This is a genomic window from Streptomyces sp. NPDC050085, assembly GCF_044460595.1.
Taxonomy (GTDB): domain Bacteria; phylum Actinomycetota; class Actinomycetes; order Streptomycetales; family Streptomycetaceae; genus Streptomyces.
In genome coordinates, this window is the sequence record NZ_JBITJZ010000001.1 from 1,163,909 (window position 1) to 1,386,827 (window position 222,919).

General features: G+C 70.7%; 215 protein-coding genes, 2 pseudogenes and 1 riboswitch. Of the genes and pseudogenes, 89 read left to right on the forward strand and 128 right to left on the reverse strand.

Annotated elements, in window-relative coordinates:
* Positions 1–105 precede the first annotated feature (105 nt).
* The 4 genes from ACIBUY_RS04965 to ACIBUY_RS04980 all read right to left on the reverse strand — a co-directional run bounded on the left by ACIBUY_RS04965 (position 106) and on the right by ACIBUY_RS04980 (position 4,002).
* Positions 106–1,194 carry a ferredoxin reductase gene (locus tag ACIBUY_RS04965; RefSeq protein WP_399151827.1) on the reverse strand — a complete coding sequence of 363 codons (1,089 nt, stop codon included), beginning with the start codon at positions 1,192–1,194 and terminating at the stop codon, positions 106–108.
* A gap of 360 nt (positions 1,195–1,554) precedes the next feature.
* On the reverse strand, positions 1,555–2,544 hold the full coding sequence (locus ACIBUY_RS04970; protein WP_399151828.1) for a slipin family protein: 990 nt from the start codon (positions 2,542–2,544) through the stop codon (positions 1,555–1,557).
* 452 nt (positions 2,545–2,996) lie between these two features.
* Positions 2,997–3,200, reverse strand: coding sequence for a cold-shock protein (locus ACIBUY_RS04975; RefSeq protein WP_098750155.1), 204 nt, complete (start codon positions 3,198–3,200; stop codon positions 2,997–2,999).
* Positions 3,201–3,372: 172 nt separating this feature from the next.
* Positions 3,373–4,002 carry an SMI1/KNR4 family protein gene (locus ACIBUY_RS04980; RefSeq protein ID WP_399151829.1) on the reverse strand — a complete coding sequence of 210 codons (630 nt, stop codon included), beginning with the start codon at positions 4,000–4,002 and terminating at the stop codon, positions 3,373–3,375.
* A 190-nt stretch (positions 4,003–4,192) separates the two neighbouring features.
* Between ACIBUY_RS04980 and ACIBUY_RS04985 the strand changes: the two genes are divergently transcribed.
* From ACIBUY_RS04985 to fxsT, 3 genes are all read left to right on the forward strand, one after another.
* Positions 4,193–5,407 carry a metallophosphoesterase gene (locus ACIBUY_RS04985; protein ID WP_399151830.1) on the forward strand — a complete coding sequence of 405 codons (1,215 nt, stop codon included), beginning with the start codon at positions 4,193–4,195 and terminating at the stop codon, positions 5,405–5,407.
* Positions 5,408–5,489: 82 nt separating this feature from the next.
* Positions 5,490–5,969, forward strand: coding sequence for a hypothetical protein (locus tag ACIBUY_RS04990; protein WP_399151831.1), 480 nt, complete (start codon positions 5,490–5,492; stop codon positions 5,967–5,969).
* Complete coding sequence (fxsT, locus tag ACIBUY_RS04995) at positions 5,966–9,091, forward strand: FxSxx-COOH system tetratricopeptide repeat protein (RefSeq protein WP_399151832.1); 3,126 nt, start codon at positions 5,966–5,968, stop codon at positions 9,089–9,091. Before ACIBUY_RS04990 ends, fxsT begins: the two co-directional genes overlap by 4 nt.
* 11 nt (positions 9,092–9,102) lie before the next feature.
* Here fxsT and ACIBUY_RS05000 read toward each other — a convergent pair whose 3' ends face one another.
* The 13 genes from ACIBUY_RS05000 to ACIBUY_RS05060 form a co-directional block, all read right to left on the reverse strand.
* A complete protein-coding gene (locus ACIBUY_RS05000) occupies positions 9,103–10,398 on the reverse strand; it encodes a sulfite oxidase (RefSeq protein ID WP_399151833.1) in 1,296 nt (431 codons plus the stop codon).
* Positions 10,399–10,493: 95 nt separating this feature from the next.
* A complete protein-coding gene (locus tag ACIBUY_RS05005; RefSeq protein WP_365567768.1) occupies positions 10,494–11,072 on the reverse strand; it encodes a sugar kinase in 579 nt (192 codons plus the stop codon).
* 42 nt (positions 11,073–11,114) lie between these two features.
* The gene (locus tag ACIBUY_RS05010; RefSeq protein ID WP_365567765.1) at positions 11,115–12,260 is read right to left on the reverse strand and encodes an ROK family glucokinase; all 1,146 of its coding nucleotides are present in this window, start codon (positions 12,258–12,260) and stop codon (positions 11,115–11,117) included.
* A gap of 264 nt (positions 12,261–12,524) precedes the next feature.
* The gene (locus ACIBUY_RS05015) at positions 12,525–13,397 is read right to left on the reverse strand and encodes an ATP-binding cassette domain-containing protein (RefSeq protein WP_365568056.1); all 873 of its coding nucleotides are present in this window, start codon (positions 13,395–13,397) and stop codon (positions 12,525–12,527) included.
* Entirely contained in the window at positions 13,364–14,407 is a 1,044-nt protein-coding gene (locus tag ACIBUY_RS05020) for an ABC transporter permease (RefSeq protein WP_365567762.1), read from the reverse strand. Before ACIBUY_RS05020 ends, ACIBUY_RS05015 begins: the two co-directional genes overlap by 34 nt.
* The gene (locus tag ACIBUY_RS05025; protein WP_365567759.1) at positions 14,404–15,408 is read right to left on the reverse strand and encodes a sugar ABC transporter substrate-binding protein; all 1,005 of its coding nucleotides are present in this window, start codon (positions 15,406–15,408) and stop codon (positions 14,404–14,406) included. The genes ACIBUY_RS05020 and ACIBUY_RS05025 overlap by 4 nt, the downstream gene beginning before the upstream one ends.
* A gap of 140 nt (positions 15,409–15,548) precedes the next feature.
* Positions 15,549–16,556, reverse strand: a complete 1,008-nt coding sequence (locus tag ACIBUY_RS05030; RefSeq protein WP_399152159.1) for a sugar ABC transporter substrate-binding protein — start codon at positions 16,554–16,556, stop codon at positions 15,549–15,551.
* A gap of 131 nt (positions 16,557–16,687) precedes the next feature.
* On the reverse strand, positions 16,688–17,455 hold the full coding sequence (locus ACIBUY_RS05035) for a GntR family transcriptional regulator (protein ID WP_365567756.1): 768 nt from the start codon (positions 17,453–17,455) through the stop codon (positions 16,688–16,690).
* A 78-nt stretch (positions 17,456–17,533) separates the two neighbouring features.
* Positions 17,534–18,520 carry an ABC transporter ATP-binding protein gene (locus ACIBUY_RS05040; RefSeq protein WP_399151834.1) on the reverse strand — a complete coding sequence of 329 codons (987 nt, stop codon included), beginning with the start codon at positions 18,518–18,520 and terminating at the stop codon, positions 17,534–17,536.
* Positions 18,517–19,581, reverse strand: coding sequence for an ABC transporter ATP-binding protein (locus ACIBUY_RS05045; RefSeq protein ID WP_399151835.1), 1,065 nt, complete (start codon positions 19,579–19,581; stop codon positions 18,517–18,519). Before ACIBUY_RS05045 ends, ACIBUY_RS05040 begins: the two co-directional genes overlap by 4 nt.
* Positions 19,578–20,471 carry an ABC transporter permease gene (locus ACIBUY_RS05050; RefSeq protein WP_399151836.1) on the reverse strand — a complete coding sequence of 298 codons (894 nt, stop codon included), beginning with the start codon at positions 20,469–20,471 and terminating at the stop codon, positions 19,578–19,580. The genes ACIBUY_RS05045 and ACIBUY_RS05050 overlap by 4 nt, the downstream gene beginning before the upstream one ends.
* Complete coding sequence (locus tag ACIBUY_RS05055; protein ID WP_365567746.1) at positions 20,468–21,454, reverse strand: ABC transporter permease; 987 nt, start codon at positions 21,452–21,454, stop codon at positions 20,468–20,470. Before ACIBUY_RS05055 ends, ACIBUY_RS05050 begins: the two co-directional genes overlap by 4 nt.
* A gap of 12 nt (positions 21,455–21,466) precedes the next feature.
* A complete protein-coding gene (locus ACIBUY_RS05060) occupies positions 21,467–23,167 on the reverse strand; it encodes an ABC transporter substrate-binding protein (RefSeq protein ID WP_399151837.1) in 1,701 nt (566 codons plus the stop codon).
* Between the two features lie 234 nt (positions 23,168–23,401).
* Here ACIBUY_RS05060 and ACIBUY_RS05065 point away from each other — a divergent pair, with 234 nt between their 5' ends.
* From ACIBUY_RS05065 to ACIBUY_RS05075, 3 genes are all read left to right on the forward strand, one after another.
* The gene (locus tag ACIBUY_RS05065) at positions 23,402–24,424 is read left to right on the forward strand and encodes a LacI family DNA-binding transcriptional regulator (protein WP_399151838.1); all 1,023 of its coding nucleotides are present in this window, start codon (positions 23,402–23,404) and stop codon (positions 24,422–24,424) included.
* 175 nt (positions 24,425–24,599) lie between these two features.
* Positions 24,600–26,543, forward strand: a complete 1,944-nt coding sequence (locus tag ACIBUY_RS05070) for a cellulase family glycosylhydrolase (RefSeq protein WP_399151839.1) — start codon at positions 24,600–24,602, stop codon at positions 26,541–26,543.
* Between the two features lie 72 nt (positions 26,544–26,615).
* The gene (locus ACIBUY_RS05075; protein WP_365567735.1) at positions 26,616–27,623 is read left to right on the forward strand and encodes a Gfo/Idh/MocA family oxidoreductase; all 1,008 of its coding nucleotides are present in this window, start codon (positions 26,616–26,618) and stop codon (positions 27,621–27,623) included.
* Positions 27,624–27,698: 75 nt separating this feature from the next.
* Here ACIBUY_RS05075 and ACIBUY_RS05080 read toward each other — a convergent pair whose 3' ends face one another.
* From ACIBUY_RS05080 to ACIBUY_RS05095, 4 genes are all read right to left on the reverse strand, one after another.
* Positions 27,699–28,889, reverse strand: a complete 1,191-nt coding sequence (locus ACIBUY_RS05080; protein ID WP_365567732.1) for a cytochrome P450 — start codon at positions 28,887–28,889, stop codon at positions 27,699–27,701.
* A gap of 7 nt (positions 28,890–28,896) precedes the next feature.
* The gene (locus tag ACIBUY_RS05085; RefSeq protein WP_365567729.1) at positions 28,897–30,138 is read right to left on the reverse strand and encodes an ROK family protein; all 1,242 of its coding nucleotides are present in this window, start codon (positions 30,136–30,138) and stop codon (positions 28,897–28,899) included.
* Between the two features lie 86 nt (positions 30,139–30,224).
* Positions 30,225–30,893: a response regulator transcription factor gene (locus tag ACIBUY_RS05090; protein WP_365567726.1), complete on the reverse strand. Its 669-nt coding sequence runs from the start codon at positions 30,891–30,893 to the stop codon at positions 30,225–30,227.
* Between the two features lie 44 nt (positions 30,894–30,937).
* Positions 30,938–32,209 (reverse strand): histidine kinase, encoded by a 1,272-nt coding sequence (locus ACIBUY_RS05095; RefSeq protein ID WP_399151840.1) that lies wholly within the window; start codon positions 32,207–32,209, stop codon positions 30,938–30,940.
* A gap of 179 nt (positions 32,210–32,388) precedes the next feature.
* Here ACIBUY_RS05095 and ACIBUY_RS05100 point away from each other — a divergent pair, with 179 nt between their 5' ends.
* Entirely contained in the window at positions 32,389–32,607 is a 219-nt protein-coding gene (locus ACIBUY_RS05100) for a hypothetical protein (RefSeq protein WP_365567720.1), read from the forward strand.
* A gap of 254 nt (positions 32,608–32,861) precedes the next feature.
* On the opposite strand, the gene ACIBUY_RS05105 is transcribed toward ACIBUY_RS05100, so the two are convergent.
* The 3 genes from ACIBUY_RS05105 to ACIBUY_RS05115 all read right to left on the reverse strand — a co-directional run bounded on the left by ACIBUY_RS05105 (position 32,862) and on the right by ACIBUY_RS05115 (position 34,957).
* Complete coding sequence (locus ACIBUY_RS05105; protein ID WP_399151841.1) at positions 32,862–33,287, reverse strand: ribonuclease; 426 nt, start codon at positions 33,285–33,287, stop codon at positions 32,862–32,864.
* A gap of 63 nt (positions 33,288–33,350) precedes the next feature.
* The gene (locus tag ACIBUY_RS05110) at positions 33,351–34,256 is read right to left on the reverse strand and encodes a DMT family transporter (RefSeq protein ID WP_399151842.1); all 906 of its coding nucleotides are present in this window, start codon (positions 34,254–34,256) and stop codon (positions 33,351–33,353) included.
* A gap of 92 nt (positions 34,257–34,348) precedes the next feature.
* Complete coding sequence (locus ACIBUY_RS05115) at positions 34,349–34,957, reverse strand: dihydrofolate reductase family protein (protein ID WP_399151843.1); 609 nt, start codon at positions 34,955–34,957, stop codon at positions 34,349–34,351.
* Positions 34,958–35,116: 159 nt separating this feature from the next.
* On the opposite strand from ACIBUY_RS05115, the gene ACIBUY_RS05120 reads away from it, so the two are divergent.
* Complete coding sequence (locus tag ACIBUY_RS05120) at positions 35,117–35,848, forward strand: SDR family oxidoreductase (RefSeq protein ID WP_365580491.1); 732 nt, start codon at positions 35,117–35,119, stop codon at positions 35,846–35,848.
* 89 nt (positions 35,849–35,937) lie between these two features.
* Here ACIBUY_RS05120 and alc read toward each other — a convergent pair whose 3' ends face one another.
* Positions 35,938–37,062 (reverse strand): allantoicase, encoded by a 1,125-nt coding sequence (gene alc / locus ACIBUY_RS05125; RefSeq protein WP_399151844.1) that lies wholly within the window; start codon positions 37,060–37,062, stop codon positions 35,938–35,940.
* A gap of 5 nt (positions 37,063–37,067) precedes the next feature.
* Entirely contained in the window at positions 37,068–38,414 is a 1,347-nt protein-coding gene (gene allB / locus ACIBUY_RS05130) for an allantoinase AllB (RefSeq protein ID WP_365580486.1), read from the reverse strand.
* Positions 38,415–38,641: 227 nt separating this feature from the next.
* On the opposite strand from allB, the gene ACIBUY_RS05135 reads away from it, so the two are divergent.
* A complete protein-coding gene (locus ACIBUY_RS05135; protein ID WP_365580484.1) occupies positions 38,642–39,451 on the forward strand; it encodes an IclR family transcriptional regulator in 810 nt (269 codons plus the stop codon).
* Between the two features lie 115 nt (positions 39,452–39,566).
* On the opposite strand, the gene ACIBUY_RS05140 is transcribed toward ACIBUY_RS05135, so the two are convergent.
* Both ACIBUY_RS05140 and ACIBUY_RS05145 read right to left on the reverse strand, forming a co-directional pair.
* Complete coding sequence (locus tag ACIBUY_RS05140) at positions 39,567–40,250, reverse strand: ABC transporter ATP-binding protein (protein ID WP_399151845.1); 684 nt, start codon at positions 40,248–40,250, stop codon at positions 39,567–39,569.
* Complete coding sequence (locus tag ACIBUY_RS05145; protein ID WP_399151846.1) at positions 40,247–41,326, reverse strand: ABC transporter permease; 1,080 nt, start codon at positions 41,324–41,326, stop codon at positions 40,247–40,249. The genes ACIBUY_RS05140 and ACIBUY_RS05145 overlap by 4 nt, the downstream gene beginning before the upstream one ends.
* Positions 41,327–41,461: 135 nt before the next feature.
* Between ACIBUY_RS05145 and ACIBUY_RS05150 the strand changes: the two genes are divergently transcribed.
* The gene (locus tag ACIBUY_RS05150) at positions 41,462–42,646 is read left to right on the forward strand and encodes a sensor histidine kinase (protein ID WP_365580475.1); all 1,185 of its coding nucleotides are present in this window, start codon (positions 41,462–41,464) and stop codon (positions 42,644–42,646) included.
* Positions 42,643–43,269 carry a response regulator transcription factor gene (locus tag ACIBUY_RS05155; RefSeq protein WP_365580473.1) on the forward strand — a complete coding sequence of 209 codons (627 nt, stop codon included), beginning with the start codon at positions 42,643–42,645 and terminating at the stop codon, positions 43,267–43,269. Before ACIBUY_RS05150 ends, ACIBUY_RS05155 begins: the two co-directional genes overlap by 4 nt.
* A gap of 4 nt (positions 43,270–43,273) precedes the next feature.
* On the opposite strand, the gene ACIBUY_RS05160 is transcribed toward ACIBUY_RS05155, so the two are convergent.
* On the reverse strand, positions 43,274–43,771 hold the full coding sequence (locus ACIBUY_RS05160) for a universal stress protein (RefSeq protein ID WP_399151847.1): 498 nt from the start codon (positions 43,769–43,771) through the stop codon (positions 43,274–43,276).
* 100 nt (positions 43,772–43,871) lie between these two features.
* Between ACIBUY_RS05160 and ACIBUY_RS05165 the strand changes: the two genes are divergently transcribed.
* Positions 43,872–45,329, forward strand: a complete 1,458-nt coding sequence (locus tag ACIBUY_RS05165) for a PLP-dependent aminotransferase family protein (protein ID WP_365580468.1) — start codon at positions 43,872–43,874, stop codon at positions 45,327–45,329.
* A 19-nt stretch (positions 45,330–45,348) separates the two neighbouring features.
* On the opposite strand, the gene ACIBUY_RS05170 is transcribed toward ACIBUY_RS05165, so the two are convergent.
* Positions 45,349–45,645, reverse strand: coding sequence for a DUF5955 family protein (locus ACIBUY_RS05170; RefSeq protein WP_365580778.1), 297 nt, complete (start codon positions 45,643–45,645; stop codon positions 45,349–45,351).
* Positions 45,646–45,854: 209 nt separating this feature from the next.
* On the opposite strand from ACIBUY_RS05170, the gene ACIBUY_RS05175 reads away from it, so the two are divergent.
* Together ACIBUY_RS05175 and aceB are read left to right on the forward strand one after the other, a co-directional pair.
* Positions 45,855–46,478 carry an NTP transferase domain-containing protein gene (locus ACIBUY_RS05175; RefSeq protein ID WP_399151848.1) on the forward strand — a complete coding sequence of 208 codons (624 nt, stop codon included), beginning with the start codon at positions 45,855–45,857 and terminating at the stop codon, positions 46,476–46,478.
* A gap of 200 nt (positions 46,479–46,678) precedes the next feature.
* Entirely contained in the window at positions 46,679–48,301 is a 1,623-nt protein-coding gene (aceB, locus tag ACIBUY_RS05180) for a malate synthase A (RefSeq protein ID WP_365580784.1), read from the forward strand.
* A gap of 138 nt (positions 48,302–48,439) precedes the next feature.
* Here aceB and ACIBUY_RS05185 read toward each other — a convergent pair whose 3' ends face one another.
* Positions 48,440–49,345: a HipA family kinase gene (locus ACIBUY_RS05185; RefSeq protein WP_399151849.1), complete on the reverse strand. Its 906-nt coding sequence runs from the start codon at positions 49,343–49,345 to the stop codon at positions 48,440–48,442.
* Between the two features lie 178 nt (positions 49,346–49,523).
* On the opposite strand from ACIBUY_RS05185, the gene ACIBUY_RS05190 reads away from it, so the two are divergent.
* Both ACIBUY_RS05190 and ACIBUY_RS05195 read left to right on the forward strand, forming a co-directional pair.
* On the forward strand, positions 49,524–51,137 hold the full coding sequence (locus ACIBUY_RS05190; RefSeq protein ID WP_399151850.1) for a translation initiation factor 2: 1,614 nt from the start codon (positions 49,524–49,526) through the stop codon (positions 51,135–51,137).
* A gap of 65 nt (positions 51,138–51,202) precedes the next feature.
* Positions 51,203–52,423 (forward strand): FAD-dependent monooxygenase, encoded by a 1,221-nt coding sequence (locus tag ACIBUY_RS05195; protein WP_365580793.1) that lies wholly within the window; start codon positions 51,203–51,205, stop codon positions 52,421–52,423.
* A 3-nt stretch (positions 52,424–52,426) separates the two neighbouring features.
* Here the strand turns inward: ACIBUY_RS05195 and ACIBUY_RS05200 are convergent, their stop codons facing one another.
* A complete protein-coding gene (locus ACIBUY_RS05200) occupies positions 52,427–54,517 on the reverse strand; it encodes a hypothetical protein (RefSeq protein WP_399151851.1) in 2,091 nt (696 codons plus the stop codon).
* 86 nt (positions 54,518–54,603) lie between these two features.
* Here ACIBUY_RS05200 and ACIBUY_RS05205 point away from each other — a divergent pair, with 86 nt between their 5' ends.
* Together ACIBUY_RS05205 and ACIBUY_RS05210 are read left to right on the forward strand one after the other, a co-directional pair.
* Positions 54,604–55,881, forward strand: a complete 1,278-nt coding sequence (locus ACIBUY_RS05205) for a VWA domain-containing protein (protein WP_399151852.1) — start codon at positions 54,604–54,606, stop codon at positions 55,879–55,881.
* On the forward strand, positions 55,881–56,639 hold the full coding sequence (locus ACIBUY_RS05210) for a hypothetical protein (protein WP_399151853.1): 759 nt from the start codon (positions 55,881–55,883) through the stop codon (positions 56,637–56,639). Before ACIBUY_RS05205 ends, ACIBUY_RS05210 begins: the two co-directional genes overlap by 1 nt.
* A gap of 70 nt (positions 56,640–56,709) precedes the next feature.
* Here ACIBUY_RS05210 and ACIBUY_RS05215 read toward each other — a convergent pair whose 3' ends face one another.
* On the reverse strand, positions 56,710–57,312 hold the full coding sequence (locus ACIBUY_RS05215) for a helix-turn-helix domain-containing protein (RefSeq protein ID WP_365578995.1): 603 nt from the start codon (positions 57,310–57,312) through the stop codon (positions 56,710–56,712).
* Between the two features lie 80 nt (positions 57,313–57,392).
* Between ACIBUY_RS05215 and ACIBUY_RS05220 the strand changes: the two genes are divergently transcribed.
* Positions 57,393–58,601 (forward strand): pyridoxal phosphate-dependent aminotransferase, encoded by a 1,209-nt coding sequence (locus ACIBUY_RS05220; protein WP_399151854.1) that lies wholly within the window; start codon positions 57,393–57,395, stop codon positions 58,599–58,601.
* Positions 58,598–59,218: a peptidase gene (locus ACIBUY_RS05225; protein WP_399151855.1), complete on the forward strand. Its 621-nt coding sequence runs from the start codon at positions 58,598–58,600 to the stop codon at positions 59,216–59,218. The genes ACIBUY_RS05220 and ACIBUY_RS05225 overlap by 4 nt, the downstream gene beginning before the upstream one ends.
* Before the next feature lie 381 nt (positions 59,219–59,599).
* On the opposite strand, the gene ACIBUY_RS05230 is transcribed toward ACIBUY_RS05225, so the two are convergent.
* Positions 59,600–60,334, reverse strand: a complete 735-nt coding sequence (locus ACIBUY_RS05230) for a hypothetical protein (protein WP_365579001.1) — start codon at positions 60,332–60,334, stop codon at positions 59,600–59,602.
* Between the two features lie 71 nt (positions 60,335–60,405).
* Here ACIBUY_RS05230 and ACIBUY_RS05235 point away from each other — a divergent pair, with 71 nt between their 5' ends.
* Complete coding sequence (locus tag ACIBUY_RS05235) at positions 60,406–60,864, forward strand: hypothetical protein (RefSeq protein WP_365579003.1); 459 nt, start codon at positions 60,406–60,408, stop codon at positions 60,862–60,864.
* Positions 60,865–60,911: 47 nt separating this feature from the next.
* On the opposite strand, the gene ACIBUY_RS05240 is transcribed toward ACIBUY_RS05235, so the two are convergent.
* Entirely contained in the window at positions 60,912–62,147 is a 1,236-nt protein-coding gene (locus ACIBUY_RS05240) for a GNAT family N-acetyltransferase (RefSeq protein WP_399151856.1), read from the reverse strand.
* A 68-nt stretch (positions 62,148–62,215) separates the two neighbouring features.
* On the opposite strand from ACIBUY_RS05240, the gene ACIBUY_RS05245 reads away from it, so the two are divergent.
* On the forward strand, positions 62,216–64,990 hold the full coding sequence (locus ACIBUY_RS05245; protein ID WP_399151857.1) for a helix-turn-helix transcriptional regulator: 2,775 nt from the start codon (positions 62,216–62,218) through the stop codon (positions 64,988–64,990).
* 50 nt (positions 64,991–65,040) lie between these two features.
* Here ACIBUY_RS05245 and ACIBUY_RS05250 read toward each other — a convergent pair whose 3' ends face one another.
* Both ACIBUY_RS05250 and ACIBUY_RS05255 read right to left on the reverse strand, forming a co-directional pair.
* Positions 65,041–66,363, reverse strand: a complete 1,323-nt coding sequence (locus tag ACIBUY_RS05250) for an SWIM zinc finger family protein (protein WP_399151858.1) — start codon at positions 66,361–66,363, stop codon at positions 65,041–65,043.
* Complete coding sequence (locus ACIBUY_RS05255; protein WP_399152160.1) at positions 66,360–69,215, reverse strand: DEAD/DEAH box helicase; 2,856 nt, start codon at positions 69,213–69,215, stop codon at positions 66,360–66,362. The genes ACIBUY_RS05250 and ACIBUY_RS05255 overlap by 4 nt, the downstream gene beginning before the upstream one ends.
* A gap of 159 nt (positions 69,216–69,374) precedes the next feature.
* On the opposite strand from ACIBUY_RS05255, the gene ACIBUY_RS05260 reads away from it, so the two are divergent.
* From ACIBUY_RS05260 to ACIBUY_RS05270, 3 genes are all read left to right on the forward strand, one after another.
* A complete protein-coding gene (locus tag ACIBUY_RS05260; RefSeq protein ID WP_365579011.1) occupies positions 69,375–69,968 on the forward strand; it encodes a histidine phosphatase family protein in 594 nt (197 codons plus the stop codon).
* Positions 69,969–70,128: 160 nt separating this feature from the next.
* Positions 70,129–70,752 (forward strand): hypothetical protein, encoded by a 624-nt coding sequence (locus ACIBUY_RS05265; protein ID WP_399151859.1) that lies wholly within the window; start codon positions 70,129–70,131, stop codon positions 70,750–70,752.
* Positions 70,753–70,863: 111 nt separating this feature from the next.
* Entirely contained in the window at positions 70,864–71,286 is a 423-nt protein-coding gene (locus tag ACIBUY_RS05270) for an acyl-CoA thioesterase (RefSeq protein ID WP_365579015.1), read from the forward strand.
* Between the two features lie 29 nt (positions 71,287–71,315).
* Here the strand turns inward: ACIBUY_RS05270 and ACIBUY_RS05275 are convergent, their stop codons facing one another.
* A complete protein-coding gene (locus ACIBUY_RS05275; RefSeq protein ID WP_399151860.1) occupies positions 71,316–72,218 on the reverse strand; it encodes an NAD(P)H-binding protein in 903 nt (300 codons plus the stop codon).
* A gap of 44 nt (positions 72,219–72,262) precedes the next feature.
* On the opposite strand from ACIBUY_RS05275, the gene ACIBUY_RS05280 reads away from it, so the two are divergent.
* From ACIBUY_RS05280 to ACIBUY_RS05290, 3 genes are all read left to right on the forward strand, one after another.
* Positions 72,263–73,204: a helix-turn-helix transcriptional regulator gene (locus tag ACIBUY_RS05280; RefSeq protein WP_399151861.1), complete on the forward strand. Its 942-nt coding sequence runs from the start codon at positions 72,263–72,265 to the stop codon at positions 73,202–73,204.
* Between the two features lie 25 nt (positions 73,205–73,229).
* Entirely contained in the window at positions 73,230–73,715 is a 486-nt protein-coding gene (locus ACIBUY_RS05285) for a GNAT family N-acetyltransferase (protein WP_365579021.1), read from the forward strand.
* A gap of 126 nt (positions 73,716–73,841) precedes the next feature.
* A complete protein-coding gene (locus ACIBUY_RS05290) occupies positions 73,842–74,672 on the forward strand; it encodes a chitosanase (protein WP_399151862.1) in 831 nt (276 codons plus the stop codon).
* Positions 74,673–74,744: 72 nt separating this feature from the next.
* Here ACIBUY_RS05290 and ACIBUY_RS05295 read toward each other — a convergent pair whose 3' ends face one another.
* From ACIBUY_RS05295 to ACIBUY_RS05350, 12 genes are all read right to left on the reverse strand, one after another.
* Positions 74,745–76,043, reverse strand: coding sequence for a VWA-like domain-containing protein (locus ACIBUY_RS05295; protein ID WP_365579025.1), 1,299 nt, complete (start codon positions 76,041–76,043; stop codon positions 74,745–74,747).
* Positions 76,040–77,275, reverse strand: coding sequence for an AAA family ATPase (locus tag ACIBUY_RS05300; protein ID WP_399151863.1), 1,236 nt, complete (start codon positions 77,273–77,275; stop codon positions 76,040–76,042). The genes ACIBUY_RS05295 and ACIBUY_RS05300 overlap by 4 nt, the downstream gene beginning before the upstream one ends.
* 99 nt (positions 77,276–77,374) lie before the next feature.
* Entirely contained in the window at positions 77,375–78,745 is a 1,371-nt protein-coding gene (locus tag ACIBUY_RS05305) for a hypothetical protein (protein ID WP_399151864.1), read from the reverse strand.
* 111 nt (positions 78,746–78,856) lie between these two features.
* Entirely contained in the window at positions 78,857–79,498 is a 642-nt protein-coding gene (locus tag ACIBUY_RS05310; protein ID WP_399151865.1) for a CatB-related O-acetyltransferase, read from the reverse strand.
* Positions 79,499–79,581: 83 nt separating this feature from the next.
* A complete protein-coding gene (locus tag ACIBUY_RS05315) occupies positions 79,582–80,931 on the reverse strand; it encodes a nucleobase:cation symporter-2 family protein (protein ID WP_365579057.1) in 1,350 nt (449 codons plus the stop codon).
* Positions 80,932–81,316: 385 nt separating this feature from the next.
* Positions 81,317–82,714 (reverse strand): 8-oxoguanine deaminase, encoded by a 1,398-nt coding sequence (locus tag ACIBUY_RS05320; protein ID WP_399151866.1) that lies wholly within the window; start codon positions 82,712–82,714, stop codon positions 81,317–81,319.
* Between the two features lie 45 nt (positions 82,715–82,759).
* Positions 82,760–84,187: a nucleobase:cation symporter-2 family protein gene (locus ACIBUY_RS05325; RefSeq protein WP_399151867.1), complete on the reverse strand. Its 1,428-nt coding sequence runs from the start codon at positions 84,185–84,187 to the stop codon at positions 82,760–82,762.
* An 85-nt stretch (positions 84,188–84,272) separates the two neighbouring features.
* Positions 84,273–85,217, reverse strand: coding sequence for a factor-independent urate hydroxylase (pucL, locus tag ACIBUY_RS05330; RefSeq protein ID WP_399151868.1), 945 nt, complete (start codon positions 85,215–85,217; stop codon positions 84,273–84,275).
* 5 nt (positions 85,218–85,222) lie between these two features.
* A complete protein-coding gene (gene uraH / locus ACIBUY_RS05335; RefSeq protein ID WP_399151869.1) occupies positions 85,223–85,633 on the reverse strand; it encodes a hydroxyisourate hydrolase in 411 nt (136 codons plus the stop codon).
* A gap of 20 nt (positions 85,634–85,653) precedes the next feature.
* A complete protein-coding gene (gene uraD, locus ACIBUY_RS05340) occupies positions 85,654–86,169 on the reverse strand; it encodes a 2-oxo-4-hydroxy-4-carboxy-5-ureidoimidazoline decarboxylase (RefSeq protein ID WP_399151870.1) in 516 nt (171 codons plus the stop codon).
* A gap of 172 nt (positions 86,170–86,341) precedes the next feature.
* Positions 86,342–86,710: a helix-turn-helix domain-containing protein gene (locus ACIBUY_RS05345; RefSeq protein ID WP_365579043.1), complete on the reverse strand. Its 369-nt coding sequence runs from the start codon at positions 86,708–86,710 to the stop codon at positions 86,342–86,344.
* Positions 86,707–86,961 carry a hypothetical protein gene (locus ACIBUY_RS05350; protein WP_365579045.1) on the reverse strand — a complete coding sequence of 85 codons (255 nt, stop codon included), beginning with the start codon at positions 86,959–86,961 and terminating at the stop codon, positions 86,707–86,709. Before ACIBUY_RS05350 ends, ACIBUY_RS05345 begins: the two co-directional genes overlap by 4 nt.
* A 152-nt stretch (positions 86,962–87,113) precedes the next feature.
* Between ACIBUY_RS05350 and ACIBUY_RS05355 the strand changes: the two genes are divergently transcribed.
* The 4 genes from ACIBUY_RS05355 (at position 87,114) to ACIBUY_RS05370 (ending at position 91,774) form a co-directional block, all read left to right on the forward strand.
* Entirely contained in the window at positions 87,114–87,950 is an 837-nt protein-coding gene (locus ACIBUY_RS05355) for a TIM barrel protein (RefSeq protein WP_399151871.1), read from the forward strand.
* A 75-nt stretch (positions 87,951–88,025) separates the two neighbouring features.
* Positions 88,026–88,922, forward strand: a complete 897-nt coding sequence (locus ACIBUY_RS05360; RefSeq protein ID WP_365579049.1) for a 2-hydroxy-3-oxopropionate reductase — start codon at positions 88,026–88,028, stop codon at positions 88,920–88,922.
* Between the two features lie 221 nt (positions 88,923–89,143).
* A complete protein-coding gene (locus ACIBUY_RS05365) occupies positions 89,144–90,610 on the forward strand; it encodes a catalase (RefSeq protein ID WP_365579051.1) in 1,467 nt (488 codons plus the stop codon).
* A 612-nt stretch (positions 90,611–91,222) separates the two neighbouring features.
* On the forward strand, positions 91,223–91,774 hold the full coding sequence (locus ACIBUY_RS05370; RefSeq protein ID WP_365579053.1) for a hypothetical protein: 552 nt from the start codon (positions 91,223–91,225) through the stop codon (positions 91,772–91,774).
* A gap of 110 nt (positions 91,775–91,884) precedes the next feature.
* Here the strand turns inward: ACIBUY_RS05370 and gcl are convergent, their stop codons facing one another.
* Positions 91,885–93,672, reverse strand: coding sequence for a glyoxylate carboligase (gene gcl / locus ACIBUY_RS05375; RefSeq protein WP_365567172.1), 1,788 nt, complete (start codon positions 93,670–93,672; stop codon positions 91,885–91,887).
* 253 nt (positions 93,673–93,925) lie between these two features.
* On the opposite strand from gcl, the gene ACIBUY_RS05380 reads away from it, so the two are divergent.
* Both ACIBUY_RS05380 and ACIBUY_RS05385 read left to right on the forward strand, forming a co-directional pair.
* Entirely contained in the window at positions 93,926–94,678 is a 753-nt protein-coding gene (locus ACIBUY_RS05380; RefSeq protein WP_399151872.1) for a hypothetical protein, read from the forward strand.
* A gap of 15 nt (positions 94,679–94,693) precedes the next feature.
* The gene (locus tag ACIBUY_RS05385; RefSeq protein WP_399151873.1) at positions 94,694–95,200 is read left to right on the forward strand and encodes a GNAT family N-acetyltransferase; all 507 of its coding nucleotides are present in this window, start codon (positions 94,694–94,696) and stop codon (positions 95,198–95,200) included.
* Positions 95,201–95,220: 20 nt separating this feature from the next.
* On the opposite strand, the gene ACIBUY_RS05390 is transcribed toward ACIBUY_RS05385, so the two are convergent.
* The 4 genes from ACIBUY_RS05390 to ACIBUY_RS05405 form a co-directional block, all read right to left on the reverse strand.
* Positions 95,221–96,840, reverse strand: a complete 1,620-nt coding sequence (locus ACIBUY_RS05390) for an AMP-binding protein (RefSeq protein ID WP_365567175.1) — start codon at positions 96,838–96,840, stop codon at positions 95,221–95,223.
* Between the two features lie 111 nt (positions 96,841–96,951).
* Positions 96,952–98,493 carry an AMP-binding protein gene (locus ACIBUY_RS05395; protein ID WP_399151874.1) on the reverse strand — a complete coding sequence of 514 codons (1,542 nt, stop codon included), beginning with the start codon at positions 98,491–98,493 and terminating at the stop codon, positions 96,952–96,954.
* A 123-nt stretch (positions 98,494–98,616) separates the two neighbouring features.
* Positions 98,617–98,799: a 4-oxalocrotonate tautomerase DmpI gene (gene dmpI / locus ACIBUY_RS05400; protein ID WP_365567177.1), complete on the reverse strand. Its 183-nt coding sequence runs from the start codon at positions 98,797–98,799 to the stop codon at positions 98,617–98,619.
* A 139-nt stretch (positions 98,800–98,938) separates the two neighbouring features.
* On the reverse strand, positions 98,939–99,826 hold the full coding sequence (locus ACIBUY_RS05405; protein WP_365567178.1) for a LysR family transcriptional regulator: 888 nt from the start codon (positions 99,824–99,826) through the stop codon (positions 98,939–98,941).
* Positions 99,827–99,847: 21 nt separating this feature from the next.
* Between ACIBUY_RS05405 and ACIBUY_RS05410 the strand changes: the two are divergent.
* Positions 99,848–99,958, forward strand: a pseudogene (locus ACIBUY_RS05410) (LysE family translocator); the annotation flags it as partial.
* Between the two features lie 43 nt (positions 99,959–100,001).
* Here ACIBUY_RS05410 and ACIBUY_RS05415 read toward each other — a convergent pair.
* The 3 genes from ACIBUY_RS05415 to ACIBUY_RS05425 all read right to left on the reverse strand — a co-directional run bounded on the left by ACIBUY_RS05415 (position 100,002) and on the right by ACIBUY_RS05425 (position 101,701).
* A complete protein-coding gene (locus tag ACIBUY_RS05415; RefSeq protein ID WP_365567445.1) occupies positions 100,002–100,370 on the reverse strand; it encodes a hypothetical protein in 369 nt (122 codons plus the stop codon).
* A gap of 188 nt (positions 100,371–100,558) precedes the next feature.
* On the reverse strand, positions 100,559–101,236 hold the full coding sequence (locus tag ACIBUY_RS05420; protein WP_365567179.1) for a hypothetical protein: 678 nt from the start codon (positions 101,234–101,236) through the stop codon (positions 100,559–100,561).
* A 102-nt stretch (positions 101,237–101,338) separates the two neighbouring features.
* Entirely contained in the window at positions 101,339–101,701 is a 363-nt protein-coding gene (locus tag ACIBUY_RS05425; protein ID WP_365567180.1) for an STAS domain-containing protein, read from the reverse strand.
* A 357-nt stretch (positions 101,702–102,058) separates the two neighbouring features.
* Between ACIBUY_RS05425 and ACIBUY_RS05430 the strand changes: the two genes are divergently transcribed.
* Positions 102,059–102,703 carry a LysE family translocator gene (locus ACIBUY_RS05430; RefSeq protein ID WP_365567181.1) on the forward strand — a complete coding sequence of 215 codons (645 nt, stop codon included), beginning with the start codon at positions 102,059–102,061 and terminating at the stop codon, positions 102,701–102,703.
* A gap of 44 nt (positions 102,704–102,747) precedes the next feature.
* On the opposite strand, the gene ACIBUY_RS05435 is transcribed toward ACIBUY_RS05430, so the two are convergent.
* Positions 102,748–103,848, reverse strand: a complete 1,101-nt coding sequence (locus tag ACIBUY_RS05435) for a winged helix DNA-binding domain-containing protein (protein ID WP_399151875.1) — start codon at positions 103,846–103,848, stop codon at positions 102,748–102,750.
* A gap of 146 nt (positions 103,849–103,994) precedes the next feature.
* Here ACIBUY_RS05435 and ACIBUY_RS05440 point away from each other — a divergent pair, with 146 nt between their 5' ends.
* The 7 genes and pseudogenes from ACIBUY_RS05440 (at position 103,995) to meaB (ending at position 112,210) form a co-directional block, all read left to right on the forward strand.
* Positions 103,995–105,161: a magnesium and cobalt transport protein CorA gene (locus ACIBUY_RS05440; RefSeq protein WP_399151876.1), complete on the forward strand. Its 1,167-nt coding sequence runs from the start codon at positions 103,995–103,997 to the stop codon at positions 105,159–105,161.
* A 330-nt stretch (positions 105,162–105,491) separates the two neighbouring features.
* Positions 105,492–105,809: pseudogene (locus tag ACIBUY_RS05445) on the forward strand (PQQ-binding-like beta-propeller repeat protein); the annotation flags it as partial.
* A gap of 47 nt (positions 105,810–105,856) precedes the next feature.
* Complete coding sequence (locus ACIBUY_RS05450) at positions 105,857–106,342, forward strand: hypothetical protein (protein ID WP_399152170.1); 486 nt, start codon at positions 105,857–105,859, stop codon at positions 106,340–106,342.
* Between the two features lie 107 nt (positions 106,343–106,449).
* Positions 106,450–107,043, forward strand: a complete 594-nt coding sequence (locus ACIBUY_RS05455) for a histidine phosphatase family protein (RefSeq protein WP_399151877.1) — start codon at positions 106,450–106,452, stop codon at positions 107,041–107,043.
* A 163-nt stretch (positions 107,044–107,206) separates the two neighbouring features.
* Positions 107,207–109,021 (forward strand): methylmalonyl-CoA mutase subunit beta, encoded by a 1,815-nt coding sequence (locus ACIBUY_RS05460; RefSeq protein ID WP_365567200.1) that lies wholly within the window; start codon positions 107,207–107,209, stop codon positions 109,019–109,021.
* A complete protein-coding gene (gene scpA / locus ACIBUY_RS05465) occupies positions 109,018–111,222 on the forward strand; it encodes a methylmalonyl-CoA mutase (RefSeq protein ID WP_365567202.1) in 2,205 nt (734 codons plus the stop codon). Before ACIBUY_RS05460 ends, scpA begins: the two co-directional genes overlap by 4 nt.
* 4 nt (positions 111,223–111,226) lie before the next feature.
* Positions 111,227–112,210 (forward strand): methylmalonyl Co-A mutase-associated GTPase MeaB, encoded by a 984-nt coding sequence (gene meaB, locus ACIBUY_RS05470; protein WP_399151878.1) that lies wholly within the window; start codon positions 111,227–111,229, stop codon positions 112,208–112,210.
* Positions 112,211–112,217: 7 nt separating this feature from the next.
* On the opposite strand, the gene ACIBUY_RS05475 is transcribed toward meaB, so the two are convergent.
* Together ACIBUY_RS05475 and ACIBUY_RS05480 are read right to left on the reverse strand one after the other, a co-directional pair.
* Entirely contained in the window at positions 112,218–112,892 is a 675-nt protein-coding gene (locus ACIBUY_RS05475; RefSeq protein ID WP_399151879.1) for a (2Fe-2S)-binding protein, read from the reverse strand.
* A gap of 1 nt (position 112,893) precedes the next feature.
* Positions 112,894–113,271, reverse strand: a complete 378-nt coding sequence (locus ACIBUY_RS05480; protein WP_365567208.1) for a (2Fe-2S) ferredoxin domain-containing protein — start codon at positions 113,269–113,271, stop codon at positions 112,894–112,896.
* A gap of 61 nt (positions 113,272–113,332) precedes the next feature.
* A riboswitch (cobalamin riboswitch) is annotated at positions 113,333–113,406 on the reverse strand.
* A 178-nt stretch (positions 113,407–113,584) separates the two neighbouring features.
* Here ACIBUY_RS05480 and ACIBUY_RS05485 point away from each other — a divergent pair.
* Together ACIBUY_RS05485 and ACIBUY_RS05490 are read left to right on the forward strand one after the other, a co-directional pair.
* Positions 113,585–114,577 carry a hypothetical protein gene (locus tag ACIBUY_RS05485; protein ID WP_399151880.1) on the forward strand — a complete coding sequence of 331 codons (993 nt, stop codon included), beginning with the start codon at positions 113,585–113,587 and terminating at the stop codon, positions 114,575–114,577.
* A 127-nt stretch (positions 114,578–114,704) separates the two neighbouring features.
* Positions 114,705–115,793, forward strand: coding sequence for a hypothetical protein (locus tag ACIBUY_RS05490; protein ID WP_365567212.1), 1,089 nt, complete (start codon positions 114,705–114,707; stop codon positions 115,791–115,793).
* A gap of 10 nt (positions 115,794–115,803) precedes the next feature.
* Here the strand turns inward: ACIBUY_RS05490 and crcB (ACIBUY_RS05495) are convergent, their stop codons facing one another.
* The 4 genes from crcB (ACIBUY_RS05495) to ACIBUY_RS05510 all read right to left on the reverse strand — a co-directional run bounded on the left by crcB (ACIBUY_RS05495) (position 115,804) and on the right by ACIBUY_RS05510 (position 119,267).
* Positions 115,804–116,178 (reverse strand): fluoride efflux transporter CrcB, encoded by a 375-nt coding sequence (crcB, locus tag ACIBUY_RS05495; protein WP_399151881.1) that lies wholly within the window; start codon positions 116,176–116,178, stop codon positions 115,804–115,806.
* Positions 116,175–116,684 (reverse strand): fluoride efflux transporter CrcB, encoded by a 510-nt coding sequence (gene crcB / locus ACIBUY_RS05500; protein ID WP_365567216.1) that lies wholly within the window; start codon positions 116,682–116,684, stop codon positions 116,175–116,177. The genes crcB (ACIBUY_RS05495) and crcB (ACIBUY_RS05500) overlap by 4 nt, the downstream gene beginning before the upstream one ends.
* 16 nt (positions 116,685–116,700) lie before the next feature.
* Positions 116,701–117,597 carry a glycoside hydrolase family 16 protein gene (locus tag ACIBUY_RS05505; RefSeq protein WP_365567218.1) on the reverse strand — a complete coding sequence of 299 codons (897 nt, stop codon included), beginning with the start codon at positions 117,595–117,597 and terminating at the stop codon, positions 116,701–116,703.
* A 143-nt stretch (positions 117,598–117,740) separates the two neighbouring features.
* Positions 117,741–119,267, reverse strand: a complete 1,527-nt coding sequence (locus ACIBUY_RS05510; protein ID WP_399151882.1) for a hypothetical protein — start codon at positions 119,265–119,267, stop codon at positions 117,741–117,743.
* Positions 119,268–119,753: 486 nt separating this feature from the next.
* Here ACIBUY_RS05510 and ACIBUY_RS05515 point away from each other — a divergent pair, with 486 nt between their 5' ends.
* Both ACIBUY_RS05515 and ACIBUY_RS05520 read left to right on the forward strand, forming a co-directional pair.
* Positions 119,754–122,816, forward strand: a complete 3,063-nt coding sequence (locus ACIBUY_RS05515) for a glycoside hydrolase family 3 protein (protein WP_399151883.1) — start codon at positions 119,754–119,756, stop codon at positions 122,814–122,816.
* A gap of 97 nt (positions 122,817–122,913) precedes the next feature.
* Entirely contained in the window at positions 122,914–123,678 is a 765-nt protein-coding gene (locus tag ACIBUY_RS05520; protein WP_399152161.1) for a polysaccharide deacetylase family protein, read from the forward strand.
* An 18-nt stretch (positions 123,679–123,696) separates the two neighbouring features.
* On the opposite strand, the gene ACIBUY_RS05525 is transcribed toward ACIBUY_RS05520, so the two are convergent.
* Positions 123,697–124,908, reverse strand: a complete 1,212-nt coding sequence (locus ACIBUY_RS05525; RefSeq protein WP_365567226.1) for a cytochrome P450 — start codon at positions 124,906–124,908, stop codon at positions 123,697–123,699.
* A gap of 174 nt (positions 124,909–125,082) precedes the next feature.
* On the opposite strand from ACIBUY_RS05525, the gene ACIBUY_RS05530 reads away from it, so the two are divergent.
* From ACIBUY_RS05530 to ACIBUY_RS05560, 7 genes are all read left to right on the forward strand, one after another.
* Positions 125,083–125,514, forward strand: coding sequence for an SRPBCC family protein (locus ACIBUY_RS05530; RefSeq protein ID WP_399151884.1), 432 nt, complete (start codon positions 125,083–125,085; stop codon positions 125,512–125,514).
* A 776-nt stretch (positions 125,515–126,290) separates the two neighbouring features.
* Positions 126,291–127,646, forward strand: coding sequence for a pyridoxal phosphate-dependent decarboxylase family protein (locus tag ACIBUY_RS05535; protein ID WP_399151885.1), 1,356 nt, complete (start codon positions 126,291–126,293; stop codon positions 127,644–127,646).
* 110 nt (positions 127,647–127,756) lie between these two features.
* The gene (locus ACIBUY_RS05540; RefSeq protein ID WP_399151886.1) at positions 127,757–129,361 is read left to right on the forward strand and encodes a hypothetical protein; all 1,605 of its coding nucleotides are present in this window, start codon (positions 127,757–127,759) and stop codon (positions 129,359–129,361) included.
* Positions 129,358–129,801, forward strand: coding sequence for a hypothetical protein (locus tag ACIBUY_RS05545; RefSeq protein WP_399151887.1), 444 nt, complete (start codon positions 129,358–129,360; stop codon positions 129,799–129,801). Before ACIBUY_RS05540 ends, ACIBUY_RS05545 begins: the two co-directional genes overlap by 4 nt.
* A gap of 29 nt (positions 129,802–129,830) precedes the next feature.
* Positions 129,831–130,661, forward strand: a complete 831-nt coding sequence (locus ACIBUY_RS05550) for a hypothetical protein (protein WP_365567236.1) — start codon at positions 129,831–129,833, stop codon at positions 130,659–130,661.
* Positions 130,662–130,672: 11 nt separating this feature from the next.
* Entirely contained in the window at positions 130,673–131,113 is a 441-nt protein-coding gene (locus ACIBUY_RS05555; protein ID WP_365567238.1) for a hypothetical protein, read from the forward strand.
* Between the two features lie 11 nt (positions 131,114–131,124).
* Positions 131,125–131,682: a hypothetical protein gene (locus ACIBUY_RS05560; protein WP_365567240.1), complete on the forward strand. Its 558-nt coding sequence runs from the start codon at positions 131,125–131,127 to the stop codon at positions 131,680–131,682.
* Positions 131,683–131,694: 12 nt separating this feature from the next.
* Here ACIBUY_RS05560 and ACIBUY_RS05565 read toward each other — a convergent pair whose 3' ends face one another.
* From ACIBUY_RS05565 to ACIBUY_RS05590, 6 genes are all read right to left on the reverse strand, one after another.
* Positions 131,695–132,936: a glycoside hydrolase family 6 protein gene (locus tag ACIBUY_RS05565; protein WP_399151888.1), complete on the reverse strand. Its 1,242-nt coding sequence runs from the start codon at positions 132,934–132,936 to the stop codon at positions 131,695–131,697.
* Positions 132,937–133,063: 127 nt separating this feature from the next.
* On the reverse strand, positions 133,064–134,212 hold the full coding sequence (locus tag ACIBUY_RS05570; RefSeq protein WP_399151889.1) for an XdhC family protein: 1,149 nt from the start codon (positions 134,210–134,212) through the stop codon (positions 133,064–133,066).
* A 51-nt stretch (positions 134,213–134,263) separates the two neighbouring features.
* A complete protein-coding gene (locus tag ACIBUY_RS05575; RefSeq protein ID WP_399151890.1) occupies positions 134,264–135,718 on the reverse strand; it encodes an NCS2 family permease in 1,455 nt (484 codons plus the stop codon).
* Between the two features lie 156 nt (positions 135,719–135,874).
* Positions 135,875–138,268: a molybdopterin cofactor-binding domain-containing protein gene (locus ACIBUY_RS05580; RefSeq protein ID WP_365567248.1), complete on the reverse strand. Its 2,394-nt coding sequence runs from the start codon at positions 138,266–138,268 to the stop codon at positions 135,875–135,877.
* 4 nt (positions 138,269–138,272) lie between these two features.
* Entirely contained in the window at positions 138,273–138,881 is a 609-nt protein-coding gene (locus tag ACIBUY_RS05585) for a (2Fe-2S)-binding protein (RefSeq protein ID WP_365567250.1), read from the reverse strand.
* Positions 138,881–139,780, reverse strand: a complete 900-nt coding sequence (locus tag ACIBUY_RS05590) for a xanthine dehydrogenase family protein subunit M (RefSeq protein ID WP_365567252.1) — start codon at positions 139,778–139,780, stop codon at positions 138,881–138,883. The genes ACIBUY_RS05585 and ACIBUY_RS05590 overlap by 1 nt, the downstream gene beginning before the upstream one ends.
* A gap of 276 nt (positions 139,781–140,056) precedes the next feature.
* Here ACIBUY_RS05590 and ACIBUY_RS05595 point away from each other — a divergent pair, with 276 nt between their 5' ends.
* Together ACIBUY_RS05595 and ACIBUY_RS05600 are read left to right on the forward strand one after the other, a co-directional pair.
* Entirely contained in the window at positions 140,057–141,733 is a 1,677-nt protein-coding gene (locus ACIBUY_RS05595; protein WP_365567254.1) for a PucR family transcriptional regulator ligand-binding domain-containing protein, read from the forward strand.
* A gap of 115 nt (positions 141,734–141,848) precedes the next feature.
* Positions 141,849–142,625 (forward strand): hypothetical protein, encoded by a 777-nt coding sequence (locus ACIBUY_RS05600; RefSeq protein ID WP_365567256.1) that lies wholly within the window; start codon positions 141,849–141,851, stop codon positions 142,623–142,625.
* A gap of 40 nt (positions 142,626–142,665) precedes the next feature.
* On the opposite strand, the gene ACIBUY_RS05605 is transcribed toward ACIBUY_RS05600, so the two are convergent.
* Complete coding sequence (locus ACIBUY_RS05605; protein ID WP_399151891.1) at positions 142,666–143,421, reverse strand: GntR family transcriptional regulator; 756 nt, start codon at positions 143,419–143,421, stop codon at positions 142,666–142,668.
* 395 nt (positions 143,422–143,816) lie between these two features.
* Here ACIBUY_RS05605 and ACIBUY_RS05610 point away from each other — a divergent pair, with 395 nt between their 5' ends.
* The 6 genes from ACIBUY_RS05610 to ACIBUY_RS05635 all read left to right on the forward strand — a co-directional run bounded on the left by ACIBUY_RS05610 (position 143,817) and on the right by ACIBUY_RS05635 (position 149,029).
* Positions 143,817–144,716 (forward strand): tyrosine-type recombinase/integrase, encoded by a 900-nt coding sequence (locus ACIBUY_RS05610; protein WP_365567260.1) that lies wholly within the window; start codon positions 143,817–143,819, stop codon positions 144,714–144,716.
* 172 nt (positions 144,717–144,888) lie between these two features.
* Positions 144,889–146,292: a hypothetical protein gene (locus ACIBUY_RS05615; protein ID WP_365567262.1), complete on the forward strand. Its 1,404-nt coding sequence runs from the start codon at positions 144,889–144,891 to the stop codon at positions 146,290–146,292.
* On the forward strand, positions 146,289–146,648 hold the full coding sequence (locus ACIBUY_RS05620; protein ID WP_365567264.1) for a hypothetical protein: 360 nt from the start codon (positions 146,289–146,291) through the stop codon (positions 146,646–146,648). The genes ACIBUY_RS05615 and ACIBUY_RS05620 overlap by 4 nt, the downstream gene beginning before the upstream one ends.
* The gene (locus tag ACIBUY_RS05625) at positions 146,645–147,214 is read left to right on the forward strand and encodes a hypothetical protein (protein WP_365567266.1); all 570 of its coding nucleotides are present in this window, start codon (positions 146,645–146,647) and stop codon (positions 147,212–147,214) included. Before ACIBUY_RS05620 ends, ACIBUY_RS05625 begins: the two co-directional genes overlap by 4 nt.
* The gene (locus tag ACIBUY_RS05630) at positions 147,201–147,476 is read left to right on the forward strand and encodes a hypothetical protein (RefSeq protein ID WP_365567268.1); all 276 of its coding nucleotides are present in this window, start codon (positions 147,201–147,203) and stop codon (positions 147,474–147,476) included. Before ACIBUY_RS05625 ends, ACIBUY_RS05630 begins: the two co-directional genes overlap by 14 nt.
* Positions 147,473–149,029, forward strand: a complete 1,557-nt coding sequence (locus ACIBUY_RS05635; RefSeq protein WP_365567270.1) for a hypothetical protein — start codon at positions 147,473–147,475, stop codon at positions 149,027–149,029. Before ACIBUY_RS05630 ends, ACIBUY_RS05635 begins: the two co-directional genes overlap by 4 nt.
* A gap of 73 nt (positions 149,030–149,102) precedes the next feature.
* Here the strand turns inward: ACIBUY_RS05635 and ACIBUY_RS05640 are convergent, their stop codons facing one another.
* The 6 genes from ACIBUY_RS05640 to ACIBUY_RS05665 all read right to left on the reverse strand — a co-directional run bounded on the left by ACIBUY_RS05640 (position 149,103) and on the right by ACIBUY_RS05665 (position 152,084).
* On the reverse strand, positions 149,103–149,303 hold the full coding sequence (locus ACIBUY_RS05640; RefSeq protein ID WP_365567272.1) for a hypothetical protein: 201 nt from the start codon (positions 149,301–149,303) through the stop codon (positions 149,103–149,105).
* 12 nt (positions 149,304–149,315) lie between these two features.
* The gene (locus ACIBUY_RS05645) at positions 149,316–149,936 is read right to left on the reverse strand and encodes a hypothetical protein (protein WP_365567274.1); all 621 of its coding nucleotides are present in this window, start codon (positions 149,934–149,936) and stop codon (positions 149,316–149,318) included.
* A 195-nt stretch (positions 149,937–150,131) separates the two neighbouring features.
* The gene (locus ACIBUY_RS05650; RefSeq protein ID WP_365567276.1) at positions 150,132–150,671 is read right to left on the reverse strand and encodes a hypothetical protein; all 540 of its coding nucleotides are present in this window, start codon (positions 150,669–150,671) and stop codon (positions 150,132–150,134) included.
* A gap of 280 nt (positions 150,672–150,951) precedes the next feature.
* Positions 150,952–151,224 (reverse strand): hypothetical protein, encoded by a 273-nt coding sequence (locus ACIBUY_RS05655; RefSeq protein WP_365567278.1) that lies wholly within the window; start codon positions 151,222–151,224, stop codon positions 150,952–150,954.
* A gap of 42 nt (positions 151,225–151,266) precedes the next feature.
* A complete protein-coding gene (locus ACIBUY_RS05660; RefSeq protein ID WP_365567280.1) occupies positions 151,267–151,896 on the reverse strand; it encodes a hypothetical protein in 630 nt (209 codons plus the stop codon).
* On the reverse strand, positions 151,896–152,084 hold the full coding sequence (locus ACIBUY_RS05665; protein ID WP_365567282.1) for a hypothetical protein: 189 nt from the start codon (positions 152,082–152,084) through the stop codon (positions 151,896–151,898). The genes ACIBUY_RS05660 and ACIBUY_RS05665 overlap by 1 nt, the downstream gene beginning before the upstream one ends.
* A gap of 438 nt (positions 152,085–152,522) precedes the next feature.
* On the opposite strand from ACIBUY_RS05665, the gene ACIBUY_RS05670 reads away from it, so the two are divergent.
* Together ACIBUY_RS05670 and ACIBUY_RS05675 are read left to right on the forward strand one after the other, a co-directional pair.
* A complete protein-coding gene (locus ACIBUY_RS05670; RefSeq protein ID WP_365567283.1) occupies positions 152,523–152,834 on the forward strand; it encodes a hypothetical protein in 312 nt (103 codons plus the stop codon).
* Positions 152,835–152,926: 92 nt separating this feature from the next.
* The gene (locus tag ACIBUY_RS05675) at positions 152,927–153,961 is read left to right on the forward strand and encodes a DUF932 domain-containing protein (protein ID WP_365567285.1); all 1,035 of its coding nucleotides are present in this window, start codon (positions 152,927–152,929) and stop codon (positions 153,959–153,961) included.
* A 103-nt stretch (positions 153,962–154,064) separates the two neighbouring features.
* Here ACIBUY_RS05675 and ACIBUY_RS05680 read toward each other — a convergent pair whose 3' ends face one another.
* A complete protein-coding gene (locus tag ACIBUY_RS05680) occupies positions 154,065–154,238 on the reverse strand; it encodes a hypothetical protein (protein WP_365567287.1) in 174 nt (57 codons plus the stop codon).
* Between the two features lie 277 nt (positions 154,239–154,515).
* Here ACIBUY_RS05680 and ACIBUY_RS05685 point away from each other — a divergent pair, with 277 nt between their 5' ends.
* The 13 genes from ACIBUY_RS05685 to ACIBUY_RS05745 all read left to right on the forward strand — a co-directional run bounded on the left by ACIBUY_RS05685 (position 154,516) and on the right by ACIBUY_RS05745 (position 160,199).
* Positions 154,516–154,791, forward strand: coding sequence for a hypothetical protein (locus ACIBUY_RS05685; protein WP_365567289.1), 276 nt, complete (start codon positions 154,516–154,518; stop codon positions 154,789–154,791).
* A 107-nt stretch (positions 154,792–154,898) separates the two neighbouring features.
* A complete protein-coding gene (locus ACIBUY_RS05690; RefSeq protein ID WP_365567291.1) occupies positions 154,899–155,273 on the forward strand; it encodes a hypothetical protein in 375 nt (124 codons plus the stop codon).
* Positions 155,270–155,443 (forward strand): hypothetical protein, encoded by a 174-nt coding sequence (locus ACIBUY_RS05695; protein WP_365567293.1) that lies wholly within the window; start codon positions 155,270–155,272, stop codon positions 155,441–155,443. Before ACIBUY_RS05690 ends, ACIBUY_RS05695 begins: the two co-directional genes overlap by 4 nt.
* On the forward strand, positions 155,440–155,610 hold the full coding sequence (locus ACIBUY_RS05700; RefSeq protein WP_365567295.1) for a hypothetical protein: 171 nt from the start codon (positions 155,440–155,442) through the stop codon (positions 155,608–155,610). The genes ACIBUY_RS05695 and ACIBUY_RS05700 overlap by 4 nt, the downstream gene beginning before the upstream one ends.
* Positions 155,607–155,828, forward strand: a complete 222-nt coding sequence (locus ACIBUY_RS05705) for a hypothetical protein (RefSeq protein ID WP_365567297.1) — start codon at positions 155,607–155,609, stop codon at positions 155,826–155,828. The genes ACIBUY_RS05700 and ACIBUY_RS05705 overlap by 4 nt, the downstream gene beginning before the upstream one ends.
* Positions 155,829–155,925: 97 nt before the next feature.
* A complete protein-coding gene (locus tag ACIBUY_RS05710) occupies positions 155,926–156,168 on the forward strand; it encodes a hypothetical protein (protein ID WP_365567299.1) in 243 nt (80 codons plus the stop codon).
* An 89-nt stretch (positions 156,169–156,257) separates the two neighbouring features.
* Complete coding sequence (locus ACIBUY_RS05715; RefSeq protein WP_365567301.1) at positions 156,258–156,569, forward strand: hypothetical protein; 312 nt, start codon at positions 156,258–156,260, stop codon at positions 156,567–156,569.
* Positions 156,566–156,949, forward strand: coding sequence for a hypothetical protein (locus ACIBUY_RS05720; protein ID WP_365567303.1), 384 nt, complete (start codon positions 156,566–156,568; stop codon positions 156,947–156,949). Before ACIBUY_RS05715 ends, ACIBUY_RS05720 begins: the two co-directional genes overlap by 4 nt.
* 73 nt (positions 156,950–157,022) lie before the next feature.
* On the forward strand, positions 157,023–157,580 hold the full coding sequence (locus ACIBUY_RS05725; RefSeq protein ID WP_365567305.1) for a hypothetical protein: 558 nt from the start codon (positions 157,023–157,025) through the stop codon (positions 157,578–157,580).
* 142 nt (positions 157,581–157,722) lie between these two features.
* A complete protein-coding gene (locus ACIBUY_RS05730) occupies positions 157,723–158,316 on the forward strand; it encodes a Rad52/Rad22 family DNA repair protein (protein ID WP_365567307.1) in 594 nt (197 codons plus the stop codon).
* Positions 158,313–158,558 carry a hypothetical protein gene (locus ACIBUY_RS05735; protein ID WP_365567309.1) on the forward strand — a complete coding sequence of 82 codons (246 nt, stop codon included), beginning with the start codon at positions 158,313–158,315 and terminating at the stop codon, positions 158,556–158,558. The genes ACIBUY_RS05730 and ACIBUY_RS05735 overlap by 4 nt, the downstream gene beginning before the upstream one ends.
* Before the next feature lie 185 nt (positions 158,559–158,743).
* On the forward strand, positions 158,744–159,424 hold the full coding sequence (locus ACIBUY_RS05740) for a hypothetical protein (RefSeq protein ID WP_365567311.1): 681 nt from the start codon (positions 158,744–158,746) through the stop codon (positions 159,422–159,424).
* Positions 159,414–160,199: a hypothetical protein gene (locus ACIBUY_RS05745; protein ID WP_365567313.1), complete on the forward strand. Its 786-nt coding sequence runs from the start codon at positions 159,414–159,416 to the stop codon at positions 160,197–160,199. The genes ACIBUY_RS05740 and ACIBUY_RS05745 overlap by 11 nt, the downstream gene beginning before the upstream one ends.
* A 72-nt stretch (positions 160,200–160,271) precedes the next feature.
* Here the strand turns inward: ACIBUY_RS05745 and ACIBUY_RS05750 are convergent, their stop codons facing one another.
* Both ACIBUY_RS05750 and ACIBUY_RS05755 read right to left on the reverse strand, forming a co-directional pair.
* The gene (locus ACIBUY_RS05750; RefSeq protein WP_365567314.1) at positions 160,272–160,820 is read right to left on the reverse strand and encodes a GNAT family N-acetyltransferase; all 549 of its coding nucleotides are present in this window, start codon (positions 160,818–160,820) and stop codon (positions 160,272–160,274) included.
* Positions 160,813–162,072, reverse strand: coding sequence for an XRE family transcriptional regulator (locus ACIBUY_RS05755; protein ID WP_365567316.1), 1,260 nt, complete (start codon positions 162,070–162,072; stop codon positions 160,813–160,815). The genes ACIBUY_RS05750 and ACIBUY_RS05755 overlap by 8 nt, the downstream gene beginning before the upstream one ends.
* Before the next feature lie 152 nt (positions 162,073–162,224).
* Here ACIBUY_RS05755 and ACIBUY_RS05760 point away from each other — a divergent pair, with 152 nt between their 5' ends.
* The 5 genes from ACIBUY_RS05760 (at position 162,225) to ACIBUY_RS05780 (ending at position 165,791) form a co-directional block, all read left to right on the forward strand.
* Entirely contained in the window at positions 162,225–162,629 is a 405-nt protein-coding gene (locus tag ACIBUY_RS05760; RefSeq protein ID WP_365567318.1) for a hypothetical protein, read from the forward strand.
* A 159-nt stretch (positions 162,630–162,788) separates the two neighbouring features.
* Positions 162,789–163,394 carry a DUF5753 domain-containing protein gene (locus tag ACIBUY_RS05765; RefSeq protein ID WP_365567320.1) on the forward strand — a complete coding sequence of 202 codons (606 nt, stop codon included), beginning with the start codon at positions 162,789–162,791 and terminating at the stop codon, positions 163,392–163,394.
* A gap of 116 nt (positions 163,395–163,510) precedes the next feature.
* Positions 163,511–163,732 carry a hypothetical protein gene (locus ACIBUY_RS05770; RefSeq protein WP_365567322.1) on the forward strand — a complete coding sequence of 74 codons (222 nt, stop codon included), beginning with the start codon at positions 163,511–163,513 and terminating at the stop codon, positions 163,730–163,732.
* A complete protein-coding gene (gene tgmB / locus ACIBUY_RS05775; protein ID WP_365567324.1) occupies positions 163,729–164,703 on the forward strand; it encodes an ATP-grasp ribosomal peptide maturase in 975 nt (324 codons plus the stop codon). The genes ACIBUY_RS05770 and tgmB overlap by 4 nt, the downstream gene beginning before the upstream one ends.
* Complete coding sequence (locus tag ACIBUY_RS05780; RefSeq protein WP_365567326.1) at positions 164,700–165,791, forward strand: methyltransferase domain-containing protein; 1,092 nt, start codon at positions 164,700–164,702, stop codon at positions 165,789–165,791. The genes tgmB and ACIBUY_RS05780 overlap by 4 nt, the downstream gene beginning before the upstream one ends.
* 286 nt (positions 165,792–166,077) lie before the next feature.
* Here ACIBUY_RS05780 and ACIBUY_RS05785 read toward each other — a convergent pair whose 3' ends face one another.
* From ACIBUY_RS05785 to ACIBUY_RS05905, 25 genes are all read right to left on the reverse strand, one after another.
* Positions 166,078–168,015 (reverse strand): right-handed parallel beta-helix repeat-containing protein, encoded by a 1,938-nt coding sequence (locus ACIBUY_RS05785; RefSeq protein ID WP_365567328.1) that lies wholly within the window; start codon positions 168,013–168,015, stop codon positions 166,078–166,080.
* The gene (locus tag ACIBUY_RS05790) at positions 168,015–168,659 is read right to left on the reverse strand and encodes a hypothetical protein (protein WP_365567330.1); all 645 of its coding nucleotides are present in this window, start codon (positions 168,657–168,659) and stop codon (positions 168,015–168,017) included. Before ACIBUY_RS05790 ends, ACIBUY_RS05785 begins: the two co-directional genes overlap by 1 nt.
* Positions 168,660–168,663: 4 nt before the next feature.
* Entirely contained in the window at positions 168,664–169,347 is a 684-nt protein-coding gene (locus ACIBUY_RS05795; RefSeq protein ID WP_365567332.1) for a hypothetical protein, read from the reverse strand.
* Positions 169,340–169,945: a hypothetical protein gene (locus ACIBUY_RS05800; RefSeq protein WP_365567334.1), complete on the reverse strand. Its 606-nt coding sequence runs from the start codon at positions 169,943–169,945 to the stop codon at positions 169,340–169,342. The genes ACIBUY_RS05795 and ACIBUY_RS05800 overlap by 8 nt, the downstream gene beginning before the upstream one ends.
* A 13-nt stretch (positions 169,946–169,958) precedes the next feature.
* Positions 169,959–170,576, reverse strand: coding sequence for a hypothetical protein (locus tag ACIBUY_RS05805; RefSeq protein ID WP_365567336.1), 618 nt, complete (start codon positions 170,574–170,576; stop codon positions 169,959–169,961).
* A complete protein-coding gene (locus ACIBUY_RS05810; protein ID WP_365567337.1) occupies positions 170,576–171,142 on the reverse strand; it encodes a hypothetical protein in 567 nt (188 codons plus the stop codon). Before ACIBUY_RS05810 ends, ACIBUY_RS05805 begins: the two co-directional genes overlap by 1 nt.
* Complete coding sequence (locus ACIBUY_RS05815; RefSeq protein WP_365567339.1) at positions 171,139–171,864, reverse strand: hypothetical protein; 726 nt, start codon at positions 171,862–171,864, stop codon at positions 171,139–171,141. The genes ACIBUY_RS05810 and ACIBUY_RS05815 overlap by 4 nt, the downstream gene beginning before the upstream one ends.
* Complete coding sequence (locus ACIBUY_RS05820) at positions 171,864–172,724, reverse strand: hypothetical protein (protein WP_365567341.1); 861 nt, start codon at positions 172,722–172,724, stop codon at positions 171,864–171,866. Before ACIBUY_RS05820 ends, ACIBUY_RS05815 begins: the two co-directional genes overlap by 1 nt.
* Entirely contained in the window at positions 172,711–174,012 is a 1,302-nt protein-coding gene (locus ACIBUY_RS05825) for a hypothetical protein (RefSeq protein ID WP_365567343.1), read from the reverse strand. Before ACIBUY_RS05825 ends, ACIBUY_RS05820 begins: the two co-directional genes overlap by 14 nt.
* 1 nt (position 174,013) lies before the next feature.
* Positions 174,014–176,389, reverse strand: coding sequence for a hypothetical protein (locus ACIBUY_RS05830; RefSeq protein WP_365567345.1), 2,376 nt, complete (start codon positions 176,387–176,389; stop codon positions 174,014–174,016).
* 14 nt (positions 176,390–176,403) lie between these two features.
* Positions 176,404–180,066: a hypothetical protein gene (locus ACIBUY_RS05835; protein WP_365567347.1), complete on the reverse strand. Its 3,663-nt coding sequence runs from the start codon at positions 180,064–180,066 to the stop codon at positions 176,404–176,406.
* Positions 180,067–180,068: 2 nt separating this feature from the next.
* Complete coding sequence (locus tag ACIBUY_RS05840; protein ID WP_365567349.1) at positions 180,069–180,680, reverse strand: hypothetical protein; 612 nt, start codon at positions 180,678–180,680, stop codon at positions 180,069–180,071.
* Between the two features lie 3 nt (positions 180,681–180,683).
* Positions 180,684–181,139, reverse strand: a complete 456-nt coding sequence (locus ACIBUY_RS05845; RefSeq protein ID WP_365567351.1) for a hypothetical protein — start codon at positions 181,137–181,139, stop codon at positions 180,684–180,686.
* Positions 181,140–181,211: 72 nt separating this feature from the next.
* Positions 181,212–181,643: an HK97 gp10 family phage protein gene (locus ACIBUY_RS05850; protein WP_365567353.1), complete on the reverse strand. Its 432-nt coding sequence runs from the start codon at positions 181,641–181,643 to the stop codon at positions 181,212–181,214.
* Positions 181,643–181,810 (reverse strand): hypothetical protein, encoded by a 168-nt coding sequence (locus ACIBUY_RS05855; RefSeq protein WP_365567355.1) that lies wholly within the window; start codon positions 181,808–181,810, stop codon positions 181,643–181,645. The genes ACIBUY_RS05850 and ACIBUY_RS05855 overlap by 1 nt, the downstream gene beginning before the upstream one ends.
* Complete coding sequence (locus ACIBUY_RS05860) at positions 181,807–182,391, reverse strand: hypothetical protein (RefSeq protein WP_365567357.1); 585 nt, start codon at positions 182,389–182,391, stop codon at positions 181,807–181,809. Before ACIBUY_RS05860 ends, ACIBUY_RS05855 begins: the two co-directional genes overlap by 4 nt.
* Positions 182,382–182,858 (reverse strand): hypothetical protein, encoded by a 477-nt coding sequence (locus tag ACIBUY_RS05865; protein ID WP_399151892.1) that lies wholly within the window; start codon positions 182,856–182,858, stop codon positions 182,382–182,384. Before ACIBUY_RS05865 ends, ACIBUY_RS05860 begins: the two co-directional genes overlap by 10 nt.
* A 359-nt stretch (positions 182,859–183,217) precedes the next feature.
* A complete protein-coding gene (locus ACIBUY_RS05870; protein ID WP_365567361.1) occupies positions 183,218–184,303 on the reverse strand; it encodes a hypothetical protein in 1,086 nt (361 codons plus the stop codon).
* A gap of 172 nt (positions 184,304–184,475) precedes the next feature.
* Positions 184,476–185,417 carry a hypothetical protein gene (locus ACIBUY_RS05875; RefSeq protein ID WP_365567363.1) on the reverse strand — a complete coding sequence of 314 codons (942 nt, stop codon included), beginning with the start codon at positions 185,415–185,417 and terminating at the stop codon, positions 184,476–184,478.
* A 6-nt stretch (positions 185,418–185,423) separates the two neighbouring features.
* Complete coding sequence (locus ACIBUY_RS05880) at positions 185,424–186,428, reverse strand: hypothetical protein (protein WP_365567365.1); 1,005 nt, start codon at positions 186,426–186,428, stop codon at positions 185,424–185,426.
* 113 nt (positions 186,429–186,541) lie between these two features.
* Positions 186,542–188,395: a major capsid protein gene (locus ACIBUY_RS05885; protein WP_365567367.1), complete on the reverse strand. Its 1,854-nt coding sequence runs from the start codon at positions 188,393–188,395 to the stop codon at positions 186,542–186,544.
* A gap of 242 nt (positions 188,396–188,637) precedes the next feature.
* Complete coding sequence (locus ACIBUY_RS05890) at positions 188,638–188,916, reverse strand: hypothetical protein (RefSeq protein ID WP_365567369.1); 279 nt, start codon at positions 188,914–188,916, stop codon at positions 188,638–188,640.
* 17 nt (positions 188,917–188,933) lie between these two features.
* A complete protein-coding gene (locus ACIBUY_RS05895; protein ID WP_365567371.1) occupies positions 188,934–191,720 on the reverse strand; it encodes a phage minor head protein in 2,787 nt (928 codons plus the stop codon).
* Positions 191,717–193,582, reverse strand: a complete 1,866-nt coding sequence (locus tag ACIBUY_RS05900) for a hypothetical protein (protein WP_365567373.1) — start codon at positions 193,580–193,582, stop codon at positions 191,717–191,719. Before ACIBUY_RS05900 ends, ACIBUY_RS05895 begins: the two co-directional genes overlap by 4 nt.
* Before the next feature lie 6 nt (positions 193,583–193,588).
* On the reverse strand, positions 193,589–193,918 hold the full coding sequence (locus tag ACIBUY_RS05905) for a hypothetical protein (protein ID WP_399151893.1): 330 nt from the start codon (positions 193,916–193,918) through the stop codon (positions 193,589–193,591).
* 181 nt (positions 193,919–194,099) lie between these two features.
* Between ACIBUY_RS05905 and ACIBUY_RS05910 the strand changes: the two genes are divergently transcribed.
* Entirely contained in the window at positions 194,100–194,477 is a 378-nt protein-coding gene (locus ACIBUY_RS05910; protein WP_365567377.1) for a DUF6233 domain-containing protein, read from the forward strand.
* Positions 194,478–194,520: 43 nt separating this feature from the next.
* Here the strand turns inward: ACIBUY_RS05910 and ACIBUY_RS05915 are convergent, their stop codons facing one another.
* Positions 194,521–196,113, reverse strand: coding sequence for a terminase large subunit domain-containing protein (locus tag ACIBUY_RS05915; protein ID WP_365567379.1), 1,593 nt, complete (start codon positions 196,111–196,113; stop codon positions 194,521–194,523).
* Positions 196,113–196,691: a hypothetical protein gene (locus ACIBUY_RS05920; protein WP_365567381.1), complete on the reverse strand. Its 579-nt coding sequence runs from the start codon at positions 196,689–196,691 to the stop codon at positions 196,113–196,115. Before ACIBUY_RS05920 ends, ACIBUY_RS05915 begins: the two co-directional genes overlap by 1 nt.
* A 44-nt stretch (positions 196,692–196,735) precedes the next feature.
* Between ACIBUY_RS05920 and ACIBUY_RS05925 the strand changes: the two genes are divergently transcribed.
* On the forward strand, positions 196,736–197,149 hold the full coding sequence (locus tag ACIBUY_RS05925; RefSeq protein ID WP_365567383.1) for an ASCH domain-containing protein: 414 nt from the start codon (positions 196,736–196,738) through the stop codon (positions 197,147–197,149).
* Positions 197,150–197,545: 396 nt separating this feature from the next.
* Here ACIBUY_RS05925 and ACIBUY_RS05930 read toward each other — a convergent pair whose 3' ends face one another.
* The 4 genes from ACIBUY_RS05930 to ACIBUY_RS05945 all read right to left on the reverse strand — a co-directional run bounded on the left by ACIBUY_RS05930 (position 197,546) and on the right by ACIBUY_RS05945 (position 200,102).
* A complete protein-coding gene (locus ACIBUY_RS05930; protein ID WP_365567385.1) occupies positions 197,546–198,667 on the reverse strand; it encodes a GNAT family N-acetyltransferase in 1,122 nt (373 codons plus the stop codon).
* 3 nt (positions 198,668–198,670) lie between these two features.
* On the reverse strand, positions 198,671–199,252 hold the full coding sequence (locus ACIBUY_RS05935) for a ParB N-terminal domain-containing protein (protein ID WP_365567387.1): 582 nt from the start codon (positions 199,250–199,252) through the stop codon (positions 198,671–198,673).
* Positions 199,245–199,565 (reverse strand): hypothetical protein, encoded by a 321-nt coding sequence (locus tag ACIBUY_RS05940; RefSeq protein ID WP_365567389.1) that lies wholly within the window; start codon positions 199,563–199,565, stop codon positions 199,245–199,247. The genes ACIBUY_RS05935 and ACIBUY_RS05940 overlap by 8 nt, the downstream gene beginning before the upstream one ends.
* 300 nt (positions 199,566–199,865) lie before the next feature.
* Complete coding sequence (locus ACIBUY_RS05945; RefSeq protein ID WP_365567391.1) at positions 199,866–200,102, reverse strand: helix-turn-helix domain-containing protein; 237 nt, start codon at positions 200,100–200,102, stop codon at positions 199,866–199,868.
* Positions 200,103–200,410: 308 nt separating this feature from the next.
* Here ACIBUY_RS05945 and ACIBUY_RS05950 point away from each other — a divergent pair, with 308 nt between their 5' ends.
* On the forward strand, positions 200,411–200,737 hold the full coding sequence (locus ACIBUY_RS05950; RefSeq protein ID WP_365567393.1) for a hypothetical protein: 327 nt from the start codon (positions 200,411–200,413) through the stop codon (positions 200,735–200,737).
* 150 nt (positions 200,738–200,887) lie between these two features.
* Here ACIBUY_RS05950 and ACIBUY_RS05955 read toward each other — a convergent pair whose 3' ends face one another.
* From ACIBUY_RS05955 to ACIBUY_RS05995, 9 genes are all read right to left on the reverse strand, one after another.
* Positions 200,888–201,193, reverse strand: a complete 306-nt coding sequence (locus tag ACIBUY_RS05955; protein WP_365567395.1) for a hypothetical protein — start codon at positions 201,191–201,193, stop codon at positions 200,888–200,890.
* A 140-nt stretch (positions 201,194–201,333) separates the two neighbouring features.
* The gene (locus tag ACIBUY_RS05960) at positions 201,334–201,543 is read right to left on the reverse strand and encodes a hypothetical protein (protein ID WP_365567397.1); all 210 of its coding nucleotides are present in this window, start codon (positions 201,541–201,543) and stop codon (positions 201,334–201,336) included.
* A gap of 101 nt (positions 201,544–201,644) precedes the next feature.
* Complete coding sequence (locus tag ACIBUY_RS05965) at positions 201,645–202,661, reverse strand: hypothetical protein (RefSeq protein ID WP_365567399.1); 1,017 nt, start codon at positions 202,659–202,661, stop codon at positions 201,645–201,647.
* A gap of 88 nt (positions 202,662–202,749) precedes the next feature.
* Positions 202,750–203,061 (reverse strand): DUF6083 domain-containing protein, encoded by a 312-nt coding sequence (locus tag ACIBUY_RS05970; protein ID WP_365567401.1) that lies wholly within the window; start codon positions 203,059–203,061, stop codon positions 202,750–202,752.
* Positions 203,058–203,435 carry a hypothetical protein gene (locus ACIBUY_RS05975; protein ID WP_365567403.1) on the reverse strand — a complete coding sequence of 126 codons (378 nt, stop codon included), beginning with the start codon at positions 203,433–203,435 and terminating at the stop codon, positions 203,058–203,060. The genes ACIBUY_RS05970 and ACIBUY_RS05975 overlap by 4 nt, the downstream gene beginning before the upstream one ends.
* A complete protein-coding gene (locus tag ACIBUY_RS05980; protein WP_365567405.1) occupies positions 203,432–203,653 on the reverse strand; it encodes a hypothetical protein in 222 nt (73 codons plus the stop codon). The genes ACIBUY_RS05975 and ACIBUY_RS05980 overlap by 4 nt, the downstream gene beginning before the upstream one ends.
* Before the next feature lie 186 nt (positions 203,654–203,839).
* Positions 203,840–204,031: a hypothetical protein gene (locus ACIBUY_RS05985; protein WP_365567407.1), complete on the reverse strand. Its 192-nt coding sequence runs from the start codon at positions 204,029–204,031 to the stop codon at positions 203,840–203,842.
* Positions 204,032–204,048: 17 nt separating this feature from the next.
* Positions 204,049–204,321 carry a hypothetical protein gene (locus tag ACIBUY_RS05990; RefSeq protein WP_365567409.1) on the reverse strand — a complete coding sequence of 91 codons (273 nt, stop codon included), beginning with the start codon at positions 204,319–204,321 and terminating at the stop codon, positions 204,049–204,051.
* Positions 204,322–204,454: 133 nt separating this feature from the next.
* Positions 204,455–205,375, reverse strand: a complete 921-nt coding sequence (locus tag ACIBUY_RS05995) for a hypothetical protein (protein WP_365567411.1) — start codon at positions 205,373–205,375, stop codon at positions 204,455–204,457.
* A gap of 200 nt (positions 205,376–205,575) precedes the next feature.
* Between ACIBUY_RS05995 and ACIBUY_RS06000 the strand changes: the two genes are divergently transcribed.
* The 3 genes from ACIBUY_RS06000 (at position 205,576) to ACIBUY_RS06010 (ending at position 208,016) form a co-directional block, all read left to right on the forward strand.
* Positions 205,576–205,884: a helix-turn-helix transcriptional regulator gene (locus ACIBUY_RS06000; protein ID WP_365567413.1), complete on the forward strand. Its 309-nt coding sequence runs from the start codon at positions 205,576–205,578 to the stop codon at positions 205,882–205,884.
* Positions 205,885–205,927: 43 nt separating this feature from the next.
* A complete protein-coding gene (locus tag ACIBUY_RS06005) occupies positions 205,928–206,782 on the forward strand; it encodes a (2Fe-2S)-binding protein (RefSeq protein WP_399151894.1) in 855 nt (284 codons plus the stop codon).
* Between the two features lie 187 nt (positions 206,783–206,969).
* On the forward strand, positions 206,970–208,016 hold the full coding sequence (locus tag ACIBUY_RS06010) for a DUF2637 domain-containing protein (protein ID WP_365567417.1): 1,047 nt from the start codon (positions 206,970–206,972) through the stop codon (positions 208,014–208,016).
* 37 nt (positions 208,017–208,053) lie between these two features.
* Here the strand turns inward: ACIBUY_RS06010 and ACIBUY_RS06015 are convergent, their stop codons facing one another.
* A complete protein-coding gene (locus ACIBUY_RS06015; protein WP_365567419.1) occupies positions 208,054–208,530 on the reverse strand; it encodes an ATP-binding protein in 477 nt (158 codons plus the stop codon).
* A gap of 203 nt (positions 208,531–208,733) precedes the next feature.
* Between ACIBUY_RS06015 and ACIBUY_RS06020 the strand changes: the two genes are divergently transcribed.
* Positions 208,734–211,796 carry an alpha-mannosidase gene (locus ACIBUY_RS06020; protein WP_399151895.1) on the forward strand — a complete coding sequence of 1,021 codons (3,063 nt, stop codon included), beginning with the start codon at positions 208,734–208,736 and terminating at the stop codon, positions 211,794–211,796.
* A 9-nt stretch (positions 211,797–211,805) separates the two neighbouring features.
* Here ACIBUY_RS06020 and ACIBUY_RS06025 read toward each other — a convergent pair whose 3' ends face one another.
* From ACIBUY_RS06025 to ACIBUY_RS06045, 5 genes are all read right to left on the reverse strand, one after another.
* Positions 211,806–214,265 carry a glycoside hydrolase family 5 protein gene (locus tag ACIBUY_RS06025; RefSeq protein ID WP_399151896.1) on the reverse strand — a complete coding sequence of 820 codons (2,460 nt, stop codon included), beginning with the start codon at positions 214,263–214,265 and terminating at the stop codon, positions 211,806–211,808.
* A 142-nt stretch (positions 214,266–214,407) separates the two neighbouring features.
* Positions 214,408–215,190 carry a hypothetical protein gene (locus tag ACIBUY_RS06030; RefSeq protein ID WP_399151897.1) on the reverse strand — a complete coding sequence of 261 codons (783 nt, stop codon included), beginning with the start codon at positions 215,188–215,190 and terminating at the stop codon, positions 214,408–214,410.
* A gap of 134 nt (positions 215,191–215,324) precedes the next feature.
* Positions 215,325–217,070 carry a pyruvate dehydrogenase gene (locus ACIBUY_RS06035; RefSeq protein ID WP_365567427.1) on the reverse strand — a complete coding sequence of 582 codons (1,746 nt, stop codon included), beginning with the start codon at positions 217,068–217,070 and terminating at the stop codon, positions 215,325–215,327.
* Positions 217,071–217,363: 293 nt separating this feature from the next.
* Positions 217,364–218,815, reverse strand: a complete 1,452-nt coding sequence (locus ACIBUY_RS06040) for a protein phosphatase 2C domain-containing protein (protein ID WP_399151898.1) — start codon at positions 218,813–218,815, stop codon at positions 217,364–217,366.
* A 156-nt stretch (positions 218,816–218,971) separates the two neighbouring features.
* Positions 218,972–222,748: a S8 family peptidase gene (locus ACIBUY_RS06045; protein WP_399151899.1), complete on the reverse strand. Its 3,777-nt coding sequence runs from the start codon at positions 222,746–222,748 to the stop codon at positions 218,972–218,974.
* Positions 222,749–222,919: the final 171 nt, after the last annotated feature.

Here is a 222,919-nt window from a genome sequence, read left to right on the forward strand (position 1 = left end):
CGTGCCGAGCTCCTTGCTGGGATCCTTGCCGAGGTGCCTTCCGGGGGTCGTCCCGGTGGAATCGAGAGGGGTCGCTGTCACGGGGACTCCTAGGTGGCTGGGTGGCTATGCGTCGAGGACCAGCGGTCCGGCCGCCGCCGAGACGCAGGTCTGGATCATCCGGCCGGTCCGTTCGTGCACTTCACCGGTACGCAGGTCGCGCACGCGGCCGTGTGCCAGCGGGGTGAGGCAGCCGAAGCAGATACCGCGTCGGCATCCGTACGGCATCGCCACACCCGCCGACTCGCCCACGACGAGCAGCGGTGTCGTGGCGTCCGCCGTGGTCTCGGCGCCGGTGCGCGTGAACAGGACCCGGCAGCCGGGGCCGGCGTCGGGCTCCGCCGGCAGGACCGGTGTGAGCCGGAAGCGCTCCACGTGGAGACGCTCGCCGAGGCCCGCCCGGGACCACTGGCCCTGCACCGTGTCGAGCAGGCCGGCCGGGCCGCAGGCCCACGTCTCACGCTCCCGCCAGTCGGGGCAGAGCCGGTTCAGGTCCTCCGGGGTCAGCCTGCCGTGCTGCCGGGAGTGGTGTTCGTAGTGGTCGAGCCAGTCCAACTTCCGTCGCGCCGTGTGCAGTTCGGCGCGGAAAATGCTGTCCCGGGCACGGGGCGCACTGTGCACCAGCACGACGTGGGGGTGCGGGGCTCGACGACTCATGAGCGTGCGCAGCATGCCCATGGCGGGGGTGATGCCACTGCCCGCGGTGACCATCAGGATGCGGGGCGGGAGCCGGTCCGGCAGCACGAACTCCCCCTGCGCCGGGCCGAGTCGAAGGACCGTGCCCGGAAGGGTCCGACGGACCAGCTGCGGCGACACCGTGCCGCCGGGCACCGCCTTGACGGTGATCGTCAGGAGCCCGTCCTCCTGACCCGGCACCGAGGTGAGGGAGTACGTGCGCCACTGCCACACGCCGTCCACCTCGATGCCGACCGGCAGGTACTGCCCCGCGCGGTGCCCCGACCAGCCCCGGCCGGGCCGGAGGCTGAGCGTGGCGGCGTCCGCGGTCTCCGGGCGCACCGCTGTCACCCGCCCCACCGGGAAGCGGGCACCGAGGAGGGGGTTCACCAGTCCGAGATAGTCGTCCGGGGTGAGCGGGCTGGTCAGCCAGGAGGCGGCGGTCAGCAGTCCACGTACGAGAGCGGGTACGGCAGGCATCCACAGAGTCCTCTCGTCTCACAGCACGAGGAGTGCTGCGTACGTCGAGTCGTCCCGGGCCCGGCGGAAGCAACGAAACCACGCCTGCGCGAAGCGATGCGCGGCCAGGAGGCTCATCCCGCCACGCGCGATCTGCGACGTCCCTCGAACGGATCACCGCGCGGCGCGGTGGACTGCGAGGAGAGGTCAGGACAGGTCTGGTGGAAATGACCGGAAGACAGTGTCGGTTGCCCGTCGCCCGACCACCGCAGGGAGCGGCCGACGGGCGCTCCGGTCCCCGCAGGAGCCCTCACCGGCCACACGAAAGCCGCCCCCGCTCCCGGGCTTGCCCGGGAACAGGAGCGGCTCCGTCCGGAACAGTCAGCCGCCGAGGGCCCCCTCGGCGTCGCGCCGCGTCGGCCAGTTGTCCCGCCGCTCCCGGGCCACCTCCGCACGGCCTGCGGCCGGCTCTCCGGGCAGGGACACCGACCGTGCGAGCGCCGGTACGGGGGTGGCGGGCTCCGGGATCACGGCCCCTGCGGTGAGCGCGGCGTGCCGGTCGCTGCGGCGCTCCCGCCGTCCGTCGGACTCGGCGGCGCGGTCCCCGCCCTGGTTGCTCTGGTGCTCGAAGAAGCGGAGCATCTCCACGGGGAACGGCATCACGAGGGTGCTGTTCTTCTCGGCGGAGACGTCCACCACGGTCTGCAGCAGGCGCAGTTGGAGTGCTCCGGGAGTGTCGGCCATGGTCGCGGCGGCATCGGTCAGCCGCTGGGACGCCTGGAACTCTCCGTCGGCGGCGATGACCCGCGCGCGGCGTTCCCGCTCGGCCTCGGCCTGCTTCGACATCGAGCGCATCATCGACTCCGGAAGGGCGATGTCCTTGATCTCGACCCGCTCGATGCGCAGCCCCCAAGGCTCCTCGGTGGGGGCGTCCATCACCTTCTTGAGTTCCGCGTTGATGTGGTTGCGATCGGAGAGCAGGGTGTCCAGGTCGGCCCTGCCGATGACCGAGCGGAGGGACGTCTGGGCGATCTGGGAGACGGCGGCGCGGTAGTTGCGCACGTTCACCAGAGCCTTGACGGGGTCGATGACCTTGAAGTAGACGACCGCGTCGACGGTCAGCGTCACGTTGTCGGCCGTGATGGAGCCCTGCGGCGGGATGCCCAGGACCTCGGTCTGTACGGACACCTTCCGCATCCGGTCCCCGATCGGCCGGATGACACGCAGGCCAGGACCTCGGATGTCCGGCAGCAGGCGCCCGAAGCGGAACACCACGCCCTTCTCGTACTGCTGAACGTTGCGCAGACTCAGGGCCAGCAGGACCAGCCCGGCCACGGCGCACACCACCAGCAGGGTGATCAGAACACCCATGGTTCTCACGTTCCTTACGTCGATTGACGGTCCCGGGCCCGAACGGCCCGGGAAGCACACGGCACGGCGGGTCCCGGCCGGTCGTCGGAGAGGGTGCCGGGGTCTCGGGCCGAGCCGGAAGGAATCCGGAGGAAGGCGCAAGCGGGCGTACTTCGTGGACGTACCGGGCGTACTTCGTGGACGTACATCGTGGGCGAACTTCGTGAGAACGACGTACGGGAAACGGTCGCGGCCATGGAGCGAACCCTGCTCCGGACCGAACACGGTCGGCACGGCGTGATCAGATCGCCGAAAGCGACAGAGGCAGGGAAGCCGGTGCGCGAAATACCCTCGGTAACACCAGCGTACTCCGTCGACGGTCACAACCGTCCGGCCCGGCAACTGCAACTGCGCTGCCTGACGCACGATGCCCGCCTCGGAAGACCGAGGCGGGCATCGCGGAGTTGGCCGGATCAGGCGGGAGTGATGTTCTCCGCCTGCGGGCCCTTCTGGCCCTGAGTGATGTCGAAGTTCACCTTCTGGCCCTCCTGCAGCTCACGGAAGCCGGAGGCGTTGATGTTCGAGTAGTGGGCGAAGACGTCCGGGCCTCCGCCGTCCTGCTCGATGAAGCCGAAGCCCTTTTCCGCGTTGAACCACTTGACGGTACCGCTGGCCATGTGTCCTCCAAGGGGACTCGAAGTCGCCTCCCGCACTTCGCGGGAGGCGGAGGTGGTCGTCCTGGTCCTCAGAGACGCTGAACAGCAAGCTGCCCGTGAACTCGCGTCCACGGGCGGTACTTCGGAACCACGACTGCTGAGTTGGACGCTACACGGCCCCGTGCGGTCGAAGCTACGGGCAACGGGGAGTACTCCGTCCAAAAGCGTCGCCAATCCGCGAACGGAACGGACCTTGCTGCGGAAAACCCCTCGTACGGACCTGCGCCGTGACTCGTCGGCGCCGTCGGCCGCGGTCGTCTCCTCGACCGATCTGCCGGGTCTGCTGGATCAGGCTTCCTGCCATTCCAGGAAGCCCTGGTCGTCCACGCAGGGCTCCCACTCGCCCCAGATCGGGAACCCGGACGAAGAGGAGGTTTCCGCTCTCGTCGTGGCAGACGGGAATCCAGCGTGGATGCCACAGGGGGTGGTCGCCGGGCAGTGAGCGCGGGTACTGGCCCGGGTTCTGCGCGTGCTTGGTCGTCCCCTGTTGAATGCGGCGTTCGTCTGCCGTCCGCCACGCCACATATTCGCGGCGGATGATGTCGGTGCTGCTGAACCGGTGGAAGCCCGGGAGCACGAATTCGCCGGAGCCGTCATGGCGCAACAGCGCGTCTTTGATTTCGCCCGGAAGCGCGCCGCCGAGGTGCGCTTCCAGATCCCGAAGGGCGTGCTCGCTTGCGGCTCCGGGGAGTGAGGCGAAGGTGGCCGGCGCGTTGCCCCTCAGCCAGGCTTCGATGTCGGCCCAGGCGTCCGCGGGTGTCATGGCGACATGCTGGCGTGCTCCGGTAGCGCCCACCAGTAGGTTCGCGTGATCTCGTCAGGGAGTTGGTCCTGCCGCTCCCTGTCCTGGAGCACGGCCGATGCCGCGCTGAGGAAGGCGCGACGGAGTTCCGGATCCGGGCAACGGCGATAATGTGCGCGCTTCGACAGTCCGGATACTTGAGGTGGGAAGCGTGACCGACACCAGCGAGGCCCGATCCGCGGACGGTACGGCGCAGGCGGATGAGCAGAACCGTCTGCGCCGCCTGATGCGCTACCTGCCTGCGATCGCCCCCATCCTGCTGTGGACCGTGCCCTGTTGGGTGCTGCTGCACGCCGGGCAGCACTGGCCGCTGCCCGTGGCAGTGGGCGGCACCGTCCTGTTCGTGCTCGCTCTGATCGCCATGCCGGTCGCCATGGTGCGCGGCCACGGCCGGCGGCAGCAGGACCGCGCGGCGATCGTCGGGGACTCCCTCCTCGGGACCGGCTGGGTCCTGTTCACCTGGTCCGTCGTGCTCGGCATCCTGCTGCGCCTCGCCCTCACCCTGGCCGGGGTCGGAGACGGGCAGGGCCGCGCCCGGATCGTCACCTGGGCGGTGCTCGGCACGGCCGTCGCGCTGCTCGCCTGGGGGTACGTCGAGGCCCGCCGGGTGCCGCGGGTGCGCCGGCTCGACGTACAACTGCCGCGCCTGGGCGCCGGGTTGGACGGCACCCGCGTCGCCCTCATCACCGACACCCACTACGGGCCGCTCGACCGTGCCCGCTGGTCGGAACGGGTCTGCGAGGTCGTCAACTCCCTCGAGGCCGATCTGGTCTGCCACACCGGTGACATCGCGGACGGCACGGCCGACCGCCGCCGCGCCCAGGCCACCCCGCTCGGCACCGTGCGGGCCACCCACGCCCGGGTCTACGTCACCGGGAACCACGAGTACTACAGCGAGGCCCAGGGCTGGGTCGACCTGATGGACGAACTGGGCTGGGAGCCGCTGCGCAACCGCCATCTGCTGATCGAGCGCGGCGGGGACACCCTCGTGGTCGCCGGTGTGGACGACGTCACCGCCGAGTCCTCCGGCCTGGCCGGGCACCGTGCCCACCTCGAAGGAGCCCTGGACGGCGCGGACGCCAAGCTGCCCGTTCTACTCCTCGCGCACCAGCCCAAGTTCATCGACCGGGCCGCGGCGGGCGGCGTCGACCTGCAGCTCTCCGGCCACACCCACGGCGGTCAGATCTGGCCGTTCCACTACCTCGTCCGCCTCGACCAGCCCGCCGTCGCAGGCCTCAGCCGCCACGGCGAGCGCACCCTCCTCTACACCAGCCGCGGCACCGGCTTCTGGGGCCCGCCGTTCCGCGTCTTCGCCCCCAGCGAGATCACCCTGCTCGTGCTGCGCTCCCCGAAGCCGTCCAGCTGATTCAGCCGATCCAGCCGATCCAGCCGATCAATCCGATCTGCACGTCTCGTCGTTGTTGTTGTGCAGATGTACAGACTTGACCATGTTTCTGGCGCAACCATGGGCCATGACGGTCTGGCTGCGGATGTCGTGGTGGGGGCTTGCTCTGCTGGGAGCGGGGGCGGCCGTGGGGTTGTTGGTGTGGGTGACCGCCGCGCACCCTGATGGGTCGGGGCAGACCTGGGGCGTCGCCGGGTCCGTGGCCGGGGTCGCCGCACTCGGGGTCTCGCTGTGGCAGCTGCGCACGCCGGCGCCCGGGCCCGCGCCCGCGCCCGCCCCAGTCGTGCCGCCCGTGCCGCCCGTGCCGCCCGTGCCGCCCGCGCCGCCCGCGCCGGTGATCGCGGACGGATGCGCGATCGCGGCACGGGGGAACGTGACGAATAGCTCGACCCGGTACACCGGGCCGGTTCCGTCCGAACCCGCGGAGCCGCCGCACAGTGGTGAGTCGGGAGTCGTGAGCCGGGACGGCTCCATCGCGGCGGGCGGGGACGTCCATGATTCACACACCGAGCGCCTGCCATGATCGGGAACCCCGGGGAGGCGCCGGTCCGGCCGGCGGGACCCGCCGGGGTCGCAGCGAGCCGCGGCGGGATCGGCGCCGGTCGCGACGTGAACAACGCGGTGACGCAGTACGTCGAGCGGTTGATCATGCTCCCGCCGGAGGCGAACACGCCGATCCCCGACGACGCCGCGCAGGGCGGGGTGTCGAACATCGGCACCGGCCTCTTCGTCGGCCGCGTCGATGAACTCGGCTCGCTGGACGAGGCGTTCGCCCGCCCCGGCGAAGTCGTCGTCCATGCCGTGCACGGCCTCGGCGGGGTCGGCAAGTCGGCGCTCGCCGCTCGGTGGGCGGCCGGACGGCACGAGAAGGTGCGGTGGTGGATCACCGCCGACAGCGCTGCCGCCGTCGACACGGGGTTGGCCGCGCTGGCGGGGGCCCTGCAGCCCGGACTGATCGGCCTGCCCGCGGAGTTGCAGTCCGAACGGGCGGTGGCCTGGCTCGCGTGTCACGACGGATGGCTGCTCGTCCTGGACAACGTCGAGGACCTCCGGCACATCCGCCCCCTCATCGGCCGCGTCCCGGGCGGCCGGGTCCTGGTGACCACCCGCCGCGCGACCGGCTGGCACCACGACGCCACCGCCATCCACCTGGGCGTGTTCGAACCGGCCGACGCCGTCGACCTGTTCACCCGCATCCTCACGCATCCCGGCACCCACGACACCGACGGCGCCGACGCCGTGTGCGAGGAACTCGGGCACCTGGCCCTGGCGGTGGAACAGGCCGCCTCGTACTGCGCCGAGACCGGCACGGTCCCCCGCGCCTACCTGGACATGCTGAAGCAGTGGCCCGCCACGATGTTCGCCTCCGGCACGCTGGGCGGCGACTCGGAACGCACCATCGCCCGGATCTGGCACCTCACCCTGAACCGTCTGGACGCCACCCCGCTCGCCGCGGACGTCCTGCGGATCCTGGCCTGGTACGCCCCGGACAGCATTCCCCGGAGCCTGCTCCACGGTCTCGCCGAACCTCCCCGGCTCGCCACCGCGATCGGCCATCTCACCGCGTACAGCATGCTCACCGACAACCACGACGGCACGGTGACCGTCCACCGTCTCGTCCAGGCCCTCGCCCGCACCCCCGATCCCGAGGACCCCCACCGCACGCCCGCCCTCATCGAACCGGCCCGCCGCGACGCCACCGCTCGGCTGCGCGCCGCCCTGCCCGACTCCTGGGAAGATCCCGCGTCCTGGCCGGTGTGGCGCACGCTGGTGCCCCACATCGCGGCCCTCGCCGCGCAGGCATCTCCCGAAACGGACACCGCCGACACCCTCGCGGTCCTCAGTCAGGTCGGCCTTTTCGTCGATGACCAGGGCTCCACACAGAGCGCGATCGCCTACCACGCACGCGCCCTGACCGCAGCCCTGCGCGTGCTCGGCGCCGATCATCCCGACACGCTGAGCTCGCGCCAGAACCTCGCCGAGGCCTACAAGTCAGCAGGGGATCTGGACCGCGCCGTCCCGCTGTTCGAGCAGAACCTGACGGACCGGACCCGGGTACTGGGTCAGGACCACCCCGAGACCCTCGACACTCGCCACAGCCTCGCCAACTGCCGGGGCGAGGCGGGGGACCTGGCAGGAGCCGTGGACGAGCTCCAGCGGCTGCTCATCGACGCGAGGCGGGTGCTGGGCGATGACCGACCCGACGTCCTTGCAGCCCGGGGAAACCTCGCCGCCTGGCGAGGGAGGGCGGGTGACCTGGCAGGAGCCGTGGACGGTTTCGCGCAGTTGCTGGCGGACCGGATACGGGTGCTGGGGCAGGACGACCGCAGCACGTTCATCACCCGGGCCAACCTCGCCAACTGGCAAGGGGAAGCAGGGGATCCGGCCGGGGCCGCGCACAGCCTCGGGCAACTGCTACCGGACCAGATACGGGTGCTCGGCCACGACCACCCCGACACCCTCATTACCCGGGCCAACCTCGCCAACTGGCAAGGAAAGGCCGGGGATCCAGCCGGGGCCGCGCACAGCCTCGGGCAACTGCTACCGGACCAGATACGGGTGCTCGGCCACGACCACCCCGACACCCTCATTACCCGGGCCAGCCTCGCCAACTGGCAGGGGGAAGCAGGGGATCCGGCCGGGGCCGCGCACAGCCTCGGGCAACTGCTACCGGACCAGATACGGGTGCTCGGCCACAACCACCCCGACACCCTCACCACCCGGGCCAACCTCGCCAACTGGCAAGGGGAAGCGGGAGATCCGGCCGGGGCCGCGCACGGGTTCGGGCAACTGCTCCTGGACCATGTGCGGGTGCTCGGCCACGACCATCCCCACACCCTCACCACCCGCTACAACCTCGCCTACTGGCTGATCACCCGCGGCCGGGAGCTGATCGAGGCCGGAATCCGCTCCTCCACAGAGGAAGGAAGTATCGAAGTGCCAGGTACCGAAAGCCCGGACGCATCCTCATGGTTCACCCAGGCCCTGCTCTGCTTCGAGGAGGCGCTCGAACTCACCGACCCCGTGGAGAATCCCGGGCTCTACGGGATCATCCAGCACGACATCGCTGAAACGCACCGCGCCGCGGGCGATCTGAGGACAGCCGCCACACACTACCGGCTGTCCCTCGAACACCAGCAGGCCGGCGACGACCCCGGCAACCTCGTCACGACCATGATCGCCCTCGGGGACTGTCTGATCGGCTGTGGCGAGCTGACGCAGGCGCGCGCCGCCATGGACGAGACCCAGGACTTTCTGGGCCAGGCGGCGCACGCCATGGAACCCGCACGGCGTGCCGTTCGCCTTCACGGCCTGGGCCAGTCCTACGAGCTGCTCGGGAGCCGTGGTCAGGAGACCGCCTACGACAAGGCCCTCAGCAATTACCAGGAGGCACTCGGGCTGATCCCCGTCGAGAACGACCCGGTCTCCTACGGCACCGTGCTGCAGAACATCGGTGATGTGCACAGGGCCCAGGACCGCTTGACCGAGGCGCATACGTCCTACACGGAGGCCGCCGACCACATGCGCCGCGGCGATTCACCCCAGCGGAATCTGGTGTCCGTACTGCTGGACCTAGGACGCGTCCGCCGTCGGATCGGCTCACTCCATCCGGAGACCTCGCCGGACGGCGACGGCGCCCGCTGAGGGTCCGGTGCTCAGACGACGGTGACCGCGTGGCGCACCACCGCGTCGAAGAGGTAGCCCTGGGTGTTGGGGACCGTCGCCGGTGGCTGCGTGCGGCCCGTCGTGTCCGTGGCGCGGGCCAGGAGCGTGGCCGGGCCCTTGGCCGTCGGGTGCCAGCGCGTGGACCAGCGGACCCAGTCGGCGCGGCGCGGGGTGTCGTGGAGGTGGGCGCGGTGCCAGGTGGCGCCCGCGTCCGTGCTGATGTCGACGCGCGCGATGGTGCCCGCGCCGGACCAGGACCGGCCGGTCAGACGGTGGCCCTGGTGTGCCGCAAGGCTTGCGTTCCACGGCAGTTCGAAGGCGGACTTCAGGGTCTGGCGGCTGAGCGGTGCGCTGCCCCCGGCCGGGTAGGCGTCGCCGAACAGGCGGTAGAAGTCGGTGTTCCAGGGCGAGAAGAGGGGCGTGCGCGACACCTCGATGTCGCCCACCCACTTGATCGACGCGATGCCGACCCAGGACGGGACGACGACGCGGACCGGGGCGCCGTGGTCGGGCGGGAGGGGCTCGCCGTTCATCTCGTACGCGAGGATCACGTCGTCGAGTGCCTTGGCGACGGGCAGGGGGCGGCGGACGCGGCCCAGGTTCGTGCCGTCGGCGGTCACGTAATCGGGGTCGAGGCCGCGCGGCAGGATGTCGACCGCGTCGCGCCGGATGCCCGCGAGGCGCAGGACGTCGGCGAGCCGGGCGCCGCGCCACCTGGCCGAGCCGATCGCGCCCAGGGTCCATGCGGTGCCGGTGGCGGACTGGCCCTGCTGGCTGGTGAAGAAGCTGCGGCCGTTACCCGCGCACTCGACGAAGGCGGAGCGGGTGACGGCGGGCAGGCGCTTGAGGTCGGACAGGGTGAACGCCCGTTCCGCTCCGGCCAGTCCACTGCCCCAGATCTTCAACTCCCAGGTTGTGGGGTCGAGTTGGGGCGTCACCGTGTGGTTGCGTACGAAGAAGTGGGAGACCGGCGTGTGGTGGCCGGTGTCCGCGAGGGCCGCGAAGTTGGTCTCCGCGTTCGTGCCGCGCACCGTGAACCACTCCTCGGGGAGCGGCTTCGCGATGCCGGGCGCGGCCGGGGTCGCGGCGCGCGCCGTGGCCGGGAGCGCCGCGGGCAGCCCCGCCGCCAGGCCCGCGGCGGCGAGCAGCCTCAGCAGGTCACGGCGGGCCACGCCGTCGGCGCGGGCCCGGCCGGTCAGCCACTGCCGTAGTCGGCGCCGGTCGTACTCGGCCTCGTCGACTGCCGTGTCTACTGCCGTGTCGGGTGCGTCAGTTGGGGTCGTCACGCGGCGAGTGTAGGAAGGTCGTCGCGTCGCGGCCCAGGGCAACTCCCGTACCGCAATGCGCTGTTCACACGAGGGCGTACGGATCGACGGACGGATCAGGGGTGTGTGGTGGCCACGACGAACACCATGGGGTGGTCGGCGTTGGAGCGGTTCACCATGACGCTCTGCGTGGGCTTGGGGTCCTTCTGGGTGTTCGTGAGGCCGTACCAGGGGCCGGGGCCCGTGAACTCCCAGCCGGCGACGTCCTGGTCGCGGTCGCTGATCGCGACGTCGTCCTGCTTCAGCGCGGACGTGCTGGTGCCGATGTCCTTCAGGAACTTGTCCAGACCGTTGTTGTTCGTGAGGAACTGGGCGTACAGGCGGCTGACCTTGTAGTTGTTCGTCTCGTAGTACGCGACGTCGCGGGAGCCGTCGGGGATCGGGATCTCGTACAGGCGGCGCTGCACCTTGGACGGCCAGCCGATGGTGAGGCCCGTCGCCGAGTACTTGGCCTCCTTGTCCTTGCCGCTGTTGCGGCTCTGGTTCGCGGAGATCACCAGGTATCCGGCGGGGATGCCGATGAGCAGCACGATGGTCAGGAGGGTGAGCGCGCGGCGGCGGATCACGCGGCCGCGGTCCTCGGCCGGGCGTGGCTTCTCGTCGGGGGACGAGGGCTGGCGTGGCACGGTCGTCATGGCTGGCATTCCTGTCGCTGTTCCCTGTTCCCGCCGGGCCGGCTAGCCCTGGTCCTCGGCGCCGTCGCGCGTGCGGGTGTACCGCTCGTAGCGCTCGTACCGCTCCACGCGGCGGCGCTTGGCCCGGCGGAAGCGGCGGGCGACGAGGCGGGCCAGGTCCGCGGCGCCGACCATGCCGGCCTCGGGGCCGAGCTGGGCGCGGGCGATACGGGCCTCGGGGCGGTAGCCGCGGCCGGTGAGGTGGCGCTTGAAGGCGTCGCGGGCGGGGCCGATGAGCAGGTCGTCGGCGGCCGAGACGCCCCCGCCGATGACGAAGCAGGACGGGTCGAGGGCGGCGGCAAGGTTGGCGATGCCGACGCCGAGCCACTGGCCGATGTCCTGGAGCAGCTCGACGCACATGGCGTCGCCCTCGCGGGCCAGCTCGGTGATGAGGGGTCCCGTGATGTCGGGGACGTTGCCCTTGACCCGCTCGATGATGTTGTACGCGACCGGGGAGTCGGCGGCGGCGAGCTCGCGGGCCTCGCGGACCAGGGCGTTGCCTGAGCTGTACTGCTCCCAGCAGCCGCGGTTGCCGCACGGGCAGCGGTGCCCGCCGGGGACGACCTGCATGTGGCCGAACTCGCCCGCGACGCCGAACTTGCCGCGTTTGACCTGGCCGTCCTCGAGGATCGCGCCACCGATGCCCGTACCGAGCGTGATCATCACCAGGTGGTCCTCGCCGCGGCCCGCGCCGAAGCGCCATTCGGCCCAGGCGGCGGTGTTCGCGTCGTTGTCGACGAGGACGGGGACGGAGAGGCGGCCCGCGAGGCGGTCCCTGAGGGGTTCGTTGCGCCAGGACAGGTGCGGGGCGAACAGGACGCGGTTGCGGTCCGCGTCGACCCAGCCGGCCGCGCCGATGCCGACCGCGTGCACGTCGTGCCGGTCGGACAGGTCGAGCACCAGCTCGGTGATGGTGTCCTCGACGACCTTGGGGCTCTTGGACTTGTCCGGGGTCTCCGTGCGGAGCGTCTCCAGGATGGTGCCGTCCGCGTCCACGACTCCGGCCATGACCTTGGTGCCGCCGATGTCGATGCCGACGGTGGGGACGCGGGGGGCGGTCAGGTGCGAGCGGCGTTCCCGGGTGCCGACCGTCCGCAGGACGGTGGCCCGTGCGCTGCCACGGTGTGCGAGGTCGCGGTAGGTGCTCATTGCGGCGATTCTGCCTCACGGCCCGGCTCCGCCGCATGCCGGGTTTGCGGGTGCGGGGCCGCGCCTCTTGGCCGTAGGGGCTTCTCCTGCGTGGGCGGCCGCAGGCTGTTCGTGGCTTCTCGCGCCCCGCGGCGGAGCCGCCAAGGACACGGCCCCGCGCCCCTGGGGATGGCTGCGCGCAGCGCATGCCTTCAGGGGCGCGGGGAACTGCGCGAGAAGCCCCACGGGAGGCGCGGCCGCCCACGCACCGGCGGAGCTACGGCGCTATTTCTCGGCCCCGTCGGGCCCATGGCCGCCAAGATGCGTGGGCACCGGCGCCCGTTCCAGTTCGTGACGGAGGTCGTCGAGTTCGCTGCCGCCCGCCATTTGGCGGGTCAGCTCGTCGAGGGTGATCTCCTCGCGGGTGTGGCTGCCGAACATCGCGCCGCGCTTGAGGAGGACGAAACGGTCGCCGACCAGGTACGCGTGGTGCGGGTTGTGGGTGATCAGGACCACCCCGAGACCTGCGTCACGGGCCGCCGCGACGTACTTGAGGACGACGCCGGACTGCTTGACGCCGAGCGCCGCGGTCGGCTCGTCGAGGACGAGGACCTTGGCGCCGAAGTACACGGCGCGGGCGATCGCGACGCACTGGCGCTCGCCGCCGGAGAGCGTGCCGATGGGCTGGTCCACGTCGCGCAGGTCGATGCCCATGCGGAGCAGCTCGGCGCGGGTGGTGCGGCGCATCAGATCGACGTCGAGGCGCTTGAAGGGGCCCTTGCCCTTCGTGGGCTCGGAGCCGAGGAAGAAGTTGCGCCAGACCGGCATCAGGGGGACGACGGCGAGGTCCTGGTAGACCGTGGCGATGCCGCGGTCCAGGGCCTCGCGGGGGTTCGCGAGCTTCGTCTCTTCGCCCTCGATGGAGAAGGAGCCGGAGTCGTGCCGGTGCAGGCCCGCGATGATCTTGATCAGCGTCGACTTGCCGGCGCCGTTGTCGCCGAGGACGCAGGAGATCTCGCCCGCGTTCACGACGAGCGAGACGTCCTCGAGTGCGCGGATGTTGCCGTAGTACTTGCTGACGCCGGCCAGCTCGACCAGCGGAATACGGTCCTCAGGGGTGGTCGTCACTTGATCGCCTCCGCGCGCTTGCGGACCCAGGCGTTGAGCAGGGTCGCGAGGAGCAGCATCGCTCCGAGGAAGAACTTGAACCAGTCCGAGTTCCACTCGGCGAACACGATGCCCTTGCTGGTCATGCCGAAGATCAGGGCGCCGATGGCCGCGCCGACCGCCGAGCCGTAGCCGCCGGTGATCAGACAGCCGCCGATGACGGCCGCGACGATGTAGATCAGCTCGTTGCCGACGCCCTCGCCGGACTGCACGACGTCGTACGAGAAGAGGAGGTGCTGGCCGGAGATCCAGGCGCCGAACGCGACGCCCATGTAGAGGCCGATCTTCGTCTTGTTGACCGGGACGCCGACCGCGCGGGCCGCGTCCAGGTCGCCGCCGACCGCGAAGATCCAGTTGCCGATGCGGGTGCGCAGCAGGATCCAGGTGGCGACCAGGATCAGGGCGAGCCACCACAGGATCGTGATCTTGAAGTCGACGCCGCCGATGGTGATGGTCGAGGCGAAGACGTCCTTGGCTGAGGAGAAGCCCTCCATGTCCGAGATGGACTTGGTGGAGACCGTGCCGCTGATCAGCTTGGTGAAGCCCAGGTTCATGCCCGTCAGCATCAGGAACGTGCCGAGCGTGACGATGAAGCTGGGGAGTTTCGTGCGGGTCAGCATGACGCCGTTGAAGACGCCGATGGCGAGCGTGACCAGCAGGGACACGCCTACGCCGACCCAGGTGTTCGCCGTCATCTGGTAGCTGAACATCGACGAGATCAGCGCCGAGGACGTGACCAGGACGCCCGCGGACAGGTCGAACTCGCCGCCGATCATCAGCAGCGCGACCGGGACGGCCATGATGCCGAGGGTCGAGGCCGCGTACAGGACGGTCGCGAGGCTCGCCGCGCGCAGGAAGCTGTCGGCGAAGATCGCGAAGAAGACGAAGACGGCGACGGCGCCGACGACCGAGCCGAGCTCGGGGCGGCCCATCAGCTTCTTCCAGGGCGAGGTCTTCAGCAGCCGCTCGTCGAGCTGTGGCTCGGGAGCTGTCGTCGTCATCGTGTCCCCCGCTTCGCGTATTCCTCGAGCTCGGCGGCCTGGTCCTTGGTGATGATCTGCGGACCGGTCAGGACCGGCTTGCCGCCGCCGAGCACGTTGGCGTTGTACCGGTAGAGCCACAGCAGGTCCACGGCCTCGTACCCCTGGAGGTAGGGCTGCTGGTCGACGGCGAAGCCGAGCGAGTCGTCCTGGAGGCCCTGGGCGACCTTCTCGTTCAGGTCGAAGGTGTCGATCTCGGCCTTGGAGCCCGCGTCCTGCTTGGCCTTGACGGCGGTGGCGGCGAACGGGGCGCCGAGCGTGACCACGGCGTCGATGGACTTGTCGGCCTGCAGCTTGGCCTCGATGGAGGACTGCACGTCCGGCATGTTGGTGCCCTCGACGTACAGGTTCGTCATCGTGCCGTCGAAGGTGTCCTTGGCTCCGGCGCAGCGCTGCTCGTGGCCGACGTTGCCCTGCTCGTGCAGGATGCACAGGGCCTTCTTCTTGCCGCGCTTGTTGAGCTCCTCGCCGACGGCCTGTCCGGCGATCGTCTCGTCCTGGCCGATGTGCGTGAGCGCGCCGAACTGCTTGGACTCCTCGGAGCCCGAGTTCACGGTGATGACGGGGATGCCGGCCTTCTCGGCGCGGGCCACGGCCGCCTTCATCGCGTCCGGCTTGGCCAGCGTGACGATGATGCCGTCGACCTTCTTGTCGACGGCGGCGTCGACGAGCTGCGCCTGCTGGTTGGCCTCGTCGCTGTGCGAGTAGAGGAAGTTGATGTTGTCCTTGACGGCGGCCTGCTTGGCGCCGTTCTGGACGATGTCCCAGAAGGTGTCGCCGTCGCCCGAGTGGGTGATCATGGCGAAGGTCCAGCGCGGCGTGTTCACCGCGGCCTTGCCCTGGGCCTGCTGGGCCTTCCTCGCGTCCTCCGCCCGCTTGCCGCCGGTGCTGCTGCACCCGGCCAGCGTGAGGCCGAGTGCCCCCGCTACGGCGATGCTCACCCAGGTCCGAAACCGTGCCACGAGGCCGTGCCCTTCTTGGTCTGCTGCGTCGTACACCGGGACCGACGACGAGCCGGTCCCGGTGGACCGTTTGCCGGTCCTTGGGGACCACTTTGCGGTCCCAAACGCACAAGTATGGGTCACGGGGATCATCCAACGGTTCACCGGGTACCGCGCGCGGTGTACTTCTCCAGCTGCGGTACGTCCTTCTCGGTGACCAGGGCGGGTCCGGTGAACACGGGCTTTCCGCCGCCGAGCACGTTGCCGTTCGTCTTGTACAGCCACAGTTCGTCCACCGCCAGATAGCCCTGCAGATACGGCTGCTGGTCGACGGCGAAGGAGACCTCCTTGGCCTTGAGCCGCTTCACGACCTCGGCGTTCAGGTCGAAGGTGGCGATCTCGGCCTTGCTGCCCGCGTCCTCCTTGGCCTTCACCGCGAGGGCGGCGATGGGGGCGCCGAGGGCGACGATCGCGTCGATGGACCGGTCGGCCTGCAACTTGGCCTCGATGGTGGACTGGGAGGCGGGGGCGTTGGTGCCCTCCACGTTCACTTCTTCGAGGCTGCCCTTGAAGGTCTTCTTCACGCCGGCGCAGCGCTGCTCCAGGGAGACGTTGGCCTGCTCGTGGATGACGCAGACGGCCTTCTTCCTGCCCTCCTCGGTCAGCTTGGTGCCGACGGCCTCGCCGGCCACGGACTCCTCCTGACCGATGTGGCTGAGTGCGCCGAACTTCTGCGAGAACTCGGAGCCCGAATTGATCGACACGACCGGGATGCCCGCCGCCTTCGCCTTGCCGAGCACCGCCCGCATCGCCTCCGGCTTGGCGAGCGTGACGATGATCCCGTCGACCTTCTTGTCGATCGCGGCCTGGACGAGCTGGGCCTGTCCGCCCGCCTCCTTGTCGTTGGAGTAGAGGAGGTCGACGTTGTCCTTGGCGGCGGCCTGCTTGCCGCCGCTGCGCACGATGTCCCAGAAGGTGTCGCCCTCGCCCGCGTGCGTGACCATCGCGATCTTGAGGCGGGGGGTGTCGACGCCCTGGCCGCCCTTCGTGCCGTCCGGCTTGTCCGCACCGTCTTCGGAGGACTTGCCGCCCGAGCCGCTGCATCCGGCGGCGAGGGCGATCACCGCGACGAGGGCCGCGGCCGTGCGGGCTGTTCGGGTCGTGAGCATCGTGGGCATGGCGAGCGCCACCTCTCCTCCGGCCGCCCGGTGCGGCTGGAGGAGTTTGTAGCGGGGTCCCGCGGCAGCGTCAATGACTTTGTCAGAACATTCGGACTACGTACGCGTACGGTGCCCAACCGCTAAGCACGGACGAGGAGTTGGAACTCGAAGGAGTAGCGCGAGGCCCGGTACGTGTGCGAGCCGAACTCGACCGCGCGGCCCTTGTCGTCGAAGGTCGTGCGCTGCATCGTCAAAAGCGGCGCCCCCTCGGGCTCGCCGAGCCGCTCGCCCTCGGCGGCGGTGGCGGCCCGGGCACCGACGGACTGGCGGGCGCTGTGCAGGGTGATCCCGGCGGCGCGCATCAGGCGGTACAGGCCGGTGGCCTCCAGGCGAGTGTCGTCCAGGGCGAGCAGGCCGGTGGGCAGGTGGTTGCAGAGGTACGCGACCGGCTCGCCGTGGGCCAGGCGCAGGCGCTCGACGCGGTGCACCTGTTCGCCCTCGCCGAGCGCGAGCGCGGCGGCGATCTCGGCGGGGGCGGGGACGAGGGTGTTGGTCAGGACGCGGGTCTCGGGACGCTGGCCGGCCGCCTCCAAGTCGTCGTAGAGACTGGACAGTTCGAGGGGGCGCTTGACCTGGCTGTGCACGACCTGGGTGCCGACGCCGCGGCGCCGGACGAGCAGCCCCTTGTCCACGAGGGACTGGATGGCCTGGCGGACGGTGGGCCGGGACAGGCCGAGGCGGCCCGCCAGCTGGATCTCGTTGCCGAGCAGACTGCCGGGCGTCAGGGCGCCGTGCTCGATCGCCGCTTCCAGCTGCTGGGAGAGCTGGAAGTAGAGCGGGACCGGGCTGCTGCGGTCGACGCTGAGTTCGAGCGGGACGGTGGGGTCGTCGGCTGCGGGTTTGGCCACGGGGCGAGAGTAGCGGCGGGGGATGTTGACGGGAAGTCCTGAAGTTCGATTGTCCGGACAAATCAAGAAGGCAGGCGCTCACGGGCCCGTGCCCTCCGCGTGCAGCCAGCACCTCGCCTCGTGGCCGCTCGCCGCGATCGGTACGACGGGCGGGCGGCGCGCGCAGCGGTCCATGGCGAACGGGCAGCGGGCCCGGAACCGGCACCCCTCCCCGCTCTCCTCCTCCCGTACCTCTGCGGTGCGCGTACCCCGCGCTGCGAGCCGCGCCGCCCGCTCCTCCCTGGCCCGCTCGCGGGAGCCCGCCGCGCCCGGGGCGGCGGAGGCGAGGAGCTGGGTGTAGGGGTGGCGGGGGCGCAGGATCACCTCGTCACTGGGGCCGCGCTCGACGATCTGGCCGCGGTACATGACCATGACGTCGGCCGCGAAGTGCCGTGCGGTGGCGAGGTCGTGGGTGACGTAGAGCAGGGCGAGCCTGCGCTGTTCCTTCAGCCGGTCCATCAGGGCGAGGATCTCCAGGCGGATGGAGACGTCGAGCATGGACACCGGTTCGTCGGCGAGCAGGACGGCTGGCTCAGGGGCCAACGCCCTGGCTATGGCGACGCGTTGGCGCTGACCGCCGGAGAGCTCGTGCGGCCGCTTGCGGGCCACGTCGGCGGTCGGGCCGAGGTTCACGGAGGCGAGCAGTTCCGCCGTGCGGGCTTCGACGTCGGCGCGGGTGGCGCGGCCGCTCACCAGGAGGGGCCTGCGCAGGTGGTGCCCCACGGTGTGCGCCGGGTTGAGGGAGGCGAAGGGGTCCTGGAACACCATCTGGACGGCGCGGCGGTACGCACGGTCGCGCACGCCGCGGGCTCCACCGAGCCGGATCTCTCCCGCGCTCGGCACCACCAGGCGCGACAAGGCACGGACCACGGTCGACTTGCCGCTGCCGCTCTCGCCGACCAGGGCGAGGGTGTGACCCGCTTCCAGCGCGAACGTGACCTGGTCCACGGCGCGCAGGGACGCGGTGCCCCGGCGGGTGAAATCGACGGTGAGACCGTCGACTTCCAGTACGGGCGTCTCCGTCATGGCCGGCTTCTCTCGTCGGGGGAGATGGTGTAGGCCCCGGGGTTCCGCCCCGGGCTGCGATCTTCGATCCCCGGCGGGGCTTGAACGAGATGGCACGCCACCCGCGACCACCCCGCCCCGCACCGTTCCAACCGGGGCCGCTCCGCCCCGCACCGGCCGAAGACGGACTCGCAGCGGTCGGCGAACGCGCACCCCGCCGCCTCGATCCGGAGGTCCGGCGGCGCCCCCGGTATCCCTCGCAGGTCCCGCCGCTCCCCCGTGAGCGCGGGGAACGACCTCAGCAGCCCCCGCGTATACGGATGGACGGCCCCGCCTGCCGCGACCACGGCCGTGTCGGCGTACTCGACGATCCGTCCCGCGTACATCACGGCAAGCCGGTCGCTGATCTCCAGGAGGAGGTTCAGGTCGTGCGTGATGAAGACGACGGCGAAGCCGAGGCGCTGCCTCAGCGCCTCGACCTCGTCGAGGATTTCGCGCTGGACCACGACGTCGAGCGCGGTTGTCGGCTCGTCCATGACGACGACGTCCGGGTCGAGCGCGAGAGCCATCGCGATCGAGACGCGCTGACGCATCCCGCCGGACAGTTCGTGCGGATGGGAGCGCAGGCGGGAGCCGTCGATGCCGACGAGTTCGAGCAACTCCCCAGCCCTGGCGCGGCGTTGCGCCCCGTCCATGGCGGGCCGGTGCGCGCGGAAGATGTCATCGAACTGGCGGCCCACGGTCGTCACCGGGTTCAGGGCGTTCATCGCGCTCTGGAACACCATGGCGAGGCGGGTCCAGCGCACCGCCCGCAGCGCCTCGCCGTCGAGGGCGTACAGATCCTCGCCGGCGAGCGTGACGGTGCCGCCCGCGAGCCGTCCCGGTGGCTGCAGCAGACGCGCGAGTGCGTACGCGAGAGTGGACTTGCCGCAGCCCGACTCCCCCGCGATGCCGAGGACTTCACCGCGGCGCAGCTCGAGGCTGACGTCGCGCACCGCGTGGGTGGGGCGCCCGTCGCCGGAGTCGTAGACGACGTCGACGTGGTCGGCCGCGAGGACCACCTCCGTGTCCGTGGGCGTCATCGGTGCCTCCGCACACGCAGCCGGGGGTCGAGGATCTCGTCGAGTCCGAAGCTGATCAGGGAGAGGGCCGCGCCGAGCACGGCGATGGCGAGGCCCGGCGGGACGAACCACCACCAGGAGCCGCCGGCCAGCGCCTCGGCGTTCTGCGCGAAGTAGAGCATCGTGCCCCAGGTGAGGTTGTTCGGGTCGTCGAGGCCGAGGAAGGCGAGGGCTGCCTGGGTGAGGACCGCGAAGATGACGGCGAAGATGAACTGTGAGACCACGATGGCCAGTTCGTTCGGGAGGATCTCCACGAGGACGATCCGGCGGCGGCTCTCCCCGTACAGGCGCGCGGCGAGGACGTAGTCGCGGGTGCGCAGGGACAGCGTCTGTGCGCGCAGCACACGCGCCGAGGCCGCCCAGGTCGTCAGGGCGATGACGAGGATCGTCGCGCCGGTGCCGCCGCCGACGTACGCGGCGACGACGATGACCAGCGGCAGGCCGGGGATGACGAGGAAGATGTTGCTGAGGAGCGAGAGCGCCTCGTCGGTGAGGCCGCCGACGAAGCCGCCGCCGATGCCGATGACCACGGACACCGCGGTGGCGACGAGCGCGGACGCGGCGCCGATCAGCAGGGTGCCGCGGGCGGCGACGACGAACTGGGCGAACACGTCCTGGCCGGTCTGCGTCGTGCCCAACCAGTGGGCGACGGACGGGCCTTGGCCCAGATCCTGGCTGACGGTCTGCGGGTCGCCGAGGAACAGCGGGCCGATCAGCGCCGTCAGGACGAAGAGCGCGACGACGGCGAGGCCCACGCGAAGGCGGCCCGAGCGCAGGGCCGCGCGCAGCCTGCCGGAGCGTGCGGCCGCGGCGCCCGGCGGCGCGGCGAGGGCGGTGGTGGGTGCGGTCATGACGTCACCTGCCGGGTGCGCGGGTCGATGAACGAATAGACCAGGTCCACCAGGAAGTTGGCCGCGAGGACCGCGAAGGTGATCATGAGGAAGATGGCCTGCATCAGGGGGTAGTCGTTGTTGGTGACGGCCTGGAGCAGCGTGTAGCCCATGCCGGGGTAGGAGAAGACGATCTCCATGACGAGCGAGCCGCTGACGATGAAACCCAGGGTGATCGCGAAGCCCGCGACGGACGGCAGGACCGCGTTGCGGGCCGCGTACCGGATCATCACCGTGCGCGGGCGAAGTCCCTTGGCCTCGGCGGCGATCACGTAGTCCTCGGCGAGCGTCGAGACCATCATGTTGCGCATGCCGAGCATCCAGCCGCCGACCGAGGCGATGACGATGGTGGCGGCGGGCAGCACCCCGTGCTGGACCGCGGAGCCGATGAAGTGCGCGTTGAACCCGATGTCGTACGTCTCGTCGTAGCCGCCGCTCGTCGGGGCCATGGGCCACACCTGGGTGAACGCGTAGAGCAGGATGAGCGCCGCCCAGAAGTACGGGATCGCGGCGAGGAACGTCGCGGACGGGACGAGGGCGTCGAGGCGGCCGCCGCGGCGCCAGCCCGCGAGCGTGCCGAGCGTGATGCCGAGGACGACGCTGAACAGGGTGGCGAGTCCGACGAGGACGATGGTCCAGGGCACGGCGTGCACGACGACGTCGCTGACCTTCGTCGGGTAGTACGTGGTGGACAGGCCGAAGTCGAGGCGGAAGAGGGAGGAGAGGTAGTCGCCGTACTGCTGGACGATGTTGCCGTGGCCGAGGCCCAGCATCGCGGCCATGGCCTCCTCCTGGCCTTCGGTGACCGGTCCGGTGGCCGCCATGCGGGAGATCATCAGCTGCACCGGGTCGCCCGGGATGAGGCGCGGCAGGGCGAAGTTGAGGGTGACGGCGATCCAGGCGGCGATCGCGTAGAAGCCGAGCTTGCGGAGCAGGTAACGCACCGTGCGCGCCCCCTACTTGGCCTTCGCCGGTTTGATGCGGGCGGCGACCCAGCCGCCGTCGGGGTCGAGCCAGATCGCCGGGCCCGCGTACAGGTCGTCGTGGGTGGGGTAGCCGGTGACGTGGTTGCCGTTGAACTCGATCTCGTTCTGCTGCTCGAAGAGCGGGATCAGGGGCATCTCGCGGATGAACTCCCGCTGGATCGTGGCGTAGTGGGGTTTCTGCCGCGCGAGGTCGGTGGTGGCGGCGATCGCGGCGAGGGCCCGGTCGACGGTCGGGTTCTTGTAGCGGCCGAAGTTGCCGACGTTGGTGGTCTCGCCGATGGGCGGGGCGATGGCGCTGTTGAGGAGCTGGTCGTAGTAGGCGCGCGGGTCGGGCGTGTAGCCGTAGTTGCTCAGCAGGAGTTCGAAGCGGCCGGTGGCCTGGGCGCTGGTGAACTGGGCGACGGAGACGGCCTTGATCTCCAGGCCGATGCCGACCTTCTTCAGCTGCTGCTTGGCCATCTGCGCGACGCTGACGTAGTCGGTGTAGCCGGAGACCAGGGTGAGGGACAGGCTCAGCTTCTTGCCGTCCTTGGCCCAGTCGCTCCCGCTCTTCGCGTAGCCGGCCGCCCGCAAGTACTTGGCGACGGCGGCCTCGCCCGTCTCGAACTTGGCGTCCTTCAGGGAGGGTTCGAGTACGTTCTGGAAGTTGGGGAGGAGCAGGGCCATGGGGTTGGTCGCGGGTGCGTAGCCCCCGTACACGGACTTGCTCATGAAGTCGCGGTCGAGGGCGGCGCTGATCGCCTTGCGGACGTTGACGTCCGCGGTGACCCCCTTGGCGGCGCACGGCACCAGGAACGCCACCGACATCGGTACGTTGACCAGGTCGAACTCGGGGTCCTTGGCCAGGTAGTTCTTCTTGATGTCGGGGATGAAGCCGCCCGCCCAGTCGATCTTCCCCTTGGCGACGGAGGCCAGGAAGGCGTTGTTGCCGCTGAAGGAGACGTAGCGGATCGTCTTGAAGTGCGGCAGGCCGGGGACGTAGTAGTCGTCGCGGGCGGTCAGTTCCATCGTGGTGCCCTTGACGAACTTGACCTTCCAGGGGCCGGTGGCCACCGGGTTCGCGTTGATGTCCGTCTTCTTCTTCGCGTCCGGGATCACCGACCAGATGTGCTTGGGCAGCATCTTGGACTTGCCGAGGAGGAAGTACTCCTTCGTGTACGCGGACTCGGTGAAGGTCAGCACCAGCGTGTGGTCGTCGGGCGTCGTGATGGTGTCGAGCGGATACGCGTACTGGTTCAACTCCTTGTTGTCCTTGGCTATTTGGAAGGTGTACGCGGCGTCGGCGGCGGTGAACGGCTTGCCGTCGCTCCACTTCACACCCTTGCGCAGGGTGACCGTGAGCTTCTTGCCGCCGTCGGCCCACCGGTAGTCGGTGCCGAGCCAGTCGTGCACCTCGCCCGCCTTGGCCGCGTTGAAGTGGAACAGCGGCTCGTAGAGCAGGCCGTGGGTCGGATGCAGGGGCTGTGGGGCGAACGGGTTGAAGTTGCGCACCAGTTGACCCTGCGTGGCGTTGACGACGAGGGTGCCGCCGGGCGCGCCCGAGCCGCTGTCGGCACCGCCACAGGCGGCGGCGAGCGGTCCGGCGAGGACGAGTCCTGCGGCGGAGGCGAGAACGGTGCGGCGGCTGGGGTGCGCGGGCTCGGGCGGCCCAAGCGGCGTGATCGATGACATCGCGGGTCCCTTGCTCTGGCTGTGAGACTGCTCCGACAGGTCTGGCCAAGGGCGCCGAAAGCGGTGGTCCGCACACCGTCGGCGCCGTGAAAGTAAACGCGTGCGAAAGTGACTGTCAATGCGCTTGCATGACTCTCACCGGTATTCAACTGAACCGGATTAGCAAGGGACTTCATCGAATACTGTCGAACGGGCAGGCCACCTCGCACGTGCCCCGAACGGAAGGGAATCCGAGTGAAACGACCCACCATGGCGGACATCGCGCGCCGCGCGGGCGTCACCAAGGCCGCCGTGTCGTTCGCGCTCAACGACCGGCCGGGCGTCTCGGCGCCCACCCGGCGACGCATCCTGGCGATAGCCGAGGAGCTGGGCTGGCAGCCCAACAGCGCGGCGCGGGCGCTGTCCGACGGCAGGGCGGGCGCGTTCGGCCTGGTGATCGACCGGCCCGCGCGCACGCTCGGCCTCGAGCCGTTCTTCATGCAGCTGGTCTCGGGCATTCAGGACGAACTCATCACGGACGCCACGCCGTTGGTGTTCACGATGGCCGAGGACCAGGCGGCGGAGATCGCGCTCTACCGGTCCTGGTGGGCGCGGCGGCGGGTGGACGGCGTATTCCTGGTGGACCTCAGGACGGACGACGCGCGCGTCGCCGTTCTGGAGGAGCTCGGCATGCCGGGTGTGGTGATCGGGGCGCCCGTCGGCACGGGGCGGCTGCCCGCGGTGTGGAGCGACGACGGGGTGGCGGTGCGCACCGTGGTGGACCATCTGGCCGGGCTCGGGCACCGGCGGATCGCGCGGGTCAGCGGCCCTTCGGCGCTGCGGCACACCATGATCAGGACCGAGGCGTTCAGCGCGCATGTACGGGAGTTGGGCCTTCAGGGGCGGATCGTCGAGGCCGACTACAGCGGGGAGCGGGGCGCCGCCGCGACGCGCGAACTGCTGGCCGCGGGGGCGGGCGAGCGGCCCACGGCGATCCTGTACGACAACGACGTGATGGCGGTGTCGGGCCTGACCGCCGCACAGGCGCTCGGGGTGCGGGTGCCGGCGGATCTGTCGGTGGTCGCGTGGGACGACTCGGCACTGTGCGAGCTGGTGAATCCCCCGCTGACGGCGTTGAGCCGGGACATCGCGGCGTACGGGGCGCATGCGGCGCGGCGGCTGCGCGAGGCGGCAGGCGGGCGCGAGGTCGGCGACCTGCAGGATCCGGCGCCGCGCCTCACGGTGCGCGGCAGCGTGGGCCCCGCCTCCACTTCATAAACCGGTTTACCGATCAGCGGATGCGGCGCGACCGATCAACAGCCGTGTCCGCACGCGGTATTGACGCTAAACCGGTACAGCGGTTCACTCTACGGCAGTACGCGGCAGGCCTGTCCGCACCGGGCCGCGCTTTTCGTCATCGCTCATGTCACCCATTTTCAGGGAGAGTTCGCCGATGCCGCGTCCCGCTGCCCGGATGTCCCGTGACGGCCGCCCGATCACCTGGCTCGGAGCCAATTTCTGGTCCCGCTCCGGGGGTCCGCTGATGTGGCGCTCGTACGATGCCGGGCTCGTCGCCGACGAGCTGCGCGTGCTGCGCGACCACGGCCTGAACATGACCCGCTCGTTCTTCTACTGGCCGGACTTCATGCCCGAACCCGACCGGATCGACGAGGAGTTGTGCGCGCACTACGCCGACTTCCTCGACCGGCACCAGGAGCTCGGCATGACCACCGTGCCGACGTTCCTCGTGGGCCACATGTCCGGCGAGAACTGGGATCCGGCCTGGCGCGGCGGTCGCGATCTGTACGGCGACGTGTGGCTTGTGGCACGGCAGGCGTGGTTCGTGCGCGAGATGACGCGGCGCTTCAAGGACCATCCGGCGGTGACCGGCTGGCTGATCTCCAACGAGATGCCGATCTACGGCGCGCCGGGCGCATCACGTGACGTGGTGGACTCCTGGGCGCAGTTGGTGGTCGACGCCGTGCGGGCCGGTGGGGGGACGCAGCCGGTGTCGCTCGGCGACGGCGCCTGGGGCATCGAGAACTCGGGGCACGACAACGGCTTTCGGGTCGCCGACTCCGCCCGGCTGTGCGACTGGCTGGGCCCGCACGTGTACCGCATGGAGAACGACCCGGTCCGCCAGCATTACGCGGCGGCCTGGGTGTGCGAGCTGACGTCGACCTTCGACAGGCCGGTGGTACTCGAGGAGTTCGGGCTGACGTCGGCGTTCGCCTCGGGCGAGCACGCGGCGGCGTACTACCGCCAGGCCCTGCACAACAGCCTGCTCGCCGGGGCGACCGGCTGGATCGCCTGGAACAACTCGGACTACGACACGCCGGTGCTGCGCGAGCAGGACCCGTACCGGCACCACGCCTTCGAGATGTACTTCGGACTGACGGACAGCACGGGCAGGCCCAAGCCGCAGCTCGGTGAACTCCACGCCTTCTCAAGGGTGTTGGAGGAGGTGGAGTGGGAGCGGTGTGCGCGGGCCGACACGGACACTGCGCTCGTCGTGTCCTCGTACCTGGACACGCCGTACCCGTTCACCCGGGACGAGGACCGGTCGTACGTGCAGGAGACCGGGCGGCAGGCCTGGATCGCGGGACGGCTCGCGGACGCGCCCGCGGCCGTGGTGCGCGAGAGCGACGGGGAACTGCCCGCGGGGTACCGGCTGTATCTGGTGCCGTCCGTCAAGCAGTTGCTGTCCCCGACCTGGTACCGCCTGGAGGAGCTGGCACGCGGCGGGGCGACCGTGTACGTGTCGTACTCGCCCGGCGCCCACGAGGAGCAGCGCGGCCCGTGGTGGGCACGTCTGGACGAACTCTTCGGCGTGCGGCACGAGTTGGCATACGGGCTCGTCGAACCGATCGAGGACGACGAGGTGACCTTCGTCCTCCAGCGGGACTTCGGGAGCCTGGGCGCGGGGACCCGGCTCGGCTTCCGGGCGGCCGGGACCGCGGACAGCCGCTGCTTCCTGCCGGTGCGGGTCGCCGCGGGGGCCGAGGCCGTCGCCGTGGACGGGCACGGGCGGCCCGCCCTGGTGGAGCGGCGGGTCGGGGCGGGGCGGATGGTGCTGTGCACGTACCCCCTGGAGCACATGGCCGCCGTGACCCCGCGGGTCAACCCGGAGGCCACGAGCCGGATCTACGACGCCCTCGCGGTCACCGCCGGGGTGCGCAGGCCGGTGACGGTGGCGGACCCGCGGGTCGCGGTGGACCTCGTCGACCACGCCGCCGGGCACCGCTGGGTGTGGCTCGTCAGCCAGTGCGCCCAGGAGCTGCCGGTGAAGCCCGTGGTGGCGGCGGGGTGGCGGCTGACGTCGCGGGACGGCGAGCCCGTGCAGGCGGTGACCCTCGCGCCGTACGGGGTGGAGGTGCTGCGGCTCGACGCGGAGTAGGCGGTGCGGGCGCCCGGGTGTTTGTCAGGACAAAGGATTGACAGCACTTGGGCGGGACGGCACGTTGGGTCCATGCGCATCGGACTCATCGGAACGGGCCGGATCGGAACCTTTCACGCGAGCGCGCTGCAGCGCCACCCGGAGGTCGACGCGCTGGTCGTCGCCGACGCCGAGCCCGCACGGGCCACCGCGCTCGCCGACCGCGTCGGGGCGACGGCCGTGCCCGGCGTCGACGCGCTCTTCGCCCGGGGCGTGGACGCGCTGGTCGTCACGGCGGCCACCGCCGCGCACGCCGAACTGATCGGGCGGGCGGCGCGGGCCGGGCTCCCGGTGTTCTGCGAGAAGCCCATCGCGCTGGACCTGCCGGGCACGCTGGCCGCGCTGCGGGAGGTCGAGGCGGCGGGCACGGTCCTCCAGCTCGGGTTCCAGCGGCGCTTCGACGCGGGGTACGCGGCCGCGCGCGAGGCGGTGCGGGCGGGGCGACTCGGGCGGCTGCACACCGTGCGGGCCATGACGTCCGACCCGGCGCCGCCGCCGGCCGCGTATCTGCCGCTGTCGGGCGGGCTCTACCGGGACTGTCTGGTGCACGACTTCGACGCCGTGCGGTGGGTGACCGGGCGGGAGGTCGTCGAGGTGTACGCGGCCGGGGCCGATGCGGGGCCCGCGATGTTCCGCGACGCGCAGGACGTGGACACGGCCGCGGTGGTGCTGACCCTGGACGACGGGGTGCTGGTGACGGCCACGGCGACGCGGTGCAACGGGGCCGGGTACGACGTGCGGATGGAGCTTTCCGGGGAGCGGGACACGGTCGTCGTGGGCCTGGACGAGCGGACTCCGGTTGCCTCTGCGGAGCCGGGTGGGCCGCCGGCTCCTGCTAAGCCGTGGCCCGGGTTCTTGGAGCGGTTCGCCCCGGCGTACGAGGAGGAGTTGGGGGCGTTCGTGGATGTGGTGCGGGGGGTTCGGTCCAATCCGTGTGACGGGTGGGAGGCGCTGGCCGCGTTGCGGGTTGCCGAGGCGTGTGAGGTCTCTCGGGCTGAACGGAGGGTGGTGCGGGTGGCCGAGGTGGACGGGGTCGGATGACCCCGGTCCGTCGTGGCGCCTCGGCGCCGCAGGGGCTGCTCCTGGAGGTCGTACACGGTCACCGGTCGTACGCGGTCACCAGCGGACCCGCAGGGTACGGACCCCGCGCATCAGCATCCCCGGCAGCCAGGTGTCGGGCTCGCCGTCCAGGGCCAGGTCGGGGCAGCGCTCCAGGAGGGAGCGGATCGCGGTGCGGCCCTCGATGCGGGCCAGCGGGGCGCCCAGGCAGTAGTGGATGCCGTGGCCGAACGCCATGTGCCCGCGGGCGTCGCGGCGGATGTCGAAGTCGTCGGCGGCCGCGAAGCGCTCCGGGTCGCGGCCCGCGGAGCCGATGCCGATGAGGACGGGGGCGCCCGTCGGGATCACGGCGCCGTCGATCTCGACCGGCTCCGCCGCGAAGCGGTGCGTGGCCGTCTCGACCGGGCCGTCGTAGCGGAGCATCTCCTCCACGGCGCCGTCCAGGAGCGTCATGTCGGCGCGCAGGGCGGCGAGTTGGCCGGGGTGGGCCAGGAGCGCGCGCACTCCGTTCCCGATCAGATTCACCGTGGTCTCGTGGCCCGCGATGAGCAGCAGGAAGGCCATGCCGCGCAGTTCCCCCGGGGACAGCCGGTCGCCGTCGTCCGCCGTCGTCCTGATCAGCGCGCTCAGCAGGTCGTCCGCCGGTGCGGTGCAGCGCTTGTCCTCGATCAACTCGTCGAGGAACGCCGCAAGTTCGACGTAGACATCCGCCTCTTCGTCGGCGCTCGTCGGGGCGACCACCTGGGTCGACATGCGGCGGAAGCGGTCGCGGTCGATGTCGGGGACGCCGAGCAGCTCGCAGATGACGACGAGGGGGAGCGGGAACGCCAACGCCCCGACGAGGTCGGCCGCGCCGCGCGGGACCATGTCGTCGAGCAGTTCGTCGGTGATCTTCTGGATGCGCGGGGCGAGCTCCGCCACGCGGCGCGGGGTGAACTCCCGGGTGACCAGCGAGCGCAGCCTGCCGTGCTCGGGCGGGTCCGCGAAGAGCAGGTGGCGGCCGATGAGCGCGTCCTCGAATCCCCAGGGCGGCGACTTGACCAGGCGCGGGTCCGTGAACGCGGCGCGGGCCGCCTCGTGTCCGACGATCAGCCAGAGCTCCTCGCTCGGCCCGGGGCCCGGTGTGCGGACGTGGTGCACGGGGCCGCGCCTGCGCAGGGCCTCGTACACCGGGTAGGGGTTCGCGTAGAACGCCCCTGCGTCGCCCGCGAATTCACCGAGATCGACCGTCTCGCTCACCTCTGCCATGCCCCTTCTAACTCGCCCCGCTCACGATCCGTTCCCGGCGCGCCCCGCCCGTCTCCAGGAACCGCGCGAGGGGCAGGGTCGCCGCGCCGACGGTGACCGCGTCCGGGCCGAGGCGGCCGAGTTCGACGGTGGTCTGCGCGAACGGGTGGCGCAGCGCGTACGCGGCGGCGGCGCGGCGCACCGGTTCGATGAGCCGGGGGCCGAGCAGCAGGCCCGCCCAGCCGCCGAGCACGATCCGCTCCGGGTTGAAGAGGTTGACGAGGTCGGCGATGCCCGCGCCGAGGAACTCGGCCGTCTCCTCCAACAGGCCGGTGGTGGAGGGGTCGTCGAGGAGTTCGGCGAGGGCGCCCTCCTCGTCCGGGGCGCTCCAGGTGCCGCCCGACTCCCGCCACCGTTCGAGCAGCGCCTCGGCACCCACGTACGCCTCGAGGCAGCCGCGCGCCCCGCAGCGGCACGGCCGGCCGCCGACCTGGAGGACGGTGTGACCCCACTCCCCCGCGCTGGACGCCGAGCCCTGGTACGGCACGCCGTCGGCGATGACGCAGGCGCCGACGCCGGACCCGATGAGGGTGATGACGGCGTTGCGGGCGCCGCGGCCCGCGCCGAACCACATCTCGGCGCGGCCGAGCGTCTTGGCCCCGTTGTCGACGAACAGCGGGATCTGGGGCGGGAGTTCACCCGGGGCGCGCAGCATCGCCTCCAGCGGGACGGCCTCCCAGCCGATGGTCTGGCCGTGCACGACGGCGCCGGACGGGCCCGAGGCGTCGACGATGCCGGGGACGCCGATGCCGACGCCGATCAGGGACGCGGGCGCCACGCCGGCCTCGGCGAGGACCCGGGTGAGACCGGCGGCGATGAGGTGGACCACGGCGTCGGCGTCGTAGGTGCCGTCGGGGGTCGCCTCGGGCAACGGGGCGTCCATGCGCGCCAGTTCGCTCAGCGACAGGTCGAACAGCTCGACGCGGACCCGGGTCTCGCCCACGTCCACGCCGACGACGTGCCCGCTGCCGGGTGCGACGCGCAGCAGGGTGCGCGGGCGGCCGCCGTCGGAGTCGACGAGGCCGGCCTCCTCCACCGTGCCCTCGGCGACCAGTTCGGAGACGACGTTGCTGATGGAGCCGGAGCTGAGTCCGGTGAGGGGCCCCAACTCCTGTCTGCTGAGCGGTCCGTCGAAGTAGAGCTTGCTCAGTACGGTGGCCCGGTTCCCCTGGCGCAGATCGCGCACCGTCCGCCGGCGTGGTCCTGCCATCCCTCGCTCCGCCCCTTGGTCCAACGCTTAGATCACGGTGTGAACTTACCCCGAGTCCGGGTGTCCGCCCGGCCTGCCGTTCTTTCTCACGCCTGCTCGTCGAGCAGGCCCGCGTCGTGGACGAGCAGCGCGATCTGTACGCGGTTGTTGAGGTCGAGCTTGGTCATGATGCGCGAGACGTGCGTCTTGACGGTGGCGACGCTCATGTAGAGGGTCGCGGCGATGTCCGCGTTGGACTTGCCGCGGCCGACCTCGACGGCGACGTCCCGCTCGCGCTCGGCCAGGGCGTCCAGGCGGCGCCGGGCGCCCGCGGTGCGTACGTCGCGCTCGGAGGCGGCGGCGTGTGTCATCAGCTGGCGGGTCACGGCCGGGGAGAGCACCGGGTCACCGGCGGCGACGCTGCGCACGGCGCCGAGGATCTCGGTGGGGGTGGCGTCCTTGAGCACGAATCCGGCGGCGCCCGCGCGCAGCGCCCTCAGGACCTGCTCGTCGGCGTGGAACGTGGTGAGGACGACGACCTGCGGGGCGTCCGCCCGTGCGCGCAGGTGCTCGGTGGCGGTGAGGCCGTCCATGTTCGGCATGCGGATGTCCATGAGGACGACGTCGGGCCGGGCGGTGCCGGCCAGCGCGAGGGCCTGCTCGCCGTCGGCGGCCTGCCCGACGATGTCGACGTCGTCGGCCCCGCCCAGCATGAAGGTCAGGCCCGAGCGGACCAGGGGGTCGTCGTCGACGAGCAGCAGACGGATCACGTTCATGGGCCCCACCGTAGTCAAGGCGCCTGCGTCGTCGTGCGGTCCGGTCACCCCTGCCACGGCAGCCAGGCCCGCACCGTGAAGCCGCCCTCCGCGCGCGGCCCGTGCTCGAGGCTGCCGCCCGCGAGGGTGGCCCGCTCCGTGAGGCCGATCAGGCCCTGCCCCGAGCCGGGGACGTGCGGGACCTCGCCGGGCGGCGCCGGGTTGCTGACCGTGACGGTGAGCCCCTCGCCCGGGGCGCCGCCGATCTCCACCGCGACCTCGGCGCCGGGGGCGTGCTTGCGGGCGTTGGTCAGGCCCTCCTGGGCGATGCGGTACGCGGTGCGGCCCGTCGAGGCGGGGACGGCCTCGGGGTCGGTGACCCGGTTGTCGAGGCTGACCTTCATGCCGGCCTCGCGGGACTCGGCGATCAGGGTGTCGAGCGCGACCAGCGTCGGCTGCGGGCGCCCCGACTCCTCGCCGTGGTCCGCGGCGCGCAGGACGCCGATGATCTCGCGCAGGTCCTGCAGCGCCTCGTGGGCGCTCTCCCGGATGACGCCCGCGGCCCGGGCGATCTCGGCCTGGGGCGCGTCGGGCCGGAACTCCAGGGCGCCCGCGTGCACGCTCAGCAGGGTGAGGCGGTGGGCGAGGACGTCGTGCATCTCGCGGGCGATGGCCTCGCGGGCCAGGCGCTGGGCCTGCTCGGCGCGGAGCGCGGCCTCGGTCTCGGCGCGCCGGGCACGCTCGCGCAGCGCCATCAGGAGCTGGCGCCGGGAGCGGACGAACATGCCCCAGCCGACGCAGGTGACCGCGATGATCACGGTGAAGCCGACGGACACCGCGTACGGCGTGCTCGGGTCGGGCCGGATGACGAAGTACAGGGGGACCAGCGCGATGGAGGCGCCGGCCACCCAGGCGACGTAGCGGAAGGGCCGGTGGACGGCCAGCGTGAAGATCGAGATGGCGACCGCGCCGCCCGCGCTGTCGGACAGCAGGCTGATCGGCACCATCACGAGGGCGAGCCCGAGCGGCCAGCGGCGGCGCAGCCACAGCGCGGCGCAGGCCAGGACGCCGATGAGCTGGTCGAGGACCGCGACGTCGTGCGAGATGTGCTCGTTCTGGTCGAGCTGGTCGGCGGCGACCATGCCGACGCACACGGCGATGAGGAAGCAGCTGAAGTCGACGATCCAGTCCCGCGCCGTACGCCGTCTGCGGCCCGGGCGGCCCTCGGAGTCCAGGTCGAGCTCGTCGGCGACGGCCGACGGCAGCAGCCAGCGGCGCCACCGCAGCGGCGGCTCGGCCGCCTGCTCGTGGGTTCCGGTCTGCTGCGATGCGTCCATGGTCGACAAATCTACGCACCACGGGTGCCCGGCACCGCCCCGTGCGGCCGGGAGGAGACCAAAGTCGGGCGCGCGTCGACTTTGGTCGCGCGCTCGGTGCCCGCACTGCGACTTGTGGCGCACGCGCCTCGCCCCGCGGCCGATGTGGGTGGGGGGTCCGCGGGGCGAGGGTGCTGTCCATGAACAAGAACGAACTGCGGAAGATCCTCGAGGTCGTCGGCGGGCTCGCCCTGCTCCAGGGCGCGGTCGGCCTGGTCCACGAGTTCACCGGCTGGCTCGGCTGGGGCCTGATCTCGCACCTCGGCTTCCTCGACGGCCGCGAGGTGTACGGGTCCATCGCGCTGATCGTGCTCGCGATCGCCCTGTTCGCGGCCGCCGAGAGCCAGAAGAAGGCCTAGGGCGTGTCTTCAAACTCCCTCCCCCGGCCGAAGGCTGGGGGAGTGCCGGGTGCCGACCCTCGTACTGGATGTACTTGGGTCTGCGCCCGGTGCGGCGAAGGGGGCACCTCCCTGCTCGAGGTTGTTCGAGAGCTTGGGGGCGCGTGCCAGGCGTCGTGAGGCTGGGGGCACCTCCCAGCGTTAGCTGGGGGCACCTCCCAGCGTTAGCTGGGGGAGGGAGTTTGAAGACACGCCCTAGCTCGGGGTCACCGGGTTCAGCAGGAGTAGTCGACCAGGTCGAACGACGCGTAGTGGTCGGGCGTGTAGTAGTCCTCCACGTGGTCGGCCTGGGTGCCGCCCGTGATGATGCGGCGCGTGCCGCGGGTGCTGGAGCCGGGCGTCTTCACGGTGAACTCGTGGTAGTAGCCGGACGACTTGGCGGGCAGCAGGCCCTCGCGGTTCTGGAAGACCGTGCCGTCCTGCGAGTACGGGTAGGGGCCCCCGGTGGCGATGAGGTCCAGGGTGTCGTGCGCCTGCGAGGGCAGGTCGGAGTAGCAGATGTCGCCGACCGCGGCGGCGGCGAACGTGGAGGCGGACGCGGCCGGCGTGGGGGCGGCCGTGGCGGTGACGGTGGCGGAGCCGCCGATGAAGAGAGCGGCGGCGAGGGCAGCGGCGCTGAGGAAGCGTGGGGGTGTCTTCATGCCCATCATTGACGCGCGTAGAGCTACCCGCGTCAATCCCAACTACCGCTTGTTTTCCGGGAGTTAACTTGTGCTGCGCCGTCCCCAGCCGGTTCCGGCCAGCACCAGAACCGCACCCAACACCCCCATCGCGCCCAGCCGTTCACCACCCAGCGCAATCCCGGCCGCGGCCGCCCAAAGCGGCTCGGTGCCCAGCAGCAGGCTGACGCGGGAGGGCGAGGAGCGGCGTACCGCCCACATCTGGACGAAGAACGCGAACAGGGTGCAGAAGACGGACAGGAACAACAGCCCTGCCCAGTCGGCCGGTTCGAAGGCGGCGGCCGCGTCCCACGGCGTCGCACCGCTGCCGGGGACGGCGCAGAGCAGGGCGAACACGACGACGGCGGAGCCGAGTTGGACGGTCGTCAGGGGCAGCGCGTCGGCGCCCCTGACGGACTTCAGCCGGGCCATCACGAGGACGTGCACGGTGCGGGCGAGCGCCGCGAGGAGCATGAGCAAGTCGCCGGCCGAGGGTGTCGTGAAACCGCCGCCCTGGGTGAGCAGCACGACGCCGAGCACGGAGGTGGCGGCCGCGCCCAGGAACGCGCGGGACGGCCGGGTCCGGGTGACGGCTGCCTCGGCGAGCGGCGTGAAGATCATCGTGAGGCTGATGATGAGGCCCGCGTTGGTCGCCGAGGTGTGCACGACGCCGTACGTCTCGAGCAGGAAGATCCCGCTGAGGATCAGGCCGAGCGTGCCCGCACCGCGCCACTGGGCGGGCGTCAGCGTCCGCAGGGCCCGCCACCCCGCCCCGGCGAGGACGGGCAGCACGATCCCGAACCGCAGGACGAGGACGGCGAGCACGGTGGACCGGGTGGTGACGCCCTTGGCGGCGAGGTAGCTGGCGCCCCACACGACGGCCACCGCGAGCAGCGGGACGTCGGTGAGCCAGGCGCGGGGTCGGGGCGCGGGCAGGGCGAGCGCGCTCAAGTGCGGGCCTCCGGGAATCTGTTGCTGCTGTGGAGACGTCGGCGGCTCGCACGGGAACGATCACCGTACCGGCGGCCCGGCCCGCAGCGCCATCAAAAAGTGCCGTATGCGGGGCGCCCGTCGAGGTCGTAGGAGCTGATGACGACGCCCTTGCCGGTGACGCGGGTCGCCGTGTTCCGGAAGGCGGTGGGCACCGCGCCCTCCTCGAAGAGCCGGCGGCCCGCGCCGAGGACCACCGGGAACGTCATCAGGTGCACGGTGTCGATCAGGTCGTGCCGCAGCAGGAACCGGGCGAGTGCCCCGCTGCCGTGGATCTGCAGCTCACCGCCCGGCTGCTCCTTGAGCGCGGTGACGTCCTTGACGAGGTCGTCGCCGCCGATGACCCGGGTGCCCGCCCAGTCGGCGCTCGTGAGGGTGCGGCTCGCGACGTACTTCGGCAGGGAGTTGAGGGGGCCCGCGACCGGGTCGGCCGGGTCGGTGCGCTTCGGCCAGTACCCGGCGAAGATGTCGTACGTGCGCCTGCCGAGCAGGAACGCCTCGACGCGCGAGAAGTTCTCGACGACGAACGCGCCGAAGTCGTCGTCGTCGAACGGGAAGGTCCAGCCGCCCTGCGTGAAGTTCCCCGTGGGGTCCTCCTCCGGGCCGCCGGGCGCCTGGTAGACGCCGTCGAGGCTGACGAATTCGGTGAGGGTGAGTTTCATGGCGATCCCCTTCAGGGGTGCGAGGACGGTCGTACCCCTTCTGACCCGCCCCGGGGCCCGAACTCATCGCTCGCATCTCGGTGTCCGTTTGCCGCCAGCCTTCCCTGCCGTACGCGGCTGTACTTGAAGCAACAACAACAGCTGAGCGCGGGAGAGAACATGAACAGCAAGGTGGCTCTGGTGACCGGTGGCAGCCGTGGGATGGGGGCCGCGACGGCGCTGCGGCTCGCGGCGGACGGCTTCGACGTGGCGGTCACCTACGTGCAGGGCAAGGAGGCCGCCGAGGACGTGGTGCGCCGGATCGAGGCGCTTGGACGGCGCGGGCTCGCGGTGCGGGCCGACTCGGCGGACGCGGGCGAGGCGGCCGAGGCGGTGGCCCTGACCGCGGACCGGCTCGGCCGGCTCGACGTGCTGGTCAACAACGTCGGCGTGGGCGTCCTCGGCCCGCTGGACGGCCTTGGCCTGGCGGACGTGGACCGCGTGCTCGCGGTGAACGTGCGCGGCGTCTTCCTGGCCTCGCAGGCCGCGGCCGGGATCATGGGCGAGGGCGGCCGGATCGTCACGATCGGCACCTGTATGGCCAAGCACGTACCGGGCCCCGGCGGCACGCTGTACGCGATGAGCAAGTCGGCCCTGATCGGCCTGACGAAGGCGCTCGCCAGGGAGCTGGGCGGGCGCGGCATCACGGCGAACATCGTCCACCCGGGTCCGATCGACACGGACATGAACCCGGCGGACGGCCCGTTCGCCGCCGGGCAGGCGGAGATGACGGCGCTCGGCCGGTTCGGCACGGCGGACGAAGTCGCGGGCACGGTGGCCTACTTGGCGGGTCCCGCGGCGACGTACGTCACGGGCGCGGAGCTCGCGGTGGACGGCGGGCACGCGGCCTGACGGGACCTGACGGGAACAGGATGCGGGGCACACCGGTGCTGTCAGGCCGGTGTGCCCCGCAGGTCTGTGCGGCTCCTTGCGGCTCGGGCCTACTCGCCCGACTCCGCGTGGCGCGCGGCCAGTTGGGCGGTGCCCTGGTCGGTCAGGGAGCCGAACAGGCGCAGGCGCGAGATGCCGCCGTCGGGGAAGATGTCGATGCGGGCGTGGGTGCCGACCGCCGGGGTGTCGAGCACGAAGCGGTGGTTCGTGTCGGGCTGCAGGCGGGTGCGGGGCAGGACCTCGACCCACTCGCCGTCGGCCCCGTCCTTCACGGAGACCGATGCCCACCCGGCGCTGTTGCCCTTGAGGTACGCCGTGTCGATCTCCAGGGCGCGGATCTGCGACTGGGCGACCAGCTGGTAGCGGATCCAGTCGTTGCCGTTGTCGCGGCGGCGCCGGGTCTCCCAGCCGTCGTCCATCTTGCGGGAGTAGCCCGGCTGGATGGTGTTCGAGGCGGGCGAGTAGAAGAGGTTCGAGGCGTCCTCGGCGCGGCCGCCGTTGGCCAGGGCGACGACGTCGAAGGTGCCGAGCGTGGCGAGCCACTTCGGGTCCGGGACGACCTCGCCGTAGACGCGCAGGCGGGCGATGCCGCCGTCGGGGTGCTGGTTGACGCGCAGGTGCGTGAAGCGCTGCTCGACGTCGACGGCGAAGCCGTTCGCCGCGTGGCCGCCAACTGCCGTACGGGGTACGAGAGTCGTCCACTTCACGTCGTCGGCGAGCAGCTCCTCCGGGGTGGGCGCGCCCGCGACGGACGTGGCCTCCACCGAGACGGCCTGCGGGTAGTTGCCGCGGAAGTGCGCGGTGTCGACGACGATGCCGCGGACGACGCCGGGGGCGCCGAGGCGGACGAGCGCCCAGTCGTGGTCCTCGGCGGTGGGCCACGGGTGGTCGGCGCCGGTGCCGCGGCGACGGCGGGTCTCCCAGCCGTCCATGATCTTGCCCTTGTGTCCGAAGTGCTCCGGGTCGAACTCGGCGCGCTCGGGGACGAGCAGGTTCTCGCGCTGGGCGAAGAACTCGTCGTTGGCGGCGATCACCCCGGCGCCGAGGGCGCGCGCGGCGAGGTCGACGTACTGCGTGAACGGGAAGTCCGCGGTGCGGTAGTCGGCGTACGGGTCGCCGCCGCCGTAGGGGCTGGCGTCACCGGTGAAGCTGGGTATCGCGGAGTTCGCGGACATGGTGGTTACTTGTTCCTCTCGAGAAGCTTGCCCCGGGGGGCGGTGAACTCGCCGTCGGCGACGATGCGTTCGCCGCGCAGCCAGGTCGACTTGACGACGCCGTGCAGCGTCTTGCCCGCGTACGCCGTGACGCGGTTGCGGTGCTGGAGCTCGGCCGGGTCGACCGTGAACGTCTCCTCGGGGGCGAGGACGGCGAAGTCCGCGTCGCGGCCGACGGCGATGGCGCCCTTGCGGTCGTCGAGACCGACCAGCGCGGACGTCCGCTCGGACATCCAACGGACCACGTCCTCAAGGGAGTAGCCCCGCGCGCGAGCCGCGGTCCAGATGGCCGACAGGCTCAGCTGGAGACCGGAGATGCCGCCCCACGCGGTGGCGAAGTCGTCGGTCTTCAGGTCGGCCGTCGACGGCGAGTGGTCGGTGACGATGCAGTCGATGGTGCCGTCGGCGAGCGCCTGCCACAGCAGGTCCTGGTTGGCGGCCTCGCGGATCGGCGGGCAGCACTTGAACTCGCTCGCCCCGTCCGGGACTTCCTCGGCGGTGAGCGTGAGGTAGTGCGGACAGGTCTCGACGGTCAGCCGGACGCCCTCGGCCTTGGCGGCGGCGATCAGCGGCAGCGCGTCGGACGACGACAGGTGCAGGACGTGGACGCGGGCGCCGATGCGCTTGGCGGTGTCGATGAGGCCCTTGATCGCGACGTCCTCGGAGACCCGGGGGCGGGTGGCGAGGTAGTCGTCGTACTTCGGGCCGCTGTTGTGGGGCGCCACGTCGAGCTCGTGCGGGTCCTCGGCGTGCACGATGAGCAGGCCGCCGAACCCGGCGATCTCCGCCATGGACGCGGTGAGCTGGTCACCGTCGAGGTGCGGGAACTCGTCCACGCCGGACGGCGAAAGGAAGCACTTGAAGCCGAAGACGCCGGCGTCGTGCAGCGGGCGCAGGTCCTTGACGTTGTCCGGCAGGGCGCCGCCCCAGAAGCCGACGTCGATGTGCGCCTTGCTGGCCGCGACGTCCTTCTTCGTACGAAGATTGTCGACGGTGGTGGTCGGCGGGAGGGAGTTGAGCGGCATGTCGACGAGCGTCGTGATGCCGCCGGCCGCGGCGGCGCGGGTGGCGGTCCAGAAGCCCTCCCACTCGGTGCGCCCCGGGTCGTTCACGTGGACGTGCGTGTCCACGATGCCGGGCAGCAGCGCGTGGTCGCCGAAGTCCTCGAGCCGGGCGCCCGCCGGCACCTCCGCGTCGTGCGCGAGCACCGCGACGATCTCCCCCGCGGCTACGGCGACCGACGCGGGCCGCGTACCTTCGGGGGTGATGACGCGGGTCGAGCGCAGCACCAGTTCGACTTCGACGTCCGACACCCTGGACCTCCGTACGTGAGTTACGACGTTCAGCTTCAACGTTCTGTTGAAGGAGTTTTCACTTGCGTTCGCGAACCGTCAAGGCTCTGGACGTTTCCACAAAGTGAAATTACAATTCCGGTAGGCAGAACGTAGCTACCGACGAACTTCCAGGTCAAGGGATCACCGGTCGAGAATGCGCCAGTAAGCTGCCTCTTCGCCTGCCCGTCCTTGAAAGGAACGCGCCCGTGCCGACGTCCAGCGCCAGCACCTCTGCCCCTGAGGGTGCCGCCAAGTCCGCTTCCAGCGGCGGTGTCCAGTCCCTCGAGCGCGCCTTCGACCTCCTCGAGCGGATGGCCGACGCCGGCGGTGAGGTGGGCCTGAGCGAACTCTCCGCGAGCAGCGGCCTGCCCCTGCCGACCATCCACCGCCTGATGCGCACGCTGGTCGCCTGCGGTTACGTACGCCAGCAGCCGAACCGCCGCTACGCGCTCGGCCCGCGCCTGATCCGCCTCGGCGAATCGGCGTCCCGGCTGCTCGGGACGTGGGCGCGGCCGTACCTGGCCCGGCTCGTCGAGGAGACCGGCGAGACGGCGAACATGGCGCTGCTCGACGGGGACGAGATCGTGTACGTCGCCCAGGTGCCGTCCAAGCACTCGATGCGGATGTTCACCGAGGTCGGCCGTCGCGTCCTGCCGCACTCGACCGGTGTGGGCAAGGCGCTGCTCGCGCACACGCCCGCCGACGAGGTGCGGGCGCTGCTCGCGCGGACCGGGATGCCCGCGGCGACGGAGAAGACGCTCACGACGCCGGACGGATTCCTCGACGCGCTCGAAGAGGTGCGGCGGCTCGGCTACGCCGTCGACGACAACGAGCAGGAGATCGGGGTGCGCTGCCTCGCGGTGTCCGTCCCGGACTCCCCCACGGCCGCGGCCATCTCCATCTCGGGCCCGGCGGGCCGGGTCACCGAGGCGGCGACGGACAAGATCGTGCCTGTGCTCCAGCAGGTTGCCCGTGAGTTGTCAGAGGCCCTGGCGAGTTCTGGGGCTGGGTCTTAGCGGGTATCGACCTGCCTGGTTCGGTGCGTAGCCGACTGCGGCACGGTGGGGCTTCTCGCGCAGTTCCCCGCGCCCCTGAAGCATGCGGCTGCGCCGCTGCTTCAGGGGCGCGGGGCTACGGCGAGACCGCGGCCCCCGTCAGACGCCCGTCCACCATCTCCACCACCTGGTCCGCGACCCCGAGATGTCCCGGGTCATGCGTGACCAGCACCGTAGCCGTCCCCCTCTCCCGCGTCAGCCGCGCCAGCAACTCCAGTACGGCAGCCCCCCGTTCATGATCGAGCGCGCTGGTGGGCTCGTCGACGAGGAGCACCCTGGGTGCGTTCATCAGGGCCCGCGCGATGTTGATCCGCTGGCGCTGGCCGCCGGAGAGCTGATGCGGCCGGCGGTGCGCCTGGTCGGCCAGGCCCACCGCGGACAGCAACTCCCGTGCCGCGTCCCGGACGTCACGCGGGCGGCGGCCGTCCAGGTGGGCCATCAGCTGGAGCTGCTCGAGGGCCGTGAGCGACGGCAGCAGGTTCGGCTGCTGGAAGACGATGCCGAGGGTGCGCCGGCGCAGCTCGGCCGCGTCGGCCCTGCGCAGCCCCGTGGCCTCGGTCCCGTCGATCACCACGCGGCCGCTGTCCGGGGTGACCAGGGTCGCCGCGACGGCGAGCAGGCTGGACTTGCCGGACCCCGACGGTCCGACGACGGCGGTCAGACCGCCCGCGGGGACGTCGAGGTCCACCCGGTCCAGGGCGGTGAGCCGCCCGTCACCGTCCGGGTAGGTGAGCGTGATGTCGTCGAGCAGCAGGGTCATCGCGCGCTCCCGAGGGCGGTGAGGGGGTCGACGGAGGTGATCCGCCGGATGGACAGGGCGGCGCCCACGACGCCGAGGACGGTCATCACGACGGCCGGGCCGATGGTGGTCAGCGGCTCCATCACGAACGGCACGCTGTCCGGCACGAACGCCCCGATGAGCGCGGCGAGCCCGGTGCCGATCGCGGTGCCGCCGAGCAGCATGACGACGGCCTGGCCGAGCGCGTCCCGCAGCAGATAGGGCGTCGAGGAGCCGAGGGCCTTGAGCACGGCGATGTCGGCGCTGCGCTGGATCGTCCAGACCGTGAAGAACGCGCCGATGACCATCGCCGAGATGACGAAGAGGAAGCCGCGCATCAGCTGCAGCGACCCGTTCTCGGCCTGGTAGGACCCTATGGCCTGCAGGGCGCCGTCGACGGTCGTGGTGTCGGTGCCCGCCGCCTTGTCCGCGGCGCTCGGATCGGCGCCGGGGCCGGTCCTCAGCGCGACGACCGTGGCCCGCTCGCCGTTGCCGGACGCGGGGCTCGGGGCGAGGGACTGCCAGTCGCCGAGGTCGACCCAGACGACGGGGGTGTGGCTGTAGGAGGCGTCGCCGGAGACCGCGGTGACGGTGAGCGTCCGGCCGCCGAGGGTGATCCTGTCGCCCGGGGCGGCGCCCAGTTCCTTGGCCGCCTTGTGCGACAGGACGGCGGTGCCGGGTGCGGTGGCGTCGGGCGCGAGCCCGGAGTCCGGCTGCACGCCGAACGCGGACACGGCCGCCGTCTGCTCGCCCGCGTCGGCGTTGACCGTGCTGATGCCGATCGGCTGGGCGCTCTCGATGCCCGGCTGCGCGGCGAGCTCCCGCCACTGGTCCCGGGTGACCGTCGAGGCGGTGAACGACACCGACTGGCCGTCGGCGGGCCGGCCGAACGCAATGTGGTCGGCGGGCAGCCCGGTCAGGGCCGACGTGTTGTCCCGGGCGAGCCCGGCCGTCAGCCCCGACAGCAGACCCACCAGCAGCGTGATCAGTACGATCACGCTCCCCATCAGGGCGAACCTGCCCTTGGCGAACCGAAGATCTCTCCATGCGACGAACATGCTCCCCACCCTGCGGCCAGGGCCCCCGCCCGGGCATCGCGCCACGGCACGCTTCACCCGAATCGAAGGAGGGAGGGCGACGTCAAACTTTCGGTTGACCGACGGCGGCGTTCCACTTCGTACGCTGGGAGGACCATGGATCCTCGCTCCCTCACCCCCGCGCTGCGCGCCCTGCGTCTGTGCCTGCATCTCCTGATGGCCGGGCTGCTCGCGCTCGTCGTCGTGCGCGCGCTCGGCGGGCGGTCGCAGGAACCGGTCGGGGCCGTGGTGACCGTGGCCGTGGCGCTGGGAGCGGTGTACGCGGCGGGCCCGGTGATCCCCTCGGTGCGGGGCACGCGCGCGGGGGCCGTCTGCTGGCTCGGCGCGCTGGGGGCGGTGTGGGCGGTGCTGCTCGTGCTGTCGCCCGACGCGCTGTGGCTGGCCTTCCCGCTGTACTTCCTGCTGCTGCACCTGCTGCCCCCGCGCTGGGGCGTCCCGGCGGTCGCGGCCGCCGCGGGCGCGGCCATCGCCTCGTACGTCGGACACGGCGGGCCGGTCAACCCGGGCGCGTTCATAGGGCCGCTGCTCGGCGCGGCCGTGGCCGTCGCGACGGTGCTCGGCTATCAGGCGCTGTACCGGGAGAGCGAGCGCAGACGGCGGCTCATCGAGGAGCTGATCGCGACCCGGGCCGAGCTCGCCGACGCCGAGCGCAGCGCGGGCACCCTGGCCGAGCGCGAGCGGCTCGCCCGGGAGATCCACGACACGCTCGCGCAGGGCCTGTCGTCGATCCAGCTGCTGCTGCGTGCCGCCCAGCGCGAGCTGCCCGCCGGCTCGCCCTCCGCCGGGCACATCGAGCAGGCCCGCGCGACGGCGCAGGACAATCTCGCCGAGGCCCGCCGCTTCGTGCGCGCCCTCACCCCGCCCGACCTGGCGAACGGCTCGCTGGCCGGCGCCCTGGAGCGGCTGTGCGCCACGGCCCCGGGACCGGCCGCCCGCTTCACCGCGAGCGGCACCCCGCTCGCCCTCCCCACCCCGTACGAGGTGGCGCTGCTGCGGATCGCCCAGTCGGCGCTCGGCAACACGGTGCGGCACGCGCAGGCGTCCCGCGCGGAGATCACCCTCAGCTTCATGGAGACCTCGGTGGCCCTGGACGTGGTGGACGACGGCGACGGCTTCGACCCGGAGCGCGCGGTGTCGGGCGACGGCGGGTTCGGGCTGCCCGCGATGCGCGCGCGGGTGCGCGATCTCGGCGGGACGTTCACCGTCGAGTCGGCGCCCGGCCAGGGCACGGCGGTCGCGGTCACACTGCCGCTGCCCCTGCCCGAGGGGACGGACGCGTGATCCGGCTGCTGCTCGCCGACGACCATCCCGTCGTACGCGCCGGGCTGCGCGCGGTCCTCGACGCCGAGCCCGACTTCGAGATCGTCGCGGAGGCCGCCACGGCGGAGCGGGCGGTGGAGCTGGCCGGTGGGGCGGACGTGGACGTCGTGCTGATGGACCTGCAGTTCGGTGCGGGGATGCACGGGGCGCGGGCCACCGCCGAGATCGCCGCTCTCGACGGTGGGCCGCGCGTGCTCGTCCTGACGACGTACGACACCGACGCGGACATCCTGGCGGCGGTCGAGGCGGGTGCCTCCGGCTATCTGCTGAAGGACGCGCCGCCGGAGGAGCTGGCGGCGGCCGTGCGCACCGCCGCCTCCGGCCGCTCGGCGCTGGCCCCCGCGATCGCGCTGCGCCTGATGGACCGGATGAGGGCTCCCGCGGAGGCCCTCAGCAAGCGCGAGCTCGAGGTGCTGCAGCTGGTGCGGGACGGCCTGTCGAACGCGGAGATCGCCCGCCAGCTCTTCCTCAGCCAGGCCACCGTCAAGTCCCATCTGGTGCACATCTACGCCAAGTTGGGCGTCGACTCGCGCACGTCGGCCGTGGCCAGGGCCACGCAGCGGGGTCTGCTGAGACCCCGCTGATCTCCTACGCACACACGAAGTCGCCCGGCGTCATCCGGCGCAGGGCGCGCAGCTCCGCCCGCCGCAGCGGACGCACCGGAACCGTCAGGACCGGGCACAGCGCGTGGCGTCGTACGAAACGGTGCACGGCCCCGCCGCGCCGCCCCGGACGACCGCCGATGACGACGAGGTCGGCGGGGTCCGTCGCCAGGGCGAGCAGTGCGGGTCCCGGGCGGGAGCGCTCGACGCGCAGTGTCACGTCAAGGCCGGGCGGCGTCGCGCCCAGCGTCTCCGCCACCGCCCGGGTCAGCTCGTCGCGCGCGACCGCCTGCCAGTGCCGGGCCCAGTCCGCATCGGGCCAACGCCGGTACGTGGCCTCCCCCTCGGGCGGCTCCCAGGCCCGTACGACCACCAGTTCCCCGGTGGTGGCGCGCTCGGCCGCCGAGCGCAGGGCGGCCCGGCTCGCCCGGGACCCGCTGACCCCGACGACCACCCGTCCACGCGCGCGCCCGTCCTCGTACATGTCCGCCCTCCCTCGTCCCACCCAGGCCACTTCCGCCCGGCCGTCGCCGAGTCTGTACGCTCATTGGCCTGGACAGCAGGGCCAATTTCAGGGATGTGGCATGGCAGGGGAATCGGTGGTCCGCAGCGTGGGCAGCAGGCGGCTCGCCGACCTGGTGACCGGGGTCACGGGTGCACGCCCGGGCTATCGCGCGCTCGCGCAGGGTGTGCGCACGCTGCTGCTCGACGGGCGGATCGCGCTGCACATGCGGCTGCCCGCCGAGCGGGAGTTCGCGGTGGCGCTCGGGGTCAGCCGGGCCACCGTCACCGCCGCGTACGACCTGCTCCGCGAGAGCGGGTACGCGCGCAGCAGGCGCGGCGCCGGGACGTGGACCGAACTGCCCGACGGCGTACGGCCGACGAGCGTGGCGACGCCCGCCGCCGACGACGGGGTGATCGACCTGGCGATCTCCGCGCCCGGCGCGCTGGCCGACGAGATCGCGGCCGCGTACGCCGCGGCGGCGCCCGACGTGGCCCGGCACGCGCTGACGCCCGGCTACCACCCGTACGGGCTGCAGGAGCTGCGGGCCGCGATCGCCGAGCGGTACACGCGGCGCGGCCTGCCCACGCTGCCGGACCAGATCCTGGTCACGTCGGGCGCCCAGCAGGCCGTGTCGCTCACCCTCACCCTGCTGGGCAGGCCGGGCGACCGGATCGTCGTGGAGAACCCGTCGTACGCCAACGCCCTTGCTGTCATTCGGCAGTTGGGGCTGCGTACGGCGCCGGTTCCGGTGACCGAGGACGGCTGGGAGGCGGAGCTGTTCGGGGCGACGCTGCGGCAGGCGGCGCCCCGGCTCGCGTACCTCATCCCGGACTTCCAGAACCCGACGGGCCGGCTGATGCCGGTCGAGCAGCGGCAGCGGATCATCGCCGAGGCCCGGGCCACCGGCACCTGGCTGGTCGTCGACGAGACGATCGCGGACATCGCGCTCGACGTGCCGACGCCGCCGCCGTTCGCCTCACTGGCCCCGCACGGCGGGGGCGAACAGATCGTCACCGTCGGCTCGTTGAGCAAGGGCCACTGGAGCGGGCTGCGGGTCGGCTGGGTGCGGGCGGGGACCCGGCTGATCACCGAGCTGACGATGCGCCGGGTGACCGCGGACATGTCGGGGTCCGTCCTCGACCAGCTGGTGGCGGGCCGGCTCCTCGACCGCGAGGAGGACATCCTGCGGCGCAGGCTGCCGATGCTGAAGGAGCAGCGGGACCGGCTCGCCGAGGCGCTGGTGCGTGAATTCCCCGACTGGCGTTGGCAGTTGCCGCCCGGTGGCCTGTCCCTGTGGATCGATCTGGGGCGTCCGATCGCCTCGGCGCTCGCCGGAGCGGCACTGCGGCACGGGGTGCGGATCGAGGGCGGGTCGCGGTTCGGCGCGGACCCCGGGACGTTCGAGCACCGGCTGCGCTGGCCGTACACGCAGCCGGTCGACGTCGCCGAGGAGGCGGTGCGGCGGGTCGCCGCGGCCGCGCGGGGCGGGCTCGGCGCGGCGGGCGAGGAGCCCGGGCGCCCGCACTGGGTGGCCTGAACCCCCGCCCTCTTCCCCTCTAGGGCGCGTCTGCGAACAGCTCCACGGCGCCGCGCACCTGCGTCAACGCGCCCGACAGCGCGCTCACCGATCCGATCGCGCCCGCGACCAGCAGCAGCGAGCGGCGCAGGCGGGGCACCTCGGGGCTGCCCGCGCTCGCCATCGCGTCGAGCGCCGCCAGCTCGTCCTCGGCGATGCCCCGGTCCGGGAACTCGGCCGGGTGGGCGGCGAGTTCGCGCCGCAGCCGGGACACGGCGGTGCGCAGTGCCGCCACCCGCGGGTCCTCGTCGGTGCCCGTCACAAGGCTCTGCTCCATGCTCCGCAACACGGCTCTCCCCCTCGCACGTCGTTGTGCGCCTGTCGTACGCCTTCGGTCGCAGACCCGTGTCAGGGTGGGTCGGCGGCGCCCAACTCGGGTTTGCGGGCGCCCAGTTAACGCCACGAGCCCCCTTTTGCGCCAGTCCGTTGCGTAAGGCAACTCAAGGTGCGCGGGCGCCGCCCGGGGTCGTGCGGTATGCAGGGGGCATGGCGATCACAGAGACGACCGGGGAGACGGACGGGACGGCCGAGGTGGCGGGGCTGCTGCTTGCCGCGGGCGGCGGGCGGCGCCTCGGCGGGCGCCCCAAGGCCCTGCTGCCGCATCGCGGGCGGCCGCTCGTGGAGCACGCGGTGCGGATGCTGCGCGAGGGCGGTTGCGACCGGGTGCACGTGGTACTCGGGGCGGCGTCCGACGGCGTACGCGAGCGGGCGGCGCTCGACGGGTGCGTGCTCGTGGACAACCCGGCATGGGAGGAGGGCATGGGCTCGTCGCTGCGCGCGGGACTCGAGTCCCTGGCCGGGACGAGCGCCGGCGCCGCCCTGGTCATGCTCGTCGACCAGCCGGGCATCGGCGCCGCCGCGATCACCCGCGTACGGGAGGCGTACCGCTCGCCCGCGTCCATGGTGGCGGCCGCGTACGGCGGGGAGCGCGGGCATCCGGTGCTGTTCGGGCGCGACCACTGGGCGGGGATCGCGTCGAGTGCGGACGGGGACCGCGGGGCACGCGCCTATCTGAAGGAACACGCGGGTGCGGTGGAACTGGTCGAGTGCGGCGACGTGGCGCAGGCGTACGACATCGACACGGAGGCCGATCTCCGCCACCTTGAGTGAAAGCCGTGGCACTGAGCGCCACGTTCTGTCGACCCAGAGAATCTCGACATCAACAAACCATTGAACTTCCACAATGAGGAAACTAGTATCCACTGATCAGAAGGGCCGGTCCCCCGCAGAGGGGCCAGCAGTCGTACCCAGGCGCGCCCGGCACTCCGTGCCGACGCCCGCGCCCGCTCGCTGAAGGAAGTGACAGCCTCATGTCCGCACCAGCGCCGTCCCCGCTGGCCATCGTCGACGCCGAGCCCCTGCCCCGGCAGGACGAGGTGCTCACCGACGCGGCCCTCGCCTTCGTGGCCGAGCTGCACCGGCTGTTCACGCCCCGGCGTGACGAGCTCCTCGCCCGCCGCGCCGAGCGCCGCGCCGAGATCGCCCGCACCTCCACGCTCGACTTCCGCCCCGAGACGGCCGCCATCCGCGCGGACGACTCCTGGAAGGTCGCGCCCGCTCCGGCCGCGCTGAACGACCGCCGCGTCGAGATCACCGGCCCCACCGACCGCAAGATGACGATCAACGCCCTCAACTCGGGCGCCAAGGTCTGGCTCGCCGACTTCGAGGACGCCTCGGCGCCGACCTGGGAGAACGTCATCGGGGGTCAGCTGAACCTGACCGCCGCCTACGACCGCTCCATCGACTTCACCGACGAGCGCACCGGCAAGTCGTACGCCCTCAAGGACGCCGACCAGCTGGCCACCGTCGTGATGCGCCCGCGCGGCTGGCACCTCGACGAGCGCCACCTGGTGGACGAGGCCGGCAAGCCGGTCCCGGGCGCCCTCGTCGACTTCGGCCTGTACTTCTTCCGCAACGCCAAGAAGCTCATCGAGCTCGGCAAGGGCCCGTACTTCTACCTGCCGAAGACGGAGTCGTACCTCGAGGCCCGCCTCTGGAACGACATCTTCGTCTTCGCCCAGGACTACGTCGGCATCCCGCAGGGCACCGTCCGCGCCACCGTCCTCATCGAGACGATCACGGCCGCGTACGAGATGGAGGAGATCCTCTACGAGCTGCGCGACCACGCCTCGGGCCTGAACGCCGGTCGCTGGGACTACCTCTTCTCCATCGTCAAGAACTTCCGTGACGGCGGCCAGAAGTTCGTCCTGCCCGACCGCAACCTGGTCACGATGACGGCCCCGTTCATGCGCGCGTACACGGAGCTCCTCGTCCGTACGTGCCACAAGCGCGGCGCGCACGCCATCGGCGGCATGGCGGCCTTCATCCCGTCCCGCAAGGACGCCGAGGTCAACAAGGTCGCGTTCGAGAAGGTCCGCGCCGACAAGGACCGCGAGGCCGGCGACGGCTTCGACGGCTCCTGGGTCGCGCACCCCGACCTCGTCCCGATCGCCATGGAGTCCTTCGACAAGGTCCTCGGCTCGAACCCGAACCAGAAGGACCGCCTGCGCGAGGACGTCTCGGTGGCGTCCGGCGACCTGATCGCCATCGACTCCCTCGACGCCAAGCCCACCTACGACGGTCTGGTCAACGCCGTCCAGGTCGGCATCCGCTACATCGAGGCGTGGCTGCGCGGCCTCGGCGCCGTCGCCATCTTCAACCTGATGGAGGACGCGGCGACGGCGGAGATCTCCCGCTCCCAGATCTGGCAGTGGATCAACGCCGGTGTCGTCTTCGAGAACGGCGAGACCGCGACGGCCGACCTGGCCCGCAAGGTCGCCGCCGATGAGCTGGCCGCGATCCGCGCCGAGATCGGCGAGGAGGCCTTCGCGGCCGGCAAGTGGCAGCAGGCCCACGACCTGCTGCTCCAGGTCTCCCTGGACGCGGACTACGCGGACTTCCTGACGCTGCCCGCCTACGAGCAGCTCCGCTGACCGACCCGACCCGAAGGCCCCCGGCACCGCACTGTGCCGGGGGCCTTCGTCTGCCGGGTACCCGTTCTTCGCCGGGTGCGCCGCCGTCGTGGCTGGTCGCGCCCCGCGGCGGAGCCGCTGATGACACAGCCCCGCGCCTCACCCCAGGTGCACGGACCAGTCCTGCTCGGCGCCCGGCTTCCCGTGCAGGTCCGGCACCCGCTTCAGCCAGGCCGGTCGCCCCTTCTCCGTGGCGGCGGCACGCTGCGCGTCCGCGGCCGCCAGTTCCTCCCGGCCGGGGAAGTCCGTCGGCAGCCACGACGCCGAGCTGCGCGCACGGGCCAGGAGATGGGCAACGTACGCGTCCCGCGCCTCGTCCGGCGTCGGGAAGTCCGTCAGCCACGCGTCCGGGACGAGCGCGACGACCTCGCGCAGCAGCGCTTCGGTGACCTTGGGGGCCAGCTCGGCGTCGGCGGCACGGGTGTCCGGGCCGTAGCCACCGAGCGCGTGGTGCTTGAAGTCGTACGCCTTGTCGGGCGTCGCGCCGTCCCACCGGTGGTGGAAGACGAGCGCCGCGCCGTGGTCGATGAGCCAGAGTCGGGGCGGCGCCGTGCCGAACGTCGGCCAGACCATGAGGTTCGAACTGTGCACCGTGCGGTCGACGTTGACGGTGAGCGCGTCCAGCCAGACGATCCGGCCGGCCTCCAGCGGGTCCACGGGGAACGTCTCGGCGATCTGAGGGGTGAAGTCGACCGCGCCCGGCAGGAAGTCCATGCCCAGGTTCAGACCGGCGCTCGCGCGCAGCAGGTCCTGGACCTCCTGGTGCGGCTCGTGGGCCGCGACCGCCGGGTCGAAGTGGGCGAGGACGAGCTCGGGGAAGCGGAGCCCGAGCCGGCGCGCCAGCTCCCCGACGACGATCTCGGCGACGAGCGCCTTGACGCCCTGGGCGGAGCCGGTGAACTTCAGGACGTACGTGCCCAGGTCGTCCGCCTCCACGACACCGGGGACGGAGCCTCCGGTGCGCAGCGGATTCACATAGTGGACGGCAGTCACTTCGCGCAGCACGTCTGCCACTGTAGCTCGGTACGATCACGGGCATGCCCCGCTCCGACTCCGAGAAACCCGGACTGACCTGCGCAAACGCCATACCTGGCGAATCCGCGCAGACTAGGATGGACACTGCCGCAGCGGGCAGCGGGCAGCGGGCAGCGGGCAGCGGGCAGCGGGTTCTCGGGTTCGGACGGTGTTGTTCGCCGTGCGGTCGGCGGCCGCGCTGCACCGGGTGCTCGACGTCCTCCCCGTCTTCGAGGGCGATCACCGGGTCCGGCGGCTCTTCACGCTCGCCCCTGGTTCGGCGTTCGGGGTCGACGCACTCGCGGCACTGGAGGGGGCCCGGGCCGGCACCGTGCCGTGGGACGAGGCCGTCACGGAGTCGTACGACCTGATCGTGGCGGCCAGCCCGAAGGGTGAACTGCACCTGCTGCACGGCCCGTTGGCGCTGCTGCCGCACGGCGCCGGGTTCAACAAGTCGCTGGAGGGCGAGGGCGCGGCCGACTCCGCGTCGGGCCTCGACCCGCTCTATCTGCTGCGCCCGGACGACGGCCGCCCGCTGGCCGCGCTGCACGCCCTCGCGCACCCGGAGCAGATCGACCGGCTCGCCGACCGGTGCCCGCCCGCGCGGGAGCGCGCCGTGGTCGTCGGCGATCCGACCCTGGACCGCCTCCTGGAGTCCCGCACCCGGCGCGACCGCTACCGCGCGGCGCTCGGCACGGGCCGCCGCAGACTCGTCGTCCTCGTGTCGACGTGGGGCCCGGACGCGCTGCTCGTCCGCCGCCCGGCCCTCGCCTCCCGCCTGGCCACCGAACTCCCCCTGGACTCCTACCAGTTGGCGGTGGTCGCGCATCCGAACACGCACAGCGAGCCGGGCACCTTCGACCTCGCCGAGCGGCTGCCGCCGGAGGCGTTCCTGGCGCGGCCGCACGAGGAGTGGGCGACGCTGCTCGTCGCCGCGGACGCGGTCGTCACCGACCACGGTTCGACCGCGCTGTACGCGGCGGCGCTCGGCCGGGCCGTCGTGTCCGCGTACGACGGGAGCGCGGAGCTGCTACCCGCAACGCCGATGGCGCGGCTGCTCGATGCCGCCCCGCGCCTGCCCGCGGCGGCCGACCGTCCGGGGGCCCTCCTGGGCGAGCTGCTCGACGAACTCCTCGACGGGCACCCGCCGGAAGGGGTGCGCGAGGCGGCCCGCGCCGCGTTCGCGGACGACGCCCTCGGGCACAGCCTCGACCGGCTGCGGACCGCGCTCTACGCCCACCTGGAGCTGCCCGCGGGAGACCAACCCCCGCCTGTTCCACGGCTGTTGCCGTCCCCGCGCCGCCCGCTCGACACCCCCGCCGTCTTCGCCGTACGCATCGACGTCACGCCCGAAGGGGTCGTCGAGGTCGAGCGCAGGCCGGTCCGCACCGATGTGCCCGCGCACCATGTCGCCGCCGAGGAGGACGCGGTGCAGGTGCGGTACGCGCGGCAGGCCGCGGTGCTGTACCGGCGCGACGCGGACCCGGCGGCCGCGGCCCGCTGGACGGCCGAGGCCCTCGACCGGTACCCGTCCTGCCGCACCGCCGCCGTGCTGCTCTCCCCCGAGCTGTGCCTCGTACGCCGTCGCGCCGCGCCCGGCACGACGCTCACGGTACGGATCAGCACCGGGCGGGGTCCGGGCGCCGTCGACCCGGCGACGGCCCTGTCCGCCGTGCACGCCCGACCGTCGGCCCGGCCGGGCGACACCGTCAACTTCCGTGCAGGGAACGTAATTTGTGCGGCACATCTGCTGAACGAGCCGGGTGAAGCGCCGCTCTCCTGAGATGATCCCCCGGCAGCGAGGAACGCGGAAAGCTCGGGCGAGCCACGGGGGAACACGTGCGGGGTATGGGCAGGGTCGCCGTCGTCGGGGGCAGTGTCGCGGGGTGCGCAGCGGCGCTCGCAGCACGGCGGGGCGGCGCCGACGAGATCACCGTGTACGAGCGGGCGCCGGGGCCGCTGGGCGACCGCGGCGCGGGGCTCGCGGTGCACAACGACCGGTACGCGGAGCTGGCGGCGTCCGGGTTCCTGGACGCGGGCATGCCCTGGGTGCAGATGACGCGGCGCGCCTGGTTCGTCCGCGACGACCGGGCCGGGTCCGATCCGCTCGGGCGGCGCGTCTGGCAGACGCCGTTCCCGTTCCGGACCTACAACTGGGGTCCGTTGTGGCGGGAGTTGAGGGGGCGGATCCCGGCCGACACCGAGTTCCGGACCGGCGTCGAGGTGACGCGGGTGGCCGCGCGGGCGGACGGCACCGTCGAGGTGCACACCGCCTCAGGGGCCGCCGCCGAGCACGATCTGGTGATCGGCGCCGACGGCTACCGGTCGCTGGTGCGCGCCGCGGCCTGCGGCCCCATCCGGCCCGCGTACGCGGGATACGCGGCCTGGCGCGGCGCCTTCCCCGAGGAACGGCTCGACGATCCGGAGCGCTGGCCCACGGACGAGTGCGCGTACGCCGTGTTCCCCGGCGGGCATCTGATCGTGTACCGCATCCCCGACCCGGCGACCGGCGGGACGCGCGCCAACTGGGTCCTGTACACGGCTCCGCCGCCCGGCCTCGACCGTCGGCTGCGCACCCCGACCAGCATGCCGCCGGGCCAGGTGGACGACGCGCTGCGCGCCCATCTCGCGTACGTGGCCAAGGAGTTGCTGCCGCCCTACTGGGGCGACCTCGTCCTGCGGACCACCGGGGACGAGCTGGCGCTCCAGCCGCTGTACGACTTCACGGCCGACCGCTACACCGCGCCCGGGATGCTGCTGACCGGCGACGCCGCGACGGTCGCCCGGCCGCACACCGGTGCGGGCGCGGTCAAGGCGCTCCAGGACGCGCGCGCCCTGCAGTCCGCTCTCGCCGGGGCGGCCACCCTCGACGAGGCGCTGGCCGCGTACGACGCCGACCGTGCGCCGGTCGGCCGCACCATGGTCGACCTGGGCCGCCGCCTCGGCCTGGCACTGGTGGAGGCGACGCCCGACTGGGCAGCGATGGACGAGTCGGCCCTGCGGGAGTGGTGGCAACAGGCGGACAGCGGTGGCCTGTTCGGCGGCCATCCCACCACCCGGTCGAGCTAGGGGCTAGGAGCCCGCCGCCCCGTATCGCACCCTGAGGGCCGCCGCCGACGCCTCGTATGCGTCGGCGGCGGCCGCGTCCGCGGTCGTCCGCGCGAGCCGGGCCAGCGCGTCGAGGACGCGGGCCTCCTCGAACGCCGAGCCGCGGGCCCGGGCCGAGGCGAGGGCGGAGGCGTACAACTCCCCTGCCCTCGCCGGTTCTTCGGACTGTTCGAGGACTTGGCCCAGGGCGAGGGCCGTGCGGGCCGTCATGCGGTCGCGGCCGAGGCGGCGGGCCTCTGCGTGGGCCTGTTCCAGGAGGTCGCGCGCCCGGTCCCGGTGGCCGAGGTGCGCCTCGGCCCGGCCGAGCTGGTAGGTGAGGAGCATGACGCCGTACGCGTTGCCGATCTCCTCGTGGACGGCGCGGGCGGCCTCGTAGTCGGGCAGCGCCGCCTCCCACGCGCCGCGCTCGGCCTGCAGTCGTCCCCTGAACTCCCGTGCGGAGGCAGCGAGTTTACGGCCGTCGGGCGTCGTGGGCAGCAGCACGGCGGCGGCCACGGCCGCGTCAAGCTCGCGGGCGGCCTCGTCGAAGGCGCCGGTCTCCCACAGCGGCCGGGCCAGTTGACAGCGCAGCCGCACGGTGGCCGCCAGGTGTTCGGCGCGGCGGGCGGCGGCGAGGCCGGTGCGGAACGCCGCGACGGTGTCCGCGTGCCGGGGGCGGTCCAGGTGGTGGGTCCACAGCGGCTCGCACAGCGCCCACGCCACGTCGTCGAGCCCGTCGGCGTACGCGAGGTGCACGCACCGCAGCAGGGCGTGCCGCTCCGATTCCAGCCAGGCGTACGCGGCACCGGAGTCGGCGAGTTCGACGTCGGCGAGGTCCGGCAGGGGCGGCTCCGGGGCGCCGAGCACCAGGCGTGCCCCGGCCGCGACCCGGTCGGCGTGCTGCGCCTGGCGCAGGTACCAGCGCACGAGCCGGGTACACGCCGCCCGCACCCGTGCCGGATCGCGGTCACGGGCCCGCCGCTCGGCGTGCGCGCGCACCAGGGCGTGCATGGTGAGCCGTTCGTCGCGTACGTCGACCAGGCCCGCCTCCTCCAGCTCCTCGACGGCGTCCTCCGCGTCCTCGGACGGCAGCGCCGCGAGCGGGACCGGGACGCCGAAGGCGCCGAGCAACTCGTAGAGCCCACAAGCCCGTTCACTCAGGTCCCGGTACGCCGCGTCCCACACCGCTTCCACCACCGGCACCCCCTTCTCGCGCAGTTCCGCGCCGAACTCGGCGACCAGGCGGGACACCGGGCGTCTGCGATGGCGGCGCACCCGGCCCGCGGCCACCCGGAGCGCCGCGGGCAGCCCGTCGCACAGCGAGGCGAGCGCGGCGACCGCCTCGGGCTCACCGGCGAGGCGCGCAGCACCGGCGATCGCGCCGAGGAGACGTACGGCATCCGGCTGCGGCAGGGGCCGCAGCGGGAGTTCGACGGCGTCGGCGTCGTCCAGGTCGTACAGGCGGCCCTGGCTCGCCACGATGACGACGCTGTCGCCGGAGGCGGGCAGCAGGGGCTCGACCTCGGCACCGTAGCGGGCGTTGTCGACGACCACGACGAGCCGCGTGCCGTGCGTACGCTCCCAGTACTGCTTGGCGCGGGCCTCCTGCGTCGCGCCGAGCCACTCGGGGGCGATGCCGAGGGGGCCGAGCAACTCGGCCAGTGCGTCGGCCGGTTCGACGACTCCGTCGTGCCGGAGCGGGTCGAGGTCCACGTACAGGGCGCCGCATCCGTGCCCCGCGTCGTCCGACGCGTCGGCGAAGGCGCGCGCGAGGCGGAAGCCGAGGGTGGTCTTGCCCACACCGCTCAGGCCGCTCACCGCGACGACCAGCGGCCGGCCCTCGGCGCCGCGCCGGGCCCGCACGGACCGGGCGAACCGCTCCTGCTCGCCCTCGCGGTCGACGAAGTGCGCGACCTCCGGCCGTAACTGACGGGGGATCGGCGGCAAGGGCGCGCCCTGATGCACGGTCAGGGACTCGATGCTGTCCGCCTGAACCAGATGGCCGATCCGGGCCTGCCCGCTCACGGAGTTGCTCGTCCGGGCGGTCCTGCTCGTCGTGTACGGATCGTCGGTCACCGGCTCACCCTATGCACCCCTCACTCCAAGTGACCGGCCCGTTCGCCGTTTTGGTCTCCACCCGCCTTGATCCATAAGATCCGCCGATGATCACTAGACAACGGCTGGCGGCGGGCGCGTGCGCCCTGTTCGCCGCCCTGGCCCTGGGCGGCCTGCCGTCCACCGAGGCGTACGCCGACGGGGCGGACGAGCAACCGGCCCCCAAGGTCGAACTCGTCCTGGACGTCAGCGGTTCCATGCGCGCCCGCGACATCGACGGCGGCTCGCGCATGGCCGCGGCGAAGCAGGCGTTCAACGAGGTCCTCGACGCGACCCCCGAGGAGGTCGAGCTCGGCATACGCACGCTCGGCGCCAACTACCCGGGCGACGACCGCAAGACGGGCTGCAAGGACACCGCCCAGCTCTATCCCGTCGGCCCGCTGGACCGCACCGAGGCGAAGACCGCCGTCGCCACGCTGCAGCCCACCGGGTGGACGCCGATCGGCCCGGCGCTGCTCAAGGCCGCCGACGACTTCGGCTCGGGGGACGGCACCAAGCGCATCGTCCTCATCAGCGACGGCGAGGACACCTGCCAGCCGCTCGACCCGTGCGAGGTGGCCCGCGAGATCGCCGCGAAGGGCATCGGCCTCACCATCGACACGCTCGGCCTGGTGGCCGACGCGAAGACCCGGGCGCAGCTGTCCTGCATCGCCGACGCCACCGGGGGCACGTACACCTCGGTCCGGCACAAGGACGAACTGACCGACCGCGTGGGCCAGTTGGTGGACCGCGCGGCCGATCCGGTGGTCACGCCGGTCGCCGTCGAGGGCGCCGCGCAGTGCGCGGACGCGCCCCAGCTGAAGCCCGGTCTGTTCACGGACCGCGAGAAGTTCGGCGAGCACCGCTACTACCGCGTCGACGTCGAGCCCGGCAAGGAGCTGCGCGCCTCGGTGAGCGTCGCCGCCGACCGCGCCGTGAACCGCGACTACGGCGTCCTGCTGCGCGCCGTCACCACGCACGGCCGGGAGATCGTGCGCGGACAGGAGTCGGGCGACGGACGCACCGACGTGATCTCGACGGGCCTGCGCTACCCGAGGCCGCCGTCCGACGACTCCGACGACGATGCCGCCGCGCGGGCCGAGACGGTCTGCCTCCAGGTGTCGAACGCGTACTCCGCGCCCGCCTCCGTGAAGACCACGCCCGGCCTGCCGGTCGAGCTGGCGGTCGACGTGGTGGACAGCGGGGACGCGGCGTCCGACGTGGCGGCGTTCGGGCTCGGCCGCGGCTGGTGGCTGCTCGGGACGCTCGTCGTGGTCGGATTCCTCGCGGGTGTGCTGTGGGGCTGGGTCTCGCGCTGGCGTGTCGCCGTATGGAGGACCAACTGATGCGACGTACAAGGCTGTTGACAAGCATGCTGCTCGGCTCGGTCGCCTCGCTGGTGGCTCTCGCCGGTCCCGCCGTCGCCGACGGCGGCACGGACGCCGACGCGAAGAAGGCGCCGGCACAGGCGGGTACGTCGTTCCGCACGGCGACGCCGATCGCCCAGGAGCAGAAGGCCACGGCCAGCGGCTCCACGGGCGACTACCTGTACTGGTCGTTCCCGGCCGACGCCGGGCAGCGGCCGACGGTGAAGGCCACCGTCGAGCTGCCCGAGGCCGCGGCCCGGCACGGGGCGCAGACCTGGCGGCTCGACGTGTACGACGGGCTGCGGCGCCGCCAGTCGTGCCAGTACGGGATGCAGGCGCGCACGGTGGCCGCGGATGCGGCGCGGGTCGACCTCGCCTGCACGCTGCGGACCGTGCGGGCCTGGTCCGAGCCGTGGGCGAACGATCCGCTGCCGGGCACGTACTACGTCCGGCTGACGGTGACCGGGCTGTCCGACACCGATCTGGGGTTGCCGGTCTCCGCGTCCGTCGAGGCGGCCTCGAAGGAGTTCGGGGGCGCGGCGGCGGTCGACGGGAAGCTGTCCGTTCCGCTCACCGCCGGGGCGTCCACGGTGTCCTCCGACGACCATGACTGGGCCTCCGGCTGGTGGACCAGTCGGTGGGTGTGGAGCGGGGGCGGGGCGGTCCTGGCCGCGCTTGCCGGTATCGGGGGGTATGCCTTGACCCGGGGTTCGGGGCGGCGGCCCGTCCAAGCCTGATGCCGTGGAGCGGGGTCCGGCTCACCGCCTCGGGGTTCCGCCCCGGACCCCGCTCCTCAAGCTCCCCCAGCTAACGCCGGGAGGTGCCCCCAGAGGGGCTGGACAGCGCCTTCTCCAGTGCGCCCGCCTCGCCCCGCGCCACCGCATGCGCCAGCTCCGCGTCCAAGGCGAGCCGCACATCCGGCTCGCCACCCACGTACCGGCCCTCCCCGTACACGGGCTCACCCCCCACCCGTACGAAGAACTCCCCCTCGTCGAGCCGTACTTCGACGACCCCCGTCTCCCCCAGGTCCGCCAACTGCCTCAGCAGCGGCAGGGCCAGCCAGTGCGCGCGCACCGCGTCCGTCGGGCGGCGCTCGGCCAGTTCGGGGGCGCCCCACTCCCCCAGGGCCTGGAGCACGGGCAGCAACTGCTGTCCTCGCGGGGTGAGTTCATACACGTACACCGAAGCGGGGGCGCCGAGGCGGCGGCGGATCGCGATGCCGTCGCGCTCCATGTCCTTCAGGCGCGTGGCCAGCATGTCCGTGCTGACGCCCGGCAGGTCGGCGTGGAGGTCGGTGTAGCGGCGCGGGCCCGCGAGGAGTTCGCGCACGATCAGGAGCGTCCAGCGGTCCCCGACGGCGTCGAGGGCGCGGGCGGCGGCGCAGTACTGGTCGTAGCTTCGGCGTGGCATGGCTCGCAGTCTATGCAACTTGTTGGACTTTCCAAGCTCCCACTTGGTAAAACCAAGTACCCCAGCAAGGAGGCACGCACATGGAGTTCCGGCAGTCGAGCAAACTGAGCGAGGTCTGCTACGAGATCCGCGGCCCGGTGATCGAGCACGCGAACGCGCTCGAGGAGGCCGGCCACAGCGTGCTGCGCCTGAACACCGGCAACCCGGCGCTGTTCGGCTTCGAAGCGCCGGAGGAGATCGTCCAGGACATGATCCGGATGCTCCCGCAGGCGCACGGCTACACGGACTCGCGCGGCATCCTCTCCGCCCGCCGCGCCGTCGCCCAGCGCTACCAGGCCCTCGGCCTGGAGGTCGACGTCGACGACGTGTTCCTCGGCAACGGCGTCTCCGAGCTGGTCTCCATGGCCGTGCAGGCGCTGATCGAGGACGGCGACGAAGTCCTCATCCCCGCGCCGGACTTCCCGCTGTGGACCGCGGTCACGACGCTGTCGGGCGGCAAGGCCGTGCACTACCTGTGCGACGAGCAGGCCGACTGGTACCCCGACCTCGCCGACATGGAGTCGAAGATCACCGACCGCACGAAGGCGGTCGTCATCATCAATCCGAACAACCCCACCGGCGCGGTCTACCCGAAGGAGATCGTCGAGGGCATCCTCGACCTCGCCCGCCGCCACGGCCTGATGGTGTTCGCCGACGAGATCTACGACCAGATCCTCTACGACGACGCCGTGCACCACAGCGCCGCCGCCCTCGCCCCCGACCTGGTCGTGCTCACCTTCTGCGGGCTGTCGAAGACGTACCGTGTGGCGGGCTTCCGGTCCGGCTGGCTCGTCGTCACCGGCCCCAAGCAGCACGCGAAGGACTACCTGGAGGGGCTGACGATGCTCGCCTCCATGCGCCTGTGCCCGAACGCCCCCGCCCAGTACGCGATCCAGGCCGCGCTCGGCGGCCGCCAGTCGATCCACGAACTCACCGCGCCCGGCGGCCGGTTGCACGAGCAGCGCGACAAGGCGTGGGAGAAGCTCAACGAGATCCCGGGCGTCAGCTGCGTCAAGCCGAAGGGCTCGCTGTACGCGTTCCCGCGGCTCGACCCGAAGGTGCACAGGATCGTGGACGACGAGAAGTTCGTGCTCGACCTGTTGCTGCGGGAGAAGATCCAGGTCGTCCAGGGCACCGGGTTCAACTGGCCGCGGCCCGACCACTTCCGCATCCTCACCCTCCCGTACGCTGATGATCTCGACGCCGCGATCAGCCGGATCGGGCGCTTCCTGAGCGGATACCGTCAGTGACCTCCTGCGCCACGTGTGCGTACCCGAGCCACACCCAGTTCGCCTCGCCGGAGTTGGTCGGCGCGATCGTGGGCGGGGAGTTCGACCGGGCCCAGGACCCCGCGTGGCGCGACTCGGGCGCGGGGACGGTGGAGGACTACGCGCGCTGGTGCGGGCACCTGTGCGGGGCGACCTGCCTGCGCATGGCACTCGGCACCACGGCCCCCTCCCTGTTCGAACTGCGGGACGGGGCGCTGAAGTTCGGCGCGTACACCGTGGACGCCGACGGGGAGATCCACGGGATGATCTACGCGCCCGCCGTGGAGTACGTACGGGAGGTGCACGGCCTCGAGGCGGACGTGCACCGGGAGTTGACGGTCGGGGGCATCGGCGAGGCCCTCGACGCGGGGCGGCTCGTCGTCGCCTCCGTGCACTACGCCATCCGCCGCCCGCACGAGCCCTCCCCCGGCCGGGGCGGCCATCTGGTCCTCGTCACGTCGCGTACGGCGGACGGCACGGGCTTCCACTTCCACAACCCGTCGGGCACGGACGCGGCGACCCGCACGGCGGACCTGCCGGTGGAGCGGTTCGCGGAGTTCTTCGCGGGGCGGGGCATGTCGCTGCGGCCAGGGCCCTGAACGCGGACGGACCCGAGGGCGTAGCCGGCCCCCGGGTCCCTTTGATGCCGCTCACGTCACACGCCGGCACGCTTGAGGACCCCGGTCAGTGTCACGGTCCCGCGTCCTGCCGTTGGACTACCGCCCATCGAGCTGGGCGGGCCGGATTCGAACCGGCAATTCGGGATCTGGGGCCGGGGCCCGGTCGATCCGGCGATGAACGGCGAATGCTGAGTCTGGAGCAAGAGTCTGAGATTGACGGCGGTGCGGACGTGCTCTGGCGCACCGCGCTCTTCACGACAAGCTTCAGTGTCAGCTTTGCGCTCCTCGCGCACCCCGGTCGCCACCGTCATGCGGCGACGTCCGGGGAGTCTTCGTCGTACGAAGGAAGCCGTGGCCGGTTCAGCCGAAGAGGTAGCCGAACACCGGGTCGCCGACGCTCTGGTCGGTGACCTCCGCCGCGTTCGCCTCCTCGCGGGCGAACTTCACCGCCTGCTGCAACTTCTCGACCCGGTCGAGGAGTTGGGAGACGCGGCGGGCGGGCAGCGCACCGGAGAACTTCACCGTCGTCCAGTAGCCGACGGGCACGTCCTCGAAGTACACCTCGACCTGCGCCGGGTGCTTCTCGGTGGCCTCCGCCTTCACGTGGTTGCGCGGCACCTTCTTCGTCCGCACGGTGCGCACCGGCTCGGTGCGCCAGTCGTCGGTCGACGGGTCCTGCGTCCACGCCTCGGCCGCGTCCAGGAGCGGCAGCTTGCGCACGAACGTGTTCAGGTCGGTCAACTGCTTCTCCAGGAACAGGAGATAGGAGACCGGGACCGCGCTGAGCAGCGTCTGCCCGTCGACGCTCACGTCGGCGCGGGCCTCGCAGTTCGCCCAGTCCTTCGTGGCCGTCACGTCGAACAGGCGGGTCAGCGACTTCGCCGTCTGCCGCAGCACGTCCTCGGCACGCATCTGCACCCGCGTGGACTCCGGGGGCAGCTGCTCGCCCTCCTCGTCCTTGGGCTGGTACGTGCGCGCGATGCCGGCGAGCAGCGCGGGCTTCTGCAATCCGTGGTGAGCTGCCGTCAGGTCCTGGTGGGCCTTGGCCTTCACGCCCTTCTCGACAGCGATGATCTGATTGAGTTTCGTGGACACGCCTGCGACGGTAGCCAGTTCGGGGGCTCGGAATCGAATGGCTTTTCTGGCGGGACGAGGAGTACGCAACGGTGGACGCGGCACTGATAGCGGTGATCGGCACGCTCCTCGGCTCGGTCGTCACGCACTACTTCCAGGGGCGGGCGACGGTGCGCGGCGCGGAGCTGGCGCGGGCCGAGCAGCTGCGTCAGGAGCGCATCGCGAGCTACAGCGGGTTCGCGAGCGCCCTGTTCGACTACCGGCGCAGCCAGAACGACCGCTGGTTCCGCGCCCAGGAGAGACCCGGGGCGCCCGAGGCGGAGGCGGCGCGCTTCGCCTCGTACGAGGCTCGGATCGCGGCCCGTCAGGCGCTGGCCCGGGTCCAGCTCATCTGTGACGTACCGCGGCTGCGGCAACTGGCGGAGAGCGCCTTCGAGTTGGCGAACTGTCTGCACGAGGCCACGGACGAACAGGACCGCAACCGCCGCTCGGGGCGCTGCAAGGAAGCCCTGTCCGCGTTCGTGGAGGCCGCGGCGCCGAGCGTGCAGTGACCGCTCCGCCCGGCCTCCCGGTGACTGGCGTACCTGCCGTGCCCGGGTCAGAACGCGGGGAAGGCCGCGCCGGAGGGGTGGAAGGGTGCGCGGCTGCCGCGGAAGGCGCGGGAGGCGGCGGCCAGTGCGCCGGGGCGCAGTTCCTCGACGCGGCCCGCGGCCGCCAGCGTCGCGAGGGTGGGGCCGCCGAGGTGGACCGCGCCGAGTTCGGCGGCGCTCAGGCGCAGGTCCGCGCGGTCGCGGGTGCGTGTGCAGGCGGCGCTCTCCGCGTCGCCCGTCAGCCGGTAACGGCCCGTGTTCCAGGGGCAGAAGGGGTCCTCGACGTCGAGGACGACGTCGACGGGTGCCGTGTAGCGGCGCCCGGCCAGGGCCCGGTCGACGTCGACGATCCTGACCCACAGGTTGTCGACGACCGTGGTCCGCGCGGCCCGCGGGTCGAGCAGCAGATGCGGCAGCGGCTCGTCGACGGCCGCGTCGCAGGTGAGGCGGTCGTGGCCGTCGAGCGCGATGAGGAAGCGCCACAGGGCCGCGTACGAGGTGCGGGTGGTGGCGACGACCTCGACGATGCGGACGGTGCCTCCCTCGGAGCGGTAGAGGGCGTATCCGGTGGGCTCGCCGCCGGGTTCGGTGTGGAGCACGTACCGCAGTTCGGTGGCGCCGTTGCGGAAGGCGGGCTCGTCGCGCAGGAAGGCGTTCCAGTACTTCTCGGCGCGGTCGACCCAGCCGGGCGTGTGCGTGCGGGCGGTGTCGTGGACCTTCTCCAGGAGCGGGCGGGCCTCGTCGCGGCCGAGGAAGCGCAGCGTGCCGTTGCCGTGGTCGACGTCCGGGCGCAGGGTCATGTCCCGTGTGTCGCCGTGGAGTTGGGCCAGGTGGGAGGCGATGGCGTAGCCGAAGCGGCCGTAGATGGTGGCCTCGGCCGCATTCAGCGCGGCGATCGGCTCGCCGCCCGACTCGTGCAGATCGGTGAGCTGCTTGCGCATCATCGCGGTGAGGATGCCGCGCCTGCGGTGGGTGGGCAGGACGGCGACGAGCGTGATGCCCGCGACCGGCGTGAAGGCGCCGGGCACGGTCATGGTGCGGCTGTAGATCGAGACGCCGCCGACGATGTCGCGGCCGTCGTACGCGGCGAGGGTGCGGGCCGGTTCGAGCACGGAGCGGGCGTCCCGCAGGGAGCCCTCGCGCAGGTCCTGGCCGTACGTCGTGGTGATCATGCGGGCCCAGGCGTCGAACTCGTGGGCCTCGATGGTGCGCAGCGGGTGCGCTGTCGGTGAGGTGGTGTCCATGGGGTCGAGCCTGGTCGGGTGAACACCCGTGCCACATCGGGCGAGTTCGGTATTTATATGCTGGCTTCATGGTGGCGGATCGCGTGGTCAGTCCGGTGTTCGTGGGCCGGGACCAGGCCCTTGCCTCCCTCGCGCATGCGTGGCGGACCGCCGTCGAGAGCGGGCCCGCGGTGGTGCTCGTCGCCGGTGAGGCGGGGATCGGGAAGTCGCGGCTGCTCGCCGAGTTCGCCGGGACGCTGGGGCCCGAGGTGCGCGTGGTGCGGGGCGCCTGCGCCGAGTTCGGGGGCGAGGAGCTCGCGTACACGCCGTTCGTCCCGATGCTGCGCCGGCTCGTCCGCGACGGGGTGGCACGGGGCGGCCGCCACCCCGAACTCGCGCGCTGGTTCCCGGAGCTCGGCGACGGCGCCGACGCGGACGGCGGCAGGCACCGGCTCTACGAGGAGGTCCTGGCACTGATCGAGCGGGCGGCCGCCGAGCGGCCCGTCGTCCTCGCGCTGGAGGACCTGCACTGGGCGGACACGGCCTCCCTGGGCCTGTTCGCGTTCCTGGCCCGCAACCTGGCCGGGCCCGGCGTGCTGCTGCTCGCCACCCACCGGCCCGGCGAGGCGGACGGCGCACACCTCGGCCCACTCCTGTCCGAACTCGCCCGCGGCCCGCGCACCACCACGCTGCGGCTGCCGCGACTGACCGAGCAGGACGTCGGCGCCCAACTGGCCGCGATCCTCGGCACCGCGGCGGACACCACCGTCGTACGCCGTGTGCACCGGCGCAGCGAGGGCAACCCGCTGTTCGTCGAGGCCCTCGCCCACGGTGACGCGCGCACCCCGGACAGCCTGCGCGAGCTGCTCCTGCAGGGGCCTCGAACGCTGGCACCGCCCGCCCGGAGCCTGCTGGGCCTGCTCGCGGCGGGCGGCGACCACGTCGCGCACTGCCGTCTCGAGCCCGTGGCCGACGAGAGCGGCGCCGACCTCGACGCCCTGCTGCGGGTGCTCGTCGACCGGGGCCTCGTCGTGACGTCCGGCGACCGGTACACGTTCCGGCACGCACTGATCCGGCAGGCGGTGTACGAGGATCTGCTGCCCGGCGAACGCATCCGCCTGCACGCCCGCTACGCCGCCGCCCTGACCACCGACGACGCCGACGCCGCGGAGCTCGCCGCGCACTCCTATGCCGCGGGCGACCGCCCCGAGGCGCTGAGCGCCGCCCACCGGGCCGCGGTGCGGGCCGGCCGCTCCTACGCGTACGACGAGCAGCGCCTCATGCTGGAGCGGGTCCTCGAACTCTGGGACCGCGTACGGGATCCGGCCGAGCGGATCGGCACGGACCTGGTCGGGGTCCTCACCGAGGCCGCCGAGACCTGCATGCTCAGCGGGCACTACCGGCGCGGTGTCGACCACGCCACGGCCGGTCTCGCCGCCGTCGACGAACAGGCCGCCCCGGAGCGCGCGGCCCTGCTCCTCGAACACCGCGGCAGGCTGCGGCACCGCCTCGACAGCAGCGGCGCCGACGACTGGGAACACGCGCTGCGGCTGCTGCCGGACGAGCCGGGTCACGTGCAGCGGGGCCGGCTGCTCGGCGTCCTGGCCATGGGCCTGCTGCCGAACGACCCTGCCGGGCAGGAGGCCTTCGCCGAGGCGCTGCGCATCGGCCGCCGCACCGGCGATCCGACGGTCACGATCCGCGGCCTGCTCGGCGCCGGTGCCCGTGGCCGCGACCTCGGCGCCCTGGCCGAGGCCCGGGAGCTCGCCGAGCGGCTCGACAGCCAGGACCTGCTGCTGACCGTGCCCATGTACGCGGCCACGGTGCACGCCAGGAACGGCGACCACCGGCGTGCCGTCGAGGCGGCGAAGGAGGGCAGGCGCCTCGCGCACCGGTTCGGACTCGGTCTGAGCCGCGGGGCCGATCTGGCCTGTCACGCCGTGCGCGGGCTGGTCCTCACCGGGGAGTGGGACGAGGCGGCCGCGCTCGTCGACGAGGCACTCGCCGAGGAACCGCCCCCGGCCGCGCAGCAGGATCTGCGCTCCCTCGCCGGTCATGTGGCGCTGCTCCGGGGCGACTTGACGGCGGCCGGGGTCGCGGCGGCCGGGCCCGGCGACGCGTTGCGCGGCTCGGGCCTGTTCCACCGCCGTTCCTGGCTGTGCCTGCTCGCGCTCGCCCAGGGAGATCCGGAGCGGGCCGACCGGCTCCTCGACGACGCCCTGGGCGACCCGGAGCTCGCCGAACTCCACGGCAGCGAGGCCCGCTCCGTGCTGGTCGCCGGGGCTCTGGTGCAGCGGGCCCGCGCGGTGCACGGCGGCTCCCCTCCGACGGAACAGGTGGCGGCGCGGCGGGCCCAACTCGCAGCTCTCGACACGGAGTTCACCGAGGACGGCCCGTACGACCGGGCCCTGCGCCTGCACCTGCGCGCCCTGCTCGACGACACGGGCTGGGACCGGGCGGCCGCCGCGTGGCGGGAGCTGCGCCAGCCGCATCAGCTCGCCGAGTGCCTGCTGGGCGGCGGGCGGGCGGCCCTCGACGCCGGTGACCGCAGCGGTGGCGCCGCGCTGCTCGGGGAGGCCGCGGAACTGGCCGCGTCCCTGGGCGCGGCGCCGCTCGCCCGCCGGATCGCACGGGCCGCGAGGCCGCCCGCGGCCACGACGGAGAACGGCGGCGGTCTCACGGCACGCGAGCGCGACGTGCTCGTGCTCATCGCCCAGGGCCTGAGCAACCGCCAGATAGCCGGGCGTCTGCACATCTCGCCCAGCACGGCGGGCGTCCACGTCTCCCACATCCTGGCCAAACTGGGCGCTACCACCCGGACGCAGGCGGCCGCCATCGCGTACCAGCACGGGCTGACGGACTGATGGATTGACGGGCTGACGGGCTGACGGACTGACGGGCTTCAGTCGCGGGATCAGCCGCCGCCCAGCAGTGAGTCGAGGGCCGTGAGCGGGTCCGGGTGCGGATCGCCCCGGGGCCACCAGTCGTCGCGGCCCGCGTCCGACTCGTAGCCGTACCACAACCCGTCGCGGCCCAGGCGCAGTTGGACCGAGGACGTCGACAGGTGGTTGCGGCGGGGGCGGAACTCCGGGTGGCCCGTGGCGAGGAGTGCGGGACGTGCGCGGTCGAACGGGCCCGCCGGCGGGTCCCACTCCTCCTCCAGGACCGAGAGTCCGGCGAGACCGCCCTGGCGCCAGGCGGCGACCGCGCGGGCGAGGTCGGCCGGGGTGCGGCCCGTGCCGCGGGCCAGCGAGGCGTACAGGGTGCGCGTCGCCGCGGTGAGCCCGGAGCCGGGGTGGGCGGCGGCCAGGCGGACCGCGTCCTGCCAGGGGGTGAGCGCCGCGAGCGGGTCGACGCCCGTGGTGAGCAGGGCGTGCGCGCGGGCTGCGGCCTCCGTGGCGAGCAGGTCGAGCGCCAGCGGGTCGGGCGCACCGGGCGCCTGTGGGTAGGACGGCGGACGCTCGGGGTGGGCCGGGGCGGTGAACTCCGGTGGCAGCGGCGGGAGTCGGTCCGCGCGCGCGAAGGCGTCGCGCGCGGGCAGTGAGTCGAGGTCCTGCGCCTCGGCGGTGCGCTGTTCCTCCGCGGTGTGTGCCGCGTTGCGCCGGGTGAGGTCGGTGAGCAGTTCCTGCTCGCCGCGGCCGCGCAGCAGGAACAGGACGAAGGGGTCCTCGTCGATGATCCGCGCCGTCTGGTAGCAGAGCGCCGCCGCGTGCTTGCAGGGGTGCGCGCGGTCCGGGCAGGTGCACTCGGGGGTCAGGTCGTCGGCCACGGGCAGCAGGTCGACGGCGGCCGCGAGCGCGTGCGGCACGTCCTTGTCGAGCAGCGACGCCATGTGGTCGGGGCGGGCGGCGGCCGTCTCCAGGAAGCGGGTCCACTCCTCGTCCGAGAGGGTGCGCAGCCGCAGTTCGGCCCGGTAGGGGCGGGGGCGCGAGCCGTGGACGTACGCGACGACGCGGCCCGGGATGACCGTGATGGCGTCGACGTGCCCGCGGTCCGCGTAGCTGCGGCCGCGCGCGAGGCGGGCCGGGTCGAGGGAGGTGTCCTCCAGGGCGTCCACCCACGCGTTCCCCCACCAGGTCAGGGCGGGGCCGCCGACCGCCTCGCCGCCTGCCTCCGCCCGCGGCGGGAGTGGCGGGAAGGTGCGCCGGGTGTCGGTGTGCCGGGCCTGCGCCTGCTCACCGGCACCGGCGCGGCCGGGGATGTGCGCGGCGTGGTTCCTCGTGCGGGCGGGGCTCATGAGGACTCCCTCCGCAGCGAGACCAGGTCGGACAGCTCCCGGTCGGTCAGCTCGGTCAGGGCCGCCTCGCCCGAGCCGAGGACCGCGTCCGCCAACGCCCGCTTCGCCGCGAGCAGTTCGGCGATCTTGTCCTCGACGGTGCCCTCCGTGATGAGGCGGTGCACCTGGACCGGCTGGGTCTGGCCGATGCGGTAGGCGCGGTCGGTGGCCTGCTCCTCGACGGCCGGGTTCCACCAGCGGTCGAAGTGGATGACATGGCCCGCGCGCGTGAGGTTGAGCCCCGTGCCCGCCGCCTTCAGGGAGAGCAGGAACACCGGGACCTCGCCGGACTGGAAGCGGTCCACCATGCGCTCGCGCTCGGCGACCGGGGTGCCGCCGTGCAGCAGCTGGCTGGGGATGGCGCGGGCGGCCAGGTGGGTGGCGAGCAGCTTGGCCATGGACACGTACTGGGTGAAGACGAGGACGGCGGCGTCCTCGGCGACGATCGTGTCCAACAGCTCGTCGAGCAGGTCGAGTTTGCCGGAGCGGCCCGCCAGGCGCGGACGGCCGCTCTCGCTCTCCTTCAGGTACTGCGCGGGGTGGTTGCACACCTGCTTGAGGGAGGTGAGCAGCTTCATGACCAGGCCGCGCCGTGCGATGCCCTCGGCCGCCTCGATCTGCGCCATCGACTCGCGCACCACGGCCTCGTACAGCGAGGCCTGCTCGCGGGTGAGCGGCGCCGGATGGTCGGACTCGGTCTTCGGCGGCAGTTCGGGCACGATGCCCGGGTCGGACTTCTTGCGGCGCAGGATGAAGGGGCGCACGAGGCGGGACAGGCGCTCGATCGCCTCCGGGTTCACTCCTCCTTGTCCCTGCAGGGGGACCTCGCCCTCGACGGCTCGCGCGTGCCGGGCGCGGAACGCCTTGAGCGGGCCGAGCAGTCCCGGAGTCGTCCAGTCGAGCAGGGCCCACAGCTCGGAGAGGTTGTTCTCCACGGGGGTGCCGGTGAGCGCCACGCGCGCGGGGGCGTCGATCATGCGCAGGGCCTTCGCCGTCGCCGAGTTCGCGTTCTTGACGTGCTGGGCCTCGTCGGCGACGACCATGCCCCAGGTGTGGCCCGCGAGTTCGGCGGCGCGGGTGCGCAGCGTGCCGTACGTGGTGAGGATGAAGCCGCCCTCTTGTCCTTCCAGGGTGCGGTCGGTGCCGTGGAAGCGGCGCACGGGGACGCCGGGGGCGAACTTCCCGATCTCCCGCTGCCAGTTGCCGAGCAGGGAGGCCGGGCAGACGACGAGGGTGGGGGCCGGGCGGTCCCGGCGCAGGTGCAGGGCGATGAGGGTGACCGTCTTGCCGAGGCCCATGTCGTCGGCGAGGCAGCCGCCGAGGCCGAGCGAGGTCATGAGGTCGAGCCAGGCCAGACCGCGCAGTTGGTAGTCGCGCAGCGTCGCCTTGAGGGCCGCGGGCTGCTCCACGGTGTCGAGGCCCTGCGTGAGGCGGTCGCGCAGCTCCGCGAGGCGGCCGGTGGGCACGGCGGCGACGCGCTCCCCGTCGACCTCGGCCTCGCCGGTGAGCGCGACGGCCAGTGCGTCGACGGGCTGCAGCAGGCCGAGCTCCCGCTTGCGGGCCTTGCGGACGAGGTCGGGGTCGACGACGACCCACTGGTCGCGCAGCCGCACGACGGCGCGGTGCGACTCGGCGAGCCGGTCCATCTCGCGCTCGGTGAGCGGGTCCCCGTCGAGCGCCAACTGCCAGTTGAACGCGAGCAGTTCGTCGCTGTCGAAGAACGTCGTGCCGTCGGTGGCCGAGCCGGGCGCGGCCTGCGCGCGCACCACGGCCGTCGCGGTGAGCGAGCGGGCCAGCTCGCGCGGCCAGTGCACGGTGACCCCGGCCCGGGCGAGCCGGGCCGCGCCGGGCCCGAGCAGATCGATCAACTCGCTCTCGGTGAACGCGAGGACGTCCGGCACGTCCTGTTCGAGGAGCCGGCCGAGCGGCGGCCAGGCGGCGACGGCGCGGCGCACGGCGAGCACCGCGTCGATCCGGGCGCGCGGCCCGAAGTGGTCCCCTTCGGCGTCCCCCGACCACAGCTGCGCGGCGTCCACCACGCGCGTGGGGTCGGCGAGGCTGTGGACCTGGACGACGGCGGCCCCGGCGCGGCGCGCCCCCGGGTCGTCCGGCGACGCGTCGTCCTCCTCGGCCGCGTCGAACAGCGCCTCGTTCGACAGGTCGAGCCGCAGCGAGATGCGCACCCCCGCGTCGAGTCCGGCCGCCGCTTCGACGGCCCAGGGCCTGGCGTGCGGGATGTGCTGGGGCGCGGCCGCGGCGAACGGGGCGCCCGCCGCGTGGGCCGCCGCCGGGGTGCGCGGCAGCGTGTCCGCGACCGCGTCCAGGAACGCGCGGACCAGCGCCTCGGGGTCCGGCACCCGCACCGGTCTGCGGCCCGGCACCGGTGCGGCGAACCCCTCCGGGGGGAGCGCGGCGGCGATGCCCTTGATCTGCGCGACGTCGTCCGCGTCCAGCGGGCCCGCCCGCCACGCGTCGTGGTCGGAGGCGGTGAGCCCGGGCAGCAGCCGGCCGCGGGCGACGAGGTGCAGGGCGTGCGCGGCTGCGGCGCCCCAGGCGGCCGCGGCGGGGTGCGCGCCCCGGGTGCGGCGGGCCCGGACGAGGAGCGGCAGCGCGCGGGCGACCGGCAGCACGAGCGCGGGCACCTTGCGGCTGCGCACGCCGGAGCCGTGCGGCCGCACCACCGTGATCTCCTCGTCGGCTCCGGGGAAACCCGCGCCGTCCGGCGAGAAGAAGGCGACCTTCCCCTCGCGCGGCAGCGGTGCGGGCAGGAACAGGGCGGCGGCGCCGAGAGCGACACCGGGCGGCCCCGCCATGCCTGACGGCTCGGTCACCACACCACCTCCCTCTCCGCTCACCCGACTCATGCCTGTACGTCCGCTACGACCTTACGGGCCGGGTCCGACAATCCTTGATCCGCGCCCGGGGTGACAATGTCCATGATCCGTACCGAGTCCTCAGGAACAGGCTGAACCATGGGTGATCTGCTTCTCGTCCGACATGGTGAGACCGAGTGGGCGCTGACCGGCCAGCACACCGGTCTGACCGACATCCCGCTCACCGACAACGGCCGCGAAGAGGCGCGCAGGGTGGCGCCGCTCGTCGGCAGTTACCACGTGGGGGCCGTCTTCGTGAGCCCCCTGAAGCGGGCCCGCGAGACCGCCGAACTCGCGGGGCTGCGGCGCTACACCGTCGATCCGGACCTGCTCGAATGGGACTACGGCGCCTACGAGGGCGTCACCACGCGTGAGATCCAGCAGACCCGTCCCGACTGGTACCTGTTCGACGACGGGGTGCCGCCGGGGCCGCCGGAGCATCCCGGTGAGACACCGGAGCAGGTGGGGGCGCGGGCCGACCGGATGCTGTCGAAGGTCGACGCGGCGCTCTCCAACAACGAGGGCAGCGTCGTCCTCGTCTCGCACAGTCACTTCCTGCGGGTCCTGACCGCGCGGCGGCTCGGCCTGCCCCCGTCGGGCGGCTCGCACTTCCTGCTGGCGACGGGCACGGTGAGCCGACTGACCTTCGAGCACGGCCGACCGGTGATCTCGGGCTGGAACCTGCGGCCCTGAACTCCCTGGTCGGCGGCCGTTGTCAGTGCCGTCGTGCACCATCGTCGACAAGGACCGATCGGCTGGGGCTTCTGATCGTCCAGGAAGTCCGATCGTCCAGGAAGTCCGATCGTCCAGGAAGTCTGATCGTCGAGCAAGGCCGAGGAGACGGAGGTGTGTGGTGACCCGACCGCCGACCGCCGCGCAGCGGCGCATCATCGAGGCCGCCGACCCGGAGACGGGCCGGATCAGCGGCAGCGCGGCCCAGCTGGCGCGGCTCGTCGTGCTGAAGCTGGCGTTCCGGCATCCGCGGCCGCCGCACGAGCACTTCCTCACGCCGCAGGGCCACCGCCTGCGCGAGACGGCACCCGAGCAGGCACCTCCCGAGCACCGGCCGGCCGCGTCCGACGGCGTGTTCACGGCCCGGCTCGGCGGTGAGCCGGGCACCGCGCCTTCCGCGGCCCGCGCGCGCGAGGTGCGCACGGCCTGGCAGGGGCTCCTGGAGATACGCCGGATGACCAATCCCGGCGGCGCCGTCGACCGGCCCTGCGCCTGGGAACGCGGCCGTCTCGCGCACGCGGCGGCGCTCGCCCTGGAGGCAGCGGGCCGCACCCCGGCGGGCGAGACGGAGCCCGGCTACCGGGTCACGGAGACCCCGCAGCCGGAGGCCGTCGCCGTGCACCACGTCGATCCGGCGGCCCTGGCCGCCTGCGCGAGCGCGCTGCAGGAGGCGGGCTGGCAGGTCAGCGAGCATGCGGCGGCGCGCGGTGCCCGGTATCTGCTGGCCTCGCCCAGACGCACGTAGAGGCACCGGCGGCACGGCCGGAATGCCGGTCGGAATGCCGGGCGGATCCGGCACGTTGCACCCTTCGAAGACACCTGAGCAAGCGCTCAGCCCACCGCCGAAAGGAACGTCGTGACAGAGCCGTTTTCCGTCCGGATCGAGGTCCGTGGATACGAGACCGACTCACAGGGACACCTCAACCAGGCGGTCTATCTGCAGTACGCGGAGCACGCGCGCTGGTCGATCCTGCGGCACGGCGGCATCGAGCAGCGCGACCTGCTGGAGCGCGGGGTCGGCCCGGTCGCCCTGGAGACGAACATCCGCTATCTGCGGGAGCTGCGCGCCGGTGACCAGGTGGACGTGGAGTGCGTCTTCGAGTGGGGCGAGGGCAAGACGTTCCGCATCCGGCAGACGGTGCGCAAGACCGACGGCACCGTGTCGGCCGAAGTGACCGCGGTCGGCGGCCTGTTGGACCTCACCGCGCGCAAGCTGGTCAAGGACCCGAAGGTGCTGTTCAAGGAGCTGGCGACGGACCCGGGCGTCTTCGGCCTGTAGCCACGGACACCCGGGTGCGGCGCCCGTCCCTACGCGAAGGCGTCCTGGTGTGCGCGCATCCACTGCTCGAAGGTGCGCGGCGCCCGCCCGAGCACCTGCTGGACGTCGTCGGTGACGACGGCGTTGCCGCCCGCCCGGACGAAGTCGAGACCTTCGAGGACGTCGTCCGCGCCCGCCTCCGGCACTCCGGAGGCGATCACGGAGGCGCGGGACTCCTCCCGGGACAGCCCGACCCATGCGACGTCCCTGCCGAGGACCTTGCCGGCGACCGCGGCCATGTCCGGCGTCGACAGCGCCTGCGGTCCGGTCAGTGTGTACGTACGTCCGTGGTGGCCGTCGGCGAGAAGGGACTCGACGGCGACGGCCGAGACGTCGGCCGGATCGACGACGCCCTGGGCGCCGCCGCCGTACTGGTCGGGCACGGGGCGGCCGGCCTTGATCTCGCCCGCCCACCACAGGAAGTTGGCGGCGAAGGTCGAGGGGCGCAGCACCGTCCACTCCAACGGGCCGTCCCGCAGGGCCTGTTCACCGGGGACGTGCCAGGCGCTGAAGCGGCCCGCCGCCGCGTCGCCGGTCGCGATCGCGGACAGTTTGACCGCGCGCCGCACGCCCGCCGCCTCGGCGGCCGCGAGCAGGGCCTTGTCGTGTGCGCCGGGGGCCGCGGTGCCGATGACGTTGACCATGAACACGGCGTCGGCGCCGGACACGGCCGCCGCGAGCGAGTCGGGGTCGTCGTAGTCACCGCGTACGACCTGTGTGGCGGGTCCGAACCCGGCGCGTGCCGGGTCGCGGGTCAAGGCGCGGTGCGGGACGCCGCGTGCGGCGAGGAGGCGGACGATTTCGCTGCCGATGGTGCCGGTGGCACCGGTGATGAGGATCATGCGCTCCACGCTGCCGCCGAACTCCCGGTCCCGGATAGGAAAATCCGGCACGCTTCCGCCGCCCGTACCCCGCCCCGCCTGGTTACCGTGGAGCGGTGACCACGGCGACCGAACCCGACACCAGGACAGACACCGATCCCGGCATCGGGAGGGATCCCTCCGTCGTCGACCTCGTACGGCAGAAGGCGATCCGGACGGCGGCCGGGGCCTCCCAGGTGCCGGCGCGTCTGGTCGAGCCGCCCGCCGCGCTGCGCCCCTGGATCAGCGACGTCGGGGTCACCGAGCACGACCCCGACGGGCCGCGTTCGGTGACGCACGCGCCGGACGCGGCGGTGCGCGTGGTGCTGCGGACACTGCCGGGTGGCGGCAGTGAGGTCCTGGCGGTCGGGCCGCGCACCCGGGCCTCGTACAACAGCGGCTCGTGGCTGCCGCGCTGTCTCGATCTGCGGGTTCTTCCCGGCGCTGCACGGCAGTTGCTCGGTGTGTCCGCGCGGGAGCTGGTGGGCCGCGTGGTGCCGCTGGCCGCGCTGCCCGGCGGGGCCGCGGGCCGCATCGCTCGGGACCTGGCCCGCATCGGCGACGACGCGCCGGTGGACGAGGCGCTGTCCGTACTGGCCGAGTTGCTGCCGCCCGCGTTCACGCCGCGCGACCCGCTCGACCGTTCCCGTGCGGCCCTGGTGGGTGCGGCGATCGATGCGCTCTCCACCCGCCCCGGTCGCCCGCGCCCCGCGTCCGTCCCCGATGTGGCCCGCGAACTGGCGGTGAGCGAGCGCCAGTTGAGGAACCTGTTCACCGATGACGTGGGCCTGTCCCCCAAACACTTCGCCCGCATCGACCGGGCCCGCCAGCTGCTCGCCACAGCCGCGGCCGAGCCCGCCGCCGCGGTGCCCTGGGCGGGCCTGGCCCAGGCGACCGGCTACTACGACCAGTCGCACATGACCGCCGAGTTCCGCGCCCTGTTCGGCGTGGCGCCCAAGGCGTTCGTCACCGGCCGGCTCCCGGCGAGCAGCCCGTGCCCGTCTCGAGCAGGACGCTGAAATCCGCCGCTACCCTCCAGGATTCATGGACTTCCACGTACGTTCCTACGCCCATCCCGATGCCGTGTCGCTCAGCGATCAGGTGCAGGCCGTGTACCGGGCACGCTTCGGGTCCGGCGACGTCACGCCGCTGCTGCCGACGCATTTCGACCCGCCGGACGGCCTGTTCCTCATCGCGTACGACACCGGGGAACCCGTGGCCTGCGGCGGCTGGCGGGCCCAGCAGCAGGACGCGCAGGGGTACGCGGACGGGGACGCCGAACTGAAGCGGATGTTCGTGGTGGAGCGGGCACGCGGCAAGGGTCTCGCCCGCCGGATCCTGGCGGCCCTGGAGGACAGCGCCGCACGCGCGGGACGCACACGGATGGTCCTGGAGACCGGGGCGCCGCTGACCGAGGCGATCGGCCTGTACGAGTCGAGCGGCTACCGCCCGACCGACCCGTTCGGCGTGTACCGCTGCCACGAGGACAGCCGCTTCTACGCCAAGTCGCTTACCGGCCAGGCTGGTTGACCCGGATCGCCGTTCGCCCCACCTCCTTTCACCGATCCCTCCTTGACGGGTATACGTCATCCCGAATCTCTGGTAGGAAACCTTCCTAACAGTCGACGGAACGACGAACTCCCTCTAGGAGGACCCGTGTCCACCCCCCACATACGCACCTCCCGTCGCACACTCCTCGCCCTGCTCGGCGCCTCGGTCGTCGCGGCACCCCTGCTCTCCACCGAGGTCGCGGGCGCCGCTCCCCGCGCGGCCGCCGCGAGCGGGCTCGACGACCCGGCGAAGAAGGAGATCGCCATGCAGCTGGTGTCGAGCGCGGAGAACTCCTCGCTCGACTGGAAGGCCCAGTACAAGTACATCGAGGACATCGGCGACGGCCGTGGCTACACCGCCGGGATCATCGGCTTCTGTTCCGGCACCGGCGACATGCTCGACCTCGTCGAGCTCTACGCCGACCGCAAGCCCGGCAACGTCCTGGCGAAGTACCTGCCCGCGCTGCGCGACGTGAACGGCAGCGACTCGCACGACGGGCTCGACCCGAACTTCCCCAGGGACTGGGCGAAGGCCGCCCGGGACAGCGCCTTCCAGCAGGCCCAGAACGACGAGCGCGACCGGGTCTACTTCAACCCGGCGGTCCAGCAGGGAAAGGCCGACGGGATCGGCACGCTCGGCCAGTTCACGTACTACGACGCCATCGTGATGCACGGCGACGGCTCCGACCCCACCAGCTTCCGCAGCATCCGCAAGCGCGCCCTCGGCAAGGCGAAGCCGCCCGCGCAGGGCGGCGACGAGGTCACCTGGCTGAACGCCTTCCTCGACGCGCGGGTGTGGGCGATGAAGCAGGAGGAGGCGCACAGCGACACCAGCCGGGTCGACACGGAACAGCGGGTCTTCCTGCAGAAGAGGAACCTGAACCTGGATCCGCCGCTGGACTGGAAGGTGTACGGGGACCCGTACCACATCGGCTGACGGCTCCGGGCGCGAGGCGTGCGTGCACCGCACCGCACCGCACCGCACCGCACCGAGCACGCCTCGCGCCCGTCAGCCGATGGTGACCACCCGCGCCCAACTGGGCGGCGGTGTCCGGTCGTAGTGGCCGGGGCGGTGGAACAGGCCGACCACCGTGCGGCAGGGCGGCTGCACGGCGGGCCACGGGGTCCAGCCGTCCGTGAGGGCGACGATCACGTCCGGGCCGTGGCCCGAGCGCAGGGCCCGGGCGAAGCCGGAGCGCAGGTCCGTCCCGCCGCCACCGATCAGTTCGAGGTGCTCGGCACGGCAGAGCGACGCGGCGACGCCCGCCGCCGCGTCGCAGGAGATCACCGAGACCAGGTCGCGCCGGCCGCCCACCGCCCGGGCGATCGCCGCCACTTCGAGGAGCGCGCTGCCGAGTTCGGCGTCGCTCACCGACCCGGAGGTGTCGATCACCACGCAGACCCGGGGCGGCACCCGGCGCAGGCTCGGCAGCAGCACCCGGGGGACGCTGGCCGAGCGCCGCGAGGGGCGGCGGTAGCTGTGGTTCTCCCCGCCGCCGGGGCCGCTCGCCGCCGAGCGGAGCGCCGCCCCCAGCAACTCCCGCCACGGCTGCGGCGGATGGAACGCCTCCGCCGCCCAGCGCCGCCACCCCTGCGGCGCGTCGCCCGGCCTCCCGCTGATCGCCTCCGCGACCCGGAACCGCACCGCGTCCCGCTGCTGCCGCGTCAGCCCCCGCGCCCCTTCGGGCCCCAGCTCCCACGACCGGGCCCTGCCGTCCGCGCCGCTGCCGCAGTCCAGCCAGGCCAGGTCCGAGGCGAGCCCGGACATCGACGCCGTACGCAGGTACTCCTCCATCAGCAGGCCGTTGCGCAGCCCCAACATGCCCGGCGTGACCGCCCCTTGGGGCCGGGGCAGCCCCTCGCCGTAGATGTCGTCGTTGATCTCGAAGTCGGCGGCGATGTTCCTGCGCGTCGCCTCTCCCGGCCCGAACTCGTCGTTCTGGCGGGCGTAGCGCTCGCTCCGCCCGTGGTGGTCACGGAGCAGATGGGACACCTCGTGCACCCAGACCCCCGCCAGTTCCTCGACGGGCATACGGGCCACGAAGGCGGGTGAGACGTAGCAGCGCCAGTACTTGTCGACCCCCATCGTCGGTACGGTCCGGTCCTCCACGACGTGCAGCGCGAAGAGGGCGGCGGCCAGATAGGGCCGGACCTGCACGGCATGCAGCCGGGCGGCGAACAACTTCTCGCGGTCCAGCGGGAGTTCGGGCCCGCTGAGCTGCCCGCGCCGCCTCTGCCGTCCTGGCTGTCCGGGGTTCGTCTCCCGCGGCGGGCGAGGGCGCGGGGGCGCCGGTTTCGCCCGCGTCATCGGCCCACGACCTGCGCGCGCTGCACCGACCGGTCCGCCCGCTGGAACAGCCCCACGACCCCGGCCAGGCGCGACACGGCCCCCGGCACCTCCCAGTCGTCGCGGCGCAGCCCGGCCAGTGCCGTCGCCGGTGCGACCAGCAGGTCCGGGGCTCCGGTCTCCAACGCCCGTACGAGTACGGCCCAGGCGGCGTCCCACCGGTCCCGCTCGGGCCGCGCCCCGACGGCGGCGACCACGGCCTCCAGTGCCGCCTGCCGCAGATCGCCGCGTTCCGGCAGCTCGGCCGTGGGCGGGTCGGCGAGCAGGGACTCCGGGTCCGGCAGGTCCAACCGGTCGAGGTGGGCGAGGAGTTCGAGCCCGGGACCGTCCCCCACCGCGCCCCGCACCAGCAGGGCGAGCACTTCGCGGGAGACAGAGGCGGCCGTGCCGAACGCCAGCAGGGTCAGCGCCGCCTCCCAGCTGCGGGGCGAGGGCCAGGCACCACCGCGCCGCACCTCGGAGTCGGGCAGTCGGTGGATCAGCGTCGGCCGGGCCGCGAGGAAGCCGCAGACCGCACGCCGGGCGAGCGCCACGGCCTCCGGCAGCAACTCGGGGTCCAGGCACGGCAGTTCGGCGCGGGGCCAGACCCCGCCGAGGCCGCGCACCACCACGTCCTGGTCGTGCACCCAATGGAGGTGGACGAACCGGTTGGCCAGCGGCGGGCTCAGTTCCCACCCGTCGGCCGCCGACGCCCGGGGGTTGGCGGCCGCCACGATCCTTACGCCGGGAGGCAGTTGGAGCGCTCCGACGCGGCGCTCCAGGACGACACGGAGCAGCGCGGCCTGCACGGCCGGGGTGGCGGTGGACAGTTCGTCGAGGAAGAGCAGCCCCCGTCCGGCCCGTACGAGCTCCACGGCCCACTGCGGCGGAGCCATCGGCACGCCTTGGACCGCAGGGTCGTCGCCCACGATGGGCAGCCCGGAGAAGTCGGACGGCTCGTGCACGCTGGCGATGACGGTCGTGAGCGGCAGGTCGAGCGATGCGGCGAGCTGGGTGAGCGCCGCGGTCTTGCCGATGCCCGGTTCGCCCCACAGCAGCACGGGGAGATCGGCGGCGACCGCGAGGGTGAGCGCTTCGAGCTGCTCGTCGGGGCGCGGCTCGGTTCGGGTGTTCCGCAGCAGGCCCAAGAGGGCGTCGGCGACGGCGAGTTGGGGGTCGGTACCGGGCAGGGGCAGAAGGGTGGCGGAGGTCATGGGCATCACCTGGGGAGGTCGAAGGAACGGATCAAGGCAAGACAAGGCGGGACAGCACCCAGCCCCGTAGGACCGTCAGGACTTCAGGACTTCAGGACTTCAGCGGCAGTAGCGCGGCCTGTTCCTGCTCACGCGCTTGTTCCACAGCACCGATGGAGCGAAGCGGGCCCGGCCACGTGGACAGCGGGTCAACTCCGCGTCCGCGGCAGGGTGTTCGGTGTCGGCGAGCCCCGCGCGGAACAGGCCCTGGTCGACGCGGCCCGACGCGGCGGACTCCAGGGCGTCGCGCAGCGGCCCGTCGCGCAGGACCGCGGCGGGGCCGAGCAGTCCCTCGACCACGGCCAGCGCCCCGGCGAGGTCACCGTGGCCGAGCCGTTCGCGTACGGCGGGCAGCGCCTCGGGGCTGCGGTGCACGGTGTCGATCGCCCGTACGCAGGGCAGCGCCGGGCCGCCGAGCGCCACCAGGAGGTCCTCGCGCCGCAGTTGGTCCGGGTCGTGGTCGACCGCGGTCAGCACGCCGTCCCGCAGCGCGATGCGGTGGACCTCGCCCCGGCACTCCACCCGGTGCGGATCACCGGGCTCGGGGGCGGCCTGCGTGAGGGGTGCGCCGCGGGGCGCGAGGGCCGCGGCGACCAGGGGGTGCAGTCGGCCGGCGTCGATCAGACCGGCCCGCAGCAGCTCCAGGTCCGGCGGGACCCTGGTCGCAGCCTCCGGCAGGACCGGGAGCGCGTCGAGCCGCTGCCGCGAGGGTACGCCGGGCAGCGGGCGGCACGTCGGGGCATGGGTGTCGTCCGGTGCGACGAGTTCGAAGGCGCCACGGCGGCGCGCGTCGAACCGGACGATGAAGGCCCCGCGCGGGTCCAACCCTGCGGCACGCAGCAGCAGTTCGGCCTCGTCCGCCCAGCGAGGCACGGCCCGGACGGCCAGTTCACCGCTGCGTCCGGCGTCCCAGAGGTGCCGGTGCAGATCGAGCCGGAACCGCCGGTCGGGATGGGGGTGCGGGTGCGGATGCGGCCGGCCGCCTGGGGCGCCGCGCATCGACCCGTTCCACAGGGTGAGGGACACGCGCTGTCCCGCGTCCGCCCGGACCGGTGGTGTCCGCACGACCAGGTGCGTCGGCGGGACGGCGCTGCAACTCCCGTACCGCACAAGGGAGATGGTGAGGCCGGGGCGGAGCCGTCCGTCGGGGGCGGTCCTGGGCAGGTGCCAGCGCAGCAGATCGGGCGCGAGGCTGCGCAGGTCCGCGCGCAGGCGGTGCAGGAGGTCGGTGCCGTGCTGTCGGGCCACGGCGCGCAGATCGAGATCGACGTCGATGCGGGCAGCGGCGCAGGCGCCGGCCCAGTCGCCGACGGCGCGCCGCGCGGTCGCGGTCTCGATCATGGACGGTGGCACGGCGTACTCGCGTACGCGCTGCCACATCAACAGGCGGGGTGGAATCCCGTCCGCGAACGGCGGTGAGAGGGCTGCCATCAGCACTCACCTTGCGCGAACGAGTCCCCCGATCCGTACGAGAAGGAGTTCATCATCACCGTCACCGTAACCATGACGGCGATGACCTGTCACCCCCATTTGAACGGTCCCCTACCGTGGTACCACCTTCTCCAGGTCGTCCACCGACCCCGCCATGATCAGCCGGGCGTGCTCGGTGATGTGCTCCAACGGCCAGTCCCACCAGGCCAGTTGGAGCAGCCGCTCGACGACGTCCGGGGTGAACCGGGTGCGGATCACGCGGGTCGGGTTGCCGCCCACGATCGCGTACGGCGGGACGTCGTCCGTGACGACCGAGCCCGTCGCGACGATCGCGCCGTGGCCGATCGTGACGCCCGGCATCACGGTGACCCCGTTGCCGAACCAGACGTCGTGGCCGACGGTCGTGTCGCCGCGGCCCGGAAGGTTCGTGATCAGGTCGAAGTGGTCCGCCCAGGCTCCGCCCATGATCGGGAACGGGAACGTGGACGGGCCGTCCATGCGGTGGTTGGCGCCGTTCATGACGAAGCGGACGCCGGTGCCGAGCGCGCAGAAGCGGCCGATGCGCAGCTTCTCCGGCCCGTAGTGGTACAGCACGTTGCGGGTCTGGAACTCGGTGGGCGCGTCCGGGTCGTCGTAGTACGTGAACTCGCCCACCTCGATCAACTCCGAGGTGATCAGCGGCTTCAGGAGCACTACGCGCTCCTGTCCTGGCATGGGGTGCAGGGTCGTCGGGTCGGGGGGTGTCGGTGCCATGGCTTCGATCTTCATCGCAACCGCCACCCCCCGCATCCCGTTTTCAGCAATCGGCAAGCCGTCACCCGGGCTCCGGGCAGCCGTCAGTGCGCGCCCGCCGCGGTGCTCGTGCGCTGTTCGGCGATGGCGCCGCCCGACTCCATCGGCGCGGTGACGTCGTCGGCGTCCCGGCCCCGTCCGAGGTGGTTGAAGACGAGGTTGAGCAGGACGGCCGCGACGCAGCCGGTGGAGATGCCCGAGTCCAGGATGATCTTCGCGCGCTCCGGGAACGCGTGGTAGAACTCCGGCGCCGCGATGGGGATCAGGCCCACGGCGAGCGAGACGGCGACGATCAGGACGTTGTTGTCCTTCTCCAGGTTCGCCTTGACCAGGGTCTGGATGCCGCTGGCCGCGACCGAGCCGAACAGGACGACGCCCGCGCCGCCGAGCACCGGGCGCGGCACGACCGCGATCAGCGAGGCCGCCATCGGGCACAGGCCCATGAGGACGAGGAAGCCGCCGCCGACGGCGACCACGAACCGGCTGCGGATCTTCGTCATCGCCACCAGGCCGATGTTCTGCGCGAAGGCGCTGCACATGAAGCCGTTGAAGACCGGGCTGATCGCCGTGCCGAGGGTGTCGGCGCGCAGGCCTGCCGCGATGGTCTTCTCGTCGGCCGGGCGGTCGACGATCTCGCCGAGCGCGAGCATGTCGGCCGTGGACTCCGTCATCGACACGACCATGACGACGATCATCGAGACGATGGCCGCGCCCGCGAACTGCGGGGCGCCGAAGTGGAACGGCGACGGGAAGCCGACGACGTCCGCGTCACCGATCGGCGAGAAGTCCGTGAGGTCGAACGGGATCGCGACGACCGTGCCGATGACGAGGCCGAGCAGCACCGCGATCTGCTTCACGAAGCCGGTGGTGAAACGGCGCAGGAGCAGCACGATGACGAGGGTGATCCCGGCGAGCGCCAGGTTCTTCATCGACCCGTAGTCGGACGCCTTGGCGTTGGGCCCCTGTGCCCAGCCGAACGCGACCGGCATCAGGGAGATGCCGATGAGCGTGATGACCGTGCCGGTGACGACCGGCGGGAAGAAGCGGATCGCCTTGGAGAAGAAGGGCGCCGCGATGAATCCGAGGAGACCCGCGACGATCACCGCCCCGAAGATGATCGGGAGTGCGTCGTCCTTGTCCTTCGTCGAGTCGACGACGGCGAGCATCGGGGCCACGCCCGCGAACGTCACGCCGTTGACGAAGGGGAGGCGGGCGCCGATCTTCCAGATGCCGAGCGTCTGCAGGAAGGTCGCGAGACCTGCCGTGAACAGACAGGCGCCGGTGAGGAAGGTGAGTTCCTTCGCGGAGAGTCCTATGTACGCGCCGACGATCAACGGGGGTGCGACCACACCCGCGTACATCGCCGCGACGTGCTGCAGACCCGTCGTCGCCATCTTCAGCGGCGGCAGGGTCTCGTCGACCGGATGTTTGGTATGCCCCGCCGCTTCTGCCGCGGGGGTGGTGCCTTGCTTGGTGAACCTGGGCTTCGTCGCCACTGCGGCTCCTCCGGTTGTTTTCCAGTCCCGGCGGGCCGCCGGCACTTTTCGCTTCAAGGAGGTGGTGCAAGGAAGTGCTGCAAGGAAGTGGTGCAAGGTCGTGCGCTGGTGCTCGATATGCGGTTGTTCTGCGCCCAGGTGGTGCTTCAGGTAGGACTGACCGCCCCGGGAACGCGAGGCTTTGGGCCACGTTCCGGGGCGGCACCCGAGCAGCCCGCTCGGCAGCTCGGGTCCGGCCGGGGACCGTCCTCCCCGACCGGAGTTCTGTGGGGTGTTACGGGTGTCAGGCCTGCGCGGCGATCCGCGCGAGGCGCTGTGCCTCGTCCCGCGTGGAGCGGGCGATGGCGTCCTCGTCGACGTGCAGGAGGCGGCTGTTCTCGACCACCGGCTTGCCGTTGACGAGGGAGAGCGTGACCGGGGCGGCCGCACCGAAGACGAGCGCGGTGACCGGGTCGGCGATGGACGAGTGGGCCAGGGTGTCCAGCTTCCACAGGACCAGGTCGGCCAGCTTGCCCGCCTCGAGCGACCCGATCTGGGTCGCACGGCCGAGCACCTGCGCACCGCCGTACGTGCCGAGGCGCAGCGCCTGGCGGGCGTTCAGGGCAGCTTCGCGGTGGGCACCGAGGCGGTTGATGAGGAGCGCGTTGCGCAGTTCGGTGTGGAGTTCGCCGGACTCGTTCGATGCGGTGCCGTCGACGCCGAGGCCGACCGGGACACCGGCGGCGAGCATGTCGGGGACGCGGGCGATTCCCGCCGCAAGGCGAGCGTTTGAGGACGGGCAGTGCGCGACGCCCGTCTTCGTGCGGCCGAAGGCGGCGATGTCGGAGTCGTTCATGTGGACGCTGTGCGCCATCCACACGTCCTCGCCGAGCCAGCCCGTCGACTCGAAGTAGTCGGTCGGGCCCATGCCGAACAGCTCGTGGCAGAACTTCTCCTCCTCGACCGTCTCGCTGCCGTGCGTGTGCAGGCGTACGCCGAGCGAGCGCGCCAACTCGGCGCCCTGCTTGAGGAGTTCAGTGGAGACGGAGAACGGGGAGCACGGCGCGACGGCGATCTGCGTCATGGCGTCGAACGAGGCGTCGTGGTGCTTCTTGACGGTCTCCTCGGTCGCCGCGAGGGCGCCTTCGAGGGTCTCGACGGCGAAGTCCGGGGGCAGGCCGCCGTCCTTCTCGCTGCGGTCCATGGAGCCACGGGCCAGGGTGAAGCGCACGCCCATCTCGGAGGCGGCGCGGATGATCGACCCGGAGAGGTCGCCCGAGCCCTGCGGGAACACGTAGTGGTGGTCCATGGCGGTGGTGACGCCGCCGCGGGCCATCATCGCGAGGGAGCCCTGCGCGGCCGCGTACGTCATCTGCTCGTCGATGCGCGCCCACGTCGGGTACAGCGCCACCAGCCAGTTGAACAGGTTGTGGTCCGTGGCCAGGCCGCGGGTGATCCACTGGTAGAAGTGGTGGTGGGTGTTGACGAGACCGGGCGTGGCGAGGTGGCCGGTGCCGTCGATGCGGCGGACCACGTTCTCCAGGCCCTCGGGGGCCTTGCCCGCGCCGATGGACTCGATCTTGTTGTCGGCGACGACGATGTAACCCGATGCGTACTCGGTGTCGTTGGCGTCGACGGTCGCGATGGCGACGTTCTCGATGACGATGCGGTCGAGCTTCTGACCTGCCGTAGAAGGTGCCATGGTGCTTCCTTCATTTCTTGAGTGGCGATTGGGCACGGCAGGACCCTAGGAGGATTTGAGTGCCGCGGCGGCGGTGGCGCTGCCGCGGGTGCCGAGATGGTGGAAGAACAGGTTCAGCGAGACGGCGACGAGTGCGCCGGCACTGATGCCGGAGCCGAGCACGGTCTGCGCCCAGGCGGGGAAGTCGGCGTAGAAGGTGGGCGCGGCGAGCGGGATGATGCCCGCGCCGAGCGAGACGGCCACCAGGATGATGTTGGAGCTGTCGTCGAGGCCCGCCTCGGAGAGCGTACGGATGCCGCTGACGGCGATCGAGCCGAAGAGCACGATGCCCGCGCCGCCGAGGACCGGCATCGGGACGAGCGAGACGACCGCGCCGAGCACCGGGAAGGCGCCGAGGACGAGCAACGCTCCGCCCGCCACCGCGACCACGTAGCGGCTGCGCACCTTGGTCAGGGACACGACGCCGACGTTCTGGGCGAAGGCCGAGGTCGGGAAGCCGCCGAAGATCGGTCCGACGAAGGTGGCGATGCCGTCGGTGCGCAGGCCGCGGGTGATGGTCTTCCCGTCGCAGTCGCGCTCGCAGATCTCGCCGATGGCGAGCATCCCGGCGCTGGACTCGGTCATCAGGACGAGCATGACGAGGCAGAGCGAGACGATCGCGGCGGGCTGGAACTCGGGGGCGCCGAAGGCGAAGGGTGCCGGGAGCGCGGCCACGGGCGCCGACTTGAGGGCGCTGAAGTCCGCCATGCCGAACGGGATCGCGGCGAGCGTACCGATCAACAGGCCGAAGAGCAGGGCGACTTGCTTGACGAAGCCGCGGCCGAAGCGCTGGATCAGCAGGATCACGACGAGGGTGAAGCCGGCCAGCGCGAGGAAGCGCATGTCGCCGTAGTCCGCGGCGGTCTTGTCGCCGCCCTGGGCCCAGCCGACGGGCACGGGCATCAGCGTCACGCCGATGAGCGTGATGACGACGCCGGTGACGAGCGGCGGGAAGAAGCGCAGGAGGCGCCCGAAGAAGGGGCCGATGGCGAGGCAGAAGACGCCGGCCACCATGACTGCCCCGTAAATGGCGGGGAGTTGGTCGCCCGTGGCGTTCGTCTCGGCGATGGCGAGCATCGGCGCGATGCCGGCCGAGGAGGCGGCGTTGACGAAGGGCAGCCGGTTGCCGACGAAGCCCTTGACGCCGAGGGTCTGGAGCAGGGTGGCCACGCCCGCGATGAGCAGGGACGCGGCGATCAGCCGGGTCCGTCCGGCGGTGTCCAGGTGGACGGCCTGGCCGATGATGAGCGGAGGGGTGACGACGCCGGCGTACATGGCGGCGATGTGCTGGAGTGCGGCGGGGACGAGCCGCGAGACGTGGAGCTTTTCGTCCACCGGGTGCACCGCTGCGCTGCTTGCGGCGCTCTCAGGTGGGCCACTCGAATCAGAACACGGGCCCTCAGCCTTTGCCGGCCCCTTTGCTGGCACTGCCATTGCTTATGTTCCCTCCGGTGCGGCGCACCCCCGCCGCTTGCTGCGTGCACGGGGGTGCGCGACCGCGTCAACTACGCCCGAGGCGTCAGAGGTTGGTCATGTCCAGCGGGATGCGCTGCTCGGCGCCGTCGCGCAGGATCGTGGCCTCGATCAGGCCGTAGGGGCGGTCGGCGGCCCAGTACACGGCACCGTCCTTCGCCTCGTTCTCCAGGCCGAACGCCGACAGGTCCTGGCGGAAGTGGTGCTTGTTCGGCGCGGAGAAGCGGATCTCGTCGATCTCGGTGCGGTTGTTGATGACCCGCGAGCCCATCTGGAACAGGGTCTGCTGCAGCGACAGCGAGTACGTCTCGACGAAGGCCTGCAGGATGTGCTTCTTGGCCTGGTCGTAGGACTTGTTCCAGTTGGGGACGCGCTCGTCGCCCTCGCCCGTCCAGTTGTGCCGCCACCAGGTGGACAGCGACGTGGCGAGGATGCGGTCGTAGTCCTCCTGGAGCGTCGTGTACTTGTCCTTGATGAAGCCCCAGAACTCGGAGTTCGTGGTGTTCATCACGGTCAAGTCCTTGAGCCCGGACAGGACTTCGAACTTCCCTCCTTCTTCTGCGGAGTACGTCACCTGCACCAGGCGCGTCTCCTGGCCCTTGCGGACGAAGGAGTGCTTGACCTCGTCGGCACCGATGAAGTTGGAGCCCGCGTCGGAGCCGGCGATGCGCTCCCAGGAGTACTCCTCGATGCGGATGCGCGACCGGTGGATCGACGGCTGGCTGTCGACGAAGTGGCGGGCGAGCTCGATGCCGTACTGCTCGGCCGACTCGATGCCGTACTCCTTCGCGAAGGCGAAGCAGGTGTTCTTCGTGGTGTCGGTCGGCAGGCAGTTGGCGTTGGACCCCGTCAGGTGGACGTCGTCGAGGTCACCGCTGAGGGCGACCGAGACGTTCAGGTCCTTGATGTGATGGGTGTCGCCGTCCCGCGTGATCTTGACAACGCGGTTCTCCGCCTTGCCGTACTGGTTCGATCCCAGGATCGTGGGCATGTCTGCTAGCTCCCTCGGTAAACGGAGTAGCCGAACGGGTTGAGCAGCAGCGGCACGTGGTAGTGCTCGCCCGGCTTGACGGCGAACGTGATCGCCACCTCCGGGAAGAACGCTCCGGTCGTGTCGCTGTCCCGATTCGCGGGGGCGTCCTGCTGCGCATCGGCTTGCTGGTTCGCGAACTTCTTGTCGAAGTACGCCTCGGTCTCGAAGTCCAGGCGTACGTGGGTGGTTCCTTCCGGCAGGGCCGGCAGGTCCTTGCAGCGTCCGTCCGCGTCGGTGGCGGAGCCGCCGAGCGCCACCCAGGCGGCGCCCGAACCGGCGCGCGCCGCAAGGGAGATGGCGACACCCTCGGCAGGGCGTCCGATGCTGGTGTCCAGGATGTGCGTGGACACCGATGCGGTGGTCTCGGTGCTCATCGGGCGTTGTCTCCTTCTTCTTACGATGCTTCTACGAGGCGCGTGAGACGGATGCGGTTGATCTTGCCGAGCTCGGTGCGGACGATCTCCCGCTCCCGCTCGGCGGTGTTGCCGATCCGCTCCTGCAGCGCCGCGAGCATCTGCTCCCCGGTGGCACCGGTGGCACAGATGAGGAAGACATGTCCGAACTTCTCCTGGTAGGCCAGGTTGAGTTCGAGCATCTGCGTCTTGAGCTCCTCGGAGGCCCCCGCCATGCCGCGCTGCTCGCGCGACGAGGTCGGGTCGCCGGGCTTCGGGCGGCCGATCGGCGGGTGCCCCGCCATCGCCTCGGCGAGGTCCTCGGCGGTCAGCTCGGCCATCGCGGCGTCGCTGGCCTCGAAGAGGGACTCACTGCTGGCGAAGGGGCGCTGGGCGAGGATCTTGCTCCCCCACGCCGATGAAGCGCACACCTCGTGGAGCTCGGCCGTGGCCGCGCTCTCGTCCGAGGTGTTGAACCGGGTGAGCCCCGGTTCAGTGGCTGACGTACCTGAAGTCACGGGATGCCTCCGTGGCCTTGTGCTGGACGGGCTGCGGATAGCTAACGCCCTCGGAAACACTGCGTCAACACTTTGTTGAAAACTTGGAGTTACAAAAACCGCCGTCCGGTTAACGGACGGCGGTTCGGTGACCACGACATCACTCCAGGTCAGAGACCGGGTCGCGGGCGGGTCAGGTGGCCTTGTCGCGGTTCAGGTAGTTGTAGACGGTGAAACGGGAGACGCCGAGCGCCCCGGCCACGGTCTCCACGCCGTGCCGCACGGAGAAGGCGCCGCGCGCCTCCAGGACGCGGACGACCTCCTGCTTCTCCCTGCGGTCGAGCTCGGCGAGGGGCTTGCCCTCCGTGCGCTCCATCGCCGCCAGAATGTGATCGAGCGAATCGGCCAGCTGGGGCAGGCGCACGGCGATGACCTCCGCGCCCTCCCAGCTGAGCACGACGTCGTCCTTGCCCGCCTGGTTCGGCGGCAGCATCTCGGCCCCCATGGCGTCGACGAGCGGCTTGACCGCCCGAACGAAGGGCTCGTCCCCCAGCGCGGTCACTTATCGCCCTCCTCGCCGATCACGTTCACCTGGAGCGAGACCCGGGTGGCCCCCGCTTCGAGGGCCTGCCGCAGCAGCGCGTCGACCGCCGTGAGCACGCGGCCGGCCTCCCCCTCGGCCGTGTTGCCGAACGGGCCGACGTCGACCGCGTCCAGGTCGGCCCCCTGGATGACGTCGCGGGCGACGACCGCATGGGGCGGCGCCTCGTCGAGGTCGAAGGGCTCGGTCGTGAACTCCACTCTCAATCGCACGGGGTCAACCTAATGCCGATCGCGGTTTTTGCGGCAGCCCCTCTTGACAGCTCCCCCGGATCCCGGGCAACCTTCCATCAAGCAGAAACGAACTTCCGCAATACGGAACACGACGGTTGCGGAACACGAACCAGAAGGGAGCGCCGACCCCGATGGGATTCGCAGACCAGCGCTTCAACGTCAACCTGTCGATCCTCTTCACGGAACTCCCGCTCCTGGAGCGCCCCGCGGCCGCCGCCGCGGCGGGCTTCACCGCGGTCGAGCTGTGGTGGCCCTGGGTCGACGCGCCGGTACCCGAGCAGTCCGAGCTCGACGCCCTGCGGGACGCGATCAAGGACGCGGGCGTCCAGCTCACCGGCCTGAACTTCTACGCGGGCCAGCTGCCGGGACCCGACCGGGGCGCCCTGTCGGTCCCCGGCGAGGAGAGCGACAAGTTCCGCGCGAACCTCGACGTCGCGGCGGACTTCGCGGCCTCCCTCGGCTGCAAGGCGCTCAACGCCCTGTACGGCAACCGCGTCGACGGCGTGGACCCGGCCGTCCAGGACGAGCTCGCCCTGGAGAACCTGGTGCTCGCGGCCCGCGCGGCCGACCGCATCGGCGCCGTGCTGCTCATCGAGGCGCTCAACGCGCCGGAGTCGCCGAAGTGCCCCATCGTGAGCGCCCCGAAGGCGATCGAGATCGTGGACAAGGTGAACGCGGCGACCGGCCTCGGCAACGCCAAGTTCCTCATGGACCTCTACCACCTGTCCATGAACGGCGAGGACCTGTCGGCCGTGATCGAGGCCTACGCCGACAAGACGGCGCACGTGCAGATCGCCGACAACCCGGGCCGCGGCGCTCCGGGCACCGGCTCGCTGCCCCTGGAGGAGCTGCTCGACCAGCTCAAGAAGGCGGGCTACGAGGGCTACGTGGGCCTGGAGTACAAGCCGGGCGACGCCCCGAGCGCCGAGTCCTTCGGCTGGCTGCCGCACGCGCACCGCGCCGCCTGACCAGGCCGCACGGGCCGCACGGGCGCCAACTCATCGACGTATCACAGCTGTTCTGAGCTTTTTGGAGTCACCCTCATGAGCAACAACCTCCCCAAGGTCGCGTGGATCGGTCTCGGCATCATGGGCTCGCCCATGTCGGAGAACCTGATCAAGGCCGGTTACGACGTCACGGGCTTCACCCTGGAGCAGGACAAGCTGGACCGCCTCGCCGCGGCCGGCGGCACGGCCGTGAAGTCGATCGCCGAGGCCGTCAAGGACGCCGACGTCATCGTGACGATGGTCCCCGCCTCCCCGCAGGTCGAGGCCATCGCGTACGGTCCTGACGGCATCCTGGAGAACGCGAAGTCGGGTGCGCTGATCGTCGACATGTCGTCGATCACCCCGCAGACCTCGGTCGACCTGGCGAAGAACGCCAAGGAGAAGGGCATCCGCGTCATCGACGCCCCCGTCTCCGGCGGCGAGGCCGGCGCCATCGAGGCCGTCCTGTCCATCATGGTCGGCGGTGAGCAGGCCGACTTCGACGAGGCCAAGCCGCTGCTCGACGCGCTCGGCAAGACCATCGTGCTGTGCGGTCCGCACGGCTCGGGCCAGACCGTGAAGGCCGCCAACCAGCTGATCGTCGCCGTGAACATCCAGGCGTGCGCCGAGGCCGTGGTCTTCCTGGAGAAGTCGGGCGTCGACCTGAAGGCGGCCCTGGACGTCCTCAACGGCGGCCTGGCCGGCTCGACCGTCCTGACGCGCAAGAAGGACAACTTCCTGAGCCGCGACTTCAAGCCGGGCTTCCGCATCGACCTGCACCACAAGGACATGGGCATCGTCACCGACGCCGCCCGCAACGTCGGCGCGGCCCTGCCCGTCGGTGCCGTGGTGGCCCAGCTCGTCGCCTCGCTGCGCGCCCAGGGCGACGGCGGCCTCGACCACTCGGCCCTGCTGCGCTCGGTCGAGCGCCTCTCCGGCGACCAGCCGAAGTAACCCAGACTTCCGGGCCGCGGCGGCGCTGACACCTGTCCTGTCGCGCCCAGGCGTCGCCGCGGCCCGGAACCATGCCTTTTGTTTCAACGAAACGCCGAGGACGCTGAAAAACAGCGTCAAAGTCCGCCCAGAACTTCAACAAACTGTTGACGCAGCAGCTCAGGGGTCCTTACGCTCCCCCACATCGTCAGCAGCCACTGCACGGAAGGTCGCCTCGAATAATGCCGAAGCGTGTGCTCACGACCGAGTCCGGCGCCCCTGTCGCCGACAACCAGAACTCCGCCACCGCAGGCGTCGGCGGCCCGATCCTCCTCCAGGACCAGCACCTCCTGGAGAAGCTCGCCCGCTTCAACCGCGAGCGCATCCCGGAGCGCGTGGTGCACGCCCGCGGCTCCGGTGCCTACGGCTACTTCGAGGTGACCGACGACGTCACCGGCTTCACGTACGCCGACTTCCTGTCCACGATCGGCAAGCGCACCGAGGTCTTCCTGCGCTTCTCGACCGTCGCCGACAACCTCGGTGGCGCGGACGCCGTCCGTGACCCGCGCGGCTTCGCGCTGAAGTTCTACACCGAAGAGGGCAACTACGACCTCGTCGGCAACAACACCCCGGTGTTCTTCATCAAGGACCCGATCAAGTTCCCCGACTTCATCCACTCCCAGAAGCGCGACCCGTTCACGGGCAAGCAGGAGGCGGAGAACGTCTGGGACTTCTGGGCGCACGCCCCCGAGGCCACGCACCAGATCACCTGGCTCATGGGCGACCGCGGCATCCCCGCGTCCTACCGCCACATGAACGGCTACGGCTCGCACACCTACCAGTGGACGAACGAGCAGGGCGAAGCCTTCTTCGTGAAGTACCACTTCAAGACGAACCAGGGCATCCGCTCGCTCTCCGCCGAGCAGGGCGCCGAGCTCGCCGGCAAGGACCCGAACTCGCACCAGACGGACCTGCTGCAGGCCATCGAGCGCGGCGTGAACCCGTCCTGGACGCTGTACGTGCAGATCATGCCGGCGGCCGAGGCCGCCGAGTACCGCTTCAACCCGTTCGACCTCACCAAGGTGTGGCCGCACAAGGACTACCCGCTGCAGCGCGTGGGCCGCCTGGTCCTCGACCGCAACCCGGACAACGTCTTCGCCGAGGTCGAGCAGGCCGCGTTCTCCCCGAACAACTTCGTGCCCGGCATCGGTCCCTCGCCGGACAAGATGCTCCAGGGCCGCCTGTTCGCCTACGCGGACGCGCACCGCTACCGCCTGGGCGTCAACCACACCCAGCTCGCGGTGAACGCGCCGAAGGCTGTTTCCGGTGGCAAGGCCGACAACTACGGCCGCGACGGCGTCATGGCCGCCAACGCCTACGCCCGCAGCCGCAAGAACTACGAGCCGAACTCCTTCGACGGCCCGGTCGAGACCGGCCGTCCGCTGGCCGCGCCGCTCGCCGTCTCCGGCTACACGGGCACGCACGAGGCCCCGGCCCACACCAAGGACGACGACTTCTTCCAGGCGGGCGAGCTGTACCGCCTGATGTCGGAGGACGAGAAGGGCCGTCTGGTGGCGAACATCGCCGGCGGGCTCTCCCAGGTCTCGCGCGACGACATCGTCGAGAAGAACCTCGCCCACTTCCACGCCGCCGACCCGGACTACGGCAAGCGCGTCGAGGAAGCGGTCCGCGCCCTGCGCGAGGACTAGTCCTCAGCAGCGGTAACCCCCAGGCTGCGTACGGGGATTGACGGGAGGTCAGCTCCGTACGCACAAGCCCGCACCACTGGCACGACCCGGATGAGGGGTGGTCTGCCGGTGGTCGCGGGAGGACGAGGACCGCGGCGGCCCGCACTCGTGCGAGCCAGTGCGGTGGTAAAGGCTCCACGCTCCCCCCTTTCGACCTGAGGAAGGGCGGCCGAGGAGTTGTCGCGCAGAGCGAGTGCCGCCGCGGTCCCAGCCATCCCGACTCCGTCCGGTGGCGCGCATGCATGTTCCGCCAGTCGCGCGCCGTCGGACGGCAACAACCTCCCGAACCAGAGCCCCGGGTACGACGGTCCGTACCCGGGGCTCTTCGGCGTATTGACCCGCTTGTCCCCCGGTACGAGGCTGCGCGCCACCGGCCGTTACCGGCACAACTGGGGCCTGCGCAGGGGACTTTGGGACCTGAGCCTCACGTCGGGCGCCTTCGCGCCCGCCACCACTCCGTGACACCTCACCCGTGATGCGTCACCCGTGATGAGACCGCCTCCGCCGCGCGGCGGAGGCGGTTCGGCGTCGGGGGCGACGTGTGCGGGGGCCGGACGCGGGAGCGTAAGCGGCATGACAACGACCGCGGTTGCCCCGCTCCCCGTCCGCCGCCGCCCCGCGACCGGTACCGCCAGGCCCGTACCCCGCTGGGCCGAGCGCGTCGCGCATCTGATCCCGCTCGTCCTGCTCCCCCAGTGCCTGTGGCGGCTGCCGTTCGCCTTCGGCTTCGACATGGGGACCGGCACGGGCTCGATCGGCAATCTGTGGATCTCCGTGCCGTACGTCTTCGGGCTCAGCCTGGTCACCGAGGCGCTCGCGCTGCTCTGCTTCGGGCTCGTGCGCGGCTGGGGCGAGGTCGTCCCGGCCTGGATCCCGCTGGTGGGCGGGAAGCGGCTGCCGCGGACCGTCGTGCTGGTCCCGGCGGTCCTGGGCGGGCTCGGCGCCACGCTGATGTGGGGCGGGTTCCTGCTGAGCATCCTGGGTGTGCCGGGCTTCGAGGCCCCGGAGTCGACGAACGCCGCCTGGGGCCTCCTCTTCGACGTCTGCGTCCTGCCCGCGACCCTGTGGGGGCCGCTCGTGCTCGCGCTGGCCGGCCAGTACTGCGTACGCCGTCGAAAGGCGTGAGCCGCGCAAGCGACGCACGCAAAGGGGGCGGGGCACCGGTTCCGAAGAACCGGTGCCCCGCCCCCTTGCTCGGCCCCCCTCGGGCCGGGCGCCTCAGGTCCGGGTCAGGGTCAGACCTTCAGCGGACGGATCGACGTGGGCGCGTGGCCCGGCTCCGTCGCCAGCTCCTCGAACTCCTTGACCGCGCTGATGTCGGCGGTGGGGCTCATGGAGATGTTCGTGATGCGCTCCAGGATCGCCTCGACGACGACCGGCACCTGGTGGTCCTGGGCGAGCTTCTTGGCGCGCTCCAGGGCCTCGCCCAGCTCGTTCGGGTCGGTGACCCGGATCGCCTTGCAGCCCAGGCCCTCGGCGACCTTGACGTGGTCGACGCCGTAGACGCCGAGCTCGGGGCTGTTCTGGTTCTCGAACTCCAGGTTGACCTGGAAGTTGATGTCGAGGCCGATCTGCGCCTGACGGATCAGGCCCAAGTAGGCGTTGTTCACCAGGACATGGACGTACGGGATGCGGTGCTGGGCACCGACCGCCAGCTCCTCGATCATGAACTGGAAGTCGTAGTCGCCGGAGAGGGCGACGACCTGCGTGTCCGGGTCGGCCTTGGCGGCGCCGAGCGCGGCCGGGATGGTCCAGCCGAGCGGGCCCGCCTGGCCGCAGTTGATCCAGTGGCGCGGCTTGTAGACGTGCAGCATCTGGGCGCCCGCGATCTGCGACAGACCGATGGTCGTGACGTAGCGCGTGTCCTTGCCGAACGCCTTGTTCATCTCCTCGTAGACGCGCTGCGGCTTCATGGGGATGTTGTCGAAGTGCGTACGGCGCAGGAGGGTCTCCTTGCGCTCGAGGTGCGAGGCGACCCAGGCGCTGCGGTCGGGCAGCTTGCCCGCGGCCTTGAGCTCGCGCGCGACCTCGACGAACAGCTCCAGGGCGGCCTTGGCGTCGGAGGTGATCCCGTAGTCGGGCGCGAAGATCTTGCCGATCTGGGTGGGCTCGATGTCGACGTGGACGAACGTGCGGCCCTCGCGGTACACGTCCAGCTTGTAGCCGGTGTGACGGTTGGCCCAGCGGTTGCCGATGCCGAGGACGAAGTCCGACTCCAGGAACGTGGCGTTGCCGTAGCGGTGGCCGGTCTGCTGGCCGACCATGCCCGCGTTCAGGTCGTGGTCGTCCGGGATGGTGCCCCAGCCCATCAGCGTGGGCACGACCGGGGTGTTGGTGATCTCCGCGAACTCGACGAGGAGGTCGGAGGCGTCCGCGTTGATGATGCCGCCGCCCGCGATGATCAGCGGGCGCTCGGACTCGACGAGGAGCTTGACCGCCTTCTCGATCTGGGCGCGGGTCGCGGCCGGCTTGTAGACCGGCAGCGGCTCGTACGTGTCGACGTCGAACTCGATCTCGGTCTGCTGCACGTCGATCGGCAGGTCGATGAGGACCGGACCGGGACGGCCCGAGCGCATCAGGTGGAAGGCCTGCTGGAAGACGCCGGGGACCTGCGCGGCCTCCAGGACCGTGACGGCCATCTTGGCGACCGGCTTGGCGATCGAGGCGATGTCGACGGCCTGGAAGTCCTCCTTGTGCAGCAGGTGGCTCGGGGCCTGGCCCGTGATGCACAGGATCGGGATCGAGTCGCCGATCGCGGAGTAGAGGCCGGTGATCATGTCGGTGCCCGCGGGGCCCGACGTGCCGATGCAGACACCGATGTTGCCGGGGTTGGCACGGGTGTAGCCCTCGGCCATGTGCGAGGCGCCCTCGACGTGGCGGGCGAGCGTGTGGTCGATGCCACCGCTCTCCTTGAGCTCCTTGTAGAACGGGTTGATGGCGGCTCCGGGCACGCCGAACGCGTTCGTGACGCCCTCGCGCTTGAGGATCTCAACGGCCGCGCGGGCGGCGGTCATACGAGCCATGAGTGCTCCCGACTCCTGCTGTGACTGTCGTCGGACGACGGTCGTGACGGTCATGTCTTCGGCTGTCGGATTCGCGCTCCCGTCGCGCCCCGCGGCGAGCTCTGAATTCCGTCCCCGCCTCCACATCACTTTTCCATGATGCGGAAACTAGGTTCTGCTATATGGAAGCAATGTAGAGGGGGGCCTCGAAGGCCGTCAAGGTGGATGATGAGACTCGCGTCGAACCGGAATCCCAGTCATCAGAGGGTGAGCCATGGCCGAGTCCGTGCGCGTGCGCTGTCCGGCCTGTCGGCGCGAGCACGCCTACACCCCCGCGGTGCTGCCCTGCGCCTGCGGCGCACCCGTCGCCCCGCCGCTGCTGACCGGCGCCGCGGCCGAGCCGGTCAACGAGCGCACCTGGGCCGACGACTGGGTCACGCTGCGCTGCCCGATGTGCGGCCGCCGCGACCGCTGGCCCCGGCCGGAGCTGGGCTGCGACTGCGGGACCGTGCTGCGCGTCCCGGTCCAGAGCGACCAGCCGCCGGCGCCTCCGGTCACCCCCCTCCGCGCCGCCCGGCCCGTGACGGACCACTCGGACCCGATGAGGCCGTCCCACATACCGCTGCCACGTACGGCACCCGCGCCGCGGCCCGCGTTCCAGCCGGTCGCCATCCGCACCGCGCGCGACGCGGTGACCGCCGCCGCGCTGTATCTGCGCTGGCTCGGCTACCGGGACGTGCGCCGCGCCGACCAGCGCCCGCCCTCCGGCATCGGGCTCGCGGCACGCGGCGTCGTCGCCCAGGTCGAGCCGTCCGTGCGGCCCGCGACCGTGCGCGACGTCGAGTGCCTGTGGCTGCAGTCGATGACGGAGTCGGCGGCCTGCGTCTACTTCTCGCTCGCCGGGTACGCGGACGCGGCCCGCACCCGCGCGGACGAGCTGGGCGTCCCGCTGTTCGTGCTCGACCTCGCCGGGGTGCCGCAGCCGGTGAACAGCCCGGCGGACGAGCTGATCGCGGGCGGCGCGTAGCCCCATACTGGGTCAGTGATCATCCGCGCCGCCGAACCGGCCGACCTGCCCCGCCTCCAGGCCATCGAGACCGCGGCCGGAGAGCTCTTCCGCCCGCTCGGCATGGCCGCCATCGCCGACGACGAGCCGCCCGCGCTCGAAGAACTGGAGCGCTACCGGCGCGCAGGGCACGCCTGGGTCGCAGCCGAGGACGACGGGACCCCGGTCGCGTACCTGGTCGGCGAACCCGTGGACGGCGCCTTCCACATCGAGCAGGTCACCGTGCACCCGGTCGCCGCGCGGCGCGGCGTGGGCCGGGCCCTGGTCGCGCGCGCCGCCGACTGCGCACGCGACCAGGGTCTGGCCGGTCTCTCCCTGACCACCTTCACCGACGTCCCGTGGAACGCCCCCTACTACGAGCGCCTCGGCTTTCACCGGCTCGCCGACGCCGAACTGACGCCCGGCCTGCGCGCCGTCCGTGCGCAGGAGACGGCCATCGGCCTCGACCGCTGGCCGCGGGTCTGCATGCGGCGCGGCCTGTAGCACCCGCCGCCGCTCCGCCCCTACAACTCCCCGTACCCTTCCCGGAGTTCCACCTTCCGTACCTTCCCGCTGACGGTCATCGGGAACGCGTCGAGGATCCGCAGCCTGCTCGGCACCTTGTAGTGGGCGAGGCGGTCGCGGCAGTACGCGCGCAGCTCGTCGAGGGTGAGCCCGGCCGCGGGGTCCTTGAGGATCACGCAGGCCAGGACCTCCTCCCCGTACTTCTCGTGCGGGACGCCCACGACCTGGACGTCGGCGATCAGCGGATGTCCGTACAGGAACTCCTCGATCTCCCGCGGGTAGATGTTCTCGCCACCGCGGATGATCATGTCCTTGATGCGCCCGACGATCTGCGCGTACCCGTCCTCGCGCAGCACGGCGAGGTCCCCGGTGTGCATCCACCGCCCGGCGTCGACGACTTCGGCGGTGCGCTCCGGCTCGCCCCAGTAGCCGAGCATCACGCTGTAGCCGCGGGTGCACAGTTCGCCCGGTTCGCCGCGCGGCAGCGTGACGCCGCTGACCGGGTCGACCACCTTGACCTCGATGTGCGGCAGGACGCGGCCGACGGTGCCGGTGCGGCGCTCCAGGTCGTCGTCTCGGCGGGTCTGCAGGGAGACCGGCGAGGTCTCGGTCATGCCGTAGCAGATGGAGACCTCGGCCATGTGCATCTCGGCGACGACGCGCTTCATCACCTCGGCGGGGCACGGGGAGCCGGCCATGATGCCGGTGCGCAGGCTCGTCAGGTCGTACGTCGCGAAGTCCGGCAGGTTCAACTCCGCGATGAACATGGTCGGTACGCCGTACAGCGAGGTGCACCGCTCCTGCTGCACGGCCCGCAGCGTGGCCGCAGGGTCGAAGGACGGGGCGGGTATGACGATGCACGCGCCGTGGGACGTGGCGCCGAGATTGCCCATGACCATGCCGAAGCAGTGGTAGAAGGGCACGGGCAGACACACCCGGTCCTGCTCGCTGTAGCCGATCGTCTCGCCCACCCAGTACCCGTTGTTGAGGATGTTGTGGTGGGAGAGCGTGGCGCCCTTCGGGAAACCGGTGGTGCCCGAGGTGTACTGGATGTTGACCGGGTCGTCGCACGACAACGCGGCCTCGCGCTCGGCCAGTTGCCCGTGCGTCACCGTCGACGCGGCCGCGACGAGCGCGTCCCAGCTGTCCTCGCCGATGAACACGCGCTCGCGCAACTCGGGGCAGTCACCGCCCACTTCACGCACCAGCGCCCGGTAGTCGGTGCCCTTGTGCCCGGTCGAGGAGATCAGGACGCAGACCCCCGACTGCTTGAGGACGTACGCCAACTCGTGGGCGCGGTAAGCCGGGTTGATGTTGACCATGATCGCGCCGATGCGGGCGGTCGCGTACTGGACGAGCACCCACTCGGGGCAGTTGACGGCCCAGATCCCGACCCGGTCCCCCTTGGCGACGCCCCGCGCGAGCAGGCCGCGCGCCAACTCCTCGACGGCGGCGCCGAATTCGGCGTACGTCCAGCGGCGCCCGCTCGGCACGTCCACGAGGGCGTCCCGGTCCGGCCAGGTGTCCACGGCCCGCTGGAGATTGGCACCGATGGTGTCGCCGATGAGGGCGGTGGTGCTGGTGCCGTGCGTGTACGAGAGCCGGGTGGTCGCGGTCACCGGGAGTCCTCCTTGTGCGCCAGGGCGTCAAGTGTGACCTGGAGATCTTGGGCGCGTCGAGCCTTGTGCGCAGGTGAGGGCGCCGGGGCGTCGACCACCGGCGCCCCGCTGTCAGTTGACGCCCCGGCCGTGTCCTGCCCAGTACGGCTCGCGCAGCTTGAACTTCTGGATCTTGCCGGTCGCCGTGCGCGGGATCGCGTCCCTGAACTCCACGCTCGTGGGCGCTTTGTAGCCCGCGACGCGCTCCTTGCAGTACGCGATGATCTCCGCCTCGGTCACCGACGCGCCGTCCGCCGGCACCACCAGGGCCTTGATCGTCTCGCCCCACTTGGTGTCCGGCACCCCGATCACGGCGACCTCCGCCACCGCGGGGTGGCTGAAGATGGTGTCCTCGACCTCGATCGACGACACGTTCTCCCCGCCGGTGATGATGACGTCCTTCTTCCGGTCGGAGATGGTCAGGTGCCCGTCGGCCTCGTCGAGCGTGCCGCCGTCCCCGGTGTGGAACCAGCCGCCCTCCAGCGCCGCCTCCGTCTCCTCGGGCTTCTCCCAGTAGCCGTCCAGGACCACGTTCGACCGCGCCAACACCTCGCCGGAGTCGGCGACTTGGAGCTTCACGCCCAGCGCGGGCAGCCCGGCCCGCGACATCCTCCGCGCCCGTTCCTGCGCGGGCAGCCCGGCGTCCTCGGTCCTGGCCCGGTTGAACGTCAGCACCGGGGAGGTCTCCGTCAGACCGTAGATCTGCGTGAACTCCCAGCCCAGTTCCTCCTGGACGCGCTGGATCATCCGGCTCGGCGGCGGCGCTCCCGCGCACACGATCCGTACGCGGTCACGGCCGGGCACCTCGCCCTCCCAGGTGGCCGCCGCGTCGAGCACCGCGTTCCACACCGCGGGCGCGCCGCACATCAGCGTCACCCCGTGCTCGTCCACGCGCCGCAGGATCTCCGCGCCGTCGACCTTGCGCAGCACGACCTGCTTCATGCCGAGGCCCGCCGCGACGAACGGCATGCCCCAGCCGTTGCAGTGGAACATCGGCAGGGTGTGCATGTAGACGTCCTGCTCCCACGCGCGCGTGTGCAGGCCGAACGTCAGCCCGTTCACCCAGATGTTGCGGTGGGTGAGCTGAACTCCCTTGGGACGTGCGGTCGTTCCCGACGTGTAGTTGATGGTCGCGGTCGCGTCCTCGTCCGGACGCGACCACGCCCTCGGCTCCACACCGAACCGCATCAGCTCGGCCTCGGTCTGCTCGCCGAGCACGAACCGGTGATCCGCCTTGACGCCCGCGGTCACCTCGCGGACCTCCGGGTCGGCGAGCACCACCGAGGCACCGCTCTGCCGGACGACGTACTCGATCTCCTCCGCCTTCAGACGGAAGTTGACCGGCACACAGATCCGGCCGCTCATCGGCACCGCGAACAGCAGCTCGAGCAGCCGGGCCGAGTTGTGGCTGACCACCGCCACCCGCTCGCCCTCCCCGACGCCGAGCGCGTCGAGCCCCGCCTGCCACGCCCGCACGCGCTCACCGAGTCGCCCGTACGTCGACGTCGCGACCGGCGGCGCGGGCTGGTCCGGCTCGTCGATCACGCCGGGGCTGTGGGCGAAGCCCAGCTCGGCCCGGTCCAAGAAGTCGGTGATCGTCATCGGAACGCGCATTGCTCTCCCCTACGGCCTGTGTAAGAGGTGCCCTCTGTCAGAGGTGTCCGCCACCATCAGGCCGCAACCCGGGCGCGAATGCAATGCCCTGATCTTGGTGCGCGTACGACGTCGGCGGCACGGCTACTTGTCGGCGGTCAGCTTCCCGGCCGCGCCCCAGCTGTCGGTGGGGACCTCGTGGATCCAGACCTGGACGGTCTCGGCGGGGATCTTGTACGCGTCGACGAAGGCGTCGGTGATCCGCTGGACGAGGTCGCGCTTGAGCTCGACGTCGCGGGGACCCTGCTGGACGGTGACGATCGGCATGACTGAACTCCCTTTTCCGGATGGCTCGTTGCCCGGTCCCGGGGGGCTTGTCGCCTGTTCCCGGGGGGGCTTCTTGCTTGCGGGAACAGTTCATCGCGGCTGCGGGCGCCGACCAAGAAGCAGTCCGCGACCGCAGCGATCAGTTTTGGTGATCGCCACTGGTCACGCAGGCTTTCCGGAGGGTTTCGAGGGCGGGATCCGCCACCCCCGCGGGCAGCACGAGGCCGGTGGTGAGAGCGAGTCCGGGGGCGCGGAACGGGACGAAGGCGACGCGCGGGCTGTGCAGGACCCGGGCGTGGGCGGCGTAGGCGACGGTCCACATCGGGCGCGTGCCGATCAGGGCGAGGATGTTCTGCAGCGGCCCGCCCGCGCTCTGCGGCACCGGCTCGAACCCGGCGTCGTGGCAGGCCCCGACGACCAGGTCGACGAGCGCCGGGTGGTTGCGGCGCTCGGTCAGGGCGAGCGGCAGCCCGGCGAGGTCGGCGACGTCGATGTCGGGTCCCGCGGCGAGCGGATGACTCGCCGGCACCACGGCGACCAGCGGCTCCGACCAGACGGGCACGGTGCGCAGCCCCGCCTCCGGGTCGGGCCCGGCCGCCCCGAACCGGACGAACGCGGCGTCGAGCCGTCCCTCGCGCACCCGTGTCAGACGCTCGTCGGCCGGTACGTCGACCAGCTCGACGTCGGTGTCGGGGGCGAGCGCGGAGTGGGCGGCGAGGATCCGTTCGAGGTGGGCGCCGAGTCCGGTGCCGGTGCCCAGGCGCAGCACGGGCCTGCGGGCCACGGCGGCCCGGGCCCTGTCGGCCGCGGCGAGCACGGACCGCGCCTCGGGCAGCAGCCGTTCGCCGGCTCCGGTGAGGCGCACGTGGCGGGGCGAGCGGTCGAACAGGTCGTGCCCCAGCTCCCGTTCGAGCCGCCGGATCTGCTGGCTGACGGCCGACTGCACGATGTGCAGCCGCTCCGCGGCCCGCCCGAAGTGCAGTTCCTCGGCGACGGCCACGAAGTATGAGAGCTGGCGCAGTTCCATGCGGGAAGCCTAGGTCAGGCCATGGAAGACCGGTTCCTGGCATTCGCGGCGATGTCGTTGTCGGTGATCGTGATTCCGGGGCCGAGCGTGCGGTTCGAGATCGGCCGGGCGCTCGCACGCCCCGGACGCCGTGACCGGCGCCGGGGCTGGTGGTTCCGTGCGCAGGACAGGGAAGTCAGACGGTTTCGGCCTCGGCGTCAGCCCTCTCGATGTCCTTGAAGAAGTAACGGGCCACCCGCAGCTTCGTTCCGTCGTCGAGACGTACGACGTGATACAGACCTGACGGCTTCCCGAGCCGCGTGGACCGCGGAAGTTCGCCCAGGACACCCTTGGCCTTCCTCGAATTCCACCTGCCGGTTTCGAGCACCAGGATGCGCTGCGAGGTGAACGCCAGGATCCGGTACCTGTTGAGGGCGAGGAAGACCACGAAGCCCAAATACACCAGATACACACTGTGCGTCTGCGCGCCGACCACTTCTTGCAGCTTCTCGTCTTCCCGAAGGAAGGGAGTCACGGACTCTCGCATAGCGATGTGGACGTCCATCTGAGCCTCCAAGAGATTGAGCGGGGGGCCACCGCCCGAGGTGTACTCGCTTGTCGACCCCTCACTTCGAGGAGACCACTGGCCGCGCTCGCCCAGGAGGGGCCGGCAGGCCCTGCCGCCGGACCTTCGGGCCACGGTGGAGGCACTGTCGGACCAGATCGCCGTGTCCGGGCCACGCGCGCCCGCCCTCACTGCGACAGCTGCGACCCTGAGCCACTGATCGGCACCCTACGGTGCGGGCGGCGCCGCCGAATCTGCCCGTCCTGCCATGCAGAGATGGGGACACGCCCCAGAGGGTCCCCCTGCGCACGGCCCATTTCGTCCTCGTAGTGACGAGTAAGGGCAGCGGAAACCCTGCTCGCACCGGCGGCAGCAGCTCGCACGGACTCCGGCACGTCCTGCCGATGGTTGCGCAGCAGTTCGATCACACCCACGTCCACCTGCATGATCCTTTGCCGCAAATCACCAGGCAGTTTTCGCAGCTCCACATCCGGCGAATACTGGATCCATGGCGGCAGTTGATGAGCGATCTGACGAACCAAAGGTTCCCAGACCGCAGGCAACGACCCCCTCGCCACGAGGTCGAGCTGTTCCTGAATCTCGCACAGCCCGTCAAGAGAATCCGAAATCTGTGCGTTCAGTTCGCGATCCGCGCTCAAGAGATCTGGGACGCGAGCGGACTTTTCTCTCCTCGATTCCGACGAAGTTCTGTAAATAGCCCCCACGAACATCAGAAAGGGGGTCGTGAGACCTACCAGTAGATAGCTCACAGCATCTGACGACACATCCGCCTCCCCCGAACCAGCCGCCTCCGGCAAGAGGCGGCCCAACAGCCTCTCCACGAAGGCGGGTTCGACACTCCCCATGCGACAACGGCCCGACTGGCGCCCGAGTTCACCCATCACCTGAGGCCCGAGCGCGGTGACCTGCGCCGGTACCCCATCGACCCCGGGCCCGCTCTACAGCCATCACACTTGCGGCACGAGAGCCTGCTCCGGAGTGGCCACCGGCTGAAGGCGCTCCCCAAGGCGTGCCATCCGTATGAGACGCAAGGTAAAAGGGTGCGGGCAGACCAGCCGGAAGGTCCCTCCCCCCTCCAGAACACGTCGATGCGCACGGCACAGCAGCTCAAGCCCCACGCAGTCCAGGAACTGAGTAGGGGTCAGATCGATGACGAGCTTCACGCCGCGCCGGGCCGTCACTTCGTCGAGAAGCGGTCCGATGAGGTCGGCTGCGAGAATGTCGACCTCTCCGTGCAGCTCCACCACGACATGACCGTGGGTCTCATACTGCCGAACAATCTCCGGTATCACTGGATCCGGCATACGCATACACGCACCTCCCACTCACGCAGCGGGATATCGGGAGCGCCGGGGGCCAGGGCTGGTAGGGACGGATCAGCCTACAGTTCACGCCACCGCCGCGGGGCAGGTCTGCCGCCCTCACAACTTTGCGTGCAGTGCAGTCCATCTCCTTGACATATGCCCCAGTCCTCACGGGCCCTACCTCCCTTTTCCCACATTTGGCCGGAACCGGAGCCCGTACGCCTCCTTTGCCGGCAGGCATGACCGCCGCCCAGGACGATGACGGGTGACGGAGCCTCCGAGATGCGGCTCGAGCATTGCGCCGACCGTTCGCCGAACAACTGTCAGTGGGATGGTCTTCAATGGCGTGTGGGGGTGAGGCACATGGTGTCGACGGACCGGTTCCTGGCGTTCGCGGCGATGTCGTTGTTGGTGATCGTGATTCCGGGGCCGAGCGTGCTGTTCGTGATCGGCCGGGCGCTCGCGCACGGGCGGCGCACGGCGGTGGCGACGGCGCTCGGCAATGTCGTGGGCTCGTATCTGCTGGTGGTGGCCGTGGCGCTCGGCATCGGTTCGCTGGTGGAGCGCTCGGCCGGGCTGTTCGTGGCGGTGAAGCTCGCGGGCGCCGCCTATCTCGTCTTCCTGGGCATCCAGGCGTTCCGGCACCGGCACGCGATGAAGGCGTCGGACATCCGCGGTCCGGCGGGCCCGGCCCGCGGCGATCTGCGCACTGTGCTCGACGGCGTCCTGGTGGGGGTCACGAACCCGAAGGGCATCGTGTTCTTCGCGGCGGTGCTGCCGCAGTTCGTGAACCACGAGGCGGGTCATCTGACCACGCAGATGCTGCTGTTGGGCCTGATACCGATCTCGATCGGCCTGGTCACGGACACGCTGTGGGGCCTGACGGCGTCGGCCGCGCGGAACTGGTTCGCGCGCTCCGACCGCCGCCTGTCGATGATCGGCGGGACGGGCGGGTTCGCGCTGATCGGCCTGGGCGTGACGGTGGCGGCGACGGGGAGGGCGGACTAGGCCTGGACGGCGGGCGCCACTTTCGACACAGGCCCAGGCCCGGCCTACTTGCGGACGGTGCCGAACACGACGGTGACCGGGCCCGGCGCCTCCAGGACGGCGGCCGTGCGCTCCGCTTCGGCGACGAGTTCGTCGCGCTGGGCGCGGGTCGGGTCCCGGAAGGGCGCCAGGGTGAGCGTGCTGCCGGAGTCCGTCTCCTTCAGGGTCCACAGACCGGCAAGCATGCCGTCGATGAGGAACGTCAAGTAGACGGTGTTCACCTGCCAGTTGAGGCCCCGGTCCGTCTCGCGTACCAGGCGGGTGCGGTCGGCGTGCGACAGCAGCAGGTTGTCGAACTCGGCGAGCAGCCGCGGCGGCGCCGGGACGTCCTCGTCGGGGCGGGGAGCGTCGGGCAGGTCGAACAGCTCGACGCCGTGCTCGTCGCGGAACGTCACGAGGCGGGGCCGCAGCCGCTCGAAGGCGTCCTTGGTGCGGGTCAGTCCCGACCACTGCTGGAAGTCCTTCACGGAGGCGGGGCCGAAGGCGCCGAGGTAGCGCAGGATCGTGGCGTCGGCCGTCGGCGTCTCCTCGGCCGGCCGTCCCAGCCAGTGCTCGGCGGTGGTCAGCCGGACCGCACCGCTGCGCCGCCACAGTCCGCGCGGGGTGGCCTGGACGAGCGGCAGACAGGCCCGGGCGGCGATCGTCAGGGCCTGCGGGTCGGCGTCGGGCCACTCCTTGAGCAGCAGTTCCCGCAGCTGCTTCGGGGTGCGCGGCTCCTCCTCGACGTACTCCCGGGTGAGGGCGGTCAGGCGCGGCAGGTCGACGCCCACCAGGCCGTTGCGGAACATGCGCAGCTCTCGCTCCCGGGCGGGCTGCACGAGCGGCCGCAGCGTCATGCAGTCCTCTGCGGTGTGCAGATGGATGGTGGAGCGCATGGTGACGAGCCGGGCCAGACGCCGCTCCTCCAGGGCCGTGGACAGCTGCGCGGGCGTGAATCCGTCGAGCCGTGCCGCGAGCGCGAGGTACGGCGGCCGGACCTCCTGGGCCTGCAGCCCGACGAGCCGGTCGACGGCCTCCTCGACGCTCAACGGGCTGTGTTCGAGCAGCAGTTGGCGTGCCAGGGTGGCCCGCCCGAGGGCACGTGCGGTGATCGGCTTCGTCGTCATGAGGTGACGGTAGCGGGCATGGCGGCCAGAAGGTGTCCTACATCCCCTGGCGTTCTGGATGCCCAGGTGACCTGGCTGCTGCTACAGAACTACTCCACTCCGGCTCGTTACGCTGCCCGGAACCCCCACAGCAGAAGGAGGCAGCGATGCCACGACGGCAGGAGCGGACGAGCGGGGACGAGGTCGGCGGGGCGCGCCGCTACGCCTGGCGCCGGGGCACACCCACGGGCCGCCCCTCGGATCCCCCGCCGACGGAGTCCGCCACCGACACCTCGTCCGTGCAGGAGCCGATGGACAGCATCGTGCACACGGCGCTGTACCGGGACGGCCTGCGCGTGGCGAACCCCGAGACGCTCACGGACACGTACCGGCAGCTGCGCGAGCACCCGCACACCACCGCCTGGATCGGCCTGGCCCGCCCGACGGAGGCCGAACTGAAGTCGCTGGCCGCCGAGTTCGACCTGCACGAGCTCGCCGTCGAGGACGCCCTGGAGGCGCACCAGCGTCCGAAGCTGGAGCGCTACGGCGAGACCCTCTTCGTCGTCCTGCGCGCCGCCCGCTACCTCGACGCATCGGAGGAGGTCGACTTCGGCGAGCTGCATGTGTTCGTCGGTGCCGACTTCGTCATCACGGTCCGGCACGGCGCGGCCCCCGACCTCTCGGCGGTGCGCCGCCGCATGGAAGCGAGCCCCGAACTCCTCGGACTCGGCCCTGAAGCCATCCTCTACGCCATCCTCGACGCGGTCGTCGACGGCTACGTCCCGGTCGTGGACGGCGTACAGAACGACATCGACGAGATCGAGACGGAGGTCTTCTCCGGCGCCCCCGAGGTCTCCCGCCGCATCTACGAACTCTCCCGCGAAATGGTCGAGTTCCAGCGGGCGACCCGTCCCCTGGTGGGCATGCTGCACGCCCTGATGGCGGGCTTCGCGAAGTACGGCACGGACGAGGAACTCCAGCGCTACCTGCGTGACGTGGCCGACCACGTCACGCACACCAGCGAACGCGTCGACGGCTTCCGCCAGGCCCTCGCCGACATCCTCACGGTGAACGCGACGCTGGTGACACAGCAGCAGAACGCGGAGATGCGGGCGCTGGCGGAGGCGGGGTTCGAGCAGAACGAGGAGATCAAGAAGATCTCGTCGTGGGCGGCCATTCTGTTTGCTCCCACGCTGGTTGGAACTATTTACGGCATGAACTTCGAGAACATGCCCGAGCTGGGCTGGAGCTTCGGGTATCCGTTCGCGATCGGCCTGATGGGGGTCGTGTGCGTGAGCCTGTACTTCGTGTTCAAGCGGCGGGACTGGTTGTAGCGGGCAGGCCGCTGCCGCCTCGCCCCACCCCGCTCCGGTCAACTGGCCTGTTCCTTATAGGACTTGACGGCCACAGATCGTTCCGGGAGCCGTAGCCTGCCTCTTGCGGAACCAGGGGCCGCCTGCATCGCGTACATGCACAGGGGGCGGGCCGAGGACCTGGTGCTGCACCGCGAGGTCGCGGTCAAGACCGTGGCCGGGCCCGGTGTCACCGAGGAGGCGGCGGTCCGCCTGGAGCGCGAGGCCCGGGCCGCGGCGGGGCTGTCCGACAACCAACACGTGGTCACCGTCCATGACTTCGGGCGGGACGGCGACACCCTCTTCATCGTGATGGCCCTCGCTCCCGGCCGCGCCCTGGACCGCTCGTTGGAGCACGCCACCGGGGAAGAGCGTTGGCGCTGTCCCCTGCGGAGTGACATGCCCCTGGTCGGCAGCCTCGAGTCGGCCGCAGGGCTGCTGCTCGCACGGGACGAGGGAGGTTCCTGGATCGCGCTGGACAAGGTGGCCGGGAAGGAGGAGTGGGTGTGGTCGTACGCGGACACCACCGGTTCGCGCGAGGACGCGTCCTTTGCCGGCGAGGTGGACGGCCGCCTCTTCTTCAGCGGCGGGTCCGGCCTGACCGTCCTGGACGCCTCCGACGGCCACATCGTCACGACGTACACACGACGTACAAGGGTCTCGACGGGGTTCAGGTCGTGCCCGAGCACAAGCTGCTGCTCGGCACGGAGGACGCCTGGTCGTCCGTCGACGGCAAGAAGCTGTGGTCGCGTCCCGGCGGCTCCCCCTTCGTCCACGGCGCCATCGTGGTGGCCAACCAGTGGGACCCGAAGACCCGGACGAACACCCTGCTGGGTCTCGATCCCCGTACCGGCACCGAACGCTGGCGCCACAAAGGGCTGTTCAGCCGCCACTCCCCCCAGAGGGGCCAAACCATGCGCCCTGACGCTCCCTTGATCGCCAAGGTCAACGGTGACGGCGCGAAGCTCGTGCGGATCGATCCCGGGACGGGCCGCACGGGCCCGGTCCTGACTCTGCCCGAGAAGCATCTGCTGGAGACCTATTGCGTCGGGGACCTCGTGTTCGCTGTGTGCGCGGATCGCGGTGTGGACCCCAAGGGCGGTACTCCGCCCGACAAGCGCCGGTGGTACGCCCTCGAGTCGGCGCAGTTCGGCGAGGCCTGAGACGGGCAGGGCTCGGGCTGTGCCGTCGTGGCCGCCGTCGTCGCCGATGCCCCGCGATCCCCGCCGGGCATCGGTCGATCTCCCTCAGGGGCGTAGGTTGAGCCCCCGTGACCACCCGCCTCCTGCTCCTCACCCCCGCCCGGACCGCCTCCCTGCGCCGCGCCGTGTTCGACGACGGCGACCCGCTCGACGAGGGCGGTGCCGCGCGGGCCCGTGCCGCGGCCGGGCGGCTCGTGCGGCCGGAGGCCGTCGTCGGGTCCGGCAGTGTGCGGTGCGCCCAGACGGCCCGCCTCCTGGGGCTCGGTGACCTACGGGCCGTGCCCGAGCTGGCCGGGCTCGATGCGGGGCGGTGGCGCGGCCGGGCGGTGGACGAGGTGGGCGCGGCGGAGCCGGAGGCGCTCGGGCGGTGGCTCGCGGACCCCGAAGCGGCGGCGCCCGGCGGGGAGTCGGTGGCGGATGTCTGTGCCCGCGTGGGGAGGTGGTTGCGAGCCCTCGCCGATGAGGAAGCGGGGCGGGTGACCGCTGTGGTGGAGCCCGATGTGGTGCGGGCGGCGGCGGTGCACGCGACGGGTGCGCCGCTCTCCGCGTTCTGGCGGCTCGACGTGGAACCGCTGACGGTGACCGAGCTGAGCGGGCGGGCCGGTCGATGGAACCTCCGGGTCGGACGCCCTCTCGCCGCAGTCACCGCCGAGGAACGCTAGAGGGCTCCTCGCACTCCGCCGACGGCCGCCGTGCCGGAGCCGTCCGGCGCGGCCTTGACCTCGGCAGTCCCTTGTTAGGGCGTTCGGGCCGCCAAGGCAAGGAGAACAAGGTCACACCCGCACCGTCTGCTCCTCGTCCGCCCCTCTGACCTAGCATCCGAGCATGACGGTCCTGCCTGACGACGGGCTCTCCCTGGCGGCCGAGTTCCCTGACGCGACTCATGAGCAATGGCAGCACCTGGTTGCGGGTGTGCTGCGCAAGTCGGGTAAGGAAGTCTCGGGTGCACAGGCGGAGGACGCCCTGTCCACCGCACTGGAGGACGGGCTGCGCGCCCGCCCCCTGTACAGCGCGAGCGACGACGCTCCCCCCACCGGCCTGCCCGGCTTCGCCCCGTTCGTCCGCGGCGGCCGCGCCGAGGGCAACACGGTGGGCGGCTGGGACGTGCGCCAGCGCCACCAGGTCGCCGACCCGGCCGCCGTGCTCGGCGACCTGGAGAACGGCGTCACGTCCCTGTGGCTGACCGTCGGCGAGTCCACCGGCATCCCGGTGTCCGCGCTGCCCGCCACCCTCGACGGCGTCCTGCTCGACCTGGCGCCGATCGTTCTGGACGCGGGCGCCGAGACCGACGCGGCGGCACGCCAACTCCTGCGCCTGTACGAGGAGTCGGGCATCGCCGACGACACGGCGCGGGGCAACCTGGGCGGCGACCCGCTCGGTCACGAGGCGCGCACCGGGCAGTCGTACGACATCGCCCCCGTCGTGGAGCTCGCGCGGCTGTGCGGCGCGCGGTGGCCCGGGGTGCGGGCGCTGACCGTGGACGCGCTCCCGTACCACGAGGCCGGCGGTTCGGCCGCGCAGGAGCTGGGCATCTCGCTCGCGACCGGTGTCGCGTACCTGCGTGAGCTGACCGGGGCGGGGCTCACCGTCCAACAGGCCCTGGCGCAGCTGGAGTTCCGGTACGCGGCGACCGCGGACCAGTTCCTGACGATCGCCAAGTTCCGTGCCGCGCGCCGCCTTTGGGCCCGGGTCGCCGAGGCCTGCGGGGCCGCACAGGCGGGCGCGCAGCGGCAGCACGCGGTGACGTCGCCGGTGATGGCGACGCGGCGCGACCCGTGGGTGAACATGCTGCGGGCCACGATCGCGACCATGGCCGCCGGGGTCGGCGGCGCCGACTCCGTGACGGTGCTCCCCTTCGACCACGCGCTCGGCCTGCCGGACGCGTTCGCGCGCCGCATCGCCCGCAACACGTCGACGATCCTCATCGAGGAGTCGCACCTGGCGCGCGTCATCGACCCGGCGGGCGGCTCCTGGTACGTGGAGCAGCTGACCGACGAACTCGCCCATGCCGCCTGGGAGTTCTTCCAGGAGATCGAGAAGGAGGGCGGCCAGGCCGCCGCGCTGCGCTCGGGCCTGGTCCGCGACCGGCTCGCCGCCACCTGGGCGGCGCGCAGCAAGAAGCTCGCCACGCGACGCGAACCCGTCACGGGTGTCAGCGAGTTCCCGCACCTCGCCGAGAAGCCGGTGGTCCGCGAGCCGGTGCCCGCGGCCCCGGCCGGCGGTCTGCCGCGGGTGCGCAGGGACGAGGCGTTCGAGGAGCTGCGGGCCCGCTCGGACGCGCACCTCGCCGCGACCGGCGCCCGGCCGCGCGTCTTCCTCGCCACGCTCGGACCGGCCGCGGCGCACACCGCCCGGCTCCAGTTCGCCGCGAACCTGTTCCAGGCGGGCGGCATCGAGCCGGTCACCGAGGGCACCTTCGAGGAGAGCGGGGCGCAGGAAGCGTGCCTGTGCTCCAGCGACGCGCTGTACGCCGAGCAGGCCGGGGCCAGTGCCGCCGAGCTGCGCGCGGCGGGCGCCCGGCACGTGTCCCTCGCGGGCCGGCCGGGCGAGTACACCGACGTCGACACCTACGTCTTCGCCGGCTGCGACGCCGTGGCCGTGCTCAGCGCCGCGCTCGACCGCATGGGAGTGTCCCGATGACCGCCGTACCGGATTTCTCCACGCTCGACCTCGGGACGCCGTCGGGCACGGCCACGCCCGACGACTGGCACGGCGCCCTGAAGAAGGCGGCCGACGGCGACGACCTGCTGTGGGAGACGCCCGAGGGAATCGCCGTCCAACCCCTGTACACGGGTCGGGACTTGGAGGGCCTGGACTTCCTGGGGACGTACCCGGGCGTGGCGCCGTACCTGCGCGGCCCGTACCCGACGATGTACGTCAACCAGCCCTGGACGATCCGCCAGTACGCGGGTTTCTCCACGGCGGAGGAGTCGAACGCCTTCTACCGCAGGAACCTGGCGGCCGGCCAGAAGGGTCTGTCCGTCGCCTTCGACCTGCCGACGCACCGCGGCTACGACAGCGACCACCCGCGGGTGACCGGTGACGTCGGCATGGCGGGCGTGGCGATCGACTCGATCTACGACATGCGTCAGCTCTTCGACGGCATCCCGCTGGACAAGATGACCGTGTCGATGACGATGAACGGCGCGGTGCTGCCCGTCCTCGCGCTGTACATCGTGGCCGCGGAGGAGCAGGGCGTACCGCCCGAGAAGCTGGCCGGGACCATTCAGAACGACATCCTCAAGGAGTTCATGGTCCGCAACACCTACATCTATCCGCCGAAGCCGTCGATGCGGATCATCTCCGACATCTTCGCGTACACCTCGCAGCGGATGCCGCGCTACAACTCGATCTCCATCTCGGGCTATCACATCCAAGAGGCGGGCGCGACGGCCGACTTGGAGCTCGCGTACACGCTGGCCGACGGTGTCGAGTACATCCGGGCGGGCCGCGAGGCGGGGTTGGACGTGGACGCGTTCGCGCCCCGGCTGAGCTTCTTCTGGGCGATCGGCATGAACTTCTTCATGGAGGTCGCCAAGCTGCGCGCGGCGCGCCTGCTGTGGGCGAAGCTGGTCAAGCAGTTCGACCCGCAGAACACCAAGTCCCTTTCGCTGCGCACCCATTCGCAGACGTCGGGCTGGTCGCTGACCGCGCAGGACGTGTTCAACAACGTGACGCGTACGTGCGTCGAGGCGATGGCGGCGACGCAGGGGCACACGCAGTCGCTGCACACGAACGCCCTCGACGAGGCGCTCGCGCTGCCCACCGACTTCTCGGCGCGCATCGCCCGCAACACGCAGCTCCTCATCCAGCAGGAGTCGGGGACGACGCGGGTCATCGACCCGTGGGGCGGCAGCGCGTACGTGGAGAAGCTGACGTACGACCTCGCGCGCAAGGCCTGGCAGCACATCCAGGAGGTCGAGGCCGCGGGCGGCATGGCGAAGGCCATCGACGCGGGCATCCCGAAGCTGCGCATCGAGGAGGCCGCGGCGCGCACGCAGGCCCGGATCGACTCGGGCCGCCAGCCGGTGATCGGGGTCAACAAGTACCTGGTCGACACCGACGAGCAGATCGAGGTGCTCAAGGTCGACAACTCCTCGGTACGGGCCCAACAGATCGCGAAACTGCGGAAGTTGCGCGCCGAGCGCGACGAGACCGCGTGCCGGGACGCGCTGGAGGCGCTGACCCGGGCGGCCGCGGGCGAGGGCAACCTGCTGGAGCTCGCGGTCCACGCGGCGCGCGCGAAGGCGACCGTCGGGGAGATCTCGGACGCGCTGGAGAAGGTGTACGGGCGGCACGCGAACCAGATCCGTACGATCTCCGGCGTGTACCGCAACGAAGCAGGGGAGTCCCCCACCGTGGACCGCACCCGGGCCCGTGTCGAGGAGTTCGCCGAGGACGAGGGACGCCGGCCGCGCATCCTGGTCGCCAAGATGGGCCAGGACGGTCACGACCGCGGCCAGAAGGTCATCGCGACCGCCTTCGCGGACCTCGGCTTCGACGTCGACGTGGGCCCGCTGTTCCAGACGCCGGGCGAGGTGGCGCGCCAGGCCGTCGAGGCGGACGTGCACATCGTCGGGGTGTCGTCCCTCGCCGCCGGGCACCTCACCCTCGTACCGGCGCTGAAGGAGGCGCTGGCCGAGGAGGGCCGCGAGGACATCATGATCGTGGTGGGCGGGGTGATCCCGCCGCAGGACGTGCCGACGCTCCTGGAGATGGGCGCCGCGGCCGTGTTCCCGCCCGGCACGGTCATCCCGGACGCCGCGCACGACCTCGTGGGGCGCCTCGCCGCCGAGCTGGGGCACGGCACCGACGGCACCGACGGCCAGGGCGACCTGTAGTCCCATGGCCGCCATCGATCTCGATACGTACGTCAAGGGCGTCCTGGACGGGAAGCGCGCGCTGGTCGCCCGGGCCGTCACCCTCGTCGAGTCGACGCGCCCCCAACACCGGGCGCTGGCACAGGAGTTGCTCACCGAGCTGCTGCCGCACAGCGGCCGGTCGCGGCGCATCGGGATCAGCGGGGTGCCGGGCGTCGGCAAGTCGACGTTCATCGACGCGTTCGGCACGATGCTCACCGGGCTCGGGCACCGGGTCGCGGTGCTGGCCGTCGACCCGTCGTCCACCAGGACGGGCGGCTCCATCCTCGGCGACAAGACGCGGATGGAGCGGCTGGCCGTCGACCCGGACGCGTTCGTGCGGCCCTCCCCCACGGCGGGCACGCTCGGCGGCGTCGCCAAGGCCACGCGCGAGTCGATCGTGGTGATGGAGGCCGCGGGGTACGACGTGATCCTGGTGGAGACCGTCGGCGTCGGGCAGTCGGAGACCGCCGTCGCCGACATGGTCGACTCGTTCCTGCTGCTCACGCTCGCCCGCACCGGCGACCAGCTCCAGGGCATCAAGAAGGGCGTCCTGGAACTGGCCGACGTGATCACGGTCAACAAGGCCGACGGCCCGCACGAGCGCGACGCGCAGGCCGCGGCACGGGAGTTGGCGGGCGCGCTGCGGCTCATGCACGGCAAGGACGCCTTCTGGACGCCGCCCGTGCTGCACTGCAGCGCCCGTGAGTCGACCGGCCTGACCACCGTGTGGGAGCGGCTCGAGCAGCACCGCGCCCGGCTCGACGCGGCAGGACGTCTCGCCGCCAAGCGCCGTGACCAGCAGGTCGACTGGGCGTGGGCGATGGTCCGCGACGAGCTCCTGGAGCGGCTGCACGCGGACCCCGGGGTGCGCACCCTGGCGCCCGGGCTCGAGCAGCAGGTCCGCGACGGCGAACTCACCGCCACGCTGGCCGCGGAGCGCATCCTGGCTGCCTTCCGCAGCCACTGATACGCCGTCAGTTCAGGCAGCAGTCACCGCACTTGCCGCCTCCGGGGACGCGGTAGTACAGACAGCAGCTGGTACGGCGGAAGTGCGGCACAGGACCGGTGAGGCGGCCGGTGCCGGCGAGCCGCCCTGCGCCGAGGAGTTCGCGGGTCAGCCGGGTGAGCGGCTCGCGGACCCCGGGGCGGGCCCGCAGCAGCACGCCCGCCGAACCCACGAGCGCGGAGGCGACGTTGCCGTCCAGGAGGCCGCGCGCGACCTTGACGCCGGCGGCGCTCTCCACCGCGTTCTCCACCGCCGCCAGGACGCCGTCGACCTGCTCGTACACCGCGGCCGCCGGATCGGGAAGCCGGTCGGCGTACCAGCCGCCGGGCCGGTGCAGACGTACGTCGGGGCCGCCGTCGGCCCACTCCAGGGCGGCCAGGTCGGGCACGATGCCGTGCAGCACCGTGCAGGCCAGGACCGGGGACCACAGGCGTGCGGCCAGGGCCAGGTGCGCGAGCGAGGCGCCGATCCGGGCCTCGTCGGTCCCGCAGCGCCGCGCGACATCGTCCGCGAGTTGGATGAACTCCCCTGCCGCAAAAGGCACTTGGGGCCGGTCGTCCGCCACGCCCAGCGCGAAGAATCCGCCCAGCGCCGCCACGTCGTGGAGCGCATAGGTCACGGCGGTACGGGGCGCCCGGGACATCTCAGAGCGCCTGCGTCCGCACCCGGCGCGGCGGCGCGAAGACGTACAGGTCGAGGATGTCGGGGCGCGGCGCCACGCCGGGGCCTCCCGCGCGGACCCAGGCGAGCACGTCCTCAGTCGCGTCCGCGTCGTTGACGAGGCCCAGCCAGACCGGTCGCGCTCCGGCGGCGCGGCCCGCGGCCGAGGGCTGGACGACCACCACGTTCGCCTGGTCGCACACGTCCAGGCACTCGGAGATCCGTACGGGCGCCTCGGCCTTCAGTCGCGCTGTCTGCGCCGCGTGGTCGCCGGGCACCTTGACGCTGCCGCAGCAGCAGTCCCTGCAGACGACGAGCCGGCAGCTCGCCGCGGCCCTGACCTGTTGCTTCTTGTCGGGCATGCCCGTTGCCGCCTCTCACCGGGGAGATCCGCCCCGGGGTCCGTCGAGGGGGCGACCGCGTGAGTCTCTGGCTCTCGGCTGTCGTGCGCGCCGATCACAGTGGCGGGACCGCACCGGGTTCGCACCGGTTTCCTCGGCCGCCGTCGCCCATGTCCGTTCCGTGTCGGGGCCATCATGCCATGGAGACGGTTTCCCACTTTAGACAATGTCTTGGTTTCGTCCCGGTCTCTTCCAGGGCTGAGTAGCACCCCGGATTGCACCCGTACTGACGCATCGAAAGCTCCCACCAGGCGTACGACACAAGGAGATTGCGATGTTCAGCAGGACCCACCGCACCGCGACCCTGCTCGCCGCCCTCGCCGGGGCGGGTGTGCTGACCCTGACCGCGTGCGGGGGCGGCGGCGACGGCACCACGGACGCCGCCGCCAAGCCCTCGACGAGCGCACCGGCCTCGACCGGCTCGTCCGGCTCATCCGGCTCATCCGGGTCATCCGGGTCATCCGGGTCATCCGGCTCCATGGACCTGGCGCTCACGTCCGGCACCGCGCGGCAGAACAACGCTCCCGAGCGGACCGGCGACTGGGCCACTCCCGCGGGCTCCCCTGCCTCGACTCCCGTACAGCGCAAGTGGGTTCAACTGTCCGCCGCCCGCGTCGGCGCGCTGAACCCCGTCGTCGTCAACGGCGCCGGATTCACGCTGTACCGCTTCGACAAGGACACGGCGTCAACGTCGAAGTCGAACTGCAACGGCGACTGCGCGACGACCTGGCCGCCGGTGCTCGTCGCCCCGGGCGGCAGGATCTTCGTCGACGGCGTGCGGCCCGCGGACGTCGGGGTCATCACCCGCGACGACGGCACGCACCAGGTCACGATCGGCGGCCGGCCCGTCTACCGGTTCAGCAAGGACCTCAAGCCCGGTGACACCAACGGGCAGGGTGTGGGCGGGACCTGGTTCGGCGTGACGCCGGACGGCGGCAGGTCGGGGCAGCAGGGCGGCGACACCGGCAACGGCTCCGGCAGCAGCTCCGGAAACGGCTCCGGAAACGGGCAGGCGGCCCCCGCCACCAGCGCCGTCCTCTTCGACGACGCGAACTTCTCGGACTCCGGCGCCGCCCAGGGCGTCGCGGGACCCGGCTGCCAGAACCTGGCGCGCCCGAAGGTGACGTCGTCCCTGTCCGCCGACGGCTCCCTGAAGATCTGGTCCGGGCCGGACTGCACGGGCACGTCCCTGGTGGTGCGCGGTGACGTGGCGGATCTGGCGCGGCTCGGCTTCGACAACAGGATCGGCTCGGTGAAGTTCGGCTGACGGAAGCGTTGGCGGAGCCCCGTGCGTGTCATCTCGCACGGGGCTCTGGCATCATGCTCCGGCGGCGCGCGCCCTGGGGAGGGGCGGGCGGCCGTCTCGGCAGGCCAGGGGCAAGGGAGACAGCGGCGTGAACTCGGGTGGGGATCAGGACGGTTCGTCCCTTTCGGACGAGGATTGGGAGCGGTTCCTGCGCGAGTCCGCGGAGGGCGTGCCGGAGGCCCCCAAGGAGCCGTCGGCGCGGGCCCGCATGGTGACCCGGCGGCTGCAGGAACAGGACGCCGCACCGCAGGGCTGGCGCACGCACCAGCCGCCGCGCAAGCGCAAGCGCTGGTACGTGGTGGGGCTGCTCGCCGCGCTGGCCGTGCTGTTCGTGGCCCTCGACCCGGGGCGCGTGACCGGCTGGTTCGGGGGTGACGGCGACGACTCGACGCCGCTCGCCACCGAGACCGTCCGTCCCTCGGCTGCGCCGCCCAGGGAGGACCCCCAAAAGCCCACTCTGGACGAGCCGTTCCGGGGCTCGCCCGCCGCGCGGTGGGCCGACGGGGCCGCCGGGATCGGCGTGCCGGCCGCCAGGGCCACGGGCTGGATGAGCAAGGCGCAGGTCGCTCGGGCACTGGCACGGTCGAAGGATTTCCTGGTCGCGTCCAGCCTGGACCCGAAGGTGCTGCGCGGTGAACGACCCGCCGAGGCCATCGCGTTGATCAACCCGCACCAGCCGGGGCAGAGCACGTTCCTCGACACGTCACTGACCAGCCCGAGCAAGGAGTACGACCCGCTGGTGCTGTTCAGCCGGTTCGACCCGGCGCAGGTGAAGCTGGTCGGGAAGGTCGTCAAGACCCGTGGCCGGATGACGTACGAGGAGGGCAAGAGCGGTGCGCTGAAGGTGACCACCGACGTGACGTACGTCTACCCGGTCGTCCGCGCGCAGCAGGGCAGTGACGAGGTCAGGCGGGTCATCGTGCGCCGCGAGATCGTGATGAGCTGGGACGACCCGGCGAGGACGATCACCGAGAAGGGCACCTTCTCCGTGCTGAGCAACGACCTGGAGAAGACCAACGCGGGGTGCGGCCTCTACACCGGCTATTTCGTGCCCGACTTCGGCACGGACCGCAGGACCGACGGACCGACCCTCGACCCGTACGACCGCAGCACGTCACTGGACGCCGAGCCGGGCGACACCGACGGCGACGAGTGCGCGACCGCGACCCGCTCCTGATCGGGGTCGGCTACCCCCAGAGCGCCTGCGCGACGGCCGCCCCCGTGAACGCCGCCCCGAGCCCCGCCACGACACTGCCCACCACGTTGCACGCCGCGTAGAACCGCGCCCCCGTCTCGGCCAGGCGCAGCGTCTCGTACGAGAAGGTGGAGTACGTCGTCAGGGCCCCGCACAGGCCGGTACCGAGCAGGAGTTGGAGCTGGGACGAGGCGGCGCCCGCGGCGACCGCGCCGGTGACCAGGCCGAGGATCAGGGACCCGGCGACGTTCACCGCGAACGTGCCCCAGGGGAACACCGTGTCGTGCCGTGCCTGCACCGTGCGGTCGGTGAGGTAGCGCAGCGGGGCGCCGACCATGGCTCCGGCGATGACGAGCAGCCAGTTCACCGGCGGGACCTCCGGTCGATCACGCGCCGCGTGAGGTGCGCCGCGGTCCACACCGCCGCCAGGGCGACGCAGACGGTCAGGGCCAGATAGCCGAGGGCGGTGCGCGCCTCGCCGCCGTCGGTCAGCTGCCGGATGTCGACGGCGTACGTGGAGAAGGTGGTGAAGCCGCCGAGGACGCCCGTGCCGAAGAACGGGCGCACCAGCCGGTGCACGGACCACACCCGCGTGATCACGACCATGAAGACGCCGATGACGGCGCAGCCCACCGCGTTCACCACGAGCGTCGTCCAGGGGAAGGCGCCGGGCGCCGTCGGCCACAGCAGGGACGCACCGTAGCGGGCGCAGGCGCCGAGCGCGCCGCCGAGCGCGACGACCGCGAGCACCGGTCCCTGCCCGCGCCACTCCTGACGGGGCGGCGCGGGCGCGCGTACGCCGATGTCGGGATCGACCGGTTCTCCCACTGCCTCCACTGGCACGCCTCCTTCTCGCCGGGCACCAGTGGACATGATCGCAGGGTGAGTCCTACTGCCAGACGCGGATGTAGTCGACGTACATCGTGGAGTGCCAGTCGAAGGTCTCGTCGTGGATCGAGCCGTCGGCCCAGTTGTCGAGGACCTCGTGCGAGAGGATCGGGAACTCCTTGACCTGGCTGATGAGTTGGGGGTCGGTGATGGTGCGCACGACGGTGCCGTCGTAGGTGAACTGCAGCTGGGTGGGGGTCCAGCTGAGGCCGAACGTGTGGTACCAGGTGCTGTGCAGTCCGGGCGCGTTCACGACCTGGGAGGTCGACTTGTGGTCGGCGCCGTAGCCGTCGTAGTGCAGGGTCACGGCGTACTTGTCGGCCTGGTAGGCGGTCTCGGTGATGTCCATCTCGGCGCCGTCGCGCGCGGTGCCGTCGACGACGCCCCCGGGAGTGAGGCCCCCGTCGGCCTGCAGCCACAGTGCGGCGAGGTGACCGTTGGTGGCGGCCGCGGTGTGGACACTGGCCTCGATCGTGCCGTACGCGTAGTCGAACTTGCCCTGGCTGTCGATGCGGCCGCCGGAGTACTGGCCCGCGGCGAGCTGCTTGACGTCGATGGCGAGCGCGCCGTTCCCGTCCGTGCGGACGTTGGCGGGCTTGTACCACCAGCGGTCGGTGCCCGCGGCGCCGGAGCGCTCCTGGTCGCGGGCGGTCCAGCGGGCGGTGGAGACGGTCGTCCCGTCGAACTCGTCGCTGAACACCAGGGTCTGTGCCGCGGCGGCGGGCGCGGTGCCGGTGGACAGCGGCTGCACGCCCGCGGGGGTCGCCGGGTCGACGAGCGCGGAGGCGGCGGCGCCGTCGGCGGATTCGGCGGGTTCGGCGGCGCCCGCCGGCAGCGCGCCGAGCAGGGCGCCCGCGGCCAGCAGGGCGATCGTCGTCATGGCGGTGCGGTGTCTCATGGCCTCACCCTTCGAAGGCGCGTCCCCCAGGATGGAAAACGCTTTCACGGGCGCTCAGAGTGGAGGCGCGGACAGCATGCGTCAAGACACCGTGCAGGTGCGGGAAGTGTGAAGTCCGGTTCGTAGTAACCGATTTCACCCCGTCAGAGATCCGCTCCGGTACCGAGACTGTTCTTCACCACGTAGCTGCACTGCGTGTACGTGTATCCGGACTGGATGCTGCCGTCGGCGGCGCGGCTGCGCGCCGTGGCCTGTTCGCCGCCCGGCTTGTGCAGGAAGTGGTACGAGCCCGCGGGCAGGCGGAGCGTCTTCTTCGGGTAGTTCCTGCCGCTCGCCTTGCAGGCCTTGCTGCTGCCCACGGCCTCACTGCTGTACGCAGAGCAGGAGCCGCACGCCCCGATGGTGATGCGTCCGGTGACGGGTCCGGTGTAGAGGATCTCGACGGGGTCGGGTCCGTCGTTGCTGATCACCATCTGCATGCGGGCGCCGCCGGGCGCCTTGGCGGGCGGCAACTGACCTCCGGCGGAGGGGAGTTGCTCGGCGATCTCGGCCGCGATGGCGACCTGCTGGGCGCGGCCGCGGCGGCTGTCGCTCTTGTACGTGCCCGCGAAGTCGGCCAGCGTCTTGCGGGACTGCGCGTACTTGCCGTCCTTGAACTGGTCCATGCCGCACGCGAAGTCGCCGTCGCGCACGGCCCCGTCGACGTCGCCGCTCAGGTGTCCGGGCGCCGGTTCGGGCAGTTGCTTCGCGGTGTCGCCGATGCGCCGCAGTTGGTCGGTGGCGGCGCACGGGTCGGCGCCCGACATCGCGTCCTTGCGCTTGCCGACGGCGGCGCGCACCGCGGGCTCGACCTTCGCCGCCTGCGCCGACTTCGGGAACGTACGCAGGAGTTGACCGAGTTCGCCGCCCTGCCCGTCGCTCTCGGCGGTGCCGAGCTTTCCGCTGCCGCACGCGAGGAGGGAGACCGCGAGGGGCTCGTCGGGCCAGGCCGCGAGGGCGCCGAGGACGTCGCGGTCGATGCTCTTGGGCACGTCCCGCAGATACTCGAGCGGGGCGACGGCGCCGCAGTGGTCCTTCTTGGCGTACGGCGCGGAGACGTCCTTGTAGTAGGTGTCGAGGCTGTCGTGCACGCGGTGGGCGGCGCGGGAGCCCGGGTGGTCGCGGGTGAGAGCGCTGTAGCGGGCCAGGGCGGTGCGGTAGTCGGGGCGGGCCTGGGCGAAGTCCTTGGCGGAGGCGTCCTGCACGAGCGCGTCGGTCGCGGCGAGCCGGTCGAGCAGCATGTCCTCGACGGCGTCGTCGCGCAGCGAGCCGTAGGCGACCGCTCCCCCGGCAGGCACGGCGAGCAGCGCGACGCCGAGCACGATGGCGACAACAGGCCTGGCCCGTACGAGAGTCGAGCGGGCCCGCAGGCCGCGGCGCGCGCCGTCCGCCGCCGCGACGAGCAGCAGCACCGGATAGCCGATCAGGGCCCACCGCGGCACCCCGTCGGGGTCGGCGGGCAGGGCGACGACGAGCAGGGCGGCCGTCGCGGCGAGGCAGAGCGCGGCGAGGAACCAGCGGCGCAGGAACACGTAACCCAGGCCCAGGCCACAGAGGTTGAGCAGTCCGGCGGCGAGCGCGCGGCCCGGCTCGGGCGGCCCCGGAGGCGGCTCGGGCGGCCGCGCGGGCATGGGCGGCGGCGCAGGCGGCATCCCGGGGTACGCCATCGGGCCCGACGGCAGCACCGGCGGCGGCATCGCAGACGGCGGCATCCCGGGGGGAGCCGTCTCGGGCGGAGGCATTGCAGACGGCCGCATCACAGGCGGAGGCGTCTCAGGCGGCATCTCGGGCGGCGGGCCGAATCCGCCGCCTCCCGCGCCTTCCCCGCCTCCCGCGTACCCCGGCCGCTGCTGCTCCCCCTGCGGTCCCTGCTGACCCGCTCCACCGTCCGACGCATCCCCCGGCCACCCCATCGCGGTCCCCCAACCGTCAGGCGTCACAACCCGGTTGACCACGATCGGGGGCACCGCACCGTGCTGTCAATCGGTTACGTCCCGTCAACTCCCTTTACGTTCCGAAGGCTTGACGCTCTCTCGGCACCCCCTTTAACTCAACTCTTGAATTAAGCACGCCGGGACGCACCACCATCACCCGTAACGGGACCTCGGGAGGGAACCTTGCGTCACCACACACCCACCGCCGCATCGCGGGGCCGAAGAAGACGGGCGGCCCTGCTCGCCGCCTGTGCGCTCACCGCCGGACTGCTGCCCCTGACCCTCGCGGAGCCCGCCTCCGCCGACGACCCGACGCCCGTGCCCGTGCCCGTGGACCGCTTCGAGGGCGAGGTGCCCTTCGCGACCCAGCCCGCCGAGGGCATCTTCACCTGGGGCGGCGACGCGGACGACAACCCGAAGCTCGAACTGAAGGAGAGCGCGGACGCGCCCGAGGGCGCCAAGGTCCTCTCGGGCACGTACGACATCAACGGCTACGGCGGCTTCAGCCACGACTACGCCGCCGATCAGCCGGCCCACGACTGGTCGGCGTTCAAGGGCATCCGCTTGTGGTGGGACGGCGACGCCTCAGGGCGGAAGATTCCCTTCGAGATCAAGGACGGCGGAGCACACGGCGAGGCGTCCGAGCTGTGGAACACGACGTTCACGGACGACTTCTCCGGCTGGAAGCAGATCGAGATCCCGTTCACGCAGTTCGCGTACCGCACCGACTACCAGCCCGTCGGCGGCATCGACCACGTCCTCGGGCTCGACCGGATGTGGGGCTATTCGGTCACGCTCCCGGTCGGCGCCAAGGGTCAATTCGCCATGGACGACGTCGAGTTGTACGGGAAGGCGGACCCGGCGCTACGGGCGCAGGTGTCGACGGACGCCGCCGTCTACCCGGTGCGGGAAGGCGACTCGGCGCGCGTGAAGGTGTCCGTGACGACCACGGGCAGCGTGCCGCTCTCCGACGACGTCACCGTCACGTACGCCACCGAGGGCGGCACCGCCACGGCCGGCAAGGACTACACCCCGGCCACCGGCACCGTCACCTTCCCTGCGGGCACCGCGTCCGGCGCGACGAAGACCGTCACGGTCGCCACCGCCAAGGACCGGGAGAAGGCGGAGAACGCCGAGACGATCCCGCTGAAGCTGACCGTCACCGGCGCCAAGGCACCCGCGGAGACGCCGCAGGTCGTCATCGACGCGCACGGACTGCCGTACCTGGACAGCAAGTTGCCCGTCCGCAAGCGCGTCGCCGACCTCGTCTCCCGGATGACTCCGGAGGAGAAGGCCGGACAGATGACGCAGGCCGAGCGGGGCGCCGTGGGCACGGGCGGTGACGTCGCCGCGTACGACCTGGGCTCGCTGCTGTCCGGCGGCGGTTCGACGCCGACGCCCAACACCCCCGAGGCCTGGGCGAAGATGATCGACGGCTTCCAGCTGCGGGCGCAGGCCACCCGGTTCCAGATCCCGCTGATCTACGGCGTGGACGCGGTGCACGGCCACAACAACCTCGTCGGCGCCACGATCATGCCGCACAACATCGGCATCGGCGCCGCCCGAGACCCCCAACTGGCCGAGAAGACCGGGGCAGTTACGGCCTCCGAGGTGCGCACGACCGGCATCCCGTGGGACTTCGCACCCTGCCTGTGCGTCTCGCGCGACGAGCGCTGGGGCCGCTCCTACGAGTCGTTCGGCGAGGACCCGGCGCTGGTGAAGTCGATGGAGACGATGATCCAGGGCTTCCAGGGCCGCGCCGACGGCCGTGACCTGGACCGCGACGACAAGGTGCTCGCGACCGCCAAGCACTTCCTCGGCGACGGCGGCACCACCTACGGCTCGTCGACCACGGGCACGTACACCGTCGACCAGGGCGTCACCACGGTGACGAGGCAGGAGCTGGAGGCGGTGCACCTGGCCCCGTTCGGCGAGGCCGTGAAGCGCGGCGTCGGCTCGGTCATGCCGTCGTACTCCTCGCTCGACATCGTCGGGGACGACGAGGGCCCGGTGAAGATGCACGCCAACGCGGCAATGATCAATGGGGAGTTGAAGGGCCGGCTCGGCTTCGACGGCTTCGTGATCAGCGACTGGAACGGCATCGACCAGATCCCGGGCGACTACGCGAGCGACATCCGTACGTCGGTGAACGCGGGCATCGACATGATCATGGCGCCGTACGCGTACAAGGACTTCCGCGACGGCCTGGTCACCGAGGTGAAGGCGGGCCGGGTCACCGAGAAGCGGATCGACGACGCCGTCTCGCGCATCCTCACGCAGAAGTTCAGGCTCGGGCTCTTCGAGAAGCCGTACGCCGACACCTCGAAGATCGACGCGATCGGCGGGTCCGCGCACCGCGCCGTGGCCCGGCAGGCCGCGGCCGAGTCGCAGGTGCTGCTCAAGAACGCCGGGAACGTGCTGCCGCTGAAGACGTCGCAGAAGGTGTACGTCGCCGGGTCGAACGCCGACGACCTCGGCAACCAGACCGGCGGCTGGACCATCACCTGGCAGGGCCGGTCCGGGAAGAACACGGACGGCACCACCATCCTCCAGGCCATGAAGAAGGCCTCCCCCGGCGCCACGATCGACTACTCCAAGGACGCCTCGGCGCCGACCGCCGGGTACGACGTGGGCGTGGTCGTCGTCGGCGAGACCCCGTACGCGGAGGGCGTCGGCGACGTCGGCAACGGGAACGACCTGGAGCTGACCGCCGCGGACAAGGCGGCCGTGGACAAGGTGTGCGGCGCGATGAAGTGCGTCGTGCTGACGGTCTCGGGCCGTCCGCAGCTGATCGGTGACCGGCTCGGGGCCATCGACGGACTGGTCGCGTCCTGGCTGCCGGGCACCGAGGGCGACGGCGTCGCCGACGTCCTCTACGGCAAGCGGCCCTTCACCGGGCAACTGCCGGTCACCTGGCCGAGGTCCGAGGCCCAGTTGCCGATCAACGTGGGCGACTCCTCGTACGATCCGCAGTTCCCGTACGGCTACGGGCTGACGACCCTGACGAAGGTGCCGGCGGGCGGTGAACCGACCCTGCGGGCCCTCGCGGTCGCGGCGCGGTACGTGCACGACGCGACGACGGGCGGCGCACTGGTCGACAAGGCGCGGCTGATCGTCCAGCAGAAGGCGGGCGGCACGGTCACGCAGGCCTGGGCCAAGCCGTTCGCCGACGCCGATCATCTGGCGCTGACGGGTGACTTCGCGGGTGCGATCAACAAGTTGATCACCGCTTACAAGGAGGCGTGATCGACCCGGCGAGACCATAAATGCGCAGGCCAGACAGCTACACACTGCGTGTATAGATGCTGTGTATAGTGCCTGCATGCCTGCTGCACGTAAGAAGATGATGAAAAAGCGGAACGGGTTCCGCGCGGCCGCCACTTTGGCGGCCGCCGGGACCCTCGCGTTCGGCCTGAGCGGTTGCACGCAGTACGACACGACCAAGCCCAGCGCGGCCCGCAAGGCGGACGACGCCAAGCCAGCCGCCTTCGGTACGGTCGACTGCCGCAAGGCCAAGTGCGTCGCCCTCACCTTCGACGCGGGCCCCAGCGAGAACTCGGCAAAGCTGCTCGACATCCTGAAGGAGAAGCAGGTCCCGGCGACCTTCTTCCTGCTCGGCAAGAACCACATAGCCAAGCACCCGGAGCTGGTGAAGCGGATGGCGCGCGAGGGCCACGAGCTCGCCAGCCACACCTGGGACCACAAGATCCTGACGAAGATCAGCGACGCGGAGATCCGGGACGAGTTCAAGCGCACCGACGACGCGGTGGAGAAGCTGACGGGCAAGCGGCCCACGCTGATGCGGCCGCCGCAGGGGCGCACCGACGACCACGTCAGCGAGCTCGCCAAGGAAGAGGGTCTGGCGCAGATCCTGTGGGACGTGACGACGAAGGACTACACGGTCCCGCCGTCGAAGACGATCACCGAGCGCGCGGTGAAGCAGACCCACCGCGACTCGATCATCCTGCTGCACGACCTGTACAAGAACACCGTGCCGGCCGTGCCCGGGATCATCGACCAGCTGAAGGCCAAGGGCTACGTCTTCGTGACGGTGCCGCAGCTGTTCGCACCGGGCAAGCCGGTACCGGGGAAGATCTACAAGCCCTGACCGGTGCCGGGACCGCACTCAGCCGAGCCGCACCGGCAGCTTCCCGAACCCGTGGGCGATGAACGACTCGACGTGCACGGCACCGTCCTCCAGGGACAGTCCGGGGAACCGCTCGAAGAGGGCGGGCAGGGCGATCGTCGCTTCGAGGCGGGCCAGCGGGGCACCGATGCAGTAGTGGACGCCGTGCCCGAAGGCGAGGTGTTCCTTGTCGGCGCGGGTGAGGTCGAAGGCCGCGGCGTCGGGGCCGTGCCGCCGCGGGTCGCGGTTGGCGGCGGCGTACGAGGTGAGGATGGCGTCGCCGGCCGGGATCAGTGTCCCGTCGGGCAGTTCGATGTCCTCGACGGCGTAGCGCAGCGGCAGGTTGGCGATCGAGGGGGCCCAGCGCAGGGTCTCCTCGACGACGTCGCTCCAGGGGATCTCGCCGGAGCGGACGCGGGCGAGCTGGTCGGGGTGGGTGAGCAGGGCGTGCGCCGCGTTGCCGATCAGGTTCACCGTCGTCTCGTGCCCGGCGCCGATGACGAGCAGCAGCGTGTCGAGCAGCTCCTGTTCCGTCAGGCTCGAGCCCTCCTCGTCGCGGGCGTCGATGAGGAGGCTGGTGAGGTCGTCGCCCGGCACGGCGCGCTTCGACGCGACCAGGGCGCCGAGCAGCTGCTGCACCTCCTGCCAGATGGCCATGGCCTGTTCGGGCGTGACGGTGGTGTCCATGATCCCGGCGATCAGGCGGGCGGCGTCGGCCCGCCGCTCCTCGGGCACGCCGAAGAGCTCGCAGATGACGCGCATGGGCAGCGGATGCGCGAAGTCGGCCCGTAGGTCGGCGCGGCCGTCGGGCGCGGCGGCCATGGAGTCGAGGAGCTCCGTGGCGATCACCTCGACGCGCGGGCGCAGCGCGTCCGTACGGCGTTTGGTGAAGGCCGGCGAGACGAGCTTGCGCAGCCGCCGGTGGTCGCTCCCGTACGCGGTGAACATGTTGGTCACGCCCACCCAGGAGTTGACCCAGGTCTGCCGGAACTCGCCCTTGATCCACGCGGGCCAGTGCCGGTTGGGGTCCTTGGAGACGCGGTCGTCGGCGAGCAGCCCCTTGAGGACGTCGTACCGGGTGGGGGCCCAGGCCCGTATGCCGCCGGGGAGTTCGAGCAGGGCCGCGGCGCCCTGGGCGCGCAGCCGGTCGTTCTCGGCGTGCAGGTCGCGGCCCGCGGGATCGATGACGGTGATGACGGTGCGTTCGGCCATGGGGGATCCGGCTCCTGTCGGGGTCGAGGACACTCAGGACACTCAGAACATTCAGTACACTCATGATCATCTTGACTCAACTGATCGTAAGGGAGGGCCAGTTGGGGCACCATGGCGCGACACGCCCGCCGGGATGTGGCGCGGCTCACCGGGTGGCGGCCTACTCTCGCAGGCGTGGCCCATGTCCGGATCGTCCGTGAGACCCCGCTGTCCGCCGTCGAGGCATGGCGGCGCCTGACCGACTGGGAGCGGCACGGCGACGTCGTGCCGCTCACTCGCGTCACGGTGGCGACGCCCCCGCCGACGGCCGCGGGCACGGTGTTCGTGGCGCGCACCGGTGTCGGGCGGTGCGCGTTCGACGACCCGATGGAGGTCGTCGCCTGGCAGCCGCCGCGCCGCTGCCGCATGGTCAAGCGCGGCCGGTTCGTCACCGGCTGGGCCGAGTTCGAGGTGCGGCCGCTCGGCTCGGGCGGTGCGCGGGTGGAGTGGCGCGAGGAGCTGCGGGTGCGCGGGGTGCCCGCCGTCGCCGATCCGCTGCTCGCGGCTGCGGGGCGGCGGATGTTCGGGCGGGCGGTCGCCGGGCTGCTGCGGGACGGGAGTCCGTAGCCCGGACACCCCCCGGGGAGTGGGCACGCACATTCTGTCTGACGCTCCCTCAACCTCCCTGCAGAGCCAGGGTTACGAGGTTCCTCCTCCCCCGGATGACCGGAACATGTGACGGACCGTGAGATTCCGAGCCGACGTGCGCGCCCGCCCCGGCATCCGGCCCGCGGCAAGCGGTGCCGTCACATGACGGTGGCAAGAAGTCCGTCGCCGCCGAGCCGCGCCCGACCGCGGACCGGTCGCTCTCCTGCCTTTCTGCCGACCTTCTCGTACACGTACGCGAATTCGCCCCTGACCAAAAAGCGGCCTCGCTCCTCTCCCGCGTCCGGAAACCCGTGAATACGCGTGTTGCGCAGGGCAATTGGGCATTCCCCAAACACCCGCCACCGCTTTCGGACATACCCCCGTACGGCATCTCCATTTCCTGTGCATGGCCCCTACCGTGGTTCCGGCGGAGAAACCCGGTCGACTCGCCGGGCGGAACCGCTCCACGACGTCCTGCCGCGGCCTGCGCAGCCGGGGCACGGAGAAATGCCGGCCCCCGGCCGTGAACCCGCCGGAACCCGTGGCCACACACTCCTCACTTTTAGCCTCCGGCTGCACAGGGACTTTCCGAAGGAGACCCCGTGACAGAATCTCGGTCGCCCGATCCTCTTGCCGAACGGAGCGGGCTCTTTCTCGACGCGTTCGATCCACAGCGCTTCCGGAACTCTTCCGAAACCGCGCTGTCAAAACTGGAAAAACACCTGGCCGACCAGTCCATCAGGGGCCTGGAACTGATGGCCCCCGCGGCCCTGGCCGACCAGGCCAGGGCCCTGATGACCCGGGAGCGCGAGCGCGTCGCCGACCTCGACGAGGAGCGCCTCGCCGCGATCATCGACCTGTACATCAGGACCGGCATCCAGGTGCACTCACCCGGATACATGGGCCGCCAGTTCTCGGGCGTGGTCCCGCTGGCCGGCGTGATCGACTTCGTGAGCTCGGTGGTCAACCAGCCCTCCTCGTTCTACGAAGCGGGTCAACTGCCCAACGTGGCCGAGCGGATCATGGCCGACGAGCTGGGCCGCCTCATCGGCTGGAAGCCCGGCGGCTTCGCCATGGTGACCACCTCCGGCGGCTCCCTCGCCAACCTCACCGCGCTGCTCGCGGCCCGCAACGAGCGCTTCCCCGACTACTGGTCACAGGGCGGCACGGCCGTCGACGGCACGGCACGGCCGGCCATCGCGGTGGGCGCTGACGTGCACTACAGCGTGGCGCGGGCGGCCGGGGTCATGGGCATCGGCGACGCCCAGCTGGTGCGCCTGCCGCTCGACGACGAGCAGCGCATCGACCCCGCCCGGGTGCGGCCCGCACTCGAGGCCGCCGAGCAGCGCGGCCTCAAGGTGTTCTGCCTCGTCGCCTCGGCGGGCACCACGGCGGTCGGCGCCTTCGACCCGCTCGACGAACTCGCCGACATCGCCGAGGAGTTGCACCTGTGGCTGCACGTCGACGGGGCGCACGGAGCGAGCCTGCTGGTCAGTGACCGGCTGCGGCACAAGCTGCGCGGCGTCGAGCGGGCGGACTCGCTGACCTGGGACGCCCACAAGATGCTGTTCGTGCCCGCACCCTGCACGCTGCTGTTCTACCGGGACCGGGCCAAGAGCCTGGCCGCGTTCCGCCAGAAGGCGAGTTACGTCTTCGACGAGGAGCCGGACATCTACACCGCGCTCGACAGCGGCGGCCGCAACTTCGAGTGCACCAAACGCCCCATGATCATGACGTTGTGGGCGCTGTGGGCGCTGTACGGTCCCGCGCTGTTCGCGGAGAAGATCGACCACCTGTGCCGGCTGACGCAGCAGGCGCACCACATCCTGGCGGGCGAGCCGGACTTCGTCCCGCTGCACCGCCCCGAGGCGAACATCCTCTGCTTCCGCCACCTGCCGCCGCACGACCTCGACGACGCGGCCCTGCACCGGCTGCAGATCGCCATCAGGAACCGCGTCAAGCAGCGGGGGCACTTCTTCATCTCGAAGGTCGACGTCGGCGGGGTCGCGGCGCTGCGCCTGGTCCTGATGAACCACGAGATCACGGCGGAGCACCTCCGCATGCTGCTCGACGAGATCCGCCGCGCCGCGCGGGAGGAGCTCGGCCGGTGAGGCGCGGTACCCGTGAACAGCACCCGTGAACAGCTCCCGTGAACAGGAGCGCCCATGAACAGGAGCGCCCGTGAAGGGGCGTTCCCGGACGACGAAAGGACCACGACCGCATGAGCATCACGCATCCGTCGGGAGGCCGTCCCGCCACCGGGCCGCCGGGCGACCTCCGCTCGCTGGCCGAACACCTCATACCCGACTGGGAGTTGAGGCCCCAGTCGAGCGACGTCGTCGCCGCGCTGCCGTCGTTCGCGAGCAAGCTCGCGGAGTGCGAGCGGATCTGCGGGGCGCCGTACGGCACGCTGCCGCACGCGGTCCAGGACGCCCTCGTGCTGCGCAGGCTGCAGCAGATGGTGCACACGACGCTGCTGAACCCGGCCTGGCAGGCACGTCTTGAGGGCGCCGGGATCGTGCGCGCGCCGGAGTCGTTCGAGGACTGGCAGCACATCCCCCTGTCCGACAAGGACGTCCAGCGCGACCTCTTCATGGACACGCGCCCCGGCCTCGTCGTACCCCTCGACGACGGCCGCTTCGAGATCGTGGCGAGCGGCGGCACGAGCAGCGGCCGACCGCTCGAAACCGTGTACTCCTTGCGGGAGTTGCAGGACACGTACGAGATCGCGGGCCGCTTCCTGGGCACGTACCAACTGGGTGACCGGCTGGCGGGCGCCGACCCGAAGTGGCTGTTCACCACGCTCGCCGACTACCAGATGTGGAGCAGCGGCACGATGGTCGGCGGGGTGCTCCAGCGCGTGCCGGGCGTCAACTACGTGGGCGCGGGGCCGGTCACCGCCCCGGTCCTGGAGCACATGTTCTCGTATCGGGGCCCCAAGGCGCTGATGGGCATCTCGGCGGGCATCGCGATCCTCGCCGACATCGGCGCCGGGATGTCCCAGCAGGCCAAGGAGAGCTTCCGGGTGGCCCTGTACGGCAGCGGCGTCCTGCCGCAGCGCAAGCGGGCCGAGCTGCGGGCGATGTACCCGAACCTGACGATCCTCAGCTACTTCGCGGCGACGCAGGCGGAGACGATCGGCCTCCAACTGAGCGAGGAGTCGGAGGAGTTGGCGGCGGTGCCGGGGCTCCATCTGATCGAGATCGTGGACGAGCGGGGGCGCTGGGTCGACGAGGGCGAGGAGGGTGAGCTCGTCGTGACCCGGCTGCACGCGCACGAGGCGCCGCTGCTCCGCCTCAAACTGGGCGACCGGATGATCCGCAGGCCGCGCCGGGACGGCCCGGGGCTGCGTACCGAACGGTTCGAGTTCGTCGGCCGCACCGGCGACGTCCTGCACATCAACGACAGCCAGTACTCGGCCCCGCGGGCCTATGCCGCCGTGCGGGACGCCTTGCGGGCGGCCCAGGTGGTCGATCTGGACGAGGCGGCGCACGAGATCCAGTTCGTGAACGCGCGGGAGGCGCGGACCATCACGCTTCTCGCGTCCGTCGACGACCTGGTGACGCTGAACTACCGCACCGAATCGGCGCTCGGCGCGCAGGGCGTACAGGCCCTGTTCGTGAATGCGTTGCCCCGGTCGCTCTCCCTGTTCAACCACGGAGAGGCGAATCCTGCCTCCATCGAAAAGACCGGATATTCGTTCGAGCTCAAATTCGTGCACCGAATGTCGCCCGAAATCGAACGGACGGACGTGGGAAAGGTGCCGCTGGTTCGGGACCGGGCTCCGTACGCGCACGAACCACTCGTCGGACAGGAGCAGACATGAAACCGCAGGTGAACATCACGGCCGTGGTCGACGTCATCGGAGCGCTTTCCGACGGCTCGCTCCTGGGCGGAAATCTCTGCCTCGTGGACAACGGGGACTTCGCGTCGCAGAGCCAGGGAACGGCCGAGCTGTGCACGGTCGTCGTGCCCGGTCAGGTCATCCAGTGGACGGCACTCGCCGTCGACCTCCAGACCCCCGTCGACATCAGGAGCATCACCTTCCTCGGCGGACCGGGCGACTCCGACACGAACGGCTCCGCGCCCGGTTCCGCGCCCGGTTCCGACGAGGGCGGCGAGTCGCTCGAACTGAACGTGTGGACCGGCGTGGTCCCCGCGTACCTGACCCCCGGCGTGCCCTACCGCTATCGCCTCGAACTCCAGATGTACGAGGGCGACCACAGCATCCTGCACGTCGACTCGCCCGCCCTGATGTGCGCGTGAACCCCCACAAGGAGTGAGGCAGGAACCCCATGGCCCAGCAACTGGCGATCATCGTGCTCGTGGACGTCGGCACCGCCCTCGCGTCCGGCACGCTCGACGGCAACACCTATCTGTTCGACAACATGAAGCTGCACGGCTCCGAGGGGCAGGGCACCGGCGACCTCGAGACCGCCATCAACGGATCGACCTGGGGCGACGGATCCCAGGCCGGCGAGCAGGTGCTCAACTGGCTGCCGTACAGCCTCGGTTCGATCCCGCCGACGGTCCCGCGCGGCTACACCACCGACCGTGCGCGACAGAGCGACCAGCAGGCCCTGGCCGCGCTCGGCTCCCTCACGGGCGCGCACGTGTCGGGCGCCGACCGGACGGCGGAGGTGGACCGGATCAGCGCCTCCGTCGGCACCCGCGTGAAGACGACCCGGCGCACCCGCGGCAGGCTGTCCGACCAGAAGATCCTCGACGTCACCGGCAACGTCGTCACCGACGAGGATGCCGGTACGCACAGCTATCCGGCGCCCGTCATCACCGACATCTACGGCGAGGCGGTCGACGAGAAGATCATGTACCCCGCCGAGTACGGCTCCCCCGACCTGGTGACCGACGGCTGGTACTGGTCGGCGACGGTCGACTCGTCGCGGCCCGGGACCTACACGTACTCGATGCGCATCCAGCTGCACCGGCTCGTGCACCGCGAGGACGCGCTCCTGTGGGAGCCGGTCAACATGACGTGCGAGTCGAAGCTGCGTATCACCTCGCAGCCGCGGCGCAACGCGTTCACGAAGGCGGGGCTCGGCATGCTCCCCGTCCCGCCCGTCCCCGCCGACCCGGCCGCCCCCTCACAGTCGCCCGCCCAGCCGTAAGGAGAGTTCGCATGGCCACGAAACCGAGGCAGCCACGGGAGACCGTGACGAAGCGGCCCATCATGATCACCGCCGTGCTCGACTGCGTGGGCGCGCTCGCGTCCGGCAGCGTGCAGGGCCACCTGTACCTGTACGACACCAACAAGGCGGGCGGCTCGGCCGGCCTCGGCACGGAGGAGTTACGCACCCAGGTGCGCCGCGGCGACCAACTCCTCTGGAACGTCCTGGCGTTGGAGTGCGAGGCGTACGTGGCGATCGACGGGATCGACATCGACCCTGACGTGTGCGAGCCCGTCCGCAAGGTGTATCCGGGCACCGACGTCGCGTACTGGATCGGGACGGTGAAGCGGGACGCGCCCCAGGGCGTCGGCTACCGCATCGCGTTCAAGGTCGGCACGCGGACCGAACCGATCGTGACGACCGCGATGCCGGCGCTGACCGGCCAGGCGTGAAGGGGGAGACGATGGCCACGCGTACGGGCGACTTCGTCGCCGAGAAGCAGAACCAGGGTCAGCTGAACTCGGTGCAGCTCAACATCGTCACGCTCGTCAACATGGAGCGGGCGGCGCAGAGCGGCTCCCTGAGCGACGCGATGTACATGATGGACAACAGCGTCGGCGGGACCGGCCAGGGCACCTCGCACCTGGAGACGGTGTGCAAGCAGGGGCAGGTGCTCAACTGGATCGTGCGCCCCATCGACATGGACAAGCGGCTCGACAACACCTGGCCGCCGATGCCGAAGATCAACAGCATCGTCTTCCTCGACACCGAGCAGGGTGACGAGGAAGACGTCGCCGAACGGAAGATCTTCACCGAGCTCAAGATCTACGGGATGCCGGACCGGATGCGTTCGCCGCTCACGCCCGTGTACTACTACTGGGCGGGCACGGTCCTGAGCACCGCGAAGCCGGGTCTGTACCGCTACCGGCTGATCCTGGAGCTGGAGCAGGAGGGCAAGCCGGAGAAGCTGTACCTCAACACCGAGGTGCACCCCTCCATCCGCATCCTGCCGGTGACCTAGCCGGCAACTCCCTCACAGGACAGGGGGATTGGCGTACCGCACCAGCTCGAGGGCCTGCTGCGGGAACCAGTCCCCCGCGTCCGGGTCGACGGTGCCCCGCTCCGGATCCTCGGGCCCGGCCGTCCCGCGCAGACACAGCCCGTCCGACTCCCCCGGCGTCTTGATCCACAGCCGCGCGTCCTGCAGGGGATCGCCGGTGCGCAGGGTCGGGCGGGCGCCGAGCCCGCGGTTCGGCGGGTTGCACCAGTCCTGCGGGTCGGTGTACTTGCCGGCCGGCGGCGTCCACGGCCCCTGCCCGTTGCGGCTGGAGTCGGTCACGAAGTGCGTCATGCGGGAGGCGGGCACATGGACGTTGGCGTCGATCCAGGACTGCGCGTCCGCCCGCGGCCACCACTGGTTCGGGCAGGCGGCGACGTCCCCGCCTCCTTCGACGTACGCGATGCACGACGAAATCAGCTTGCCGTACCAGGAGTTGGCGTCGTCGGTGTTGTAGTTCGAGGCGTTGGTGTAGAAGCCGGAGGCGTGCAGCACGCCGCCCTTGATCAGGCGCGGCACGATCGAGCTGACGGTGTGCCAGCCCGGGTGCCCGGTGTCGAGGTAGACCCGGGTACCGCTCAGGGGCTCCAACTTGCCGACGGCGTAGTTCACTTCGGCGTACCGGGCGGCGGTCTTCGTGCCCTCGGCGTCGTCCTGGCCGCAGTCCGCGGGGAGCAGGGCGAGCGCGTCGGGTTCGAGGATCACCAGGGCGTCGCGGGAGCCGATGCCGCGGGCCACGGCGTCGATCCACGCCTCGTACTCGGCGGTGTTCGCGGCGCCGCCCGCCGAGTAGTTGGAGCAGTCGCGGCCGGGAATGTTGTACAGGGCGAACACGGGGACGGCGTCGCGCCGATCCGCGTCCCGGGCGACGTCCCGGGCGAGCTTCTCGACCTCGGCCGGGCTCTGGTCGCCGAACCAGACGGCCTGCGGGGTCGCGATCATGGCGGTGATGCGGGCCGCGTCCTGGTACTGCCCGGACCGCACCAGGCGGATGACCTGGCGCAGGGCGTCGGGGTTGGGGTCGGGGGTGTAGAGGCGGGTGCCGGTCACGGTGTCGCTCTCGGCCGCGGTGGCCGCGGGACCGGCGTACACCAGCGCGGCCAGCGCGACGGACAGGGCGGCTATGGCGGCCGAGCCGCGTCTGTGCGTACGCGCACGTCTGTTGGTACGCGTACGTCTGGGCGTACCTCTGGGCGCACGTCTGAGGGGACCTCGCACGGGTTCACTCCTGGGTCGCAAGGGCGGTTTTGGGAGCGCTCCCATTGAGGGTCGGGGGTGACGCTGGTGGCGTCAAGGGATGTGCACGGGGCGGGTGTTGGGGCCGGGACCGCGGTCCCGGCCCGCCTCAGGCCACCGACCCGATCCGCCGGGTCTCCCTGGCCTCGTGGTGGATCGGGGTGTGCGCCCCGGTCAGCGAGACACCGCTGCCGCCCCGCCGGTTCGCCACGATCTCCCCGGCGATGGACACCGCGACCTCCTCCGGCGTACGCGCGCCGAGGTCGAGGCCGATGGGCGACCGCAGGCGGGCCAACTCCAGCTCGGTGACGCCGACTTCGCGCAGGCGCTCGTTGCGGTCGAGGTGGGTGCGGCGCGAACCCATGGCGCCGACGTAGGCGACGGGCAGGCGCAGCGCGAGCTGCAGCAGCGGCACGTCGAACTTGGCGTCGTGGGTCAGCACGCACAGCACGGTGCGGCCGTCGACCTCCGTGCGCTCCAGGTACGCGTGGGGCCACTCGACGACGATCTCGTCGGCGTCGGGGAAGCGGGCGGGCGTCGCGAAGACGGGCCGCGCGTCGCACACGGTGACGTGGTAGCCGAGGTACTTGCCCATCCGGACCAGGGCCGACGCGAAGTCGATCGCACCGAAGACGATCATCCGGGGCGCGGGCACGGAGGACTCGACGAGCAGCGTGAGCGGTGCTCCGCAGCGCGAGCCCTGCTCTCCGATCTCCAGGGTGGCGGTGCGGCCCGCGTCGAGGTGGGCGCGTGCCTCCTCGGTGACCGTGCGGTCCAGTTCGGGGTGGGCGCCGAAGCCGCCCTCGGTCGAGCCGTCGGGGCGCACCAGCAGGGCGCGGCCCATGAGTTCGGCGGGACCCGCCACGATCCGCGCGATCGCCGCCGCCTCCCCCGTGGCGGCGGCGGCCAGCGCGGCCGCCAGCACGCCGCGTACGGCCTCGTCCGAGGCGCGTACCGGCGTGACGAGGATGTCAATGATGCCGCCGCAGGTCAGACCCACGGCGAAGGCGTCGTCGTCGCTGTATCCGAAGCGCTCGACGTGCGTGACGCCGTCCTCGAGCGCCACGCGGCACAGCTCGTAGACCGCGCCCTCCACGCAACCGCCGGAGACCGAGCCGATCGCGGTGCCGTCGCTGTCGACGGCGAGTGCGGCGCCCGGCTGGCGGGGCGCGCTCCCGCCGACGGCCACCACGGTGGCCACGGCGAAGTCGCGTCCCTGCTCGACCCACCGGTTGAGCTCTTCGGCGATGTCCAGCATGTCTCGGTCTCCTTAGCGGTTACGAGGATCGACGAACGGAGTGACGCGACGTCAGTGGACGCCCATCCAGCTCTCGATCGGGTTGAGGGCGAAGTACACGAGGAAGATCACCGTCAGGCCCCACATGAAGGCCCCGATCTCCCGGGCCTTGCCCTGGGCGATCTTGATGGCGACCCAGGAGATGACGCCCGCGGCCACACCGGTGGTGATGGTGTACGTGAAGGGCATCAGGACCACGGTGAGGAACACCGGGATCGCGGTGGCGCGGTCGGCCCAGTCGACGTGCCGGGCGTTCATCATCATCATCGCGCCGATGACGACGAGGGCGGCCGACGCGACCTCCTGCGGGACGATCGCGGTGACCGGGGTGAAGAAGAGGCAGGCCGCGAAGAACAGGCCGGTGACGGCGGAGGCGAGACCCGTGCGGGCACCTTCGCCCACACCCGTCGCCGACTCGACGAACACGGTCTGGCCCGAGCCGCCCGCGACGCCGCCGATCGCACCGCCGGCGCCGTCGATGAACAGCGCCTTGGACAGGCCGGGCATGCGGCCCTTGTCGTCGGCCAGGTTGGCCTCGGTGCCGACGCCGATGATGGTGGCCATCGCGTCGAAGAACCCGGCGAGCACGAGCGTGAAGACGATCATGCCGACCGTCATCGCGCCGACTTCGCCCCAGCCGCCGAACTCGACTTTCCCGAAGAGCGAGAAGTCGGGCGTGGAGACGGCGCTGCCGTGCAACTCCGGTGCCCCGTTGGCCCACTGCTTGGGGTTGATCACGTCGAGCGCGTTCAGGATCATCGCGACGACGGTGCCGGTGACGATGCCGATGAGGATCGCGCCGGGGGTGTTGCGCGCCTGCAGCATGAAGATCAGCAGGAGCGTGCCCGCGAAGAGCAGCACGGGCCAGCCGGCGAGTTCGCCGGTCTTGCCGAGCGTGAGCGGAGTGGCCTTGCCGACCTGCACGAAGCCGGACTTGTAGAGGCCGATCAGGGCGATGAACAGGCCGATGCCCATGGTGATGCCGTGCTTGAGCGCGAGCGGGATCGCATTCATGATCATCTCGCGCAGCCCGGTGACGACGAGCAGCATGATCACGACGCCGTACATCACGCACATGCCCATGGCCTGCGGCCAGGTCATCTCGGGGGCGACCTGCGAGGAGATCACACCGGAGACGGACAGACCCGCGGCAAGGGCGAGCGGGACCTTGCCGACGAAGCCCATCAGGAGCGTGGTGAACGCGGCGGCGAAGGCTGTCGCGGTGATCAGGGCCTTCTGGCCCAGGGTGTCACCGGCGGCGTCCTTGCCGGACAGGATCAGGGGGTTGAGCAGCAGGATGTACGCCATGGCCATGAAGGTCGTGACGCCGCCGCGCACCTCTCGTGCGACGGAGGATCCTCGTTCGGATATGTGGAAGTACCGGTCGAGCCAAGACCTGCCGGCGGGCTGGCGCGTACCCGCGCCCGCGTCGTCGGCGGTCTTCGGCTCCAGGGACTGCTGGGTCATGGTGCCTCGTTTCCCAAGGTTCAAAGGGGCACCCGCGAACTGCGGTGGAGATTGCGGGATTTGGGATGGCTGCACGACCCGGGGGACGGCCCGAGACGGACTGCTCGTGGTGGTGTTCCGCGCGACCCGGCCCGTGGGGGCCGGGTCGCCGACAGGTCAGGCCGAAGCCGTGCCGGTCAGGTGCTCGGGCCGGACGGGAGTCCGGTTGAGCTCCAGACCCGTCGCGTTCCGGATCGCCGCGAGGACGGCCGGGGTGGACGACAGGGTCGGGGCTTCGCCGATGCCGCGCACGCCGTACGGCGCGTTCGGGTCCGCCAGTTCGAGGTAGTCGACCGGGATGGTCGGCGTGTCGAGGAGGGTCGGGATCAGGTAGTCCGTGAAGGAGGGGTTGCGCACCTTCGCGGTCTTCGGGTCGACGATGATCTCCTCCATCACCGCCACGCCCAGGCCCTGGGTGGTGCCACCCTGGATCTGGCCGATGACGGAGAGCGGGTTGAGCGCCTTGCCGACGTCCTGCGCACAGGCCAGTTCGATGACCTTGACCAGGCCGAGCTCGGTGTCGACCTCGACGACCGCTCGGTGCGCGGCGAACGCGTACTGGACGTGGCCGTTGCCCTGCCCGGTGACGAGGTCGAAGGCCTCGGTGGGGCGGTGCCTCCACTCCTCCTCGATCTCCACCGCCTCGTCCTCCAGGACGTCGACGATCGAGGCGAGCGCCTCGCCGCCGTCGGTGACGACCTTGCCGCCCTCCAGGAGGAGTTCGGCGTTGGCCCAGGCCGGGTGGTAGGAGCCGAACTTGCGCCGGCCGATCTCCAGGACCTTCTCGCGGACGAGGGAGCAGGAGTTCTTGATGGCGCCGCCGGTCATGTACGTCTGACGGCCCGCGGAGGTCGAACCGGCCGAGCCCACCTGCGTGTCGGCGGGGTGGATGGTGACCTGCTGGACACCGAGCTCGGTGCGGGCGATCTGGGCGTGGATGGTGACGCCGCCCTGGCCGACCTCCGCCGCGGCGGTGTGGACGGTGGCGACGGCCTCGCCGTTGATGACCTCGATGCGGATCTTCGCGGTCGAGTAGTCGTCGAAGCCCTCGGAGAAGCCGACGTTCTTGATGCCGACCGCGTAGCCGACGCCGCGGACGACGCCCTCGCCGTGCGTGGTGTTGGACAGACCGCCGGGCAGCGCGCGCACGTCGGCGCCCTCGCTGGACTCCCACTGGCGCTCCGGCGGCATGGGGCGGGCCTTGACGCGGCGCAGCAGTTCGGCGACCGGCGCGGGGGCGTCGACCGGCTGCCCGGTCGGCATGATCGTCCCCTGCGACATGGCGTTCTTCTGCCGGAACTCCACCGGGTCCATGCCCAGCTTGGCCGCGACCTTGTCCATCTGCGCCTCGTACGCGAAGCACGCCTGGACCGCGCCGAAGCCGCGCATCGCGCCGCAGGGCGGGTTGTTGGAGTAGAGGCCGATCGCCTCGATCTCCACGTCGTCGACGACGTAGGGGCCGACCGACAGGGACGCGGCGTTGCCGACGACCGAGGCGGTGGACGACGCGTACGCGCCGCCGTCGAGGACGATCTTGCACTTGAGGTGCGTGAGCTTGCCGTCCTTGGTGGCGCCGTGCTCGTAAGTGAGCTTGGCCGGGTGACGGTGCACGTGTCCGAAGAAGGACTCGAAGCGGTTGTAGACCATCTTGACCGGCTTGTTCGTGCGCAGCGCGAGCACGGAGGCGAGGATCTGCATCGAGATGTCCTCGCGGCCGCCGAACGCACCGCCGACGCCGGCCATCGTCATCCGCACCTTCTCCTCGGGCAGGCCGAGGCAGGGCGCGATCTGCTTGAGGTCCGAGTGCAGCCACTGGGTGGCGACGTACAGGTCGACGCCGCCGTCCTCGGCGGGCACCGCGAGGCCGGACTCCGGGCCGAGGAAGGCCTGGTCCTGCATGCCGAAGGTGTACTCGCCCTTGACGATGACGTCGGCCTTCTTGGCGGCCTCCGCCGCGTTGCCGCGGATGATCGGCTGGCGGTGCACGATGTTCGGGTGCGGGACGTGGCCGGCGTGGTGGTCGTCCCGGTTCTCGTGGACCAGGATCGCGTCCGGCGCGGTTGCCGAGGCCTCGTCGGTGATGAGCGGCAGCTCGCGGTACTCGACCTTGATCTTGGCGGCGGCGCGGCGCGCGGTCTCCGGGTGGTCGGCGGCGACGAGGGCGACCGGCTCACCGTGGTGGCGGACCTTGCCGTAGGCGAGCACCGGGGTGTCCTGGAACTCCATGCCGTAGTTCTTCGCGGCCGGCAGGTCGTCGGCGGTCAGGACGGCGTGGACGCCGGAGGTCTTGAGCGCCTCGGAGGTGTCGATGGACACGATCTCGGCGTGGGCGACGGTGGAGCGCAGGATCTGGCCCCACAGCATCTCCTCGTGCCACATGTCGGACGAGTACGCGAACTCGCCGGTGACCTTCAGGGTGCCGTCGGGGCGCAGCGTCGACTCGCCGATGCCGCCCTTGGTCGCGCCCTGCGTGACGTTGAACGGGATGCCGGTGGTACGTGTGTCAGCCATGTCCTCAGGCCCCCTGACTCGGAACTGCTGCGGACTGGCGCGCGGCGGCGAGACGCACGGCGTCCATGATCTTCTCGTAGCCCGTGCAGCGGCACAGGTTGCCGGAGAGGGCCTCGCGGATGTCCGCGTCGGACGGGTTCGGGGTGCGCTCGAGCATCTCGTCGGCGGCGACCAGCAGACCCGGGGTGCAGAAGCCGCACTGGACGGCGCCCGCGTCGATGAACGCCTGCTGGATCGGGGAGAGTTCGACGCCCTCGCCGGTCTGCGAGTCGGTGCCCTTCGCGGACCAGCCCTGGGCCTCCTGGATCGAGGTGCCCTTGCTGCCGCAGGCGCCGCCCTGGTGGGAGCCGCAGGCGTCGCGGTTCTTGGCGAAGTCGGCGAGGCCCTCGACGGTGACGACCTCGCGGCCCTCGGCCTGTCCGGCGGCGACCAGACACGAACACACCGGTACGCCGTCCAGGCGGACGGTGCAGGAACCGCACTCGCCCTGCTCGCAGGCGTTCTTCGAGCCGGGCAGGCCCATGCGCTCGCGCAGGACGTACAGCAGGGACTCGCCCTCCCAGACGTCGTCGGCTTCCTGCTTACGGCCGTTGACCGTGAAATTGACGCGCATTACGCGACTCCCTCCGAACGGGCGGCGTCGCCGCGGTAGGACTCCCAGGCCCAGGTGAGCGTGCGGCGGGCCATGATGCCGACCGCGTGACGGCGGTACGAGGCGGTGCCGCGCACGTCGTCGATCGGGTTGCAGGCGGCGGAGCACAGGTCCGCGAACTGCTTGGCGACCGACGGGGTGATGATCTTGCCGTTGTCCCAGAACCCGCCCTCTTCGAGCGCGGCGTTGAGGAACGCCTCGGCCTCCTTGGCGCGGACCGGGGTGGGCGCGGCCGAGCCGATGCCGGTGCGCACGGTCCGGGTCTCGGGGTGCACCGCGAGACCGAAGGCGCACACGGCGATCACCATGGCGTTGCGGGTGCCGACCTTCGAGTACTGCTGCGGGCCGTCGGCCTTGGGCAGGTGGACGGCGCGGATCAGCTCGTCCTGGGCGAGCGCGTTGCGCTTCACGCCCGTGTAGAACTCGTCGATCGGGATCATGCGGGTGCCGCGCACCGAGGCGACCTCGACCTCGCAGCCGCTCGCGAGCAGCGCCGGGTGGGCGTCACCGGCGGGCGAGGCGGTGCCGAGGTTGCCGCCGACGCCGCCGCGGTTGCGGATCTGCGGCGAGGCGACCGTGTGCGAGGCGAGCGCCAGACCCGGCAGCTCGGTCCGCAGGTTCTCCATGATCTTGGTGTACGGAACGGAGGCGCCGAGGCGGACCGTGCCGTTGGAGCCCTCGCCCACCTCCCACTCGCTCAGCTCGCTGATGCGGTTGAGGTCCAGGAGGTACTCGGGCCGGCGGTGGTCGAAGTTGATCTCGACCATGACATCGGTGCCACCCGCAATCGGCACAGCTGTGGGGTGCTCGGCCTTGGCGGCGAGCGCCTCCTCCCAGCTGGCGGGGCGAAGGAAGTCCATGAGTGGCTCTCTTCTACGTCGTTCGTGCGTGGTTCGTTCGATCGGATCGAGCCACGGATGTGCGGATCACGGGGGCTCGTTCATGTGCTGTTAACGCGGAGTGGGGCAAGTACACCGCCCTGTGCTCCGCCAGGGTCAGTCACGGAAACCATGAAGGAGTTGGCTGACCAAGACGGGTGTCTTGTAGATTCGTATGAACAGCGAACATCAGTAACCTCTTCGTTTTCCCGAAGAAACCGAAGAAACAGATCGAGACAGATCGGCGGCGACGACGACATGCGGCTGCGCGCATTGCTGGACACGGACGCGCTGGGCCTCAGGCTCCTCGGCGGCGAGGACGAATTGGACCGCACCGTGCGAGGCGTGATGACCACGGACCTGCGGGACCCGAGCCGCTATCTGTCCGGCGGCGAGCTGGTCCTGACGGGCCTGGCCTGGCGCCGTGACGCGGACGACTCGGAGCCGTTCGTACGGATCCTGTCGTCGGCCGGGGTCGCGGCCCTCGCGGCCGGCGAGGCCGAGCTCGGCGACATCCCCGACGACCTGGTGCAGGCGTGCGTACGGCACCGTCTGCCGCTGTTCGCGGTGAACGAGCGGGTGGCGTTCGCGACGATCACCGAGCACGTCGTGCGCCAGGTATCGGGCGAGCGTGCGGGCGACCTCGCGGCCGTGGTCGACCGCCACCGGCGCCTGATGACGTCGGGCCCGGCGGGCGGCGGCCCCGACGTGGTCCTCGACCTGCTCGGCACGGACCTGGACCTGCGGGCCTGGGTGCTGTCCCCCGCGGGCCGCGCGATCGCGGGCTCGACCGCGGCGGGCCCCGATCTGCCCGCCGACATCTGCGCGCGCCTGGCAGCGGAGCACCTCTCGGCGACCCGGGCCGGGCGCCGCGCCCCGCACAGGGCCGTCATCGACGGCACCACGTACTCGGTGTTCGGAATCCGCACCGGTGGCCGGAGCGCGACGCCCGCGTCCCGGGACGTGCGCGAGACCGTCCTGTCGGACTGGCTGCTCGCCGTCGAGGCGGACGCGGGCGACTGGCCCGAGGAGCGCCTCGACCTCCTGCAGGGCGTGACCCAGCTGATCTCCGTGGAGCGCGACCGCCGCGACGCGGCCCGTACGGTACGCCGCAGGCTCGCCCAGGAGGTCCTGGAGCTGGTGCAGACGGGCGCGGCCCCGGCCGAGATCGCCGCGCGCCTGCGGGTCGCGGCCCCGGTGCTGCTGCCGGGCCTCGGCGCCGCCCCGCACTGGCAGGTCGTCGTGGCCCGCGTCGAGTGGGACGGCGGGGCCATCGAGGGCGGCCCGGTCGCCCAGTCGCTCCTGGAGGAGATCCTGGTCGACCCGCTCTCGTCCGGGCCCGAGCCGTCCGACCGGATCGCGGTCGCGCACACCGGCGACGAGGCCATCGCACTGGTGCCGCTGCCCGCGGTCTCCGCGGAGCACGACGGTTCCGAGCAGGGCCTGATCGCGGACTCGCTGTTGGAGACCGTGCGGGCCCCGCTGTCCGCGGGGCTCGCCGACGACGGGCGCCTGACGATCGGCGTGAGCGCGGCCGTGCACTCGGCCGAGGGGCTGCGCGGCGCCCTGGAGGAGGCACGGCACGCCCGTCGGGTCGCGGCGGCCCGCACGGGGCTCGTCTGCGCGGCGGGCCACCAGGAGCTGGCCTCGCACGTCCTGCTCCTCCCGTTCGTCCCGGACGACGTGCGCCGCGCCTTCACCGCGCGCCTCCTCGACCCCCTGCGCGACTACGACCGCAAGCACCGCGCGGAGCTGATCCCGACCCTGGAGGCGTTCCTCGACTGCGACGGCTCGTGGACCCGCTGTGCCACGCGTCTGCACCTGCACGTCAACACGCTGCGCTACCGCGTCGGCCGCATCGAACAGCTGACGAACCGTGATCTGTCGCGCCTGGAGGACAAGTTGGACTTCTTCCTGGCCCTGCGCATGAGCTGATCCGCAACCCCACGGGTTTGTGAAATCTTTCACCCACCCCCTTGGCCGAGCCCCGTGATCCGTGCTGAGATGCCCCACATCAACTCGGCTCGACGGCGTGCTCGGGGAGGGCAACGTGGCGCATACCGCCATGTCTGGTACGGGAACGAACGCAGGGGACGATCCACTCCAGACCGCGGTATGGCGGCTGCGCTCACGCGGCTGCTGGGCCGACGCGGCAGCACTCCTCGACCGGCACGCGACGACGGATCCCGCCGCCGCGCTGCAGCGCGCGGCGCTGCTCGGCGAGCGCTGCCTGTACACGGAGCAGGGCTGGGCCGACGCGGAGGACGCACTGCGGGCCGCCGAGGCGGTCGCCCACACGGACGAGGAGCGCGGCGCGGCGGCGTGCGAGCGCGGTCAACTCGCTTACGCCGCTACGTTGTTGAAGGTCCGGGACCGGGTCGACGAGGCCCGCTCGGCGTTCGGCCGCGCCGCGGCGCTCATCGCACCCGGGGCCGCGGCGCGGGCGCTGCTCGACTTCCGCCGGGGCCTGATGGCGGAGAACCTGGCGGACTCGCCCCAGGCGGCGCGTGCGGCGTACCGCAGGGCCCATGCGGGTGCCACGGCCCACGGCGACAGCCTGCTGCTCTCCTTCACCTGGCGCCATCTGGCCGGACTGGCCCTGCGCGACGGGGAGTTGACGGAGGCGCGGCACGGTTTCGCGGAGTCCCTGCGACTGCGCGAGGAACTCGGCTATCTGGTGGGCACGGCCCCGGCGCTCGTCTCTTTGGCGGAGGCGGAGCCGGAGCCCGAGACCCAGGCGCGGCTGCGTGCGGAGGCGGGCCGGTTGTTCAGGTTGCTCGGGGGTGTGCCGACGTGGTTGGCGGGGGCGTTGCCCGCGGCCGCATAGCCCGCCCGGCTCGCGGCCCGGGGCTCAAGAAGAACCGGCTCTAGGAAGAACCGAAGTGTGCCCGCACCAAAGAAGTGACCTCGGGCAGATCCCGCGACTCCAGCGCATCCAGCAGCGCGACATGCTCAGCCGCGTCCGCCGCCAGGTCGCAGCCCGACCAGACCACCCGGCGTCGCAGATCGTCTGCGACCCGGACGAGCTGCTCGTTGCCGGCGAGGGCGAGCAGGGCCCGGTGGAAGGCGCGGTCCGCCTCGGCGTAGCGCGCCACGTCCCCGGCGGCAGCCGCCCGCACCGTCTCCTCCGCGGCGGGGCGCACCGAGGCCACGGACACCGGCTGCGCCGCGCGGGCCAGACGCAGCACCATCGGGGCTTCGATGAGGCCGCGCACCTCGGTGAGCTCCGCCCGCTCGCGGGCCGTCCGCTCGGCCACCCGGAAACCCCGGTTGGGCACGACCTCGACGGCCCCTTCGAGCGCCAGCTGCTGCATGGCCTCGCGCACGGGCGTCGCGGAGACCCCGAGCCGCTCTCCCAGGACCGGTGCGGAGTAGACCTCGCCGGGCGTCAGTTCACCCGAGAGGAGCGCGGCCCGCAGGGCGTCGAGCACCTGCCCGCGCACCGAGGTCCGGCCGACGCTGCCGCGGACGGCGACGCGCGGCGCGGGCGGCTCGCTGTGGGTGTGCTCGCCCCGGCTCCGGGCGGGGACGGGCGCCCCCTGCCATGCGGTGGCGGACCGCTGCTCGGGCACCCCGAGGGCGCCGTGTGCCGCGCGCGCTCTGGCCTGCTCCACCCCAGTCATCGCCCGGTCATCCCCTTCACGACTGTTCCTGGCCCTTTGTCCCGAGCCCAACGAAGAACCATAGGGCGCCGGGCCCGCAGTTCAAACCCCGATTTGTTCTGGTCGTGCAGCATAGGCGCCGAAACCGGAGGTCAGCACCTCGTCACTGAAGCGGTGGCAGCCTGATGACCTGCACTGCGTGCATCGAACACGTATCGGATAGCGGTATACCAAACCCGCTCAATCGTGATGCATCCGTCAACGCGTTACGGGAGATACCTCCTCATGTGCAACGCAACCGCACACCAGAGGAGATATTCACGCAATTCAGACAAGAGATCATAGGACCCCGCCCCAAGCTGTCGGAACGTTCCGCCACCCAGTGCGCTGGGTACGTAGAGCGGATCTGTCGGCACATGGGCGTTCACCCAGCCGACCTCACGAGCGACCACATACAGCGCTACCTCCAGCACGGCGCGAGCGGCAACAAGGCGCCGTCCGCCTCAGGGAAACGGCTGCTGTTGTGGGGCTGCAAGAAGTTCGGTCAGTGGGCGGGAAACCCCCACCTCGTCGACGGGATCGCACCGCCGGCGAAACCACGCCACAACCCCAGACCCCTCACCGAGGAACAGGTCACCGACCTGCTCGACTTCCTCGCCGACCGCAACGTGACCATATGGCGCGCCGTCGTCCTTGGCGCCTACGCAGGCCTTCGCGCCTTCGAGGTCGCCGGCCTGTGCAGCCACCACGTCGTAGTCGACCCGGAAACCGGTGGCGGGATCATCACCGTCCAGGAGGGCAAAGGCGGCGTCACCGCCAACGTCTACGTCGACAAGTTCGTCATAGACGCCCTCGGAGAACTGCTCAAGCGTGACGGGCGGCTCTTCCCGGACCTGACCAGCAAGCGGGTCACGGAACGGTTCCTGTACTGGGCCAAGAAGGCCGGAATGAACGACATCTCGTTCCACCGCACACGGGCGTTCTTCATCACCGAGACGTACTACGCCTCGGCGAGCGACCCCTACACGGCACGTGACCAGGCCCGACACGGCTCGATCAAGTCGGGCGAGGCTTACATCAAACCCCGCCAGAACAAGGCAAAGGAGTCCGCAAGCAAGCTGCCAGGCCTACCGAGCGTGCCACCGCTCAAGGCATCACTGGACCTGCGCAGAAACCACGTCATGAACGAGCTGGCCTTCGAACTCGCCAGGGACAAGGACGCGTTCCTAGCCCGCATGGCGAGCGAAGTCCTCCGACTCCGACGACTACAAGAACAGATCCAGCGCTTCAAGGAAGCGATGGGCGACGACGAGTAGCCAGCACAAACAAGGTGGCGTCCCGCTTAGTGCAAGTAAGCAGGACGCCACCGACCCCAGTGCTACCCGGCGTAACCAGGCCACATGCGCCAGAACAAACCAGTTCACCCGCAGCCGACTTCATGTTTGCGGCGCGCAGCGCAGGCGTGCCACCTGCACAGAAAGACAGCACATGCCCCAGCTCGAAGCACCCGAAAAGCTCGCCGCGAAGATCAACAAGACGCCCGGGTTCACCTGCACAGCCAACCACCGCTCCAAGGGCGGCTTCTGGGCCGTCAACATCGAGCGCAAGAAGGCCGGCGAGACCGTCGCTTGCGCGACGTCCATCGGGACCCACTTCAACAGCGACCAGTCGTTCCAGAACACCCTGACCCGCCTGCGCCGCATCGGCTGGACCTACGAGCTGTACCAGCAGTCCAAGACCGCCGCCCGCGATGCGCGGATCAATGCCGCCAGGGCCGCGGACCCCGGCGTCGCGGCCGCGCTGTTCGCCGGGACCGCCTTCGAGGACCGGCCCGACTCAGCCCTCGCTCAGGTCCTTCAGGAGGTGCCTCGTCAGCGGCCCGGCGACGTCCACCCCGACGACTACGGCGTACGGGCCATGACGAAGGCCGACGAGGTGTCCATCTACTCCCTCGCCGCATTCGACCAGTGCGAAGCCAGACCTCAACTCGTCGACCGGAAGACGGCGTTGGAGTGGACCGAGCGCCTACCCGCCTATCAGCGCAAACGCTCCCCCATGACGGAGAAGCGTTACGGACGAATGATGCTGCGCGGCGAGTGGGCCGCCATCCTGAACGGCATCCTGCTCGACCCCGATGGGCTTCCACTCGACGGCCAGACCCGCCTGTTCGCTCTCATCTGGGCCACTGATCCCGAAAACCTCGAGGGCAACATCACGTTGAAGGTGCCGTTCATGGTCTGGCACAACGTGCCGCGCGCCATGTTCCGCTACATCGACCGCCAGCGTCGGCGCACCGTCGCCAACACCCTGCAAGGCCTCGGCGAGAAGAACGCCAACCAGCTCGGGGCCGCCGTCAAACTGCTGTACCTGTACGACAAGTTGCCGCAGTCGGAGTGGTCGCACGCCTATGTCTCGGAGGACCAGCAGGTCGCCCACCTCGACGCCAACGGCGACATCCGTCAGTCGATGTACTGGGGGAAGTTGCACGAGCGCGGCTTCAACAAGACCGCTGCGATCGTCGCCCACCATCTGCTGACCCGCCACTACACCGACCCGGTGCAGCAGCGGTACATCGACTCGTGGTTCGCGCGCCTGCACCACGGCTACAACCTCACGGTCGGCGACCCCAGTGCGGCATTGCGGGACTACCTGATGACCGCCGACACGGTGGAGTACAACCGCATCGATGTCGGCAAGCGGGTCGGCCCGTTCCACCTGTACCTGCTCCTCAAGACGTGGGGCAACACGCTGGAGGGCAACGAGATCCTGCGGGTTTCCCCGCGGCGGGACTTCGCTGTCCCCCGCGATCTGCCCAGCTTCCCGGTCATGCCGGAGAACGCACGGTTCCTGCCCACCCTGCCGAAGTCGTCACAGGCCGGTGAGGCCGCATGAACGCACTGCCGAAGCTGATCGACGATGGCCCTCTCCTGGCCCCGGGGACGGTGCTGTTCCCCACTCAGTCCTGGCTCCTGAACGCCCACACTGTCCTGACCCTGATCAAGTGCACCCACGATCCCGCCGAGCTCGACGAGCAGACCGTCGCGTTCCTGCGCGAGAGCGTCACCCAGCACTATCGACTGTGGGGCGTACGCACGGTGCGCGTCGTGTTCGGCTGGGGCCAGGTGCCGCTGGTGCACCTTGTCGAGTACCCGAGCGAGGCGGGAGCGCTCCCGTCGCTCAATGCTCAGCCCATCGACACGAGCGAGGTAGAGCAACTCGTGCCCCTGGACTGGGAGTTCTTCGCATGATTACTCCCCAGCAGATTGTGGACGCACTGCGATGCCTGGGCATCGAACCCGCCGGGGACGTGCGCTTCGACGAGGACGACCTCCCGATGCTGCTCGGCATGTTCAGCACGGTCGTCGAGCGCGAGATGTGCCTGGCCCTGACCACCGTGGGCCGTAATCCGCACGACGTGGGGGCATGGCACGCCGACGTCGCCTCGGCCATCTTCCGCGTCCTGTCCGCCCCGTTCACGGAGTTGGACGACGACGCCCTCGTCATCGAGGCCGGTGTGGAGTTCACGCGCCTGGTCGCAGCGCGGGCGACGCGTACGAGCGAGGAGATGGCGATGCTCCTCCCGCCGTCGCCGGCGGCCCGCCTCGCTGTGATGGCCCAGCGCATGGCAGCCATCGCGACACTTCAGGCGCAGATCGCCAACGGGGACCCCGCCAGCGAGCACCGCCCCTCGGCCGCGCGGATTCGCGAGCAGACCAGAACCGTCAAGCAGCACCTCGACGAGCACTACACCGTCCTGCTCGCGGTGCTGGATCAGGCGGTGTGCGCGGAGGGGCAACGCGGTGTTCCTGATTGAGCTACCGCTCGGGTTCGACCCCGCGTCCTGGGGCTGGGTGCAGTCCCCCGGCGGCGTCTGGCTGCGGTGGGAGATCCCCTACCGGTATCCGGCCTGCCTCGGGTACTGCACCCCCGCCGGTTGCGTCGCCTGGTACGGGCACGGCCGGTATGAGGGCCGTGACGAACCGCTGGCCGTCGAGGCCGATGCGCTGCTGACAGAGATCTGTACCGGCATCCCCGCCGATCCCGCCCACGTCCACGTACGGAATCCCCGCTCATGATCAATGTGATCACCCCGAACATCCTCGTCGGCTACCAACTGCTGGTTGACGACGCCCGCACGGTGAACAACTCCCGGCACGAGGCCGTGCAGTCCCGCGAAACCCTGGTCCGGCGCTCCACGGCACATGCGGTGTCGCTGATGCGTGACGGGATCGCCGGCGCGGTCGCGGCGTTCGCGATGCACCAGGCCCACGACTACGTCACCAAACGGTTCGGCAGCTGGGCCCACTACGTCGACCGGGTCGACGCGCTGCGCATCCAGGCCCCCGAGATGCGGCCGATCATCCTGCGTACCCTCCTTGCCGGGCCGGAGGTGTTGCAGGCGCAGTTCGACCGCGAGGACGGCATCTACCGCGATGAGTTCCTCGGCAACTGCGTTCTCGCCGTGCTGTCTTCGGCGTGTGTGCGAGCCGAGTACGAGGGCCTGGCCGCCCCGGTCCTGGACGTCGGCAGCGGACCGCAGACAGTGCCCGCTCAGGGTGAACGAGTGGCGTGGGAGTGGAAACCCAACCCCAAGGCCCTGCCCGAGCTGCGGGACAGGCTCCTGGCCTTCTACCGCAGCCCGGCCGGCATCAGTTACGTCGGCTCGGCGCTAGCCGAGGGCGGCTTCGTGCTGTGTCCCTACGCCTCTCACACCACGGACCCGCAGGACCTGTACGAGTCGACGGGGTTCCTGTGTGGGCAAGAGGCCCACACGCTGGAGCGCGCTCGCCTGTACTACGTGGATGCGGTGATGTGCGAGGTCGCTCTGCGCAAGGCCAAGCGCGCCCAGAAGGCGCCTGTGACCGCCCGTCGGATGCTGCCCGGGGCAGGGTTCGTCGCGTTCGAGACACCGATCGATTCCGGCGACCCGGACCAGGCGATCGTCGCCGTGTCCTGGAACCAGTGGGACCCCCACCTGTGGCCCGGGACCTGGCTCATGTCCGGCCCCACGGTCGGGCGCGGCCGTCTCGAAGCCTTCGAGGTCCCGGCCGACATGATCCTGCCGGGCGGCGTGCGCTGGTGGCTGACCTTCTACACCGCCCGCACCCGCAGCCACCTACCCAAGGTCATGTGGGACACCGAAGCCGTCATAGGCGAGGGCCACCACTTCACCGCCGCCATCAGCGATGATGCCGAACCGTCGGATTCCAACGAGCTGGCGCAGCGGGTCCTGATTGCCGTCCACGAACTGATCACCCAGACCGAGGTGTTGGGCAAGACGATCACCAAGACCACCGAACACGCCCGGCGGCCCAGCGACCAGAAACGCGACCGCCGGCGCGGCATCCAGGACGACGGGCGCGTCCGCGTCGTCACCATCGGCGGCAACGGCACCGGGCGCCACTACAACCCGGCGGGTCGTACGGGTGCCTCCTGGACGCTGAAATGGCGGACTCCCGTCGTCGAGCACGACCGCAACCAGTGCCCCAACCCCCACCATCACGCCGAACTCGGCGACGCCTGCGTGCACGAGCCCATCACGATCCTGGAACACGTCCGCGGCCCCGAGGACGCTCCCCTGCGACCGACCAAGACGGTCCGCAATCTCAAAGGACCCAAGGCACCGTGAGTCCGTTGTCAGGAAACAGTGGTCCCCTGACAGACCCCATCTGTCAGGGGACCACTGGCTTAGTGCCGTGCGCTCACGCGTACTCCGGACCGTCCGCTGTCCGGTAACGGCGCCTAGCTCGGCGCACTACGAGGGCCACCCCGGCAACGGCTGCCACGAGGAGTACCGCGGTCTCGGGAACTCCGACCTGCCCGCCCAGGACCACCAGGACGAGGGCGAGCAGCGTGAGGATGCTGACGGTGCCCGCGAGGATGCTTCGCCACAACTTCGACATGATGGATTCCTCTTAGCGCGGCTTGGTCTTCGAGGTGTACCCGCCAGTGCCCTTGGCGGTTATCTCGATCTTGGGGTAGTTGTTCGCGTAGCAGCCGTAGATGGGGGCGCACAGCTTGACCTGGTGCTCCATCGTCGACTTGGCCGTGGTCTTGCCCGTCGCTGATGCCGTGTTGACGGTGCGCTTCTGGAGATCGACCACGCCCTGCTTGTACGGGAAGCTGTAGGAGCGGCTGCCCCACTTGGTGACCTTGCCGCCGCTGTAGGAGAAGGTCACGGTGTTCTTGTACTCGTAGATGGTGCTGCCCAGCAGGCTCCTGTTCCGCACAGAGACATTGACCGTCTTGGTGCCCTTGGCGGCTCGGGTGGAGATGCCGCCGTCGTCTTCGGTGCTGTCGGAGATCTCGACCTCCGCGTCCGCCTCCGGGTCCGGAACCATGGCGGCCAGCTCCGGGTTCTGACGGATCAGATCAAGGTCAGCCTCCGTCCACGTGCCGTCAGCGACACTCTCGACGGCATCCTGCAGTTCGGCACCGTCAGCGGCCTGCGCTACTGGCGCAGCCCCCAACAGAGCAGCGGCGCCCATCGTCAACGACGCAGCTACAGCACTGGCCTTGCGGTTCAGCTTCTTCACCTGCCGGTCCTCCCTGAGAGCCATGCACGACCACAACCGGCCGACCAGACACTTTCCGCAGGTCACAACCGGTTGAGGCGGGGCTCGAAATCTCTCAACTTCCTCCCGCCCCGTGCGGCGCCGAACGGTGACACAGACCGTCAGACGTTGATCATCTAGGGCGCCGGCACTCCAGAGAGCGGGCAGGGAGTTCCCCTAGGACGTCCGCCTCCAGGCCTGGCGGATCTGCTCGAACCGGGACGGCAGCGGCTCCCAACCCAGCTCCCCCGCATGCTCCGCGTTCGTCTTGGCCGCCCACCGCTTCCATGCCCACAACACGCCCGGCTCGGCAAGCGGCAACCCGACCTGCTTCGTCACCCGCCCCTCGACGCCGCGCCACATCGTGTGATGGCACGTCACGAACATGCGGCCGTGATCTGCCCCCTCCAACTCCCCCACGAGTCTCTTGCGCCGCGCCCGCCAGTCAGTGAGTACGCGGTGCAGGTCATCATCCACATCCACCGTGTGGATCTGTTGAAACTTCGTCCGACGTACCGTCAGCTTCCGCGACACCGGCCGGTGATCCGACAGCCTCACCCGGCACAACTCCGCCCGCCGCGCGAGCGTCACCCGCACCGCCCCCACCATCACCGCCAGGCGCACCACATCATCCGGCGACCCCTCGGAAACCGCCTGCGACCACACCTCACGCCACACCCACTCCGCCCGCGCAGACGAAACCCACTGCTCACCCACCACAACCCCTCCATCCCACTGGCCTGCTTGAACTCCGCCCTGACACCGACCGCAGAGTGGACCCCTTGCAGACCCCCAACGGACCCCTGTTGACCAGCCAATATGGGGTGCTTGGCTCACTAAAATATCGTGGCTGGATACGGGGTGCAGACTGTTTCGGGAAAAGCAGAGTGGACCCCCGGGCGCCTGGAGCGGGCATGGCGGCCGGAGAGAATCTGGGACGCGCCTGGTGTGTCTGAAACGGACTGCCACTCGCGTCATGAAGAACCCGCCTCAGCCCCTACTCGACCGCCTTGCCGCGGAGCGTGAAGCGGCCCGGATGCAGCACCCATCCGTAGTCGGCAGGGTCGACGCGGTTTACGCCGAAGCCGTTGACGATGACGAGCCGTCCGTTCTCGACTGCGCGCAGGTGGCCGGCGATACCCCCTCCGGTGGATAGGTCGCTGCCCTGGATGTGGCGGCCGACGTAGCGCGCGGCACTCCCGGTATCGAGTTGGCCCAGCACGATGTTCCCGGACGGGCGTACGGTCTGCTCGGTATCTCTCTCGTACATGTCAGGCGTCCTGTTCGTTCTCTTCGCCGTCGCGGTGCAACATCAACCGGCCTCTTCCGTCGCGCGTCGGGCCCGGTATTCGTTCGCGATGTCCGCGGGGTCGCTGTCGCCGAACTCGGCCTGGACGGTCGCGACCATGTCGACGATGACGTCCAGGTCAGTCTCGAACTCGGCGTAGGACCACACGTCATAGCCGATGCTGCGGATCGCCGTGGCGTACGCCTCGGACGCGTTGGCCGCGTGGCCGGTCCAGAAGTAGCGCGACCAGTCGTCGGAGTCGATGCCGGCGATGTCGTACTCATCGCCGGTGATCTTCACGCCGCGCAGGGCGTAGCCGCGGATCCAGGCGTCGGGGTCGGTGTCGCTGATGAAGTCGGAGGAGACCCACATGACGGAGTACGGGGGACGGTTCCAGGCCTGCGCGTTCTCGTCGGTCGCGTAGTAGTAGTCGTGGACACCCTTGTGGGCGGCATGGAAGGTCTCGACGCCGATCTGACGCCAGTAGCCGGCGGGCCAGAGGACGAGCCGGCCTCTCGTTTTCAGGCGGCCGATCGCCATGTAGACGTCCCAGTCATCGTCGCCCTCGAAGGCGTCAACAATGCCCCAGGCTTTCACCGGCGCGCTCTGGCGGGCGACCCAGGCGTAGACGTCCTCTTCAGTGACGGAGGGCATCAGGCGGTTTCCACGACGGTGCAGGCGGCGGCAGCAACCTCGAAGGTGGCGCCGTGGGCGCGGACGATCACGGTGCGATCTCCGGTGAGGGGGTCGGTGTACCCGTTCAGGACGATGCCGGTCTCTCGGCGGCCGTCGCGGGTGACGGTGATGAAGTCACCGCGTTCGGGGGTCGGGATGTGGTTCATGACGCTGTCTTTCTTGGTTCTTAGCAGTACAGGTCGGGTTGCCGACTTTTGAGCGCTTATGCCGCCTGCGGACCGTCCCCGCGGGGGGCGAATTGATGGTCAACTGTGCCCACGTTGGGGGCGATAGCGGAGCGCGTGCAGTGGTTCGCACACCCCAGCTAGCCGCCCGGGTGAGCGAGTCATCTTCTCGCTCGTTCACATTGATAACAGTACAGAATCGAACGGGTGGATGCCGGACCGTCGGCGAGTGACCCCACTCACCCGTGAACCCTCGGTCAGATGTACGGAGCATCCAGCTTTCACCGGTTAGGTGCTCCGCACATCGAGAGGCGCGTCGAGTGAGTGGCGTCACCCGGCCTGAATCCGGCGCCACACCGGAACATTCTGTACTGTTGTAGACAGATAGAAAGACGCACACGAAAGCGAGAATGAGTCATCATGAACTACGCCGCCAACACCCACCGCAAGTACAACGACGCCCTCGACAGCCTGCACGAAATCAAGCACGACGAGCTCAACCACGCGTGGACCCAGATGACTCTCGCCATGGCATGCGAGGCCGACGCCAAGAAGCGCCGCACGTACCAGATAGCCGCACGCGCACTGGCTGTCGCGACCCTGAGTGAGCGTCACCGCGACGTGCTGATCGCCGAGATCACCGCCGAGATGGCTGCCCTGGACGCCTCTCGCGCCGAACTCGACCACCCATGGCCCGCACCCACCGTCCGCGAGATGCGCTACGCCGACTAAGTCACCCCGCCACCCGAAGGGGGTGGCTTGGAACCGCCACCCCCTTGCTGTACTGTTTTAAACAGAGCTTAAGAGAGAAGAGAGCCAAGACCATGACCATCGCCTCCCCCACCGCAAACACCGTCGAGATCCCCGCCGCCTCCCTGCGGGTGCAGCCCTGGAAGCTGCTCGGCGACCACAACCAGATCGGCGCCCCCACCTGGAACGCCGCCCGCGAAGCCGCCGGCCTCACCTGGGAGCCCACCGAGCAGCGCATCCCGCGCTGCGACGAGAACGGGCACCCGATCGTCACCGGCCTCGACGACGAAGGTCGCCCCGTCTACGAGGTCGAGGCCGACTACAAGCGGCTCACCCGCGGGCGCGGCGGCAAGACGCTCGGCATAGTCGGTGACGGCTACGGCGTAATCACCCACGAAGCACTCGGGCGCCTGATCGACCCCGTCCTCGACGTGCCCGGCACAACCTTTGAGCACCTGGTCGAACTCAATGAGGGCCGCAAGATCTTCGGGCTCGTCAAGATCGGCGACGACACCGTCCTGCCGGGCGACTTCTCACCCACAACGCCCTATCTCGCGTTCACCACGTCGCACGACGGCGGGGGTGCGCTGCGCGTGTGGGGCACCGCGACGCGCTGGATCTGCACGAACCAGATGGCCGCGAGCGAGGCGACGGGCCGCAAGAAGGGGATGCACGCGACGATCCGCCACACGAGCCTGTGGCAGTTGCGTACCGAGAAGGTTCACGAGCTGGTCGCGCAGACCCGCAACCAGTTCGGGATGATCTCCAGCCTCTTCGACGAGCTGTCCCACATCCGGATCGACGGCAAGGTCCGCGAGGCGTTCGTCCGCAACTACTTCCCCATGCCGATCGGCGCCGAGGCAACCGACAGGGCGATCAAGGCGACCGAGTCCAAGCGCGAGACGCTGCGTGCCCTGTTCGAGATGGAGACGAACGCGCCCCTGATGGGCAGCGCTCTGGGCCTCGCCCAGAGCGCCATCGAGTGGGCTGACCACCTGCGCCGCGCCGAGTCCGCCGACTCGATGCTCCACCGCAATGTCATTCGTCCTCAGGACATGAAGTTGCGCGCGTGGAAGATGGCCCGCAACGCCGTCTCACTCGCCGCGTGAGGAAGCCGTCAGCGCCCCCTCCGGCGAGAGGGGGCCGACCACTGCACTGACCTCTCCTCGCTCTCTCCGCGTAGCCCCCAGCCGAACGCTGGGGGCTTTCGCGTCAACGCATTGCGGCCACCGGGGCGAGGCCGATTGCAATGACTGCGCAGGCCAGGGCGAGCGTACGAAGGCCACCGGGCCAGCGTCGTTCGGGATCCAGTCCCTCGGCGGGAGCGAAGTCTGGGGTGTCGAGCCAGTAGGCGTCGGCGAGATCTGCGAAGCGCTGCTGTTCCATGCACGGTCAACCAGTCCGGGCCGAGGTGCGGCACGGGGGGGGGCGATGCAGGGCACGCGCGATGCGCCCATCCGAGGCAGTCGCACCGGCCGCTCGTTCGATGCCGCGGACTGGTGCACGGTCCTTGCACCAGTCCGCGCCGGCGGTTAGGTGCTCCGCGCATCGAGGCTTCCGGCGGGTGAGCGGCGTCACCCGACGCCGATCCGGCACCACCTGCTCTCACACTGTACTGTTAAAGACAGAGAGCGAGAGAGACACACGAAAGCGAGTCCGCACCATGTCGACGTTCATCAGCCCCCAGCACAACGCCGCCAGCGCCGTCATGCGCCGCGACGACCAGACCCTCACCATCCTCGTCATGAACGGCAAGCTCACCCGCACCAACAGCGACCGAGACGCCGGCAACATCGGCACACCCAACGCTCAGTCCACCATCGACATCACCGCCGAAGCATCCACCACCGCCGACCAGATCAGCTACCAGAAGGAAGCCGTCCGCTTCGCCGTACAGCAGGGCTGGACCCTGATCTCCAATCAGGGATTCTTCGCCTGACCCACCGGGGGCAACTTGGAACAGCCACCCCACTCCTGTACCGTCATAGACAGAGCATGAGAGAGTGAATCCCGCCCCATGAAGGGGCGGGAGAAGGAGCACCGCCCATGAGCCACGCCGTACGCATGAACCTGTTCGACTCCCCCGCCCTGGCCACCTACGACGACATGGGCAACCTCGTCCAGGCCAACATCGAGAACCGCTTCGGACAGATCATCGGGATAGTCCTCCCGCAGGGGAACGGCAAGGTGATGTGCGCGAGCGCCGCGAGCGGGTGGGACGAGATCGACGCGGACGACGTGGAGTCGGCCGTCGCACGCATCACATCCGTCGCGCGCCTGATCGGCCTCGACCGGGCAGAGACCGAAGACGAGGCCGAGGCTCTGCGCAGGCACTACGCGGAGCAGCGCGCCGACCTGTGGGCGACGTACGTAGCGGCCCGCGAACACCTTCAGAACATCTACAGCGTGAGGGTTGCATGAGCGGCCGACAGCCGCACCTGCGGCTATGGCGTCCGACCGACTTCGACGACACCTGCGAGGAGTGCGAGGCGCCTCCCCGCTCGCTCTGCCGCCCTGGCTGCCAGGCCGGCTACACCCACGAGATGCACCAGCGCGCCGTCGAGCGCGAGAAGGAGTTGAACGAACAGTGAGCGACCGACCGGCCGACGTACGCAAGTGGCCCGAAGCTCGTGGGGCGTTGATCCAGCGGGGCGACCGGTGCCCCGTCGGTGCGCATGACCCGATGCCGACGTACGACGGGTACTGCGCTGGCTGCCTGGAGATGCTCGACCACCTCAACGACCTGGGGTTGCTGTGAGCAAGGACGTCGACCTCGACGAGCGGCGCCTGTGGCTTGAGGCCGCGGATCGGTATACGCGGCGCTATCTGGACGCGATGCTCGCGGAGCTGGGTGACGTCGAGGTCGACGAGAAGGAGCGGCAGGCGCTGTATCAGATTGCGCGGCACGAGGGCCCCGAGGTGGTCTATCCGCTGGTACGCGTATTGGCGCGGCTCCGCGCCTCGCGGGCGGCGTGAGGCGCGACGGGTGAGTGGCGTCACCCGCCGGCGGTCCGGCATTCCTTCCATGCCATCTGTACTGTTATAGACAGAGCACAAGAGAGAAGGAAACCCAGTGAAGATCGCCCGCAACAGCCTCGACGCTCACCCCGAGTACGACCTCGAAGCCGAAGCGCGCACCGAATGCGCGCGCTGCAATGACATCGCGCCGCCGCAGTACGACGAGGATGAACTCGAAGACGAGGGATGGCACGTCATACGCGCCTTCTGCGTCTGCGAGGCACTGTGCCCGACCTGCTTCGACGACGAGCGCGACCAGTGCGACGCCTACCGCTACGACATGGGCCAGGCCGCCTGAGCTCGCCCGCGCGGGGTGACCGGCCGAACCACTCCACATCTGTACTGTTACAAACATGCCCCGAAGGGGCTTACCCGCAAGGATCCCCCATGCCCACTCTGACCTGGACCGAGCTACGGCCCGAGCCGTTCGCCGCCTATGAGACCGTCACCCCCCACGGGCTCGTGACGATCCACGCGGAGGACTGGAACTGGGAACTGACCTGGCACCGCGACGGCGAGAGCTATCCGGCCCGTGTGGACTGCGCCTTCCCCGAGACCGCCCGCGACCTGGCCGAGCACATCGCCGGTCTCGACAAGAGTGCGGCGATGTCAGTGGACGTCCGTAGCCTGCGAGAGGTGTCCAAGATCCTGGGCCTTGGGCACTCCTTCGACCGCCAGCACCCGGAGCTGCACCGATGACCGAGCACCCCGCGCACATCGAGAGCGATATCGACATCCGGCGCCAGGCCACCGCGCTACGGCGCCTGACTCAACTTGCCGCCCAGCAGCCCGAGCTGGCTGCGGTACTCGCCGACGTCGACGCCTCGGTGCTGGAGCAGCGGCTCACTCCCGCCGGCCTCGCGGACGAGGCGGCGTCGGCCGAGCGCGAGGACGCGTTCGAGACCGCGTGGAGCGAACGCCACCGCCGCATCCACGAGGCCGGTGGCGGTTCGTACTGCACCTGCGGGCACACCTACCTCCGCCACCACGGGCCGCTGACCGAGGACCTGCGCCTGCCGTGCGACGACCTCGGATGCGACTGCATGGATCTCGACGTCCAGGCGCCGGTTGGCGCCTGAGGCGCCGTGCGCGCCACGCGGCTGTACTGTTGGGAATATCAGCCAGATCAGAATCCCGACAAGGCAGTGGCTCATGAGCGCACACGAGAACAGCAAGACCCCTTGGTGGGAGGAGACGGAACCGATCACCCTCAAGGAGATTGCGGAGCGGCTCCAGCTCAAGGCACCGACTGCGACGGCATGGTCCATCCAGGGCACGTTCGGCCGGCCAGTGGGCACCACAGAGGGGCGTGGACGCGCCCACGTGTACTCCCCGCGCCTGGTCTATCTCGGCGGCCGGCGCAAGGGCATCCTCGGCGAGGACGGCACGGTCGTGAAGAAGGTCTCCCGCGGTTCTCACAGCGGCTACCCCGAGGGTCAGAAAGTCGACGTGGACGGGGTCGCGCTGCTGTCCGTGCCGCAGATGGCGGCCAAGTTCGGCGTGCAGATCTCCACGATCAACCAGTGGACGAAGCGGCGCACCATGCGCGGAAACCCTGACGACATTCCGGTGGAGGACCTGCGCGAGGCAGGGTTCGTCTACTGGCGCGAGGACACCGCGAACCGATGGGGGGTCGCGACCGAACGTCTGGACCCCAAGACCTTGAAGCCGACCCCGCGTACCGGATCACGCAGGACCCGTCAGGAGTAGCGGGCATCACCCGGACATCGTCCGGGGAAACCCTCACCCCTCCTGTACTGTTTGATTTAAGAGCAAAAGGAAAGCGTGTCGCCCATGACCAGCCAGATCAGCACGCGACACGCTTTCGGAGCACAGAAGGGGATCACACCGCATGGAGCGACCCACCACCCTGCACCACCTCAAGCGTAACGAGACGTCGTCCCTCCTCAAGCCGGAGGCCCACGTCTGTCAGCTGTCCCCGTTGCAGCTCGAATACCTGCTGAAGCCGCTCGACTGGCAGCGCGTCCACCAGGACCCCAAGGGCTTTCGGTACGTGAAGGCGTACGACGTCCGGGTCTGGCTCAACCGCGTGTTCGGCGTCGGCGGATGGGCCCTGGAAACGCTCGACCTCGACTGCACCCTGGACGTGAACTTCAAGCACGACGACGGGAGCACACGCTTCAACGTCGCCTACCGTGCCCAGGCCCGCCTGACGATCAAGGCTCCGTGCGGGCACGTCATCGCCGAGTTCGAGGACGCTGCCTTCGACGCCAAGACGAACCAGACCAACTACGGGGACGCCCACGACAATGCCATGAAGTCCGCCCTGTCCGGGGCCCTCAAGCGCTGTGCGGTGAACCTGGGCGATGCGTTCGGCATCGGTCTCTACTACAAGGACATCAAGCCTGATCAGCGCATCGTTCAGTCCATGATCCCGTACGTGGGTGACCCGCGGATCAAGAGCGAGGAGGATGAGGCGGCATGAGCAGCCGCACCGAGGCGGAGCTGGCCGAGGCCGTGAAGCGCACGGTGGAGGCCGCCGAGCATGCCCGGGCCTTCCCCCAGTACGATCTCGCCAAGTTCCGCCCGGTGCGCGGCGATCACCTCGCTGTCGCGCTCGACGCCCTCCGCCAGCAACAGCAGATGCTCCGCCGGCAGCAGGACATGCTGGAGGCCATCTGCACGCACCTGGGGCTCGACCCCCGTGAGGTGCCAGCGGACCTGTAGCCGGAAGAGATTTCTTCCAGCTGGTTCAGCTGGAAGAAATCCCCACGCTGTCACCGGCCGCACTTCGGTGACCTGCACCTTTGTCGAACTTGGATGGGCGAGGGCAAAGCCCTCCAGAGTAACGGCGCCAGCAAGGCCCGACCCACCACGGCCCCCTGGCAGTGTGCAGCTCTAGGTTCGCGCGCATGACCAGCCTCCCTGAACTCCCTGACCACGGGATCCGTGTCGCCATCGTCGGCAAGGGCGGATCCACGAAGACGACCGCGCTCGCGCACTTCCTCAAGCGCTGGAGTGACCTCGGAGTCCCGACGGCCGGACTCGACACTGACGAGCCCGGCGAAGACGAGGACGGCTCTCTCGCGACGTGGGACGAACTGTCGCCGATCGGCTGCCCGGTCGCCGCGCACCGCGACGCGATGAGCCTTCCGCAGATGGCTCTCGCCTGCACCCCCGAGCGCGGCATTCTGGGCATCGACACCGATGCGTGGAAGGCCCGTGTCGGCGGCGCCCACATGGCCGCTCTCTCCGTCGCGCACCTCGCGGTCCTGATGATCCAGCCCACCGGCATGGAGCTCCAGCGGGCCGCCTCGGTGCGCACGGCGTTCGCGACGATGCAGGCCATGGGCATGGTCCCGCCTCCGCTGCTCGTGTGCCTGACGCGAACGAACGCTTCGGCTGCGTCCCCCGGGGAGACCGCCGGGAACCTGCGCGAGGCGGGGTACGACGTGCTGAACGTGTGGATCCCCAACTCCGATGCCCGGCGCGGCTACTCGCAGTCCTTCGGCAAGCCCCTGCACGTGCCCGCGAGCGACCCCATGGCGATGGCCGCCGACAAAATCCTCGAGGTGGCTGTCCGTGGCTCGTAACACCAATGCCGATCACAACGCAGCGATGCTCGCCCACGGGCATGCCGCACGCGGGAACCTCGGCACGGCCGCCGGAGCCGGGCTGCCGATCGACGCGAGCGCCCCGTGGTCCCCCGCCCAGCAAGTGAAGTTGGTGCAGGCCGAGGCTCGCATCGGCGCTCTGGCGAAGGCGACGTGGGAGGCCGGCGAGGCATTCAAGACGATCAAGGACGAAGGGCTGCACGTCCGCTACGGGCTCACCTGGGAGCAGTACTGCCCGGCAAGGTGGGGCCAGGACGTATCCACGGTCAACCGGATCATCGCCGCCGCCCCGATCATGAAGGCCGGAGCCCCGCTCGGATTGAGTGCGCCGGGACCGGCGCGGGAGCTGGGGGCGCTGTACGCGGCACGCGGCGAGTCGGGCGTGACCGAGCTGCTGTCGGGGGTGCAGGAAGCCGGAGAGAAGCCGACGCAGGCAAACCTGTCGCGGATCGTGCGGGCGCTGCCCAAGCAGGTGCCCGATAGCGTCGATCTACGCGCCCACGCCCGGCAGTCGCTCACTGACGAGGTCCTGGACGCCGAGGTCGTGGAGTCGCCCGCGTCCCCGCGGGCGATCGAGAGGCAGGCTCTCACCTCGGGGCAGGTGTCGCTGCTGAACGAATACCTCAAACGTGAGGCCGCCGAGACCGGTCAGCCCTTCGACGAGGTGGCACGTACCCTGCTCGAACTCCTCCACGAGGGCGTGGACGGCCAGCCTTCTACTGCGACGAACATGCTGCGTGCCCGCCTGGTGTAGCCCGACGCTGCCGGCGGCAGAGTGGCGGACCTTTCGTGCGGTAGTCGGTCCTCGTGCGCCGCCCTCTCAGGGCTAGGCCTCGACCTGATCGCGCATATGAACCGGGCGGACCATCACCGTGAGCGGAGGCGCGTCGGGGGACGATTGTGACCCGCCGATGGCGCGGTACCCCCACGCCGCATAGAGGGCTTGCACTCGGCCGTCCTGGTTGGCAGGGGAGACCATGAGTGAGGCATTGACCTCGTCGCGTTCGGAGAGCAGTGCGTCGTGGATCTGTCGTGCGATCCCTTGGCGACGGTGCTCAGGAAGGACCATCATCTCCTTGATTCCGACGGTGGGCCGTCCAGTGATCTCGTCTCCGGGAGCCGGTGTCGTGCGTTTCCACCAGCGGTCCTCGAACGGGACGAGGCTGTTGACGTACCCGTAGCCGACGGGCTGTCCGTTCTCGGAGGCGATCACTGCCTCCCAGCCGATCTCTTTGCCATGGCGGGCGAGGCGCTCGGCGTAGCGTTCGACGGAGTAGTGGGGGATGTGGAGTTGGTCCTTGCGCACCTCGGCGTAGACCTCGATCAGGGTCTCCCACACGTCGTCGATGTTGCGGGCGTGCACGAGATCAGTCACGGGGACCTCCAAGGTGATCGTGGGCGTGAAGGGCCCATTGGCGAGCGTGGCTGCTGCGCGGTGCGGTGCGTCCGAGCTGCTGGCCGAATGTATCGAGCATGGCAAGCACGCGAGGGTGGGCTGTCGAGGCGTCCTGGATGGCCATGGCGCTGCGCACCGCCGGGCCGAGATCCCCCTGGCCGAGCTGGGCGTGGGCCAGGCGAGCGGTGGTGATGGCGCGGGAACGCACCATCGGAGGACGCAGGAGCGCGAGGCTCTGGTGGGCGTGCGCTTCGGCTTCCTCGTACTCGTGAGCTGCGAGGAAGGCCGCGGTCGCCAACGAATGCAGTTCGGCGCGGTCGAAGAACGCGGTGAGCCACACCGGCCGCTCGTGCTCGGCATTCTGGGAGCGCTGATAGGCATCTATGGCCAAGCCCAGGCACCGCTGGATGGCGTTGGTGTCCCCCGGCACTCCGTAGATCGCAGCATGCCGCGCATGGCCTAGTGCGGCGAACAGGGGGTCGGAACGGGTGATGCGCAGGCGGCGGGCGACGTCGTTGGCTGCGAGGGCGTCGGCGGGGCGGCCCAGGTGCCGGTACAGGGTGCCGGCGTGCGACCAGATGCGGAACTGGATTGCCTGGTCACCGGACATGCCCGCGAGGCTGGAAGCGCGGTCGAAGTGGCGCTGTGCTGGCTCGAAGCGGCGACCGTCGATGGCGGCCCACATCGCTGACGACGTGAACGATGCGGCCGTGGTGTAGATCAGGCTCTTCACCCGCTGCGAGCACGGGCCTTCGTTGAGAAGGCCGAGGGCTTCACCGGCCAAGCCGAGGGCCTGGTTCTCGATGGAGCGGCGCCCGCCCTGGCGGTGGTCCTTGGCGATGATCTCGGCGAACTTGCGGTGCAGGCGGGCGACATCACTCGTGCCGACACGGTACGGCGCACGGGGCGCGGCAGCGCCTGCGGCCAGGCCAGCGGTGAGTACGCCAAACTTTCGGCGGTCCACGGGGGCGTTGTCCTTCGTGTCAGCGGACTTGGCGGTCCGTGGGGTAAAGCCCAGTTCTTCAATGGGGCATGCGAATACGTCCTCTAAGGCGAGCCGCATCTTCGTGTACGGCCACTCAACCTCGTTCAGCAGGTTCCACACGGTGCGCGCCGTGGTCTTGCCGCGCGTACCGGTGAATGACTCGATGGCGTCGTTGAGCTTCTCGGCTAACTCCTCTTGCCTCATGCCGAGTTGGGTCATGCGCCGTTGCAGCACATCATTTGGCACCCCATCAACGTAGCGCTGGGGTGATCGCGGATGAAGGCGGAAGGTAAAAACTTCCGGTTGCTGGCGACCGGATGCGAACCGGAACTTCGTGGACCGGATGCGTCGGGGTGGCTGTACTGGATTCACCGACCCCACGGACGCAAGGAGTGCAGATGATCGCGGTGAGGAAGGCGCCGTACGACCGGAGCCCGTTCGACGTGCGGCCGACCTCCGAAGAACCCATCGACTACCCGGTGGTGCGGGAGGTAGCGCGGGCGACCGAGGAGCTGACGTTGGCGACCACAAACCGCCCGGCGTTGGACCAGTACCAGGATGTCCTCACCGAACTGGTACAGCGGCTGGTGCGCGAAGACTCGCCGGACCGTGCTCACGCGACGCTGGCCGTGTTCCGCACCGCGTACCGAGCCGTTGACTCGCCGACCAAGCCGACGGCCAACGACTCCGACTACCGGGTGTACAGCCACGTGAAGACCTTGGCGCGCTGCGCGGCATCGCTCGCGGACGTCCTGGACCCGCGGACCGCGGAGAACAAGGGCGCGAAGGTCGGCGAGTTGTGAGCGCCCACGAGGCACAGCAACTGCCGCGTCGTGTCCCCGGCGCGACGCTGCCGGCGGCGAGTGAACTGCCGCGTCTTCAACGGAGCGTATTCATCAGCAGGCCGGGCCTACCACCCGAGTGGAAGCCGACAGCCTCACCAACCACAAGCGGAGGCGAGCATGTCCGAGACGACCAAGCCCTGGGACGAGTTGCACCAGCAGGGCATGGGGCCGACACAGGAGGCATTCCTGGACCTGGTCAGGCAGTCCCGGGAGACCAAGCACTACTGCCCTGACGTGATCTGGGGGAATCTTCAGACGCCGGAGTACGTAAGGGCGATGCTCACGCTCGTCGTGGACTACCTGGGCACCCCCCGCGACATCGAGGCAGGGGTCCAAGCACGCACCGCACGGGCGCAACTGTTCGGCCGAGATGGGCGGACGTACCACACCCTGCTCGGCGAGCAGGCACTCCGTTCCAACATCGGGGGCACCGACGTCATGCGGAACCAGGTCCGCCGCGTCCTGGACTCATTCGATCTGCCAGGAGTCACCCTCGGTCTCATCCCCAGCAGGGCTCAGCTCCAGGTCTTCCCGGGCAACAGCTTCGGCATCTTTGACGGCAAGCGCGTCGAAATCGAGCTTTTCGGGCAGTCCCCCACGCACACCGCAGAAGACCAGATTCAGCGCTACGAGCGGGCGTTCACTCTGCTGGAACACTCCGCGGTCTACGGCGAGGAGGCCAAAGCGATCGTACGGGCCGAACTGGCTTATCTGGACGGCTAGTTCTTGCCCAGACGCGCACCCTCTGAGACTCCCGCTGCTCGGGCACGGTCCCGAACGGCATTCGGCAACTCGGGCAGCGGGCCCCACACATCCCCAACCCGCCTACGGAGGACACCATGACAACCGTCACCATCCCGTTCGCCGCGAAAGCCGCGGCGCCGCCGTGCCTGGTCAAGACGTCCATCGACGGCGTGGCCTGGAACCCGGAGCGCCAGCTCAACGAGCAGCCGGACGGGACCCCGTGGCACACCATGCCGCAGGCCGCGTCCACGACGGACACCAACCAGGACGGCAAGGGCGACGACGTTCCCGACCCGTACTACGCGTCCGCCTCATGAGGGCCGCCGCCCGCCCGGTACTCGTCGTTGCCGAGCAGCTGGATGCCGAGGCCGACATGGTCGTCGACCAGCTCAACCAGCGTCAGGTCCCGGTCATACGGTTGGACGTCGCCGCGTTCCCGCAGCAGCTCACCCTCACCGCCTCGCACGCGGGTGACGGGCCTGGCTGGTGCGGGGTGCTGGACGACGGGCGCCGGACGGTGCGGCTTGAGGACGTCCGGGCCGTCTACTGGCGACGGCCCGGGCGCCCGCTCATCGCCGATGCGGTGCCCGAGCCCTACCACTCCTGGGCCCGCGACCAGGCGGACGCCGCGATGCTGAACCTGCTCACCGCGCTGCCCGTGCCGTGGATCAACAACCCGCACCACGATCGGATCGCCTCCCACAAGCCGCAGCAGCTCGTCGCCGCCACCCGGGCCGGGCTCCTGGTGCCGCGCAGCATCATCACCAACGACCCCGATGCCGCCCGCGGCTTCGCCAAGCAGATCGACGGTCCGGTGATCTGCAAGCCGATCCTCGGTGGACGCCTGCCGATGGAGGACCGTTCGCTGATGGTCGCCACGCATCAGGTCGATCCGGCCGCCTTCGACGACTCGGTCCGCACCACCGCCCACTACTTCCAAGAGCGCATCGCCAAGGCCTACGAGGTGCGGCTCGTGGCCGTCGGCGACCAGCTGTTCGGCGGCACGCTGCACACGACGTCCGAGAAGGCTGGCGTCGACTGGCGCACCGACTACGAGCACATCACCTACGACACGTGCGCCGTGCCCGAGCACGTCGCGACCGCCGTGCGCCGCTTCCTGGCCTCGTACGGGATCGTCTTCGGCAGCTTCGACTTCGCCGTCACCCCCGCCGGCGAGTGGGTGTTCTTCGAGAACAACCCGGCCGGCACCTGGGGGTGGGTGGAGAACCGCACCGGTTTGCCGATCGCCGCCGCGCACGCCGACTACCTGCAAGGAGTCACCAGATGAACTGGCCCGACACGGACACGGCGGTGAAGCTGCGGCGTGAGTTCGCCGCACGCACGGTTCCAGACCCCGCCTCCCCCTGGCGCGTCCCGTTCGAGCGTGTCCCCCGGCACGTCTTCGTGCCCTGCTTCTACCGGCAGGACACCGCAGGCATCTGGAACGCGGTCAACTGGGGTGATCGCGGATACCTGGACGCCGTGTACTCGGACGCGGCGCTGACGACCCAGATCGACGAGCAGAACATCCCCACTAGCTCCTCCAGCCAGCCCACGCTGATGCTGGCGATGCTCGAAGCCCTCGACCCCCAGCCGGGGCAGAGCGTTCTCGAACTGGGCACCGGCACCGGCTACAACCTGGCGCTGCTGGCCGACAGGCTCGGCGACCACCAGTTGGTGAGCATGGAACCGGACGAGATGCTGGCCGCAGCTGCCATCCGCCACCTGCAACACGCAGGACACCAGCCCATGGTGATCGCGGGCGATGGCACGCTCGGCTATCCGCGCTGCGCACCCTATGACCGGATCATCTCGACCGTGGGGCTGACCCACATCCCCCCTGCGCTGCTGGCACAGGGGATCAGCGGCACACAAATCGTCGCGCCCCTCGGCTACGGCATCGTCAACCTCACGCTCGCCGACGCCGGACACGCCACAGGCCGGTTCTTGCCGATCCCGGCCCAGTTCATGGCCACACGCGGGCCAGCCGTTCACCCCCCCGCCTTCGACGCGGCCCGCGACGCCCCCCTGGAGAAGGCGAAGGTAGCACCGGAGCGAATCCTGGACAGTCTGAAGTTCCCCCTGTCCCTAGCCCTACCTGGTCACACCACCTGTTCCTGGAACGATGCCGACGGTCGGCGTTTGGCGGTGGGGATCTGGACCCCGGACGGCTCCACGGCGATCGCCCACGTGGACGGCTCGGTACGCCAGGTGGGGCCCGGGCGCGTGTGGGACACGGTGGAAGCGGTCGCCGCTGACCTCCCCGAGACGATCACGCGCGAGGACTTCCACGTGACCATCACTGCGGGCGGGCAGGTTGTGGTCTACGGCGAACCGGGCGGACCTCAGTGGCACCTGCCCGTGCCCGCACGGTGAGCGGTCCCGCCATCGTCGGCGTCTTAGTCGGGGTCACCGCGGTCGTACTCCTCGTTACCTCCACGCGCGGGAACCGACGGTGAGACAGCGCGTGTTCAGCCTGAGCATGGTCGTGATCTGGATCGTCGTACCGCTCGCGATCCTCAGCCGGTCCTGCTCCTGAAGCTCCCGCCGTGCCCTGGCCCCCTGGACCTTGGGGCTCCCCCTAGTGGGCGCGGCGGGCCTCACTGTCCCTTCCCGGCCCGGATGACGTCACGAATCCCGGTCCGGGAAGGGGCCCGTTGCCCTACTCGGGGCCGTTGTCGGTGACGTTGGTCATGTCGGCGGAGAACAGGTCTCCCTGACTGGTCTGGAGGTCGCTCCAGCGGTTGCCGCGGATTTCGACACGGGGCGCGTTCTTGATCGCGGCGATGGCATAGGTGCCCTGGTGGGCCACGATCCGGTTGTTGAGGATGCGCAGGTTCTGGAACTCTCGGTTAATCGTCGTCGCCACGCGTGGCCAGTCGCTCTGGGCATCAGGACGCGGCCCGTAACCCCACCAGGGTTCGTTCACGCTGATCGCGGCGTGTTCGCAGTGCGGACCGCCGGTGTCCTGGAGCCGGTTGTTCTCGATGGTCACGTTGGTGCAGTGGTGGGTTGAGCCGAGCGCGTGGAGCAGGAGGCAGCCCTTGGAGCCGTCGTCGAGCGCGCCGTAGGGGCGGTCATCGTGGGAGCCGGCGAAGACGTTGTTGCGGATGGTGACCTGGTCGCAGGCGATGAGGCGTACGGCGGCGCCGAGGTAGTCGCGCACGGTGTTGTTCTCGATGAGGATGTTCACGGAGCGCGGGCTGTCGGCGGGCCAGGTGTGGGCGCCGACGAAGATGGGCCACGGGCCGAAGTTGTTGCCGCCGCTGAAGGTGCAGTTCGTGACGGTGAGTCCGTCGACGCCGGTGCCGTCCTCGGCGCCGCCGTGTCCGGAGCCGGAGCGGGCGTGGTCGAGTTGGATCGCTTCGATGTAGGGGAAGCCGGTGCTCGACCAGACGGTGCCGGGCCAGTCGGTGTTGTTGTAGCGGTCGTCGCGGGAGGGCAGGAACCCTTCGAAGCGGCAGTTGTTGACGATCATGCCGGTCGCGCCGGTCAGGTCGATTGCGTGGTTGGCGTACTGGTTGCGGAAGGTGACGCCCTCGATGATGCCGCCGCCGTGGGAGACGTTCATCATCGGCGAGGTGTTCCGTCCGTCGTAGGCCCACTGGGCGTTCCCGTCGAGGGTTCCGCCCTCAAGGGTCCAGGACTTGGGGCCGTCGTAGCCGCCGAAGGTGTCTGTTGCGGCCCAGTTCCCGACCATGGGGTACCAGCCGCGCCGGAGCAGGACGGTGTCGCCGTGCATCAACAGGTGTGTGGCGTCTCGGAGTTGGATCATTGGCTCGCGGACCTGCTGGCGCTCCATGAGGCAGTACGTGCCTGCCGGGACGCGCACCTTGCCGCGGTTCCCGTCGGCGGCCGCGGCGTCGATGGCGGCCTGGAAGGCGAGCGTGTTGGCGCGGGCGACCGCGTCGGTGACGGCGGCGCCCTCGGTCGCGCCGAAGTCGTTGACCCACACGTCGTAGTCCGGCTCGGGCGGGGTGACGCGATGGTCGGAGGGGTCTTGGAGCGGCCAGGGGTGGAAGGTGAAGCCGACGGGGTGCATCTCCATGAAGCGGACGGTGTGCCGGTTGGAGTCGTGCCCGATGCCGTAGCGCATCCCGGAGTTGATGGTCACGGTCTGCCCGGGGTCGATCCACGCGGAGGCGTCGGCGACGTGGGACTGCATCCAGGTGAAGCCCTGGCTGTAGTGGGTGGCCACCTCGTCCCATCCGGGCTCGGTCTCGCCCTCGTGCCACACCTTCACATCCAGTGCGCCGACGCCTTCGGGTAGGTGGACGTAGGTCTTGAACAGCAGGGAGATCTCCGCGCGCAGCGGCACCACGGTGGAGGGGTTGGTGACGGTGATCGGCTGGAAGTACGCGATCGCCCAGTTGCCGGGAGTGACGGGAACCTCGAGGTTCTTGCGCTCGACGGGTCCGGTGATCGCCCGGCCGCCCTGGATCGGGACCCACAGTCCCAACTGGTTGTCCAGGGACAGGGCGTTGGCGTTGGCGGGTTCGTCCTGGAAGGGCCACTCGCCCTTGCGAGGGGTTTTGACCTGGAGGTCGCCGCGCTTGTCGAGTTCGAAGGTCTCGCTGGCGCAGATCGGGGTGACGGTCATCAGCGCAGGCCCGTCTCGCTGGGGAAGGGCACGAAGGTGAACCCGACGGGCTTCATCTCCATCGCCTGGACCTGGTGCGTGACGGAGCCTTCGGCGTTGCGGTAGCGGATCGAGGAGTGGATCGTGCGTGTCTGCTGGGGCTCGGCCCATGTGCTCGCATCGACGACGAAGGTGGTGCGCCAGGAGAAGCTGCCGGAGAACGCGGTGGCGTACTCCTCCCACGCGGACGGTTCGGGGTCGGTGTCGTACCAGACCTTGAAGTCGAGGGCGCCCACGCTCTTGTTGGTGGTGTTGTCGGAGAGGATCACGTAGGTGCGTACGTGCAGCAGGAGGTGGACGCGCATCCGCCCGGCGCTGTGGTTGGTGACGGTGATGTCGTCGAAGGGGTAGAACACGAAGTCCTTGGGCGCGACGGCGACCTGTCCGGTGTTGGCTTTCTGGTGGTTGTCCGGGTCGCGACGGATCGTATTGCGGTCCTGCGGCGGCACCCACAGGCCCTGCTGCTCGTCCTGGAACAGGCCGTTGCCCTGCTCGATCGGCGTCTCGTAGGGCCAGGCCGCTTCCTGCGGCTGTCGGATGCGCAGGGTGCCGGCGTTGTCGACGCCGAAGGCGGGGCCGGTGCAGATCGTTGCGTTGCGCGCCATCGGTTCAGGCCCCCTTCACGGAGGAGGGGGTGGAGTTGGCGCCGGTCGGGGCAGGCTGGACGAGGTAGCCGATCGCCCGGGTGCGGATGGTGAGGTCCACGTAGGACTCGGTGCCGGGGCGCCAGTCCTTGCCGGTCTCGACCCACATGCCGACAGCTCGGTGCAGGTCGATGACCTGTCCCGGCTTCACGGTGACGGTGAACGGGAACGTGCCGTTGAAGAAGACCGCGAAGTTGAAGGTGGCGCGCTGCCCGCCTACGCGCGGCCAGCGCCAGCCCTCCGCGGGCGGCGGCGAGTCGTCGATCCACATCAGGGGTTCGGCCCAGGTGTTGGTCTGGAAGCCGCGGGCGACACCCCACATGGCGCAGGATCCGTGGACGATGAGGTCGGAGGCCATGTTGTCGTTGCGGATCGACCACTTGAAGTCGGGGCCGAGCCAGTTGCGGTTGTCGCCGATGACGGACGGGTTGGGGATGGTGTAGAGCTCGTCGTCCGGTGCGCTCCTGGCGGGGCGCAGCGCGCGGAGTTGGTAGTCATGGGACCACAGTCCGCCGGCCTCGTCGACGTGGATGCCGTTGGCCTCGGACTGCGGGCGCTTGAGCGGCCACGCGGCGTCGGTGGGGCCCTTGACCTCCAGCACTCCGTTGATGGTCTTCAGGCTCTTGCCGTAGCAGTTCAGGTCAGGCATCGGTGATTCCTTCCAGCAGGTAGGCCGCGAACCGTGCCCGGAAGTCGACGGTCACGGGCCCGCCGGTCTGGTTGTCTAGGTCGCACTTCACGGCCGTGGTGAACGTCGCGCCCGCGTCGATGACGTCGTCGATCGGGATGAACGCGGTGGCCACATCGATGGGGCCGCGCAGCGTCCCGCTCGATACCAGCCGGTCGTCGAGGGGCAGGGCGTTGTTGGACAGGGCGACGGTCAGGTAGCCGGTGTCGGTGGCCGCTGGGTCGAGGCGGTACCAGCAGGTGACGTGCCAGCCGCCGAAGACGGCGGTCCGCTGTGTCACCGGGCCGGGCGCGGTGACGTCGGGGATCGCGAGAGTGGCTTGGGCTCCGGCTGCGATGTCGACCGCTCCGGGTCCGTCGGCTGCGTTCCATACCTGTCCGAGGCAGGACACGGTGGGTGGCAGGTCGACGAACAGGCCCTGCTCGTCGTACTTGAGGCCGTTGCCCTGGGACAGGCTCACGCCGGTGTACGGCCAGGCTCGTTCGACCGCGTTCAGTTCAAGGTCGCCGGCGTCATTCGTGCGGAACAGGTCGGGGTTGAAGCTCACCTCGTCAGCCACGTGAACCCCTCTTTCAGTCGGTGGTGGCGACCGTCACGGCGGTCGCCGTCAGCACGCGGCGCACCACCTTGAGGGTCCAGGTGGCGGTCATCGTCGAGTCCGCTCGCAGGGACCCGGTGATGGGGCGGCGGGTGCCGGGCTGCATGAGGGTGCGCCACGGCAGCGACACGGTGGCTTCCCACACGGGGGCTAGGCCTGTGCCGCCGGCGAGGACCTGGTCCAGGGATCCGGCGAGGACGTCGTCGCCGCCGCGTACGAGGAGCCGGGGGCGTAGCTGTCCGGCCGGGTCGGCGGTGTTGCCGGAGCGTTCGGCGTGTACACGGGCCCAGAACACCCCGGAGATGAGCAGGGTGTGGACCGGCGACGGGTCGAAGTCCACAGTGGTGTCGTCGAAGTTGACGGTCTTGCCCGCCTCCAGGACGAACTCGCCTGTGCTGGTGGTGGCGCTCTTGGTGGTGAACGTCGGGGACGGGTCGGCCCATAGGCCCAGGCGCGGGTCCTTGTAGACGCCGCGTTCGGAGGGGAACACCGGGGGGCGTGGATCGTTGCCGATCCGCATGTCGAGCTCGTTGTCCGTGCCGACGCCCATCGTGGGGGCCAGGCAGGGGTCGGTGACGATCGGCAGGCCCATCAGGGTGCGTCTCCCAGCCGGGTGACCATCATGCCGCCGCCGGTGCACCGTGCCTCGGTGTCGGCGGAGTTGCGGACCATGAGGTAGACGCCCGCGTTCGCGGCCAGCACCACCGGTCCTTGGGTGGACAGGGCGAAGTTGCCGCCGCCGGGGATGGGGAATTCTCCCCAGTAGTTCATCGGATCGCTGTCGTTCGGGGTGCCCGTGGCCCGGGTGGTGAGTCCGATCGCGAGGCGGGTCGCCACGTTGGGGGCGCGGTTCATGCGGGCGTACGCCTGACACCAGTACACCCCCGGCCTGGTGACGATGATCCCGGTGGAGTTCACGGTGTACCCGGCCTGCACGAGGACGGGTTCCAGGGCGGCGCGGGCGTTCCAGTTGTTCGGGGCGTCGGTGGGCAGCAGTTTGACCGCGGCGAACGGTTGCGCTGTGCCTCCTCCGCCGCCGGAGTGGGTCTTGATGACTTCTTCGGTCTTGGTGGCCAGCAGGTCCCAGTAGGCGACCCAGTCGTCCTTGGAGTCGTCGCCGGTCAGGATCGGCAGACCGTATTCCGGTGTCTGCTTCACGGGTTGCTCCATTCCTCGACCACCGTGTGGACGGTGGTGGCGGTCGCCGCGTCGAAGGCGGCTTGGATCGTGTCCGCGCCCACTGCCCGGGTCAGGGCTTCGTCGATGGTGAGCGGGCGAGCCCCGTCGACGGGCGCGGTGAAGCCGGTGAACGCCATCCGGTAGTGGGTCAGCGTCAGTTGGGCCAGGAGCTGGTTCTCGATGTGCGCGTTGAGGAACAGGTCGATGGAGGCGTCGTCGCTGTTCGCGATCTGGGTCACCGGCCACGTCTCGGCGCCGGCCCACACGGTGGGCTTGGTCATGGCGTTGTTTCGCCGCCGGGAGACCGGGCGCAGTTGGGGCGGCCCTTCGCTGCCGTGGGTGGGGTCGGCCCACATCGTGGTGGTCCCGTTCACGTTCGCGGGCAGGTTCGCCGACCAGGACAGCGTCCAGAACCCGAACCACATCCACGCGCGGACTGCCTGCGGGCGCGGTAGGCGCACCTGCGGCATGGGGATCTTCCACAGCTGGCCGACGGACATGGTGGGTGGAGGGTTGGTGGTGTGGGTGATCTCCACGGTGACGGGGTTGAGGGCTCCTTCGGTGAGGGTGCCGCGCCGTAGCCCGAGTGCGTCGCGGAACAGCCCCGACTCGGGCCGGGTGCGTGCGCCCGGGACAGGTCCACGCAGGCCGAGGATGCGGCCTCGGGCGAGGGTGAAGTCGTCGGTGATGCAGCCGCGCATCAGATGCCTCCTCCCCCGCCTGTAGCTCCTTGCTCGGGCTGCGCGATGGTCCACGTCGCGCAGATCTGCACCCAGTTCGGGAACTTCGCGGTGTCTGGTACGAGTTCGGCCCCCTGGTCGTAGGTGTGTGGCGTCGTTCCGCTGACGGCGTGGGAGTGGACGCCCGCGTTCGGGGTGGTGTGGGAGTGGGCTCCGGCCGCGGCGGTGGTGTGCGTGTGCGCCGGGTCGCCGGCCGAGCCGGTGTTGCCGTGGTTGTGCTGCGGGGCCTGGGACGTTCCGTGCTGGTGCCCCGGGTGCTGGTCGGTGCGCAGATCGACCGTGACGGGCACGCGGTGCGGGTCCACGCGTAGGGCGGGCATGGAGTAGAAGCGGATCTCCCCGGCGACGTTGATGTCACACCGGGTCGTACGCGTCCCGGTGGCGTGGGCTGCCTCGTTCGCGCAGGGGAAGGACTGCCACGCAGTGGGCGCGAACTCCTGCGGCACCACGCCGATGATGTTGGTGCCGTTGTGCCAGCCTGGTGCGTTGATCGGGGTGGCCTGGCCCACGATCCACACTCGGCTGCCGACGCGGGTGAGCTGGGCCTTGCCCCGGTTGAGGTCGAACTCGACGGTCTCGGGGGTGACTTGCGCCCACAGGTCTTCGATCATCTGCGGCGTGACGAGCGGCGGGAAGATCTGGAGCTTGTTCCCGTCGTTGGTCTCCACGTTGAGCTGCCCGTCGGCGTCGGCGTCAGGGGCGAGTACGAAGCCTCCTCCGATCCCGGCCTCCAACTGAGCGAGCCTGGTTTCCAGTTGGGTGAGCCGCTCCGGGAGTGCGAGCGGGTCGGGGGTGCCGGCGAGGCTGTCAGCGCGTGCCACTCAGGGCCTCCTCCTGGTCGTCGGGAAGTTCCTGCTCTTCGTCGGTGGGGTCCTCGACGTTGATCGACACGGGCTCGCACGCGATCGTGACGGTCTCGCCGTTCTTGTCGAAGGTGACGTCCACGTTGGTCAGCCGCATCGGCGTGTTCAGCGGGCGTACCCAGGTCTCGTCGAGATCGAGGCGGACGCGGGCGCCCGGGATCAGGTCCTCGATCGGGACCGGTGCTTTGGGGTGGAGCTGGGAGGCGGACATGCGCAGGTAGTGCGGGTGGCGTCCGCGCCGAAGACCGCGCTGGGCAGTGAGGGTGACTTCGTCGATGAGGCGGGTTCCCTGCATGGAGCGCAGCTGCCACAGCAGGCCGCGCCAGCCTTCCTCGGTCCCGCCGACCGTGGCGACGTTCGGTGGGGTCTGTGCCTGTACGGCGCTCGCGGTAGGCGTCAGGTCGGGCTGGGTGAACTCCGGGGTGCCGTCCTCGCCGTCCTTCTTGATGGCGTGGATGTCGACCCAGTTCGAGTCGGTCGGCGACACGGCGTTCGGATCTGCCGCGACACCTTGCAGGCCTTGTGCCTTGGCCGTGAACATCGTCGCGGCGGTGTAGCCGTCCCGTTCGATCGTGGGACCCTCGTCGCCGGTGAAATCGTCCTCCGTCAGGCGCAGTACGCGGCCCAGGACGGAGTGTTGCTCGGGGCCGATGAGGATGGTGCGTCGTACGCAGGTGAGGTCGATGTGCGCGGCGACGAGCGCGTTGATGGCATCCCAGGCGACTTCGGTCCATGCCTGGCCGCGCCGGGACGCGGGCATCCCGGCCGGGGTCGTGATGATGTTCGCTCGTGCGAGGGGGTCGTCGAGGGCGTAGGCCTCGTTCATGACCCAGGCGGCCAGCTCGGACGCGTCGAGGGAACTCTTGCCGGTGTAGCGGTAGTCGACCGGGATGGGCCTCATCTTGAGCCAGGCGAGGAGGTCGGCGCCGCCGAGGGTGATCGTGCTGCGGGTCTCGGTGTAGGTGACCAGCGGCCCGCACCAGACGGGTTCGGTGTCCTGGTCGCGGTAGATGGTGATCTCGTACGCCCACTCCGGGTCCTGTACGAGCGTGGGGTTCAGGGCCCGGGTCAGGGAGCCGCACAGCGGCTTGGCCAGCGTGATGGCGCAGACGCTGATGGCGTCGAGGATGCGCTGCCACTTGATGACGGCCGGGCGCTCGACGATCGCGGCGATGCCGTTCTGGGGGCCGCCGCGGTAGTTGAGGACGACGAGGTACTCGTTCGCACAGCCGAGGGAGCGGGCCATGTCAGGCGGCCTCCCATCGCGGGGAGGCCATGATGGACATCGTGGCGGTGACGGCTTCGGGGTCGACGATCTCGCCCCGGTCGGCGATCGCGACGACGCACCACGACTCGGCTGCGGAGAAGGTGGGGAGTTCGCGCAGGGGGCGGCCGTTGCCGTTGTAGATGGTGACGTTGTCCTCGACCGATCCGTCCGCGCAGATCTTGGTGAAGCACCCGGCCCGCCCGTCCAGCGACAGGACGGTGCCGGCGCCCAGGTAGGGCACGCCGAAGGTGGCGACGAGGTCGCACTCGTCTAGGTTCTCCGGCGCACATGGCAGCATCCCGTTGGCGCGGTAGATCTTGATGGACAGCTTCCGTACCGGCTTGGCGCCTGCGTGGATGACGATGGAGGGCACCATCTCGGCGTGCGCCGGGGCCCGCCCGGCGGGGACCTGCGTGGTGGCGTAGGCGGGGGTGAGTGTGGCGATGCAGGACGCGGTGTCGCCTGGGACGGGGAGTGTGGGCGGCGGCTTAGGTGCCCCGAAGTAGGGGTTGGGGTCGCATGCCGAGCCGGGCGCGGTCGAGGGGGCCTGGGCGAGGAGTTCGGCGGCCCCGATCGGCTGCCATGCTTCGAGCGCGGAGCGTACGACGACCTCGGGGGCAACATAGGAAGCATCTTCGGGAGCGGTCGCGCTGACCTTTCCCGACTCGCCCGGCGTCGTGCTGTAGATGCTGAGGACGCTGCCTTCGTCGTTCATCCAGACCAACTGCGCTTGCGCGTAGGGCAGTTTGGCGAGTTCGGCGGTGAAGTCGACGGTGTGGCCGGGGCGTACGGGCCAGCCCGGCATCGTGGGGTGCTTCCAGCGCACGACGACGCCTGCGGAGCCGTCCGCGATACCGGCGCGCCCTTCGCGTAGTTCGATCTTCGCGCCGGGGTTGGGGGTCACGGTGACGGTCATCCCGCCCACGCGAGAGCGGCCGTCGAGGTCCTCGTAGAGGCCGAACACCAAGCCGCGTACGGCGGCGACGTTGGCGTGCATGACACCGGGGCTGTTCGCGTCGGGGCGTTCACCGCCGGTTCCGTTCTCCCCTGCGAGGGCATGGCCCTTGAGGTAGCCGGCGGCGTGCCGGTAGGTGCCGGCAACCGGAATGGTCCTCCCGCCGACGGTGCAGTAGTGCTGGCCGCCGTAGGTGTCCTCGCCGCGCGCGTTGCAGTACGCCCCGTCGGCGGTGTGCCCCATGAGGCCCGAGTAGTGCTTGGCGTCCAGGTCGGAGGGCTCCTCGACGCTGCGCAGCCACACCTCGGTCTCGTACAGCAGGCGGGGGTCGTAGCCGATGACGTCCGTGGTCTGGATGTCGTAGCGGTGTGTCCACTCCAGCGCCAGTCCCCTCGGTGCTGCCGGATCCGTAGCTGGTACTCCGTCTTCGGTGGACGAGGACACCGTGGTCCACGCTGCCGGGCTGCTCATGTCCGCGTCGATCAGTGCGCGACGCTCGCTGGTCAAGGTCCAGCCCTGCGTGGTGGTGCCGGTGCCGGTGGACTGGACCGGATCGAGGACGTTGGAGCGGGTCGTGTTGCACGAGTCGGCGCGGCAGAACCCTTCGTCGGCGGGGACCCATTGGATGCACTCGTCCATCACGGAGATCGCGCAGTCCAACGGGCTGCCCTGCTGGCCAGGCCTGTGCGGGACCCAGCCCTGGCAGGGCCAGCGAGTGGGGGTGAGGAAGCCGAGTTGTTCGGCGAGGGTGATCTGCGGGCCGTGGAGCCAGGGGCGGGCCGCGGCGAGGACGAAGGTGACCTCGCCGATCACGACGCGCCCGTGGGTGCAGGACGCGGCGCCGCGCCGGATCTCGGGGTCCGCGTCCCAGTCCAGGAGGCCGACCTCGTACAGGGTGCGCCAGGCGCTCTCGTCGGCCGGGTCGGTGGGGCAGTACGCGAGGAGGCGGGCGGTGGATCCTGCGCAGGAGCCGCAGGAGGTGCCGTCGTGTTCGGCGTCGACGTGTGCGAGGGCCCAGGCGAGCCAGCCCATGCCGTACGACATCCCCGCGTCGCTGGTGGCGAGCGCCGTCGCGCGGACTGCGATCTCGCGGTGGGCAGCGGTGAGGCGGCCCAGTGAGCCGCCGGCGTGCGCGAGGGCGGTGACGGTGCGCGAGCGGGTTGGTTTGGTCAGGCCCGACATCTCCAGCCCGGACAGGCCCAGGAACTCCTTCGAGGCGGGGACGGCGTCGTCCCACCACGGGGGCCGCTCGACGCTGCGTGTGCGCCAGCCGACGTCGGGGATCGTGCAGGGCGGGCAGAGCAGTACGTTGCCGAGCCCGGCCTCGGTGGCGAGGTGGTGGGTGAGTTCGTTGTCGATGAGCGGGACGGACCCGAGGTCGAGGTATCCGGCGAACGCCACAGTCAGGGTCCTTTCTAGGCGGCGCGCGCCATGCGTGCGGCGACGGACAGGGCGACAGCTTCCGGGTCGGTGGCGGGGGTGATGATCTGCAAGGTGCCGACGAGCGGCCCTGCGGCCTGTTTGGCGGCCTTGTCCCAGGCCTTGTCGCCGTTGCGGTCGTCGGCGAGGAGTCGTGCTGCTCCCGACGCGTACAGCAACTCCCGTGCTCGGCGGGGGCGGGAGAGGGGTACGACGACTTCGGGTCCGGCTTCGCCGATGAGGGCGTGGGTGGGGCCGTGGACGATGCCGCCGTCGGCGAACGGCAGGAACTTCCTGATCGGGCCGGGGACCTTCGACTTGATCGCGCTGGTGATCTTGCCGCCGATGTCGCCCATGGCCGAGACGATGTTGCCGGGCAGGTCGCGGGCGAAGTTGAGCAGCGACTGGCCGATCTGCTTGGCCTTCTCCCAGGCCTTCTGGAAGACCGCGCCCACCTTGGCGGCCAGGTCCCCCAGGGCGCCGACGATCATGCCGGGCACGCCGCGCACGTAGGAGACCACGGCCTGGACGCCTGCCGTTGTCCGATCTCGCGCGCCGGTCCACACGCGGGTGAAGAAGGAACCCAGGTCCGACAGGAGCGACTGGACGCCGCGCAGCACCATGCCGGGCAGTTGCGAGGCGATCCGGACCGCGGCCTGCACGCCCTGATTGAAGATGACCGTGGCGTTGCGCCACACGGAGCCGATGAACGCGCCGAGCATCCCGAGCAGCGCCTGCACGGCGCTCAGGACGAGGCCGGGCAGGCGGCTCGCCCAGCCGACGACTGCCATCGCTCCGGTGATCGTTGCCTGCAGGGCGAGTTGAAAGGCCTGCGTGAACAGGCCGAACAGCAACTGGCCCAGCGTGAACAGGCCTTGAACGATCATGCCTGGAATCTGGGTGACGAACTGCATCATCGTCAGGGCGCCCTGGAGGATCGCCGGTCCGGCTTCCTTGAACACGCCGAGGAAGAACTGGAACAGCAGGTAGCCGAGCAGTCCGAGCGCGCCGATGATCAAGATCGGCAGACCGGCGACGACGACGAGCAGGACGATGACGACCGTCTGCCAGTTGTCGACCAGCCATTGGAATCCGGCCTTGGCCCACTCCACGAGCCGGGGTCCAAGGTCCTTGGCCCACTCGATGATCCGGCCGGGCAGCGTCGCGAAGAACGTGACCAGGCCCACGATGAGGCCGGGCAGGTTGTCGATCAGCCACTGGAAGCCGGCCTTGCCCCACTCGACGAGTCGTTCGCCCAGGCCGGTGGCCTTCTCGATGAGCTTGGCGGGAAGCTCCGCGAACCAGGTCGCGACGGTGTCGATCAGGCCGGGCAAGGAGTCGGCGAGCCACTTGAGTCCGGAGCTCGCCCACTGAACGAGCTGAGTTCCGAAGTCGCCCGCGGCCTGCACGAGACGTCCGGCGAGACCGGCGAACCAGCCGACGAGTTGGCCGATCAGGGTGGGCAGGCCGGTGACCACGGCGGCGATCGCCTTGCCGACCCACCTGCCCAGTTCGTACGCGAGGTCACCGGCCCCCAGGACGATCTTCACGGCCAGTCCGACGAGCCATTTCGAGGCGTCGTTGATGAGGCCGGGCAGCGTGCCAGTCACCCATGACCAGCCCGCCGAGATCCACCGAACGAGCAGTGTGCCGAGGTCTCCGAGGGCGGCGACGATGCGGCCGGGCAGCGCGCCGAAGAACGAGGCCACAGAGGAGATCCACTGCGGCACGGCGGTTGACGCCCAGTCCCAGGCAGCCTGGAACCAGCCTGCGAGGAGCGAGCCGAGGCTGCCCAGGGCGCGGCCGATGATCCCGGGCAGTTCGGCGAACCAGCCGCCGATCGTGGACAGGGTGCCGGGGATGTCGGTGAACACGGCCCGGATGGCCTGCCAGCCTGCGGAGACCTTGTCGGCCAGCCAGCGCCAGGCAGTGGCCATGGCCTTGGTGATGGTGGACCAGTTCTGCCAGACCAGGACCAGGGCGACGCCGATCGCGACGATGATCGCTCCGATCCCCGTGGAGATCATGGTCAGTTGGAGCACTCGCAGGGCTACGTTGACGGCAAGGATCGCCTTGACCAGCAGGTACATCGTCGTGATGGCGGGGGCGAGCGGGGCGACGAATTTGATCAGCGCGGCCGTGATCTTGATCAGGCCCTCGATCAACGGCGTCAGGATCGGCATGGCGTCGGTCAGTGCGCGGACGAACGTGCCGAGCATCGACGTGATCGACGGCAGGGTGCCGGCGAGTTCGTCGGCCAGGGTGCGGCTGATCTGCTGCAGGCCGGGAGTCACGGCACGTACGGCGTCGACCAGGCCCTTGCCGATGACGTCGACCAGGTCGGCCAGGGTGGGCAGCAAGGGGGCGACGGCGGCGAGCGCAGTGCCGAGGACGGCCGCGAGGGTCCCGACGACGGTGTTGAGGAGCCGGAAGATCGACTCGACGGCCCTCAGGCCCTGCGCGGTCTTCAGGAAGTCGTCAACGACCCGCAGCACTGCGGTCATTGACGACATGAACCCGTTCGAGGCGGCCTCGGAGGCCTTGAACACCGAGGAGAAGATCGATCCGATCAGCTTGAGGACCTGGCCGAACTCGCGGAATGCCGTGAGCGCGTTGCCGACCCACTCGACGGCCCGGCCGGATTCGGCGGCGGCGGTCATGAACTGCCCGAAGCGGGTCAGCATGTTCTGCATCCACGCGCCGGCCTTCGCGCCGAACGCCTCACTGATCGCGGCGGCCAGGTCGAGGAAGCCCTTGATCAGCGGTTGCAGTCCGGCGCCGAGTCCGGCGAACGCCTTGTTGCTTCCCTCCAGGATCTTGGTGATGGAGGACATGCCCTGCGCGGAGGCGACGTAGGTGAGGACGTTGCTCGTCGCCTGCGCGAGCGTACGGGCGATCTTGTTCAGTCCGGCCTCGACCGGGCCCATCGACGCGGCCAGAGCCTTGAAGGCACCGGCGGTCTGGTTGAACCAGGTCGCGGAAAGGGTCTTCTTCATCCGGTCGATGACCGGAGACATCGGTTTGGCGGCCTTCTTGATGCCGTCGATGCCGAGCGCGACGGCCGCGAACCCGGCTGCGGCGCCCATCGCGGCGGCCGGGAGCGCGGCGAGGATGCCGAACATGGGGGCGAGCGCCCCGGCGAGTTGCAGGGCCAGGCTGACCAGCTGCACGATGGCGAACTTCAGCGTGAACATCGACTTCGCCAGGGCTCCGGCTCCGCCGACGACGCCGCGCAGCGAGCGGTCCATCAGGCCGAGTGCGCGGGTGGCGTTGCGGGTGTCGAGCAGGACCCGGATGCGGCGCGCGGCGAAAGTGCGGAACGCGGCGAACCGGGCGGTGAGCGCGGTGAGGTTGTCGTCCAGGCGGACCGTCGCCCGCAGTCGCAGCGCGGCGAGGCGGGTGCGGATCGCGGTCAGGTTGGGCTGGAGGGCGACCTGGGCGCGGTAGCGGGCGGCGCGCAGTGCGGCCTGGATGCGGGTGGTGTCCGGTGTGAGGCGCACGCGGACGTTCGTGGCGAGGCGCTGGACGCGCTGACGGAAGTCGTTCCAGTTCGCGTTCAAGCGGATGTTGATGGACTGGTCGCGCAGGGTGCGCCGCAAGGTCCGCGTGAAGGGGGCGGTGTTGGCGTTGATGTCGACCATGGCTTCGCCGAGGGACACGTTCAGCCTCCGATCTTTTCGCCGGAGGCGGCGCGGAACGCGGCGGCGGCCTCGGCGTCGTCGAAGCGGCGGTACTTGCTTCCGGCGCGGGGCGGCGCGCCCTTGGCCTGTTCGGGGTTGGGGGGCGCGTTGGTGCCCTCGGCGGAGTTGTAGGTCGCGCGGAGCCGCTGGCGTTCGGGTTCCTTGTCTGCGCCGCCGAGGATGACTGCCCAGGTCGCGGTGAGGACTTGGCGAAGCGGGGCGGTCAGCGGGTCGAGGTGCGGGGCGACGGACAGCAGCGGGGTGGCGATGTCGATGTGGCTACCGTGGGTGTGGTGCTGGGCAAGGCGTACGGCCATGGGCCAGGTGCAGCCGGCGACGGTTTCGGCGACGGCCGCGCACAGGCGGTGCAGGTCGTCCTGGGTGAGGTCGGCTTCCTGTACGAACAGGGCCAGTTCCTGGTCGTTCGCACGGTTGATGAGGTGGTAGATCGCGGGCCAGTCGCCGTCCGCGAGGATGCCCAGCCACCAGCCCGTGTCGACCGCGGGCACGGTGAACTCCTCCGCGCCGATGGACAGCGCGAAGGGCGGGTCGGCTGCTGCGCCGTCCCAGTACGGGGCACCCTGTTCGGCCATCGGCTACTCGGCGCTGCTCGCTGCGGGGGTCTTCTTGGCGGCGCGCGGGCGTCCGGGGCGCTGGGAGGAAAGTTGGCGGCGCTCGGACCGGTTTCGGGCTCCGGCGGTCGCCCGGGTCTCACGGACGCGCTCGACCTCGTCGCCCATGTACGGGGCCCATTCCTCCATCAGGGCCTCGAAGATGCTGGACATGACCTCGTCGTCGAGGGGGTCGTTGCGGTCGCGGTAGCGGCGCTCCAGGTAGACGCGGTCGCCGTCGTCGAAGCAGGCGTCCATGAACGATCCGATGGCGAACTGTTCATCAGCCGCGGTCGCGGCGGACGACAAGGCGCCGATGAGGCGGGACCACATGCGGGACTTGGGGCAGTGGGCGGTGAGTTCCTGGTCGTCGAGGTCGAAGGGGATGGGCGGGGCGATCTCATTGGTCGCGGAGTCGTCGGTGGTGAAGTGCAGCGCCATGGGTGGTTCCGAATCTCGATCGAGGTTTTGTTTTCTGTTGAACGACGCCAATTGGCGCGGCTCGCAGCTGGCTCAGGCGGTCAGTGAGTGCAGGACGACGGGCCAGGGCGAACCGCGTTGGAGGCCGCGGGTCATAAAGTGCTGAGGACGCGATCCGCGCACCCACTTCGCGAACACCACACGGCCCCCGCCTCGGGGGCGAAAGCGCAGCGCCTTGGCGCGCCGGGGGAAGATCAGACGGTGCTCGGGCCCGTACAGGCCGGTGCCGACCTCCTGGTACCAGCCGTAGTCCAGGCGCGTACCGATGCGGGCGTGGACGCGTTGCCGGGACGGCTGGGACTGCACGACGACGCGGATCGACGCCGACAGACGGCCGGTGTCCGAGCGCAGCTCCTGCCGGGCGGCGGCCTGCACGCGCCGGGCGACGCGTACGACTTCGCGGTGGACGACCCCGTCCGCGCCATACAGCAGCCGGTTCAGCTCCGCCTCGTTGATGCGGGCCATCAGCGCTTCCCCGCCTCGATCTCGTGCGGGAGGTGAACGACCGTCACGATGCCCTGGGCGATGAGGTTGTCCAGGAACTCGGTACGGGTGACGGTCATGACCGTGCCGATGGGCGGGGAGCCGCCGAACAGCTTGGCCACGCGCACGGTCACCGTGGTGTCGGTCATGTCTCCTCCAGAGAGACGGGTTCGAAGACGAGGTGGCCCAGGCGTTCACGCCCGGCGGCGATGAGGCGCTGCTCGCCGCCAGCGCAGCCGCCGCCCGAGAGCGGGTCCCAGTTCGCCAGGCGGGGCCGCCATCCGTCGAAGGAGTCCTCGTGCCAGATGTCGCAGCACAGCAAGGCATGGCGGATCACGGTGGCGTCGACGAGGAAGTCATGGGCCTCGTTGCCTGCGACGTCGGAGGACGGGGCGCTGCCGTCTTCGGTGAGCTGGATGCAGCGCCGGACGGCGAACGCCATCTCGTACTCGACCGTCGGATCGGCGCAAGGACGGCCGGCCTGAGTAGTGCCGTCCTGGTAGGGGCGGATCTCGACTGCACGGGAGTGAAGGACACCTTCGGCTCCGTCACGGCACGCGCAGGCGTCCGCGCAGTCATCGGCGATGAGGAGGCTTGCGTGGTGGCGCATCTCGCACACGCACAGTGGGATCCCGAGTGCCGCGTAGCGCTGGCAGATGCACGCGGTCAGAGCTGCGAGCAGCACGCCGAACGGGGACTTGGCGCGCCCCTTGGGGGTAGTCAGGGCCATTGCTTCCCCCACACGTCGTAGGGGTCCGTGCGCTGGCGTGCGGGGCGCGGGCGGTCGATATTGCGTGAGCTGGCGCGGCGTTGACGCTGATAGGGGTTAACGGCCTTGATCCACAGGTCGACTTCGGTGATGCCGGTCAGGCCCTCGGCGTAGAACGTGGACGGGTCGATCTGCCACGTCACGCCGTCGCGGGACACGTTCGTCACCCGCGAGGGCAGGCGACACTTGTCGCCGACGCACAGCCGCGTGAACTCGCATGCGAGCGCGCCCAGAGCACGTCGGCCCGCGACGGAGAGGGGCTTTCCGCGCTCGTAGTTCACGCCCCACGTGCCGACCTCGGTGAGCGCCTTGTCGAGTCGCTGGCAGCACGGCCAGCCCTTGCCGTCGAGGCGGACCAACTCCCGCTGGTCGTAGACCGCGTACGCATCCTTCGCCAGCTCGACCCCGTCAACTACGACTCCAACCACCTTGTGGACCGGGCCCGGCAGGCGGAGCGTGGGTACTGCGGGACCGCATCCGCATCCGCGGGCGTCGTTGCAGCTGAAGTTGTAGACGTCTCCCCCGACGATGGCGGGGCGCCACCCCGGGCCCTCCCCTCGCCCGGGGCAGACGTCACACCCGCTGGTGGGGCACGGCGTGTGACACGGGCGGACGATGCGCCCGCACGCGCCGAACTGCGCGCCGGTCAGGCGGAAAAGGATCTCGGTGGCCGCCGCGACGGAGGACTCCCACACGCCCTCGGGGAGCTGGTCTCTTCCAGGGCAGCACTGGTCGTCGGGCTCCCAGCCGCAGAGGCCCGACGCTGCTCCTTCCATCGCGGCGGTACTCACTCGCCCGCCTCCGCGTCAGTGCTCTCGTCGGCGGCCTGGGCTGCAGCCTTCGCCGCGCGCGCCGACGCAGCGAGCGTCACGTGGACGGAGTCGCTGGCCTGGTAGCCGGCGTCGCCGAAGTACAGGCCGGCGATCAGCGTGCGCCCACTGCCGAACGGGCCGATGTCCTTGCTCGGGTCGACGGTCCAGGTCGTCTCGCCTTCGCCGACGTTCGCGGTGCCGATCTCGTCGAACGTCGCACCGCCGTCCTCGGAGGTGAACACCGCCACGCGCTTGGACTCCGCCGGTGTCGCCTCGGTGAAGGTGCCCGAGATCTGGGCGCGCTTGCCCACGTCGGTGGCGCCGTCGGCCGGAACTCCGATGACGGGCTGGACAGCGTCGTTGGTGATGGTGACCTTGTTGGATTCCCTGCCGTCCACCGTCACGTAGTAGTCGTGCTGGCCGCCGGCGAGCGCGGTGTCCAGCGGCTTGCCGGACCAGGCGCCGGAGGCGACCCTGCCGAGCGTGCCGCAGTCGATGTCCGGGCCCTCGGTATTGGCCAGGAACAGCGTCACGTCCTTGCCGTTCGCGGAGGTGGGCGCGCTGCCCTCCCACGCGTCGTAGGGCGGGTGCAGCGTCGATGGGGACGACGGCTTGGTGATGGCCGGTGCCGGGTCCGGGACGGTGCCCTCGACGGGCTCGGAGTCCGCAGGCAGGGAGTCGCCGTTGAAGGCGCGAACACGCCATTCGTAGGCGGTGCTCGCAGTCAGCGGGCCCGGGTCGGTCAGCTCCCGGTCAGCGGGCGAGGCCGAAGTCGCGACTGTGGCGTACGCGCCGCCGGACTTCAGCTTGCGCTGAAGCTCGAACTTCGTGGCCGCAGGGGTGCCAGCGGACGCGTAGGAGATGACAGCACCGGCCGTGGTGGGGCCAGTCTTGACCGCCAGCGTGGTGGGCTTGGCGGGGGCTGTGTCGCCCTTGGTCGTGAACGTCGCCGTGGCGGGCTCGCCGGCCTGGCCGTCGCGCATCGCCTTGACGGTCACGGTGTACTCGGTGGCCGGGGTCAGCCCGGTCGCGGTGTACGAGGTACCGACAACGGTGGGCATTACCGGCTCCCTTCAGTGGTCGGGTTGGTGTCCTGGGCAGTGCCACCCCGCGCCGCTCCCGATGGCTCGACCGTCACGTCGTAGCTCTCGGCGCCGGGCACCACGCCCCACCGGATCTCCGCGCTGGTCTCCGACACAGAGGCCGGGTCAGCGCGGAGAGCGGGGGGTGCGATCAGGACTGGGAAGGGTTTGCGTAGGCCGCGACCGTCTCGCCCTCCGCGGTGGCGGTGACGATCTTCGTGCCCGCCTGCGTGTAGGTGTGGGTCGCCTCGGCGGCGTTGTCCTGCACGGTCGCGGTGCCTGTCTGGCCGTCGCCGAACGCGAAGTTGACCACCGTGTCGTCGGCGGCGGTGCCAGTCCACTTGAACGTGAACTTCATGGAGTCCGAGGAGTCCACGGTCGCGGTGAGAGTGGCACCGCCCGGGGCCGGGAGGTCGATCGTGCCGCAGGTCGCCGGAGGCGGGGCGATGGTGGTCTGCCGGATGAGGCGGACCTCCTTCGTGCCGATCGGCGCGAGGAGCGGGGAGGGAGCACCGGCGGCGTTGGCGACGACGTTGTGCGGGCCCACGCCCCAGCGGGAGCCGGCCTGGGCGTTCGCGGTGAACGTGAAGTTCACGCTCGCTGCGCCGATTTCGAGGTCGCCCATGACGCCGGAGGTGAGCCAGGGGCACAGGATGTAGCCCCAGGCGCCGGTCGCGTTCGGGTCGTCACACGCCGATTCGCCCTGGACGTCGGTCCAGACTTCGAGGGCGAAGCCGCCGGAGTCGGAGGGCTCCACGGACTCGCGCCAGCCGACAATGTCGCCGCGGGCGTCCAGTTCCAGCGCGTTGGCCGGGTTGATCAGTCCGACCAGGCCGGGGTCGACCTCGCAGAACTGGATCTCCGCCTGGATGTACTTGATGGAGTCGGGGACCTTCAGGTACACGCACCGTTCGCCGGCGGCGTTGGTCTGCTCGATCTCCTCGCCCTCGGCGATCTCCGCCGAGTAGGTGACGGTGATGAAGCCCTTGGAGACGGCCTGGGAGCCGGCACCATAGATGGGGCGTCCGCAGCCGTCGACGCGGGTCAGCCGCATTCGCCGCCCGAGCACCGGGGTAAAGCACTTGGTAGCCATGGTTCCTCACTTGGCTTTCTTGGCTGTGGTGTTGGGGGCGATGTCGACCTCGTACGCCTCGGCGCCGGGTACGGGGGCCCACGTGATGAGCGCGCTCGTCTTGTCCGCCAGGCCGACGGCGCTGACCCGCGCGGGGGCGGGCAGCGCGGGCAGGGCGGGGGTGTCGTCGGTGACCGGGACCGCGAACAGCGGGCAGTCGAAGGTGACGAGGACGACGCGCTCGGCGATCGCGTAGTGCGTGTTGGACGGCGGGTCGAAGAAGCCCGCGATGCGCGGCGAGGTGCCGGGGAGCACCTGCACCGCATCGCGGCGGACGGTGACCTGTCCGGTGGCGTAAATCCACGCGGTGCCGTTGCTCTCGGTCCCGTCGGGCCCGCTGCGCCCGTATCCGGCGCCGAACGCCCACGGCGCCCCGAGCGGGCTCCTCAGGCGCGGCCCGTCGGGATTGGCGAGGTTCTTCGCGCGGGCGGGGGCGGCGAGGCGGCGCGGGGCGTGCAGGACGCCGAGCTCCGAGGTGGCACTGCCGAGGGCCTCTTCGAGGAGGCCGACGGCCGTCTGGAGATCGACAGCGTCCTCGGCCAGGAGCACGGTGCGTTCGGACTTCAGCGTCGGCAGGATCCCGGCCTGGTCGGACCACAGGGCCCGCTCGATGAGCCGTTCTTCGACCGCGTCGAGACGCACGCGCACCCGGCGGTCGATGTCCTCGGTGCGCAGGTCCCCGCATGCCAGGCCGGCGTACAGGCCGATCGGCCACGCGGAGTCCCAGCGGGGCTGTTCGGTGCGCTTGGGGTGGTCGTTGAGGTCTTCGTTGCCGGGGCGTTCGGGGTCGCACAGCGCCCAGTAATCGCCCTGCGCACACGTGTCGGTGGTCCACTGCGCGTATGCCTGGCGGACGCGTTCGTCGATGACGGTCGCGGCGCTGTAGAGGCCGTGGCGGCGCGGGGGCGCCTGCGGCTGCTGGACCTGCACGAGCGGCGCGTAGGCGGCCGGCGGTGCGGTGGGGGTGGTCATGCTGTGCCCTCCCTTCTGTGGGCTGGCCCTGCGCCCCGGCCGGTGATCCACCGACAGGGAACAGACCGGCTCGCGGCCGGGGCGCAGGGAGTGAAGTGCCTACAGAGGGCGGGCTAGATGGCCGGGCAGAGCTGCTTGGCCTCGGGCACGACGCCTCCGGTGGTGGCGCCGTTGGCGCACAGGTCGATCTTGAGGAGGCGGGCCGTTCCGCACTTGCGGCCGAGGAGGAAGCCCTCCTCGGTGAACAGCGAGATGTACTTGTTCGACGGGTGCGTGGCGTCGCCGAGGAGGTTCACGCTGTCGTAGATCGAGTCGAGGCTGATGATGTCCTGGCGCGCGGCGACGTAGGCGCCGGCGGTGTAGATGAGGACCTGGAGCTGCTGCGGCCAGGACTTGAGCGTCGTCGGGTCGGCGACGTCGAGGTCCTGCCAGTCGTAGACGAACTGGACGCGGGCGCCCATCTGCGCGAACCAGGCGTTGATACGCGAGTCGGGGACGGCGATCAGGTCGACGCCCAGGCGCTTGGACAGGTCCGAGCGGAGCAGGCCGTGGACCCAGAACGGCAGGACGACCTCGACGGTGGTGCCGCGCGCCATGCGGTTGCGGGCCTTGATGTTCTCGATCTGGAGCTCAAGTGCTCCCAGCAGGCTCGGGACGGCGCCGGGGCCGTAGTGGTAGCCCGCGTCGTCGCCGCTGCCTTCGATGCCGTAGGTGACGGTGTGGTCGACGCGCTTGACCATGCGGTCGATGGTGTCGGCGTTGATCAGGTGCTCGTGTGCCGTCATGAGGCGCTGCGTCCAGTCGCGGACCTGCTCGGGCCAGGAGTGGTTGCGCAGGATGTCGGCCTTGATGCACATGCCGCGCGGCAGGAGGCGCAGTTCGTTCCAGTCAGGGCAGGGCAGTTCGGCGCAGGGCTTGACCGGGCGCGCGAGCGGGTCGTCCTCGCAGAGCTGGTCCTCTTCCCAGGACCAGGTGTGCTCCTTGAGCTTGTCGTAGACGGTGCCGAAGTCCGGGGTGGAGGGCCAGCGCAGGCCGCCGTGGCGCACGGTGATCGTGGGGAGGTCGAGGATGCCCTCGCGGGAGGCCATGTCGGGGCAGAATTCCCAGAGCGTGTCCGACGGTGAGCACCAGATGTCCCCCTGCGCGACGGTGCCTTCGCACGCGGCGACCAGGGAGCCGCCCTTGAGGCGGCGCTCGTCTGCGGCGTAGTCCAGCACGCGCGAGTCGTGCTCGCTGGAGGCGATCAGGCCCGAGTCGGAGCGCGTCAGGTTGAACTGGGCGATGTTCACGCCGCCGGACGCGGCGTTGGAGCGGCCGATGCGGGCGAGGGCCTGCATGCGGCGGGTCGCGGCGTCCACGAGCTGGTCGAAGGAGAGTTCCTGGCCGGTGTTGTAGCCGGGGATGTCCGCCGACGCGGTCAGTGACCAGTTCGATCCGCTGCCGTTGCCGGGCAGGGTGCGGTCCGAGCGCAGCGACCCCAGTCGGTTCCCGCTGCGGCGGGATGCGGCGACCGGCGTCGGAGCGGCGGCCTCGGGCGCCGCGGCAGACTCCTGCGCGCCCTCGCTCTCGCTTACCGGGGCGTTCTCGACGTCCGGCTCGCTGTCGAGGCCCGTGCCCGGCTCGTCCTCGGTGTCGGCGGGCGCGTCGGAGCCCTGGGGGCGTACGCGGCCGTGGAGTTCGGCGATCTGCTGCTGCCGGGCCGTTTCCGCGTCGGCGATCGTCCTCTGACGGTCGCGGGCGGCGTCAACGACGTCGGCGAGCTGCGTGATGGTCGCGACCTCGGCGTCCGTGCGCGAGCCGTCGGCGTCAGCGATCTCGTCAAAGGCGGCCAGCGCGTTCTCGGCGAGTTCCGCTGATGCCTCGGCGCCGAGTTCGCTGATCGCAGCGTTGATGATCTCCGCGCGTGCCTGGCCGTCGGCGGCGTCGGCGAGCTGCTGGAGAAGGGAGTTGAGCTGTTCGCGGTTCATCGCGAGTGTCCTTGATGCGAGAAAGCGTCAACACCCGCGCATCGGCGGGTTGTTGCGACCCCGGCCCACAGCCAGACGGGTCTTCCTCGCATCCCGGCCCACAGCCAGACGGACACGCTGAGTTGGGTGCAGGCGCCCCCCAGGGGAGTCCGCACGAATTCCCTGGGGGGTGCCACTGGCGTGGTACACACCTGCACAACGGAGCATAAGCCCACAACTGGGCTCAACGGTCTATAAGTTGGTCATCCCTCGGCGATCGTCTGGAAATACTCACCCGTACGGTGCAACGCCCGGCTCGCGTCGGCCTCCACCCACGTCACGAAGTCCCGATGGGGCTGCGGCTTCTCCCGTTCGGACAGTTGATCAGCATCAACCACGCTGACCTCGCCGCTGAGCGCGTCGATGGAGAACGACTTCCCCTCGGGCAGTTTGTGCCGCCACACCTTCGCGCCCTTCGGTGGCGTCTGCCCCGAGTCCCACTGACCGACGCGGTATCCACCGCCGCCTCCACAGCACCCCATGCGCCTTACCTTTCTTGCTACTTCGCGGCCCGCTTGGCGCGGGCCTCGGCCTTCATCGCTTCCCACTGAGTCCTGTTGGCACAGGCTCGCGCGCGGGACTTCGGGTTCACGTTCTGGCGGCCCTTCCAGTTGAGATCGCCGGTCAGGCACATGCGGGTGACGGCGTTCACGGCCACAGCGATGGCATGGCCCTTCGTCATCCCCTTGCGGGTGAGCTTCTTGGACAGCGACCGGATCATCTCGGGGAGGTGGCCGCCGCCGACCTTGGACTTCTCGACCCAGTTCGCGAACGCCTGCGCGTCGTCGGGGCCGTCGAGTTGGCTGGCGAACTGCTCGCAGTACGCCACGTCTTCCGGGGTCGGCTGAAGGTCGGGGTGGTCGGCAACCTCGAGGATCCAGTCGTCGGTGGCGTGTGGTTCGCCCTCCGCGTCGTCGGTGCTGTCGAGGTCTTTCTCCCGCGGGTCGGAGCCGATCCGGGTCCCGGCTCCCATTGCCTGACGGTGTGCGTTCATGCGGGCGGCGAGGTGGTCGGTGCGGGCCCTGTTGATGCGCTGGGTGGCCTGGGCTAGGACCCGGACGTGGTCGTCGTCGCCGGGCGTGGTCCGTCGCTGTGCCACGCCGGTGGTGCGCACGGCTGCCATCTGCTGTCCGAGGGCGGTGATGGTTTCGCGGAGCTGGGCGAGTGCGGCCGTCATCTGCGCGGCGAACTGCCCGATGCCGGGGATCGTCTGCTGTGGGTTGTCGGGCCAGTTGTCGAAGGCGTCGGTCTCGGTGACGATGCCGGCTGCGACGAGGGAGAGCGGCTTGTCGTCGTGGAGGTAGGCGGAGGCGCGCAGGACGGGGAAGGCGGGCCGGTTCACGGCGAGCGCGGCGACGAGGTCGAGGCCGTGGCCCTTATCGCGCCAGTCCCCCGACAGGGGTGCCCTGCGCAGGATGGCGATCTGTTCGGGGGTGGCGCCGGGGGTGAGGGAGCCGGCGACCCAGATGCCGTGTTGGTCCTCGCCTGCGCGCACGATCGCGGCGCCGTACCCGGTGTCGGAGTAGAACGCCATGGTCTCGCTCGCGGTGAGGCCGTGCTCGGCGTGTGAGGTGCCCGCCGTGAGGGTGCCCACGGAGAGGTAGGTGCCTTCGGCGGTGAGGACGGAGCCGACGTGGAATTCCTTGTAGCCGGTCGGGGACTTGGGGGCGAAGACCTTGCGGCCGGGAAAGCTGAGGTGGGGCGAATTCCACTCGGCGAGGTGTCCGAAGACCTGTCCTTCCGGCGTGACGTGCATCGCGGTGGGCTTGTCGAAGCCGGGGTTGTCGAACCAGGCGGCGGGCGGGGCGACGGGGATGGAGGAGGCGACGAGCGAGGCTCGCTGGCGGGTGTCGGCGTCGAGCGCGAACGGGCGCTTCTTCTCGTCGTCTTCGCCGTCCGGTTCGCTGGTCTTGGGTTCGGGGCGCGGCGAGGTCGGCTTGCCCGTCGGCGCATCGGCGGCAGGCTCGTCGAGTGGTTCAGCGGTGGGGTCGAGGTCGCTCGGGGGGATCTCGTCCGCGTCTGTGTCGACGGTCGGGGCGTTCTCGTCGCTGGTCCCGGGGTCGATGCCGTCGAGCAGCCCGGGGGCGGGCTGCTGTTGTTCGGGGGCGGTCGGGTCCTGCATGGCCGGGCCGAGGGGGAGTTCTTCGTCGTCGTCGAGGATGCGGATCTTGGCGTGCTTGTCGAACGCGGGCTGTCCGACCAAGGTGGCGCCGGTCAGGCGCCAGGACCGTACGACCTCGACAGGGGCCTCGGGGTTGGAGTCGTCGAGCTCCATGAGGGCCTTGTCGAGGTCGACGGAGACCCACCCGAGGTAGCCCCGGGCGATCTTGTCGGCCACCTTCGCCGCGTCGGGGTCCCTGCCGTCGAAGGTGCCGCTGCCGTGCAGGACGCCGCCCTCGACCCAGGCGTGACGAAGGATAGCCAGCCCCTGCACGGCGCCTTGGTGCCGTTCCGCCAGGCTCGGCTGGAACAGCAGCGGGAGGGGAAGTTCACGGGTGTCCAGGCGTTCAGTCGCCCCGAGGCGGCGTTGGTCGCCGGAGTCCTGCTCGATGGGGGCGAGCGGGCCGGTGAAGCGGATGTCGTCGGGACCGGCTTCCGGCCCGGCCTGCGCAGTGGTGACGGGCATGGTTCCTCCGGATGCGGTGAGCGGGGCCGGTGTCAGGCGCAGCGAGCATCGGCAGTGCCAGGTCTGTGCGGGGCTCGCTGAGGTGGGGTCGCCGGGGAACATGAGGCGTTCCCCGCCGACGGTGAAGGGCTGGTCGACCGGGACGGTCTGGCCGTTGGCTTGCATGTGGGCGTCGCGGGTGCGGCCGTCGAGCGGCATGTGGATGCGCCACGTCTTGAGCATCGGGACGCCGGACTCGGCGGCGTTGAGGAGCGCGGCGGTGAGGGTGCCCGCGTTCATGGCCGAGCGCAACTCGGTCTGGACGAGGGCGTTGGCCCACGCTTCGTGAGCGGCCATGTCGAAGAGGGCGCCGCGCTGGTCGGGCGGGAGGCCGGTGAGCTTGCGGAAGGTATTCGTCTCCCAGTGGCCGCCGCCGATCCGTTCGACGGCTTGCTGTGCGTACTGGACGGCACGAGGGTGGGCGGCGGCGAGGCCGCCGGCGCCATTCATGTACGCCTCGATCAGGAACGGTGCGAGCGTCGGCGGGACGGCCGTCGCCCAGTCGGAGGGCCAGCCGTTGACTCCGAGCCGGGCGACGACCTCGCGGGCGGTGGTGAGCCAGGCCGTAAGGCGCGTACGGAAGGCCTCCATCGCCCGCGAGATGAGCACGGTGAGGGTCATCGCAGGACTCCCGCGTCGCGCAGGTGCCGGGTCAGCATCGCGACATCGTGGGCCTGTCGGCTAGTGATGAGGTGGCGCGTATAGCGGTCCACGGCAGCGATGGCCTCGGCGGACGCATAAGGGCAGGCGGCGAGGTGGGTCCAGGCGCCGTCCAGGAGACGGGCCATGTCGGTGAAGGACTGACACGTCGTGTGGACCTGCCAGGCCGGGATGGTGGTGTCCGTGGAGGTGCGCCCCGGCGTCATGCGTTTGCCGGCGACTTCGAGTGCGCGGCGTACCGCCATGTCGGCGGCCGCCGTGAGCGCCATGCCGGTATCGGAACGCTGGGCCGGGAGGGCGCGGGGTTCGGCACCCCGCCCGGTGTCGGCTGCGGGGGCCTGGCGCTGCCCTGCTCCGGCGCCCGCAGCCGACGGGCCCGCGCCAAGACCGCCACTACCGGGCGCGGGAGTTGAGGGCCCTAGGTCGATGCCGAGGGCCTGGGAGAGGATCTGTTGCGCCATCTGCGGGTTCTCGGCCAGCTTCCACAGCGCGCGGCGGGTGCGTTCCTCATCGGAGGGTTTGTCGCCGTCGCCGAAGCCGATCTCCCTGCGCAACGCCTCGCCGGAGAGTTCACCGCGGTCGTAGAGCTGGATGGCGTCGTCGGACTGGTCTGGGCGCAGGGTCAGTTCGGTGGTGTCGGCGTAGATGACGTACCGGGAGGCGTCCTGAATGCCGTCGTCCTCCATGAGGGGGCGCAGGTACCGGTCGGTGACGGGCTGCGTGAAGAGCCTGAGGACGGGGATGACGTGGAGATCGACCGCCTCCTCGGAGATCTGCCAGGAGGTCCAGTGGTTGGCCTCTTCGCTGCCGAGGATCGCGGTCGGGGGGACGTCCATCCCGATGGCGAGTTTGCGTTGGGCCTGTGCCAGCAACTCGCTTGAGCGCTCGTCGAACTTGGAGGAGATGTCGATGTGCTGGATGTTCTTGATGTCCTCGCCCTTGGCGCGCAGGACGATGGGCACCACGGCACTGGCGCGGTCGCGGTCGGTGATCGCGGGGACCATGTTCTCGATGAGTTCGTCCATGAACTCGTCGGTGTCCTCGCGCGGGTTGCCGTCGGCGTCGTTGACCGGGACCGTCTCCGCGCCGGTGAGGGATGCCTCTAGGGGGACGGCGAGGATGCCGTTGCCGGCCAGGCGGGAGTCGATGGTGGCGTTGACGTGGGCGGTGAGGCCGCACAGGATCCGCAGGTCTGGCAGCAGCGGCTGTACGGGACTGTCGGCTTGCCATGAACGCTCGGGGTCGGGGCGCCAGATCCGGGACACGAACGACTCGCCCTGGGCAAGTTCCACGTAGCGCTGCTCGTCGATCTGAAGCTTGAACGGGGCGTCCTCGCCGGAGCCGGTGGTCTGCAACTGGGCGCGGGAGGCGATGCTCCAGACTTCGGTGCCGGTATCGGGGTGAGCGTAGGCGACGAGGTACCACTCCCCTACGACGGTGGCGTGGATGGCCATCTGCGCGAGGAGTTCTGCCTGCCCGTCGGCGCCGCCGGCCCACGAGGTGAGGTAGCGGTCGATGAGCGCCTGGTCGTCGACGGGGACGGGGGTGCCGTCGCCGCGCGGGTCAACGGTGCCCAACTTGAGGGTGGCGCGGGAGCAGGCGTTGGCGAGCCAGCGCACGCCCTGTCGCAGTTCGCCGCAGCGCCGATAGAAGGCCCAGGCGTCGGTCTGCCAGCCCGCGGCGGCGGGGAGCTGGGAGAAGGAGGAGCGGGCGCGGTTGCGGTTGACGGACTTGCCCGTCGTGGGGCGGGGGGAACGCAGGAGTTCGGCGCTCGCGATCAGGGATGCGGTGCGCAGCGCTCGGGGTCGGGGCAGCGTCGGCAAGGCGGCTTACCGGGCGTAGCGCTGGTTGAGGGCTCCGACGAGCCAAGAGGCGGCGGCGACCTGTGCGGCGGCGGCTGCCCATCCGAGGGCGGTCTCGGGCCAGTCGCCGAGCCAGTAGCGGACGGCGAACGCGGTCAGGACGATCCAGAAGCCGGTGCACCAGGCGCAGGTCATGCCCGCGTACAGGCCGCGCTCGTCGACCGGCTTCACCGGCGGCGGATCACCGGCCGCTTCATCGGCCGGGCGCTCGCGGTCGGCGAGATCCGCCTTGTAGGCCTTGAGCGCCCGACGCCCGAAGTAGTCGCGTACCGGCTTGGTGATCGTGTCGGTCGTCACCAGCCGCGTGACTCTCGCAGCACTCAGCACGATCAAGAGAAATGCCCACAAAGTGATCGTCACGCCGCAAATCTTACGGCCTACATGCCGCCTGAGTGAAGGATCTATCACACAGGGTCACAGATGAGGGACGGCACCGAACTAGCGCACCCACACCCACCCAAGCCTTAGACTCGAACACATGGCCGAAAAAACACCACAGAAGCGCCTCGCTGCGGCCCTCGTCGTCGAGACGTACCTGCGGTGGCAACTCAAGGAAACCCGCGATTCGATCGACCGGCTGGAGAAGGAAATCGTGGACTGGGAGCGGAAGCGGGAGATCGCCTACCGCGAGTCGCGCTTCACCATCGAGGAAACTCACAGCGACGAGGAACCGGACCGCATCCACCGCGGCGGATGCCAGCACAACCGAGGCGCTTCCGACTTCCTCGAAGGGCCCGAGGCAGCTCTCCAGTACGACGAGCGCGGCCTCACCGCGTGCGAGATCTGCAATCCCTTGCCCGGGCTGCGCTCGGCGGTACTGAACTGGACGCCTCCCCTTCCGGAAGACGGCGTCTGAAGACGTCTCTCCTCCGAGGCCGCTGCCACCCCAGAGGCAGGCGTCAACCGCCGTAGGAGCGTTTGCCGATGCGTGGGCCGCCTAGTTGCTGGTGGGCGCGGTTGGTGATGGCCTCACGGGATCCCTGCGGGCTGTTGACGGCCTGCCCTGTCGAGGGCGGTCCGAGGAGCTGGTCGGCGAGGAGGACGGAGGCGTCGATACGTCCGGGGGACCAGGAGGAGTCGGCCTGGAAGGTGCACCACTCCTTGACCAGCTCGGGCATCTGCTCGGCCAGCCGGATGCGGTCCTCGCGGAGCTGCCCGGCTACCGGCTCGGCGCGCAACAGCTTGCCGATCTTCGCGCTCTTGGCCTCGACGAGCGGGGGGATCTTCTCGTACGGATTGGGCCCAAGGTGCGCCTTGTCGCCGCGGTCGTGTTCGTCGGCCCACTCGTCGCGCAGCATCTTCCACGCGGTCTTGATGACCAGCTCGGCCTGGTCGCCGCCGAAGTTCTTCTCGACGTAGATGACCGAGGCGTTCGTCTCCATGGCGAGCGTGCACGCGGCGCGTGACCAAGCGTCGGAGGTCATGCGTCCGGAGCGGTCGTGGGTCCAGTAGAGGCGTTTGTCGGTGCCGATGTAGCCGCCGATGATCCCGGCCTCGTCGCGTCCGCCGCCGCTCGGGTCGACGGCGACGCCGATCCGGCGCGGCCCGGGGACGCCTGACAAGTGCGTGCGTTCCCGCATGAGTTCAGCGGTCACGAGCGCGCCCTCGACCGGTTGCGGGTCGCCCTGGTAGAGCGCGCCCCAGTCGTACGGGGTGGAGGAGGAGCGCTTGCTGTACCAGTGCGCGAGGAGTGCCCCCTTGTCCCGGGTGGCGATCTTGGGGTGTGAGAGGGGATCGCCCTGCTTGCGTTTGAGCGGGTCGCCCGCGGGCGTCAGCTTGAGGTCCGCGATGGCCGGCAGGTGGATGACGGTCCACTCACCGCCGTTTTCCGTGCGGCCCTCGGCCTTGAGGAGGCGGCCGGCGAGATCGTCCTCGTGCCAGCGGGTCAGGATCAGGAGGGTGGGGGCGCCGGGCGACAGGCGGGAGACAAGGTCGGAGGAGTAGGAGTTCGCGACCCTTTTGCGCACGGTCGGGGAGTCGGTCTCCTGGCGGTTCTTGTGGGGGTCGTCGACGACGAGGAAGTCACAGGGGTGACCGGTCAGGGAGCCGCCCATGCCTGCGCAGCGCACTCCCCCGCCGGTGGTGAGGCGCCAGTCGGAGACGGAGGAGCGGTCGGCGGACAAGTGGAGGTCGAATCGGGCTCCGTAGGTGCGGATCAGCTTGCGGATCTGGCGTCCGCGTTCGTCGGCCAACTCGGAGCCGTACGAGGCGATGATGACGTGGTGGGTCGGGTTTCTGACGAGCCACCAGAAGACGCCCCACACGGCCGCCGTGGTCGACTTGCCGACCTGGGGCGGGGTGGTGATCAGGACCTTCTTCGCGTTCCCGGCTGCGACCTTGGCGAGTGCGTTGCCGATCAGACGCGAGTGGGGGCGCGGGTTGAAGGTGGGGTCGACGGAGACGGCCATGGAGACGGGATCGCCGAGTGCGGCGAGATAGCGGGCCCGCTCCATTTCCTGCTCGGGGTCGCGCTGGGGCGCGTAGTGGAGCACTACTCGTCGTCCTCGTCGCCGTAGGCGATGGTGACGTCGTCCGTCCCCTCGGCGCGCGCTGAGGCGGCGGCCGCGATGGCGCGGAGCTCGGCCAGGCGGTCTTCCTCCGTCAGCGGGACGGCGGTGATGCGGATCGCCGGCGCTTCGTCCGAGCCTTGGACGGTGACGGTCTTCGGATCGATGGCCTGAGCCAACACCTGCTGGAGCCTGATCAGTTCGGCATTCGACAGGTCACGGTCCTCACGCCAGCCCTTGACCAGGGTGCGCAGCGCCAGGCCGGTCGCGGCGACCATCTGTTTGGCGTGGGCGCGCCGGGCCTCGTCGAGGACGGCTTCGTCCTTGCGGCGCTGCTCGACGTCCCAGGCCCGGGCGCGTTCGGCCCAGTGCATGCGGGTCGCGAGCTTTTGCAGGTAGGCCGGTGAGCGGCCGATCTCGACGGCGAGGGCGCGGACCTTGCGGTCCTTCATGTCGCGGTATGCCTCGAAGCGCCGGTAGTTGTCGTCCGACTCCCGGGGCCGTTGCTGCTCCCACGGGTCGAGGGTTGGGTCGAGTGTGATCGGCGTCTTATCTGCTGGCATGACATTTCCCCAGGTCAGGTGGGGTTTCTCCGATAGAATTCGGTATGGAACAGGTGGAAACGATCACGGGTCCGCTCGGGCCGGTGCTGACGATCCGGCAGCCGTATGTCAGCCGGATCATGCAGGGCGACAAGATCATCGAAAACCGTTCGTGGGCACCCAAGTACCGGGGCCGTCTGTACGTGCACTCCGCGCAGAAGCCGGAGCGAGACCACGGCTTCGGTCTGACGGAGAAGGACCTGGAGGGCGTGCACGTACGCGGGCAGGTCGCCCCGGTCGCGCGGGACAACGTGCTCGGGTGCATCGTCGGACACGTCGACTTGGTGGACATCGTCACGGACTCTGATCACTGGAGTGCGCTGGACGGCTACTACCACTGGGTGCTCGCGAACCCTGTCGAGTTCGAGGAGGCGATCCCTGCGCGGGGACGTCTGTCGTTGTGGACGTGGCACGGTTGACGGCGTCGGCGAAGTCGTCGAACACCGGCCAGTACTGGCACGGCGGCGAGGGCTTTCCGAAGGAGGGCACGTTGCCGGTGAAGATGAAGCGGGCGGGGTAGCCGGACAGGCCGACGAGTGCTTCGAGTGCGGCGTCGGGCTTGTCAGCGAAGAACACGAGCGCGCCCGCGATGACGGGGGCGGTGCGCGAGGCGCCGATGAGGAAGTTGCGGATCCCGTACGGCACCGGCTTGACGAGGCCGGTGAGGTCGAGGGCCCAGCGCAGCCCCGGGCACGCGTCCAAGGTGGCCATGGCGAGACCGGGGCCGTTGTGCACGAGCAGGCCTCGCGAGCGCGCGTTTCCCGGCCTCCAGTCGACGAGTTCGACCCCGTAGGCGTACGCGAGCTGCGGAAGGCTCAGGGGTTTGCCGGCGACGCGGGGACGCGGGTCCTTGGGCGGTACTCGAAGCCGTAGCAGTTCATCATCCGCACGTCCGCCTGATGCTTCGCGAGCCCCTTGTGGGCGTTCTTCCCGCCACCCAGCATCATCTGACCGGGTCGGGTGTCGCAGTGCCATCGTTTGCTCTTCAGGTAGTAGCGGATCAGCCCGGGGTGAGTCGTCACGGAGCGGAAGCGGTAGCCCTTGGCCACGTACAGGTCGGCCAAGAACTCCTCGAACCGTGTGCCGATTCCCAGGCCCTGCCAGTCCGGCATGACGACGAGCCGGCGCAGGCGGCGGATGCGGCGGGCCTTCGGGCTGGGGTGGGGGAAGTGGGCGACGACGCCGAACGCCACGCACTCGTCGCCGATGAACGCGCCGTAGCAGTCGCCCGCGGGCATGTTGGCGCTCAGATAGTGATGGACCCGAAAGACCTTCCAGAGCGAGGCGTCCACCTTGCGCACGTCGACCGTGACGGTTGGCCGGGGTTGAACCTGCCTCCACGTGAACGTCGGGACGTGCGGCTGGAACACCCAGTCCGGCTGGAGCCACTCCTCGATGTCGTAGTGGCACGTGACGGCGACCATCCGGGAGCCGCGTCGGCGGATCAGTTTCGCGGTTGCCGCGCTCGCGATCTGGGCGACCTGGCGGTCCACGGTGGAGGTGAACTCGTCGATGACCGCGAGGTCGGGATGCTCGAGGACGGCTCGTGCGACGTGGGCTCGGAACTGTTCGCCGCCGGACAGGGTGTTGTACGGGCGTAGCCAGGCCGGGGCTGTGGAGAGGCCGACGGCGTTGAGGGTCGCGGTGATGTCCTTCACGGAGAGGTCGTCGGCGAACGCGTCGACGAGCGCGCCCTTGTCGGGCCAGTCGAGTTCCTGGATGAGCCGGTCGCCGAACATCGCCTTCGCGCAGGTCGACTTGCCTGATCCGGAGGGGCCGACGATGAGCCCGATCGCCCAGTCCTTGTCCTCGATGGGCGCGTCCACGGTCCAGGTGCGGGCCAGTTTCTCGTCCGCGGGCAGGTCGAAGCGGGCCTCGACCTGCATCACCCGTGGAGTGCGCTGGAGTTCGTGGGAGACGGAGACAGTGGTCTTCACCGGTCAGCCGATCAGCGCGCGCACGTTGAGGCCCTCGTCCTGGAAGCGTTCGAGGAGTTCGAGCTGTTCGGCTTCGGTGCCGGCGGTGATGATGACGCCCCACGCGGTGGTGGACTCCTCTTCGTCGGCGTCGCCGAGGAAGTCGTCGTTGCCGTCGAGGGCGTCGTCGGCGAGTTTGTCGAGGAGGTCGTCCATCTCGTCGTTGTTGTAGCCGGTGCCGTCCAGGCCTTCGGGGGTGTGCTGAAGGTCCTTGAGGAGTTCGGCGAGGAGTACGTCCTCGTAGCCGTTGTCGCCGGCCTTGTTGTCCATGAGGACGATGCGCTTGGCGGCGTCGTCGTCCACGTCGACCTCGACGATCGGTACGCGGGTCGCGCCGAGGAGTTCGCTCGCTTCGTGTTGCCCGTTCCCGGCGAGGACGTAGCCGGTCGCCTTCTGCACGACGATGGCGCGCCAGAACCCGTAGCGGGTGATGGAGTCCTGGATCATCTCCAGGTCGTGGCGCTTGGGATTGCCGGGGTAGCGCTTGACGGAGTGCAGGTCGCGCAGTAGCGGCTGGAGGTCGGGGGCGCAGGTGGGTTCACTCACCGTCGTCCTCCTGGGCGTGGAGGTCTGGGCGGTTGCAGTAGAGGCGGCCGGAAGGCGTGTGGGTGTGCTCGTGCTCGGGCGGCTCGGACGGCTGCTCGTCGTCGCGGCGGGCGATGCCGGCGTTGGCGAACATGACGGTCTCGTCGAGATGAGTGAGCGCCAGGCTCTTCTCGCGGGAGTCAGGCACGTGCTCATCGATGGTGAGCGCGAAGTTCAGTGCGAGGGCGCGCAGCTCTTCGTACTTCGCCGCCTGTTCTGCGGTGGCGGGGTGGAACGTGAATCGTGTCGCGAGCTCTTCGGCGCCGATGGTCATGCGTAGTCCTTGAGGGGTGCAGATGGAGCGGCAGCGTGCCGAGCAGGCCGGGGATCTGCCGGTGAGGGGTGCCGTCGGGGTGGATGGTGTCGAAGGCGGGGTCAGGGTGGGGGCCGCGTCGCATGACGGTGCCGGCCTCGACGAGCAGGGTGCGCGTCGTGGTGGGGGCCAGGCCGAAGGCCGCGGCGAGGTCGAGGATGGAGAGGTCGTCGCTGCCGTACTCGGTCTTCAACTTCTGCGCGAGGGCGCGGCGTTCGGGGGTGTGGCGCCGCGGGATAGCGCGGACGAGGTAGCTCGGCATCAGTCGCCGTACGTGCGCTGGGCGGGGATCGCGAGGGCGACGGGCTGAGTGGTGTTGCGGCGGACGGGGCCGGAGGTGCGCAGCCGGGTGCCTGCCTCGATGAGGAGGCGGCGGGTGCAGCCGTAGGAGAGGCCGGACATGACGGTGCACTGGCGGATGGAGTATCCGCCGTCGTAGGCGGTGCGGAGTCTGGCGGCAGCCTCAGTGCGCTCGGTGCCTTTGAGACGCTTCGTCATGTTACCGACGGTAACACTACGATCACTTAACGGAATGGATCGGCTCGCGCGGGACGACAGGACGCCGGAAGAGCACGCGAGGTCCCCCGCGCCCTGCCGCCCACGCCGCCCGATCTTCGCCAACTCCCCCACAAGCGGGGACGGGAGAGCCGCGTGGGCTCGGGCGAGCCACCCGGCATAACGTGAGAGAAAGTGATCAATTACGCGTAACCGCCACTCCACTGAGAGCGACAGCGGGACCTACGACCCCACCGCGCGGGGCCTTTCGACTCTGCAACTGCCCAGGTCAGCGCGCCTAGCTTGGAATCATGACCCCCCACAGCCCTGAAACCGCCTCCGCCGAGCAGACCTCGCCGCAGGCCCGCCCGGCCAAGGAAGCGCTCAAGGCCCGGTGGCGTGAACTGAACGAGCGCCCCTTCGGCGGCTACGACACGGCGCCTCAGGCGCCCGCGCCGGCGCCGGCTGCCGTGCCGACGATGTCGGTGACGCGGACGAAGAAGAAGACCTCCCACACCTTCCACCTGTTGATGACGGTCCTCACGGCCGGCGTGTGGGGCCTGTTCGTGTGGCTCCCGATGACCGTGTGGAACGCTTCGGGGATCAACAAGAAGAAGTCGGTCACGCGCTACCAGTAGCCGCAGGGCGCGTTGTTGGCGCTTCCGTCAGCCGAGCTGGAGGTAGGCGGACAGCAGGAGGTTGCTCTCCACGGACAGCGGCACGGTGTAGATCTGCCCACCGGCCAGCGCGCGCGATGACCGCGCGGACCTCGGCCGCGGTGGGTAGATTCACGCCGCGAAGAGCTCCATCTGAACGTTGTCCGGCCAGTTCGGAAGGTGGAGGCCGCCGCGGGCCTCACGCATCTCGCGGCACTTGGTGCGCCGACATGTCGAGGGACCGTAGACGCTGATCCCGGAGTCCTCGATCCCCTGGAAGGTGCCGACATGGCAGGCTGGCGCGGGAACCCACTCGCCCTTCCATCGCTTCAGGGCCGTCTCGTGGATCGTCATGCTGTTCGGGAGGGCGACGCACCGGCCCGCCGGGTACTTGGCGCGGGCGGTCTGCGCTATGGCCTGTATGTGATCGGTACCCATGCTTCCGGATTATCCGCAGTACACCTTGATCACGCCACCGACTAGCCATGTACCGCACATTGCTTGTGTCGCGCACCGTCTGTAACGGTACAGAGAGCGGCAGTGCCGCGCCTCGACATCGAGGCGCGGCACCGTTCACGTCAGCGACGCTGCCAGAAGACCCAGCAGGCGGCGGCGATCACCCCCTGGACCGAGGCCACGGCCGCCGAGGTCACCGAGTCGATCGAGCTCCCCGTGACGCCGAGCGCAGCGGTGTAACCGCCGGCATAGCCGGTGGCCAGAGCCACGAGAAGGCCGTTCGACCTCTTCGGCTCTTCGCCTCGGCCGGGGAAGGGTTGCATACTGCTCATGACAGCCAGACCTTTCTGGGTCGTTGGTTGGCCGTCGCCCCCGGATGCGCTGTGAGAGGTGGGTCTGGGGGCGACGGGGTTCTAGAGACCGCTCGTAACGGTCAGGAATCGTCGCCCTGGCTCTCCAGGGCTGCGAGTCGGCGCTCGATGGCTTCCAGCCGGGCATCGCCGCTTCGGCGAGTAGCAGCCTCAATCAGGGCCTGGATTTCAGCGGCGTCGGTGTAGCGAAGTGGTGGCATGCTCAGCCTCGACCGTGACCGCCGCAGCCCCTCCCCCGTGTATTGGCTTCGAAGACGATCTGCAAGCGGCTCGGCTGATTCATCATCCGGAGCGTCCGCCACGCGTGAGGCCGCTACACAGAGGCCCAGCAGGCGTTCGATCTCCGTGTCGGAATCATTTGACTCTGCGCCGTCAGACTCCGGGTCAAGGCCAAGGCTCCTCACGACGGAGGCACACTTGCTCCGAAGCCAGGCAACCTCTTCCTCGGAAAGATCAGATCCCACACTCCACGGCGCCCTACGCGCCCGCGGCAGGAAATCCGCGTAGCCCATATTGCTGGACTTCCCCGCCGCCATGTGGACGTTGATCGGCGCAGCATGCACTTCAGCCAACACGTTGTCGCCCACCGTCGCGGTCTGTCCCGACGCAGCGAGCGTCGCGTTACGCAGGTCTCGAAGTACGTCCTGGTCATGCACGATCGCGTCAACTTCGTCCCACGTACGCTCCACGAGCGCGTACGCCATGTCGAAGGCGGAGATAAGGATTGCGGCGCGAATGGGCTTGAGCGGACCACGTGTCTCGCTCTCGACGACACCTCGCTCCATCACGTCGGCGACCTGCTCCTCGAACGGACCTGCCACCTGCCCATATCGCTTGTAGACAGCGGACTTTGACATACCGCCGTGAGCCCTGCCGATCTGCTCCCAGGAAGTTCCGCGCTGCCGCTCGGCGATGACGGCCTGACTCATCAGCTCTTCGGCCTTGTCGAGCAACCGCTGCGCCTGCTCGACGAGTTCACCAGGCCTCGTCGCCTGCGCCTGCTTGGAACGGCTGTCACCGACGACGAAGGGGGCGGGCCCCTCCTGGGCCGCCGCAGCCAACACGTCAGTGATGTTCACGCCGGAAGACTGGCGCACCATCCGACCATCCGTCAACTCCACAACCCATCAACGTTCCTAAAGGGAAACGTCGGCGTGCACTAATCGCTCATCCGATGGGTCGTGTGCGCAGAGAAGAGAGCAGGTCGTGCGCAGATCGGGCGGTGCAGACCTCGGCATGCTCGATCATCACGTGCCAGGGCTCGCGCGGATCCGCGCCGAGACGGACGACACCGTGGACGAGGTGGCGCCATATCGTCGGAGGGAGTTGGTCGGCGGGGTACTTGCGTGGCTGCATGGCTACGGCGGAGCCATCGGCGCAGGGGTGGACGTGGGTGGGCTGCGCGCAGTCGGGGCAGCGTCGGAACATGCAGCGCGAGGGCCGGACGTCGGGGCAGTCCTCGGGTTCGGTAGCGGTCATGCGGTGGTTCCCATCAGCAGCCGCATCCACGAGGCGGGCGTGCGGTGCGCGAAGACCACCATCGGCCGTATGACTTCCTCGATGCGCGCCGAGCGGCACATCAGGGACCGTGCCGGGTGGTCGGGGTCCGGTCCGACGACGCCGACGGGAACGACCCGGTAGAGGGCGCCGTCGGGGTAGAACGCAGCGAACACCCGGGCGTCGTCCTGTCGGGTGGAGACGTAGACGACGTCTCGCCGTGCGGTCCAGGCAGGCATGTCGGGTCGTGCGAACTGGGACAGCGTGCGGTCGGTGCCGCTGATGTCGGGCGGGAGCAGCAGGGCACCCTCGGCAAGGCCCGGGATGCCGCCGTGGAAGTAGTCGGGCAGGGTCATCGCAGCCTCACCATCAGGTCTCGGTCGAGGTCGTCGTGGACGACGTGCATGTGCTCGTCGACGCCGTGAGTGCCGCCCTGCACGGGCAGCCCGCAGAACCCGCACGAGGAGCGCCACAGTGTTGGGTCGACGATGGTCTCTGCGATCTCGCGGGCGGTGACGACCTCGTAGGTCAGCCCGGTGCGCGTGGTCTTGAAGTACCGCTGGCGGGGCATCATGCCTGCCCTGTGCTCGGTGTTCTGCGGCGCGAGACGAGCGCGCGCAGTGTGCGGATCCGTTCGGCGCGTTCCTCCGGCGTCAGTGGCCGGCCTGCTGTGCAGGTCGCGCTCGGGTCGTGGGTGCAGAATCGGTGGGGGTCCACGGGGCGCACCATGCGTTCGTCGTCGCGGTCCCAGACCTCGGGCTCATTCATCGGCCGCCGTCGCTTCCTCGTGTTCCATCTCGGTGGCCAGTTCGCGCAAGACCTTGGCGGTCTCCAGGCAGTAGGAGCGGCGGATGGAGTCGAGGTCGTCGCCGGTCACCGTGAAGTCGGCCTGGGCGATCACGGCCTCCTCGCCACCCCCGGGCTTCGTGACGACCTTCACGGACACAGGCACGCTCACTGTCGGGCCCATCAGGCGAGTTCCGCGGGCAGGTAGTAGGCCTCGTTGTCGGCCAGGCCCTCGAAGTCGAAGCGCACGAGCCAGCGACGGGCGGCGAGTTCGCGCAGGCAGCCGCGTACGCGGTCGCGGCGGTCGGCCGCGTACGGGGTCAACGACTCGGCGGTGAAGGGGACTTCTGAGGGCATGGCGCGCAGGCGGGCGAGAACTCCCTGCGCTGCGTAGGAGAGTTCGCGTTCACGGCAGGCAGTGGGCAGAGGGTCGGGATGGATCGGGGAGAGCGTCATGGGTTCTCACTCGGATCGGGTCGGTTCAGGGGGGGGCGAAGCCGTAGGCGGGCGCCTGAGCGACTTCCGGGGCGAGGGGCGTGGATCGCGTCAGCGGGGACGGGAGCCGTCGCCTGAGGGCGCCCAGGGGGCGTCAGGCGGTGTGGTCTTTGCGGATCAGGGCGCGAACCTGTGAGGCGCGTTCGGCGACGTCGGGGATGTCCGGCGTCTCGGCGTCGTCGCGGGCCGGGGGCACCGTGCTCATGAGGACTTCGCGCTGGGGGCGTCGGCGATCCGGCTTGCCTTCGCCTTGGTGAGCGACGAGCGCGGGACGGGGGTCGCTGCTGCGCATCGAGGGAAGCCAATCGGGTCTCGCCGAAGGCGCTGACGGCTCTTGCGAGATGAATCGATCTTGATGTGCCGAGCCCCCCGCTACAGCACCTGTCTCTACTACCTCAGCTCTCTCATGTACTTCCAAAGAACTCATATAAGGAGGAGGGGTGCTCGCGAGCACCGGGGGGTGGGTGCTCGCGGATACCTGGGGTGGGTGTTCGTGAGCACCTGGGGTCTCGTATTCCTCGCTTCGCCCCTGGGTGCTCGTGAGCACCTGGGGTGGGGTATCTGTCTCGGGCTCGTCGCCGAGGTGCAGGTCGTACTCCTTCTCCAGCGCCGCTCGTGCGCGGGCGCGGCGGTTGCGGTCGTTGGTGAGTACGGCGGACATGTAGGTGAAGACGGCCAGGTCGCTGACCCCGTCGGGGCGGGTTAGGCGCCATACGGCCGGGGTGGACGTCTTGGAGTCGTGCTCGGCATGGAGCAGGAGCCAGCCCCCGGCGCTGAGGGCTTTGAGGACGCGGCCGGCGAAGTTGGGGGTGGAGCCGCGCCCTGCGAGTTCGGCTCGGGACTTGGAGAACAGACCGTTGGGCTCGGCGAGGATCTGAACCCGGGAGGCGATGTCGCGCACGCTCGCGGTCAGGCCGGGCATGTGCTCGACGCCGTCCCAGGCCTCGTGGAAGCCGACGGCCCACGGGTAGGGCTTCATCGGCACGAGCCGGGCGTTCTCCGGGAGGTCACTCACCTGACGATCACCATCCGTGGCGCCCTGTCACGCTGCGGAGTTCCCCCTGCGCAGGGGTGTTCGCGAGTCGAGATCTTGGGCGTCATGCAGACGTTTCTAGCATGTTCGTGCTGAACGCTGCAAACATCCCTGCGGGAGCACAATTACGCTCGCAATGCGGATCAATGCATATTCGGGCACAGAGTTGCTATGCTCGCGGCATGACGAATAGCGCGCTGGCGCCGGTCCAGGTAGACGTGGACTGGGTCGCCAACATCAGCGAGTCCGTACGCGTCGCCGTGGGCATGCTCGGCCTGACCCAGGTCGAGATCAGCCGTCTGATCGGCACCTCACAGCGCGCCATCTCCAACAAGCTGCGCGGAGTTACCCCGTGGGACCTTCGCGAGGTGCAGAAGTTCGCCGCCCTCTTCGGCATCCCCCAGGAGGACCTGTTCGCGGGAACTGAGGCCTGGCTGCCGCACCTTCGTGCCCTTTCGACCACCGGAACAAACCCCGAATCCTTCGGGTAAGGTAAGGCTTACCTGCAAACGATCGTGATTCGGTGGTCCCTGCATGCCCCTCATCACCCCGGCGCACACCGCGACGGACACCGCGGTCTCGGCCGCGTACGCCCGCCTCACCGAGGTGTTCCCGAGCCTGCGCATCATCGAACTCGCCCCCGAGGAGCAGCTGCCCGAGGGCGCCGGCTGGGTCCGCAGCGCCCGGCTCGCCGAGGGCGGCGCGGCGCTCGACACCTTCCTGGCCTGGGACAACGCCCAGGTGCTCAAGGACTACGGCATGCAGGCCCGCCCCGACGTCGTCGCCAGCTTCGGCCTGCACCGCTACGCCTGGCCCGCGTGCCTGCTGATCACGGCCCCCTGGTTCCTGCAGCGCCGCGTCCCGCGCTTCCCCGCCGCGCACGTCTCGTTCCAGCGGGCGCTCGGCCGGATGGCAGTGCATGTGACCGAATTCTCGTGCCTGCCCGACGACCCGGCCGCCCGGCTGCCCGGCGCGCACGTCGTCCCGGACGAGGCGGCGCTGCGCGCCGAGGTGCGGTCGGCCGTCGCCGAGCACCTGGGCCCGGTCCTCACCGGCTTCGGCCCGCGGATGCGGCGCGGACCGCGCGCCCTGTGGGGCATGGCGACCGACGAGATCGTCGAGAGCCTCTGGTACATCGGCCATCTGCTCGGCGAGGAGCGCCGCGCGATGACCGAGCTCGAGGAACTGCTCCCCGGCACGACGAAGCCGTACGTCGGGAAGGCCGCGTTCCGTGAACTCACCGGCCCGGGCGGGGAGTTGCTGCCGACCCGGGACCGCGCCAGCTGCTGCCTCTTCTACACGCTGCGCCCCGAGGACACCTGCGTGACGTGCCCGCGCACCTGCGACGCGGACCGCATCACGAAGCTCACCGCAACCGCCGCAGCCTGAACCACCCGTCCGTGTGACGTAAATCGAACTCAACTTCCCTTCTGGCGGCGGGAGTTCGAGCGTACGGCCGCTTTACGCGCCCCCTTGCACTCCAATGGCGTTCTCTTGTCCCGAAACCCCCTGCGGGCCCGGACGGCTGGAGCAATATGGCCGCCGAAACGCCCTATCGCTAGGCAAGGGACCCCAGATGAGACTGACCGACATATCGCTGGACTGGCTGCTTCCGGGCGCCGTGCTGCTCCTGGGCCTGCTGGCGGCGGTTGCGGTGCTCGCGCGCGGCAAGCGCGCCGGGGACACCGGCAAGCACGGCGCGTCCGCCGACGAGTCGTGGGAGCGCAGCGAGGAGCGCCGCAGGCGCAAGGAGGCCGTCTACGGCACCGCTTCGTACGTGCTGCTGTTCTGCTGCGCCGCCGTCGCCGCCGCGCTCTCCTTCCACGGCCTGGTCGGCTTCGGCCGGCAGAACCTGAGCCTGTCCGGGGGCTGGGAGTACCTCGTCCCGTTCGGCCTGGACGGCGCCGCGATGTTCTGCTCGGTGCTCGCCGTGCGCGAGGCCAGCCACGGTGACGCCGCGCTCGGCTCGCGCATACTCGTGTGGACGTTCGCGGGCGCCGCCGCCTGGTTCAACTGGGTGCACGCGCCACGGGGGTTGGACCACGCGGGCGCCCCGCACTTCTTCGCGGGGATGTCCCTGTCGGCCGCCGTCCTCTTCGACCGCGCCCTGAAGCAGACGCGCCGCGCGGCGCTGCGTGAACAGGGCCTGGTGCCGCGGCCGTTGCCGCAGATCCGCATCGTGCGCTGGCTGCGCGCGCCCCGCGAGACGTACAGCGCCTGGTCGCTGATGCTCCTGGAGAACGTGCGGACGCTCGACGAGGCCGTCGACGAGGTGCGCGAGGACAAGCGGGAGAAGATGCGGAACCGGATGCGGCAGCGTGAGCACCAGAAGCTGGAGCGGGCGCAGCTGCGGGCGCTCAGCCGCGGCCACCGCTACGGGAACGGCGGCGGCCGCCAGGTGGAGACCGCAGGCTCAGCGGAGCCTGCCATATCGCCGCCGGACCCGCCCTCGCAGGACCAACTCCCGTTGCGCGCCCGGCCATCGCTCCAGGCGGTCAAGACCGGCTCTGAGCAGCTGACCCCGGTGACCGTCGACCTGACGGCGGAGGACGACACACAGGCGCTGCCGCGGCTCGACACCCTGGAGCAGAAGCTCAAGGACCTTGAGCAGCAGTTCGGTTGACCGCCGAGCGCCGTTCCCCGCCCACGGCGGCGTCGCGTCACGCGACGCCGCCGTCCAGTTCGAACCACACCACCTTTCCGGTCCGGCCAGCGCCCAGCGCCATGACGCCCCAGGCGTCCGCGAGGGACTGCACCAGGAGCAGGCCCCGGCCGTTGGTGCCGCTGTTCCCGTTGATGCCGTGCGTACCGTCGTCGGCGTTCGGTACCCGTAGCTTCGGTCTGCGCGACGCGCAGTCGCGCACTTCGACCCGCAGGCCGCGCGGGCCGACTGTCGCCGTGAGTTCGGCCTCACGGTCGGTGTGCACCAGCGCGTTCGTCACGAGTTCGCTGGTGAGCAGCTCGGCTATCTCCGATCTTCCCGGCCTGCCCCAGTGCCGGAGCAGTTCCCGTATCGCACGCCTGGTCTCCGGTACGGCCCTCAGATCCGCCCTGCCCAGCTTGCGCGTGAGCTGTCGCGGCGGAACGTCCCCCTGTCGGCCCCCGGTCTCCTCCGTGTCTCTTGCCTGCCTCTTCATGGCCCCCGCCCACACGCTGATCCCGATGCCCTTCTGGTGTCGCTTCTGGACGTCGAACGCGTACACGGGGATGCATGCCCGGTGGGCATGTCGGCACTCTTGTTGATTCGTCCACCACTAGCGAATGTCGAGGAGTGTCCAGGGGGCGCTGGGGGGAAGGAAGCGTGGGGACCTCGGCAAGACCAGCACCGGAAGGAGCCGCTGTGCACGACGACCGACACCTCGTGGAGGGCCGACTCGAGCGCGCGATGCGTCAGTTCGTACGTCCCGCGCAGTACGCCGCGCGGACGCCGCTGACGCTGAGCGTCTGGCACGCGCCGGGCGAGCCCGTGCCCGTCGGGCAGGCTCTGCAGGGGACGTACGCGCCCTTCGAGCCCGGCACCGTCTGGGGAAAGCCCTGGTCGACCAGTTGGTTCCGGATCGAGGGGCGGGTGCCCGAGGAGTGGGCGGGCCGGCACGTCGAGGCCGTGGTGGACCCCGGGTTCACCGGGCAGGGGCCGGGATTCCAGGCGGAGGGCCTGCTGTACGACGCCGCGGGCGTGCCCCTCAAGGGCATTCATCCGCGCAACCGGCACCTGACGGTCGCGGCCCCGGCGGTCGGAGGCGAACCGGTGCATCTGCTGCTGGAGGCGGCGGCCAATCCGACGGTGCTGCGGGACTTCGAGCCCACCTATGTGGGTGACGTACTGACCGCGGGAGATCGCCCCATCTACCGATTCCACTCTGCCGACTTGGCCGTACTGGACGAGGACGTCTGGCACCTTGTGCTCGATGTCGAGGTGCTGTCGGAGCTGATGCACGAGCTGGACGCGGACCGGGGCAGGCGCCACGACGTCCTGCGGGCCCTGGAGCGGATGCTGGACGCGCTCGATCTGCACGACGTGGCGGGGACGGCGGTCGCGGCCCGCGCGGAGCTGGCGGACGTCCTGGCGCGTCCCGCGCACGCCAGCGCCCACCGGGTGTCGGCGACCGGGCACGCGCACATCGACTCGGCGTGGCTGTGGCCGCTGCGCGAGACGGTCCGCAAGGCCTCGCGCACCTTCGCGAACGTCACGGCGCTCGCCCGCGACTACCCCGAGCTGGTCTTCGCGTGCTCGCAGGCGCAGCAGTACGCGTGGGTGAAGGAGCACCAGCCGCACATCTGGGAGCGCATCAAGAAGGCGGTGGCGGACGGGAACTGGGCCCCGGTGGGCTCGATGTGGGTGGAGTCGGACGCGAACATGCCGGGCGGCGAGGCGCTGGCCCGGCAGATCGTGCACGGCAAGCGCTTCTTCCTGGAGGAGCTGGGCGTGGAGACGGAGGAGATCTGGTTGCCCGACTCCTTCGGATACACCGCCGCCTTCCCGCAGTTGGCGAAGCTGGCGGGGGCGAAGTGGTTCCTGACGCAGAAGCTGAGCTGGAACCAGACGAACAAGATGCCGCACCACACCTTCTGGTGGGAGGGCATCGACGGCACCCGCGTGTTCACCCACTTCCCGCCCGTGGACACGTACAACTCGCAGTTCCACGCACGCGAACTCGCCCACGCCGAGCGGAACTTCGCGGAGAAGGGCGGCGCGTCCACGTCGCTCGTCCCCTTCGGCTGGGGCGACGGCGGTGGCGGTCCGACGCGCGAGATGCTGGAGCGGGCGCGCCGCCTGCGCTCCCTCGAGGGCTCGCCGCGGGTCGAGATCGAGAAGCCGTCGAAGTTCTTCGAGAAGGCGCACGAGGAGTACGGGGCGAAGGCCCCGGTGTGGTCGGGCGAGCTGTACCTGGAGATGCACCGGGCCACCTACACGACGCAGGCGAAGACGAAGCAGGGCAACCGTCGCTGTGAACACGCCTTGCGCGAGGCCGAGTTGTGGTGCACGACGGCCGCGCTGCGCGACCCGTCGTACGCCTATCCGTACGACGCCCTGGACCGCATCTGGAAGACGGTGCTGCTGCACCAGTTCCACGACATCCTGCCGGGCTCCTCGATCGCCTGGGTGCACCGGGAGGCCCGCGACACCTACGCCCAGGCCCTCGCCGAGCTCGACGAGATCACAGCCGGGGCCGTACGGCACCTGGGCGGCGGCGCGATGTCGGTGCTGAACGCATCTCCGTACGCGCGCAGTGAAGTCGTCGCACACGACGGGCAGTTGGTGCACGTGACCGTCGACGGGCTCGGCACCCGCTCGCTCGCCGAGGCCGCCGGGCACACCCGCGGCCCCGGTGCGCACGCGGCGGCGACGCGCGAGAGCGACTCGATCGTCCTCGCCAACGAGCATCTGACGGTCACCATCGACAGCGACGGACTCCTCACCTCCGTACGGGACTTGGGGCACGGCGGCCGCGAGGTCCTCGCCCCCGGCGCCCGCGGCAATCTGCTCCAGCTGCACCCCGACCACCCCACGCAGTACGACGCCTGGGACCTGGACGCGCACTACCGGCACACCCGCACGGATCTCACGGACGCCGACGCGGTGGAGCTGGTGGAGGACGGTCCGCTGCGGGTCTCGGTCCGGGTCACGCGCACCTTCGGGAAGTCCACCGTCTCCCAGGAGTACCGGCTCGCGGCGGGCAGCCGGCGCCTGGAGGTCGTCACGGACGTCGACTGGCAGGAGTCGGAGAAGGTCCTCAAGGCGGCGTTCCCGCTGGACGTGCACGCCGAACGGTCCGCTGCCGAGATCCAGTTCGGGCACGTGCACCGGGCCACGCACGCCAACACCGGCTGGGACGCGGCCCGTTACGAGATCTGCGCGCACCGCTGGCTGCGGGTGGCCGAGGAGGCGTACGGGGTCGCGCTGCTCAACGACTCGACGTACGGCCACGACGTGACGCGTACGCCGCACGAGCGCGGCCTGGGGACCACGGTCCGGCTGACGCTGCTCAGGGCGCCGCACTCCCCCGACCCGGAGACGGACCTCGGCACGCACCGCTTCACGTACGCGCTGGCGCCGGGCGCGACGACGGGCGACGCCGTGGCCGGGGGGCTCGCGCTGAACCTGCCGCTGCGCAGCGCCGAGGCGCCCGCGCTCACGCCGCTCGTGACGGTCGACGACCCGGCGGTGACGGTGGAGTCGGTGAAGCTGGCCGAGGACCGCAGCGGCGACGTGGTGGTGCGGCTCTACGAGTCGCGGGGCGGGCGCGCGAGCGCGACGCTGACCACCGCGTTCCCGGTGGCGGGCGCCGACGAGACGGACCTGCTTGAGCGTCCGCTGCGGCCCGCGGACACCTCGGCGTCCGGACTCGCGCTGTCGCTGCGCCCGTTCCAGATCCTGACGCTGCGACTGCGTCCGGCCTGACGGCAGGGGTCATGCCGCGCCGGTACGTGCCGCTATCCGGTACGTACCGGTCGCGCAGCCCGTGATCCGCCAACCGCCGCTCGCCCGAGCCGACTTGATGTCGGTCACGCCGTGCACGGTGAGCCGCGGCGCGGGCGCGCCCGGGAACCACACGTCGAGGGTGCAGGAGCGTGCGCCCTTCGCCGTGCCGCTGAACTCCAGCGCGTGCGGCGCGCTCGACAGGGCCTCCAGGGTTCCCGGCACGGCGCGCGGATAGGGGCGCACCACAAGGGACTTGGCGTCGGCGGCGGGCGGCAGGGCCTTGCCGGTGGCGCAGTCCTGCCGGTGGTAGTTGCCGATGGTCGGCTCCGTGGTGCTCGACTCGGGGCTGCCGCAGGCCTGCTTCCACACCCAGAAGGCGCCGCCGATCCGGTGCTCGTCCGCCGCCGCCTGGTACCGCTCGGCCAGGGCCTGGGCGCGCTCGTCCGTGAACGGGAACCAGCCCCACTCACCGCTCCACACCGGCATCCCGTACGCCTTCGCCTGCCGCTCGGCCAGCGCGAAGCCGCGCTCGACGGAGACGAGGGTGATGCCGAGCGACTGGTCCATGGTGATCGACTCGTTGTAGAGGTGCGGGGCGAACACCGTCCACGGGTCGTCGGTGAAGCCCGGCAGCGGCGTCGCGGCGAAGCCGAGCCCTGACCACAGCACGCTGGGTTCGAGGAAGGCCAGGTGGTGGAAGCCGCCCGGGGCCCCGTTCTCCGCGGCGCGGATCGCCTTCAGCGCCCGGTCGTAGTAGGCGCCGAGGAGTACGGAGCTGTCGGTGCTCGCGTCGTCGCCGAACCCCGGCTCGTTGTAGAGGCCGTATCCGGCGACCGCCGGGTCGGCGGCGAAGGTGCGCGCCAGCAGGGCCAGGGTGTCCACGAGGTGGCCCTGGATGCCGTCGGTGTCGTGGTAGAAGTTGCTCGCCGCGCGCTGGACGGCGGGGGTGGTGTCCCGGTCGAGGCCCTGGCAGCGGGAGAGCCCGTCGGTGAGCGTCGCCCAGGCGGGCGCGCCGTCGAAGCCGGGCAGCGGCGTCGGGCAGGTGCTGTCGGCAGGGGCTCCGGTGTAGCGGGAGTAGGCGTCCTGGTGCAGGTCGATGTCGGTGTAGAGCCCGTACTTGGCGGCCCAGCCGACGGCCTGCCGGATGCGTGCCAGGTAGGCCTGCGACCAGTGCCCGCGGGTCGGTTCGAGCCGGGACCAGCTGACGTTGAGGCGTACGACGTCGAAGCCGGCGGCGGCCATCTGCCGGAAGTCGTCCTCGGTGAGCGGGAGCACGGTGGCGGCGCCGGGGCGGCCGTTGCTCCGGTAGTCGTTGAGCTGGTTGACGTTCACGCCGCGCAGCAGCACCTGACGGCCGTTCACATCGGCGATGGTCCGGCCCCGCACGGTCAGCGCGGGCAGCGGCCGCGACGCGGTGGCCCGGGCGGCGGCGGACACGGTCGCGGTGCGGTCCGGGGGTGCGGTCAGCAGGTGCCCGCCGACGGCGGCGAGCGCCACGAGGACCACCGCCGTCACGCCTGTTCGTACGGTCGACAGGCGGCGGGCGAGCAGCCCTGCCGGGCCGAGCGCCCAGCCGAAGGCGAGCCCGAGCGCGAGTCCGGCCCCGACCGCCTGCCCGGCCTCGGGGATCGCGGAGAGGTCGCCGCCGTCGGAGACGGCCCGGTACACGGCGATGCCGAGTCCGTCGACGGCCCCCGCAAGGGCGCCCGCGCCGAGCGCGCAGACCCAGCCGCCGATCAGCAGCCCGGTCCCCCGCGCCTGGGCGAACCGCCGCTCGCCGTGCCGTTGCAGCACGACAGCGGCGGCGGCCACCAACAGGGCCGACACGACGGGCAGTTGGGCGGCCAGGCCCGTGGCGACCGAGACGCCGGGTGAGGACGAGGTCAGCAGGCCGAGCAGCAGCAGCCCTGCGGGGAAGGCGGTCAGCGCGGTGCGGACGACGATCGGCCGGAGCTCGGTCCCGGTCGGGGTCTCCGGCTCCCGCCGCCGGGACAGCAGCGCCGCGGCCAGCGCGGGCAGCCACCCCAGCAGGGCCGTCCGCTCGGCCACGAGTCCCGCCGACCAGAGCGCGACCGGCAGGAGGTCCGTGCTGCCGCTGTGCACGGCGACGCCCGCGGTGCCGGCGACCGCCTGCCCGAACCTGGCCAGTCCGCCCGCGAGGACGCACACCCCCCAGATCCGCAGCAGTACCCGGCCGCGCCCGGCGCCGGGCCCTGCGGTACGCACCGTCACCAGCGTGCCCGCGTACGCCACCGCGGCCAGGACCGGCAGGAACACCAGGCCGGACAGCGACCACAGCCCGTGCACGGACCCGGCGCGCAGCGTCTGGGCACCCACCGGGGCGAACAGGCCCGTCGGGTCCGCGTACGCGGCGACGAGGCACAGTGCGGTGAGCAGGGCTGCGGCGGCGGCCGCCGCGGCGTGGTCCTGGTACCTGGGGCGCGACATCGAGCGATCGTAGAGGACGACCGTCCGGGTCAACTGTCCTGCTGCGGTCACGAGTTGGTGACGGTACGGGCGCGCACGCGCCGGTGCCCGGCCCCCCAGCAAGTAGGGGCCGGGCACCGGCGAGACGTGCGACCTGCGGTCGTCAGAGGATGCTGATGTCCGCGAACAGGTCCAGGTCCAGCAGACCGCTGAGGCCGAGGTCGATGTCGATGTCGGCGTCCAGGCCGAGCGCGACGATCAGGTCGGCGTCGAGCCGGGTGCCGATGGCGAGGTTGGCGTCGACGTCCAGGGCGGCGTCGACGTCGACCGTGGCGCCCGCGTCGACGTCCACGTCGACGCAGGCACCGATGTCCGTGCCGAGGTCGACCAGGGCGGCGGCGTTGAGCTTGATGCCGTCGTTGGCGAGGTTGAGGGTGGCGACGGAGCTGCCCTCGGCGATCGCGGCGGTGGCGGTGCGGACGTTGATCGAGCCGAGCACGACGGCGCGGACCTTGGCGCCGGCCTCGACGTTCGCGGTGATGGCACCGCTGCCGAGGTTGACCTTTAGGCCGGAGACGACGACCTTCTTGCCGCCGTGGGACAGCTGGATGCCACCCACGAGGTTGACCGTACCGCCGGTGACGCGGTGGTTCTTGTGGACGATGGTGCTGCCCTTGCCGACCTTGAGCTGGATCGCTCCGTCGACGTCGACGGCACCCTTGACGGCGGCGGTGACGATGCCGTGGGCGTCCAGGCCGAGCGCGGCGTTGAGGTCGAGGGAGAGGCCCGCGCCGACGAGCGGGGTGTCGGGGGACGGGGCGACGGAGGTGGCGGCCGGGGCGTGCTCCGGGGTGGCGGCGAACGCGGCCGGGGCGGCGAAGCCGGAGACGAGGAGCGCGGCGACGGCGACGGCGGAGACGCGGCGGTAGGACGTCATGAGTGGCACGGACCTTCCTGTGGAGAAAGTGTGATGGTCACCTCGTGACACTTTCCGCGCCGTCGTCGCTACTCCTCCGCCGGGTCACCTCTTCCACTCGTACGGCGCACGGACCGCCCCGCCGAACGGGCCTTCGTCGCACGTCAGGGGCGCGGCATGTTGCGCAGGTTGGAGCGCGCCATCTGCACCATCCGTCCCACACCGCCGTCGAGGACGATCTTCGAGGCGGAGAGCGCGAAGCCCGTCACCATCTCGGCACTGATCTTCGGCGGGATGGACAGGGCGTTCGGGTCGGTGACGACGTCGACGAGCGCGGGCCCCTTGTGTTTGAAGGCGTCCTTCAGTGCGCCCGCGAGCTGCTTCGGCTTCTCCACGCGGACGCCGTACGCGCCCGCGGCCCGGGCGACGGCGGCGAAGTCGGGGTTCTTGTTGGTGGTCCCGTACGACGGGAGACCGGCCACCAGCATCTCCAACTCCACCATTCCCAAAGAGGAGTTGTTGAAGAGGACCACCTTCACCGGCAGGTCGTACTGGACCAGCGTCAGGAAGTCACCCATCAGCATCGAGAAGCCGCCGTCGCCCGACATGGAGATGACCTGCCGGCCCCGGTCGACGAACTGGGCGCCGATCGCCATGGGCAGCGCGTTCGCCATCGAGCCGTGCGAGAACGAGCCGATGACGCGGCGCCGTCCGTTGGGCGAGATGTAGCGCGCGGCCCACACGTTGCACATCCCCGTGTCCACGCTGAACACGGCGTCCTCGGCGGCGAGTTCGTCGAGGACGGAGGCGACGTACTCGGGGTGGATCGGGACGTGCTTCTCGACCTTGCGGGTGTACGCCTTGACGACGCCCTCGAGGGTGTCGGCGTGCTTCTTCAGCATCTTGTCGAGGAAGCGGCGGTTCGCCTTGGGCTTGACGCGCGGGGTCAGACAGCGCAGCGTCTCGCGCACGTCGCCCCACACGGCCAGGTCCAACTTCGAGCGCCTGCCCAGGTGTTCGGGCCGCACGTCGACCTGGACGATCTTGACGTCCTTCTGCGGCAGGAACGCGTTGTACGGGAAGTCGGTGCCCAGCAGGATCAGCAGATCGCACTCGTGCGTGGCTTCATAGGCGGCCCCGTATCCGAGGAGCCCGCTCATGCCGACGTCGAAGGGGTTGTCGTACTGGATCCACTCCTTGCCGCGCAGCGCGTGCCCGACCGGCGACTTGATCTTCTCGGCGAACTCCATGACCTCGGCGTGCGCACCGGCGGTGCCGCTGCCGCAGAACAGGGTGACCTTCTCGGCCTCGTCGATCATCTCGACGAGCTTCTCGATCTCGGCGTCGCCCGGCCGGATCGTGGGCCGGGAGGTGACGAGGGCGGTCTCGACGGACTTCTCCGGGGCGGGTTCGTCGGCGACGTCGCCCGGCAGGGTCACGACGCTCACGCCCGACTGTCCGACCGCGTGCTGGATGGCGGTCTGCAGGACGCGCGGCATCTGCTTCGGGCTGGAGATCATCTCGCTGTAGTGCGAGCACTCCTGGAAGAGCCGGTCGGGGTGGGTCTCCTGGAAGTAGCCGAGGCCGATCTCGCTGGAGGGGATGTGGGAGGCGAGGGCGAGGACCGGGGCCATGGAGCGGTGGGCGTCGTACAGGCCGTTGATGAGGTGGAGGTTGCCGGGCCCGCAGGAGCCGGCGCAGGCCGTCATCTTCCCGGTGATCTGCGCCTCGGCGCCCGCGGCGAACGCGGCGGTCTCCTCGTGCCGTACGTGGATCCAGTCGATGGCGCTGTTGCGGCGGATGGCGTCGACGACCGGGTTCAGGCTGTCGCCGACGACCCCGTACATGCGCTGCACGCCCGCGCGGACCAGAATGTCCACGAATTGCTCGGCGACGTTCTGCTTGGCCATGACTTCACCTTCGGCGTCGGCTGCGTATGGGTCGTTCCGACCATGTAGTCACACGCGGGGCCGTGGCGCATCCGGGTGCGGCTCTTCGCCGCAGGACTTCCGCAGGTGTCCGACTGCAGCTCCGTCGTGGCTGGTCGCGCAGTTCCCCGCGCCCCTGGAGATGCGCACTACGTGCGCTACCTCCAAGGGAAGGCTGCGCGCAGCGCATGCCTTCAGGGGCGCGGGAACTGCGCGACCAGCCCCCACCGGCCGTCAGCCGCGAACAGACCGGCGAAGCTACGGCGAGTAGGGTGTCACGCCTCCCACACGCCCACCGCCGTGCGGTCGTCCGCGTACCCCTTCACGCGGACCTGGGTGTCGGCGAGGAACGCCGCGAGGCCGGGTGGACCGCCGACGGCCCAGCGTGCGGCGAGGTGGGCGGCCAGTTCGGGCTCGCCGCGCAGCGGTTCGGCCAGGCCCGCGGAGCACAGGAGCAGCGCGTCGCCCGGGCGGGCGACCGAGGCGCGGAAGCGGAACGGGTCCCGGGGCGGCTCGGGCGCGGGCTCGTACGGGCTCGGCGGGGTGGTGATGCCGAGGTCCATGGTGAGCCGGTCGCCCTCGGGGGTCTGCTCGGGCGGCAGCGACCCGTACCCCACGACCGCGGCGCCGCTCTGCTCGGCGGCGGTCGGCTCGATGTCCTGCCAGGCGCCGTCGCGCAGCCGGAACAGGCCTCCGCCGCCGACACCGAAGAAGACGCGGGTGCGGCAGTCCGGGTCGGCCGGCAGCAGCAGGCAGCGCAGGGTGGCGGCGTACTCCTCCGGGTCGAGGCCCTGCTCGGCGGCGCCGGCCCGCAGCTTGCCGAGGCTGCGGTCGGTGAGGCGGTGCAGGCCGGACTTGAGGTCGCCGCGGCGACCGGCCCTGATGTCCTCGGCGAGGCGCGCGTGGCTGAGGCCGACGGCGCGGCCGATCCAGTCGCACACCTCGGCGGCGGCCCGGTGGGCGCCCGGGGTCGCGCGGGCCCCTGTGGCCATGGCGACGAGGATGAGGGCGCCCGGGCCGCTGCCGAAGCGGGCGGTGAGCAGGCTGTCGCGGCGCGGCTCGCCCCGGAAGCGTGCGGAGTCTCCGCGCACGGAGGCGGCGCGCAGGGTGCAGCTGCCGTACCGCGCCCCGTCGAGGACGGTGTCGGCGACGAGGTCGTCGAGCTCGTCCGGGTCGGCGGCGGGCAGGGCGGTGGGTTCGGCGTCGTAGGTGGGCGGGCCGTCGCCGACGTAGGGGACGGCGGCCTGCGGCGTCGGTGCTTCGGCTGCAACGGGCGGGCTCTCGTCGGCCGTGGCGGCGGGACGGGTGTCGCTGAGCGTGTCGGTGCGCCGGGCTCCCGGGTCCGGCGCACCGGGTTCCGGCGCGATGGGTTCCGGCGCGATGGGTTCCGGCGCAACGGGTTCCGGCGCAACGGGGTCCGCCTGCTGTTGCGGCGGCGTCTCGCCGACGGGCTCGGCGGCTGCGGCGGCCGGCGCTTCCCAGGGACTGCGGGAGGTACCCGCCTCGGGCGCACGCGGGGGCGGAACCACGCCCGCTCCCGGCGGAGCCGCGACCGCCCTGGCCGAGGCGAAACGGTCGTCCAGGGTGTCGGCGGCCGGGGCCGCTCCGGTGTCGTCGGCGGCTTCGGCAGCCTCGTCAGCCTCGGCAGCCTCGTCTTCGTACAACTGCCCCCACCAGTCGTCCTCTTGGGCCGGGCGACGGGTGGGCCTCTCCCCCTGCTGGCTCATGTCCTCATTGTCCACGGCACGGGCCGTACGAAAACGGGGCATCGGGAAAAACCCACACGGAATAGGTCCGCCGGGCGGCCCCACCCCCCACGGGAAGGCCGCCCGGCGTACCGGTTCAGGTGATCATTCGAACAGACGGACCGATCCGGGCACGATCTAGCGCACGTCGTACGCCCGGGACACGATCTGCTCGACCGAGTTGCCCTTGGAGTCGGTCAGTTGGGCCTTGAGCGCGACCTGCTTGCCGGCGGCACCCGCGTGGTTCACGGTCGCGGTCCACGCGCCGCCCTGCTGCGAGGTCCGCGCCTCGGTCCAGGTCTGCCCGTCGTCGTACGAGTAGGAGAGCGCGACCTTCGTCAGGTTCCCCGGGGTGTACCCGGCGTGACCGGTGACGGTGAGGCCGATCCGCTGCCCGTCGGCGGCGGCGAGCGTCTTGAGCCCGTCCTCCGGGAGCGTCAGGTGCGGGAAGAGCAGCGGGATGCCCTGCGAGTACGCGTTCTCGTCGAGGTGCGAGCGGAACGACCACGTGGTCAGGGTCTGGCTGGAGCGCTTCCACGCCGGCGAGCTGCTGGGGATCTTCTGCGTCTGCAGCATGAGCTGGTACGCCGCGTCGCCGGCCGGGACCTCGAACACGCCGTACGGCCAGCCCACTTGGTCGATGACCTCGCCGTCGCGCTTGAGCTGCATGCCGCCGATGTCGCCGAAACCGCCCTGGATGCCCAGGTGTTGGGTGTCGCCCCAGAAGCCCGGCGCGACACCGATCAGGTTGCCCTGGCGCTCGGCCGCGAGGACCTGCTTGCCCGAGTCGTCGAGCGGGGTGGTCGGCGCGACGGCACCGCCGTACCACTCCTCGGTGCGCTGCTCGCCCTTCGCGTACGTCCGGTCGGGGTCGATCATGAATTCGCCGTACGGGAAGCTGCTGGACACCATGTGGCCCCAGCCGGTGCCGTCCGCCGAGTAGTACTCGGTCCGCACCGAGGGCGCCGCGACGGTGGCGATGTCGCCGAAGGAGGCGGCGAGGCCGGAGGGCCGGGTGGCGGAGGGCAGGTCGATGTAGTCGGTGGCCCTGCCCATCGCGCGGTACGTCGCCCTGTTCGCGGCGAGGTCCTTGTCGTGGACGCGGTAGCTGCGGGCCGAGTTGATCTGCCCCGTCTCCGGGAAGGCCAGGTTGTAGACGTACGGGCTCTTCGCAGTTGCCTTCCAGCGCAGGGTCGTCAGGCCCGCCGCGATGCGCTCGGCGAGCGCCTTGCCCTCGGTGGTCGGCACGGCGAGCATCGGCAGCGGTCCGCCCGCGAAGCCGACGCTCGGGACCCAACGCCCGGCCGCGTCGCGGTAGATGACGACGCCCTTCGCGCCCGCCTTGGACGCGGCGGCCGCGACGGTGGCGGCGCTGCCGCCCTCGGGGAGCTTCACCAGGGCGAGCTTGTCCTTGACGCCCGCGGCGGCCAGTTCGGCGGCGGTGCCGGACCCCGCGTCGACGAGCTGGGCGCTGCCGGTGCCGTCGAGGTTCGCGGAGTTGGTGGAGCCGGTCACCGGGTGCAGGTCCTGGCCGCCGACGACGGCGAGCTCGGAGATCTGCGGGGCGGCGGCACGCCAGAAGCTGTCGAACTCGAACGTGCCGTCGCTCGCGCGGCCGTCCACATCGGCGTAGTAGCCCTGGATCGTGCGCCCGCCGGCCGCGGTGCCCGCGTGCAGCCAGGTGTCGTCCCAGCCGCGGGCGAACCCGAGGGTGGCGCCGCGCACTTCGGAGGACTTGTCGGTCTTGACGCTCAGCTTGTGCGCCTTGCGGGCGTCGAGCACGACCGTGGTGTCCTTGCGCAGGTTCAGCTGCGGACGGGCCAGGTAGGTGAGGGAGTCGATGAGGGTGGCGTTCTCCCCGGCGTCCGGCGTGCCGACGAAGCTGGAGAGGAAGTACGCGCCCGGGCGCAGCCGGTAGGTCTGGTCGGTGGCGCCCTCGTTGGGGCGGCGCTCGCCGGTGGCCGTGTCGGTGCCGATGACGTCGAGCGAGGAGGGGCCGTCCGCCGGGTTCCCCTGACGGTCGATCAACTTCACGCGCAGCGTGACCGTTTCGGCCTCGACGTACAGCGAGAACGGGGTGGAGACGTGCACGCCGCCGGGGCCCGTGGCGAGGACGCGGCCGGTGATGTCACCGTACTGCGCCGCCTTGAGGGAGGCCGTGGGGTCGAGCTTCAGCGGGACCTTGACGGTGCCGCCCGCGGGGACGGTGACGGTGCGCTGCCCGAGCCCCGCCACGGAGGAGCGGACCGGGGAGCCGTCGTTGCCGGTGACGCCGTCCACGGACAGGCTCAACCGCACTGCCTTGTCGGTGGTGTTGGTGTACGGGACGTCGACGGTGGTGCGGTCGGTCCTGTCCTGCGGCCAGTTGAAGGTGCCGCCCTGGACGGCGTCCGCGCCGAGCACGGTCTCGTCGATCGCGGCCTTCACGTCGAGGCGGCCACCGCCGGTCTCGCGCACGTCGCCGGGGATGTCGGCGTCGGCGGACGACACGAGGGCCTGCTTGATCTGCCGCGCGTCCCAGTCGGGGTGGCGCTCCTTCACGATGGCGGCGGCGCCCGCGACGTGCGGGGTCGCCATCGACGTACCGCTCATGGACTGGTACGCGTACACGCCGCGGCCGCCCGCGTTGGCGGCGGAGATGGCGACGCCGGGCGCGGCGATCTCCGGCTTGAGGGTGTGGGTGCGCTGGACGGGGCTGCGGCTGGAGAAGGACGCGGTGGTGTCGTCGCGGTCGACGGCGCCGACGGTGAGCACGTCGGGGACGCAGCCGGGCGAGGAGACGGTGTTGAGGCTCGGGCCCGAGTTGCCCGCGGCGATCACGAAGAGGGTGTTCTTCGCGGACCGCGCGAGCTCCTGCGTGGCCTGCGCCATGGGGTCGGAGCAGTCGAGCTCGCTGGGGTTGCCGAGGCTCATGGAGACGACGTCGGCGCCCTCGTCGACGGCCCACTGCATGCCGGCGATGATCCACGAAGTGGCGCCCTCGCCCGAGTCGTTGAGGACCTTGCCGTTGAGCAGCGTGGTGCCGGGGGCGACACCCTTCTTCTTGCCGCCGCTGGCCGCGCCGGTGCCGCCGACGGTGGACGTGGTGTGGGTGCCGTGGCCCTGGTGGTCGTCGGCGTCGGCGGAGTCGGTGAAGTTCTTGGACTCGGCGACGCGGCCCTTGAGGTCGGGGTGCTCGACGTCGACGCCGGTGTCGAGGACGGCGACCTTGGTGCCCTTGCCGTCGTAGCCCGCGGCCCAGGCCTGGTCGGCGTGGACCTGCTTGGTCGACTTGTCGAGCAGCGACTCGGCCTTCGCGTCCAGCCAGACCTTCTTCAGGTCTGTGGCGGCGCGGGTGCGGCGCGTGGTCGTGATGTCGGCCCAGAAGTCGGCGGCCTTCTTCTTGTCCGCCTTGAGGGCGACGCCGCCGATGGGGTCGAGGACGAGGCCGCGCTCGGCGCCCCGCGGGGTCACGGGCAGGCTGCGGGCGACGTCCACCGAGCTGTCGTACGTGGCGATGAGCGGCAGGGTCGAGGTGTGGGCGTCGTCGTAGCCCTGCCGGATCAGGCCGGTGACGTTGAAGAGCTGCTCGTCGACGCGGCCCGCGGCGATCGCCTGGAGCGCGCCGTCCGGGTACACGTACAGGTCCTTGCCGGACTGCCGGGTCTGCAGCAGCGCACCGGCGCCGTCCGCGCCGGGCAGGGCGGTGGCCGTGCTGCGGCCCTTGGCGTCGGTGGTGACCAGAACGCGGTCGCCGGTCACCAGGGTCACCGTGGCGGTGCTGCCCTTGGCGGCTGCGGCAGCGGCGGCGCTGCCGGTCAGTGGACGGCCGTCGGCCGGGGCACTCCCCTGCCGTGCCCCGGCCGGGCCGGCCGCGGTGACGGCGAGGACGGCGGCTATGGCCGCGCCCAGGGCCGTGCGCGCTGTCGGTCGCATCGCTCTCCCCAAGTAAAAGCGCAGGTGAATACGGAGCAAATGCCGTATTCCCGGCGGGTGTTGGTGCTGCGGTGGCGCCACATTGGCAGAGTGGCCGCCGGTGCAGGGAAGATGAGCGAGGCGGGTTTGTGCCGTGGCTGCTTCCCGCCACGGGGGCAGAGGAACGGAACG

Bases quoted from the DNA above. Each gene is read 5' to 3' on its own strand.
- ACIBUY_RS05475 (WP_399151879.1), bottom strand. From the start codon at position 112,892: ATGTCCCGGGCGCCCCGTACCGCCGTGACCTATGCGCTCCACGACGTG.
- ACIBUY_RS05480 (WP_365567208.1), bottom strand. From the start codon at position 113,271: ATGCCCGACAAGAAGCAACAGGTCAGGGCCGCGGCGAGCTGCCGGCTC.
- ACIBUY_RS05165 (WP_365580468.1), top strand. From the start codon at position 43,872: ATGGCAGGGGAATCGGTGGTCCGCAGCGTGGGCAGCAGGCGGCTCGCC.
- crcB (WP_365567216.1), bottom strand. From the start codon at position 116,684: ATGTCCACTGGTGCCCGGCGAGAAGGAGGCGTGCCAGTGGAGGCAGTG.
- ACIBUY_RS05510 (WP_399151882.1), bottom strand. From the start codon at position 119,267: ATGCCCGCGCGGCCGCCCGAGCCGCCTCCGGGGCCGCCCGAGCCGGGC.
- ACIBUY_RS05310 (WP_399151865.1), bottom strand. From the start codon at position 79,498: ATGGCACCGACACCCCCCGACCCGACGACCCTGCACCCCATGCCAGGA.
- ACIBUY_RS05050 (WP_399151836.1), bottom strand. From the start codon at position 20,471: ATGACCGCACCCACCACCGCCCTCGCCGCGCCGCCGGGCGCCGCGGCC.
- ACIBUY_RS05420 (WP_365567179.1), bottom strand. From the start codon at position 101,236: ATGGGGAGTGTCGAACCCGCCTTCGTGGAGAGGCTGTTGGGCCGCCTC.
- ACIBUY_RS05030 (WP_399152159.1), bottom strand. From the start codon at position 16,556: ATGCTCACGACCCGAACAGCCCGCACGGCCGCGGCCCTCGTCGCGGTG.
- ACIBUY_RS05825 (WP_365567343.1), bottom strand. From the start codon at position 174,012: ATGGCCCGCTCCCTCGGCTGTGCGAACGAGTACCTCGTCGTCCTCAAC.
- ACIBUY_RS05090 (WP_365567726.1), bottom strand. From the start codon at position 30,893: ATGAACGTGATCCGTCTGCTGCTCGTCGACGACGACCCCCTGGTCCGC.
- ACIBUY_RS04970 (WP_399151828.1), bottom strand. From the start codon at position 2,544: ATGGGTGTTCTGATCACCCTGCTGGTGGTGTGCGCCGTGGCCGGGCTG.
- ACIBUY_RS05920 (WP_365567381.1), bottom strand. From the start codon at position 196,691: ATGCCAGCAGATAAGACGCCGATCACACTCGACCCAACCCTCGACCCG.
- ACIBUY_RS05740 (WP_365567311.1), top strand. From the start codon at position 158,744: ATGACCAGCCTCCCTGAACTCCCTGACCACGGGATCCGTGTCGCCATC.
- ACIBUY_RS05975 (WP_365567403.1), bottom strand. From the start codon at position 203,435: ATGACCCTGCCCGACTACTTCCACGGCGGCATCCCGGGCCTTGCCGAG.
- ACIBUY_RS06035 (WP_365567427.1), bottom strand. From the start codon at position 217,070: ATGGCCAAGCAGAACGTCGCCGAGCAATTCGTGGACATTCTGGTCCGC.
- ACIBUY_RS05580 (WP_365567248.1), bottom strand. From the start codon at position 138,268: ATGGCTGACACACGTACCACCGGCATCCCGTTCAACGTCACGCAGGGC.
- ACIBUY_RS05325 (WP_399151867.1), bottom strand. From the start codon at position 84,187: ATGGCAGTGCCAGCAAAGGGGCCGGCAAAGGCTGAGGGCCCGTGTTCT.
- ACIBUY_RS05220 (WP_399151854.1), top strand. From the start codon at position 57,393: ATGGAGTTCCGGCAGTCGAGCAAACTGAGCGAGGTCTGCTACGAGATC.
- ACIBUY_RS05770 (WP_365567322.1), top strand. From the start codon at position 163,511: ATGACAACCGTCACCATCCCGTTCGCCGCGAAAGCCGCGGCGCCGCCG.
- ACIBUY_RS05250 (WP_399151858.1), bottom strand. From the start codon at position 66,363: ATGAGCCCCGCCCGCACGAGGAACCACGCCGCGCACATCCCCGGCCGC.
- ACIBUY_RS05680 (WP_365567287.1), bottom strand. From the start codon at position 154,238: ATGGAACAGCAGCGCTTCGCAGATCTCGCCGACGCCTACTGGCTCGAC.
- ACIBUY_RS05300 (WP_399151863.1), bottom strand. From the start codon at position 77,275: ATGACCTCCGCCACCCTTCTGCCCCTGCCCGGTACCGACCCCCAACTC.
- ACIBUY_RS06045 (WP_399151899.1), bottom strand. From the start codon at position 222,748: ATGCGACCGACAGCGCGCACGGCCCTGGGCGCGGCCATAGCCGCCGTC.
- ACIBUY_RS05635 (WP_365567270.1), top strand. From the start codon at position 147,473: ATGATCAATGTGATCACCCCGAACATCCTCGTCGGCTACCAACTGCTG.
- ACIBUY_RS05085 (WP_365567729.1), bottom strand. From the start codon at position 30,138: ATGGCAGGACCACGCCGGCGGACGGTGCGCGATCTGCGCCAGGGGAAC.
- tgmB (WP_365567324.1), top strand. From the start codon at position 163,729: ATGAGGGCCGCCGCCCGCCCGGTACTCGTCGTTGCCGAGCAGCTGGAT.
- ACIBUY_RS05945 (WP_365567391.1), bottom strand. From the start codon at position 200,102: ATGACGAAGCGTCTCAAAGGCACCGAGCGCACTGAGGCTGCCGCCAGA.
- ACIBUY_RS05210 (WP_399151853.1), top strand. From the start codon at position 55,881: ATGCGACGTACAAGGCTGTTGACAAGCATGCTGCTCGGCTCGGTCGCC.
- ACIBUY_RS05850 (WP_365567353.1), bottom strand. From the start codon at position 181,643: ATGGCCCGCATCAACGAGGCGGAGCTGAACCGGCTGCTGTATGGCGCG.
- ACIBUY_RS05260 (WP_365579011.1), top strand. From the start codon at position 69,375: ATGGGTGATCTGCTTCTCGTCCGACATGGTGAGACCGAGTGGGCGCTG.
- ACIBUY_RS05685 (WP_365567289.1), top strand. From the start codon at position 154,516: ATGTCGACGTTCATCAGCCCCCAGCACAACGCCGCCAGCGCCGTCATG.
- dmpI (WP_365567177.1), bottom strand. From the start codon at position 98,799: ATGCCGATCGTCACCGTCCAGCAGGGTCCCCGCGACGTCGAGCTCAAG.
- ACIBUY_RS05100 (WP_365567720.1), top strand. From the start codon at position 32,389: ATGAACAAGAACGAACTGCGGAAGATCCTCGAGGTCGTCGGCGGGCTC.
- alc (WP_399151844.1), bottom strand. From the start codon at position 37,062: ATGTCCGCGAACTCCGCGATACCCAGCTTCACCGGTGACGCCAGCCCC.
- ACIBUY_RS05460 (WP_365567200.1), top strand. From the start codon at position 107,207: ATGACGGTCCTGCCTGACGACGGGCTCTCCCTGGCGGCCGAGTTCCCT.
- ACIBUY_RS05660 (WP_365567280.1), bottom strand. From the start codon at position 151,896: ATGCCCTCCGTCACTGAAGAGGACGTCTACGCCTGGGTCGCCCGCCAG.
- ACIBUY_RS05845 (WP_365567351.1), bottom strand. From the start codon at position 181,139: ATGGCGCTGCACTTCACCACCGACGACTCCGCGACCAATGAGATCGCC.
- ACIBUY_RS05885 (WP_365567367.1), bottom strand. From the start codon at position 188,395: ATGAACCGCGAACAGCTCAACTCCCTTCTCCAGCAGCTCGCCGACGCC.
- ACIBUY_RS05760 (WP_365567318.1), top strand. From the start codon at position 162,225: ATGATCGCGGTGAGGAAGGCGCCGTACGACCGGAGCCCGTTCGACGTG.
- ACIBUY_RS05520 (WP_399152161.1), top strand. From the start codon at position 122,914: ATGATGAAAAAGCGGAACGGGTTCCGCGCGGCCGCCACTTTGGCGGCC.
- ACIBUY_RS05725 (WP_365567305.1), top strand. From the start codon at position 157,023: ATGAGCGCACACGAGAACAGCAAGACCCCTTGGTGGGAGGAGACGGAA.
- ACIBUY_RS05790 (WP_365567330.1), bottom strand. From the start codon at position 168,659: ATGGCGCGCAACGCAACGATCTGCACCGGCCCCGCCTTCGGCGTCGAC.
- ACIBUY_RS05430 (WP_365567181.1), top strand. From the start codon at position 102,059: ATGGTGTCGACGGACCGGTTCCTGGCGTTCGCGGCGATGTCGTTGTTG.
- ACIBUY_RS05045 (WP_399151835.1), bottom strand. From the start codon at position 19,581: ATGACGCCCACGGACACGGAGGTGGTCCTCGCGGCCGACCACGTCGAC.
- ACIBUY_RS05205 (WP_399151852.1), top strand. From the start codon at position 54,604: ATGATCACTAGACAACGGCTGGCGGCGGGCGCGTGCGCCCTGTTCGCC.
- ACIBUY_RS05860 (WP_365567357.1), bottom strand. From the start codon at position 182,391: ATGGCCCTGACTACCCCCAAGGGGCGCGCCAAGTCCCCGTTCGGCGTG.
- uraH (WP_399151869.1), bottom strand. From the start codon at position 85,633: ATGAGCACCGAGACCACCGCATCGGTGTCCACGCACATCCTGGACACC.
- ACIBUY_RS05315 (WP_365579057.1), bottom strand. From the start codon at position 80,931: ATGGCGACGACGGGTCTGCAGCACGTCGCGGCGATGTACGCGGGTGTG.
- ACIBUY_RS06015 (WP_365567419.1), bottom strand. From the start codon at position 208,530: ATGAAGAGGCAGGCAAGAGACACGGAGGAGACCGGGGGCCGACAGGGG.
- ACIBUY_RS05440 (WP_399151876.1), top strand. From the start codon at position 103,995: ATGCCACGACGGCAGGAGCGGACGAGCGGGGACGAGGTCGGCGGGGCG.
- ACIBUY_RS05365 (WP_365579051.1), top strand. From the start codon at position 89,144: ATGCCGAAGCGTGTGCTCACGACCGAGTCCGGCGCCCCTGTCGCCGAC.
- ACIBUY_RS05665 (WP_365567282.1), bottom strand. From the start codon at position 152,084: ATGAACCACATCCCGACCCCCGAACGCGGTGACTTCATCACCGTCACC.
- ACIBUY_RS05075 (WP_365567735.1), top strand. From the start codon at position 26,616: ATGCGCATCGGACTCATCGGAACGGGCCGGATCGGAACCTTTCACGCG.
- ACIBUY_RS05140 (WP_399151845.1), bottom strand. From the start codon at position 40,250: ATGACCCTGCTGCTCGACGACATCACGCTCACCTACCCGGACGGTGAC.
- ACIBUY_RS05855 (WP_365567355.1), bottom strand. From the start codon at position 181,810: ATGACCGACACCACGGTGACCGTGCGCGTGGCCAAGCTGTTCGGCGGC.
- ACIBUY_RS05715 (WP_365567301.1), top strand. From the start codon at position 156,258: ATGCCCACTCTGACCTGGACCGAGCTACGGCCCGAGCCGTTCGCCGCC.
- ACIBUY_RS05890 (WP_365567369.1), bottom strand. From the start codon at position 188,916: ATGGGGTGCTGTGGAGGCGGCGGTGGATACCGCGTCGGTCAGTGGGAC.
- ACIBUY_RS05070 (WP_399151839.1), top strand. From the start codon at position 24,600: ATGCCGCGTCCCGCTGCCCGGATGTCCCGTGACGGCCGCCCGATCACC.
- aceB (WP_365580784.1), top strand. From the start codon at position 46,679: ATGTCCGCACCAGCGCCGTCCCCGCTGGCCATCGTCGACGCCGAGCCC.
- ACIBUY_RS05545 (WP_399151887.1), top strand. From the start codon at position 129,358: ATGAAACCGCAGGTGAACATCACGGCCGTGGTCGACGTCATCGGAGCG.
- ACIBUY_RS05870 (WP_365567361.1), bottom strand. From the start codon at position 184,303: ATGCCCACCGTTGTCGGTACCTCGTACACCGCGACCGGGCTGACCCCG.
- ACIBUY_RS06010 (WP_365567417.1), top strand. From the start codon at position 206,970: ATGAGACTGACCGACATATCGCTGGACTGGCTGCTTCCGGGCGCCGTG.
- ACIBUY_RS05595 (WP_365567254.1), top strand. From the start codon at position 140,057: ATGCGGCTGCGCGCATTGCTGGACACGGACGCGCTGGGCCTCAGGCTC.
- ACIBUY_RS04980 (WP_399151829.1), bottom strand. From the start codon at position 4,002: ATGACACCCGCGGACGCCTGGGCCGACATCGAAGCCTGGCTGAGGGGC.
- ACIBUY_RS05395 (WP_399151874.1), bottom strand. From the start codon at position 98,493: ATGCGCGTTCCGATGACGATCACCGACTTCTTGGACCGGGCCGAGCTG.
- ACIBUY_RS05505 (WP_365567218.1), bottom strand. From the start codon at position 117,597: ATGAGACACCGCACCGCCATGACGACGATCGCCCTGCTGGCCGCGGGC.
- ACIBUY_RS05570 (WP_399151889.1), bottom strand. From the start codon at position 134,212: ATGCTGGACATCGCCGAAGAGCTCAACCGGTGGGTCGAGCAGGGACGC.
- ACIBUY_RS05305 (WP_399151864.1), bottom strand. From the start codon at position 78,745: ATGGCAGCCCTCTCACCGCCGTTCGCGGACGGGATTCCACCCCGCCTG.
- ACIBUY_RS05690 (WP_365567291.1), top strand. From the start codon at position 154,899: ATGAGCCACGCCGTACGCATGAACCTGTTCGACTCCCCCGCCCTGGCC.
- ACIBUY_RS06005 (WP_399151894.1), top strand. From the start codon at position 205,928: ATGCCCCTCATCACCCCGGCGCACACCGCGACGGACACCGCGGTCTCG.
- ACIBUY_RS05970 (WP_365567401.1), bottom strand. From the start codon at position 203,061: ATGACCGCTACCGAACCCGAGGACTGCCCCGACGTCCGGCCCTCGCGC.
- ACIBUY_RS04965 (WP_399151827.1), bottom strand. From the start codon at position 1,194: ATGCCTGCCGTACCCGCTCTCGTACGTGGACTGCTGACCGCCGCCTCC.
- ACIBUY_RS05285 (WP_365579021.1), top strand. From the start codon at position 73,230: ATGGACTTCCACGTACGTTCCTACGCCCATCCCGATGCCGTGTCGCTC.
- ACIBUY_RS05020 (WP_365567762.1), bottom strand. From the start codon at position 14,407: ATGACGACGACAGCTCCCGAGCCACAGCTCGACGAGCGGCTGCTGAAG.
- ACIBUY_RS05040 (WP_399151834.1), bottom strand. From the start codon at position 18,520: ATGACGGAGACGCCCGTACTGGAAGTCGACGGTCTCACCGTCGATTTC.
- ACIBUY_RS05540 (WP_399151886.1), top strand. From the start codon at position 127,757: ATGAGCATCACGCATCCGTCGGGAGGCCGTCCCGCCACCGGGCCGCCG.
- ACIBUY_RS05950 (WP_365567393.1), top strand. From the start codon at position 200,411: ATGACCCCCCACAGCCCTGAAACCGCCTCCGCCGAGCAGACCTCGCCG.
- ACIBUY_RS05795 (WP_365567332.1), bottom strand. From the start codon at position 169,347: ATGCCTGACCTGAACTGCTACGGCAAGAGCCTGAAGACCATCAACGGA.
- ACIBUY_RS05585 (WP_365567250.1), bottom strand. From the start codon at position 138,881: ATGCGCGTCAATTTCACGGTCAACGGCCGTAAGCAGGAAGCCGACGAC.
- ACIBUY_RS05175 (WP_399151848.1), top strand. From the start codon at position 45,855: ATGGCGATCACAGAGACGACCGGGGAGACGGACGGGACGGCCGAGGTG.
- ACIBUY_RS05150 (WP_365580475.1), top strand. From the start codon at position 41,462: ATGGATCCTCGCTCCCTCACCCCCGCGCTGCGCGCCCTGCGTCTGTGC.
- pucL (WP_399151868.1), bottom strand. From the start codon at position 85,217: ATGCCCACGATCCTGGGATCGAACCAGTACGGCAAGGCGGAGAACCGC.
- ACIBUY_RS05875 (WP_365567363.1), bottom strand. From the start codon at position 185,417: ATGGCTACCAAGTGCTTTACCCCGGTGCTCGGGCGGCGAATGCGGCTG.
- ACIBUY_RS05805 (WP_365567336.1), bottom strand. From the start codon at position 170,576: ATGGGCCTGCCGATCGTCACCGACCCCTGCCTGGCCCCCACGATGGGC.
- ACIBUY_RS05360 (WP_365579049.1), top strand. From the start codon at position 88,026: ATGAGCAACAACCTCCCCAAGGTCGCGTGGATCGGTCTCGGCATCATG.
- ACIBUY_RS06000 (WP_365567413.1), top strand. From the start codon at position 205,576: ATGACGAATAGCGCGCTGGCGCCGGTCCAGGTAGACGTGGACTGGGTC.
- ACIBUY_RS05655 (WP_365567278.1), bottom strand. From the start codon at position 151,224: ATGTACGAGAGAGATACCGAGCAGACCGTACGCCCGTCCGGGAACATC.
- ACIBUY_RS05195 (WP_365580793.1), top strand. From the start codon at position 51,203: ATGGGCAGGGTCGCCGTCGTCGGGGGCAGTGTCGCGGGGTGCGCAGCG.
- ACIBUY_RS05240 (WP_399151856.1), bottom strand. From the start codon at position 62,147: ATGGACACCACCTCACCGACAGCGCACCCGCTGCGCACCATCGAGGCC.
- ACIBUY_RS05735 (WP_365567309.1), top strand. From the start codon at position 158,313: ATGAGCAGCCGCACCGAGGCGGAGCTGGCCGAGGCCGTGAAGCGCACG.
- ACIBUY_RS05485 (WP_399151880.1), top strand. From the start codon at position 113,585: ATGTTCAGCAGGACCCACCGCACCGCGACCCTGCTCGCCGCCCTCGCC.
- ACIBUY_RS05060 (WP_399151837.1), bottom strand. From the start codon at position 23,167: ATGTCATCGATCACGCCGCTTGGGCCGCCCGAGCCCGCGCACCCCAGC.
- ACIBUY_RS05785 (WP_365567328.1), bottom strand. From the start codon at position 168,015: ATGACCGTCACCCCGATCTGCGCCAGCGAGACCTTCGAACTCGACAAG.
- ACIBUY_RS05575 (WP_399151890.1), bottom strand. From the start codon at position 135,718: ATGACCCAGCAGTCCCTGGAGCCGAAGACCGCCGACGACGCGGGCGCG.
- ACIBUY_RS05215 (WP_365578995.1), bottom strand. From the start codon at position 57,312: ATGCCACGCCGAAGCTACGACCAGTACTGCGCCGCCGCCCGCGCCCTC.
- ACIBUY_RS05245 (WP_399151857.1), top strand. From the start codon at position 62,216: ATGGTGGCGGATCGCGTGGTCAGTCCGGTGTTCGTGGGCCGGGACCAG.
- ACIBUY_RS05115 (WP_399151843.1), bottom strand. From the start codon at position 34,957: ATGAAACTCACCCTCACCGAATTCGTCAGCCTCGACGGCGTCTACCAG.
- ACIBUY_RS06025 (WP_399151896.1), bottom strand. From the start codon at position 214,265: ATGTCGCGCCCCAGGTACCAGGACCACGCCGCGGCGGCCGCCGCCGCA.
- ACIBUY_RS05145 (WP_399151846.1), bottom strand. From the start codon at position 41,326: ATGTTCGTCGCATGGAGAGATCTTCGGTTCGCCAAGGGCAGGTTCGCC.
- ACIBUY_RS05615 (WP_365567262.1), top strand. From the start codon at position 144,889: ATGCCCCAGCTCGAAGCACCCGAAAAGCTCGCCGCGAAGATCAACAAG.
- ACIBUY_RS05405 (WP_365567178.1), bottom strand. From the start codon at position 99,826: ATGGAACTGCGCCAGCTCTCATACTTCGTGGCCGTCGCCGAGGAACTG.
- ACIBUY_RS05955 (WP_365567395.1), bottom strand. From the start codon at position 201,193: ATGGGTACCGATCACATACAGGCCATAGCGCAGACCGCCCGCGCCAAG.
- ACIBUY_RS05895 (WP_365567371.1), bottom strand. From the start codon at position 191,720: ATGACCCTCACCGTGCTCATCTCGCGGGCGATGGAGGCCTTCCGTACG.
- gcl (WP_365567172.1), bottom strand. From the start codon at position 93,672: ATGGCTCGTATGACCGCCGCCCGCGCGGCCGTTGAGATCCTCAAGCGC.
- ACIBUY_RS05980 (WP_365567405.1), bottom strand. From the start codon at position 203,653: ATGATGCCCCGCCAGCGGTACTTCAAGACCACGCGCACCGGGCTGACC.
- ACIBUY_RS05960 (WP_365567397.1), bottom strand. From the start codon at position 201,543: ATGAGCAGTATGCAACCCTTCCCCGGCCGAGGCGAAGAGCCGAAGAGG.
- ACIBUY_RS05620 (WP_365567264.1), top strand. From the start codon at position 146,289: ATGAACGCACTGCCGAAGCTGATCGACGATGGCCCTCTCCTGGCCCCG.
- ACIBUY_RS05925 (WP_365567383.1), top strand. From the start codon at position 196,736: ATGGAACAGGTGGAAACGATCACGGGTCCGCTCGGGCCGGTGCTGACG.
- ACIBUY_RS05320 (WP_399151866.1), bottom strand. From the start codon at position 82,714: ATGGCACCTTCTACGGCAGGTCAGAAGCTCGACCGCATCGTCATCGAG.
- ACIBUY_RS05380 (WP_399151872.1), top strand. From the start codon at position 93,926: ATGGCCGAGTCCGTGCGCGTGCGCTGTCCGGCCTGTCGGCGCGAGCAC.
- ACIBUY_RS05255 (WP_399152160.1), bottom strand. From the start codon at position 69,215: ATGGCGGGGCCGCCCGGTGTCGCTCTCGGCGCCGCCGCCCTGTTCCTG.
- ACIBUY_RS04975 (WP_098750155.1), bottom strand. From the start codon at position 3,200: ATGGCCAGCGGTACCGTCAAGTGGTTCAACGCGGAAAAGGGCTTCGGC.
- ACIBUY_RS05555 (WP_365567238.1), top strand. From the start codon at position 130,673: ATGGCCACGAAACCGAGGCAGCCACGGGAGACCGTGACGAAGCGGCCC.
- ACIBUY_RS05675 (WP_365567285.1), top strand. From the start codon at position 152,927: ATGACCATCGCCTCCCCCACCGCAAACACCGTCGAGATCCCCGCCGCC.
- ACIBUY_RS05080 (WP_365567732.1), bottom strand. From the start codon at position 28,889: ATGGCAGAGGTGAGCGAGACGGTCGATCTCGGTGAATTCGCGGGCGAC.
- ACIBUY_RS05990 (WP_365567409.1), bottom strand. From the start codon at position 204,321: ATGACGCTCTCCCCGATCCATCCCGACCCTCTGCCCACTGCCTGCCGT.
- ACIBUY_RS05355 (WP_399151871.1), top strand. From the start codon at position 87,114: ATGGGATTCGCAGACCAGCGCTTCAACGTCAACCTGTCGATCCTCTTC.
- ACIBUY_RS05525 (WP_365567226.1), bottom strand. From the start codon at position 124,908: ATGGCCGAACGCACCGTCATCACCGTCATCGATCCCGCGGGCCGCGAC.
- scpA (WP_365567202.1), top strand. From the start codon at position 109,018: ATGACCGCCGTACCGGATTTCTCCACGCTCGACCTCGGGACGCCGTCG.
- ACIBUY_RS05640 (WP_365567272.1), bottom strand. From the start codon at position 149,303: ATGTCGAAGTTGTGGCGAAGCATCCTCGCGGGCACCGTCAGCATCCTC.
- ACIBUY_RS05695 (WP_365567293.1), top strand. From the start codon at position 155,270: ATGAGCGGCCGACAGCCGCACCTGCGGCTATGGCGTCCGACCGACTTC.
- ACIBUY_RS05625 (WP_365567266.1), top strand. From the start codon at position 146,645: ATGATTACTCCCCAGCAGATTGTGGACGCACTGCGATGCCTGGGCATC.
- ACIBUY_RS05780 (WP_365567326.1), top strand. From the start codon at position 164,700: ATGAACTGGCCCGACACGGACACGGCGGTGAAGCTGCGGCGTGAGTTC.
- ACIBUY_RS05370 (WP_365579053.1), top strand. From the start codon at position 91,223: ATGACAACGACCGCGGTTGCCCCGCTCCCCGTCCGCCGCCGCCCCGCG.
- ACIBUY_RS05105 (WP_399151841.1), bottom strand. From the start codon at position 33,287: ATGAAGACACCCCCACGCTTCCTCAGCGCCGCTGCCCTCGCCGCCGCT.
- ACIBUY_RS05435 (WP_399151875.1), bottom strand. From the start codon at position 103,848: ATGACGACGAAGCCGATCACCGCACGTGCCCTCGGGCGGGCCACCCTG.
- ACIBUY_RS05840 (WP_365567349.1), bottom strand. From the start codon at position 180,680: ATGGCCGAACAGGGTGCCCCGTACTGGGACGGCGCAGCAGCCGACCCG.
- ACIBUY_RS05730 (WP_365567307.1), top strand. From the start codon at position 157,723: ATGGAGCGACCCACCACCCTGCACCACCTCAAGCGTAACGAGACGTCG.
- ACIBUY_RS05590 (WP_365567252.1), bottom strand. From the start codon at position 139,780: ATGGACTTCCTTCGCCCCGCCAGCTGGGAGGAGGCGCTCGCCGCCAAG.
- ACIBUY_RS05815 (WP_365567339.1), bottom strand. From the start codon at position 171,864: ATGCGCGGCTGCATCACCGACGACTTCACCCTCGCCCGAGGCCGCATC.
- ACIBUY_RS05095 (WP_399151840.1), bottom strand. From the start codon at position 32,209: ATGGACGCATCGCAGCAGACCGGAACCCACGAGCAGGCGGCCGAGCCG.
- ACIBUY_RS05160 (WP_399151847.1), bottom strand. From the start codon at position 43,771: ATGTACGAGGACGGGCGCGCGCGTGGACGGGTGGTCGTCGGGGTCAGC.
- ACIBUY_RS05170 (WP_365580778.1), bottom strand. From the start codon at position 45,645: ATGGAGCAGAGCCTTGTGACGGGCACCGACGAGGACCCGCGGGTGGCG.
- ACIBUY_RS05940 (WP_365567389.1), bottom strand. From the start codon at position 199,565: ATGACCATCGGCGCCGAAGAGCTCGCGACACGATTCACGTTCCACCCC.
- ACIBUY_RS04990 (WP_399151831.1), top strand. From the start codon at position 5,490: ATGTTTCTGGCGCAACCATGGGCCATGACGGTCTGGCTGCGGATGTCG.
- ACIBUY_RS05765 (WP_365567320.1), top strand. From the start codon at position 162,789: ATGTCCGAGACGACCAAGCCCTGGGACGAGTTGCACCAGCAGGGCATG.
- ACIBUY_RS05720 (WP_365567303.1), top strand. From the start codon at position 156,566: ATGACCGAGCACCCCGCGCACATCGAGAGCGATATCGACATCCGGCGC.
- ACIBUY_RS05535 (WP_399151885.1), top strand. From the start codon at position 126,291: ATGGCCCCCGCGGCCCTGGCCGACCAGGCCAGGGCCCTGATGACCCGG.
- ACIBUY_RS06040 (WP_399151898.1), bottom strand. From the start codon at position 218,815: ATGAGCCAGCAGGGGGAGAGGCCCACCCGTCGCCCGGCCCAAGAGGAC.
- ACIBUY_RS05120 (WP_365580491.1), top strand. From the start codon at position 35,117: ATGAACAGCAAGGTGGCTCTGGTGACCGGTGGCAGCCGTGGGATGGGG.
- ACIBUY_RS05005 (WP_365567768.1), bottom strand. From the start codon at position 11,072: ATGACGACCGTGCCACGCCAGCCCTCGTCCCCCGACGAGAAGCCACGC.
- ACIBUY_RS05425 (WP_365567180.1), bottom strand. From the start codon at position 101,701: ATGCGTATGCCGGATCCAGTGATACCGGAGATTGTTCGGCAGTATGAG.
- ACIBUY_RS05010 (WP_365567765.1), bottom strand. From the start codon at position 12,260: ATGAGCACCTACCGCGACCTCGCACACCGTGGCAGCGCACGGGCCACC.
- ACIBUY_RS05910 (WP_365567377.1), top strand. From the start codon at position 194,100: ATGGCCGAAAAAACACCACAGAAGCGCCTCGCTGCGGCCCTCGTCGTC.
- ACIBUY_RS05415 (WP_365567445.1), bottom strand. From the start codon at position 100,370: ATGGACGTCCACATCGCTATGCGAGAGTCCGTGACTCCCTTCCTTCGG.
- fxsT (WP_399151832.1), top strand. From the start codon at position 5,966: ATGATCGGGAACCCCGGGGAGGCGCCGGTCCGGCCGGCGGGACCCGCC.
- ACIBUY_RS05550 (WP_365567236.1), top strand. From the start codon at position 129,831: ATGGCCCAGCAACTGGCGATCATCGTGCTCGTGGACGTCGGCACCGCC.
- meaB (WP_399151878.1), top strand. From the start codon at position 111,227: ATGGCCGCCATCGATCTCGATACGTACGTCAAGGGCGTCCTGGACGGG.
- ACIBUY_RS05560 (WP_365567240.1), top strand. From the start codon at position 131,125: ATGGCCACGCGTACGGGCGACTTCGTCGCCGAGAAGCAGAACCAGGGT.
- ACIBUY_RS05670 (WP_365567283.1), top strand. From the start codon at position 152,523: ATGAACTACGCCGCCAACACCCACCGCAAGTACAACGACGCCCTCGAC.
- ACIBUY_RS05295 (WP_365579025.1), bottom strand. From the start codon at position 76,043: ATGACGCGGGCGAAACCGGCGCCCCCGCGCCCTCGCCCGCCGCGGGAG.
- ACIBUY_RS05880 (WP_365567365.1), bottom strand. From the start codon at position 186,428: ATGACCACCCCCACCGCACCGCCGGCCGCCTACGCGCCGCTCGTGCAG.
- ACIBUY_RS05605 (WP_399151891.1), bottom strand. From the start codon at position 143,421: ATGACTGGGGTGGAGCAGGCCAGAGCGCGCGCGGCACACGGCGCCCTC.
- ACIBUY_RS05610 (WP_365567260.1), top strand. From the start codon at position 143,817: ATGGGCGTTCACCCAGCCGACCTCACGAGCGACCACATACAGCGCTAC.